Annotated in this window: 205 protein-coding genes and 6 tRNA genes; 150 read left to right on the forward strand and 61 right to left on the reverse strand. The window is 64.3% G+C overall.

Features of this window, described 5'->3' with window-relative positions; all coding sequences use genetic code 11:
- Positions 1 to 2120, forward strand: a 2120-nt coding sequence (locus ACEE23_RS01080) for a beta-ketoacyl synthase N-terminal-like domain-containing protein (protein WP_448873496.1), incomplete at its 5' end; no start/stop codon positions are given.
- Positions 2121 to 2519: a holo-ACP synthase AcpS gene (acpS, locus tag ACEE23_RS01085; protein ID WP_368520387.1), complete on the forward strand. Its 399-nt coding sequence runs from the start codon at positions 2121 to 2123 to the stop codon at positions 2517 to 2519.
- A gap of 26 nt (positions 2520 to 2545) precedes the next feature.
- On the opposite strand, the gene ACEE23_RS01090 is transcribed toward acpS, so the two are convergent.
- Together ACEE23_RS01090 and bcp are read right to left on the reverse strand one after the other, a co-directional pair.
- Positions 2546 to 3220, reverse strand: coding sequence for a TetR/AcrR family transcriptional regulator (locus ACEE23_RS01090; protein ID WP_368520386.1), 675 nt, complete (start codon positions 3218 to 3220; stop codon positions 2546 to 2548).
- An 11-nt stretch (positions 3221 to 3231) separates the two neighbouring features.
- Entirely contained in the window at positions 3232 to 3705 is a 474-nt protein-coding gene (gene bcp, locus ACEE23_RS01095) for a thioredoxin-dependent thiol peroxidase (protein ID WP_368520385.1), read from the reverse strand.
- A gap of 121 nt (positions 3706 to 3826) precedes the next feature.
- On the opposite strand from bcp, the gene ACEE23_RS01100 reads away from it, so the two are divergent.
- On the forward strand, positions 3827 to 4105 hold the full coding sequence (locus ACEE23_RS01100; protein ID WP_070769608.1) for a DUF3618 domain-containing protein: 279 nt from the start codon (positions 3827 to 3829) through the stop codon (positions 4103 to 4105).
- Positions 4106 to 4197: 92 nt separating this feature from the next.
- Here the strand turns inward: ACEE23_RS01100 and ACEE23_RS01105 are convergent, their stop codons facing one another.
- A complete protein-coding gene (locus ACEE23_RS01105; protein WP_368520384.1) occupies positions 4198 to 4620 on the reverse strand; it encodes an HNH endonuclease signature motif containing protein in 423 nt (140 codons plus the stop codon).
- A gap of 93 nt (positions 4621 to 4713) precedes the next feature.
- Between ACEE23_RS01105 and ACEE23_RS01110 the strand changes: the two genes are divergently transcribed.
- Entirely contained in the window at positions 4714 to 5043 is a 330-nt protein-coding gene (locus ACEE23_RS01110; protein ID WP_368520383.1) for a hypothetical protein, read from the forward strand.
- Between the two features lie 253 nt (positions 5044 to 5296).
- Here the strand turns inward: ACEE23_RS01110 and ACEE23_RS01115 are convergent, their stop codons facing one another.
- Positions 5297 to 5851, reverse strand: a complete 555-nt coding sequence (locus ACEE23_RS01115) for an isochorismatase family protein (RefSeq protein ID WP_368520382.1) — start codon at positions 5849 to 5851, stop codon at positions 5297 to 5299.
- Positions 5852 to 5885: 34 nt separating this feature from the next.
- On the opposite strand from ACEE23_RS01115, the gene ACEE23_RS01120 reads away from it, so the two are divergent.
- A complete protein-coding gene (locus tag ACEE23_RS01120) occupies positions 5886 to 7163 on the forward strand; it encodes a glutaminase (RefSeq protein WP_368520381.1) in 1278 nt (425 codons plus the stop codon).
- Positions 7164 to 7237: 74 nt separating this feature from the next.
- On the opposite strand, the gene ACEE23_RS01125 is transcribed toward ACEE23_RS01120, so the two are convergent.
- Positions 7238 to 7313 (reverse strand) — tRNA-Lys (locus ACEE23_RS01125).
- A 324-nt stretch (positions 7314 to 7637) separates the two neighbouring features.
- Between ACEE23_RS01125 and ACEE23_RS01130 the strand changes: the two genes are divergently transcribed.
- Positions 7638 to 8846 carry a L,D-transpeptidase gene (locus ACEE23_RS01130; RefSeq protein WP_368520380.1) on the forward strand — a complete coding sequence of 403 codons (1209 nt, stop codon included), beginning with the start codon at positions 7638 to 7640 and terminating at the stop codon, positions 8844 to 8846.
- A 66-nt stretch (positions 8847 to 8912) separates the two neighbouring features.
- On the forward strand, positions 8913 to 9869 hold the full coding sequence (locus tag ACEE23_RS01135) for an MsnO8 family LLM class oxidoreductase (protein ID WP_368534363.1): 957 nt from the start codon (positions 8913 to 8915) through the stop codon (positions 9867 to 9869).
- 46 nt (positions 9870 to 9915) lie between these two features.
- Here ACEE23_RS01135 and ACEE23_RS01140 read toward each other — a convergent pair.
- The 3 genes from ACEE23_RS01140 to cmrA all read right to left on the reverse strand — a co-directional run bounded on the left by ACEE23_RS01140 (position 9916) and on the right by cmrA (position 11504).
- A tRNA-His gene (locus tag ACEE23_RS01140) sits at positions 9916 to 9991 on the reverse strand.
- Positions 9992 to 10038: 47 nt separating this feature from the next.
- Positions 10039 to 10677, reverse strand: a complete 639-nt coding sequence (gene orn / locus ACEE23_RS01145; RefSeq protein WP_448872042.1) for an oligoribonuclease — start codon at positions 10675 to 10677, stop codon at positions 10039 to 10041.
- A gap of 14 nt (positions 10678 to 10691) precedes the next feature.
- Positions 10692 to 11504, reverse strand: a complete 813-nt coding sequence (gene cmrA, locus ACEE23_RS01150) for a mycolate reductase (protein WP_448872040.1) — start codon at positions 11502 to 11504, stop codon at positions 10692 to 10694.
- Between the two features lie 174 nt (positions 11505 to 11678).
- Between cmrA and ACEE23_RS01155 the strand changes: the two genes are divergently transcribed.
- Positions 11679 to 11870: a PspC domain-containing protein gene (locus tag ACEE23_RS01155; protein WP_448872038.1), complete on the forward strand. Its 192-nt coding sequence runs from the start codon at positions 11679 to 11681 to the stop codon at positions 11868 to 11870.
- 13 nt (positions 11871 to 11883) lie between these two features.
- On the opposite strand, the gene ACEE23_RS01160 is transcribed toward ACEE23_RS01155, so the two are convergent.
- The 3 genes from ACEE23_RS01160 to ACEE23_RS01170 form a co-directional block, all read right to left on the reverse strand.
- Positions 11884 to 12516 (reverse strand): hypothetical protein, encoded by a 633-nt coding sequence (locus tag ACEE23_RS01160; RefSeq protein ID WP_448872036.1) that lies wholly within the window; start codon positions 12514 to 12516, stop codon positions 11884 to 11886.
- Positions 12517 to 12554: 38 nt separating this feature from the next.
- Positions 12555 to 12627 (reverse strand) — tRNA-Arg (locus tag ACEE23_RS01165).
- 82 nt (positions 12628 to 12709) lie between these two features.
- Positions 12710 to 13648 carry a LysR family transcriptional regulator gene (locus ACEE23_RS01170; protein WP_448872034.1) on the reverse strand — a complete coding sequence of 313 codons (939 nt, stop codon included), beginning with the start codon at positions 13646 to 13648 and terminating at the stop codon, positions 12710 to 12712.
- 73 nt (positions 13649 to 13721) lie between these two features.
- Here ACEE23_RS01170 and ACEE23_RS01175 point away from each other — a divergent pair, with 73 nt between their 5' ends.
- The 6 genes from ACEE23_RS01175 to ACEE23_RS01200 all read left to right on the forward strand — a co-directional run bounded on the left by ACEE23_RS01175 (position 13722) and on the right by ACEE23_RS01200 (position 20585).
- Positions 13722 to 15800 (forward strand): cytochrome c oxidase assembly protein, encoded by a 2079-nt coding sequence (locus tag ACEE23_RS01175; RefSeq protein WP_448872032.1) that lies wholly within the window; start codon positions 13722 to 13724, stop codon positions 15798 to 15800.
- 201 nt (positions 15801 to 16001) lie between these two features.
- Positions 16002 to 16586: a single-stranded DNA-binding protein gene (locus ACEE23_RS01180; RefSeq protein ID WP_448872030.1), complete on the forward strand. Its 585-nt coding sequence runs from the start codon at positions 16002 to 16004 to the stop codon at positions 16584 to 16586.
- Between the two features lie 133 nt (positions 16587 to 16719).
- On the forward strand, positions 16720 to 18390 hold the full coding sequence (ettA, locus tag ACEE23_RS01185) for an energy-dependent translational throttle protein EttA (RefSeq protein ID WP_296206630.1): 1671 nt from the start codon (positions 16720 to 16722) through the stop codon (positions 18388 to 18390).
- A gap of 23 nt (positions 18391 to 18413) precedes the next feature.
- The gene (locus tag ACEE23_RS01190; protein ID WP_448233391.1) at positions 18414 to 18818 is read left to right on the forward strand and encodes an acyl-CoA thioesterase; all 405 of its coding nucleotides are present in this window, start codon (positions 18414 to 18416) and stop codon (positions 18816 to 18818) included.
- Positions 18819 to 19457, forward strand: a complete 639-nt coding sequence (locus ACEE23_RS01195; RefSeq protein ID WP_448872028.1) for a hypothetical protein — start codon at positions 18819 to 18821, stop codon at positions 19455 to 19457.
- 126 nt (positions 19458 to 19583) lie between these two features.
- Complete coding sequence (locus tag ACEE23_RS01200; RefSeq protein ID WP_448872026.1) at positions 19584 to 20585, forward strand: HNH endonuclease signature motif containing protein; 1002 nt, start codon at positions 19584 to 19586, stop codon at positions 20583 to 20585.
- Positions 20586 to 20734: 149 nt separating this feature from the next.
- Here the strand turns inward: ACEE23_RS01200 and ACEE23_RS01205 are convergent, their stop codons facing one another.
- Both ACEE23_RS01205 and ACEE23_RS01210 read right to left on the reverse strand, forming a co-directional pair.
- Positions 20735 to 21124: a globin domain-containing protein gene (locus ACEE23_RS01205; protein ID WP_448872024.1), complete on the reverse strand. Its 390-nt coding sequence runs from the start codon at positions 21122 to 21124 to the stop codon at positions 20735 to 20737.
- The gene (locus ACEE23_RS01210) at positions 21125 to 22120 is read right to left on the reverse strand and encodes a mechanosensitive ion channel family protein (protein WP_448872022.1); all 996 of its coding nucleotides are present in this window, start codon (positions 22118 to 22120) and stop codon (positions 21125 to 21127) included.
- A gap of 151 nt (positions 22121 to 22271) precedes the next feature.
- Here ACEE23_RS01210 and ACEE23_RS01215 point away from each other — a divergent pair, with 151 nt between their 5' ends.
- Positions 22272 to 23435, forward strand: a complete 1164-nt coding sequence (locus tag ACEE23_RS01215; RefSeq protein ID WP_448872020.1) for a cystathionine gamma-synthase — start codon at positions 22272 to 22274, stop codon at positions 23433 to 23435.
- On the opposite strand, the gene ACEE23_RS01220 is transcribed toward ACEE23_RS01215, so the two are convergent.
- Positions 23427 to 25250, reverse strand: coding sequence for an FAD/NAD(P)-binding protein (locus ACEE23_RS01220; protein ID WP_448872018.1), 1824 nt, complete (start codon positions 25248 to 25250; stop codon positions 23427 to 23429). The two genes, ACEE23_RS01215 and ACEE23_RS01220, sit on opposite strands and share 9 nt — an antisense overlap.
- A 122-nt stretch (positions 25251 to 25372) precedes the next feature.
- Between ACEE23_RS01220 and ACEE23_RS01225 the strand changes: the two genes are divergently transcribed.
- From ACEE23_RS01225 to ACEE23_RS01255, 7 genes are read left to right on the forward strand one after another with little or no spacing between them, the layout of a single operon-like run.
- A complete protein-coding gene (locus ACEE23_RS01225; RefSeq protein WP_448872016.1) occupies positions 25373 to 26995 on the forward strand; it encodes a TIGR04028 family ABC transporter substrate-binding protein in 1623 nt (540 codons plus the stop codon).
- Positions 26995 to 27966 carry an ABC transporter permease gene (locus ACEE23_RS01230; RefSeq protein WP_448872014.1) on the forward strand — a complete coding sequence of 324 codons (972 nt, stop codon included), beginning with the start codon at positions 26995 to 26997 and terminating at the stop codon, positions 27964 to 27966. Before ACEE23_RS01225 ends, ACEE23_RS01230 begins: the two co-directional genes overlap by 1 nt.
- On the forward strand, positions 27959 to 28765 hold the full coding sequence (locus ACEE23_RS01235) for an ABC transporter permease (protein ID WP_448872012.1): 807 nt from the start codon (positions 27959 to 27961) through the stop codon (positions 28763 to 28765). The genes ACEE23_RS01230 and ACEE23_RS01235 overlap by 8 nt, the downstream gene beginning before the upstream one ends.
- Positions 28766 to 28784: 19 nt before the next feature.
- Positions 28785 to 30377, forward strand: coding sequence for a dipeptide ABC transporter ATP-binding protein (locus ACEE23_RS01240; protein ID WP_448872010.1), 1593 nt, complete (start codon positions 28785 to 28787; stop codon positions 30375 to 30377).
- Between the two features lie 55 nt (positions 30378 to 30432).
- Positions 30433 to 31623: an alkylhydroperoxidase domain protein gene (locus ACEE23_RS01245; protein ID WP_448872008.1), complete on the forward strand. Its 1191-nt coding sequence runs from the start codon at positions 30433 to 30435 to the stop codon at positions 31621 to 31623.
- 19 nt (positions 31624 to 31642) lie between these two features.
- Positions 31643 to 32302, forward strand: a complete 660-nt coding sequence (locus ACEE23_RS01250) for an SDR family oxidoreductase (RefSeq protein ID WP_448872006.1) — start codon at positions 31643 to 31645, stop codon at positions 32300 to 32302.
- Positions 32303 to 32351: 49 nt separating this feature from the next.
- Positions 32352 to 33029, forward strand: a complete 678-nt coding sequence (locus ACEE23_RS01255) for a GntR family transcriptional regulator (protein WP_448872004.1) — start codon at positions 32352 to 32354, stop codon at positions 33027 to 33029.
- Positions 33030 to 33052: 23 nt separating this feature from the next.
- On the opposite strand, the gene ACEE23_RS01260 is transcribed toward ACEE23_RS01255, so the two are convergent.
- Both ACEE23_RS01260 and pepN read right to left on the reverse strand, forming a co-directional pair.
- Positions 33053 to 34438, reverse strand: coding sequence for an anaerobic C4-dicarboxylate transporter (locus ACEE23_RS01260; RefSeq protein WP_448872002.1), 1386 nt, complete (start codon positions 34436 to 34438; stop codon positions 33053 to 33055).
- A 160-nt stretch (positions 34439 to 34598) separates the two neighbouring features.
- On the reverse strand, positions 34599 to 37106 hold the full coding sequence (gene pepN / locus ACEE23_RS01265) for an aminopeptidase N (protein ID WP_448872000.1): 2508 nt from the start codon (positions 37104 to 37106) through the stop codon (positions 34599 to 34601).
- Between the two features lie 112 nt (positions 37107 to 37218).
- On the opposite strand from pepN, the gene ACEE23_RS01270 reads away from it, so the two are divergent.
- Both ACEE23_RS01270 and ACEE23_RS01275 read left to right on the forward strand, forming a co-directional pair.
- A complete protein-coding gene (locus ACEE23_RS01270; RefSeq protein ID WP_448871998.1) occupies positions 37219 to 37836 on the forward strand; it encodes a mycothiol-dependent nitroreductase Rv2466c family protein in 618 nt (205 codons plus the stop codon).
- Between the two features lie 22 nt (positions 37837 to 37858).
- Complete coding sequence (locus tag ACEE23_RS01275) at positions 37859 to 38332, forward strand: ribose-5-phosphate isomerase (RefSeq protein ID WP_296206562.1); 474 nt, start codon at positions 37859 to 37861, stop codon at positions 38330 to 38332.
- A gap of 107 nt (positions 38333 to 38439) precedes the next feature.
- Here ACEE23_RS01275 and ACEE23_RS01280 read toward each other — a convergent pair whose 3' ends face one another.
- On the reverse strand, positions 38440 to 39258 hold the full coding sequence (locus ACEE23_RS01280; protein WP_448872051.1) for a DUF1542 domain-containing protein: 819 nt from the start codon (positions 39256 to 39258) through the stop codon (positions 38440 to 38442).
- 241 nt (positions 39259 to 39499) lie between these two features.
- Here ACEE23_RS01280 and ACEE23_RS01285 point away from each other — a divergent pair.
- The 8 genes from ACEE23_RS01285 to clpX all read left to right on the forward strand — a co-directional run bounded on the left by ACEE23_RS01285 (position 39500) and on the right by clpX (position 46945).
- Positions 39500 to 39574: transfer RNA gene (locus ACEE23_RS01285), tRNA-Gly, on the forward strand.
- Positions 39575 to 39765: 191 nt separating this feature from the next.
- Positions 39766 to 40599 carry an aldo/keto reductase gene (locus tag ACEE23_RS01290; protein WP_448871996.1) on the forward strand — a complete coding sequence of 278 codons (834 nt, stop codon included), beginning with the start codon at positions 39766 to 39768 and terminating at the stop codon, positions 40597 to 40599.
- Between the two features lie 142 nt (positions 40600 to 40741).
- Positions 40742 to 40815 (forward strand) — tRNA-Pro (locus tag ACEE23_RS01295).
- A 105-nt stretch (positions 40816 to 40920) separates the two neighbouring features.
- Entirely contained in the window at positions 40921 to 42276 is a 1356-nt protein-coding gene (gene tig / locus ACEE23_RS01300; protein ID WP_448871994.1) for a trigger factor, read from the forward strand.
- A gap of 194 nt (positions 42277 to 42470) precedes the next feature.
- Positions 42471 to 43070, forward strand: coding sequence for an ATP-dependent Clp protease proteolytic subunit (locus ACEE23_RS01305; protein ID WP_070769070.1), 600 nt, complete (start codon positions 42471 to 42473; stop codon positions 43068 to 43070).
- A gap of 52 nt (positions 43071 to 43122) precedes the next feature.
- Positions 43123 to 43746 carry an ATP-dependent Clp protease proteolytic subunit gene (locus ACEE23_RS01310; protein ID WP_070769069.1) on the forward strand — a complete coding sequence of 208 codons (624 nt, stop codon included), beginning with the start codon at positions 43123 to 43125 and terminating at the stop codon, positions 43744 to 43746.
- Between the two features lie 279 nt (positions 43747 to 44025).
- Positions 44026 to 45564: a peptide MFS transporter gene (locus tag ACEE23_RS01315; protein WP_448871991.1), complete on the forward strand. Its 1539-nt coding sequence runs from the start codon at positions 44026 to 44028 to the stop codon at positions 45562 to 45564.
- A 79-nt stretch (positions 45565 to 45643) separates the two neighbouring features.
- Positions 45644 to 46945: an ATP-dependent Clp protease ATP-binding subunit ClpX gene (gene clpX, locus ACEE23_RS01320; RefSeq protein ID WP_448871989.1), complete on the forward strand. Its 1302-nt coding sequence runs from the start codon at positions 45644 to 45646 to the stop codon at positions 46943 to 46945.
- 120 nt (positions 46946 to 47065) lie between these two features.
- Here the strand turns inward: clpX and ACEE23_RS01325 are convergent, their stop codons facing one another.
- Complete coding sequence (locus ACEE23_RS01325; protein ID WP_448871987.1) at positions 47066 to 47782, reverse strand: TetR family transcriptional regulator; 717 nt, start codon at positions 47780 to 47782, stop codon at positions 47066 to 47068.
- Positions 47783 to 48035: 253 nt separating this feature from the next.
- Between ACEE23_RS01325 and ACEE23_RS01330 the strand changes: the two genes are divergently transcribed.
- The 6 genes from ACEE23_RS01330 to ndk all read left to right on the forward strand — a co-directional run bounded on the left by ACEE23_RS01330 (position 48036) and on the right by ndk (position 54725).
- Positions 48036 to 49055: a malate dehydrogenase gene (locus ACEE23_RS01330; protein WP_448871985.1), complete on the forward strand. Its 1020-nt coding sequence runs from the start codon at positions 48036 to 48038 to the stop codon at positions 49053 to 49055.
- A gap of 75 nt (positions 49056 to 49130) precedes the next feature.
- Positions 49131 to 51863, forward strand: coding sequence for a valine--tRNA ligase (locus ACEE23_RS01335; RefSeq protein WP_448871983.1), 2733 nt, complete (start codon positions 49131 to 49133; stop codon positions 51861 to 51863).
- Between the two features lie 86 nt (positions 51864 to 51949).
- Complete coding sequence (folC, locus tag ACEE23_RS01340; protein ID WP_448872049.1) at positions 51950 to 53455, forward strand: bifunctional tetrahydrofolate synthase/dihydrofolate synthase; 1506 nt, start codon at positions 51950 to 51952, stop codon at positions 53453 to 53455.
- Positions 53452 to 53889, forward strand: a complete 438-nt coding sequence (locus tag ACEE23_RS01345) for a DUF4233 domain-containing protein (RefSeq protein ID WP_296204786.1) — start codon at positions 53452 to 53454, stop codon at positions 53887 to 53889. Before folC ends, ACEE23_RS01345 begins: the two co-directional genes overlap by 4 nt.
- 10 nt (positions 53890 to 53899) lie before the next feature.
- On the forward strand, positions 53900 to 54232 hold the full coding sequence (locus ACEE23_RS01350) for a hypothetical protein (protein WP_448871981.1): 333 nt from the start codon (positions 53900 to 53902) through the stop codon (positions 54230 to 54232).
- Positions 54233 to 54314: 82 nt separating this feature from the next.
- Positions 54315 to 54725 (forward strand): nucleoside-diphosphate kinase, encoded by a 411-nt coding sequence (gene ndk / locus ACEE23_RS01355; protein ID WP_070769091.1) that lies wholly within the window; start codon positions 54315 to 54317, stop codon positions 54723 to 54725.
- A gap of 108 nt (positions 54726 to 54833) precedes the next feature.
- On the opposite strand, the gene ACEE23_RS01360 is transcribed toward ndk, so the two are convergent.
- The gene (locus ACEE23_RS01360) at positions 54834 to 55610 is read right to left on the reverse strand and encodes a hypothetical protein (RefSeq protein WP_448871979.1); all 777 of its coding nucleotides are present in this window, start codon (positions 55608 to 55610) and stop codon (positions 54834 to 54836) included.
- 260 nt (positions 55611 to 55870) lie between these two features.
- Here ACEE23_RS01360 and ACEE23_RS01365 point away from each other — a divergent pair, with 260 nt between their 5' ends.
- The 22 genes from ACEE23_RS01365 to ACEE23_RS01470 all read left to right on the forward strand — a co-directional run bounded on the left by ACEE23_RS01365 (position 55871) and on the right by ACEE23_RS01470 (position 85257).
- On the forward strand, positions 55871 to 59311 hold the full coding sequence (locus tag ACEE23_RS01365) for a translation initiation factor IF-2 N-terminal domain-containing protein (protein ID WP_448873498.1): 3441 nt from the start codon (positions 55871 to 55873) through the stop codon (positions 59309 to 59311).
- A gap of 226 nt (positions 59312 to 59537) precedes the next feature.
- On the forward strand, positions 59538 to 59843 hold the full coding sequence (rplU, locus tag ACEE23_RS01370) for a 50S ribosomal protein L21 (RefSeq protein ID WP_290222882.1): 306 nt from the start codon (positions 59538 to 59540) through the stop codon (positions 59841 to 59843).
- A 45-nt stretch (positions 59844 to 59888) separates the two neighbouring features.
- A complete protein-coding gene (gene rpmA, locus ACEE23_RS01375; protein ID WP_368520339.1) occupies positions 59889 to 60167 on the forward strand; it encodes a 50S ribosomal protein L27 in 279 nt (92 codons plus the stop codon).
- 350 nt (positions 60168 to 60517) lie between these two features.
- Positions 60518 to 62074 carry a SpaH/EbpB family LPXTG-anchored major pilin gene (locus ACEE23_RS01380; RefSeq protein WP_448871877.1) on the forward strand — a complete coding sequence of 519 codons (1557 nt, stop codon included), beginning with the start codon at positions 60518 to 60520 and terminating at the stop codon, positions 62072 to 62074.
- Positions 62075 to 62145: 71 nt separating this feature from the next.
- Entirely contained in the window at positions 62146 to 63042 is an 897-nt protein-coding gene (locus ACEE23_RS01385; RefSeq protein WP_321113375.1) for a class C sortase, read from the forward strand.
- A 24-nt stretch (positions 63043 to 63066) separates the two neighbouring features.
- Positions 63067 to 64473 (forward strand): hypothetical protein, encoded by a 1407-nt coding sequence (locus ACEE23_RS01390; protein ID WP_368520337.1) that lies wholly within the window; start codon positions 63067 to 63069, stop codon positions 64471 to 64473.
- 85 nt (positions 64474 to 64558) lie between these two features.
- Positions 64559 to 70552: a DUF5979 domain-containing protein gene (locus ACEE23_RS01395; RefSeq protein WP_448873513.1), complete on the forward strand. Its 5994-nt coding sequence runs from the start codon at positions 64559 to 64561 to the stop codon at positions 70550 to 70552.
- A 20-nt stretch (positions 70553 to 70572) separates the two neighbouring features.
- Positions 70573 to 71460, forward strand: a complete 888-nt coding sequence (locus ACEE23_RS01400; protein ID WP_035107383.1) for a class C sortase — start codon at positions 70573 to 70575, stop codon at positions 71458 to 71460.
- 52 nt (positions 71461 to 71512) lie between these two features.
- The gene (obgE, locus tag ACEE23_RS01405; RefSeq protein ID WP_368520335.1) at positions 71513 to 73042 is read left to right on the forward strand and encodes a GTPase ObgE; all 1530 of its coding nucleotides are present in this window, start codon (positions 71513 to 71515) and stop codon (positions 73040 to 73042) included.
- Between the two features lie 108 nt (positions 73043 to 73150).
- Positions 73151 to 74407 carry a glutamate 5-kinase gene (gene proB / locus ACEE23_RS01410; protein ID WP_368520334.1) on the forward strand — a complete coding sequence of 419 codons (1257 nt, stop codon included), beginning with the start codon at positions 73151 to 73153 and terminating at the stop codon, positions 74405 to 74407.
- Positions 74408 to 74472: 65 nt separating this feature from the next.
- A complete protein-coding gene (locus ACEE23_RS01415) occupies positions 74473 to 75408 on the forward strand; it encodes a D-isomer specific 2-hydroxyacid dehydrogenase family protein (protein WP_368520333.1) in 936 nt (311 codons plus the stop codon).
- A gap of 3 nt (positions 75409 to 75411) precedes the next feature.
- Positions 75412 to 76338 (forward strand): D-isomer specific 2-hydroxyacid dehydrogenase family protein, encoded by a 927-nt coding sequence (locus ACEE23_RS01420; RefSeq protein ID WP_448871883.1) that lies wholly within the window; start codon positions 75412 to 75414, stop codon positions 76336 to 76338.
- A 94-nt stretch (positions 76339 to 76432) separates the two neighbouring features.
- Positions 76433 to 77731, forward strand: a complete 1299-nt coding sequence (locus tag ACEE23_RS01425) for a glutamate-5-semialdehyde dehydrogenase (protein WP_368520331.1) — start codon at positions 76433 to 76435, stop codon at positions 77729 to 77731.
- A gap of 22 nt (positions 77732 to 77753) precedes the next feature.
- Complete coding sequence (nadD, locus tag ACEE23_RS01430) at positions 77754 to 78365, forward strand: nicotinate-nucleotide adenylyltransferase (RefSeq protein WP_368521408.1); 612 nt, start codon at positions 77754 to 77756, stop codon at positions 78363 to 78365.
- Between the two features lie 100 nt (positions 78366 to 78465).
- Positions 78466 to 78936, forward strand: a complete 471-nt coding sequence (rsfS, locus tag ACEE23_RS01435; RefSeq protein ID WP_368520329.1) for a ribosome silencing factor — start codon at positions 78466 to 78468, stop codon at positions 78934 to 78936.
- A 14-nt stretch (positions 78937 to 78950) separates the two neighbouring features.
- Positions 78951 to 79649: a histidine phosphatase family protein gene (locus tag ACEE23_RS01440; protein ID WP_368520328.1), complete on the forward strand. Its 699-nt coding sequence runs from the start codon at positions 78951 to 78953 to the stop codon at positions 79647 to 79649.
- Entirely contained in the window at positions 79649 to 80533 is an 885-nt protein-coding gene (locus ACEE23_RS01445) for a DegV family protein (protein ID WP_368520327.1), read from the forward strand. The genes ACEE23_RS01440 and ACEE23_RS01445 overlap by 1 nt, the downstream gene beginning before the upstream one ends.
- Positions 80534 to 80703: 170 nt before the next feature.
- Positions 80704 to 81486: a ComEA family DNA-binding protein gene (locus tag ACEE23_RS01450; RefSeq protein WP_448871886.1), complete on the forward strand. Its 783-nt coding sequence runs from the start codon at positions 80704 to 80706 to the stop codon at positions 81484 to 81486.
- A 14-nt stretch (positions 81487 to 81500) separates the two neighbouring features.
- Entirely contained in the window at positions 81501 to 83198 is a 1698-nt protein-coding gene (locus tag ACEE23_RS01455; protein ID WP_448871888.1) for a ComEC/Rec2 family competence protein, read from the forward strand.
- Between the two features lies 1 nt (position 83199).
- The gene (gene holA / locus ACEE23_RS01460; RefSeq protein WP_368520324.1) at positions 83200 to 84177 is read left to right on the forward strand and encodes a DNA polymerase III subunit delta; all 978 of its coding nucleotides are present in this window, start codon (positions 83200 to 83202) and stop codon (positions 84175 to 84177) included.
- Between the two features lie 52 nt (positions 84178 to 84229).
- Positions 84230 to 84610 (forward strand): ankyrin repeat domain-containing protein, encoded by a 381-nt coding sequence (locus ACEE23_RS01465; RefSeq protein ID WP_368520323.1) that lies wholly within the window; start codon positions 84230 to 84232, stop codon positions 84608 to 84610.
- A complete protein-coding gene (locus ACEE23_RS01470; RefSeq protein ID WP_368520322.1) occupies positions 84607 to 85257 on the forward strand; it encodes a LysE family translocator in 651 nt (216 codons plus the stop codon). Before ACEE23_RS01465 ends, ACEE23_RS01470 begins: the two co-directional genes overlap by 4 nt.
- On the opposite strand, the gene ACEE23_RS01475 is transcribed toward ACEE23_RS01470, so the two are convergent.
- The 4 genes from ACEE23_RS01475 to ACEE23_RS01490 all read right to left on the reverse strand — a co-directional run bounded on the left by ACEE23_RS01475 (position 85153) and on the right by ACEE23_RS01490 (position 88673).
- Entirely contained in the window at positions 85153 to 86622 is a 1470-nt protein-coding gene (locus ACEE23_RS01475; protein WP_368520321.1) for a type II restriction enzyme, read from the reverse strand. The two genes, ACEE23_RS01470 and ACEE23_RS01475, sit on opposite strands and share 105 nt — an antisense overlap.
- Positions 86619 to 87473, reverse strand: coding sequence for a DNA adenine methylase (locus ACEE23_RS01480; RefSeq protein WP_368520320.1), 855 nt, complete (start codon positions 87471 to 87473; stop codon positions 86619 to 86621). The genes ACEE23_RS01475 and ACEE23_RS01480 overlap by 4 nt, the downstream gene beginning before the upstream one ends.
- 164 nt (positions 87474 to 87637) lie before the next feature.
- Positions 87638 to 87901, reverse strand: a complete 264-nt coding sequence (rpsT, locus tag ACEE23_RS01485; RefSeq protein ID WP_070769038.1) for a 30S ribosomal protein S20 — start codon at positions 87899 to 87901, stop codon at positions 87638 to 87640.
- A 208-nt stretch (positions 87902 to 88109) separates the two neighbouring features.
- The gene (locus ACEE23_RS01490) at positions 88110 to 88673 is read right to left on the reverse strand and encodes a type II toxin-antitoxin system PemK/MazF family toxin (protein ID WP_368520319.1); all 564 of its coding nucleotides are present in this window, start codon (positions 88671 to 88673) and stop codon (positions 88110 to 88112) included.
- An 86-nt stretch (positions 88674 to 88759) separates the two neighbouring features.
- On the opposite strand from ACEE23_RS01490, the gene lepA reads away from it, so the two are divergent.
- Complete coding sequence (gene lepA, locus ACEE23_RS01495) at positions 88760 to 90607, forward strand: translation elongation factor 4 (protein WP_368520318.1); 1848 nt, start codon at positions 88760 to 88762, stop codon at positions 90605 to 90607.
- Here the strand turns inward: lepA and ACEE23_RS01500 are convergent.
- Entirely contained in the window at positions 90604 to 91269 is a 666-nt protein-coding gene (locus ACEE23_RS01500) for a hypothetical protein (protein ID WP_368521413.1), read from the reverse strand. The genes lepA and ACEE23_RS01500 overlap by 4 nt on opposite strands.
- A 102-nt stretch (positions 91270 to 91371) precedes the next feature.
- Between ACEE23_RS01500 and ACEE23_RS01505 the strand changes: the two genes are divergently transcribed.
- Positions 91372 to 92781, forward strand: a complete 1410-nt coding sequence (locus ACEE23_RS01505) for a M20 family metallopeptidase (protein ID WP_368521414.1) — start codon at positions 91372 to 91374, stop codon at positions 92779 to 92781.
- Here ACEE23_RS01505 and ACEE23_RS01510 read toward each other — a convergent pair.
- On the reverse strand, positions 92663 to 93634 hold the full coding sequence (locus ACEE23_RS01510; RefSeq protein ID WP_448871894.1) for a CPBP family glutamic-type intramembrane protease: 972 nt from the start codon (positions 93632 to 93634) through the stop codon (positions 92663 to 92665). The genes ACEE23_RS01505 and ACEE23_RS01510 overlap by 119 nt on opposite strands.
- A gap of 85 nt (positions 93635 to 93719) precedes the next feature.
- On the opposite strand from ACEE23_RS01510, the gene ACEE23_RS01515 reads away from it, so the two are divergent.
- Genes ACEE23_RS01515 through ACEE23_RS01525 form a run of 3 tightly spaced genes read left to right on the forward strand, consistent with a single transcriptional unit; the run spans position 93720 to position 96558 of the window.
- Entirely contained in the window at positions 93720 to 94853 is a 1134-nt protein-coding gene (locus ACEE23_RS01515) for a sensor histidine kinase (RefSeq protein WP_368521416.1), read from the forward strand.
- Complete coding sequence (locus tag ACEE23_RS01520; RefSeq protein ID WP_368520313.1) at positions 94850 to 95482, forward strand: response regulator; 633 nt, start codon at positions 94850 to 94852, stop codon at positions 95480 to 95482. Before ACEE23_RS01515 ends, ACEE23_RS01520 begins: the two co-directional genes overlap by 4 nt.
- Positions 95483 to 95502: 20 nt before the next feature.
- Positions 95503 to 96558, forward strand: a complete 1056-nt coding sequence (locus tag ACEE23_RS01525; protein WP_368520312.1) for an LD-carboxypeptidase — start codon at positions 95503 to 95505, stop codon at positions 96556 to 96558.
- Here ACEE23_RS01525 and ACEE23_RS01530 read toward each other — a convergent pair.
- Both ACEE23_RS01530 and ACEE23_RS01535 read right to left on the reverse strand, forming a co-directional pair.
- The gene (locus tag ACEE23_RS01530) at positions 96521 to 96952 is read right to left on the reverse strand and encodes a hypothetical protein (RefSeq protein WP_368520311.1); all 432 of its coding nucleotides are present in this window, start codon (positions 96950 to 96952) and stop codon (positions 96521 to 96523) included. The two genes, ACEE23_RS01525 and ACEE23_RS01530, sit on opposite strands and share 38 nt — an antisense overlap.
- Before the next feature lie 69 nt (positions 96953 to 97021).
- Positions 97022 to 98890, reverse strand: a complete 1869-nt coding sequence (locus ACEE23_RS01535; protein ID WP_448871910.1) for a BCCT family transporter — start codon at positions 98888 to 98890, stop codon at positions 97022 to 97024.
- A 241-nt stretch (positions 98891 to 99131) separates the two neighbouring features.
- Between ACEE23_RS01535 and ACEE23_RS01540 the strand changes: the two genes are divergently transcribed.
- Entirely contained in the window at positions 99132 to 100502 is a 1371-nt protein-coding gene (locus ACEE23_RS01540) for a YeeE/YedE thiosulfate transporter family protein (RefSeq protein ID WP_448871897.1), read from the forward strand.
- A 182-nt stretch (positions 100503 to 100684) separates the two neighbouring features.
- Here the strand turns inward: ACEE23_RS01540 and ACEE23_RS01545 are convergent, their stop codons facing one another.
- Positions 100685 to 102373, reverse strand: a complete 1689-nt coding sequence (locus tag ACEE23_RS01545; RefSeq protein WP_448871899.1) for an FUSC family protein — start codon at positions 102371 to 102373, stop codon at positions 100685 to 100687.
- Between the two features lie 215 nt (positions 102374 to 102588).
- On the opposite strand from ACEE23_RS01545, the gene ACEE23_RS01550 reads away from it, so the two are divergent.
- Positions 102589 to 103590: an HNH endonuclease signature motif containing protein gene (locus ACEE23_RS01550; protein ID WP_448873500.1), complete on the forward strand. Its 1002-nt coding sequence runs from the start codon at positions 102589 to 102591 to the stop codon at positions 103588 to 103590.
- Between the two features lie 119 nt (positions 103591 to 103709).
- Here ACEE23_RS01550 and ACEE23_RS01555 read toward each other — a convergent pair whose 3' ends face one another.
- The 5 genes from ACEE23_RS01555 to ACEE23_RS01575 are packed head-to-tail and all read right to left on the reverse strand — an operon-like array spanning position 103710 to position 109170.
- Positions 103710 to 105116 carry an ATP-binding cassette domain-containing protein gene (locus tag ACEE23_RS01555; protein WP_448871903.1) on the reverse strand — a complete coding sequence of 469 codons (1407 nt, stop codon included), beginning with the start codon at positions 105114 to 105116 and terminating at the stop codon, positions 103710 to 103712.
- Complete coding sequence (locus ACEE23_RS01560) at positions 105113 to 105904, reverse strand: ABC transporter permease (protein WP_368520305.1); 792 nt, start codon at positions 105902 to 105904, stop codon at positions 105113 to 105115. The genes ACEE23_RS01555 and ACEE23_RS01560 overlap by 4 nt, the downstream gene beginning before the upstream one ends.
- The gene (locus ACEE23_RS01565) at positions 105904 to 106848 is read right to left on the reverse strand and encodes an ABC transporter permease (protein ID WP_448871905.1); all 945 of its coding nucleotides are present in this window, start codon (positions 106846 to 106848) and stop codon (positions 105904 to 105906) included. Before ACEE23_RS01565 ends, ACEE23_RS01560 begins: the two co-directional genes overlap by 1 nt.
- Positions 106845 to 108356, reverse strand: a complete 1512-nt coding sequence (locus ACEE23_RS01570; protein ID WP_368521687.1) for an ABC transporter substrate-binding protein — start codon at positions 108354 to 108356, stop codon at positions 106845 to 106847. Before ACEE23_RS01570 ends, ACEE23_RS01565 begins: the two co-directional genes overlap by 4 nt.
- Before the next feature lie 58 nt (positions 108357 to 108414).
- A complete protein-coding gene (locus ACEE23_RS01575; protein ID WP_368521688.1) occupies positions 108415 to 109170 on the reverse strand; it encodes a GntR family transcriptional regulator in 756 nt (251 codons plus the stop codon).
- 598 nt (positions 109171 to 109768) lie between these two features.
- Here ACEE23_RS01575 and ACEE23_RS01580 point away from each other — a divergent pair.
- A complete protein-coding gene (locus ACEE23_RS01580; RefSeq protein ID WP_368521689.1) occupies positions 109769 to 111556 on the forward strand; it encodes a BCCT family transporter in 1788 nt (595 codons plus the stop codon).
- On the opposite strand, the gene ACEE23_RS01585 is transcribed toward ACEE23_RS01580, so the two are convergent.
- The 4 genes from ACEE23_RS01585 to ACEE23_RS01600 all read right to left on the reverse strand — a co-directional run bounded on the left by ACEE23_RS01585 (position 111553) and on the right by ACEE23_RS01600 (position 117118).
- Positions 111553 to 112539, reverse strand: a complete 987-nt coding sequence (locus tag ACEE23_RS01585; RefSeq protein ID WP_368520300.1) for an LLM class flavin-dependent oxidoreductase — start codon at positions 112537 to 112539, stop codon at positions 111553 to 111555. The genes ACEE23_RS01580 and ACEE23_RS01585 overlap by 4 nt on opposite strands.
- 53 nt (positions 112540 to 112592) lie before the next feature.
- Positions 112593 to 113930 carry a branched-chain amino acid transport system II carrier protein gene (gene brnQ, locus ACEE23_RS01590; protein ID WP_368520299.1) on the reverse strand — a complete coding sequence of 446 codons (1338 nt, stop codon included), beginning with the start codon at positions 113928 to 113930 and terminating at the stop codon, positions 112593 to 112595.
- A 159-nt stretch (positions 113931 to 114089) separates the two neighbouring features.
- Positions 114090 to 115211 (reverse strand): MalY/PatB family protein, encoded by a 1122-nt coding sequence (locus tag ACEE23_RS01595; protein ID WP_368520298.1) that lies wholly within the window; start codon positions 115209 to 115211, stop codon positions 114090 to 114092.
- A gap of 20 nt (positions 115212 to 115231) precedes the next feature.
- The gene (locus ACEE23_RS01600) at positions 115232 to 117118 is read right to left on the reverse strand and encodes an ABC transporter ATP-binding protein (RefSeq protein ID WP_368520297.1); all 1887 of its coding nucleotides are present in this window, start codon (positions 117116 to 117118) and stop codon (positions 115232 to 115234) included.
- Positions 117119 to 117285: 167 nt separating this feature from the next.
- Here ACEE23_RS01600 and ACEE23_RS01605 point away from each other — a divergent pair, with 167 nt between their 5' ends.
- Both ACEE23_RS01605 and idi read left to right on the forward strand, forming a co-directional pair.
- Positions 117286 to 117834, forward strand: a complete 549-nt coding sequence (locus ACEE23_RS01605; RefSeq protein WP_368520296.1) for a hypothetical protein — start codon at positions 117286 to 117288, stop codon at positions 117832 to 117834.
- Entirely contained in the window at positions 117831 to 118397 is a 567-nt protein-coding gene (gene idi, locus ACEE23_RS01610; protein ID WP_368520295.1) for an isopentenyl-diphosphate Delta-isomerase, read from the forward strand. Before ACEE23_RS01605 ends, idi begins: the two co-directional genes overlap by 4 nt.
- On the opposite strand, the gene ACEE23_RS01615 is transcribed toward idi, so the two are convergent.
- Positions 118370 to 119506: a carboxylesterase family protein gene (locus tag ACEE23_RS01615; RefSeq protein ID WP_368520294.1), complete on the reverse strand. Its 1137-nt coding sequence runs from the start codon at positions 119504 to 119506 to the stop codon at positions 118370 to 118372. The two genes, idi and ACEE23_RS01615, sit on opposite strands and share 28 nt — an antisense overlap.
- 18 nt (positions 119507 to 119524) lie before the next feature.
- On the opposite strand from ACEE23_RS01615, the gene ACEE23_RS01620 reads away from it, so the two are divergent.
- Together ACEE23_RS01620 and ACEE23_RS01625 are read left to right on the forward strand one after the other, a co-directional pair.
- On the forward strand, positions 119525 to 119707 hold the full coding sequence (locus ACEE23_RS01620) for a hypothetical protein (protein ID WP_368520293.1): 183 nt from the start codon (positions 119525 to 119527) through the stop codon (positions 119705 to 119707).
- Between the two features lie 11 nt (positions 119708 to 119718).
- Complete coding sequence (locus tag ACEE23_RS01625; RefSeq protein WP_368520292.1) at positions 119719 to 120009, forward strand: hypothetical protein; 291 nt, start codon at positions 119719 to 119721, stop codon at positions 120007 to 120009.
- Here ACEE23_RS01625 and malQ read toward each other — a convergent pair.
- Positions 119990 to 122101, reverse strand: a complete 2112-nt coding sequence (gene malQ, locus ACEE23_RS01630) for a 4-alpha-glucanotransferase (protein ID WP_448872675.1) — start codon at positions 122099 to 122101, stop codon at positions 119990 to 119992. The genes ACEE23_RS01625 and malQ overlap by 20 nt on opposite strands.
- A gap of 122 nt (positions 122102 to 122223) precedes the next feature.
- On the opposite strand from malQ, the gene ACEE23_RS01635 reads away from it, so the two are divergent.
- Complete coding sequence (locus ACEE23_RS01635) at positions 122224 to 124059, forward strand: AMP-dependent synthetase/ligase (protein WP_448872665.1); 1836 nt, start codon at positions 122224 to 122226, stop codon at positions 124057 to 124059.
- 122 nt (positions 124060 to 124181) lie between these two features.
- The gene (locus ACEE23_RS01640; protein ID WP_368520289.1) at positions 124182 to 124868 is read left to right on the forward strand and encodes a hypothetical protein; all 687 of its coding nucleotides are present in this window, start codon (positions 124182 to 124184) and stop codon (positions 124866 to 124868) included.
- Here ACEE23_RS01640 and ACEE23_RS01645 read toward each other — a convergent pair.
- The 5 genes from ACEE23_RS01645 to ACEE23_RS01665 form a co-directional block, all read right to left on the reverse strand.
- Positions 124865 to 126070 (reverse strand): PepSY-associated TM helix domain-containing protein, encoded by a 1206-nt coding sequence (locus tag ACEE23_RS01645; protein ID WP_448872677.1) that lies wholly within the window; start codon positions 126068 to 126070, stop codon positions 124865 to 124867. The genes ACEE23_RS01640 and ACEE23_RS01645 overlap by 4 nt on opposite strands.
- 249 nt (positions 126071 to 126319) lie before the next feature.
- Positions 126320 to 127264, reverse strand: a complete 945-nt coding sequence (locus ACEE23_RS01650; RefSeq protein WP_368520288.1) for a hypothetical protein — start codon at positions 127262 to 127264, stop codon at positions 126320 to 126322.
- A gap of 249 nt (positions 127265 to 127513) precedes the next feature.
- Positions 127514 to 128518 (reverse strand): HNH endonuclease signature motif containing protein, encoded by a 1005-nt coding sequence (locus ACEE23_RS01655; RefSeq protein ID WP_448872667.1) that lies wholly within the window; start codon positions 128516 to 128518, stop codon positions 127514 to 127516.
- Between the two features lie 189 nt (positions 128519 to 128707).
- Positions 128708 to 129757: a CNNM domain-containing protein gene (locus ACEE23_RS01660; RefSeq protein WP_368520286.1), complete on the reverse strand. Its 1050-nt coding sequence runs from the start codon at positions 129755 to 129757 to the stop codon at positions 128708 to 128710.
- Complete coding sequence (locus tag ACEE23_RS01665; protein ID WP_368520285.1) at positions 129757 to 131127, reverse strand: hemolysin family protein; 1371 nt, start codon at positions 131125 to 131127, stop codon at positions 129757 to 129759. Before ACEE23_RS01665 ends, ACEE23_RS01660 begins: the two co-directional genes overlap by 1 nt.
- A gap of 165 nt (positions 131128 to 131292) precedes the next feature.
- On the opposite strand from ACEE23_RS01665, the gene hemW reads away from it, so the two are divergent.
- The 11 genes from hemW (at position 131293) to ACEE23_RS01720 (ending at position 141642) form a co-directional block, all read left to right on the forward strand.
- Complete coding sequence (gene hemW, locus ACEE23_RS01670) at positions 131293 to 132432, forward strand: radical SAM family heme chaperone HemW (RefSeq protein ID WP_368520284.1); 1140 nt, start codon at positions 131293 to 131295, stop codon at positions 132430 to 132432.
- A 10-nt stretch (positions 132433 to 132442) separates the two neighbouring features.
- Entirely contained in the window at positions 132443 to 133474 is a 1032-nt protein-coding gene (gene hrcA / locus ACEE23_RS01675) for a heat-inducible transcriptional repressor HrcA (protein WP_368520283.1), read from the forward strand.
- Positions 133475 to 133559: 85 nt separating this feature from the next.
- Positions 133560 to 134717, forward strand: coding sequence for a molecular chaperone DnaJ (gene dnaJ / locus ACEE23_RS01680; protein WP_368520282.1), 1158 nt, complete (start codon positions 133560 to 133562; stop codon positions 134715 to 134717).
- Positions 134717 to 135451 (forward strand): 16S rRNA (uracil(1498)-N(3))-methyltransferase, encoded by a 735-nt coding sequence (locus ACEE23_RS01685; protein ID WP_368520281.1) that lies wholly within the window; start codon positions 134717 to 134719, stop codon positions 135449 to 135451. Before dnaJ ends, ACEE23_RS01685 begins: the two co-directional genes overlap by 1 nt.
- Before the next feature lie 9 nt (positions 135452 to 135460).
- Positions 135461 to 136444, forward strand: coding sequence for a PhoH family protein (locus ACEE23_RS01690; protein ID WP_368520280.1), 984 nt, complete (start codon positions 135461 to 135463; stop codon positions 136442 to 136444).
- 6 nt (positions 136445 to 136450) lie between these two features.
- Positions 136451 to 137098, forward strand: a complete 648-nt coding sequence (gene ybeY, locus ACEE23_RS01695; protein WP_368520279.1) for an rRNA maturation RNase YbeY — start codon at positions 136451 to 136453, stop codon at positions 137096 to 137098.
- A gap of 11 nt (positions 137099 to 137109) precedes the next feature.
- Positions 137110 to 137958, forward strand: a complete 849-nt coding sequence (gene pdxY, locus ACEE23_RS01700) for a pyridoxal kinase PdxY (protein ID WP_368520278.1) — start codon at positions 137110 to 137112, stop codon at positions 137956 to 137958.
- A 43-nt stretch (positions 137959 to 138001) separates the two neighbouring features.
- Complete coding sequence (gene era, locus ACEE23_RS01705; protein ID WP_368520277.1) at positions 138002 to 138949, forward strand: GTPase Era; 948 nt, start codon at positions 138002 to 138004, stop codon at positions 138947 to 138949.
- Positions 138950 to 138952: 3 nt separating this feature from the next.
- A complete protein-coding gene (gene recO / locus ACEE23_RS01710; protein ID WP_368520276.1) occupies positions 138953 to 139690 on the forward strand; it encodes a DNA repair protein RecO in 738 nt (245 codons plus the stop codon).
- Positions 139691 to 139738: 48 nt separating this feature from the next.
- Positions 139739 to 140491 carry an isoprenyl transferase gene (locus tag ACEE23_RS01715; RefSeq protein WP_368520275.1) on the forward strand — a complete coding sequence of 251 codons (753 nt, stop codon included), beginning with the start codon at positions 139739 to 139741 and terminating at the stop codon, positions 140489 to 140491.
- Positions 140492 to 140517: 26 nt separating this feature from the next.
- Positions 140518 to 141642, forward strand: a complete 1125-nt coding sequence (locus ACEE23_RS01720; RefSeq protein ID WP_409338195.1) for a VIT1/CCC1 transporter family protein — start codon at positions 140518 to 140520, stop codon at positions 141640 to 141642.
- Here the strand turns inward: ACEE23_RS01720 and ACEE23_RS01725 are convergent.
- Both ACEE23_RS01725 and ACEE23_RS01730 read right to left on the reverse strand, forming a co-directional pair.
- Positions 141607 to 142050: a Fur family transcriptional regulator gene (locus ACEE23_RS01725; protein WP_368520274.1), complete on the reverse strand. Its 444-nt coding sequence runs from the start codon at positions 142048 to 142050 to the stop codon at positions 141607 to 141609. The two genes, ACEE23_RS01720 and ACEE23_RS01725, sit on opposite strands and share 36 nt — an antisense overlap.
- Positions 142051 to 142096: 46 nt before the next feature.
- Positions 142097 to 142405 (reverse strand): ArsR/SmtB family transcription factor, encoded by a 309-nt coding sequence (locus tag ACEE23_RS01730; protein WP_368520273.1) that lies wholly within the window; start codon positions 142403 to 142405, stop codon positions 142097 to 142099.
- Between the two features lie 333 nt (positions 142406 to 142738).
- On the opposite strand from ACEE23_RS01730, the gene ACEE23_RS01735 reads away from it, so the two are divergent.
- The 3 genes from ACEE23_RS01735 to ACEE23_RS01745 are packed head-to-tail and all read left to right on the forward strand — an operon-like array spanning position 142739 to position 145184.
- A complete protein-coding gene (locus ACEE23_RS01735) occupies positions 142739 to 144118 on the forward strand; it encodes a glycine--tRNA ligase (protein ID WP_070768827.1) in 1380 nt (459 codons plus the stop codon).
- A 19-nt stretch (positions 144119 to 144137) separates the two neighbouring features.
- Positions 144138 to 144671 carry a hypothetical protein gene (locus ACEE23_RS01740; RefSeq protein ID WP_368520272.1) on the forward strand — a complete coding sequence of 178 codons (534 nt, stop codon included), beginning with the start codon at positions 144138 to 144140 and terminating at the stop codon, positions 144669 to 144671.
- Positions 144672 to 144680: 9 nt separating this feature from the next.
- Positions 144681 to 145184, forward strand: a complete 504-nt coding sequence (locus ACEE23_RS01745; RefSeq protein ID WP_368520271.1) for a hypothetical protein — start codon at positions 144681 to 144683, stop codon at positions 145182 to 145184.
- A 41-nt stretch (positions 145185 to 145225) separates the two neighbouring features.
- On the opposite strand, the gene ACEE23_RS01750 is transcribed toward ACEE23_RS01745, so the two are convergent.
- Positions 145226 to 147268 (reverse strand): TPM domain-containing protein, encoded by a 2043-nt coding sequence (locus ACEE23_RS01750; protein WP_448873503.1) that lies wholly within the window; start codon positions 147266 to 147268, stop codon positions 145226 to 145228.
- Positions 147269 to 147306: 38 nt separating this feature from the next.
- On the opposite strand from ACEE23_RS01750, the gene ACEE23_RS01755 reads away from it, so the two are divergent.
- Both ACEE23_RS01755 and ACEE23_RS01760 read left to right on the forward strand, forming a co-directional pair.
- Positions 147307 to 147927 (forward strand): YdcF family protein, encoded by a 621-nt coding sequence (locus ACEE23_RS01755; RefSeq protein ID WP_368520269.1) that lies wholly within the window; start codon positions 147307 to 147309, stop codon positions 147925 to 147927.
- A 40-nt stretch (positions 147928 to 147967) separates the two neighbouring features.
- Positions 147968 to 149275, forward strand: a complete 1308-nt coding sequence (locus ACEE23_RS01760; protein WP_448871721.1) for a deoxyguanosinetriphosphate triphosphohydrolase — start codon at positions 147968 to 147970, stop codon at positions 149273 to 149275.
- Between the two features lie 6 nt (positions 149276 to 149281).
- On the opposite strand, the gene ACEE23_RS01765 is transcribed toward ACEE23_RS01760, so the two are convergent.
- Both ACEE23_RS01765 and ACEE23_RS01770 read right to left on the reverse strand, forming a co-directional pair.
- Positions 149282 to 149527: a hypothetical protein gene (locus tag ACEE23_RS01765; protein WP_368520267.1), complete on the reverse strand. Its 246-nt coding sequence runs from the start codon at positions 149525 to 149527 to the stop codon at positions 149282 to 149284.
- Positions 149514 to 149990: a ribonuclease domain-containing protein gene (locus tag ACEE23_RS01770; protein ID WP_368520266.1), complete on the reverse strand. Its 477-nt coding sequence runs from the start codon at positions 149988 to 149990 to the stop codon at positions 149514 to 149516. Before ACEE23_RS01770 ends, ACEE23_RS01765 begins: the two co-directional genes overlap by 14 nt.
- Positions 149991 to 150067: 77 nt before the next feature.
- Here ACEE23_RS01770 and dnaG point away from each other — a divergent pair, with 77 nt between their 5' ends.
- Positions 150068 to 151984 (forward strand): DNA primase, encoded by a 1917-nt coding sequence (dnaG, locus tag ACEE23_RS01775; RefSeq protein WP_368521667.1) that lies wholly within the window; start codon positions 150068 to 150070, stop codon positions 151982 to 151984.
- A gap of 154 nt (positions 151985 to 152138) precedes the next feature.
- Here dnaG and ACEE23_RS01780 read toward each other — a convergent pair whose 3' ends face one another.
- Complete coding sequence (locus ACEE23_RS01780) at positions 152139 to 152411, reverse strand: hypothetical protein (protein WP_368520264.1); 273 nt, start codon at positions 152409 to 152411, stop codon at positions 152139 to 152141.
- 423 nt (positions 152412 to 152834) lie between these two features.
- On the opposite strand from ACEE23_RS01780, the gene wecB reads away from it, so the two are divergent.
- From wecB to ACEE23_RS01795, 3 genes are all read left to right on the forward strand, one after another.
- Complete coding sequence (gene wecB, locus ACEE23_RS01785) at positions 152835 to 153992, forward strand: non-hydrolyzing UDP-N-acetylglucosamine 2-epimerase (RefSeq protein ID WP_368520263.1); 1158 nt, start codon at positions 152835 to 152837, stop codon at positions 153990 to 153992.
- 77 nt (positions 153993 to 154069) lie between these two features.
- Positions 154070 to 155101, forward strand: coding sequence for a Dyp-type peroxidase (locus ACEE23_RS01790; protein ID WP_368520262.1), 1032 nt, complete (start codon positions 154070 to 154072; stop codon positions 155099 to 155101).
- A gap of 121 nt (positions 155102 to 155222) precedes the next feature.
- A complete protein-coding gene (locus ACEE23_RS01795) occupies positions 155223 to 155993 on the forward strand; it encodes a DUF3800 domain-containing protein (protein ID WP_448871717.1) in 771 nt (256 codons plus the stop codon).
- A 238-nt stretch (positions 155994 to 156231) separates the two neighbouring features.
- Here ACEE23_RS01795 and glnA read toward each other — a convergent pair whose 3' ends face one another.
- The 6 genes from glnA to ACEE23_RS01825 all read right to left on the reverse strand — a co-directional run bounded on the left by glnA (position 156232) and on the right by ACEE23_RS01825 (position 162655).
- On the reverse strand, positions 156232 to 157674 hold the full coding sequence (gene glnA / locus ACEE23_RS01800) for a type I glutamate--ammonia ligase (RefSeq protein ID WP_409338341.1): 1443 nt from the start codon (positions 157672 to 157674) through the stop codon (positions 156232 to 156234).
- Positions 157675 to 157753: 79 nt separating this feature from the next.
- Positions 157754 to 158911 (reverse strand): tyramine oxidase subunit B, encoded by a 1158-nt coding sequence (locus tag ACEE23_RS01805; protein ID WP_368520260.1) that lies wholly within the window; start codon positions 158909 to 158911, stop codon positions 157754 to 157756.
- Positions 158912 to 160075: 1164 nt separating this feature from the next.
- Complete coding sequence (locus ACEE23_RS01810) at positions 160076 to 161176, reverse strand: tyrosine-type recombinase/integrase (protein WP_448871715.1); 1101 nt, start codon at positions 161174 to 161176, stop codon at positions 160076 to 160078.
- Between the two features lie 105 nt (positions 161177 to 161281).
- Positions 161282 to 161668: a hypothetical protein gene (locus ACEE23_RS01815; RefSeq protein ID WP_448871713.1), complete on the reverse strand. Its 387-nt coding sequence runs from the start codon at positions 161666 to 161668 to the stop codon at positions 161282 to 161284.
- Between the two features lie 125 nt (positions 161669 to 161793).
- Positions 161794 to 162144 (reverse strand): ImmA/IrrE family metallo-endopeptidase, encoded by a 351-nt coding sequence (locus ACEE23_RS01820; RefSeq protein WP_448871711.1) that lies wholly within the window; start codon positions 162142 to 162144, stop codon positions 161794 to 161796.
- Between the two features lie 19 nt (positions 162145 to 162163).
- Positions 162164 to 162655 (reverse strand): hypothetical protein, encoded by a 492-nt coding sequence (locus ACEE23_RS01825; protein ID WP_448871709.1) that lies wholly within the window; start codon positions 162653 to 162655, stop codon positions 162164 to 162166.
- A gap of 441 nt (positions 162656 to 163096) precedes the next feature.
- On the opposite strand from ACEE23_RS01825, the gene ACEE23_RS01830 reads away from it, so the two are divergent.
- The 44 genes from ACEE23_RS01830 (at position 163097) to ACEE23_RS02045 (ending at position 200820) form a co-directional block, all read left to right on the forward strand.
- Positions 163097 to 163474 (forward strand): hypothetical protein, encoded by a 378-nt coding sequence (locus ACEE23_RS01830; protein ID WP_448871707.1) that lies wholly within the window; start codon positions 163097 to 163099, stop codon positions 163472 to 163474.
- Positions 163474 to 164394 carry a ParB N-terminal domain-containing protein gene (locus ACEE23_RS01835; protein WP_448871705.1) on the forward strand — a complete coding sequence of 307 codons (921 nt, stop codon included), beginning with the start codon at positions 163474 to 163476 and terminating at the stop codon, positions 164392 to 164394. Before ACEE23_RS01830 ends, ACEE23_RS01835 begins: the two co-directional genes overlap by 1 nt.
- Positions 164395 to 164396: 2 nt before the next feature.
- Positions 164397 to 164924 carry a hypothetical protein gene (locus ACEE23_RS01840; protein WP_448871703.1) on the forward strand — a complete coding sequence of 176 codons (528 nt, stop codon included), beginning with the start codon at positions 164397 to 164399 and terminating at the stop codon, positions 164922 to 164924.
- A gap of 623 nt (positions 164925 to 165547) precedes the next feature.
- Positions 165548 to 165736, forward strand: coding sequence for a helix-turn-helix domain-containing protein (locus ACEE23_RS01845; RefSeq protein WP_448871701.1), 189 nt, complete (start codon positions 165548 to 165550; stop codon positions 165734 to 165736).
- A gap of 79 nt (positions 165737 to 165815) precedes the next feature.
- Entirely contained in the window at positions 165816 to 166016 is a 201-nt protein-coding gene (locus tag ACEE23_RS01850; protein ID WP_448871699.1) for a hypothetical protein, read from the forward strand.
- Positions 165994 to 166182: a hypothetical protein gene (locus ACEE23_RS01855; RefSeq protein WP_448871697.1), complete on the forward strand. Its 189-nt coding sequence runs from the start codon at positions 165994 to 165996 to the stop codon at positions 166180 to 166182. Before ACEE23_RS01850 ends, ACEE23_RS01855 begins: the two co-directional genes overlap by 23 nt.
- Position 166183: 1 nt before the next feature.
- Positions 166184 to 166366, forward strand: coding sequence for a hypothetical protein (locus ACEE23_RS01860; protein ID WP_448871695.1), 183 nt, complete (start codon positions 166184 to 166186; stop codon positions 166364 to 166366).
- A 47-nt stretch (positions 166367 to 166413) separates the two neighbouring features.
- A complete protein-coding gene (locus ACEE23_RS01865; protein ID WP_448871693.1) occupies positions 166414 to 166605 on the forward strand; it encodes a hypothetical protein in 192 nt (63 codons plus the stop codon).
- Positions 166595 to 166861 (forward strand): hypothetical protein, encoded by a 267-nt coding sequence (locus ACEE23_RS01870; RefSeq protein ID WP_448873505.1) that lies wholly within the window; start codon positions 166595 to 166597, stop codon positions 166859 to 166861. Before ACEE23_RS01865 ends, ACEE23_RS01870 begins: the two co-directional genes overlap by 11 nt.
- A 137-nt stretch (positions 166862 to 166998) precedes the next feature.
- Entirely contained in the window at positions 166999 to 167184 is a 186-nt protein-coding gene (locus tag ACEE23_RS01875) for a hypothetical protein (RefSeq protein ID WP_448873507.1), read from the forward strand.
- Positions 167181 to 168191: a YqaJ viral recombinase family protein gene (locus ACEE23_RS01880; RefSeq protein WP_448871691.1), complete on the forward strand. Its 1011-nt coding sequence runs from the start codon at positions 167181 to 167183 to the stop codon at positions 168189 to 168191. Before ACEE23_RS01875 ends, ACEE23_RS01880 begins: the two co-directional genes overlap by 4 nt.
- A 184-nt stretch (positions 168192 to 168375) precedes the next feature.
- Positions 168376 to 169221, forward strand: coding sequence for a hypothetical protein (locus tag ACEE23_RS01885; RefSeq protein ID WP_448871689.1), 846 nt, complete (start codon positions 168376 to 168378; stop codon positions 169219 to 169221).
- Positions 169222 to 169701 (forward strand): single-stranded DNA-binding protein, encoded by a 480-nt coding sequence (locus ACEE23_RS01890; RefSeq protein ID WP_448871687.1) that lies wholly within the window; start codon positions 169222 to 169224, stop codon positions 169699 to 169701.
- A 353-nt stretch (positions 169702 to 170054) separates the two neighbouring features.
- Positions 170055 to 170585, forward strand: a complete 531-nt coding sequence (locus tag ACEE23_RS01895) for a hypothetical protein (RefSeq protein ID WP_448871685.1) — start codon at positions 170055 to 170057, stop codon at positions 170583 to 170585.
- A 72-nt stretch (positions 170586 to 170657) separates the two neighbouring features.
- On the forward strand, positions 170658 to 171299 hold the full coding sequence (locus tag ACEE23_RS01900) for a DNA-methyltransferase (RefSeq protein WP_448871683.1): 642 nt from the start codon (positions 170658 to 170660) through the stop codon (positions 171297 to 171299).
- Positions 171300 to 171429: 130 nt separating this feature from the next.
- The gene (locus ACEE23_RS01905) at positions 171430 to 171603 is read left to right on the forward strand and encodes a hypothetical protein (protein ID WP_448871681.1); all 174 of its coding nucleotides are present in this window, start codon (positions 171430 to 171432) and stop codon (positions 171601 to 171603) included.
- The gene (locus tag ACEE23_RS01910) at positions 171596 to 172639 is read left to right on the forward strand and encodes a hypothetical protein (protein WP_448871679.1); all 1044 of its coding nucleotides are present in this window, start codon (positions 171596 to 171598) and stop codon (positions 172637 to 172639) included. Before ACEE23_RS01905 ends, ACEE23_RS01910 begins: the two co-directional genes overlap by 8 nt.
- Complete coding sequence (locus ACEE23_RS01915) at positions 172633 to 173067, forward strand: hypothetical protein (protein WP_448871677.1); 435 nt, start codon at positions 172633 to 172635, stop codon at positions 173065 to 173067. The genes ACEE23_RS01910 and ACEE23_RS01915 overlap by 7 nt, the downstream gene beginning before the upstream one ends.
- 95 nt (positions 173068 to 173162) lie before the next feature.
- On the forward strand, positions 173163 to 173576 hold the full coding sequence (locus ACEE23_RS01920; protein WP_448871675.1) for a RusA family crossover junction endodeoxyribonuclease: 414 nt from the start codon (positions 173163 to 173165) through the stop codon (positions 173574 to 173576).
- Between the two features lie 8 nt (positions 173577 to 173584).
- A complete protein-coding gene (locus ACEE23_RS01925) occupies positions 173585 to 174238 on the forward strand; it encodes a hypothetical protein (protein ID WP_448871673.1) in 654 nt (217 codons plus the stop codon).
- Positions 174168 to 174983: a GTP pyrophosphokinase gene (locus ACEE23_RS01930; protein ID WP_448871671.1), complete on the forward strand. Its 816-nt coding sequence runs from the start codon at positions 174168 to 174170 to the stop codon at positions 174981 to 174983. Before ACEE23_RS01925 ends, ACEE23_RS01930 begins: the two co-directional genes overlap by 71 nt.
- Positions 174984 to 175307: 324 nt before the next feature.
- A complete protein-coding gene (locus ACEE23_RS01935; RefSeq protein WP_448871669.1) occupies positions 175308 to 175679 on the forward strand; it encodes a hypothetical protein in 372 nt (123 codons plus the stop codon).
- A 127-nt stretch (positions 175680 to 175806) separates the two neighbouring features.
- Positions 175807 to 176142, forward strand: a complete 336-nt coding sequence (locus ACEE23_RS01940) for a hypothetical protein (RefSeq protein ID WP_448871667.1) — start codon at positions 175807 to 175809, stop codon at positions 176140 to 176142.
- Positions 176102 to 177694, forward strand: a complete 1593-nt coding sequence (locus tag ACEE23_RS01945; protein WP_448871665.1) for a hypothetical protein — start codon at positions 176102 to 176104, stop codon at positions 177692 to 177694. The genes ACEE23_RS01940 and ACEE23_RS01945 overlap by 41 nt, the downstream gene beginning before the upstream one ends.
- Positions 177687 to 179048: a phage portal protein family protein gene (locus tag ACEE23_RS01950; protein WP_448871663.1), complete on the forward strand. Its 1362-nt coding sequence runs from the start codon at positions 177687 to 177689 to the stop codon at positions 179046 to 179048. The genes ACEE23_RS01945 and ACEE23_RS01950 overlap by 8 nt, the downstream gene beginning before the upstream one ends.
- Positions 179045 to 180529: a head maturation protease, ClpP-related gene (locus ACEE23_RS01955; RefSeq protein WP_448871661.1), complete on the forward strand. Its 1485-nt coding sequence runs from the start codon at positions 179045 to 179047 to the stop codon at positions 180527 to 180529. The genes ACEE23_RS01950 and ACEE23_RS01955 overlap by 4 nt, the downstream gene beginning before the upstream one ends.
- Complete coding sequence (locus ACEE23_RS01960) at positions 180530 to 180922, forward strand: hypothetical protein (RefSeq protein WP_448871659.1); 393 nt, start codon at positions 180530 to 180532, stop codon at positions 180920 to 180922.
- An 11-nt stretch (positions 180923 to 180933) separates the two neighbouring features.
- Positions 180934 to 181875 carry a hypothetical protein gene (locus ACEE23_RS01965; RefSeq protein WP_448871657.1) on the forward strand — a complete coding sequence of 314 codons (942 nt, stop codon included), beginning with the start codon at positions 180934 to 180936 and terminating at the stop codon, positions 181873 to 181875.
- A gap of 14 nt (positions 181876 to 181889) precedes the next feature.
- Positions 181890 to 182252 carry a hypothetical protein gene (locus ACEE23_RS01970; RefSeq protein ID WP_448871655.1) on the forward strand — a complete coding sequence of 121 codons (363 nt, stop codon included), beginning with the start codon at positions 181890 to 181892 and terminating at the stop codon, positions 182250 to 182252.
- A gap of 21 nt (positions 182253 to 182273) precedes the next feature.
- Positions 182274 to 182741, forward strand: a complete 468-nt coding sequence (locus ACEE23_RS01975) for a Gp19/Gp15/Gp42 family protein (RefSeq protein WP_448871653.1) — start codon at positions 182274 to 182276, stop codon at positions 182739 to 182741.
- Positions 182742 to 183095: 354 nt separating this feature from the next.
- Positions 183096 to 183395, forward strand: coding sequence for a hypothetical protein (locus ACEE23_RS01980; RefSeq protein WP_448871651.1), 300 nt, complete (start codon positions 183096 to 183098; stop codon positions 183393 to 183395).
- Complete coding sequence (locus ACEE23_RS01985) at positions 183385 to 183813, forward strand: hypothetical protein (protein WP_448871649.1); 429 nt, start codon at positions 183385 to 183387, stop codon at positions 183811 to 183813. The genes ACEE23_RS01980 and ACEE23_RS01985 overlap by 11 nt, the downstream gene beginning before the upstream one ends.
- Before the next feature lie 74 nt (positions 183814 to 183887).
- The gene (locus tag ACEE23_RS01990; RefSeq protein WP_448871647.1) at positions 183888 to 184709 is read left to right on the forward strand and encodes a hypothetical protein; all 822 of its coding nucleotides are present in this window, start codon (positions 183888 to 183890) and stop codon (positions 184707 to 184709) included.
- Positions 184710 to 184844: 135 nt separating this feature from the next.
- Positions 184845 to 185183 (forward strand): hypothetical protein, encoded by a 339-nt coding sequence (locus ACEE23_RS01995; protein ID WP_448871645.1) that lies wholly within the window; start codon positions 184845 to 184847, stop codon positions 185181 to 185183.
- A gap of 119 nt (positions 185184 to 185302) precedes the next feature.
- Positions 185303 to 185881: a hypothetical protein gene (locus ACEE23_RS02000; protein ID WP_448871643.1), complete on the forward strand. Its 579-nt coding sequence runs from the start codon at positions 185303 to 185305 to the stop codon at positions 185879 to 185881.
- 27 nt (positions 185882 to 185908) lie between these two features.
- Positions 185909 to 192619 carry a tape measure protein gene (locus ACEE23_RS02005; RefSeq protein ID WP_448871641.1) on the forward strand — a complete coding sequence of 2237 codons (6711 nt, stop codon included), beginning with the start codon at positions 185909 to 185911 and terminating at the stop codon, positions 192617 to 192619.
- Positions 192620 to 193354 (forward strand): hypothetical protein, encoded by a 735-nt coding sequence (locus ACEE23_RS02010; RefSeq protein ID WP_448873509.1) that lies wholly within the window; start codon positions 192620 to 192622, stop codon positions 193352 to 193354. It begins immediately after the preceding gene.
- Positions 193355 to 193432: 78 nt separating this feature from the next.
- Complete coding sequence (locus ACEE23_RS02015; RefSeq protein WP_448871639.1) at positions 193433 to 194404, forward strand: hypothetical protein; 972 nt, start codon at positions 193433 to 193435, stop codon at positions 194402 to 194404.
- Positions 194405 to 196159, forward strand: a complete 1755-nt coding sequence (locus ACEE23_RS02020; RefSeq protein WP_448871637.1) for a hypothetical protein — start codon at positions 194405 to 194407, stop codon at positions 196157 to 196159.
- A 139-nt stretch (positions 196160 to 196298) separates the two neighbouring features.
- The gene (locus tag ACEE23_RS02025; RefSeq protein ID WP_448871635.1) at positions 196299 to 197408 is read left to right on the forward strand and encodes a hypothetical protein; all 1110 of its coding nucleotides are present in this window, start codon (positions 196299 to 196301) and stop codon (positions 197406 to 197408) included.
- Between the two features lie 10 nt (positions 197409 to 197418).
- Complete coding sequence (locus ACEE23_RS02030; protein ID WP_448871633.1) at positions 197419 to 198021, forward strand: carbohydrate-binding protein; 603 nt, start codon at positions 197419 to 197421, stop codon at positions 198019 to 198021.
- Between the two features lie 13 nt (positions 198022 to 198034).
- Positions 198035 to 199426, forward strand: a complete 1392-nt coding sequence (locus tag ACEE23_RS02035) for a GH25 family lysozyme (RefSeq protein ID WP_448873515.1) — start codon at positions 198035 to 198037, stop codon at positions 199424 to 199426.
- Positions 199427 to 199676: 250 nt separating this feature from the next.
- Positions 199677 to 200009: a hypothetical protein gene (locus tag ACEE23_RS02040; protein ID WP_448871629.1), complete on the forward strand. Its 333-nt coding sequence runs from the start codon at positions 199677 to 199679 to the stop codon at positions 200007 to 200009.
- Positions 200010 to 200445: 436 nt separating this feature from the next.
- Positions 200446 to 200820, forward strand: a complete 375-nt coding sequence (locus ACEE23_RS02045) for a hypothetical protein (RefSeq protein ID WP_448871627.1) — start codon at positions 200446 to 200448, stop codon at positions 200818 to 200820.
- Between the two features lie 35 nt (positions 200821 to 200855).
- On the opposite strand, the gene ACEE23_RS02050 is transcribed toward ACEE23_RS02045, so the two are convergent.
- From ACEE23_RS02050 to ACEE23_RS02060, 3 genes are all read right to left on the reverse strand, one after another.
- The gene (locus ACEE23_RS02050) at positions 200856 to 201494 is read right to left on the reverse strand and encodes a hypothetical protein (protein ID WP_448871625.1); all 639 of its coding nucleotides are present in this window, start codon (positions 201492 to 201494) and stop codon (positions 200856 to 200858) included.
- A gap of 109 nt (positions 201495 to 201603) precedes the next feature.
- Complete coding sequence (locus ACEE23_RS02055) at positions 201604 to 201960, reverse strand: hypothetical protein (protein WP_448871623.1); 357 nt, start codon at positions 201958 to 201960, stop codon at positions 201604 to 201606.
- Positions 201961 to 202241: 281 nt separating this feature from the next.
- A tRNA-Asn gene (locus tag ACEE23_RS02060) sits at positions 202242 to 202314 on the reverse strand.
- A 149-nt stretch (positions 202315 to 202463) separates the two neighbouring features.
- Here ACEE23_RS02060 and ACEE23_RS02065 point away from each other — a divergent pair.
- Positions 202464 to 203693, forward strand: coding sequence for a hypothetical protein (locus tag ACEE23_RS02065; protein WP_368521666.1), 1230 nt, complete (start codon positions 202464 to 202466; stop codon positions 203691 to 203693).
- Here ACEE23_RS02065 and ACEE23_RS02070 read toward each other — a convergent pair.
- Positions 203690 to 204544: a hypothetical protein gene (locus ACEE23_RS02070; protein ID WP_368520258.1), complete on the reverse strand. Its 855-nt coding sequence runs from the start codon at positions 204542 to 204544 to the stop codon at positions 203690 to 203692. The genes ACEE23_RS02065 and ACEE23_RS02070 overlap by 4 nt on opposite strands.
- 182 nt (positions 204545 to 204726) lie before the next feature.
- Between ACEE23_RS02070 and ACEE23_RS02075 the strand changes: the two genes are divergently transcribed.
- The 11 genes from ACEE23_RS02075 (at position 204727) to ACEE23_RS02125 (ending at position 219832) form a co-directional block, all read left to right on the forward strand.
- Positions 204727 to 206679 carry a glycosyltransferase family protein gene (locus ACEE23_RS02075; RefSeq protein WP_368521665.1) on the forward strand — a complete coding sequence of 651 codons (1953 nt, stop codon included), beginning with the start codon at positions 204727 to 204729 and terminating at the stop codon, positions 206677 to 206679.
- A gap of 18 nt (positions 206680 to 206697) precedes the next feature.
- Positions 206698 to 207963, forward strand: a complete 1266-nt coding sequence (locus ACEE23_RS02080) for a glycosyltransferase (protein WP_368520256.1) — start codon at positions 206698 to 206700, stop codon at positions 207961 to 207963.
- Between the two features lie 109 nt (positions 207964 to 208072).
- The gene (locus ACEE23_RS02085) at positions 208073 to 209410 is read left to right on the forward strand and encodes a glycosyltransferase family 4 protein (protein WP_368520255.1); all 1338 of its coding nucleotides are present in this window, start codon (positions 208073 to 208075) and stop codon (positions 209408 to 209410) included.
- 14 nt (positions 209411 to 209424) lie between these two features.
- Positions 209425 to 210054, forward strand: a complete 630-nt coding sequence (locus ACEE23_RS02090) for a hypothetical protein (protein WP_448871620.1) — start codon at positions 209425 to 209427, stop codon at positions 210052 to 210054.
- Positions 210051 to 212144 (forward strand): glycosyltransferase, encoded by a 2094-nt coding sequence (locus ACEE23_RS02095; protein ID WP_448873511.1) that lies wholly within the window; start codon positions 210051 to 210053, stop codon positions 212142 to 212144. Before ACEE23_RS02090 ends, ACEE23_RS02095 begins: the two co-directional genes overlap by 4 nt.
- A 73-nt stretch (positions 212145 to 212217) precedes the next feature.
- Positions 212218 to 213150 carry an ABC transporter permease gene (locus ACEE23_RS02100; protein WP_368520252.1) on the forward strand — a complete coding sequence of 311 codons (933 nt, stop codon included), beginning with the start codon at positions 212218 to 212220 and terminating at the stop codon, positions 213148 to 213150.
- A 175-nt stretch (positions 213151 to 213325) separates the two neighbouring features.
- Entirely contained in the window at positions 213326 to 214030 is a 705-nt protein-coding gene (locus ACEE23_RS02105) for an ABC transporter ATP-binding protein (protein WP_409338194.1), read from the forward strand.
- A 95-nt stretch (positions 214031 to 214125) separates the two neighbouring features.
- Positions 214126 to 215067, forward strand: a complete 942-nt coding sequence (locus tag ACEE23_RS02110) for a hypothetical protein (protein ID WP_368520250.1) — start codon at positions 214126 to 214128, stop codon at positions 215065 to 215067.
- A complete protein-coding gene (locus ACEE23_RS02115) occupies positions 215060 to 217249 on the forward strand; it encodes a glycosyltransferase (protein ID WP_448871616.1) in 2190 nt (729 codons plus the stop codon). The genes ACEE23_RS02110 and ACEE23_RS02115 overlap by 8 nt, the downstream gene beginning before the upstream one ends.
- A gap of 59 nt (positions 217250 to 217308) precedes the next feature.
- A complete protein-coding gene (locus ACEE23_RS02120) occupies positions 217309 to 219171 on the forward strand; it encodes a hypothetical protein (protein ID WP_368520248.1) in 1863 nt (620 codons plus the stop codon).
- Positions 219172 to 219400: 229 nt separating this feature from the next.
- The gene (locus tag ACEE23_RS02125; protein ID WP_196977031.1) at positions 219401 to 219832 is read left to right on the forward strand and encodes a hypothetical protein; all 432 of its coding nucleotides are present in this window, start codon (positions 219401 to 219403) and stop codon (positions 219830 to 219832) included.
- An 823-nt stretch (positions 219833 to 220655) separates the two neighbouring features.
- Here the strand turns inward: ACEE23_RS02125 and ACEE23_RS02130 are convergent.
- Complete coding sequence (locus ACEE23_RS02130) at positions 220656 to 221042, reverse strand: hypothetical protein (protein WP_049063042.1); 387 nt, start codon at positions 221040 to 221042, stop codon at positions 220656 to 220658.
- Between the last annotated feature and the right edge of the window lie 205 nt (positions 221043 to 221247).

Here is a 221247-nt window from a genome sequence, read left to right on the forward strand (position 1 = left end):
CCTGGGACACCCGCGAGCTCGCCGCCGAGCGGCTGGCCGAAGGCGCCAACCCGGCCGCCCGCCGGGCCGCGCGCGAAGAGCCGGTCGCGGTGGATCTGACCGGGGGACTAGCCGCCGCGGACGTGGATTTGGCGGCGCTGCGGCAGGAGGCATCGGCGGTCGGGGCAGAGGCCGCGCCGGAGCGTGAGGGGCGCGTCGTGCCGGCTTTGCCCAACCTGGCCGCGGCCGCGGCCCCAGCCCCGGAGCCGGACTTCGGGGAGGTCACGGCCGGCCTGGAGGAGATGGTGGTCGTCGTCGGCGCGGGCGAGCTCGGCCCCTGGGGCAGCGCGCGCACCCGTTTCGAAGCGGAGCTCGGCGGCGACCTCAGCGCCGCCGGCGTGGTGGAGCTGGCCTGGTCGATGCGGCTTATCCGCTGGGAGGACGGCTGGGTCGACGCCGCCGGGGAGCCGGTAGCCGAGGCCGATATCTACGCCCGCTTCCACGACGAGGTCATGGCCAGCGTCGGCGTGCGCCGCCTGCGCGACGATGCCGGCATCAGCGACAACCTCGCCGGCGAGCTGACCACGGTCTACTTGGACCGCGACCTGACCTTCAGCACCGCGGACGCCGACAGCGCCCGCGCCTTCGCCGCCGCCGGCGCCCGGGTGCGCCCTGCCGGGGATGCCTGGGAGGTCACCCGCCCGAAGGGCAGCGAAATCCGCGTGCCGCGGCGCACCGTGATGACCCGTTTCGTGGGCGGCCAGCTGCCCGACGGCTTCGACCCGGCCGCCTACGGCATCCCCGCCGACATGCTGGAGAACCTAGACCGCCTGGCCGTGTGGAACCTTATCTGCACCGTGGAGGCGTTTACCTCCGCCGGGTTTAGCCCCGCCGAGCTGCTCGCCCACGTCCACCCGGCGCGGGTCAGCAACACCCAGGGCACCGGGATGGGCGGGGTGGCCTCCCTGCGCGGCCTCTACGTCGACCGCCTGCTGGGCCAGCCGCGCAACAACGACGTGCTGCAGGAGGCGCTGCCCAATGTCATCGCCGCGCACGTCATGCAGGACTACGTGGGCGGCTACGGGCAGATGGTCCACCCGGTGGCCGCGTGCGCGACCGCGGCGGTCTCCGTGGAGGAAGCCGCCGACAAGCTGCGGCTGGGCAAGGCCGACTTCGTGGTGGCCGGCGGCGTCGACGACATGAGCGTGGAATCCGTGACCGGCTTCGGTGCGATGGCCGCCACGGCGGATTCTGCCGCGCTGGCGGCGGCGGGCATCGCCGAGCGCTATTTCAGCCGCCCCAACGACCGGCGGCGCGCCGGCTTCGTGGAATCCGCCGGCGGCGGCGCGCTGCTGCTGACCCGCGGCGACCTAGCGGCCGAGCTGGGCCTGCCGGTGTTAGGCGTGGTGGCGTTTGCGGAGTCCTTCGCCGACGGGGCGCACACCTCCATCCCCGCGCCCGGGATGGGCGCACTTTCGGCCGCCCGGGACAACCGGTTGGCGGCCGCGCTCGCCCCGTACGGGCTGGGCGCCGACGACGTGCGCGTTATCAGCAAGCACGACACCTCCACGGAGGCCAACGACCCAAACGAATCCGACCTGCACCAGCGCCTGGCGCGGGCCAGCGGGCGCACCCCCGGCAACCCGCTGTACGTGATTTCGCAAAAGCACCTGACCGGGCACGCCAAGGGCGGGGCGGCGGCCTTCCAGCTCATCGGGCTCATGCAGGTCATGCGGCGCGGGATCATCCCGCCGAACCGGGCCTTGGACTGCGTCGACCCGCAGCTGCGCCGCTTTTCCGACCTGGTCTGGCCGCGCACCCCGCTGCCGGCGGAAATCAAGGCCGGGCTGGTGACCTCCCTGGGCTTTGGGCACGTCTCGGCGCTTATCGCCGTGGTGCACCCGGGCGCGTTCGCCCAGGCGCTGCGCCAGGCCAAGGGCGAGTTCGCGCTCAACGAGTGGCGCACCCAGGCCGCCCGCCGCGAGCGCGCGGGGTGGGAGCGCCGCGACGGAGCCATGCACGGCCAGGGAGCGCTCTATACCCGGCCGAAGGGGCGCAACCTGGGCGGGCGCGGCACCGCGCGGGAAGCACAGGTACTGCTGGATCCGCAGGCCCGCCTGCGGGGAGGGGAGCTGCGCTAGATGTTCGCCGTTGGCACCGACATCGTCCACATCCCGGGCTTAGCCGAGCAGCTGGGGCGGGAAGGCACCACCTTCGAGCGGGTCTTTTCCGCCCTCGAGCAGCGGGTGGCCGCGACCAAGCCGCGCCGGGACGAGCACCTGGCGGGGCGCTGGGCGGCCAAGGAGGCCTTCATCAAGGCGTGGTCCCAGGCGCTCTACGGGCGCCCGCCGCGGCTGGCGGAACACGAGGTCGACTGGGCCGAAATCAGCGTCCAGCCGGACGCGTGGGGGAGGGTCGGACTGCAGGTGAGCGGCCAGGTCCGCACGGCTATCGATGCCTCCCTCCCCGGCTGGCAGGCCAGCCTCAGCATCTCCCACGACGGCGACTACGCGGTCGCGACGGTGATTATTTCCTGCTAGCGCGTGCGGCGCTTAGGTCGTGGCCACTAGGTCGTGGCCACCGAGAAGAGGTAGGCCACCAGCATGCGCTTGACCTCGCCGACGACGGAGGCGAAGCTATCGGCGTCCTCGGTGCGGATGGCGTAGTTGAGCAGGGAGACGACCGTGTGGACCAGGAATCCGGCCAGCTCGATGCGCTCCTCGTAGTCCATGCCGGTAGCCAGCGGGGCGAGGATGTCGGCGAGCGGCTCCAAGATCTCGCGCTCGGTGGCCGCGGCGGTCGCGCGGGTGGCCGGCGTGGACTGGACGGCGTGCCAGACGGCCCGCCGGGACGGGTCCTTGCGCCACATCGAGGCCAGGTGATCGATAAATTCGTCCAAAATGTCCGGCCACTGCAGCGCCGGAACGTGCTCGGAAAAGCGCTGGATCTCCGCTAGGTTCTCGGCGGTGTCCTGGCGGTCGAGCTCGCAGACGAGGACGTATTTGTTCGCGAAGAACTGGTACAAAGTGCCAATCGGCACCTCGGCGCGGCGCGCGACCTCGTCGAAGGTAAAAGACTCAAAGCCTAAGTCCACGAGCACGCTGCGCGCGGCCTGCAGAATCCGGTTGAACCGCTCGCGGCTGCGGGCCTGCGCCGGCCGCCGGCGCGGGAGAAGGATCTCGGCCGTGCCGGCCTGTTCGCTCGCGTCAGTTCCGGGGTTGTCGGTGGAGGGTGTGCTCATCGAGGGATAATTTAGGCGTCTAGTTCTTTGCTGATGCGGGCCACGTGACCGGTGGCCTTGACGTTGTACTTAGCCAGGGCGATCTTGCCCTCGGCGTCCACCAAGAACGTGGAGCGGATAACGCCCTGGACGACCTTGCCGTAGTTCTTCTTCTCGCCGAAGGCACCGTAGGCCGTCATGACCTCCTTGTCCGGATCGGACAGCAGCGGGAAGTTGAGATCGTGATCGGCGCGGAACTTCGCCAGCTTCTCCGGGGTGTCCGGGGAAATGCCCACGACGGCGATACGCCGGTCGTTGAGTTCTTCCAGGGAGTCGCGGAAATCGCAGGCCTCCTTGGTGCAGCCCGGGGTATTGGCCCGCGGGTAGAAATAAACCAGGACCTGCTGGCCGGCGAAATCACTCAAGCTGACGGTGTTACCTTTATCGTCGCTCAAGGAGAATGCGGGGGCGGTGTCGCCTACTTCTAAACGCTGTTGGTCAGTCATGCTATCCACCATACCCGGCCCGGCAGGTGGCTGAGTTTGGGTCAATACGTCACGCTGGCGGCAAACGCGATAGAATGTCCGCGTACCCGATAATCTTTAAGCGAAATACCAGGAGTAGAACGTGGCACGCAGTATTGAGGACATCCAGCGCGACATCGAGCGCACCCGTCGCCAACTGGCCGGCACCTTGGACGAGCTGGCCGACCGCAGCCGCCCGCAGAACCTGGCTAACGATGCCAAGTCTGCCGCCCAGGACAAGCTCCAGGACAAGAACGTTCAGATCGCCCTGGCCGGCGTCGCCGCCGTCGTTGTTGGCGGGATCGCCTTCGCGGTCTTCCGTTCCCGTCGCCGTTCCAGCGACATCAAGGAACTGCAGCGCCTGCTCGCGCAGCGCAAGTAATTTCCCCCTTAGTCCAAATCCTTCCGAATCCGACCTTCGCCTCTTTGCCAGGCGGGGGTCTTTTTCATGCTCGGTGGTTCATCCGGGGCGGTTCATCCGCGGCGGGGCGGGGTCCAGACCACGCGCCCGTGGCGGCGGACGAGCCGCCCGCGGCGGGAGCGGGCGGGGGAGTCGTCGTTGACGGAGTTGTGGTAGCGGCACAACGTGACGAGGTTGTCGGCGTTGGTGTTCCCGCCCGCGGCCCAGGCCTGCAGGTGGTGGACCTGGCAATCCTCGGCGGGCGCGCGGCAGTCGGGCCAGGCGCAGGTGGGGTTTTCCAGCATGGCCAGGTGGCGCTGCTTCCAGGTGGCTAGCCGCTTGCTGCGGTACAGGTTCAGCGGGCCGTGCACCGGGTGGAAGAGCCCGACGTATCCGTAATCGCTCAGGATGCGCCCGACCAGCTCCGCCCCGGTCAGCCGGCCGCCGTTGGTTAGCTGCAGCTCGACGTCCTGGCCAGAGCCATCGAGCAGCTGCACGAACTCGTCCAGCTGGATGACGACGTTGGTGGTGATCTGCGGGCGCTCGGCCCCGCGCTCGAAGACGGCGCGCGCGTCCTCGACGGTCTTGATATGAGCGTGCAGGTCCGCGATGTCCAGCGAGGAGGCCGTGATGGACAGCGTCGCCGTCCCGTCGCTGCGCCGGGTGACGTTGACTCCGGGGCTGCGCGGCGGCCGCGGCTGGATGTCGTTGACGCGCTTGCGCCCCAGCGAGCGCAGCTTCTTGGCATCGCCCGGGGTGCGGGCGAGCTCGAGGAGCAGGGAGATGGCATCGGACTGCCGCTTGAGGCGCTTGACCTGGCTGTAGATGGCCAGCAGCGCGGCGTAGCTGTGGCCGGTCTCGGCGGCGGCATCGCGGGCCGCGGCGCGCTGGGCGGAAAAAGAGGCGGTGCTGAAGAATAGGTCGCGCAGGCCTAGCAGCGTGCGGGCGGCCTGGGGTCTTCGCCCCAGCTTAGGAGGGTGTCGTAGTCGAGGTCGCGGGCAAGGGACAAGTACGTGATGCCGTCGGCGCGGCTTCGGATGGAGGCTTCGAGTGCGTGCATGACCCTCACGCTAGAAAGCCCGCCGCCCTGACTCAACAGCCAGGCGGTCGAAGCTGTGGATAACTCGCCGAATTTGTATTACACGGAATACAACGCGGGGTTATCCACAGGTCTTAGGCCAGCTCGGCCCCGGCGGCGCGTAGCTCGGCGAAGGTGGCCTGCGCGGCCTCCTCGCTCACCGGCGAGCACAGGTCCTGGCGCACGGTGACGGCGAAGCCTTCGCGGAGGGCATCGAGGGCCGTGGCGCGCACGCAGTGATCGGTGGCAATACCCACGATGTCCACGCGCTTGATCCCCCGGCCCCGCAGGTAGTCCGCCAGCGACGTGCCCGCTTGGCTGGCGCCCTCGAAGCCGGAATAGGCGGCGGTGTAGGCGCCCTTGTAGAAGAATTCGTCGATCTGGTCCTGCGGCAGCGCCGGGTGCAGGCGGGCGCCCTCGCTGTCGGCCAGGCAGTGCACCGGCCAGGTGTCGACGAAATCGGGGTTGTCGGAGAAGTGCCCGGCCGGGTCGATGTGCCAGTCCAGGGTGGCCACCACCGCGGGATAGTCGGCAATAACGCCAGCGATGCCGTCTGCCACCAGGTTGCCGCGCTCAGTGCCGAGCGCGCCGCCGGGGCAGAAGTCGTGCTGGACGTCGACGACGAGGAGGGCATCGGCGTGCGTAGTCATGAGGACTAGTTTAACTGTCGGTAGGCTGGTCAGGGTGAAAACTCCGATTCCTTTTTACCTCGAAGAGATCCTCGACAAAGTGCGCTATTCCGACGGCGGCGCCGTCGCGGACTATATCCCCGAGCTGGCCGACGCCAACCCCTCCTACCTGGCCGCGGCCATGTGCACGACCACGGGCAACGTCTACAGCGCCGGCGATAGGGAGGAGCGCTTTACCATCCAGTCCATCTCCAAGCCCTTCGTCTACGCGCTGGCGCTGCAGGAGCTGGGCCTGGAAGCGGTGCGCGAAATCGTCGGCATGGAGCCCTCCGGCGAGGCCTTCAACGAGCTGTCGCTGAACGCCGAGGACCACCGGCCGGTCAACCCGATGATCAACGCGGGCGCCATCGCCGTCACGCAGTTGATTAACGGCGTGGATTCGACCGTCGACGAACGCGTCGAGCGCATCCGCTCCTATATGTCGCGCCTGGCCGGCCGGGAGCTCGGCATGGACGAGCGCGTGTGCGGCTCCGAGCTGGAGCACTCCGACCGCAACTTGTCCCTGGCGCACATGCTGCGCAACTACGGCATCATCGAGGACGAGGCCCCCGATGCCGTGACCACCTATATCCGCCAGTGCTCCCTCTTGGTCGACGTACGCGACCTCGCCGTGATGTCGGCCACGCTGGCCAACGGCGGCCGCCAGCCGGTCACCGGGGAGAAGATCCTGGACGCGGACGTGTGCCGCCTGACGCTGTCGGTGATGAGCTCGGCCGGCATGTACGACGGCGCCGGCCGCTGGATGGCCGAGGTCGGCATCCCCGCCAAATCGGGCGTGGCCGGCGGGCTCATCGGTACGCTGCCGGGCCAGTTGGGCATCGCGACGTTCTCGCCGCGGCTGAATAAGGAAGGCAACAGCGTGCGTGGCGTAGAGGCCTTCAAACTGGTCTCCCGCGACATGGGCCTGCACCTGATGTCGACGGAGGAGCGCTACGGTATCGCGCCCATCCGCGATATCCACGAGGAAGAAGACACCTACGTCTTCCGCCTGCAGGGGCAAATCAACTTCAACGCCGCGGAGACCATCCTCTACGAGCTGGCCGACCAGGACTTCGACAACGAGGCCGTGGTGCTGGACATGTCCGGCGTGACCGGGTCGAACCGCATGGGCCGGCGCATGCTGAAGGAGGGCCTGCGCCGCCTGCGCGAGTCCGGCCACGACATCGGCGTGGTGGATCCGGACAACCGGATGACCGACCTGAAGATGTCCGACGGCACCGAGGTTCCCGTCCACGACGCCGAGGATTACGAGATCGCCGGCGAGGAAATCTAGCCGGCGAGGAAATCTGGGTGGTGCAAAACCAAAAAGCCCCCGCTGGCCAGTGAAATCACGGCCCGCGGGGGAGGTGGTGCGCCATCAGGGACTTGAACCCCGAACCCACTGATTAAGAGTCAGTTGCTCTGCCAATTGAGCTAATGGCGCATTGTTTCAAAAACTTGAGCCAATCTCTCGGCCGCTGTCCTTGCAACGGAAAATAACTTTAACCCCTTCAAAGAAAATAGTAAAATCGGCTGGTCATCCCAGGTTTTTACGGGCTATTAACGCAACGTTATTGCGCGCTTCATTCGGAATGCAACGATTAGGTATCAAAGTGCTCGGAGCGTCAATTTTGTGTACAACTTGGGGCCATTTTGTCGATATGGTTAGTGAGATTGGGTGACGAGTCCGCGACGAAGGCGGCTCGGCGGCTGACTCGCAGGTTGACTTGCAGGTTGAAAGAACCAGGCTAGATAAGGGTTTTGAGTTTTGACTAGGACGATTTCGCTGCTGCGCCGTGGCGCAGTGACGGTGATTGCGTCGGTTACGGCGGTCTCGCTGGCCGCGTGCACGATTGGTGATCCCGAAGGCCAGGACGCGGGGGCGCCGGAGGTCAGTGAGGCATCGGAAGCCGGTGCCACCAGCGTGGCCAAGAAGGAGAAGAAGGCTCCGGAATTCTCGGTCAAGGACGGGGCCGAAGACGTCGATCCCTTCACACCCGTGACCGTGAAGTCCCTGGGCAAGGGGCTGGAAACCGTCACCATGACCAACGAGCAGGGCTACGTCGTGGCAGAGAAGCTCTCGGAGGACGGCAAGACCTGGTCGAGCGACGAGACGCTGGGCTACAACCGGACCTACACCATCTACGCCAAGGACGAGAACGGCAAGGAAAAGACCGTCCAGTTCACCACCCCGGAGGCCAACGGCACCGTGGACGTGGCCATGGCCCCGCTGGACGGCGCCGAGGTCGGTGTCGGGCAGACCGTGAACTTCCGCTTCGGCGTGCCCGTGCCGGACCGCAAGAAGGCCGAGGAGGCCCTGACGGTGGAGACCTCCCCGGCGGTCGAGGGCGCGTTCCACTGGGTCAACGACTACGAGGTCCGCTGGCGTCCGAAGGAGTACTGGGAGCCGGGTACGAAGGTGACCGCGAAGGCGGAGATCGAGGGCGTCGACCTGGGTAACAAGATTTTCGGCGGCTCCAACAACGAGGCCAGCTTCACCATCGGCGACCGGGTCATCTCCATCGTGGACGACAACACCAAGACCATGCGGGTCTACAAGAACCAGGAGCTGCTGCGCGAGATCCCGGTCTCGCTGGGCCGCGACGGCCAGTACGCCACCCCGAACGGCCGCTACATCATCGGCGACGAGCACGATCAGCTCATGATGGACTCCACGACCTTCGGCCTGGCTCTCGATGCCGGCGGCTACCAGACCGTCGTCGACTATGCCACGCAGATGTCCTATTCGGGCATCTACGTCCACTCCGCCCCGTGGTCGGTCTGGGCGCAGGGCAACACCAACACCTCGCACGGCTGTATCAACGTCACCCCGGAGGCCGCCCAGTGGTTCCAGCAGGTGGTCGGCCGCGGCGACATCGTCCTGGTCAAGAACACCTCCGGCGGGGTGCTCTCGCCCTACGACGGGCTCGGCGACTGGAACATGTCCTGGGAGGACTGGAAGGCGGGCAACGCCTAGCCCGCCCAGCCAACTCAACCTTTGCGGAGCGCATGCTCCCCGCGGCCGATGACTACCGTGGGGAGCATGCGTTTTTCTGTCTTAGATAGGGCCGCGGCAACCCCGGCCGAAACGGAGGCCGAGACCTTGCGCGGGGTCGCCGAGCACGCCCGGCACGTCGAGTCCTTAGGCTTCGAGCGCTTCACCGTCGCCGAGCACCACGGCGTCGACGGCATCCCCAGCGGGCAGCCAGCACTAATGGCGGCGCACGCGGCGGCGGCCACGCAGCGCCTGCGCGTGGGCACGGCGGGCATCATGGTGCCCGGGCACTCGCCCTTCCTCATCGCGGAGCAGGTGGCGACGCTGGCGGCGCTGTACCCGGGCAGGGTGGACATCGGCCTGGGCAATTCCGTCGGCTTTACCGCCCCGGTGCGCGCCGCACTTCGGCAAGACCCCAAGGCCCGGGAGCGCTACGGCGACGACCTAGACGAGCTCCTGTCCTACCTGCGCGGCGATGCCGCCGTGACCGCCCGCCCGCGCCTCGAGGGCGACGTGGGCCTGTTCCTGCTGGCCGGCTACGCCTCCGCGCGCACCGCCGGGCGCTTAGGGCTGGGCGTCATCCTGGGCGGGCCGGTGGCCAACCAGTTAAAGGCCGCCCAGACCTACCGCGCGAACTTCCGATCCAGCGAGTTTTGCCCCGCCCCGCACGTGATTTCCTCGCTGAATATCGCGGTGGCGGAAACAGAGGAAAAGGCCGCGGATCTGCTGGCCCCGGAGGCCTACGCCCAGGCGATGGCCCAATCCACCGGCCGGTTTAGCCCGCTGGTGCCGGCCGCGGACCTGGATCTCGCCGCGATGACCAGCCAGCAGCGCGCCCGCATGCGCGACATCCAGGCCCACCACGTCGTCGGCACGCCGGGCGCAGTGCGTCGGGAGCTAGCGGCAATTGCTAGCCAGCTGGGCGTGGAAGAGTTCTTGGTGACGGGTGATATCCCGGACCGCGCCGGCCGGGCCGAGAGCGAAAGGCTCCTTGCGCAACAGTAAGCAATAGCAAAAAGCAGGCCAAGGAATCCTTGACCTGCTTTAACTTTGGGGTGGCTGACGGGGCTCGAACCCGCGACACCCAGGATCACAACCTGGTGCTCTACCAGCTGAACTACAGCCACCATCGCTGCCTTAGCAGCGCTATTTAGGTTAACCCATCAATGGCGAATTACAAAAACGCCTGGTAAGCGTGGGTGCTTTCGGCCTTCGCCTCGAGGGCCTGGCCGCTGTCCGGGCCGCCGTCGGTGCGGAAGACGCTGCGGCGGTAGTAGTCCAGCTCGCGGATGGACTCCACGATGTCCTGCAGCGCGCGGTGGGCCAGCCCCTTATCCGGCTGGTGGAAATACGCCTTCGGGTGCCAGCGTCGTGCCAGCTCCTTGATGGTGGAGACATCGATCATGCGGTAATGCAGCGCCTGATCCAGCCGGGGCATGTAGCGCCGGATGAAGCTGCGGTCCGTGGCGATGGAATTGCCGGCCAGCGGGGCGGGGTGCTCCGGGTCGCAGTGCGCCGCGACCAGCTCGAGGACGGCCTGCTCGGCCTGCTCGACGGTAGTGTGGGAGGCGCGGATTTCGGTATCCAGCCCGGAGTTGGCGTGCATCTCGGTAACCACGTCGTCCATCTGCGCCAGCTCCTCCTCGGTGGCGTGGACGACGAGGTCGATGCCCTCGCCCAGGATGTTCAGGTTGCCGTCGGTGATAACGGCCGCGACCTCCACGATGACGTGGCGGTCCGGATCCAGACCGGTCATTTCCAGATCGATCCACACCAGGCGGTCGTGTTTGGGGGCTATCTCTTGGCTATGCATAACCACCAGTCTAGCTACCCCATCTGCGAGTAGAACTTGCCCACCAGCGGCGCGATAAGCGGGGTCGGCAGCACCTGGCTAATCGTATTCATCGCCTTGGACAGCGGTCCCGGCACCACGCGGCGCTGGTTGCGGGCCATGGCCGCCAGGGTTTCCTGCGAGCAGGACTCGTAGGTCGTCCACAGGAAATCCGGCACGACCTTGTCCACGATGGACTGCTCCTCCGCGGGGACGACGGCGTCCCGGACCGGGCCGGGCGCGAGCAGCGTGCAGCTGACGCCGCTGCCGGCCAGCTCGTAATGCAGTGCCTCCGTGAAGGCGTTGACGCCGGCCTTGGTGAAGACGTAGGTGGCGTTGTTGGGGATGGGGATGTTGCCGGCCGCCGAGCCCACGTTGCAGATGGCGCCGCGCCGCCGCGGCAGCATCTGCTCCAGCGCCGCGCGGGTAATCCGGTGCACGGCCGTGGCGTTGAGCTGGAACTGGTCGGTCTCGTGGCCGAAGTCCTGCTCCATGAACGGGCCAAAGCTAGCGATGCCGGCCGAATTGACCAGGATGCTCACCTCCCGGCCGCGGATGAACTCGAGGAGCCGGTCGACGTCCTCGGCGCGGGAGAGGTCGGCATCGAAAGCCACGGCCTCGACGTCGTGGGCCGCGCTGAGCTCGCCCGCGATCTTGTCCAGCACCTCCTTGCGCCGGGCGACCAAGACCACGTTGTGGCCCAGCGCGGCCAGGTCGCGGGCCATGGCCTCACCGATGCCCTGGCTGGCGCCGGTGATCAGGGCATAGGAATGGCGGGTGGGGGCAAGCAGTCCGGATTTTTTCGGCATAGCGGGTTCAAGTCCTTTCGCGGATGGTGCGTTCGACCTTAGGCGGTGCCACTCAGCCTAGCGAAAAGATCCGGGTTAGTTCAGGGAAAAACCCTGATGCGCTGCGGGACAATCCACGGTTGAATAGAAGGTGAAAGGAAAACCCCGACCCCTAAGAAGGAGAAATACCCCCCCATGAACGACAAACTCCACCGCTCCACCACCGACCGCTACGTCGCCGGCGTGTGCGGCGGCATCGCCGAGACCTACAACGTGGATGCCACCCTGGTGCGCGCCCTGTTCGCCATCGCCACGCTGGGCGGCGCCTGGGGCCTGGCCATCTACATCGTGCTGTGGATCTGCATGCCGGAAGGCCCGCAGGCCTAGGCCCGGCCCCGCGCTACTGCAGCGGGCCGAAGTCCATGAATTCCCGCCAGGTGTCCCACTCTTCCTGCAGGGCCGCCCGGCGGGATTCTTTGCTCGCGTGGCCGTCGATGAGGCTGGCGTCCTGCATCCGGATGCCGTTGTCGAAAAAGAGCGCGGCGTGCCCGGACGCCCCGTAGCGGATGACCGGGATGAGGTTGAGCCCGTCGAAGGACAGGCGCGCGTTCGGGCGCACGTCCAGGCCCGCGATGGCCGCCAGGGTGGGCGCGAGATCCATGGGGGAGACCAGCTCCTGGGAGGTGCCGCCTTCGGCCACACCGGGCCAGAAGATGCTCATGGGCCCCGGGGAATCGCTGAGCGTGGCCACGGCCACGACGCCGGTATCCGGCAGCGAGCCCGGCTCCTCCCACAGGCGGAAGACGTTCTCGCCCGGCTGGGCGGGCTCTGCGCCCTCGGTGACGCGCCAGCCGGCGTCGGCGAAGACGTCGGAGATGCGGTAGCGCGCGCGGCGTTGCGGGTACTGGCCGGTCAGCACCGCGTTGCGGGCCGAAGGGTAGTCCGCGGCGGGCGGGTAGCAGTTATCGAAGCGCAGGCCCGGCGGGGTCAGCTCGGTGGGCCAGTGGGAGAAAGTAGCCAGGGTGATGTCCATGGCTGCTATTTTAGTCCCGCTCAGACGGGAGAAAGCGGTGCCCCCACCAGGATTCGAACCCGGGACACGCGGGGTAGAAACCCGCTGCTCTATCCACTGAGCTATAGGGGCTAACAAGGGGCAGGCGCCGCGCTGTCGCGCAGTGCAGGACAGATTTTACTCGACCGGCCCGGCGCCGGAGACACTCGGCCCGCTAGCTGGTGGCGGCGCCGTTGTCCGCGCGCTGCTTGCCGACCTTCTTGACCAGCTCGATAAGCCGCTGGGTGGCCGGCGAAAGGTCGGCGTCGCGCCGGGTGAGCAGGATGCCGCTCATCATCGGCAGCTCCTCCTTGAGCTGGCGGTAGTGGATTCCCTCGGATTTAAACGTGCGGGCGGTCTCCGGGAAAAGTGCGACACCCAGCCCGCCGGCGACCAGCGGGATGGCGGTCTGGAGCGTAGATATTTCCTGCCGGCGCGCGGGCACGGCATCGGGGTGGTCGGCCCAGAGCTCGTCCAGCAGCTCCGTGAGCCCGATAAACTCCGGGTTGCGGGGCACGACCACCCAGGTCTCGTCACGGATGTCGTAGAGCGAGACCGGATCCGACAGGTCGGCCAGGCGCTCGGGCAGGCCGACCACCCAGGGGAAGCGGGCGAACTCGACGACGTCGAGCTGGCGCACGAAGCGCCGCGCGACCGCGGCCGGGTCGGTGACCGGCAACAGGCCGACGTCGACGGTGCCGTCCAGGACCCGCTCCAGCGTGATGCTGGGGGAGGGGTCTTCGACGTAGACCTCCACGTCGGGGGCCTCCTGCAGCATCTGGTGCAGGACGGCGGGCATGACGGTCCAGTTGAACTCGGGCGCCGAGCACACCGAGACCGAGCCGGCCAGCCCGCCAGCCATCTCCCTAATGCGCTGGGTGGTCTGGCTGAGCAGGGCGTCGAGCTTAACCGCGGTTTTGTAGACGTAGTTGCCGGCGTCCGTCGGGGTGACCCCGGCGCGGCTGCGGTTGAGCAACTGGATGCCGAGCTCGTCTTCGAGCTTGCGGATGGATAGGCTCAGCGAGGGCTGGGTCATCTCCATCGCCGCCGCGGCGTGCGTGAATCCGCCGTGGTCAACCACGCTGCGGAAGTAGTGGAGTTGCCGAGAATCCATAAATCCCATCGTGCCAGAAAATAGACCATTAATCATTTTCGTTATGGAAACGTCGCCGAAGTAGAATAGCGGCATGTCTTTCAGCCACGCCACCGACGCGGATGCGACGAAGAAGCCTAGCCCCAGTACCGGCACCCAGCAGGTGCGATCCAGCTGGGGTATTTACGCGGCAGCCACGGTCTTCGCGGGCGTGGTCGGAGGGTTCATCTCGATGTTCTTCCTGGCCGACTCGCTGCAGGCCCTAGGCATTCCCGATCCGGGCCGCCTGACCACCATCGGCCTGCCGGCGTTCCGGGGCGCGGCCTGGATGCTTATGGCCCTGGCCGTGGGCTCCTACCTGACCGCGGCGTTTCTGATTTCCCCGGCCGTGCCGGAGGGGGACAACGAACGGCTTATCGATGCCCCCTTGACCGTCGACGGCCATCTCGCCGCCCGCACCGGCATGGTTGCCTCCTTCGGCGTGGCCATTGTCTCGCTGCTGGAGATCCCGCTGGTCATGTCGGATGTCTCCGGCACGCCCTTCGTCCAGGTCTTAAGCCCCGACATGCTGGGCCTGGCGCTGTCCCAGGTGGCCACCGCCCAGGCGTGGCTAGCCACCGCGGTGATCGCGGCGTTGGTCGGCGTGCTGACCCTGTTCAGCCAGCAGTGGTCCCTGCAGCCGGTGCTGCTGTTTTTGTCGATCACCATGGTGGTTCCCCTGGGGTTTGACGGGCACTCGGCCTCCGGCGGCGACCACGACTACGGCACCAACTCCTACCTGTGGCACCTGTTGTTCGTGGTGCTCTGGGTCGGCGGCCTCATGGCGCTCATCGCCCATGGCCGGCGCCTGGGCCCGGAAATGGGGCAGGCGGTGCGCCGCTATTCGACGCTCGCGCTCGTCGCCGCGCTGGCGATGGCCGCCTCCGGCGTGGTCAACGCCGCCATCCGCGTGGAGTGGTCGGACTGGCTGACCACCCGCTACGGGCTGATTATCACCACCAAGACCGGGCTGCTGGTCGTGCTGGCCTTTTTGGGCTTCGTCCACCGCCAGCTGACCATCCCGCAGCTGGACAAGCGCCCGCGCCTGTTCCTGCGCGTGGCGGTGGTGGAGGTGGCCGTCATGGCCGCCACGGTCGGCGTGGCCATCACCATGGGGCGCACGCCGCCCCCGCCGCCGCGGGATCCCAACCTGAACTCCATGCAGATCCAGCTGGGCTACGAGCTCTTCGAGCGCCCCACCTTCTGGAACGTGTGGACCTTTTTCCGCTTTGACATCATGTTCGGGGTCATCGGCCTGGTGCTGGCGGGGCTGTATGTCTACGCCCTCTACCGGCTGCGCAAGATCGGGCTGAGCTGGTCGCCCATGCGCACCGCCTGGTGGATGCTCGGCTCGCTGGGCATGACCGTCGTGATGTCGACGGGCATCGGCCTGTACTTCCCAGCCATGTACTCCATGCACATGCTGGGGCACATGGTCCTGTCCATGGTCATCCCGCTGTTTTTGGTGCTCGGCGCGCCGCTCACCCTCCTCATGGAGGCCTTCCCCGCGGGGCGGCCGGGCCGGCCCAGCCTGCACGACTACGCCGTCGCGGTGACGAAGTCGCGCATCCTGCGCGCTATCACGCACCCGGCCGTGAACCTCCTGCAGTTCCTGGTGGTCTTCTACGCCATCTACCTGTCCTTCGACTTCTACGAGTTCGCCATCTCGGAGCACGCCGGCCACGTCCTGATGAACTGGATGTTCTTGCTGTCCGGTTACCTCTACTTCTGGGAGGTCATCGGCCCGGATCCGCTGCCGAACCGCGCGCCGGTGCACATCCGCCTGTTCGTGCTGTTTTTGTCCATGCCGGTCCACCTCTACATGGGCGTCTACCTCATGCAGCTCAACGCCATCTTGGGCGAGGAGTTCTACAACTCCCTGAACCTGCCGTGGGATATCGACCTGCTGGCGGACCAGCGCGAGGGCGGCGGCATCGCCTGGGGCTTCGGGCAGTTCCCGCTGGTTATCGTCTTCGGCAAGCTCTTCGTCGATTGGCTGCGCGAGGATCGCAACACCGCCGCGCGCCACGACGCGAAGGCGGATGTGGATCACGACGCCGACTTGGAGGAATACAACCGCATGTTGGCCGGGCTGAGCGAGGATGGTGACATTAGTCGTTTCCGGCAGATGTAGGCACCTCACCAGCACCCATAGTGCTTGACGATGCCACCCCGTCCCCGTCATAGGCATATTTCGCGCCGTGGGGGCGGGGTTTATCCACAGGTACGGCCGGCGCCGGTTTACAGCCGCTGCCGCCTCGGCGAGCATGGACACCAGCGGCCCGCGACCGCGGGGCGCGAAGAACACTATTTGCTCGAGGGGAATTAAACCGAGATGTCTCAACTGTCCATCACCGTTTTTGGCCACCTGACCCATAACCCACAGCTCGTTAAGTTCAACGACGAGACCATGAAAACCAACCTGCGCGTCGCCTCCTCGCGGCGCGTGCGCGATAACTCCACCCAGTCCACCGACACCTGGAAAGACTCCGACCTGTTGTTCATGGACGTCGAGGTCTGGGGCCAGCTGGCCCAGTCCTGCCGCATCACCCTGCAAAAGGGGATGCCGATTATCGCCGTCGGCTCGCTGGTGACCAGCCAGTGGACTACTGAGTCCGGCGAGGCCCGCAGCCGCATCTACCTGAAGGCCTCATGGCTGGGCCTGGACATGAACCGCTGGGTTATCGGCGCCCGCAAGATCGAAACCGTCACCAACGCCGCCGGGGTGGAGATCCCCGGCGAGAGCGTCCTGGACTACCCGGTGGACAAGGACCTGTCGAAGTCCGCGCCCAAGCAGCCGGAGCCGGCACAAGCCGCGGAGTCTGCGGAATCCGGCGACGATAGCGACGGAGAGGGGGATACCGCCACCGATACCGCGGGTGATCGCGCCGCCGCCAGTGCGCGCAGCGTCCTGAGCTAATCCGCCAGCTACTTCACGACCCGTCGGCGCCCTGCGGTGCCGGCGGGTTCTGTGCCTTAAGGGGTAGCCAGTGGGCAACTTGCGGTAGTGTTTGTGGTGATAAAACCTGACCCAATGGACGAAAAGGGGAATGATGGGCGAGTTCATCTACACGATGAAAAACGTGCGCAAGGCTATCGGCGACAAGGTCATCCTGGACAATGTCACCATGGCCTTCTACCCGGGCGCCAAGATCGGCGTCGTGGGGCCAAACGGCGCCGGCAAGTCCTCGATCTTGAAGATCATGGCCGGGCTGGACCAGCCCTCCAACGGTGAGGCTTTCCTGGATCCGGGCGCCACCGTCGGCATCCTGCAGCAGGAGCCGCCGCTGAACGAGGAGAAGACGGTCCGCGAGAACGTCGAGGAGGGCCTCGGCGACATCTTCGAGAAGAAGCAGCGCTTCGAGCAGATCGCGGAAGAGATGGCCACCAACTACACCGACGAGCTCATGGAAGAGATGGGCAAGCTGCAGGAAGAGCTCGACGCCGCCGATGCCTGGGAGGTCGACTCCAAGATCGAGCAGGCCATGGAGGCCCTGCGCTGCCCGCCGTCCGATGCCCCGGTCACCAACCTCTCCGGTGGTGAGCGCCGCCGCGTCGCACTGGCCAAGCTGCTGCTGAGCGAGCCGGACCTGCTGCTGCTCGACGAGCCCACCAACCACCTGGACGCCGAGTCCGTCCAGTGGCTGGAAAAGCACCTGCAGGACTACCCGGGCGCCGTGTTGGCCGTGACCCACGACCGCTACTTCCTGGACCACGTCGCCGGCTGGATCTGCGAGGTCGACCGCGGCAAGCTCTACCCGTACGAGGGCAACTACTCGACCTACCTGGAAAAGAAGCAGGAGCGCCTCGAGGTCGCCGGCAAGAAGGACGCCAAGCTGCGCAAGCGCCTGAAGGACGAGCTGGCCTGGGTGCGCTCCGGGGCGAAGGCCCGCCAGGCCAAGAACAAGGCCCGTCTGGAGCGCTACGAGGAGATGGCTGCCGAGGCCGAGAAGTACAAGAAGCTCGACTTCGAAGAAATCCAGATCCCGACCCCGCCGCGCCTGGGCAACAAGGTCGTCGAGGTCAAGGATCTGGTCAAGGGTTTTGGCGACCGCGTGCTCATCAAGGACCTGTCGTTCACGCTGCCGCGCAACGGCATCGTGGGCGTTATCGGCCCGAACGGCGTGGGCAAGACGACCCTGTTCAAGACCATCGTCGGGCTGGAAGAGCCGGACGCGGGCTCCGTGGAAGTCGGCGACACCGTCAAGCTGTCCTACGTGGACCAGAACCGTGAGAACATTGACCCCGAGGCCACCGTCTGGGAGGTCGTCTCCGGCGGCCTGGACTACATCCACGTCGGCCAGAACGAGATGCCCTCGCGCGCCTACCTGTCCGCCTTCGGCTTCAAGGGCCCGGACCAGCAGAAGCCGTCCAAGGTGCTCTCCGGCGGTGAGCGCAACCGCTTGAACCTCGCGCTGACCCTGAAGGAAGGCGGCAACCTGATCCTCCTGGACGAGCCGACGAACGACCTCGACGTCGAGACCCTCGGCTCGCTGGAAAACGCCCTCGAGAAGTTCCCGGGCTGCGCCGTGGTCATCTCCCACGACCGCTGGTTCCTGGACCGCACCTGTACCCACATCCTGGCGTGGGAAGGCAACGTCGAAGAAGGCAAGTGGTTCTGGTTCGAAGGCAACTTCGGCGACTACGAGAAGAACAAGGTCGAGCGCCTGGGCGAGGAAGCCGCCCGCCCGTCGCGCGTGACCCACCGCAAGCTGACCCGCTAAACAACGCAGTTAAAAGGAGCAGGATGTCCATCCATACCCACGAGGTTCCGGTCCGGTGGTCGGATTTCGACCGCTACGGCCACTTGATGAACGCGAATTACGTCGAGCTGGCGCAGGAGGCGCGGCTGGCGTTCGCGGAAGACAAGTTCTACTCGCAGGGGCACGAATTCGCGGCTTTCGTGCGGCACCTGGACCTGGACTTCCGCCTGCCCATCGAGCCCCGCGGAACCACCTCCGTGGTGGTCGAGACGCAGGTCGTCGAACTGGGCAACAGCTCCCTTACCACCCGCCAGGAGATCAAGGACAGAAACGGCCGGGTCGCCTGCGTGGTGGAATGCGTGCAGGTCGCCGTGGACCTTGAGACCCAGCGCCCGCGCCCACTCAGCGATGCCGAACGCGACATCCTCACCCAGGTAGGGGAAGAATAGGTGCCGAACGAGTCGCTGGACCTGCGCAACGGGGGCAAGGGCCTGCAGGTGCTGGTGAGCCGGGCGATTGGCGTCGACGGCGGGTGCTCCGTGCGGCTGCGTCAGCTGACCGAGCACCAGGTTGATGTCTTCGTCACCACGCCTTTCGAGGTCGTCGTCGCGCGCCGCGTGGAGGGCAAGGCCTCCCGCGATGGGGCAGTGGTTTCCGCCTATCTGCTGCAGCAGGAGCTGCTCAAGCACAACGCCGCCGGCAAGCTGGAGCTGGGCCCGGCCCGCGATCCCGTCTGGCCGGGCGCGCTGCCGCCGATGGACGGCTTCCGGCTGCTGGACCACCTGCCGGTAGAAGTCGTGCGCGAGCTTGCCGATGCCGGTCAGGCCCTAGCCCGCCAGTTCTCCGGACCGTTGGGCCCGCCGTCGAGCCTGATGAACCAGACCGTGGTCACCGTCGAGGGCCAAGGCAAACAGGTCGAGGTGCCCATGCGCATGATTTTCGCCTGCACCAGCCTGGGGCTCATCCCCGGCTTCTCCGCACCCACCGACGTCCCGCGGCACCTACGCGTCGCGGCGAAGGGCCGCTGGGTGCGCCTCGATGCCCCCTTCGGCACCGTCTACCACTCCAACCGGCTGTCTTTGTTCTAGGAAACTCTAGGTTTTCCACAGGCCGCGGTTCCCGAGTGTTAACCATTCCACTCGGGCGGCGGAGTTATCCACAGGTGCGGGATCGTGCCCTTGTGGGGGTTGCCAGGGGCTTCTAGCGTGTGAGTCATGACAACGACAGCCATGGACACACTCAAAGCAGCGCACGCCATCTTCGCGGACGGGATTTCCTACCTGGACCTGTGCCGCCAGCTCAGCCTGCCCGCTTTGAAGGCTGTCATGTCCGACGTGGCCGCCGCCGCGCATCATCGTGCCTGCCAAACCTTCTTCGGGAAAACGTCCTTTACGCGCAAGCAGGCCGCCGCCCGCCGAGCCGCCGCCGAATCCGGCCACCACCTGGATACTTTGCTGGTGTTGGACAGTGCCTTCCGCCGGGTACGCCACCAGGGCGACGCCTGGGCCATGCTCATCGAACTGTGCAACACACCCGGCACCACCACACAACTCCGCCGGCTTGCCAACCAAAAAGTGCTGGAACTCAACCGCCCGGCCCCACCCGCCGAAGGCGTGCGCGTGACCCGCCGCAAAGACGGACCCAGTACTTTCTCTATCACCGGGGATCCGCAGCTGGTGGAAAACCTCTGGGCCAGCATTAAGACCATCCCCGACGTGGAAGCCTTGTTCAGCGGAGGCCTAGAAAAACAACCCAAGACCACCCACGTGGTGATCTCCCTTCCCGACTGGGTGCGCATCCTTGCCGGCGACGGGGATGAGATCACCTTGCAGCTGAGCAACGGCACCACCATGACCGGTGCCGACTACGTCCGCCACTGCCTCCTGGATGCGGGCCTAGCCACGCTGGTAGACCCTAGGCGCGGGCCCGTCAACCAATACCGCTACCAACGGCATGCCTCGCCGAAGCAGAAGGACATGGCCAAAGCCGAAACCACCACGTGCGCCTGGCCAAACTGTAGGAAACCGGCGGATGAGTGCCAGGTCCACCACATCCACCCCTGGGCAGGCGGCGGTGAAACCAACCAAGAAAACCTGACACTGCTGTGCGAGTTCCATAATTCCTGGAACGACGACGACCCGGCCTACCCCAGACACGGAAGGGTCAACCGAAGACAGGGCACAGTCACCTGGGACCCACCCTGGAGCAGCGGCTGACACGGGGGCCAGCCGCGAGAACAAAGCCGCGAGAACAAAGCCGCGAGACCAAGGCTGCGAGGGGCCGCCACAAGGAACAAGGCCAGCCGAAACACGCGAAAAGGCGCCACGGAAACCACTCCGTAGCGCCTACTCGGCGTGCCGAAAAGCTAATCTGGCCGGTTGATGAGCATCGCGGCGACGCGCTGCATGTGATCCCAGATCATCGCGCGGTACGCCGGCGGAATGGTCTCCTCCTCGATGTCCTCCAAGGACGCGCCCATCAGGTCCAGCCAGCGCTGGGCGGCGGCGGAATCGATGGGGAAGGGTACATGCCGCATCCGCAGGCGCGGGGCGCCGCGGTTGGCGTTGAACTCGGCGGGCCCGCCCCAATACTGGGCGAGGAACCACTGCAGCCGCTGCGCGGCGCCGTCGAAGTCCTCGGCCGGGTACATGGGCGCCAGGATGTCGTCGTCGCGCACGCGGGCGTAGAAACCTGCGACCAGGCGGCGGAAGGTCTCCTCGCCCCCGATGGCATCGTAAACGCTGCTGGGCTGCACTTAGTCCGCCTTCCGCATGATGCCCATGCCGTAGGGGTACGGGGTGGAAATGCCGGCCTCCTGCATCGCGTCCAGGATGTGCGCCTGGGCGTGGCGCTGGACGTGCCACTGCTGGCCGGGCATCGTCTTGATGGAAATACGGTAGGAGATGTAGTCCGGCTCCCAGTCGGAGATGCCGTTGATGATGGGCTCGTCGATGACCTCGTTGGCAATCTCCGGATCCTTGATGGCCTGCTTGACGGCGTCCTCGATGACGCGCCACGCTTCCTTCGCGTTGTTGGACAGGCCCACCGGGATCTGCAGGCGGCAGATGGCGTAGTGGTCGGAGAAGTTACCGATGCGCAGGATCTCACCGTTGCGGACCGTCCACAGGGTGCCGTCGATGTCGCGCAGCTTGGTCACGCGCAGGGTGATGTCCTCGACGTCGCCGATGATCTCCTCGCCCACGTCGATGGTGTCGCCGATGCCGTACTGATCCTCCAACAGCATGAAAACACCGGACAGGAAGTCCTTGACCAGCGACTGGGCGCCGAAGCCAAGGGCGACACCAACCACACCGGCGGAAGCGATAAGCGGGGCGATGTTCACGCCCAGCTGGTCCAGGATGAGCAGGGCGGCCAGGCTCCAGATGATGATGCCCACGGCCGACTTACTGACCCCGGCCAACGTCTTGATGCGGGACTTGCGCCGGTTTTCCTGGCTGCGGTTCATCGCGGCCTGCTGGCGGCTTTCCTCCTCCCGCTGCGCCTTGGTGGCCTTCGGCCCCAGCGGCAGGCGCGGGATGGTCGCCCCGCTGGGGGTCTTGGAGGCCTTGGCGGCCAGCTGGTTGATGATCCGGCGCAGCACCCACTGGGTGATGACGGCGATCAGCAGGATGATGACGATCTTGACGGGCCGTTCGACGACCCACGAGCGGATCTGCTCGTCCTCCCACCAGTTGCTGACCGTGTCGACGGCAGTGGTGCTGGCGGAACTAGCTAACACTGTGAGATTCATGCACTCTCTTTCCTTGTTGACTCGGCTTCGATTGTAGTAACCGCGGCCGGGCGCGGGCGCAGCGATGGCTACGGCGGCACAGGACAGGTGGTGAATAAAAGGGTGGCGGGGGCGCGCCAAAAGTGGACAGCTTGGTCTAGGGTTGGGTGGCATGACGCAGCAGACGAAGCAAGAACTCGCCCAGGGATTTACCTCCCGCGCCATCCACGCCGGCTACCACCCGGACGGACACATGGGGTCCATCAACGTGCCCATCTACGCCTCCACGACGTTTGCGCAGGACGGCCTCGCTCAGCTGCGCGGCGGCTTCGAGTACGGCCGCGTGGCCAACCCGACGGTCCGCTCCCTAGAGCAGACCCTGGCGGCCCTGGAAGACGCCAGCTGTGCCCGCGTGTTCTCCTCGGGCATGGCGGCCATCGACACGCTCATCCGCGTCCTGGCCCGCCCCGGCGATCACGTCATCCTCGGCAACGACGCCTACGGCGGCACCTACCGCCTGTTGCACCACGACTTTGGGGAGTGGGGCATTCAGCTCAGCGTCGTGGACACGACCAACCCGGACGAGGTCGCGGCCGCTGTGCGCGACAACACCCGGATCATCTGGCTGGAAACGCCCAGTAACCCGGCGCTGTCGGTCACGGATATCGCCGCCGTCGCGGAAGTGAAAAAGCACGCAGCGCTGGTGGTGGACAACACCTTCGCCACGCCCTACCTGCAAAACCCGCTGGCCCTGGGCGCGGACCACGTGGTCCATTCGACCACCAAGTACCTGGGCGGGCACTCCGACGTCCTCGGTGGTGCCGTCATCACTAACGATGCCGAAGTCGACGAGCGCCTCCTGTACTTCCAGGGCTGCGTCGGCGCAGTCTCTTCGCCTTTCGATGCCTACCTCACCGCCCGCGGCATCAAGACCCTGGGCGTGCGCATGGAGCGCCACTGCTCCAACGCGCAGGCGGTGGCGGAATACCTGGCCTCCCGCCCCGAGGTCGCCCAAGTCTATTATCCGGGGCTGGACGACCACCCGGGCCACGCGACGGCCGCGGGCCAGATGCGCGGCTTCGGCGGCATGCTCTCGGTGCGCTTCCACAACCCCGAGCACGCGGAGCAGTTCTGCCTGAACACGCGCCTGATTTGTCTGGCGGAGTCGCTGGGCGGGGTCGAGTCCTTGGTCGAGCACCCGCAGAAGATGACGCACGCCTCGGCGGAAGGCTCCGAGCTGGTCCCGCCGGCGGACATGGTGCGCCTGTCGATTGGTATTGAGGACGAGGCCGATCTCATGGCCGACCTCGCCCAGGCGCTGGGCGCCCTAAGCTAGTAGGTCGCCGGCCGTGCGGTCGGTCTCCTGCAGCATCAGGGGATCGGTGCCCGGCATGGGGGAGATGGTGGTGTCCGGCCACTGGGCATAGGTGGGGATGCCGATGATGTGCAGCCGCTCATCCACCGCGCCGTCGGGATGGACGGTGCGGCGCTGCCACGTGGTCTCCGGCGAGCCCGTCGGGTGCCCGTGGTCGTGGAACGGCCGCGTGCGCGCCTGGAGCGACACCGACATCGGGTCGACGGCGTGGCGCACGTCGGGCTGGTGCATCCAGGCGTCGACGAGCCAGTCGGAGCTGGCGGCGCCGAAGCGGGTGCGCAGGGTGAACGCGTCGCCGATTTCCAGGTGCGGGTGGTCGCCCAGGAAGGTGACCAGGCCGGCATCGATGAGCGCGAGCAGCTGCTGGGTGCGGAACAGCGGCGGGCCGGAGCCTACCATCTGGCCAAACGCCATGAACTCGCGGTAGGCCCCGGTGCGCGAGGCCCAGCTCATGCGGCCTTCCGAGCCGGCGATGGAGGCGGGCTTGCGCGCCGCAGAAATCGCCCACAGGGCGGCCTTGAGGCGGGAGTCGCGCCCAGCCTGGGACTCGGCGATGTCACGCTCGAGCCCGGCGGCGATGAAGCCGGTCGGGTCGTCGCCGGCGTAGGCGGCCAGCGGGTTCATCCAGTAGTCGAGGCGGAACTCGCAGTCCAGCGCCGCGGTGAGCTCGGCCGCCAGGGCGGGTAGGGTGTCGGCGTGTAGCTCGGCGGTATCGATCTCGGCGGCGCGCTCGGGGTAGTAGGCGGCGTAGGCGTCGCGGACCAGGGCCGGCAGGACCTCGGCGCCGAAGTCGAAGTCGTCGCCCAAGTCCGCCAGCGCCGCCTTAAAGCGGGACAGGTCGGCCTTCGGCGGCAGGGAGTGGTACTGGGACTTCGGCAGGTAGGGGTAGCCGCGCCCGGAGCTAACGACCAGCTGGGGCTCGCGGCCGGACGGCTGGTAGCGCAGGCCGCCGCGGGCGGAGTCGTCGGCGACGAACTCGCCGCCGCGGTTGATGGTCACCAGCGCCATGACGTCGAAGAAGCCCATGCCGAGCCCGCGCACGAGCACCTTCTGGCCGGCCGGGATCTCCTCGACGGGCTGCTCGACGGGGTTGTCGGGGCGCACCCAGTTGAGATCCGCGGCGGCCAGGCGCTGCTCTTCCTCGTTGGCGGCCGGCACCTGCCAGCCGTAGGCCAGCACGGTCTTGTCGGCGGCCACCTGGGAGCCGTCGGCCAGGGTGAGCACGTCGTGATCGCCGGCGTCGGCGATGTCGGTAGCGCGGCTGAAGTGGTGGACCACCTGGACCTGCTCGGGCAGCTGCGCCAGCGCGACGGTGAGCACCCAGCGCAGGTAGGCGCCGTAGAGGGCGCGGGAGGGGTGGGACTCGGGCCGGGACTCGTCGAGCTCGGTGGCAAAGGCGCGGTCGACGGTGGGCGGGAACTGGCGGAACAGTTCGACCTTGGCGTCGCTGATGCCGGCGGCGGCCGGGTCGTCGCCGCGCAGGAGCTGGATCCACTCGTAGAGGATGGGGCCTTCCAGTGCCGGGGCGGTGAGGGTGGACTCCGGCTCGGTGAACAGGGTGACCGCGCCGGCCAGGGTGTTCATGCACAGGGTGCGGGTCTGGTCGGTTTCCCAGATGCGGCCGGCGCCGTGCTCGGCGTCGTCGATGAGGTGCAGGGTGATAGGTGGGGTGGAGGGGTGCTCGTGGAGGTGGGCGGCGAGGCGTTCAATGACGGAGATGCCCCGCGGGCCCATCCCCACGATGGCCACGGCTAACGGTGCTGACAATGTCTTCATCCTTCATAGACGAGAGAATAAATTAGACTAGTTGGTCTACAGTAATGATACTAAACGGTCTAAACTGTGTTAAATTCGCAAGCAGTTAAAAGTTGAACTAACCCCGAAGAAGTATCATCACCGTGAAACTACTCAGAACCCTCACCAGTCTAGTCGCCGTGGCAGCGCTGGCCGCTGGGTGCGCCACCGCGCCGGAAGGGGAGGAAGGCGGCTCCGACAACGTCCTGACGTACCTGGAGCCGCAGTTCTTCCGCACCCTCTACCCGCCGGCCGCCGGCTTCTACCCGAACGGCGGCGTGGTCAACCAAATCACCGACCGGCTGCTCTACCAGGACCCGGAGACCCTGGAGCTTTCTCCCTGGATCGCCACGGAGCTGCCCGAGGTCAACGAGGACGCCACCGAATACACCTTTAATATCCGCACGGACGTGACCTACTCCGACGGCTCCCCGCTGACGGCGGAGAACGTGGTGGCGAACTTCGATCTCTACGGGCTGGGCGACAGCGACCGCACGCTGACCGCCTCCGAGCAGATCTCCAACTACGAGCGCGGCGAGGTTATCGACGAAGACACCGTGCGTTTCCACTTCTCCGCCCCGTCGCCGGGCTTTTTGCAGGCCACCGCCTCCTATAACGCGGGCCTGCTCGCGGACGAGTCGCTCCAGCTGGACAACGAGGGCTTCGGCCCCGGCAATGCGCGCAACGTCATCGGCTCGGGGCCCTTCGTGGTCGAGCACGAGGAGATCGGCACCGACCTGGTGTTAAAGACCCGCGAGGACTACGACTGGGCGCCGCCGGCCGCGCGCCACCAGGGCCGGGCCGCCATCGACGGCGTGCACTACATCCTGGCCGCCGAGGAATCCGTGCGCACCGGCGCGGTGCTGTCCGGCCAGGCGGACATCGCCCGCCAGATTTCGGCGCCGCAGGAGGAACTGCTGGAATCCCGCGGGGTCAACATCGTCACCCGCGGCACCAACTCGATGAACAACCAGCTGGCCTTCCGCTTCGACCACCCGTTGCTGCAAGACCAGCGGGTGCGCGAGGCGATTATCCACGGCATCGACAGGCAAGAAATCCTGCGCGTGCTCTTCTCCGACTCCTACCCGCTGGCCACCTCCACCGTGGCCGAAACCGGGCTGGGCTACAAGGACCAGGGTGATGCCTACGCCTACGACCCGGACGCGGCGCGCGAGCTGCTGGCAGAAGCCGGCTGGGAACCGGGCCCCGACGGGATCCTCACCAAGGACGGCAAGCGCCTGGTGCTGCGCTCGAACACGGCGCTGCCGCAGCCGCGATCCAAGGAGGTCATGACGATGGTTCAAGACCAGCTGGGCGAGCTCGGCATCGGCGTGGAGATTAACGCCGGCGACCAAGCCACGCAGAACGCGGACGCCAAGGACATCGACAAGGTGCAGCTGTACCACTCCATGGTCGCGCGCGCCGACTACGACGCGATTACGTCCTTCTACAGCATCAACAACCGCGACGCCTTCCTCAACCAGGATTCCGCCGGCGAGCCCATCGACGCCCACCTGGAGCAGCTGCTCGACCGCGTCGTCTCCGTCACCGGCACCCAGGAGCGCGAGCAGGCGGTCCAGGAGGCCCAGGGTTACATCACGGAGAAGGCCTACGCGCTGCCGCTGTTCGAGGAGCCGCAGGTCTACGCGGTCGCCGAGGGCGTGGAGGGCTTCCGGCCGGAGGCCGTCGCCCGCCCCTGGTTCTACGAGGTGGAGGAGATTAACTAATGACCGGAAAGCAGATTTTGGCCCGTCTCGGGCAGGCACTGCTGGTGCTGCTGATTACCTACACGGTCGCGTTCTTCCTGCTGTCGGCGCTGCCGTCCGATGCCGTGCAGTCCCGCTTCGGCGACCCGGCGCTGGGCCTGTCGCAGGCCGAGATTGACGAAATCCGGGACTCGATGGGCATCGATAAGCCCCTGTGGGTCCAGTTCTTTACCTCGCTGGGTGGGTTCCTGGTCGGCGAGTTCGGCAATTCCACCGAGTCCGGCGCCCCGGTGGCCACGCTGATTGCGGACGCGCTGCCGCACACGCTGGCGCTGGCGACCTCGGCCATCGTGGTCTCTGTCATCGTCGCCCTGCTGGTCGCCTTCGCCGCGACGCTGCCGGGACTGGGCTGGATCGGCTCCTTCTTCCGCGGGCTTCCCTCCCTGCTGGTCTCCCTGCCGGGCTTCTGGGTCGGCATCCTGCTCATCCAGGTCTTCTCCTTCCAGCTGGGCTGGGTGCGCGTGATTGAGCCGGGCAGCATCGAGGGGCTCATCCTGCCCACGCTGACGCTGGCGGTGCCCATCTCCGCGCCGCTGACGCAGGTGCTCATCCGCTCCATCGAGCAGACGCAGGGCCAGCCTTTTGTCAACGCGGTGCGCGCCCGCGGCGCCTCGGAGGCCTGGATCTTCTGGCGCAACGTCCTGCGCAACTCCCTGCTCCCGGCGCTGACGATGGCCGGCCTGCTCTTCGGCGAGCTGGTCGGCGGCGCCGTGGTCACCGAGACCGTCTTCGGCCGGACCGGCCTGGGGCAGATGACCGCCCAGGCCGTGGCCAACCGGGACACCCCGGTGCTGATGGCGGTGGTGGTTATCGCCGCGGCCGCCTACGTGATTATCAACCTGGTCGTGGACCTTTTGTACCCGGTCCTGGACGTCCGCCTGCGGGGCCAGAAGGCCCCGGCCCGGGTGGCAGGAAGGAAGACCCATGTCTAAGCCCCGCAATCCCTGGACGCGCCCGACCTCGCTCGTGGCGATCGTCGTGCTGGTCATCGCCGCCCTCGCGGCGCTGTGGCCCGGCCTGCTGGCAAGCGCGGACCCGTACGCGGGCACCGACGTCGCCCTGCTGCCGCCAAGTAGCGAGCACTGGTTCGGCACCGACGCCGTCGGCCGCGACCTGTACTCCCGCGTCGTCTACGCGGCCCGCCAGTCCCTGGTCGGCGCCTTCATCGCCGTGGCCGTGGGCCTGGTGGTCGGCACGATCATCGGCGTGCTGGCCGGCAGCCTGCGCGGCTGGGTGGACACGGTCCTGATGCGCGTGGTCGACGTGCTGCTGTCCATCCCCGGCATCCTGCTGTCGCTGTCCATCATCATCGTGCTGGGCTTCGGCTCCGTCCAGGCGGCGGTGGCCGTCGGTGTCACCAGCATCGCCGCGTTCGCGCGCCTGGCGCGCTCCCAGGTCATTAGCGTGGCCGGGGCGGACTACGTGGAGGCCGCCTACGGCTCGGGCGCGCGCCCGCTGCAGGTGATGGTGCGCCACATCCTGCCCAACTCGCTGACCCCGGTGGTGGCCCTGGCGACCCTGCAGTTCGGCTCCGCCATCCTGCAGCTGTCCATCCTGGGCTTTTTGGGCTACGGCGCCCCGCCGCCCACGCCGGAGTGGGGGCTTATCATCGCCGAGGGCCGCGACTTCATGGCCACCGCCTGGTGGCTGATTGTCATCCCGGGCCTGGCGATTGTCGCCGTCGTCATGGCCGCCAACCATCTCTCCCGCAACATCCGGGCGCAGGCCTAAAACACAAGGAGCAGAACTCGTGTCACTGTTAACTGTTACTGACTTGAACGTCTCCTACGACGGCTCCCCGGCGGTCCAGGGCGTGAACCTTGCGGTGGAGCCGGGCCAGATGACCGCCATCGTCGGCGAGTCCGGCTCGGGCAAGTCCACCTCGGCGCTGGCCATCCTGGGCCTTCTGCCGGACAATGCCGCCGTCGATGCCGGCTCCGTGACCTTCCAGGGCCGCGACCTGACCGGGCTTAGCCGCAAGCAATGGCGGGGCATCCGCGGCGCCCACATCGGGCTGGTGCCGCAGGATCCGAACAACTCTCTGAACCCGCTGAAGACCATCGGCGCCGCGGTGGAAGAGGGCATGGAAATCCACGGGCGTGGGGATCGGCGCGCCCGGGCGCTGGAGCTGCTCGAGCGGGTCGGCATCGATGACCCGGAGCGCCGCTACCACCAGTACCCGCACGAGCTGTCCGGCGGCATGAAGCAGCGCGTGCTCATCGCCGCGGCGGTGGCGCTGGAGCCAGAGCTCATCATCGCCGACGAGCCCACCAGTGCCCTCGATGTGACGGTGCAGAAGACCATCCTGGACCTGCTGGACGACATGCGCGAAGAGCTCGGCCTGGGCCTGCTGTTTATCACGCACGACCTGGCCGTGGCGGGCGACCGCGCGGACCAGATCGTGGTCATGGAGGCCGGCCAGGTCCGCGAGTCCGGCCTGGCGGCCACGGTGCTCACCGACCCGCAGCACCCGTATTCCAAGCGCCTGCTTGCCGATGCCCCCTCCCTGACCGCCGCCGATTTCACCCGGCAGCAGGCCACCCCGGCCGCCGCCGGCACGCAGCCGCTGCTGCGGGTGGACGGCCTGGTGCAGCGCTTCGGCGACTTCACCGCCGTGGACGGGGTGAGCTTCGAGGTTGTTAAGGGCACCACGCACGCGCTGGTGGGAGAGTCCGGCTCCGGCAAGACCACCACCGGCCGGTCCGTGTCGATGTTCAACCAGCCGACCGCGGGCAGCATCCGGCTGGGCGGCACGGAGCTGACCGAGCTGGATGCGGCCGGCCGGCGCGAGGCGCGCCGCCAGGTCCAGCTGGTCTATCAGAACCCGTATAGCTCGCTGGACCCGCGCCGCACCATCGCGGATACCATCGCCGAGCCCCTGGTGAATTTCCGGGGGATGAAGCGGCCCCGGGCGCGGGAGGCCGCCCGCGAGTTTATGGAGCTGGTCGCCCTGGACCCGGACATGGGCCAGCGCCTGCCGGCGCGCCTGTCCGGCGGGCAGCGCCAGCGCGTGGCGATCGCACGCGCCATGATCATCGAGCCGGAGCTGGTCGTGCTGGACGAGGCGGTCTCCGCCCTGGACGTGACCGTCCAGTCGCAGATCCTGCGGCTGCTCGACGACCTGCAGCGGGAGCTGGGGCTGACCTATATCTTCATCTCCCACGACCTGGCCGTGGTCAACCAGGTCAGCGACACCGTCAGCGTGCTGGGGGCGGGCCGACAGGTCGAATACGGCCCGACCGCCGAGGTCTTTACCAACCCGCAGGCGAATCTCACCCGCCGGCTCATCGAGGCCATCCCTGGCTCCCGCTACCGCGGCGGCGACCTAAACTTGGGTCTGTAAGAGCGAAAAAGTAGCAAAGAAGCAGCACGCAGAAACAAAGAACCGAGGAAAATTAATGACCGATATCATCGACGAGCTGGCGCAGACCAGCCCCGCCGTTAGCCAGCTGCGCAACGCCCGGCCGGCGGCCCGCGAGAACGCCCAGCTGAGCTTCGAGGCGCTGCTCGAGCCGGCGGAGGCCGGGGAGTTTAGCCAGGCGGAGCGCTACGCGGTGGCCGCCTTCGTGGCAGGTATTACGCAGGCCGGCCGCCCGGCGGAGTTCTACCTGGACCTGTTGGGCGACGAGGACGATAAGCTTCTCGCCCCAGTCAAGGAGGCCATCGCGGCCGGACAGCACCGCGGGCCCTACGCGGGCGGGGGATATAGCACCTTCGAAGGCCTGGGCGAGCGCCTGGGCGCGGCCTTCGACTTCGCGCACCTCCTGGTCTTCCACCCGAAGGACGCGGATCCGGCGGCCATCGGCCACCTGGACGCCAGCGGGTGGGGCCCGACCGGCATGGTCAGCCTGGCGCAGCTGATTAGCTTTGTGGCCTTCCAGCTGCGCGTGGTGCGCGGCATCGCGGTGTTGGGCGGCGAGGCCCCGGCCGCCCCGGGGGCCGTGGCGGGGACCCCGCAGGAGCGGCCCGGCTGGGAGGTCACGGGCGGGGTGGAGACCCCCGAGGTGGTCCACCCGGGCCGCTTTGTCAACCACGCGCTGGGCTGGAAGCCCTGGGTGCCGGGGCTGAGCAAGGAAGACTTCACCGAGGAGCAGCGCGAGGCGCTGATTAAGCCGGAGCGCATCGAGCAGCCCTACTTCCGCCTGCTGGCCCGGGACCCCGCCGCGCTGAAGGCCCGCACCCTGACGGACCTGGACATCTTCTACAACACCGACGGCGGGCTGGGCCGTGCGGAGCGCGAGCTGGCCGCCACGGTGGTCTCGCGCCTCAACGGCTGCGAATACTGCGCCTCCGTGCACCAGCAGCGCTACGTCGACGAGGGCGGCGACCGGGAGACCATCGATCGCCTCCTTGACGACGGCGTCGACATCGAGCTTGGCCGAGCCGACTGGGCCGCCATCCGCGACGCCGCGGTGGCGATTAGCCGGACCCCGCTGGAATTCGGGGCCGAGCACGTCGACGCGCTGCGGGAAGCGGGACTCGATGACCAGGCGGTCCTGGACGTTATCTATTCTTCGTCCTTTTTCAACTGGGCGAACCGCCTGATGCTGACCCTGGGCACCCCGGACGTGCCCCGGCGTTTCCGCTAGAGCGCCTAGACTGGCCGGCATGACTAACCAAGCACAGACCAAGACCGCAGTCGTTACCGGCGCCACCGGCGGGATGGGCCGCGAGATCGTCGCGGATCTGTCCCGCGACCACCACGTCGTGGCCATCGGCCGCAACGCCGAGGGCCTCGCCGCGCTGGAGGGGCCCGGCGTGACCTGCGTGCGCGCGGACCTGACCGAGGACTTCGACCTGCCGGAGTTAGACCGCGTCGACGTGCTAGTCCACGCGGCGGCGATTGCGCAGCGGCGCTCGGTGGCATCGGCCAGCCGGGACGACTGGGAAGGCCACCTGTCCATCAACGTGGTGGTCCCGGCCATGTTGACCCAGCGCCTCCTGCCGGCGCTCAACCGCGCCGGCGGAACCGTGGTCTTCATCAACTCCGGCGCCGGCCGGGGCGGCTTCGGCGACAACGTGGTCTACGCGGCCACCAAGCACGCGCTCTACGCCCTGGCAGACGGGCTGCGCAAGTCCGAGCACGGCATCCGGGTGAGCACCGTGGCGCCCGGGCCCACGGATACCGCGATGTTGCAGGGGCTGACCGACTACAACCGCGACGAGGTTATCGCCCCGGCCGAAATCGCGCGGGCGGTGCGCGCGGTCGTGGACGCCGGCCCGACCACGCAGCTGACCGAGATCCAGGTGCGCCCGCGCGTGGAATAGGCCGCGTGGGTCGAACACCTCGCGCAGATTCATGCGCTAAACGTAATCTGTGACTAAGCAGCCCAGCTCTAAACCGGCCTACCTGGCCATCGCGGACGCTCTGCGGGGGCGCATCGAACGTGCCGAGTTGCGGCCGGGCGACCGGTTTCCCACCGAGCGCGCGCTCGTTCACGAGTTCAACGTCGCCCGCATGACGGTGCGGCACGCGCTGGATGTCCTCCAGCTGGAGGGGCTTATTGATCGACGCCGCGGCCGCACCGGGGGCACGTTCGTGCGCACGACGGCGCCGGTGGTGGACTTGGGCCGCGTCGAGGACCTGGGAGCGCAGCTGAGCAACGACGAAAACGAGCTCGTCATTGACGAGCTCGAGGAGTCTCGCGTGCAGGTGCCGCCAACGGTGGCGGAGCAGCTAGCGATTGCGGAGAGCGACCGGGTCTGGTCCGTCAAGAGGCTGCACACCGTCGACGGGACCCCGGCGTTGTATTCGCACCACTTCGTGCCAGCGGCGGATTTGCAGGGCCACTGGGAGCAGCGGCACCCGGCCAGCTACCGGCAGTCCTTGGAGCCGGCGCTGCCGAACGCGGTGGAGCAGAAGGCGCTGGGGCTTTCGCGCACCACGCCTATCCTGCGGGTGCAGCGCTGCGCGCTCGACGCCGCCGGCCGCCCTCTGGATTTCACCGAGATGGCGTTGCGCGGCGACGTCGCGAAGCTGCACCTAGATAGTTAAGGGGCGGGCGCGGGACCGCCGGGCTAGAGGAGTACCTGCGCGAGCAGGGAACCGACCACACAGGAGGTCAGCACCGAGATGGCGCCCGGGATGATGAAGGAGTGGTTGATGACGAACTTGCCGATGCGGGTCGTGCCCGTGCGGTCGAAACCGATGCAGGCCAGGTCCGACGGGTAGGTCGGCAGGATGAAGTAGCCGTAGGCCGCGCCGTAGAAGCCGACGATGACGGCCGGGTCGATACCCAGCTGCAGGCCGATGGGGGCGATGGCCACCAGAGCCGCGCCCTGGGAGTTGACCAGCTTCGAGACGATGATCAGCACGACGGCGTAGGCCCACGGGGCTTGGGCGACGACGTCGCCGAGGCCGGCCTCCAGGGCATCGATGTGCGCCTGGAAGAAGGTGTCCGCCATCCAGGCCACGCCAAAGACGGAGAAGACCGCGGTCATGCCGGCCTTGAAGACTGGGGTGCTGGCGATCTTTTTGTGGTCGACCTTGCAGCTCATCAGGATGACGGCGCCGGCGACCAGCATGACCATCTGGATGACCAGGTTCATCGACACCGGCGAGAGCTCGCCGTCCTCGCCCGGGACGAGCGGGCGCAGGAAGTCGAAGGCGCCGAGGAAGACCACGCAGACGATGGCGACCAGGAAGATGGCCACGGAGCGCTTGGCTTCCTTGGGGAATTCCACGCCGATGAGCGAGTGGCTGGAGTTTTTAATGGAGTCCGCGAACTCGGGGTCCTTCATGCGCTCCTGGAAGACCGGGTCCTTGTCCAGGTCCTTGCCGCGGCGCAGGGACCACAGGGCGGCCAGGATGACACCGGACAGGGAGGCCGGGATGGCGACCATGAGGATCTGCGGGATGGAGTAGGCCTGGTCGATGGCGCCGGCGTGCTCGGCCAGGATGGAGGCCAGCGAGACGGTCGCGACCGAGACCGGCGAGGCGGTGATACCCATCTGAGCCGAGGTGGAGGCCACGGCCATGGGGCGTTCGGGGCGGATGCCCTTCTTCAGGGCGATGTCCTCGATGATGGGGAACATCGTGTAGACGACGTGGCCGGTGCCGCAGAGCACGGTCAAAAACCACGTGGTCAGGGGAGCGAGAATGGTGATGCGCTCCGGGTGGGCGCGCAGGATCTTCTCCGCGAATTGCATCATGACTTCGAGGCCGCGCGCCTGTTGGAGGGTCGCGGCGCAGCCGATGACTGCGATGATGGTCAGCATCACCGATACCGGCGGCTCGCCCGGGGCCAGTCCGAAGACGAAGACCATGAGCAGCAGACCGATACCGGAAATCAGGCCCAGGCCGAGCCCGCCGTAGCGGGTACCCAGCACCAGGGCAACAAGGATAATGACCACTTGCAGTACGATCGCCAGGACGGAGTCCGGGGCGAGGACAGTGGCTAACATCTAAGTGCCTTTCCACTAGTAACAAACAAGGGGGACAGTAAAAATATTATCGAACCGGACATAACCGGACATAACGGAAGCGGCGAGCTAATAATCACAGCTCGCCGCTTAGTGGTTTTGGGTGCAAATCTGCTAAAATCCCAGCGTAACGCCCATACTGTTAGCTGGCGTCCACCGCCCGGTTGCGCACCGCGCGGGCGGTGCGGTCACGCTGCTCGGTCACCACGCGGCGCAGCCCGGTGGGCAGATCGCGGTGCAGGAACTCCTCGGCGCGATCCACGGTTTCCTGGCTGACGTCCCAGGAGGGGAAGAGGCCGGTGACCGTCGCCAGGGCGATCTCGTGGGACTGGCCGTCCCAGATCTTTTCTGCCACCTCGAAATAGCCCTCGCTGGGCAGGTTGTCCTCCGCGCCGGGGAAGACCAGGCCGGCCAGCTTCGAGTCGGTGTCGCGGTTGCCGAGTTTCCCGTCGACGAGCTCGCGCCAGACTGCCTTCTTGTTTTCGGCGGTGTTGATGGCCGCACGCGCCTTGAGGGAGGCCTGGTAGCCGGTGGCGGAGTTGTCGCGCTCGAGCTCGGCATCGATGAGCTTATCCGCGTCCTCCACGGCCCCGCCGGCGACCAGGGCGGCCACGGCGCGCCAGCGCATGCCGTTGTCCTCGGAGTCCTCCAGCACCTCGCGGAAGTAGTCGCGGGAGGCCTCAGTCAGCGGCAGGGCTCCTAGGGCCTTGGCGAAGACCAGGCGGCGCTGCTCGTCGTCGCTGCGGGCGCCGGTCAACAGGGCATCGGCCAGCAGGGTAGTGTCCTTCGCCCAGGCGGGATCGGCGTAGCGCAGCTGGGCCTGCACGGCCTGGGTGAGGATGCGCTCGAGGACCGACAGCTCGGTCTCTGCAGCCGCGCCGCGGGCGACCAGGGCGATGAAGTCCCGGGCGCGCATGCTGCCCGCGCGGGTCATCTCCCAGGCGGCGGACCAGCACAGGGTGCGCGCCATCGGATCGGCGATCTTGTCGATGTTGTCCACCACGAAATCGCGGGAGGCCGGGTCCAGATCCTGCAGGGCGTAGGTCAGATCGTCGTCGTTGACCAGGACCAGGTCCGCGGCCGGGGCGCCGACCAGCTCGGCGACGTCGGTGCTGGCGCCGTCGATGTCCAGCTCGACGCGCTGATAGCGGGTGACCTTCCCGCCGTCCAGGCGGTAGAGGCCCACGGCCACGCGGTGGGTGCGCAGGGTATCCCCGGACTGCTCGACGGCGAAGTCCGTGTAGGCGCCGTTGTCCACGCTAAAGCTGGCCTTGAGCGAGTTCACGCCGGTGGTCTTGAGCCACTGCTTAGCCCAGAAGGACAGGTCGCGGCCGGAGGCCTCGGTCAGGTGGCGCAGCAGGTCGTCGAAGGTGGCGTTGCCCCAGGCGTGGGCGGCAAAGTGGCGGCGCACCCCGGCGAAGAAGTTCTCCCGCCCGACGTAGGCCTGCAGCTGCTTAAGCACGCTGGCGCCCTTGGCATAGGTAATCCCGTCGAAGTTCTGCTCGACGGTCTCAATATCCGAGGCGTCCGTGGAGATGGGGTGCGTGGTGGGCAGCTGGTCCTGCTGGTAGGCCCAGGCCTTCTCCACGTTGGCGAAGGTTACCCAGGCCGTGTCGTACTGGGTCTGCTCCGCCTGGGAGATGGCGGCGGACCAGGTGGCGAAGGACTCGTTGAGCCACAGGTCGTTCCACCACTGCATAGTCACCAGGTCCCCGAACCACATGTGGGCCAGCTCGTGGAGGATGGTGTCCGCGCGGCGCTCGTACATGTAGTGGGTGGCCTGGGAGGCGAAGACGTACTCGTCGCGGATGGTCACGCAGCCGGCGTTTTCCATGGCGCCGGCGTTGAACTCCGGAACGAAGACCTGGTCGTACTTGCCGTAGGGGTAGGCGAAGCCGAAGTTGCGGTGGTAGAAGTCAAAGCCCTGCTTGGTCTCGGTGAACAGGCGCTCGTGGTCCAGGTGCTCGGCCAGGGACTGGCGGCAGTACAGGCCCAGCGGGACCTCCAGGTCCTGGGCGGGCTGGCCCTCCGGGTGGGCGGAAAGCTGCCCGCGCCAGGTGTCGGTGAACTCGACGTAAGGGCCGGCGCACACGGCGATGAGGTAGGTCGACAGCGGGTAGTCCAGGTGGCAGCTAAAGGTATTGCCGCGCTGAGTGACCGGCCCGTTGGTGATAACCCGCCAGCCCGCCGGCACGGCGAAGGACAAGTCATAGGTCGCCTTGAGATCGGGCTGGTCGAAGCAGGCGAAAACCCGCTTGGCGTCGGCGGTCTCGAACTGGGTGTACAGGTAAGGCTGGTCATCGGCCGGATCGACGAAGCGGTGCAGGCCCTCGCCCGTGCGGGAGTAGGGGATGCGGGCGGTGACCTCGACGGTGTAGTCCGCGACCTGCAGGCCGGACAGCGGGATGCCGAACTCCGGCTCGTAGGCGGCGGTCGGCAGGGGAGCCCCGCTCAGGCGCACGTCCAGGATCTCCTCGGCGCGCAGATCCAGGAAGGTGCTGCCCGGGCGCAGGCACGAAAAGTCCACGCGGGTGGTGGAGATGAAGTGCGTGTCCGACTGCGTTAAGTCCAAGGCGACGTCGTAATGGTTGACTCGCAGCATCTGCGAGCGATGCTGGGCCTCGTCACGAGTCAGATTTGTCGAGGTCATAGCTGTTTTACCTCCTAGGTGGTGAATTTTAGGCTACGGTCCAGCCTAGCCGTCGCCTAGGCTGGGGCGCGCGGAAATCCTTAAGCAACCAAGATTTTAGGAGAAGACGTTCATGACTCAGCAGGTGAAGTTCTGGTTCGACGTCTCGTGCCCGTTCGCTTGGGCCACCTCGCGGTGGATCAAGGAGGCCGAGAAGGTCCGCGACATCGAGGTCACCTTCGTGCCGATGTCCCTGTCCGTGCTCAACGAGGGCCGCGACTTGGACCCGGCCTACCTGGAGGCCATGGAGGCCAACTGGGGCCCGGCCCGCGTCTTCGCCCGCGTGGCCACCCAGGAGCCGGCCAAGGTCGACGAGCTCTACACGGCGATGGGCACCCTGGTCCACGTAGAGGGTAACGCCGGCAAGAAGGGCTACGGCGCTTACGACGAGGTCATCGCCCAGGCCCTCGACCAGGCCGGCCTGGACGCGGCCTACGCCGAGGTAGCGAATACCACCGACGCCGACGAGGAGCTGAAGCGCTTCCACCAGGAGGGCATCGACTCGGTCGGCGAGGACGTGGGCACCCCGGTGGTCAAGCTGGGCGAGACCGCCTTCTTCGGCCCGGTCATCACCCGCATCCCGCGGGGCGAGGAGGCCGGCGAGCTTTTCGATGCCGCCGTCAAGCTCGCGGAGTTCCCCTATTTCTTCGAGATCAAGCGCACCCGCACCGAGATGCCGGCGGCCGAGTAGGCCCGGCGGTAGGATAAGAATCATGCGCGTATACCTAGGAGCAGATCACGCAGGTTTTGAGACCAAAAACCTGATTGCACAGCACTTGTCCGACGCCGGCCACGAGGTCATCGATTGCGGCGCCCACACCCTCGACCCGGAGGATGACTACCCGGCGTTTTGCATCGAGGCGGCCCAGCGCACGGTCAACGACCCGGGTTCTTTGGGGATCGTGCTGGGAGGCTCCGGCAACGGCGAGCAGATCGCGGCCAACAAGGTCGAGGGCGCGCGCTGCGCCCTGGCGTGGTCGGAAGAGACCGCGCGCCTGGCCCGCGAGCACAACAACGCCCAGCTCATCGGCATCGGCGGCCGCATGCACACCCCGGAGCAGGCCCTGGCCATCGTGGACGCCTTCCTGGACCAGGAATGGTCGGGCGCGGAGCGCCACCAGCGCCGGATCGACATCCTGGCCGACTACGAGCGCACCGGGATCGCCCCGGAGGTACCGGAGGCTTAAGCCAGCTAGCCAGCCTGCTAGCTAGGCCCCTCTAGTCAGACGAAAGGCGCCGGGGAGAACACCACTACAAGTGCTTCTCCCCGGCGCCTTTGTGCGGGCGCTACGGCTTAGAAGTCGAAGTCGAAGCCGTCGCCGCCGAGCAGGCCGCCGTCAAAGATGCCGCCGTCGAAGAGGCCGCCGCCGTCGCCCATATCACCAGCGTCGCCAGCATCCCCCATGTCGCCGCCGTCGCCCATATCACCAGCGTCGCCAGCATCCCCCATGTCGCCGCCGTCGCTGAAGTCGCCTGCGGCCGCCTCCTCGCCGGAGTAGCCGACGCCGGCCATGCCGGCGAACATGGCGTTAAACATCATGGAATAGCCCATCATCCACACGCCGGTAGCCATGGCGTCCGCCCACCACGGGCGGGAGTACCAGCCGGCCGGGACCGGGCGGCCGGCCACCGTGCCGCCGGGGTAGTAGTTCGGGGTCTCGTCGGACGCGTACGGGGAGGCGGTGATCTCCTGGCCGCCGGCGTCGACCGTGCGGCGCTCGGTGACCTTGCCGGCCTTGCGCTGGCCCTCCAGCGGGGGCAGCTCCGGGCCCGGATCCATGCCCATGATTTCGCGCGCCGCGTTGACGTAATGCAGGCCCTCGAGCGCCGACTCGCGGGCCAGGTGCGCCTGCTTGGTGGTGTTCGCCCGCGAGATAGCGGAATTGGCCGCGGTGAAACGCTCCGAGGCATCCGCCATTGCCTGCTGGGAGGCCTTGTCGGTGCCGGACAGGCTCATCACCTGACCACCCAGGCGCTCGATCCAGCGCCGCGCCTCAGCCTGCGCGTCTTCCAACTGTTGCTGCCGGCGCTGCTCGGTCTTTTTCTTGTTGTTGCTGCTGGTCCACCAGGCCACGCCGCCGCCGACCACGATAAGAAGGATGAGCCATTCCATGTCTAAAAAGTTCACTTCCCGATAATCGAGTGTTGTCTCCCGCGCCCGGCGGGGCAGGTGGGCCCCGGCGCGGGGTACTTCTCTGGGTACCTATTAGGTTAAACGCCAGCCTATCCCGAAAAGTTCCCTCCCGTTGAGCTTTTGGGGCACGTTCGGTGAGGGCCCGCGGCCCGCCCGGGCGGTTTTGGGCGCGGCCCAAACCATGCGCTATCATTGTTCCCACGCCTTTAAAAGGGGCAGTGGGAATGTCGTATAGTGGCTAATACCTCAGCCTTCCAAGCTGAAGACGCGGGTTCGATTCCCGTCATTCCCTCCAAGCAACGCCGAAGATGCAGCGCGCTGGAAGAGTCCAGTCGCCTGGTCTCCGGCGTTTTGCGTATCAGCCTGGCCAGCCAGGGGGGGCAGGGGACAACCTGGGTGTTTACCTGCTCAGCAAGAACGGTACCGGCGGCTTTCTCTGGGGCGCGCTCACGCCTTAAAAAGCGTGGTTTCAGTACAGTGGGGCGCATGAACGTACCAATGATTGAGCTCAACGACGGCAACCGCATCCCGCAGCTGGGCTACGGCGTCTTCCAGGTGGACCCGGACAAGACCGAAAAGCTGGTCGCCGAAGCCCTGCGCCAGGGCATCCGGCACATCGACACCGCCGCCATCTACGGCAACGAAGAGGGCGTGGGCCGGGCGATTGCCGCCTCCGGCATCCCGCGGGACGAGCTCTTTGTCACCACCAAGCTGTGGAACGACAGCCAGCTCAACGCCGCGGAAGCGCTGGATACCTCCCTGGGCAAGCTGGGGCTTGATTACGTCGATCTCTACCTCATCCACTGGCCGGTGCCCGCCGACGGCAACTACGTGGAGGCCTGGAAGCAGCTGATTGAGTTGCGCGAGGCCGGCAAGGCCAAGTCCATCGGCGTGTCCAACTTCCTGCCGGAGCACCTCGACCAGCTGGAGATGAACACGGACGTCACCCCGGCCGTCAACCAGATCGAGCTGCACCCGTACTTCCAGCAGTGGAAGGACATCGACGCCGCCCGGGCCCACGGCATCAAGGTCGAGGCCTGGGGCCCGTTGGGCCAGGGCAAGACCGATATCTTCGAGCAGCCGGAAATCACCGACCCGGCCGAGGCCCACGGCGTCAGCCCGGCGCAGGTGATTATCCGCTGGCACCTGCAGAACGGGACCATCGTCTTCCCGAAGACCGCCACCCCGGAGCGCATCCGCGAAAACTTCGACGTCTTCGGCTTCGAGCTGAGCGAGGACGAGATGGCCGGCATCACTTCGCTGGATCGCGGTGAGGAAGGTCGGGGCGGTGCGCACCCGGCGGAGATGGACGCGAAATAGCGGCTAACTGGTCGCGCCGTACGCCCCGAGCCTGCGGAAACCGGGCCAACCGGGACCCGGAGTTGGGTATAGCGCGGCGGCATCGGTAAGCTAAGGCGAGCAACGCCGGCGCGGGGTTTCCGCGCTGGCAGGGCAAGCTATACGGGGCGTGGCGCAGCTTGGTAGCGCACCTGCTTTGGGAGCAGGGGGTCGCAGGTTCAAATCCTGTCGCCCCGACGTATAGGGGCCTGTCAGCCACCCTCATGCGAGGTGCTGCCGGGCCCCTTGTTTATACTCTGTACCAGAAATCCTTCTACCAATTGAGAGCCAGGAGAGTTACTCGTGAAGACTACCGTCGACAAGCTGAGCGACACCCGCGTTAAGCTCACCGTCAACGTCCCGTTCGCAGAGCTGGATAAAGAGATTGATCAGGCCTACGCCGCAATCGCCCAGCAGGTTGCCATCCCGGGCTTCCGCAAGGGCAAGGCGCCGCGCCAGCTTATCGATGCCCGCTTCGGCCGCGGCCCGATCCTCGAGCAGGTCGTCAACGACATGCTGCCGTCCCGCTACGAGCAGGCCGTCACCGAAAACGACCTGAAGGTCATCGGCCAGCCGGACGTGGATATCTCCAAGATCGAAGACAAGGACTTCGTGGAGTTCGCCGCCGAGGTCGACGTCCGCCCGGAGATCGAGGTCCCGGACTTTGCCGACCTGTCCATCACCGTCCCGGCCATCACCGTCGAGGACGCCGACGTGGACAAGGAGCTGGAGAACCTGCAGGAGCGCTTCGGTGAGCTCAAGGACACCAAGCGCAAGATGAAGACCGGCGACATCGCCGTCATCGATCTCACCGCTGAGGTCGACGGCAATAAGATTGACGAGGCTTCCACCGAGGGCCTGAACTACCGCATCGGCGACGACGACCTCATCAAGGGTCTGGACACCGCCCTGCGCGGCCTGAAGACCGACGAGGACGCCGAGTTCACCGCCAAGCTGGAGTCCGGCGAGCACAAGGGCGAAGAGGCCACCATCAAGGTCCACGTCCAGCAGACCAAGGAGCGCAAGCTGCCGGACCTGGACGACGAGTTCGCCCAGCTGGCCAGCGAGTTCGACACTATCGACGAGCTGCGCGATGCCACCAAGACCCAGGTCGAGGAGCAGAAGAAGGCCCAGCAGGCCGGCAACATCCGCGACGAGGTCCTGAAGGCCGCCCTGGACAAGGTCTCCTTCGAGCTACCGGAGTCCATCGTGGAAGAGCAGGCACACGCCCAGCTGCACCAGGTCCTGGGCCAGCTGGCTCACGACGAGAAGGCGCTGGCGCAGCTGCTCGAGGCGCAGGGCACCACCCGCGAGGAGTTCGACGCCGACGCCCGCAAGTCCGCCGAGGAGTCCGTGCGCACCCAGCTGTTCCTGGACACCGTCGCTGAGCAGGAGCAGCCGGAGGTCTCCCAGCAGGAGCTGACCGACCACATCCTGTTCACCGCGCAGTCCTACGGCATGGACCCGAACCAGTTCGTCCAGCAGCTGCAGTCCAACGGCCAGATCGGCAACCTCTTCGCCGACGTCCGCCGCGGCAAGGCCCTGGCCGCCGCTATCTGCCGCGTTGACGTCAAGGACGAGGACGGCAACAAGGTCGACGTCGACCAGTACTTCGGCGAGATCGACGAGGACGAGGACGCGGCAACCGACTCCGAGTAAGGTCGCCTCCCGCCGCGCCTGTAGCGGCCGCGGCGGGGCCGCCTAGCCCAGCTTCGGCTGGGCTTTTCGTCTGTCTGCGGCGGCTGCACCGCGGCTGCAACGCTGACAGCGAACACGTCCCACGGGAGGCGGGAAAGGCAGTATCGTGGGTCGTATTAAGACAAAGATCCGTCACCAAGGAGATTATGAATTCTATGTCTGACAGTATTCAGATGACCTCGCCAGCGCCGGGCATGAACCTCGGCGACAGTGTCTACGAACGCCTGCTGCGCGAGCGCATCATCTTCCTGGGCACCCAGGTTGATGACGAGATTGCCAATAAGCTCTGCGCCCAGATCCTGCTGTTGTCCGCCGAGGACCCGACGCGCGATATTTCCCTCTACATCAACTCCCCGGGTGGCTCGGTGACCGCCGGCATGGCCATTTACGACACCATGAAATACTCGCCGTGCGACGTCGCCACCTACGGCATGGGCCTGGCCGCCTCCATGGGCCAGTTCCTGCTCTCCGGCGGCACCAAGGGCAAGCGCTTCGCCCTGCCGCACGCCCGCATCATGATGCACCAACCCTCCGCCGGCGTGGGCGGCACCGCCGCGGATATCGCCATCCAGGCCGAGCAGTTCGCCGCCACCAAGCGCGAGATGGCTGAGCTGATCGCTGAGCACACCGGCCAGACCTTCGAGCAGATTACGAAGGACTCGGACCGCGACCGCTGGTTCACCGCCGCGCAGGCGAAGGACTACGGCATCGTCGACCACGTCATCGAGACCGTCAACGGCCCCATCAGCAACTAGAACTAGGTAGCACCTCACCACCTCAAGCTCAGAAGCAAGGAGAATTTTTAATATGACGCAATCGCAGATGCCTTCTTCCCGCTACGTGCTGCCGTCGTTCATCGAGCAGTCCGCGCAGGGGACCAAGGAGACCAACCCGTACTCGAAGCTCTTCGAAGAGCGCATCATCTTCCTGGGCACCCAGGTCGATGACACTTCCGCTAACGATGTTATGGCGCAGCTGCTGGTCCTGGAGGCCCAGGACCCGGACCGCGACATCACCATGTACATCAACTCCCCGGGCGGTTCTTTTACCGCGCTGATGGCTATCTACGACACCATGCGTTACGTGCGCCCCGACGTGCAGACGGTCTGCCTGGGTCAGGCGGCCTCCGCCGCGGCGGTCCTGCTGGCTGCCGGTGCTCCGGGCAAGCGCGCCGCGCTGCCGAACGCCCGCGTGCTCATCCACCAGCCCGCCACCCAGGGCACCCAGGGCCAGGTCTCCGACCTGGAGATCCAGGCCGCCGAGATCGAGCGCATGCGCAAGCTGATGGAGAACACCCTCGCCGAGCACACCGGCCGCACGGCCGAGCAGGTGCGCATCGACACCGACCGCGACAAGATCCTGACCGCCGAGGAGGCCAAGGAATACGGCATCATCGACCAGGTCTTTGAATACCGCAAGCTGAACTCCTAAATTCAGGGGTACCCCTTGTGGGACTCAGGCCCGCCGCCGGCATAACGCCCGGCCGCGGGCCTTTTGTTTGGGGTGGCACGGGGCAGCCGGCGCGCGCGGGGCGGAAGATTGCGCAAGCGAAAACTATCAGTCGCCGGGAACGGCCCTGCTCAGCCGGGGCACTGCCGGCAGGGCTGACCCGTCCCACCAGGCGGGAAGGGCGAGGTAGCCCACCGGAAAACGGGGGTGGCAGATCCCACATTAATTGCGTTGTGGCGTGGAAGGTGGCTATATATTTCTATGTCACGAATCACAAACGCTCACTCAGTGTCAGGCGCGTCGGGCGACGCGCACGGTGCCGGCGGCGGCTCAGCCGTCAGTAAACCACAAGAATCGCAACGCCAGTTCTTCGGCCACCCGTGGGGGCTGGCCAACCTCTTCGGCGTGGAGATGTGGGAGCGTTTCAGCTTCTACGGCATGCAGGCGCTGGTCCTGCTGTACATGTACTACTCCGTGGCCGACGGCGGCCTGGAGATCCCCAAGGCGGCGGCAACCTCCATCGTCGGCGCCTACGGCGGCCTGGTCTACATGGCCTGCCTGCTGGCTTCCCTGGTGGCCGACCGTGTGCTCGGCGCGGAGCGCACCCTGTACTACTCGGCCATCATGGTCATGCTGGGCCACCTGGCGCTGGCCTTCATCCCCGCGGTCACCGGCCTGGCCATCGGCCTGGTGCTCATCGCCGTGGGCTCCGGTGGCGTGAAGACCACGGCGCAGGTGGTGCTGGGCGCGCTCTACTCGCGCGATGATCCCCGCCGCGATGGCGGCTTCTCCATCTTCTATATGGGCGTTAATATCGGCGCGCTCTTCGGCCCGCTGATTACCACGCTCCTGTGGGGCTGGCAGGGCTTCCACTGGGGCTTCGGCATTGCCGCCGTGGGCATGTTCTTCGGCCTGGTCCAGTACACCCTCATGCGCGGCAGCACCATCAAGGAAGCCGGCCACGAGGTCCCGAATCCGGTCTCGCGCCAGCAGCTGCTGGCAGCCCTGAGCGTCCTTGCCGTCATCGTTGTCGTGTGCGTGTGGCTCATCGCCTCCGGCGTGGTCAAGCTGGAGTGGCTGTCCAACATCGTCACCGTCGTGGCCTTCCTCGCCGCGGTGACGCTGTGGCTGCAGATGTACCGCTCCCGCCTGACCACCCCGCAGGAGCGCGGCCGCCTGCTCGGCTTTATCCCGATGTTCGTCTCCGGCGTGCTCTTCTTCGGCATCTTCCAGCAGCAGTTCACCGTGCTGACCATCTACTCCGATATGCGCCTGGACCGCCACATCTTCGGCATCGAGATCCCGCCGTCGATGGTCCAGCTCATTAACCCGATCTTCATCGTCATCTTTTCCAGTATTTTCGCCTTCATCTGGACCAAGCTGGGCGACCGCCAGTGGTCGACGCCGACCAAGTTCGGCATTGCCAACGTCATCATCGGCGTCTCGCTGTTCTTCTTCCTGCCGTTCAGCGGCGGCGGCCCGAACTCCACCCCGATGTTCGCCATCATCTGGATCCTCTTCCTGTTCACCATGGGCGAGCTGCTGCTGTCGCCGGTGGGCAACTCTCTGGCGACCAAGGTCGCCCCGGAGGCCTTCCCGTCGCGCATGATGGCGGTGTGGATGATGGCCGTGGCCATGGGCACCTCCCTGGCGGGCACGCTGGCCGGCTTCTACAACCCGGATGACGCCGGCGCGGAAAACACGTTCTTCATCACCCTGGGCATCGTTTCCATCGCTCTGGGCGTGGTCTTGTTGGCGCTCGCCAAGTGGGTAGTTAGCAAGTTCGCTACCTTCCGCTAAGGCGCGCCGGCTGCGTCGGGTGGGCGTGGTACGGTTGCTGGGATAAAGGAAATTGTGCCCTATGTGTTGAGAGGGTTTAATGGCACGTATGCAAGAAAGCGCGGATCTGCTCAAGTGTTCCTTCTGCGGCAAGAGCCAGAAGCAGGTTAAGAAACTCATCGCCGGCGGCGGTGTGTACATCTGCGATGAGTGCATTGAGCTGTGCAACGAAATTATCGAGGAAGAACTGGGCGCGGCCCAGGCCGAGCAGGCCGAAAAGGAAGAAGTTCGGCTGCCCCGCCCCTCGGAAATCTCGGCCTTCTTGGATAACTACGTCATCGGCCAGGACCAGGCCAAGCGGGTGCTGTCCGTGGCGGTCTACAACCACTACAAGCGCATCAAAGCGGAGGAAGCTGCTGCCGCCCGCGGCGGCAAGCGCTCCAAGAAGGAACCGGAAGACACGGTCGAAATCGCCAAGTCCAACATCCTGATGCTGGGCCCGACCGGCTCCGGCAAGACCTACCTGGCCCAGACCCTGGCGCGCATGCTGGACGTGCCGTTCGCCATCGCGGACGCGACCTCCCTGACGGAGGCCGGCTACGTGGGCGAAGACGTGGAAAACATCCTGCTGAAGCTGCTCCAGGCCGCGGATTTCGACGTGGAAAAGGCCCAGCGCGGCATCATCTACGTCGACGAGATCGACAAAATTTCCCGCAAGTCGGACAACCCGTCCATCACCCGTGACGTCTCGGGCGAGGGCGTGCAGCAGGCCCTGCTGAAGATCCTGGAGGGCACCGTCGCGGCCATCCCGCCGCAGGGCGGGCGCAAGCACCCCAACCAGGAATTCATCCAGCTGGATACCTCCAATATCCTGTTCATCGTGGCCGGCGCCTTCGCCGGGCTGGAGAAGGTCATCTCCGAGCGCGTGGGCAAGAAGGGGCTGGGGTTCGGCGCCAAGCTGGAGACTCAGTCGGAGCAGGACCGCGTCGACCTCTTCGAGGAGGTCCGCCCGGAAGATCTGGTCAAGTTCGGCCTCATCCCGGAGTTCATCGGCCGCCTGCCCGTCGTGGCGACGGTGGACAACCTGGACCAGGAGTCCCTCATCCGGGTACTCACCGAGCCGCGCAACTCCCTGGTCAAGCAGTACCAGGCCCTGTTCGTCATGGACGGCGCGGAGCTGGAGTTCGACACCGGCGCGCTGGAGGAGATTGCCAACCTCGCGCTGGAGCGCAAGACCGGCGCCCGCGGCCTGCGCGCCATCATGGAGGAGCTGCTGGTGCCCATCATGTACGACATTCCGGACCGCGAGGACATCACGGGGGTGCGCATTACCGCAGAGGTAGTCCGCGGCGAGGACGGCCCGGAGTTCATCTACGCCGACGCCGAGGAGCAGTCGGCCTAGGCAGATGTCTTAACAGCTAGAGGCAGATAAAAAGCCGGCCCGCGTTTTCGAAGAGGAAGCGCGGGCCGGCTTTTCCGCGTCCGGGCGCCGGGGAGGGGAGAGTCTCCGGCGGGCGGGGGGCTAGCCGTAGATGTCGCTGTTGTTGTCCGCGGTATCGGCGGCCTCCCGGGCGGTGAGGTAGGACGCCTCGCCGCTGTCCGGGATGTTGGCGGTCAGGAACGCGAGCACCGCGTCCACCACCATGCGGTGCAGCCCCGCGGTGTTGGCCTCGGACTGCATGTCTATCCCCAACAGGTTGTCGATCATGTTGTGGTTGGTCACCCGGTACATGGTCAGCGAGGTGATCAGGGTGAAGATGTCGTCGGCCGAGATCCCCGGCCGGAAGGCCCCGGAGTCCTGCCCGTGGAGGAGCAGCTTGTCCAGGTGCAGGGCCACCCCGCTGACGTCGTTGACCGGCTGCCGGCCGACCACGCCGAAGACCTGCTGGGTGGTCTCCATCGCCAGCATGCGCACGGCCTCCGGGTGGGCGATGTGGCAGTCGAAGAGGGCATCGACAAGTTTGCGCACGCCCTCGACCGGGACCTCGGAGTCGACCTCAAGGTCCTCGAGCGGGGGATTGAGGCGTTCTACCGCGGCCTCGAGGGCGCGCTGGTACAGCCCGCGCTTGTCGCCGAAGTGGTAGTGCAGCATGCGCTTGGACAGGCCCGAGAGGTTAGCGATGGTCTCCATCTTGGTTTCGGTGAAACCGAACTGGGAAAACTGCTCGAGCGCGACTTCGACGGCGCGCTGGGCAGACTCGGCTCCCGTGACGGCGGTGGGAGAATCGGAGTTACCCATAGCAACATGCCCCTCTTTTTTAAGAATCGCTTAGACGGATTGGTTCATTCCCTATCGTGCCGCAAATTCGCGACCCCGTCCGGTAATTGCCCCCGGGGGCGGTAAAATGCCAGTACAGCCGAGTTATAGGTGTACTTCTGCTACCTCAATTCGAGGGCAATCGGGCGGAACCTATCGCGCTACCGTTTTTGCGTCTAGACTAGGAAGTTCACCGAAAACTCGAGGTGTTCTTCTGGGAAGGATGATGCACACAATGTCTAAGCCAACAGCACAGGGTGGACCGAAGCACAACGTTTCAGAACCCATCAACGTTACGGTCACCGGCGCCGCCGGGGCCATCGCCTACTCGCTGCTGTGGCGGATCGCTGCCGGCGAGGTCTTCGGCGCCGACCAGCCGGTCCGCCTGCGACTGCTGGAGCTCGAGTCCGCCGTGCGCGCCGCCGAGGGCGTGGCCATGGAGCTGCAGGACTCCGCCTTCCCGCTGCTGGCCGGCGTGGAGATCACCGCCGACGAGGACACCGCCTTCGCCGACGCGAAGGCCGCCTTCCTGGTCGGCGCACAGCCGCGCACCAAGGGCATGCAGCGCGCCGACCTGATTTCTGCCAACGCGGAGATCTTCTCCCGGCAGGGCGAGTCCCTGAACCGCGTGGCCGCCCGCGACGTGCGCGTGCTGGTGGTGGGCAACCCCGCCAACACCAACGCGCTCATCGCCGCCCACCACGCGCCCGACCTGGATGATTCCCAGTTCACCGCGCTGATGCGACTCGACCACAACCGCGCGGCCGGCCTGCTGGCCCAGCAGGTAGGCGTGCGCCCGGATGAGATTGAGAAGCTGGCCGTCTGGGGCAACCACTCGGACACCCAGTTCCCGGACATCACCTTCGCCACGGCGGGCTCCCGCCCACTGGCGGAGGCGGTCGACCAAGGCTGGTACGCAGGCACGTTCATCCCGACCGTGGCCGGGCGCGGCTCCGAAATCATCGAGGTCCGCGGGTCCTCGTCGGCGGCCTCGGCGGCATCGGCGGCCGTGGACCACATGCACGACTGGATTTTCGGCACCCCGCAGGGCGACTGGCGCACCGCGGCTATTGTCTCCGACGGCTCCTACGGCGTTGACGCCGGCCTGGTGGCGGGCTTCCCGACGGTCAGCCGGGACGGTAGCTGGGAAATCGTGCAGGGCCTGGAGTTAAACGATGCCCAGCGGGCCCGCATCGACGCCTCGGTGGCGCAGCTGCGCGAGGAAAAGGAAGCCGTCGCCCACCTGCTGGGCTAGCCCCGGGAGAAAAACCCGCGGTCTTGCCTGGGCGGGGCCCAAAGGGGTTTGACCGACAGGGTAGAATTGGTCGGCGTGACTGAGCGTAAAAATGAGGAACTAGTAGGTACCAACCGCGCGGACGCGCTGCCCAAGTCCTGGGAGCCGCAAGAACAGGAGACCGCCCTGTACGAGGGCTGGGTCGACGCGGGGTATTTCACCCCGGACGCCCACTCCGACAAACCCGCCTATTCCATCGTGCTGCCGCCGCCGAACGTGACCGGCCAGCTGCACATGGGCCACGCGCTGGACCACACGCTCATCGACTCCATCATCCGCCGCAAGCGCATGCAGGGTTATGCCACGCTGTGGCTGCCGGGCGCGGACCACGCCGGTATCGCCACGCAGACCAAGGTCGAGGCCGCCCTCAAGGAATCCGAGGGCAAGACCCGCTGGGACTACGACCGCGACGAGTTCATCGGCAAGGTCTGGGAGTGGAAGGAAAAATACGGCGGCACCATCCAGTCCCAGATGCGCGCCATCGGCGACTCCGTGGACTGGTCCCGCGAGCGCTTCACCCTGGACGACGGCCTGTCCAAGGCCGTGCAGACCATCTTCAAGATGCTCTACGACGCCGGCCTGATCTACCAGGACTACCGCCTGGTCAACTGGTCGCCGGTGCTGGAGACCGCCGTGTCCGACATGGAGGTCGTCTACGACGACGTCGAGGGCGAGCTGGTCTCCATCCGCTACGGCTCGCTGGATGACAACGAGCCGCACCTGGTCGTGGCTACCACCCGTGTCGAGACCATGCTGGGCGACGTCGCCATCGCCGTCCACCCGGACGACGAGCGCTACGCCGACCTGGTGGGCAAGGAGTTCCCGCACCCGTTCCGCGACGATCTGAGCCTGAAGATCATCGCCGACGACTACGTCGACATGGAATTCGGCACCGGCGCGGTCAAGATCACCCCGGCGCACGACCCGAACGACTACGCCATGGGCCAGCGCCACGGCCTGGACATGCCCATCATCATGGACAAGACCGGCCACATTGCGGACACCGGCACCCAGTTCGACGGCATGACCCGCGAGGACGCCCGCGTCGCCATCCGCGAGGCACTGGCGGAGCAGGGGCGAATTGTGAAAGAAATCCGCCCCTACGTCCACTCGGTCGGCCACTCGGAGCGCTCCGGCGAGGCCATCGAGCCGCGCCTGTCCAAGCAGTGGTTCGTCAACGTCAAGGAGATGGCCAAGTACTCCAGCGAGGCGGTCCGTAAGGGCGATACCACCATCCACCCGTCCTCGCTCGAGCCGCGCTACTTCGACTGGGTCGATGACATGCACGACTGGTGCATCTCCCGCCAGCTGTGGTGGGGCCACCGGATCCCGATCTGGTACGGGCCGGAGGACGCTGACGGCAACCGCGACGTGGTCTGCGTGGGCCCGGACGAGGAGGCCCCGGCCGGATACGAGCAGGACCCGGACGTCCTGGACACCTGGTTCAGCTCCGCGCTGTGGCCGTTTTCCACCCTGGGCTGGCCCGAAAAGACCCCGGACCTGGAGAAGTTCTACCCGACCAACGTGCTGGTCACCGCCTACGACATCCTGTTCTTCTGGGTCGCCCGCATGATGATGTTCGGCACCTTCGCCGCCACCAAGACCCCGGAGCTTCTGGGTAAGGGCACCGACGGGCGCCCGCAGGTGCCGTTTGCGGATCTCTACCTGCACGGCCTGGTGCGCGACGAGCAGGGGCGCAAGATGTCCAAGTCCCTGGGCAACGGCATTGACCCGATGGACTGGGTCCGCGACTACGGCGCGGACGCGCTGCGCTTCGCCCTGGGCCGCGGCGCCAACCCGGGCGTCGACCTGCCGCTGGGTCCGGACGCGGCCGCCTCGGCGCGTAACTTCGCCACCAAGCTCTTCAACGCCACCAAGTTCGCCCTGCTCAACGGCGCCGGCGTGGCGGAGCTGCCGGAGCGCGAGACGCTGACCGATGCCGACCGCTGGATCCTAGACCGCGCCGAGCAGGTCCGCGCCCGCGTCGACGCCTACCTGGACGACTTCCAGTTCGCCAAGGCCAACGAGCTGCTCTACCACTTCGCCTGGGACGAGCTGTGCGACTGGTACGTCGAGATCGCCAAGACCCAGATCGCGCGCGAGCCGGCCGACGAGGCCGAAAAGCAGCGCGCCCGCACCACCCAGATCGTGCTGGGCCGCGTCCTCGACGTCGTGCTGCGCCTGCTGCACCCGACCATGCCGTTTGTCACCGAGGTCCTCTGGAAGGCCCTGACCGGCGGCGAGTCCCTGGTCGTGGCCGACTGGCCGACCGCCGAGGACACCAACGGCGGCGCCGCGACCGACGAGGTCGCCGCCCGCCGCATCCAGGACGCCGAGAAGCTCATCACCGAGCTGCGTCGCTTCCGCTCCGACCAAGGGGTTAAGCCCTCCCAGAAGGTGCCGGGCCGCCTGGACTTCGCCGCCGCGGACCTGTCCGGCCAGGAGGCCCTGGTGCGCAACCTAGCCAAGACCACCGAGCCGGGCGAGGACTTTACCGAGTCCGCCTCCATCGAGGTCCGCCTGTCGCAGGCCACCGTCGAAGTCACCCTGGACACCTCCGGGGCCGTCGACGTCGCGGCCGAGCGCAAGCGCCTGGAAAAGGACCTGGCCAAGGCCAACAAGGAGCTGGAACAGACCACCAAGAAGTTGGGCAACGACAACTTCCTGTCCAAGGCCCCGGAAGAGGTCGTGGAAAAGATCCGCACCCGCCAGGCCGTGGCACAGGAGGAAGTTGACCGCATCAGCGCGCGTTTGGAGGCGCTCAAGTAGTGACTGACCGTACCGGAAACGGCGGCAACGGCCGCGAGCAGGACCGCGATAAGGGCCGAGATAAGGGGCAGGAGACCGAATACGAGATCGTCGACGCCCTCAAGGAGGGCACCGAGGGCTCGCCGGTCGAAATCACCGAGTCGGGGCTCACACTCAACCTGGGCGGGGCGGAGGACTATTCCGCGCCCGCGCCGGAGACCGTCAGCGCCGAGGAACTGCGCGAGCTCGCCGAGGTCGAAGAGGAACTCAACGCCCGGTGGCCGGAGACGAAGATTGAGCCCTCGCTGGAGCGCATCGAGAAGCTCATGGACCTGCTCGGCCACCCGGAGCGGGCCTTCCAGGCCATCCACGTGGCCGGCACCAACGGCAAGTCCTCGACGTCGCGGATGATCGACTCGCTGCTGCGGGCCTTCCACCGCCGGGTCGGCCTGTTCACCAGCCCGCACCTGCAGCGGGTGACCGAGCGCATCGGCATCGACGGACAACCCATCCACCCGCGCGACTACGTGCGCATCTGGCGCGAAATCCGGCCTTACGTAGAGATGGTGGACGCCGAGTCGTTGGCGGCTGGCGGCCCCGCCATGTCCAAGTTCGAGGTCCTGGTGGCCATTGCTTATGCCGCCTTTGCCGATGCCCCGGTCGACGTCGCCGTCATCGAGGTCGGCATGGGCGGGCGCTGGGACGCGACCAACGTGGTCAACTCCGAGGTCGCGGTCGTCTGCCCGGTGGGCATGGACCACACCGATTACCTGGGCGATACCCTCGCCGAAATCGCGGAGGAGAAGGCCGGCATCATCAAGGCCCGCCCGGACGCCGACGACCCCATCACCCCGGCCGAGAACATCGCCATCCTGGCGGAGCAGGAGCCGGAGGCCATGGAGGTCCTGCTGCAGCAGGCCGTGGCCGTGGACGCGGGGGTGGCGCGCGCCGGCAGCGAGTTCGCCGCGCTGGAATCCACCATCGCCGTGGGCGGCCAGCAGCTGCGCATCCAGGGGCTGGGCGGCCTGTACGAGGACGTCTTCTTGCCCCTGGCCGGCGAGCACCAGGCCCGCAATGCCGCGGTGGCGCTGGCCGCCGTGGAGGCCTTCTTCGGGGCCTCGGCCGGGCGCCCGCTGGACGCGGCGAGCGTGCGCAACGGCTTCGCCCAGACCATCTCGCCGGGCCGCCTGGAGCGCATGCGGCAGTCGCCGACCACGTTCATCGACGCCGCGCACAACCCGCACGGCGCCCGCGCCCTGGCTCAGGCCCTGGGTCGGGACTTCGACTTCGCCCGCCTGGTCGGCGTGGTCGCCATCCTGGGCGACAAGGACGCTACCGGGATCCTCACCGCGCTGGAGGACGTGCTGACCGAGATCGTCATCAGCCAGAACAGCTCCCCGCGGGCGCTGGACGCCTACGAGCTGGCCGAGCTGGCCCGCGACATCTTCGGCGAGGAACGCGTCTACGTCGAACCCGACCTGCAGTCGGCCTACGCCCAGGCCGTCGAGCTGGCCGAGGATGCGGAAATCCAGTCCGGTTCCGGTATTGTCATCACCGGATCGGTGGTCACCGCCGGTGAGGCACGCGCGATGTTTGGAAAGGAGCCGGCATGACGGACAAGCCGAAGGACGTCGGGCCCCTGGGCATGGGGCACAAGCCCGTCAAGGACCCGATTAAGGGCTTTAACGGGATGGTCATCTCCAGCACCCTGACCCTGGAGGCGCTCACCCTGGTGCTGGCGCTGCCGATGCTGCGCATGCTCTACAGCGGCGAGCTGTGGACCGGGGTTAACATCGCCATCGTCGTGGCGCTGATGGTCTTCCACCTGGTCATGCTGGCCTTCGCCAGCCGCCGGTGGTCGCTGAATGTCATCCTGGCCGTGCAGGTGCTGGGTATTGTCGCCGGCCTGTTTATCCACTGGTCGATCGTGGCCATCATGGTGGTCTTCGGACTGGTCTGGCTGCTGGCGGCCTACCTGCGCTCGAACCTCATCGCGCGCATGGAGCGCGGCCTTTTGACCACCCAACACCTCGATCAGAAGGGCTAGGGAGGCCGCCGTGCGCTACGTGTATTCGCTGCTGGCCGCGCTGGCCTGCGTGGTGGTCATCCTCGCGCGCGCTTTCCACTGGCCGGGCGTGGTCATCGTGGTGGGGCTTATCGTGGCGGCCGTCTTTCTGGCGCTGGCCTTGTTCCGTGGGGGCCAGGATCGCCCGGGCAAGGATCGCCCGCTGCGCCAGGCGGATTTCTCCCCGGAGCGCGAGGAAGAAATCCGCGAGCTCGTCTCCGCCGGCAAGTACGGCACCGCGGTCAAGCAGGTCCGGCTGTGGTACCGCCACGTCGGCCACGACGAGGCCGAGGCCATGGTCAGCCAGCTGTCCACCGGCCACTAGCGCAATCCCGGGCGGCTACCGCGGGGCGATTATTGCCGCCTTAAGTGCGAAGGATCGCTCGGCATTCGGTACGATGGCCGGTATGACTGAACGTACTCTTATTCTCATCAAGCCGGACGGCGTCAAGAACGGCCACGTAGGCGAAATCATCTCCCGTATTGAGCGCAAGGGCCTCAAGCTGGTGGAGATGGATCTGCGCACCGCAGACCGCGAAACCGCAGAAAAGCACTACGCTGAGCACAAGGACAAGCCGTTCTTCGGCGAACTCGTGGACTTCATCACCTCCGCTCCGCTGGTCGCAGGCATCGTCGAGGGCGAAAGCGCCATCGCTGCCTGGCGTCAGCTGGCCGGCGGCACCCACCCGGTCGAGAAGGCCACCCCGGGCACCATCCGCGGTGACTTCGCCCTGACCGTCGGTGAGAACGTCGTTCACGGCTCCGACTCCCCGGAGTCCGCTGAGCGCGAAATCTCCATCTGGTTCCCGAACCTCTAAGACGCACTCTCTTTACTGCCCCCGCCCGCGGCGCCTAGGTATCCCGGCCCCGCGCGGGGGTTTCGCGCATTCACAGCACCACTAGGCGACCGCGGCTCCGGGCCTGTTTTAGCGCCGCTGCGACTCGGTCAGCGCGTGTACGCCCACGGCAGTGATGCTCATCCACCACTGGGCGGATTCTCCCTGCCAGGTGGGCGCGCGGAGCTTAACCAGCTTGGTGCTGTCTAGCTCCTGCAGGCGCCCGCGTAGCGCCTCCTCGTCGGCGGAGACCGCGGGGGCCAGAATCCTTTGCAGTCCCTTCAAGCTCACCTCGTTGCCGTCGACGGCGCCGATGGCGATAAGCGCGGCGAGGATGTCGGTATTCTCCTCGGCCAGGCGTTGCGTTGTGGCGGTCAGCTCGGTCAGCTCGAAGTCCATCCGCTGGATGCGCCGGCGGCCAATGCTGTAGGAGCGCCGGAAGAGCACGGTGCCGGAAAGAAACAGTCCCACGCTGTAAAACGCCGCCGTGGACAGCGGGGCCACCGCCGGCGGGACCGAAAAATCCCAGCCCAGCGCCTTTAACGGCAGGGCCAGCAGGGGCGCGACGATGGGAATGAACGGGGCGAAGTAGGCGGCGGCGGGGTAGTCGCCGTCCCGGATTTCCATTTGCGGTACGCCCACGGCCTTCGGGTAGTGGCGGGCAATCTTGACCCCACAGGCCACCGCCGCCACCAGGCACAGCGCGCCAAGGACGTAGAAGGCCGTATGGTCTAGAAAGAAAAAGCCCACGCCGAAGCTCGCCGTGGTGGTGAAGGCAAGCAGCTCGCGCGGGTTGAACTCGTTGCGCCCACGGTAGTGCCGGATTGCCGCTGCCGGTGAGGTGGGTACGAGTTCGCCGTCGGACATGGTCTTAAGCTAGCACAGCGCGAAATTCCGCGTGCCCGGGCAGGTGCGCCAAGAAGCGCGCGCCCAAGTGTGCCACAATAGGAGCTAGAGCCTGTATGCCAGGCTTGCAGTTGTGCATAACTAAATACTCAATCTTTAACACTTAAACTTTCGGCGCTTTCAGGGTAGGAAGCCCTGCGGTGTGCTTGCCTGCAGCTTGGATGACTTGCGCGGCCCCGCGGCGAGCTTGCCCTCGCGCCACTAGACGTCAGGAGTAGCCCGTGGCTGCAAAGACTAAAAACGAACAGAATACGGATTTATCAGCGGCCGCCGCGTTGGCCGAGCGGATCGATAGGAGCCAGCTGAAGGACAAGACGCGGCTCTACGCCCTCGCCAAGATGCTGGGGATTTCCTCCAAGGCCCTGGTGGAACAGTTCGCCCAGGAGGGCATCAAGAAGGCCCCGCAGTCCGGCCTGAGCAGGGCGGAAGCCGAGCAGATGCTCGACCGCATCCAAGCCGCCGGCTCCCAGGCCCCGGCTGGTGATGCCCCCTCCGAGGCCGCAACCGATCCGGAGTCCGAGGCCCAGGACGCGCCCCCGGCCAAGAAGAAGACCACCAAGTCCACTAAGTCCACCAAGAACAAGCGGAAGGCCGCGCCCCAGGGCAAGCGGGCCGCCACTAAGTCCGAGAAGGCTAAGGCCGAGGAGGTCAAGCCCGAGGAAGCCAAGCCCGAAATGGACGCCCCGGCTGAGGAGCGGGCCGAGGATAGCGCCGCGGACAAGAGCGCGGACAAGCCCAAGAAGACCCGCAAGCGCGCGACCCGCAAGTCCACCAAGAAGCGGGCCGTGCGCGCCGCCGCCCCGGCCAAGCCGCAGCAGCAGGACGAGGAGCCGAAGCACGAGGACTCGGCCGACGCCGTGGCCACAGCCGCCGAGGAAAAGCTGCGCGACCGCGTGCGCAAGAACGTGGAAAACGAGTTCAACCAGATCGCCGACAAGGTCGAGTCCGAGCTGCAGAACCTCGCCACGGCCGAGGGTGCTGAAGACGACGGCATCGACAGCGCAGAGGCAGACGACGAGCCCGCCGAGCTTGACCACGACGAGGACCTGGAGGAGCTGGTCGCCGCCCTGACGCCGCCGCACCACGCGGCAGCCAAGGACAACGCCGCGGACTACGCGCCGGTATTCATCGCCCCGCAGGCGAATGCCGCCAAGCCGGCCCGGCAGGCTGAACCCGATGATGCGGACGGTGATGACGACGAGCCGGAGCGCATCGAGGCCCCGCGCGGCATCAAGGGCTCGACCCGTATCGAGGCACAGAAGCGCCGCCGAGCGGAGATGCGCGAGAAGGGCCGCGAGCGCAAGCACATCGTCTCCCAGGCGGAGTTCCTGGCGCGCCGGGAATCCGTCGAGCGCACCATGGTGGTGCGCGAGCGCCAGCGCGTCGACCACGCCGGTTCCGTCACGCAGGTAGGCGTCCTGGAAGACGACCTGCTGGTCGAGCACTTCGTGACCTCCGACTCGCAGGCCTCGTTGATTGGCAACATCTACTTGGGCCGCGTCCAGAACGTGCTGCCGTCGATGGAGGCCGCCTTCGTGGACTTCGGCGAGGGCCGCAACGGTGTGCTTTACGCCGGCGAGTTGAACTGGCGCGCCATGGGGCTCAAGGGCCGCTCCCGCAAGATTGAGCAGGCCCTAAAGTCCGGCGACCAGATCCTGGTCCAGGTATCCAAGGACCCGATTGGGCACAAGGGCGCGCGCCTGACCACGCAGATTTCCCTGGCCGGTCGCTTCCTGGTCTACGTGCCGAAAGGCCGCAGCGCCGGTATTTCCCGCAAGCTGCCGGCTCCGGAGCGCAAGCGCTTGAAGGAGATCCTGCAGCGTGTCGTGCCGGGCGAGGGCGGCACCATCATCCGCACCGCCGCGGAGAACGTCTCCGAGGAGGCCATCGCCACGGACGTGGGCCGTCTGCACGGGGTCTGGGAGGACATCCAGGACCGCGCGGAGAAGGAGAAGAAGTCCAAGGGCGCGAAGCCGGTGACCCTCTACGAGGAGCCGGATATGTTGGTCAAGGTCGTCCGCGACCTGTTCAACGGCGACTTCAAGCACTTGGTCGTGGACGGCAAGAAGGCCTTCAACACGGTCAACGCCTATATCCAGTCGGTCGCCCCGGATCTGGCGGACCGGGTGGAGCGCTTCGATCGGAATAAGCACGGCGGCCAAGATGCCTTCGCGGCCTACCGGATCGACGAACAGCTGCAGAAGGCCCTGGCCCGCAAGGTGTGGCTGCCCTCGGGCGGCACGCTGGTCATCGACCGCACAGAGGCCATGACCGTCATCGACGTCAACACCGGCAAGTTCACCGGCTCCGGCGGCGATCTCGAGGAAACCGTGACCCGCAACAACCTCGAGGCCGCGGAAGAGATCGTGCGGCAGATGCGCCTGCGCGACCTGGGCGGGATGATCGTCGTCGACTTCATCGACATGGTCCTGCCCGAAAACCAGGAGCTGGTCCTGCGCCGGCTGAAGGAGGCCCTGGGGCGCGACCGCACCCGTCACCAGGTCTCCGAGGTCACCTCCCTGGGCCTGGTGCAGATGACCCGCAAGCGCCTAGGCGCGGGCCTGCTGGAGACCTTCTCCACCGAGTGTGAGCACTGCCAGGGCCGCGGCATCATCATCCACGATGACCCGGTCGAGCACACCGACGATCATTCCGGCCACGGGCACCACGACCGCCGCAACCACAAGCACGCGGATACGGGCCACGGCCGCAACCAGCGCTCCCAAGAGGAGCAGGACTCCCCGGCGGAGACGCGCGGCGACGCCAAGCAGCTCGACGAGCTGGTAGCCAGCGTGGTCAAGGACGAGGGTGCTGCCAACGACGGCGAAGAGCGCGACGAACACAACGATAGTGATTCCGAGGACCGCAAGGGCTCTTCCTCGCGCCGTCGCCGTCGCCGCGGCAGTCGGGGCGGGCGCTCGAACCGCTCCCGCGACGAGCAGTCCCGTGACGATCAGTCCCAGGACTCGGTCAGCGACATCGAGAAGATCGCTTTCGCCGCAGCGGACAACGCCGCCGACAGCGACGACGTCGCCGAGTTAAAGGACTACGTGCCGGACGAGGACGTGCAGCCGGCGCAGGCTGGTGGATCCACCACCTACGAGGACGCAATCGAAGAATTCGAGGCCTCCCCGCGCCGCAAGCGCAAGACCCGCGGGAACTCCCGCTCCGATCACCGCCCGCGCCGGGAGGATTTCCCGGACCGCGAACGTCACTCCGTGCCGGCCGACGCTGAGGACAAGGCCGCAGCGCCGGAGAAGGCCGACGCGGGTGCCGACGATGCCGGCAGCTCCCGCGAGGAACAGCCGGCGCGCGGCAAGCGCGGCCGTCGCCGGGCCACTCGCCGCACCGCCGGACAGCGCGGCGGGCGCGGCAATCGCGCCGGCGGCCACGACGCGCCGACGCAGGCCCCAGCAGAGAACCCGCGGGATGATTTCGCCGCCCAGGCAGAAGACAGCACCAAGACCGTGGTGCGCGGGCGCCGCCGCCGGGCCGTGCGCCGCTCTGCCAAGGCCGCCCAGCCGACGCAGTCCGATTCCGGCGGTGGTCGGGAAAGTCAACCGCGGCAAACCGCCCCGGCAGAACAGAACGACGCCGGCGCTGAGTCCCGGAAGCACACCGGCCGGGGCCGCCGTCGGGCGACCCGCCGGAGCGGGAAATAGGCAGAAATTGGTGTGACCGGCGGGTGCAGGAAAGACGCGGTTTGTCTTTTCTGGTCCCGTCGGGGTAGGATTTCCAAGTCGCCGTTTAAGTCCAGTTGAGCCGCGCCAGAAGTCTCATGACTTACGTGTAGCGCTGGCACTGGACTCAAGCGCAAAATGTAATTGTCCATTCAGGGGTTGGGTCTCGCCTGCCCCTGAGCCGAGTTTAGATAAGGGGTAACCCTCTATGTACGCGATCGTCAAGACCGGCGGAAAGCAGTACAAGGTTGCCGAAGGTGACCTCGTTAAGGTCGAGAAGATCGAGGGTGAGCCAGGCTCTGCCGTGGCTCTCACCCCGGTTCTGCTCGTCGATGGCGCGAACGTCAAGTCGAAGGCCGATGACCTGGCTAAGGTCAAGGTCGACGCTGAGATCGTTGATCAGGCCAAGGGCCCGAAGATCAACATCATGAAGTACAAGAACAAGACTGGTTACAAGAAGCGCATGGGCCACCGCCAGCCGCTTACTGTTCTGAAGATTACCGGTATCAAGTAAGCTGCGAGGCTTGCACTAAAGACCCCTTGAAGGAGGGAAACCACAATGGCACACAAGAAGGGCGCATCCAGCACTTCTAACGGTCGTGACTCCAACCCGAAGTACCTCGGCGTTAAGCGCTTCGGCGGTCAGCAGGTCAAGGCCGGCGAGATCATCGTCCGCCAGCGCGGCACCAAGTTCCACCCGGGTGAGAACGTTGGCCGTGGCGGCGACGACACCCTGTTCGCTCTCGAGGCCGGCTCCGTTGAGTTCGGTGTCAAGCGCGGGCGTCGCATCGTCAGCATTGTTCCGGCTCAGGAGGCCGCAGCTGAGGCTTCTGCCTAAGCAATAACTTCTGCTAAGACCCAAGGACTTTTGGTCCTTGGGTCTTTTTCTATGCCCAATCAGTATTAAAGGTCTATCCCGCGTGCATTTCCCCTTGTTAGTAGGTGGATCTCACTTACTGAGAACAACAAGCGAATTTTAATTATCGATACAATGCAAACCTTGCAAAACCTGGTCTTTCACTGACTGCAAGGCTGTACGCTGGGCTAATAAAATCCTGAGATTCATACAAGTTAAAAGGTGTATGAAAATTTCCTCTTGCAAACATGAGCAGATCGCTATATGCTAAGGGCGTAGTTAACACTGGAGAAGGCTGACAAGACTTATTGATTGGCCTTCACTAACCCTGCTTGGAAGGAAAAGGTCGGGTTATCACCTCTCTCAACTCTCGCATCGCCAGCGTCATCACCGCTAGCGCGCTCGCCATCATGGGCACCGGCTTCGCCGCTCCTGTTGCCATCGGCCAGGAGGCAACCCCTACTCCTACTGGGGAAGTAGGTGCTGAGACCACCCCATCCGCTACTCAGAACGCTGACCGCATTGATCCGAATGCGACCGTCACTCTGAATATCCACAAGAAGCTTGGTGACCCAACTAGTGCCGATGAGGCAGCGGGTTTGCCAGGGCTAGAGGGTGCAACGTTTGAGATCGGACGTGTGGCAGACGTGGACCTGACTACTCAGGCTGGTCAGGCTCAAGCGAGCCGACTCGGTGGTCTGGACCAAGCGGAAATTGCTGGTCTAACAGTCGAAAATGTTGTCGAAGTTAAAACCGATGCAAACGGCGAAGCAAATTTCGAGGGTCCTATTGGTCTGTACCGCGTTACTGAGCGTAACAACCAGGGCTACACCACTGCGCCTGCTTTTCTGATTGCGCTCCCGTACGCGAATAGTGACGGCAACTGGACTTACACTCGCGACGTCTACCCGAAGAACCAGCAAATCATTCCTTCTAAGCAGGTTGATGATAATGGTGTCACCCTCGGTGAGGACTTGACCTACACGATCAACGCACCGGTTCCTGCAGGCACCTTGTCCCGTTTCAATATTGTTGACCCGTTGATTTCTGCACTTACCTTGAAGCCAGAAGGCATTGAGGTCGCCACAAGCCCAGTCGGCGCAGTGTCCTTCGATGATGGCGATTACACCGTCACGACCAACGACAACACCCTTAGGGTGGACTTCAGTGAAGCAGGTCGTGAAAAGCTGCAGGAGGCACGTAAGGGCAACCCGGACCTGAAGGTCACCGTTAAGTTCAACGCGACTGTGAACTCGATTCCTGCGAATGGTCAGATTACTAACACCGCGACGATTGAGCTGCCGAATGGTGCATTCGTAAATACCGATGGCCCGGACCCGAATAACCCTGAGGGTGGCGATCAGCCGACCTCGACTACTTTCGGCAATTTGACCATCACTAAGACCTCCCAAAATGGTGATTCCACGCTGAACGGTGCAGAGTTTGAGCTCTACCTCTGCCAGGCTGAAGAAGATGGCACCTACACCTCGCTAGGCGAGGCCTTGCCGGTGGCTACTACTGAAACCGGCAATGTTTTGAACAAACTGACTACCTCTGGCGGTAACGATTCAGGTGGAGACGCTACCGCTAATGGCTATGCCATCCCGATGACCTCCTTCGCAGCGGGTACCGGTGCCGTTGAAAACCAGTACTGCGTGCTGGAGACCAAGGCGCCAAGAAACTACGCACGTAACCCGGAGCTGCAGCCGGTTAACGCTGACATTGAAAACCTCGCTCTGACTGTGTCTGTGGACAACCGTAAGGACACCATTGCGGGCATGCTGCCGGCTACCGGTGCTTGGGGCATCCTGTTGGTCTTCCTGGTTGGTCTGTTGCTGCTGGCCCGCGGTATCTACACCTCCTACAAGGATTCCCGCGCAACTGCGTAAACACTCCCTATGCCGGGGCGCGTTGAGCCTAACCGCTCTGGTGTTCCCGGCCAGGTAGGAAGGAGCACGCCATGGCACGACATAGTCGAAGTGCCGTGCCCGTGGCTTCGCCCGCCCAACCGAAGAAGCGTCGAATTCGCTCAGTGGTGTACTTGCTTCTGGCGCTGTTGGTCTTTCTTACTCCGGTGGTGCTGACCACCTACAAGAATGCAGAGCAGCAGCGGATTGCTGATGAGTACTCCGAAGCGGTTCGTAACTTGGAAGATGGGCAACGCGAAGCAGAGTTCGTCCGGGCGCAGGAATACAACAAGACGCTTCCTGAGGTTGGCGCCCCGGATCCGTGGATTAATGGTGTGGATACGCAGTCGCCGGAATATCAGGAATACGAAGATATTTTGAGCGTGATGTTGCCCATGGCGCGTTTGCGTGCACCCTCGGTAGGCATTGATTTGCCGGTTTACCACGGCACATCCACTGGTGTGCTGGCCCACGGTGTGGGACACCTCTACGGAACTGCACTTCCCGTAGGAGGGGAGGGCACCCGCGCGGTGCTGACTGGCCACACGGGACTGACCACGCTGACGATGTTTGACAACCTCACCCACATGAAAAAGGGTGACGTGTTCACCGTCGAAGTCATGGGTGAAGCACTTGCTTACAAGGTCACAGACATCGAGACAGTGCTGCCGGAGGAAATCGAAAAGATTAAGCCGGTCGAGGGCAAAGACATGCTCACCCTGATTACGTGCACGCCTTATGGCATCAATTCCCACCGTTTGTTGGTTCATGGCGAGCGCACCGAATTGCCAGCCGGATACGACGACAAAGTCAATTCACCGTGGCAGCTGTGGATGACCATCGCGATTGCGATTGCGCTGTTCATCATCCTGTATTTGCTGTGGTGGCTGTACCGCCAGCGCAAGAAGCAGAAACAAGCTGAAGAAGCAGCGATGGCAGTCCAGGAATAGAAGTTCAAGAAAAGGTACAAAGACATGGTGATGAAGCACGCAGAGCGCCGAGGACTACTCGGGTTGTTTCTGGCGTTCGCTGTAGCGTGCCTGTGTGTGGTTCCGGTGGGCAATTCGCCGGCTGCGAATGCACAGGAGACAGGGTCGCTGCGCATCACTAAGGAAGCCGGTAAGGGTTTTAATCCGGCTGTGGACACTGCTTACTTCCAGGCCCGACAGTTGATTGGGTTGAAAGAGACGGACATCGAAAAGCTGGGGGAGTTGTCCCAGCGTCGCCCGGAGCTGCTGACTGCTGAGCCAGGCTACGAGCTGGGCCCGGAGCATGAGGCAGCCACCAACGCCTCGGGCGTGGCGCTGATAAATGGTCTGCCTGCCGGTGCTTATCAGGTCACTGAGGTGGCCAAGCACCGCGGCAACTATTCGTCGGAAGAATCCGCGCCTTTCCTGATGTATGTCACTGCCGGTGCAGTTACTGAGGTCAAAGCCAAGCCGCAGGCATTGTCGGTGAGCAAAGAAGCGCTTATCGATGCCGCCCGCCCCGGCGACGAAGTGCCTTTCAAGGTGAGTGCCAACGTCCCGCGCGTGGATGTCGATGGGCGTCTGCACCAGTACGTTTTCTTCGATGGTTTGGAACCGCGTTTAGCGTTTGAGGCTATTCGCAACGCCGTGATCCGCAATGCGGCCGGTGAGATTCATGCGGCCGGTGAGATTCGCTTGGACCCGAATACGGACTTCCAGGTTCGCCAGGTCGGCAACACCGTGGTGATGTCGCTGACGCAAGCCGGCCTGGACAAGCTGGCTGCGGCACGCGCTGGTCACCCGGAGACCATGGTTGAGTTCGACCTCCTTACGCGCCTGCGCCCGGACGCAACCGGGTCGGCGCCGCTGCGCAATGCCATTAACTTCGCCCCGGATGGTTACTGCATCCCGGACCAAGACATTGCCGATGCCGCCTACACCCGCGATGAGCTTTCTTGCACTGAAGCACACTCTCCGGAGCACTCCGAAGCGGTGACCGTGTTGGTACTGCCAGAAGATTCCGACGGCGGATCCAGCAAGGGTGATCCCTGGTGGGTCATCGTTTTGGGCGCTCTTGGTTTGGGCGCGCTGGTAGGCAGCAGTGATGGATCCTCTGATGGCTCCTCTGGTTCCTCGGAACCAGGTGCCGAAGGTGAGGTGCCTGGCGATGGCTCCACCACCCCTGGCCAGCCAGGTTCTACCGAAGACGGTCAAGTCCCGGGCGAGGCAGGGGAGACGTCGCACAGCGATGGCTCTGATGCCCAGTCCACTCCAGCCCAACTGGCACGAACCGGTGCCGCAGTGATCGGCATCGTGGTTATTGGTCTGCTCGCAGTGCTGCTCGGCATTTGGCTGATGCGACGCAAGACCGACGAAGACGAGGAAGAGGTGGACGCAGCCGATGCCAAGTAAATCTTCCACCTTTATCTTCTTGCCCCAGAACCTTTCACATACGAGGAGAACGACGATGTCCCATAGAATGCAATTACGCCGCGTGATGGCGATGTTTATCACGCTGCTAGTTGTGTTTACCGTCGCGGTATCGCCAATCTCACCGATCAATCAAGCGGTGACCCCGGAGGCCGACGCGCAGACTTCCCGCAATTGGTCTACCAGTGACACCGCCTTCAAGGATTGTTCCTTCCGCCGCGGCACCGCCGAAGCCGGCCCATATGCGAACCAGTTGTGCTGGTTGGATATGAAGGGCTTGCTTAACGGCCTGGGTACGACGCCTAAGCCCATGACGAAGGACTTGGGGCGCTACGAACTTAGCTTTGACGTGAATCTGCTCGACGAGAACAACAACTACCGTGACTGGACTCGTTGGTACACCGATACTGAGCGCCTGTCGGTCTCGAAGGACCGCATGGGTAATTCCGTTTTTGGTGGAAGCGATGGAACCACCGATTACTTCACTCCGTATGCTGACGATACGGTTTCGCCGATAGTGAGCTTTACCGGTGATACCACCGCAATAGACCGCGACCAGATGGCGAAATTCCAATTCCGTAACATCCGTCTGCTGGATAAGGCTACTGGTCAATATGTGAACAACTATCGCATCACTGCTGCCGATGCCCAGATGACCCGCAACCCGCGGGGTGCCAACGCGGAGGCGGTCTCTATGCACGTTCCAAGCGGTGGCCAGAGTATGCGCGCGCTGACGCGTTTTACCCCAAACGGATACCGTCCAGCCTGTGACCCTGCCCGGGATGGCCGTAACGTCTTTGGCCCGGGGGAAGAGGAGTACTACCTCGAAGGTGCTCTGGCGAATGTGAATTTCTTCTGTCGCGAATTCGCTGGCGGGAATACCGGTAGCTACCTCGTTGGTGGCGATGGTGTTAGGAACCTGGATGTTGGTCTGTTCTCCCGTAAGGACATTCAGGCATTTGCACTGTCAATCAATATGGGGCGTATGACCGGTGGCGTGAACCCCGTGGATACTTCCATGGAGCGTGCCGCAACGAACCAGGCAACGCAGTTTGAATTCTCGATGGCGATGCGCCAGGGCGGTACTGATACTCCGGTTCCATGGCAGGGCCAGGGTACGTACACCCAGGCAGTTCGTCAGATGGATCCTGCAGATCCCGTAGGCCGCAATGCAAGCGACTCGATGGTCTTTAAGTCCACCGCTACGGGTGCACAAAAGAACAAAGCCCTGCTGCGTTATACCCCAGAGTGGCGTTGCAACCTCGGTGGCAGCAATAGTAGCAATTTCACTATCCGTGAAGGACAGGTGCCCGCAGGATTTAGCCTGAATAACAACGTGGCGGCGGGTACATCTGAGGTTGTTTATCAGAACCCGCAGTCGCGTCCGACCTCTTGTGTGGTGACTTGGGTTCCGAAGTTTAAGCCATCCTCGCTGACTATGCGTAAGAACGTCACGGGTACCGCTCAAAACTTCAACGATGTGGAGAATCGTCGTTTCGATCTGGGCTACGAGTGCAAGGTGTCGCAAGACTATGCCGCTGCTTATGACGCGATTGAAGCCAAAGATACTCGCCGGGTGGCTTCCGGCGGTAGCTTCACCGTTGCCGGTCTGCCTGCTGGTACCGAGTGCACTCTGACCGAGGGCTTTGCTGGTCAACCACGTGTAGTGGAAGGCAAGCAGTTGACCACGCAGTGGACAGGCACAGGAGTGCAAACACTGTCGGGGACAGATTTGCCGACGGCGAAGATTACGCTGCGCGAGGGTGCCAACAATGCGGTTGGTACGAATGATGTCGCTATTGAGAACAAGTATGACTACCGCCCGGGCACGGTGACTATTAACAAGCACATCCGTGGTGAGGCCGTTAGTGACTTGGGAAGTCCGCGTGAATACCAGTTTGAGCTGGCTTGTGAGGCAACCGATTACTCGCAGATTGCCACGCTGAATGCCACGGGTAGTGGGGATAACCTGGACGGTTCGTTGACCTTTGAAGACGTGCCGGTCGCGCGTGATTGTTCGCTGCGACCACTGTCGGGTCTGTCGAATACGGAAGGCCAGACGATCTTGTTCGAAGGCCGCGATGTGACCGTTAATGGTCAAGCGACCGAGGCTGAAGAAGATGGCTCCTACACGGTGCGTCTACCGGATTACCCGGCAGGTGGCACGCCAACCTCGAGCAACGTCGAGATTCAGGCAAACTACGCCTACGAGACTCGTGACGTTGCCATTGTGAAGGAATTGGCTGGTCCGGCAGCTGGTCTGATGGACAACGACGCTACCTACCCGGTGCGTTATCGCTGTGAGGTGCCAGGGGATAGCTCGAGCCTGCGCGAAGGTCAGATGAACATCACCACTAACTCGGATGAACCTGAGGTCATCCCGGAGGTGCGTGTGCAGTCGGAGTGCTTGGTCTACGAGTCGGATACTCCCGAATCTGACAATGTGGAGCTGGACCGCACGACGATTTCTGCTAGCGACCCGAGCGATACCGTCACCACGTTGACCAATGAGGAAGCTCAGACTCAGCCGGTGCTGTCGGTGAATACCTCGACCGCGCCGACGCAGAACCGCGTGACGGTGACCAACCACTACGTCAACCGCTTGGGCACGGTGAATGTGACCAAGCAGGTCACTTCGGAGATTGCCGCAGGACAGCTGCCGAGCACGTTCGAGCTGGCATTCCGCTGCGGTACCCGTTCGGTGGAGGTTTCCGAAAATAACTACCAGTCGGTCGCACTGCAGGGCACGGTGGAGCTCACCAATGGTGGTAGCGCCACCTTGGTGGGTACTGCGGCAAACCCGAGGTTGGAAGCACTGATTAATGACCAAAACGGCAGTCTCGGTGTGCCTTATGGCAACACCTGTACTTTCACCGAGACCACCCCGCAGGTTGGCTCTGGCATTTTGTGGAGCACCGACGCCGGTGAAATCGATGCCGTTGTTGACTCCGAGCAGGAAAACGTCACCGTCAACAACACCTTTAATGCCGCTGGTAATGGTGTGACCGTCAACCAGCAGCAAACTGGTGTGACGGAGATGTACGAGCCAATCGATTACACGATCCGCTGTACGGATGAGTCCGGCTTGCCGCTGGACCTGGGCCAGTACGCCAACTTCACCCTCGGCGGTGGCGTTAACAGCGTCGAGATACCCGCCAGCGTGATCCTGGAAGGCAGCGAGTGCTCGCTCGAAGAGCAAGGCCGCGATTCGGGTACTCGTACCGATAATGGCGACACCTTCGAGATTGACCGTGATGTCACTGCCACGGTGGATGGTGAAGCTTCCAACTTCGAAGATGAAGCACCGATTGAAGTTTCTAACTTCACTGTCGGTGAGCAGACTGTGGTCTCGATTGCGGCGAACTATGACTACGTCGATCGTCCGGTGAACGTGACCAAGAACGTGCAGTTCGACCCGGCCACCGCGCAGTACATTTCCCAGGTGCGCAAGGACGTGAAGTACAACCGCAAGTTCAACATGACGTTGATTTGTACGGTGCCGTACTCCGATACCCCGCTGAGCTTGGGTGGTGTGGTCAGCTCCCCGCAGTCGAATGACCCGGCATCGCAGCGCCTGGAGTTCGACAACATTCCCGATGGTGCGAACTGTACTGCCACCGAAGGTGCAACCACTGCTGCTGAAGGCATTGACTTCACCCAGGAAGTTGCTGCTGGTGGCAACCGCGGTAACAGGACCGTCGACTTTGTAGTCGGCACAAACAATGACGTGGAGTTGATTAACACCTACTCCCGTCGTCTGGCAGACGTGCAGGTCAACAAGATTGCTAATGCCCCGATTGATATTGAAGGCGCACTTCCGGAGAAGTCGAAGGAAGAGATTTACTACACCCACAACTTCAACCTGGTGTGCCGTGACCCAGAAGGTGACGCCAATGGCAGCGGCAACCTGCCGGTTATTCCTACACAGACCATCACTGGCCCTGGAACGACCACGTTTACCAACGTGCCAGTGGGTGCTGAGTGCGACATCACCGGTGATCAGTTTGGTCAGTTGGACCTAACGAAGGATGATCCGTCTGGCCGTACGCTGGAGACGTTGCTGAAGCCGAACCAGGTTATTTGGCAGTTGCGTCGTGACGACCAGTCAGCATTCACGGATACGGATCTCGATGATGGTGAGACGACTTCACCGAAGATGACCGTGGATGACAATGTGGGTTCCGGCGGCGACGGTAACGTCGTGGACCTGACCAACTACTACCAGTTCGTCCCCACGCAGATGCAGATGACGAAGAAGGTCAACGCCAGCGACAACGCATGGCAGAAGCTGCAGGAAGCAGATACCTCCTTCCGCTTTGCTTACCAGTGCCAGGGTGTTGGCTACTCGCTATCGAATGTGGGCCTTCCAGGATCTGTAGGGGTTACTGAGGACGGTAACTTCGACAATGCGGATCGTCGCTTTACCAGTGACACTGTTCAGATTCCTGCCGGTGCATGGTGCACCATGCAGGAGCTGGAGCCGGAGAACAAGCCAGCTGCGCTGGATTGGGAAGCTGACGAAACTGAGATTTCCAAGCAGGTCGGACGTGCCGAAGATGACGTTGAGTCCTATGACTTCGTCAACAACTTCGACCAGCGCACCGTTCCGGTTCGCTTGGCTGCGTTGCAGGATGGCTACATCGCTGGTGCGGAGGATGCTTCCTACAACTTCAACATCCGTTGTACTGATGAAGAAGGCACGACCCTGACTGAGAACTTCACTGTTGGTCAGGCATACTCGTCGGCGACCGTGGCTGACGATGCCCCACCAATTAGCAACCGCGTCGTCCAGCTTCCGGTGGGCGCGGACTGCACCTTGGACTTGAATGATTCGTCGGCACTCGCTGCCCGCCCGCATTTGGAGGTCACCAATGGTGCGCGTACGCCTTACGTGGCCTTCGGTAAGTGGGTCGGCGGTGTCGCCGAAGAGGACAACCCGGATACCAAGCTGGTCGACCTGAAGGCAGATCAGGTGGGGCAGAACCTCAAGAACTACTCTTACGACTTCAGCGTCAGCGATGAGCTGGTATCGGCTAATGGTGCACCTGTGATGACGATTGCTGCTGAGGCAATGCACCTGCGCGCCAAGGTGGATGTCAGCTTCAAAAAGACGTCAGAAGGTGCTGCTGGTGAGGGACGACAGTTCCACTTCAGTACTACCTGTGGATCGGACTTCAACCTGACTGCCAACCAGACGCAGCTGCTTCGCGACATCGAAGTCGACCGCGATTGCTTCATCCAAGAGCGTCCTATCCTGACGGGAGATACTGAGGAAGGCGCCGAAGAAATCAATGCTGTCGCCAGTGTGGAAAGCGCTGGTGCGAACTTAGGCGACTCGACGGCGGGCAATCTGACTGCCACTGAGGATGGGCGCCTAGGTGCGGCATTCTGGAACTTCGGTGTGCAGCCAGTGGGCAACGCCAGTGACACTAGTCGTTCGGGCCCGCCGTGGACCCTGGTGGCGAAGAACTCCTTCCCAGGCTTTGAGTTAGACAAGCACATCGAAGGTGCGCCGATTAGTGCGGTTACCGGTGCGGTGGCTGATACGGCGGTGCTGCCTGATGAGGCAGAGACCATGCGCTTTAACTACACCGTTCGAAACAATGGTGCAGTTCTTGCCGGGGAGTTCAGCATCCGCGAGCCGGAACTGGCTGGCTACACGGTCCGCGATGCCGCCGGTGGCGAGTATGTCATCGATGACAACGGCACTATCCCGGCTGAAGTGTGCAACCTCAACGATGGTGGCGAGTTGCCCAAGGGTGAAGAGCGCACCTGTTCCTTCGATGTGGTGATTAACGCCCCAACCGATGAGTCCTATAGCTACCGCGGTACTGCGGTAGTCACGGGTACGGCTGCGGGTGCGACCTTCACCGCGGAAGATACTTATGGTGCGTTCCGCCTGAGCGCGGCTCTGGGCTTCCTGCTGCCGGATACCGGTATGCAAACTCTGGTCTGGGTGCTGCTTATTGCACTGCTAGTGTTGGGCCTGGGACTGTGGTCTTACCTGCGCAATCGCAATGAGGAAGACGAAGAGCTGGCTGCACAGACCAGCGAGCAGTAATCGAGAAACCAGGATGGTTGATGGCTAATTCCACGAAGGTGCAGCGTCCGCCGCGCAAGCGGCGGCGCTCACTGTGGCTGATTCTGGCCGGCATTCTGCTTCTGCTGTACCCGATCGTCGCCACGCAGATTAACGACTACAACCTGCAAAAACAGGCAGAGTTGTACGAGGATTCGGTGCGCCAGATTGACCCGCCGAGCCAGCGCGAGCAGTACCTGCGCGAGGCAGAGGAGTACAACGAGTGGCTGGCCGGCCAGGGCCACCACGCGTACCCGCCGTTACCAGGTTCACCAGGCTATGAGCGCTACATGCAGACCCTGGATGCGCCGGAGACCCACGGTGTGATTGCGCGTCTGCGCATTCCTTCCATTGAGGTTGACCTGCCCGTTTATCACACCACGGCACCAGACGTGCTTTACGATGGCGCCGGGCACATGTTTGGCTCCTCCCTTCCTGTAGGCGGCGAGGGCAACAATGCAGTGTTGTCAGCGCATACCGGCATGGTGGATGCCTCCATGTTTGATAATTTGCCGCGGCTCAAAGATGGCGAAATTGTCAGCATCGAAGTCATGGGCCGGGTGCTGCACTACAAGGTCACCGGCCGCGAGGTCGTCGCCCCGGATGACTACGAGGCGGTCGAATACGTCGAAGGCGAAGACCGCCTGACGTTGATTACGTGTACGCCTTATGGCATCAACACCGATCGCCTGCTGGTACACGCAGAGCGCGTGTACCTCGGCAACGAACTTGACGATGGCGGTTGGGTACCGAAGCTGTCCTGGTGGATGATCGCCGCACTCATCGTCATCGCGTTGGTGCTGTTGATTGTCGCCTGGAACGAATACCGCCGGAAGCGCCGTGCCCGTGCGGCGAAGGAGGCCCGCGAGGCTTCGGAGGAAGCCGAATAGGCTGCTAGACTGGGGCCTTCACGTTTTAGATTTTTGCGGAGGAATTTCTACCATGGCTCGTTTTATTGACCGCGTCGTGCTGCACTTGCAGGCAGGCGACGGTGGGCACGGCTGCGTGTCCGTCCACCGCGAAAAGTTCAAGCCGCTCGGCGGCCCGGACGGCGGCAACGGCGGCCACGGCGGGGACATCGTCCTGGAGGTCTCCAACCAGATCCACACGTTGATGGACTTCCACTACCGCCCGCACATCAAGGCCGAGCGTGGCGGCAACGGCGCGGGCGATAACCGCAACGGCGCCCGCGGCAAGGACCTGGTGCTGGAGGTGCCCGCCGGCACCGTCGTCCAGGACACCAAGGGCCGCGTGCTGGCGGATCTCACGGTCCCGGGCACGCGCTTCATCGCGGCCGAGGGTGGCTACGGCGGCCTGGGCAACGCTGCGCTGGCTACCGCCCAGCGCAAGGCCCCGGGATTTGCCCTGCAGGGTGAGCCGGGGCAGGCGCACGACCTGGTCCTGGAGCTGAAGTCCATGGCCGATGTCGGGCTGGTCGGCTTCCCCTCGGCCGGCAAGTCCTCGCTGATTTCGGTGCTTTCCGCCGCCAAGCCGAAGATCGGTGACTACCCGTTTACCACCCTGCAGCCCAACCTGGGCGTGGTGGACATGGGGGATTCCTCCTTCACCATCGCGGACGTGCCGGGGCTTATCCCGGGCGCGTCCCAGGGCAAGGGGTTGGGCCTGGACTTCCTGCGCCACATCGAGCGCACCGCGGTGCTGGTCCACATCGTGGACACGGCCAGCATCGAGCCCGGCCGCGATCCGGTCTCGGACATTGAGGCGCTGGAAAACGAGCTGGCCCAGTACAAGTCCGTGCTCGACGAGGACACGGGCCTGGGCGATCTGCGCGACCGCCCGCGGCTTATCGTCCTCAACAAAGCCGACGTGCCCGAGGCCGCGGAGCTGGCGGAATTCGTCAAGGAGGACCTGGAAAAGCAGTTCGGCTGGCCGGTATTTATCATCTCCGCGGTGGCCCGCAAGGGCCTGGATCCGCTGAAGTACGCCCTGATGGAAGCGGTGGACAAGGCCCGCCGCGAGCGGCCGAAGAAGAAGGCCGATCCGAATCACACGGTCATCCGCCCCAAGGCGGTTGGCCCCCGCACTGGCGGTTCCTTCGCCCAGTTCACGGTCGAAAAAGACCCGGAGGTCGAGGGCGGTTTCATCGTCGAGGGCGACAAGATCGAGCGCTGGATTACCCAGACCGACTTCGAAAACGAAGAGGCTGTGGGCTACCTGGCCGACCGCCTGGCCAAGGCCGGTGTGGAAGACCAGCTGCGCAAGGCCGGAGCCGTCGAGGGCGCTCCGGTGACCATCGGCGGCATCACCTTCGAGTGGGAGCCGATGACCGCCGGGGATCCGACCCTGGCCGGCCGCGGCCACGACGCCCGCCTGCAGGGCACCTCGCGCGTATCTGCCGCCGAGCGCAAGCGCGCCTCCCAGGCCCGCCGCGGGCTTATCGACGAATACGACTACGGCCAGGACGAAGAAGTCACCCGCGAGGGCGCCAACCGCGACCGCTGGCAGGGCTAGCCAATGCCCTTTTTTTCGCCAGCGCGGGGGCTGTGCTGACGCGGCGAGGTGGGCCAAAAGTAGGTAAGGCCTGCACACCGGCGCGGTAGGTTTGTATGATCGGTGGGCATGACTGCGCAATCGGACAATCACAGTACTTCTGCCGACCAGCCTTCCCGGCCCCTGCCGCTGGAACCGTATGCGGACCAAGCTCCGGAGACTCCCTTCCCGGATCCGGCGCCGCAAGCCGACGAGTCCCTGGCGATGGGGCACGAATCCCAGCTGCGCGAGGAGATCGCCAAGGCCAAGCGCGTGGTGGTCAAAATCGGTTCTTCCTCTCTAACGGGCGATGATTTCTCGGTCGCCCCGGAAAAGATCGACCGGATCGTCGACGCCATCCAGGCCCGCATGGAGGTCTCCGACGTCATCGTGGTCTCCTCCGGCGCCGTGGCCGCGGGCATGAAGCCGCTCGGGCTGACCCAGCGCCCCACGGACCTGGCCACCAAGCAGGCCGCCGCCGCGGTCGGCCAGGTGCACCTGGCCTACGAGTGGTCGCGGTCTTTCGCTCGCTACGGCCGCACCGTGGGCCAGGTCCTGCTGACGGCTTCCGATGCCGGCAAGCGCGACCGCGCCCGCAACGCCCAGCGCACCATCGAGCGCCTGCGCCACCTGCGCGCCGTGCCGATCGTCAACGAGAACGACACGGTGGCCACCTCCGAGATGCGGTTCGGCGACAACGACCGGCTCTCCGCCCTGGTCGCCCACCTGACCTCGGCGGACGCGCTCTTCCTGCTCTCTGACGTGGACGGGCTCTACGACCGCAACCCGGCGGAGCCGGACGCCCAGTTCGTTGACGAGGTCCGCACCGGCAAGGATCTCAAGGGCGTGGCCGCCGGCGACGGTGGAAAGGTGGGCACCGGCGGTATGGCCTCGAAGGTCTCGGCCGCGCGCCTGGCCGCCCGCGGCGGGGTGCCGGTGCTGCTGACCTCGGCCGATAACATCGGCCCGGCCCTGGAGGATTCCCGCGTCGGGACGGTCTTCCACACCCGCGAGGAACGCCGCCTGTCCGCCTGGAAGTTCTGGGCGCTGTACTCGGCGGACTCCGGCGGAACCCTGCGCTTGGACGCCGGCGCGGAAGAGGCCGTCACCCGCGGCGGCAACTCCCTGCTCGCGGTCGGTATCACCGACGTGGACGGCGAGTTCCGCGCCGGGGAGATCGTGGACATCGTTGGGCCGGAGTCCAAGGTCATCGGCCGCGGTGAGGTCAACTTCGACTCGAGTACGCTGCGCGAAATCATGGGCCGGCACACCGACGAGCTGCCGGTGGAGATGCAGCGCGCCGTCGTCCACGCGGACTACCTGTCCAACTACGCCTCCCGCCTCTAAGGCGGCGGCGAAAAGAATGCGCAAGGCGCCAGCGCGGGCTGGCGCCGTCGCGTAGCGTGGGGCCCATGAAGTACTTTATGGGCCCCTATATTTGGGAAGAGACGGTCGCCGATATCGACGCCGCCGGCCATGAGCGCGTCGACCGGCTGGAGGACGCGGAAGCGTATATCAACACCTCGCCGAACCCCGCCAAGATTCCGCAGATGCCCGACAACATCGGCTTTGTCCAGCACTGCTTCACCGGGGTGGAGGGCCTTATCGAGGCCGGGGTGATTAGTGAGGGCGGGCTGCGCTGGGCGAATTCGGCCGGCGCCTTTGCCACCCCGGTCGCCGAATCCGCGCTGGGGCTGCTACTCTCCCAGGCCCACCAGCACAAGGCCTTCGCCCTGGCCGCGGACTGGAGCGTGGCCGGCGAGCTGGACAAGCAGCAGGCGTGGCTCTACAGCCCGGCCGGCCGCGACCCAAAGACGGTGGTGGTGCTGGGCGCCGGCGGCATCGGCAAGCGCCTGATTGAGATGCTCGCCCCGTTCGGCATGCACGTTATCGCCGTGAACAATTCGGGCCGCGAGGTCGCCGGCGCGGGCGAGACCTTCGCCCTCAGGGAATCCGAGCAGGTCTGGGGCCGCGCCGATTTCGTCGTGAACATCCTGCCGCTGACGCAGGAGACCAAGGGGCTTATCGATGCCTCCTTCTTCGCTCGCCTCAAGCCCAGCGCTATCTTCATCAACGTCGGCCGCGGGGACACCGTGGTCACCGACGACTTGGTGCAGGCGCTGCAGGACGGCACCATCGCCGGCGCCGGCCTCGAGGTCGTGGACCCGGAGCCGCTGCCGGACGGGCACCCGCTCTACGCGCTGCCGAACTGCACGATGACCCCGCACATCGCGGCCTCCCAGCGGGTGGCGCGCTTCCACATGGGCCCGGTCTTCGACGCGAACGCCCGGGCCTTTGCCGCCGGCGAGCGCATGCCCACCGAAGTCAACCCGGAAGCAGGTTATTAAGCCATGAAATACGTGATGCACCCGCAGCGCTGGGAGGCGGCCCAGGCCGCCTTCGACGAGGCCGGTTTCACCCAGCTGGGCATGGACCAGCTAGGCGAGGCGGACTTCCTGTTCTTCACCGGCGGCGCCGAGGAGCTGCCGGATAGCCTGCCGGAACCCCTCGGCTTCGTGCAGCTGCCGTTTGCGGGCGTGGACGCGCTGCTGCCGCAGATGCGCGAGCTGACCCGCACTTGCGGCACGCGTTGGTCGAACGCGGCCGGGCTCTACGATGAAACCGTGGCCGAATCCGCCATCGCCCTGCTGCTGGCGCAGCTGCACGCCCACCGCCGCGTGGGGGATAGCTGGGGCAACCGCGACGAGGTGGAGGCGCACACCTCCTTCCTCTTCGAGGACAGCACGGTCGCCATCGTCGGCGCCGGGGGCATCGGCAAGCGGCTGATCGAGATGCTGCGCGGTTTCGGCCCAAAGATCATCGCGGTCAACCGCAGCGGCAAGGACGTGCCGGGCGCGGACCGCACCATCCCGACCGATCAGCTGGAGAAGGTCTGGCCGGCGGCCGACTACTTCGTTCTCCTGCTGCCGCTGACCGATGAAACCCACCACGTGGTGGATAGCCACGCCCTGGAACTGATGCCGGAGCACGCCGTGGTCATCAACGTTGGCCGCGGGCCCCTGGTGGACACGGATGCGCTGGTTAAGGCCCTGCACGAGGGGTCCATCGCCGGCGCCGGCCTGGACGTGACCAACCCGGAACCGCTGCCGGACGGGCACCCGCTGTGGGAGATGCCGCAGGTGGTCATCACCCCGCACGTGGCCAACCCGCCGTATTCGGTCAAAAAGCGCAGCGGCGCCCACACCGTCGAGGTGGCCCGGGCCTTCGCCCACGACGGCAGCCTGCCCACCGAGGTCGACGTGGACGCCGGTTATTAACGCCGCGGATAACGGCGCGGAGGCGACAGCCTCCGTGTGACCCAGTGCATCAATCCGGGGGATGAGCGGGCGGGGGTTACGTACACTGGGACGCATGACTCAATCTACGGATGAACTGAGCCCAGAACGCCAAGCCGAGCGCGACGAGGTGCTGACCAAGGCCCGCGCGGCCAAGGAGGTCGCCGCGCAGATCGCGCAGCTGACCACCCCGCAGAAGAACGAGATCCTGCGGCAGGCGGCGAAGGACTTGGTCGCGGCCACCGAGGAGATCCTCGCGGCCAACCAGAAGGACATCGACGCCGGCCGCGAGGCGGGCATGTCGGATTCGCTCATCGACCGCCTGAGCCTGGACGCCGACCGGGTCGCCGGCATCGCCGACGGCCTCAACCAGGTGGCCGGCCTGCAAGACCCGGTGGGGGAGGTGGTGCAGGGCCGCACCATGGATAACGGCATCCAGATGCGCCAGATCCGCGTGCCGCTCGGTGTCATGGGCATGGTCTACGAGGCCCGCCCGAACGTCACCGTCGACGCCTTCGGCCTGGCATTGAAGTCCGGCAACGTGCCGCTGCTGCGCGGCTCGAAGTCGGCGCGCAACTCGAACGAGAAGCTGGTGGAGATCCTGCAGTCCACCCTGGAGGGCGCGGGCCTGCCGCGCGCCGGGGTCCAGCTGCTGCCGTGCACCACCCGCGACTCGGTCCAGGACCTGATTACCGCCCGCGGCCTGGTCGACCTGGTCATCCCGCGCGGGGGCGCCGGCCTGATTAACGCCGTGGTCACCGGCGCGACCGTGCCGACCATCGAGACCGGCACCGGCAACTGCCACTTCTACGTGGACGCCTCCGCGGACCTGGACAAGGCCATCGACATGGTCATCAACGGCAAGACCCGGCGGACCTCGGTGTGTAACTCCACCGAGTGCGTGCTGGTCGATGCCGCCCTGCCGGCCGCCGACCAGCTCCGCGTCATCCAGGCCCTCCAGGACGCCGGGGTGGCCATCCACGGCGACACCGAAGAGCTAGCCGCCCTCGGCGTCGAGGGCGCGGTGCAGGCCAGCGAGGAAGACTGGGCGGAAGAATCCCTCTCGATGGATATCTGCGCCAAGGTCGTCGACGGTGTAGGCGGGGCCATCGAGCACATCCGCCGCTATTCCACCGGCCACACCGAGGCCATCGCGGCCCAGGACGCGGACGTCCTGCTGCGCTTTGCCAACGAGGTGGACGCCGCCGCGGTCATGCTCAACGCCTCGACCGCCTTTACCGACGGCGAGGTCTACGGCATGGGTGCGGAGATCGGCATCTCCACGCAGAAGCTGCACGCGCGCGGGCCCATGGCCCTGCCGGAGCTGACCTCCACCAAGTGGGTGCTGCAGGGCAACGGCCACACCCGCCCCTAGCCGGGACGTATACTCATCATCCATGAGCAACCGTATAGGGATTATGGGTGGGACCTTCGATCCCATCCACCACGGCCACTTGGTGGCCGCGAGCGAGGTAGCGCACCGCTTCCAGCTGGACCAGGTGGTCTTCGTGCCCACCGGCCAGCCCTGGCAGAAGGCGGACCGGCAGGTAACCCCCGCCGAGCACCGCTACCTGATGACGGTGGTGGCCACCGCCTCCAACCCGCGGTTTACCGTCTCCCGCGTGGACATCGACCGCGAGGGGCCGACCTATACGATCGACACCCTGCAGGACCTGCGGGAGTACTACCCGGAGTCCGAGCTGTTCTTCATCACCGGCGCGGACGCGCTCAGCTCGATTATGAGCTGGCGGGACTGGGAAAAGATGCTGCAGATGGCCCGGTTCGTCGGCGTGACGCGCCCGGGCTACGAGTTGACCGATAAAATGCTGCCCCGCGAGTCGCGGCAGGGGATAGAGTTGGTGGAGATCCCCGCGATGGCTATTTCCTCCACCGACTGCCGTGAGCGCGCCGCCGCCGGCCGGCCGGTGTGGTATTTGGTCCCGGATGGGGTAGTGCAATATATTGCCAAGAACAATCTCTACCGGATCAACCCCGATCAGCCGCTCTAGCAGCGCGCCGCGAGTAGGAAAATGTCCGAAAACGTGGGACACTAGTATCGATTATTGGTAGAAATTAACGTCTGCAGAATTTGTTAAAGGATTTCCCGCATTGTCTATTACTGACGTAGCCCGGAGCATGGCCGAGGTAGCCGCGCGCGCTGCCCAAGAGAAGCTGGGTGGCAACATCGCCGCTATCGACGTCTCCGACGTGCTGGCGGTCACCGAGGTCTTCGTGATCGCCTCCGCCGATAACGAGCGCCAGGTCCGTTCCATCGTGGACGAGATCGAAGACGAGATGACCGCGGCCGGCTACGAGCCGAAGCGCCGCGAAGGCAATCGGGAAAACCGCTGGGTGCTGCTGGACTACGGCAACGTCGTCGTCCACGTCCAGCGCGAGGGCGAGCGGGACCACTACGGCCTCGACCGCCTCTACCACGACTGCCCGCTGGTGGAAATCCCGGGCGTCGAGGCCCCGCAGCGCCCCGGCCAGTGGGCCGACGAGGTCAACCCGCGCGAGGCGGAATCCGTCGCCGACCTCCCGCTGGCTGACAAGGCCCCGGGCGAACACGAAGAGATCTAGGTAGTCCCCGCATCATGAGCCGCCGCCTGATCCTGATTCGCCACGGACAGACCACCTATAACGCCACGGGCCGCATGCAAGGGCACCTGGATACGGAGCTGTCGGAGACCGGCTACGCCCAAGCCCGGGCAGCCGGCGAGTTGTTGCGCGGGGAAGGCGTGGCCAAGATCGTCGCCTCGGACCTGCGCCGCGCGGCGGAGACCGCCTGCGTCGTGGGCGAGGCCCTGGGGCTGGACTACCAGACCGATCCGCGCCTACGGGAGACCAACCTGGGCAACTGGCAGGGGATGAGCTCCGCTGAGGTGGACGAGCAGTTCCCCGGCGCCCGCGCCCTGTGGCGCCACGATGCCACCTGGGCCCCGCCGGAGGGTGAGTCCCGCGTGCAGGTAGCCGAGCGCGCCCGGCCGGTCATCGACGAACTCATGGAGTCGTTCCACGACTGGAATGACCAGGCGCTGCTGGTGGTGGCCCACGGCGGGGCTATCGCGGCGTTGACCTGCCACCTGCTCGGCCTGGAGCACCGCCAGTACGGCACGCTGTCCGGGCTGAAGAACACCCACTGGGCGCAGCTGACCGCCCGCCCGGTCTTCGACGCGGCACGTCCGCTCGCCCCCGTGCACTTCGATCCCGCCCAGCCGGCTAAGGCCACCTGGTACTTCGATGGCTGGAACATGGGAGGGCGCGTCGTCGGCGACGGCGGGGCTGATATCTAGTGGCGGTACGCGTAGTTACGGATTCTTCGGCCGGGTTGCCCGAGGAGATCGTGGCGGAGCTGGGCATCGGTGTGATCCAGCTCCACGTCATGGACGGCGAGGGCAAGGACGGCACCGAACAGTCCACCGCCGGGGTCAGCGCCATCGAGCTCGCGGCGTTCTACGGCCGCCAGATGGAGCGCGCGGCCTCCGCCGGCGGCGAGGAAGCCGTGCTGGCCATCCACCTGTCGAAGGAACTGTCCTCGACGTATTCTTCCGCCGTGACGGCCTCCGGCGCCTTTGCCGCCGATGCTCTGGCGGTCATCGACTCCGGCTCCACCGGCATGAGCATGGGCGCGGCGGTCATGGCGGCCGCGCGGATGGCGCAAGACGGCGCGGACCTGGCGGAGTGTCGGGCCGCGGCCGAGGACACGCTGGCTCGCTCCAATACCTGGGTCTACCTGTCCAGTACGGACGATCTGCGCCGCTCTGGCCGCATGTCCACCGCCACCGCGATGCTCTCGACCGCGCTGCTGGCCACCAAGCCCATCATGGAGCTCGTCCACGGCAAGGTGGACCTAGTGGGCAAGACCCGCACGCAGACCAAGGCCTTTACCAAGCTGGTGGAGCTGGCCGTCGAGCGCGCCGAGGGCGAGCCAGCCTTCGTGGCCATCCAGCACAACGGCGACGAGGAGGCCGCGGAACGCCTCCAGGACCTGCTAGACGGGGCGCTGCCGGAGGGCTCGTCGTTCATGCTGCTCCCGCTCGGCGGGGTGCTGTCCGTGCACGTCGGCTCCGGCGCCATCGGAGTGTCTGCGGTCTTTGCCACCGAAACCCCGGTTCCGGCCCCGAAGCCGAAGAACCCCTTGGGAACCTTCGCCGCCCGCCACCAGCGCGAGCAATAGCAGCGAAACAGCAATGTAGCCAAGGAGGCCGAAATTTTTCGTGCCTGGATGGGACCATTGCGAGTAACCGATAAAAGGACTTTTATGGTTTCGGGTTAAATTTCGTTTTGTGGCCGGTGTCCTGGGAAAATCCCTTCCCTTTCCGGTGCGGGGACTTTAGTCTCGGCGGCATGAGCGCACCGCATTTGAGCGATAGATTAAGAGAACTGACCCGGCCCACCGGGACCGAGGAACTCATGGACGTCTCCTTCCCGGCTCCCCGGTTTCGCATCCCCGTGGCCCCTGCCGCCGTCCTCGGCGTCGTCCTCATCCTCGGCCTGGTGGTGTGGGTGGGGTGTAGCGCCCTGCGCGACGACCCGGCCGAGGAGGCGCACCTGGCCTGGGAGGAGGGCGGTCCCGAGATCGAGGAATCCAACCTGGCGCTTAGCGCCCACCCCGCCGAGGCCGGCGGGGCGGAGGCAACAACAACTGACCAGGCCGCGCCGACCACCGGCCCGGTGGTGGTCTCCGTGGTGGGCAAGGTCGCCCGGCCCGGTTTGGTCACGCTGGAGCCGGGCGCCCGGGTGGCGGATGCGCTCGCCGCCGCCGGCCCGCTCCCGGAGGCGGACCTGGCGCAATTCAACCACGCGCAGGTACTCCAGGACGCCCAGCAGATCCACGTGGTCGGCCCCGGCGAGACCCCCGTGGAGCCCGGCGGCCTCCAGGGCGGGGAAGGCGGCAGCGGCGGTGCCAGTACCGACGGCTCCTCGGAAGCCGCCGGAGGGGCGGTGAATATCAACACCGCCAGCGCCAGCGAGCTGCAGACCCTCAGCGGGGTGGGGGAGGTCACCGCCGCGGCCATCGTGGACTACCGCGACAGCATCGGTGGGTTCAGCGCGGTGGACCAGCTGCTGGAGGTCAGTGGGATCGGGCCGGCGAAGTTCGCGCAGCTGGAAGGGCAGGTGACCGTGTGAGGGAGCTGCGCTTAGTGCCCGCGGCCGCCAGCGTCTGGGCGGCCACCCTGGCTGTGGTCCTGGGCTGGCCGCTGGTGGCCCTGGGCGTGGTGGGAGCAGTGGTCGTGGCCGCCGCGCTGCGCCGGCACGTCGGACAGGCGTTGGTCGTGGCGGCAACCGGCGGCGTGGCGCTGGCGGTGGCGCTGGTGCGGCAGGCTCGGGCCGCGAGGTTTTCGCCGACCGGGCGGGTGGAAGGCGAGCTGCAATCGGCTCCGGTGGCCCTGGACAGCGGTGGGTGGCTGCTGCGCCTGGACGTGGACGGGGTGCCGGGAACGGTGCCGGTTTTTAGCGAGTCCCTTCCCACGGTCGACGGGTTTAAAAACCCGCCGGCGGGCACGCGGGTGGCCGTGGAGGGCACTGTGAGTGAATCGAACCGTCCCGGCGTGGTGGAGGTCGTGATAAACGGCGACGCCGCGGCCCTGGCCGCCCCGCAGGGCTGGGCCGGCTGGGCCGCCGGGGTGACCGAGAAGTTCCAGGCCGTGGTGCTGGACACGGTAGGCCCGGCCAGCCAAGGCCTGCTGCCCGGGATGGTCCTGGGGGACGTGGGGTTGCAGGACGCGGCCGAGCGGGCCCTATATATCGAGACCGGCCTGAGCCACCTGTCGGCGGTCTCCGGGGCCAACGTCGTGGTGGTCACCGCGGCGGCGGCCCTCGTGGCGCGCTGGGCGCGGGCCTCGCCGCGCGGGCAGGTGCTGAGCGCGCTCGGGGCGCTGGCCGTCTTCGTGGCTTTGGTGGGCGCGGAGCCTTCCGTGCTGCGCGCGGGAGTGACCGGCCTGGTCGGGCTGTTGGCGGTGGTCAACTCGTCGCGCATGGAACCTGTCCACGGCCTGTGCCTGGCGATCATCGGTCTGCTGTGGTGGGACACGGAGCTGGCGGTCAACTACGGCTTCGCCCTCTCGGTGGCGGCGACGGCGGGGATCGTGGCGCTGCAGCCGGTCTTTTATCGCTGGCTGGCCCCGCTCGGCCTGCCGGACCTTATCACCCGCGCCTTCGCGGTGGCGGTGGCGGCCGATATCGTGACCATCCCTATCGTGGCGCTGATGGCCGGGGAGGTCTCAGTGGTCTCTATCGTGGCGAACGTGGCCGTCGCCCCGGCCACCGCGCCGGTGACGGTGGTGGGGCTGGCGGCCGCCATCGCGGTTAACATCCCGGGGATCGGGACGCCGTTGGCGGGCGTGCTGCTCAAGGTGATAGAGCCGTGCACGTGGTGGATCAATTCCGTGGCGCACGCGGTGCGGGATTTGCCCCTGGCGGTGGTGAGTACCGGCCCGGTGGCGGTCGCGCTGGTCTACGGGTGGGTCGTAGCCGGCTTCCTCTTCCACCGGCCGCGACTGACCGTCACGCTGGTGCTGAGCCTGGCCGCGGTGCTGGGGATTGCGGGGTCGCTGGGGCACGCGCCCGCCTGGCTCCAGGCCCGGGGCGGGGCGCGCGTGCACACCAGCGCCCCGGAAGTTAACCTGGCGGACCTGCGCGCGCACGTGGTGGACACGGACGACGACATCGAGCCGGTCCCGCCCGGCACGCAGGTGATCGTGGTCTTATCCGGCGAAGGCCCCGCGGCGGACCGGCCCACGCGCACGCCGGACTATATCCCGGTGCTCTACCCGGCCCGGGACGGTCCCGTGCGGGTCTATGTGGACGGCACCCAGCACGCGGTGGACGGGAGGTTCTAAGATGAAGGGCATGCCAGCTTCACCGGTCCACCTCATCGTCGGCGACGACGAATTCCTCACCGAACGCGCCCGCCGCACCATCACCAAGCAGGTCGCGGCGGATACCGGACAGACCCCGGAGACGACCACCCTGCGGGCCAGCGAGGTCACCGAAGGCGAACTGGCCGAGGCCACCAGCCCGTCGCTATTCGGCGACAACCGGCTCATCGTGGTCACCGACGCCGAGAAGGTCGGTAAGGAGCTGACCGGTCTGCTGATCAACTGCGCGAAGCAGCTCGCCCCCGGGATGACCCTGGTGGCGGTCTACAGCGTGACGGCCAAGACGCTCAAGAACAAGAAGAAACAGCCCGAGCTGATCACCGCATTCCAGAAGCTGGGGGAGCGCCACGACGCCTTTTCCCTCTACCCGAACGAGCTGGGCCGCTGGGTGACAAAGGAATTCTCCCGGCACAAGGTGCAGCCGACCCCGGACGTGGTCAACGCGGTGCTCCAGGGCGTGGGCTCGGACTTGCGTGAGCTGGCCTCAGCCGTTAGCCAGCTGGTCGCGGACACCGGCGGCAATGTCACCATGCAGGCGGTCCAGGAATACTATTCCGGGGTGGCCGAGGTAGCCAACTGGGATATCGCGGACGCCGCGGTCGCGGGCAAGACCAACACCGCGGTCGCCACCTGTCGGCGCGCGCTGCAGCTGGGCGCTAGCCCGGTGGCCATCGCCAGCGCCCTGGCCAACAAGGTCAGCGCCATCGCCAGGCTGTACTCCGCCCGCGGCGACCAGTATTCCCTGGCTAAGCAGACCGGCCTGAACCCGTACGTGGTCAAGCTGACCCAGCCGGTGGCCCGCCGCTGGTCCGGCCGCGCGGTCACGGAGGCCGTCATCCTCATCGACGAGCTCGACTACGACGTCAAGGGCCAGTCCGGCAAGGACCCGGACTTCGCCGTGGAGTCGGCGGTGCGCCGGATCGCGGAGCTGGCCGGATGAAAACCCGGGCCTAAGGCCGGCCCGCCGGGGGCAAAAGATTAGGCTTAGGGGCATGACTGCACCCGGACCGGAACTCCAAGACCTCGTTAACCGCCTCTTCGACATGGCCCGCCAGGGCGATAAGACCCTGCTGGACTACATCCACCAGGGCGTGAACATCGACCTGGTCAACCACGAGGGGCAATCCTTCGTCATGCTCGCCGCCTACCACGGCCACGCTGAGCTGGTCGCCGCCCTGGCGGAGGAGGGCGCAAACGTGGACCTCCTCAATGATCGGGGCCAGTCGCCGTTGGCCGGCGCCATCTTTAAGAAGGAAGACGCGGTTATCGACGCCCTCCTGGCCGCCGGCGCCGATCCCCAGGCCGGCACCCCCAGCGCCCTGGATACCGCGCGCATGTTTGAGCGCACCGACCTGGTCGAGCGCCTTTCGTGAGCTGGTCATCGTTTCTCGCGATCATCGTGATGAACCTGGTCGGGGCCGCCAGCCCCGGCCCGGACGTCATCCTGGTGACCCGGTACGCCACTAAGTCCCGCCGCCACGCCATTGCCGCGGCCGCGGGCATCCAGGTCGGGGTGCTGATGTGGTGCACGCTGACCGTCTTCGGCGCAGCCGCGCTGCTGAGCACCTTCCCGTCCGTTTTAGGCTTCGTCCAAGCCATCGGCGGTGCCTTCCTGGTGTGGATGGGCTGGAAGACCATGCGTTCCGGGTTGGCCGAGCGCCGCAACCCGCCGCAGAGCTTGGATGACGCCGTGCAGCGGCTGGGCCGCATGCGCCAGGCCTTCCGCCTGGGACTGGCGACCAACCTGTCCAACCCGAAGATCGTGCTGTTTTTGGCCGCGATGATCGCCCCGCTGCTGCCGGCGCACCCGCCGCTGGGGCTATCGGTCGCGCTGGTGCTGTCGCTGTCGCTGTCCAGCTTCCTTCTCTTCGTCGCGCTAAGCTGCGTGATTTCCACCAACGCGGTCCGGCGGAAGCTACTGGCGGCCGGCCCCTGGATCGACATCGCCGCCGGTGCCTTCTTCCTCGTGGCCGGCGTCCTGTTGGCCGTCAACGGCCTGCGGGAGATCCTCTTCCCATAGGCCCGGCTGCCCGGCCGCGGGCTCGGCCTGGGCGGCCTGGGCCAGGTCCCGGACCCACTCGGTCCAGGCGGCGACGGTGGCCGCTCGCCGCTTGAGGGTGGTCTCGCCCAGGCCCAAGTCTGCGGCGCGCATGATCTCCGCGGCCTCGTCGCGGCCTATTTTCTCCCCGCCCAGCGCGCGCCGGGCGGCCGTGCGGAAGACCCCGCGGGCGGCCAGGCGCTCCACGATGGCGAAGTTGCGCGCGTCTAGGTCATCGAGCGCCATGACCTGCTCGCCCAGCTCGGTCAGGGCCACGCTCTGCGCGTCGGTGCAGACCAAGCCGAGGTAGGCCGCCGCGTTCGCGTAGTAGTCCGCCTGCCGGGAGGTAAAGCCGTAGGCGGTGTGGATATAGTCCTTCGTCAGCGGCTCCTCGCTGGCGGCGAGCAGCTCGCACAGGTTGACCACGCGCGCGAAGGAATCCGCCTGCGGAAAGGGGGCTGCGGCCGGCTCAGTTTCCACGCGGGTGCGCTCGATGGCGTCGAGGAGCGAGTCGGCCGACAGCTGCGTGCTGCCCAGGCAGTAACGCGCCGAGCGCACCTGCCGGATGCTGCGCGGATCGTTCTCGTCGTCGAAGGCGTAGAGGAACAGGTGGAAAACGCCGTTCGAATACAGCAGGTAGACCGGCAGCACCGGTTTGGAGACCACCTGCCGGAAGCGCCGGTAGGGGAAATACAGCTGGCGGATGTTGAAGTCCTCGGGCAGGTGGTTTTTCGCCTCGATGAGCACCAGGCAGTCCGCGGACTCGTAGCCGCCGTCGATCTCCATCTGCGCGCGGTCCACGGTGAAGTCCCGGCCTGCCAGCCGCAGCGGGATCTGGTGGGTGGACATGCGCCCCGAGACCGTCGAGCGCAGGGGGCTGCTGCCGATGAAGTCTTCCAGGATGCCGCTGAGATCCGCCGCAGCCAGGGCCAGCGACTCGGAGGTGATTTGGGAAAAGTCCAGGGACTCGATGTCCGCCGGCACCGGCAGGCGCCGGGTCGGCTGCGGCCCGCGCTCGAATGCCTGATAGAGGCCGAACTTGCCGACCAGGTAGGAATCGCGCGACAGCGGCACCACGGACAGGCCGTGTTTCCGGAATGGCCACGGCCGCGAGCTGGAGTAGTCGTGCTTGGCCATCAGCCGGGGCTCGCGGCGGCTGATCTCCTTCAGGCGGGAGGCGGTAATGCAGGCGAAGCCGTCGCGCTCCAGGGGCCCGGCGAATTCCTCGGCGGCGAAAACGCGCAGCCAGCCGATGTCGTTGACGCCGAGTTTGGTGTCCTTGCTGATCTCGAAACGGTCGCGCAGCTCGGCTATTTCGGCGGCCTCGGCGTCAGTGGCCCGGGTCATGCGGTGGCTCCTCCCACAGTGTCGGTGTAGTTGCGGACCAGGACCTCATCGACCTTCCCGCGCTTGGAGGCCACGGAGTTGATGGCCCGGGTGGCGCCGACGATCTCAGTGGGGTAGTCCGCATACAGGTCCCGGATGAATTCCGTGGCGGAGTTCGACAGGAGGAAATTGACCCCGCGCGCGTCCAGCTCGTCGCAGGCCTGCTTGAGGCGTTCCTGTTGGCTGCGGTCGAAGCCGCCGGCGGCGTAGCCGGTAAACGAGCTGGTGACGTTGACCGGGTCGTAGGGCGGATCGAGGTAGACGAAGTCGCCGGCCTGGGCCGTCTCCAGCAGCACCGCGTAGTCGCCGTTGAGCAATTCGATGTCGTTGTCGCGCAGGTAGGCGCCCACCGCCCGCAGGGTCGGCTCGTCGCAGATGGTCGGGTTCTTGTAGCGGCCGAAGGGCGCGTTGAACTGGCCGGCGGAGTTGACCCGGTACAGGCCGTTGTAGCAGGTCCGGTTCAGGTAGACCGTGCGGGCGGCGCGCTCGACGGCGCTCAGTGCCGCGAAGACCTCCGGGTCGCGGTCCAGGGCGCGCAGCTCGTAGAAGAACTCCGGGGTATTCGGGTAGCCCGCCAGCAGGCCGATGAGCTCGTCCACGTGGTCGCGGGCGACTCGGTAGACATTGATGAGCTCGGTATTTAAGTCATTGACCGTGGCCTTTCCCGGGGCGAGCGCGAGCAGTACCGCGCCGCCGCCCAGGAAGGGCTCGAAATAGCGCTGAAACCCGGCCGCGGGGAGGGCGGACCGAATGGCTGGTAGGAGCTGGCGTTTGCCGCCTACCCATTTCATCAAAGGCTTCAGGTTGTTCATCGTGGCAATATCTTAGCGCCCCGGCCGACCCGCCGGCCGCGCGGCCCGCCTTGCGGGGAACAGGTGTTCGCCTGGAGGGTTAAAAATAAAGGCCGCCAGCCCGCGGGGAGGAATCCTCCTTACCGTGCGGGCCGGCGGCCAGTATTTATGAAGCCGGGGTGGGCCTAGGCCATCTTGTTGAAGGCGTTAGCCATGCCGGACTTCTTGTTAGCAGCGGTGTTGCGGTGGAACACGCCCTTGGACACGGACTTGTCCAGGGAGCGGGAAGCAACGCGCAGCTGCTTCTCAGCGGCAGCCTTGTCACCGGAGGCGACAGCCTCGCGGAACTTGCGGATCTCGGTGCGGACCGCGGAGCGGATGCCCTTGTTGCGACGGCGAGCCTTCTCGTTGGTGATGACGCGCTTCTGCTTGGACTTGATGTTAGCCATAGCTGAAAATACCTCTTAAGTAATCGATCTGATTGACAACGAAACTTGGGGCACTCTCCGGACATGGCTCCAGGCCACAGATGCAGCCGCGGCGCCGGCGTACAAGGCGAACCCAAGGTCCTGCCCGCCCGGCCGACGCGCCCGGAGTCCAAGTAACCCGGCTATCTTAGCAGCCGGGTGCCTGCCCGGACAAAACGCACTCTAGCGCCTACGCCCAGTGGTAGACGGCGCGCAGGCGGTTGGCGATCCGCTCGAAGCGGCGCTGCGGGAACAGGATGCCTTGGCGGCGGACTTGCTCCTCGCTGATTTCCAGCAGGCGGTCCAGGCGGATCCAGCACTGGCGGCCGGACTCGTCCCATTCGCCGGAGCCGATCTCCAGCCAGCAATCGTCCTCGGCGTGCTCCGGGTTGGGGGAGATGAGCAGGCCTAGCACCGTGGTGCGGGTGCGGCCGACCACGAGGACCGCGCGCTCGGTGGGCGGGGACTGCGCCCCGCCGGTCGGCGCCCAGACCCAGACGACCTCCCCGGAGTCGGCCTGGCCGTCCATGTCCGGGGCGAAGAAGATGGACCGCGCGCGGTCCTGGGTGGCCTCCACCCGGATGTCGGCGGGCTTGCGCGGCTCCCAGCTCGTGTGGTGTCCGTGCAGGCCCAGGCTCTGGTTGATGTGGCTTAGGCCCTTGTCGATGGGTTCCTTGTCGCCCACGCCCAGCGCGTGCAGGACTTTCCGGCCCCAGGAGGGTGAGGAGGTGCGAGCAGACTCGGGGTTAACCATGTGTCTATCCTACTTGCCGGTAGCGCCCGTGTCTTGGGTAAGCTGGGACGGACTACCTATTTACTCGAGGAGATTAAGGGACATCGTTGTCTGAGAATTTTGCGGCCACTACGTTCACGGATCCGTCCAAGATCCGGAACTTTTGCATCATTGCTCATATCGACCACGGGAAGTCGACCCTGGCCGACCGCATTCTCCAGCTGTCCAAGGTGGTAGAGGAGCGCGACATGCGCGACCAGTACCTCGACAACATGGACATCGAGCGCGAGCGCGGTATCACCATCAAGGCCCAGAACGTGCGCCTGCCGTGGGTCCCGCAGTCGGGCGAGCTGGCGGGCACCCAGATGGTCCTGCAGATGATCGACACCCCGGGCCACGTGGACTTTTCCTACGAGGTCTCCCGCGCGCTCGAGGCCTGTGAGGGTGCCATCCTGCTTGTCGATGCCGCCCAGGGCATCGAGGCCCAGACCCTGGCCAACCTCTACCTGGCCATGGAAAACGACCTGGAAATCATCCCGGTGCTCAACAAGATCGATCTGCCGGCTGCCGATCCGGATAAGTATGCCCTCGAGCTGGCCAACATCATCGGCTGCGAGCCGGAGGAGGTCCTGCGCGTGTCCGGCAAGACCGGCGAGGGCGTCGTCGAGCTGCTCGACCGCCTGGTCGACCTGGTGCCGGCCCCGACTTCGGAGGGCGGCTCGGATGCCCCGGCCCGCGCGCTGATTTTCGACTCCGTCTACGACACCTACCGCGGCGTGGTCACCTATATCCGCATGATGGACGGGACCCTGAAGCCGCGTCAGAAGGTGCTCATGATGAACACGGGCGTGGAGCACGAGATCCTGGACATCGGCATCGTCTCGCCCACGCCCACCTCCTGCAAGGGGCTGGGCCCCGGTGAGGTCGGCTACCTGATTACCGGCGTGAAGGACGTGCGCGAGACCAAGGTGGGCGACACCGTCACCTGGGCCAAAAACGGCGCGGACAACCCGCTGCGCGGCTACGAGGACCCGAAGCCGATGGTCTATTCCGGTCTGTTCCCCATCTCCCAGGCGGACTTCCCGGACCTGCGCGACGCGCTGGACAAGCTCCAGCTCAACGACGCCTCCCTCACCTTCGAGCCCGAGACCTCCGTGGCGCTGGGCTTCGGCTTCCGCTGCGGTTTCTTGGGCCTGCTCCACATGGAGATCACCCGCGACCGCCTGCAGCGCGAATTCGACCTGGATCTCATCTCCACCGCGCCGTCGGTGACCTACCGCGTGGTCAAGGAGGACGGGGAAGAACAGATCGTGCACAACCCCTCCGACTGGCCGGGCGGCAAGGTCGGCGAGGTCTACGAGCCCATCGTGAAGATGACGGTCATCGTGCCGGAGGAATTCGTCGGCCCCACCATGGAGCTGTGTCAGTCCAAGCGCGGCCAGATGGGCGGCATGGATTACCTGTCCGAGGACCGCGTCGAGCTGCGCTACACCATGCCGCTGGGCGAAATCATCTTCGACTTCTTCGACATGCTCAAGTCCCGCACCAAGGGCTACGCCTCCCTCAACTACGAGGAGGCCGGCGAGCAGCTGGCCGACCTGGTCAAGGTGGACATCCTGCTGCAGGGCGATCCCGTGGACGCCTTCTCGGCCATCGTGCACCGCGATCACGCCCAGCACTACGGCAACAAGATGACCAAGAAGCTCAAAGAGCTCATCCCGCGCCAGCAGTTCGAGGTGCCGGTGCAGGCGGCCATCGGCTCGAAGATCATCAGCCGTGAAAACATCCGCGCCATGCGCAAGGACGTGCTCGCCAAGTGCTACGGCGGCGACATCTCGCGTAAGCGCAAGCTGCTAGAAAAGCAGAAGGCCGGTAAGAAGCGCATGAAGTCCATCGGCTCGGTCTCCGTGCCGCAGGAAGCCTTCGTCGCCGCGCTGTCGACCGACTCCGACTAGTAGAACACCACGCGCGCGTTATTCCCGCCGGTGCACTCCATGGACTTATCTCCCAACACGCTGCACTGCATGTTATAGGTCTGGCCAGTGGCCGGGCTGGCCACGGAGATTTCCGGCTGGTAGAAGTCGCGGACGTTCTCGCCGGTGGGGTTGTGTCCGGCGGTCTGGGCGTCGAAGACGGCCCTGCCGAACTCGCAGCTGGTGTTCTCGCCGGCCAGGACGGTGTTAATGCCGAAGCCGTCGCCTAAGATGCAGACCTCGTAGTAGGTGCCGGCCACGGTGGCGGTCTGACCGGGGTTGGGATTGTGCATGACCAGATCCATGTAGTCGGAGGCAACGTAGTCGACCGCGCGGTTGCTCGCGCCGGCTCCGGCACCCGCTCCGGCTTCCTGGTTGTTCTCGGCGGCGGGTTCCTGGGTGCTGTCGGCAGCCGCGGTGTTGTCGGCGGAGGCCTCGGCGTCGGCATCGCCGGCTTTGGAGCTTTTTTCTTTGGCCTTCGAGCTGGACTGGGTGGAGGACTGGGCGGAGTTCTCCGCCGCGCTGGATTCCTGCGTGACGGTGCTGCCGGCCTCGGGGGTGGGGGTGTCTTGGGCGGATTCACCTGAGGAACAGGCGGCGACGAAGAAGAGCGGGGCGAGGGCAAAAAGTGTTATACGTCTCATAAAAGGTAGATTAGTGTGTATACAAGTGAGATAAAAGGGTAAGCGAGAAAAACTTGGTACGCTCGGTTGCTAAACGCCAGTAACAAGGAGTGAGAAGTCACGATGACGGTGCCTCAGTCCCCGCACCAAAAGGACCCGCGAACCGCCTACCGCACCGGCCCCTACCGGCAGCCCTCCCCGGAACAGTCCGTGCCCCGGCAGGGCCAGCAGCTGCCCCCGCTGCCGGTCACGCAGGCGACCCTGGGCGAGCGCCCCGCCGGCGAGGTCCTGCGCGAGGACGGAGCGCAGCTGCTCGAGCAGCTGCAGGTGCTGCGCCGTGACCTGCACCAGAACCCGGAGATCGGCAACCACACGCCCTATACCCAGGCCAAGGTGCTCGAGGAGCTCTCCGGCCTGCCGCTGGAAATCACCACGGGCGTCTCGGTGACCTCCGTGGTGGCCGTCCTGCGCGGCGGCAAGCGCGGCGAGCACCCGGTCTCCGTCCTACTGCGCGCGGACATGGACGCCCTCGAGGTCGCCGAACGCACTGGCTCGCCGTTCGCGGCCACCAACGGCTATATGCACGCCTGCGGCCACGACCTGCACACCTCCGCGCTGGTCGGCGCGGCCAAGCTGCTGAGCCAGCACCGCGAGGAGATCCCTGGCGACGTCATCTTCATGTTCCAGCCCGGCGAGGAAGGCCCGGGCGGGGCCCGCCCCATGATCGAGGAAGGCGTGCTGGATGCCGCCGGGCGCCGCCCGGTGGCCGCCTACGGCATCCACGTCGGCCCGCAGGACTACGGCAACTTCTACCACGTGCCCGGCCCGCTGATGGCCTCCTCGTCCAACCTGCGGCTGACCGTCCACGGCAAGGGCGGCCACGGCTCCCGCCCGCACGACGCCATCGACCCGGTCGCCGCCATGGCCGAAATCCAGGTGGCCCTGCAAACCGCCGTCACCCGCCGCTTCGACGCCATGAACCCGGTGGTCATCACCGTAACCAACCTCTGGGCCGGCGACGGCGCCATCAACGCCATCCCGGACAAGTGCGGTTTTTCCGCCACGGTCCGCGTGCTTGACGATGCCGCCATCGACCGCGTCCGCCAGGTCATCACCGAGGTGGCCTCGAACGTGGCGGCGGCGCACCGCTGCGCGGTGGACATCGACTTCGAGATCCTCTATCCGACCACCAAGACCAACCCGCGCGAGAACGCCTTCGCCGCGGGCGTGTGGTCCCGCCAGTTCGGCTCGGACCGGGTGGTGCCTATGCGCTCGCCGATGATGGCCAGCGAGGACTTCGGCTTCGTCCTCCAGCAGGTGCCGGGCACCTTCGTCTGGCTGGGCACCGCCAACCCGGAGACCCCGCAGTCCAAGCGCGAGTGGAACCACTCGCCGCTGGCGCGCTTCGACGACTCTATTCTGGGCGATCAGGCCGCCGCACTTGCCGGGGTGGCCTTTGAGCGGCTGGTGGCTGAGGAGCTGCTCCCGTCGCCGACCATTCACGCGGCCCGACAGGCAGCCCAGCAGGGCTAGCCGCCACCAGCTGCGGGCGGCGGCGCACGAGGTAGAGAATCCAGACGGTCGCGCCCACGGAGAAGACGACCTCGGCGGCGACGGAGGCCCAGCTCACCTCCACGTTATTGGGGTCCGAAATGCCCACAGCCGCGGAGCTAAAGGCCAACACGTTGCCCACGGCATGGACCACCGCGGCGGCCTCGATGCCGCCGGTGGACCACGTCAACACGGTCGCGGCCGCGGCGAAGACTGCGATGGCGGCCAGCCCCTTGGCATCGTAGGCATGCCCGGCGATAAACAGTCCGAAGCCGGGCAGGTAGGCCAGCCACGGCGAGCGGATCCAGCGCCCCAGCCACTGGGGGAGGAGTGCGCGGAAGACGAGTTCCTCGCTGAGCGCCTGCAGCGGAACCAGCGTCACCGTGAGGGCCAGGAGTACGGCCGCGGTGGAATCCCACCGCGGGGAATTGCCCTCGATGACCGTGATCGGGAGGTAGGCCACCGCCCAGGCGACCACGGCCGGCAGCACGGCCCGGCCGGCCAGCCCCCAGCGCACGCGGCCGGCAACCGACCACAGCCCGCGGGCCCCGCGCCGGGCGGCGGGCACGTTCCGGCCGCGCCGGCAGATGCTCGCCGCCACCCAGGCGGCGGCGCCGAGAGCGATGAGAAGCCCCAGGCTGACGGCGAAGGGGCCGGGCCGGGACATGTCATCGATAGCGTCGATAGCCTCGCCGCCCAGGCTGAGCCCGGCGACTAGGGCGAAGCCAAAGAAGAAGACCACGGCGATAACGATGAAGACTGCGGCTTCTAGCAGCGGGCGCCACCACCTGCCCGGCAGCACACGGTGAAAAGAACTCTGCGTTAATTCGTCCATGCCTTCTACGGTGTCAGGTTTTGGGCCGCGGAGTCTCCTCCCCGGGGAGGATTTCGCGGCCGGGGCCGCGGCCTATACTGAGCCCATGACTGTGGGACCGGAGACCGTGCGCCGGATAGGCATCGTTGTGCTGTGCGCCCTGTGCGACCTGGTGGTGGGCCTGGTGCTGGTGGGCATTGACCTGGAGGATTCGCCCGTCGCGGACACGCCAGAGTTCAACGCCTACGTGGCTATCATGGCGCTTTTTGGCGCGCTGGGCTGGCCGCTGCTGTTTATCGGCCTGCGCCACGATCCGGAGGAAGACTCCGCCCACCCCGGCCCCCGGTCAGCGCTGGTCTGCAGCGCGCTGGTGGCCTTGGCCGGCTTCTCCTATTTCGGCTGCGTCTCCTCCGCGGTGGCGTTTATCTCCCTGGTCGGGCGCGGTTCCACGCGGTGGTCCGTGGTCGGGGTCCTCGCGATGGTCGGGGGTGTGCTGGTGGATTGGGCGTTTAACCCGAGCGGCGCCCCGCCCCTGGACGACTGGTATTTCCTGGCCGCGCTCGCGGTGGTCATGGTGCCCATGCTGCTCGTTGGCATGGGGCGCGCGGCCAGCAAGCGGGACCAGCGCGCCCGGTTCGCGGCCGCCGCCACCGTCGAGCGCGAGCGCCTGTCCCGCGACCTGCACGACAGCCTCTCGCACCGGCTCAGCCTGATCTCCCTCTACGCCGGGGCCCTGGCCGAGCGCGAGGACTTGAGCCCCGAGCAGCAGCGCCGCTCTGCCGAAACCATCCGCACCGAGGCCGCCCACGCCGTCGACGACCTGCGGGAGGTACTGCGGTCCATCACCTCGCGGCAGGCCCCCGGCCCCGGCGTCCGCGAGATCATAAGCTCCGCTCAGGAGGCCGGCGATGCCATCACCTTTACCAGCGACGGCGCCACCTCGCGCCTGTCCACCGCGGCTGCCCAGGCCCGGGCCCGCGCGCTGCAGGAATGCCTGACCAACGCCCGCAAGCACGCGCCCGGCCAGCCGGTCACCGTGGTCGAGGCCACCGAGCCCAAAGCCGGCACCTACACCTGCCGCGTCAGCAACCCGCTCCTGGCAGGCTCGAAGGGGGCAGGCACCGGCCGCGGGCTGGACGGCATGCGCCAGCGGCTCAAGCTGGTCGGCGGTAGCCTGGACATCCATCAGGGCCGCGAGTTCTGCGTGGGCATCACCCTGCCGCTAAAGGAGGCGCAATGATAAGGGTCGTCATCGTCGACGACGAGGAGCTGGTGCGCGGCGGCGTCCAGCTGGTGGTGGAATCCGATCCGGAGATCCGGGTCGTCGGCGAGGCCAGCAACGGCCGCGACGGGGTGGCGGTCGTCGCCGACCTGCAGCCCGACGTGGTGCTCATGGACATCCGCATGCCGGTGCTCGACGGCATCGCCGCGGTGGAAAAGATCGACCCAGCCGTGCCGGTCATCATGCTCACCGCCTTCGACACCGACGAGTTCATCGCCGCCGCCCTGCGCGCCGGGGCCGTGGGATTTCTGCTCAAAAACACCCCGCCGAAGGCCCTGACCTCCGCGGTGCGCGCCGCGCACGAGGGCCATCAGATCCTCTCGCCCGGGGTGGTGGGATCGCTGCTCGAAGCCGAGCCCAAGGCCACCCCGAAGCAGGACGCCGCGCGTGCGAAGCTGGCCAACCTCTCCGAGCGCGAGCTAGAAATCGCCCGCCTAGTCGCCAAGGGGCTGAGCAACGCCGAGATCGCCGCGGCCGAGTTCGTCTCCATCACCACGGTCAAAACCCATGTCCAGCACATCCTGCGCAAGCTGCCGGCGCGCAGCCGCATCCACATCGTCATCACGGTGCTGGATGCGGGACTATAGAGAAGTGAAGGCAGAACAACATGACTGAACTGCATTCATTAGTCATCAACGGCAAGGGCTACGTTGCGGTCGTGGCGCCGTCGGTGGCGGTCTCCGTCATCGGCCCCGCAGTTCACCGGCAGGCCATGGCCCGCGTGAAGGAACTATTCCGCCTGCCGATCAAGGAGGGCGCCTCCGTTTGGGGCGGGGCTAGCCCCGAGCAGCGCGCGGCGGAGATCAACCACGCGATGACGGATCCTGAGTGCGCGGCGGTGCTGGCCGTAGCCGGCGGCAACGACTCCATCCGGCTGCTGCGCCACCTGGACCCTGAGGCGCTGGCCGGCAGCGCTGTTCCCTTCATCGGCTACAGTGACAACACCGCCATTCACAATTTCCTCTGCCGATTGGGGAAGCGCTCGTTCTACGGCGGCTCCACCCAGGTGCAGGTGGGGCCAGGGCCGGGGATGGATCCGGAACACGTGGCATCGTTGGGTGCCGCCGTGGCTGGTCGGGGAGCAATAGAACTGTCTGCGCCCGCGGCATATGAAGTCCGCGGCGTTGAGTGGCAGAATCCGCGGGCGTTGGACAGCTACGGTAACCGCGTGGAGTTTCCGCCCTATGTCTGGGAAGGGGCCCGCAGGGCAGTGCGCGGTCGCACGTGGGGAGGATGCCTCCAGACGTTGGTGCAGCTGGCCGCGATGGGGCAGCTTCCGGAGCCGTCCGAGCTTGCGGGGGCCGTTATGTTCCTCGAGCTTTCCGACGAGCCGCTCGGAGATGGCAACGTGTGCAAGCTCGTGCGTGCCCTAGGCGAGGCGGGGTATTTCGACGCGGTCGCGGCCCTCGCCCTGGCCTTGCCCCCGCACTCCGTGACCGGCCCCGGCGGGCAGGTGAGTCCCGATCCGGCGAAAGCACACGCGTTGCTGGCCGAGATGTCCGAGCAGGTCGGCGCCTATAACCCGGATCTAACCCGGGTGCTAGGGCTGCCCATCGGGCACCAGCGCCCTCAGTACGTCATCCCCTACGGCGGCGAGCTGCTCATCGATGCCCGCCGCCGGGAGGTTACGGCCTTCTACGGCGACGGCCCCGCGGGCCAATGATGAGGACGATAAGCGCGGCGACGAGGCCGATGGCCGCTATCACCACCGACGCCCACCCGGCCGCGCCCCAGTAGGTGGGGTAGTAGCGCAGGGCGTAGCCAAAGACCTGGCCGTCGTCGAACTGCTGGACCAGCGAGATGGCCAGCCACCACAGCTTCGCCGTGGCCAGCACCGCCCCTACCACCAGGGTGGTGGCGATGCCGGCGCGGCTGCCGCGGCGGAAGGCCCAGCACAAAAGGCCGACGGCCACCAGGACGATGCCTACCATCGTGGCGGCGAACCACAGCGGGGTCTGGATGGAAAACGGCGAACCGTTCAGCAAGAACTCGTGGTCGACGCGGTGCTGGTCAATGAGTGTGAATCCGTCGAGGACGACGTCTGCGGGAAGGCCCATACCTTGAAAGCCTAGCGGCGCCCGCTCCAGCCCGGGCGGGATAGCGCTGTAAGCCTGGCCACTACGGCGCTAGTCTTTCTGGGCTTTCCCGTTGGCCTGGCCGGCGTGGTCTTCTTGGTCGCCGATGTAGTCCGGGTGCGAGGCGTCGTGCTTCGGGTCGTAGCCGTCGGACCAAGTGTTGGTGGAAAAGTCGTAGTCGACGGCGTCGCCGGCCTCGTCGGTGCGCTGGTACCAGCGGGTGTAGCGGCCGGCCGCGGAGTCGAAGTCGGAGCCGGCGCCGCGCCCGTCGGAGGCTTCCTCGACGGAGAACTCAAAGTCGTCGCCGTGCTCCTCGATGCCACGGATCACCGCGTTTTCCACCGCCGTGCGCGCGTACTGGCGGCGGATGAACATCGGGTCGCTGCGCAGATCCACGATGAAGGCGACCATCATCACCAGCAGCACCACGCAGAAGGGAAGTGCGGACAGGATGGTCAGGTTCTGCAGGCCGGACAGGACCTCCTCGCCGCCGGTCAGAAGCATGACCACGGCGATGCCCATCATGCACAGGCCCCAGAAGACCACCAGGGCCTTGTTCGGGGAGGGGTTGCCCTTCGAGGCCATGGTGCCCATGATGACCGAGGCCGAGTCCGCCGAGGTGACAAAGAAGATGGCCAGCACGCCCAGCAGGATGAACGGGGTGATGGTGCCCAGCGGCAGGTTGCTGAACATGTTGAACAGGACGGCCTCGCCGGAGGCGTCGGCGTCGAAGCCCGGGATGCCGGCGTCGTGGAAGGTGATGGACGTCCCGCCGAAGATGGTGAAGGCCAGGATGAGGATGATGGTTGGCGCCAGGATGGTCACCGCCGCGTACTGGCGCAGGGTACGCCCGCGGGAGATGCGCGCGACGAACATGCCGACGAACGGCGCCCAGGCGATCCACCAGGCCCAGTAGAAGGCGGTCCAGTAGGACTGGAACTCGACCGTCTCATCGCCCCAGGACAGCGACTTCGACATCATCGGCAGCAGCTCGTCCAGGTAGGTGACCATGCCGGACGGCAGCAGGTTGAGCAGCAGCAGGGTGGGGCCGGTGATGAAGACGAAGGCCACCAGCGCTAGGGTGAGCGTGATGTTCAGGTTGGACAGGTAGCGGATGCCGCGGGAGACGCCGGAGACCGCGGAGATGACAAAACCCACGCCGAGCACGGCGATGATGATGAGCAGAATTCGGTTGGGCAGCGGCCCGGCGCCGGAGATAATCTCCACGCCCTGACCGATCTGTACGGCGGAAACGCCCAGGGTGGCGGCGGTGCCGAACAGTGTGGCGATGAGCGCCATGATGTCGATGACCTTGCCCAGCGGGCCGTCGGTGTCCTTGGAGCCGAACAGCGGCTTGAAGATGGACGACACCAGCGGCACGCGCCCGCGGCGGTAGGACGAATAGGCGATCGCTGCGCCGACCAGCGAGTACATCGCCCACGGGGAAATACCCCAGTGGAAGTGGGACTGCGCGACCGCCTGGTGGAGGGCCTCGACCGTGCCGCCTTCGTCCACGGTGTGCGGCGGCGGGGTCAGGTAGTAGCTCAGCGGCTCGGAGGGGCCGTAGAAGAACAGGCCGACGCCGATACCCGCGCCGAACATCATCGCCACCCACGAGAAGAAACCGAACTCCGGTTGCTCGTCGTCGGTGCCCAGCTTGATACGGCCGAGCTTCGACAGGCCCACGTACGCCATCACCACGATGGCCAGGATCATGGTGATGTTCAGCAGCCAGCCCGCGTTGGTAATCGCCCAGCCAAACGCCGCCGATGCCGTCTGCGCCACCTGGTCCGGCAGCATCACGCCCCAGGCAATGAAGCCGACGACGAGTACCGCCGTCACGCCGAAGATGACCTTGTCCAAGCCGAAGGTGTTGCGCTGGTCTTCCACGCCGATGCCCGGGACCAGGCCCGGGTGCATGTTGTGGGGGTAGAGGCCCACCGCGGGCCCGGGGCTGCCGGCCGGGCCGGCACTGCGCGGCTGCGGCCTGCTGGAGGCTGCGGACGAGGTAGACGAGGTCGGCGAGGATTCAGGCTCAGGTTTAGACACGAGGCTTAATCATTCAGGATATTGATGTCTACCACAACTCGAGCAGCCCGCGGCTACTGCTTAGTCTGCTTATGCTAGACAATCCCGTCTAGTGCCGGATAGGCTAGGCGCCATGTTGATTTCCGGACTTCTGGTGGGCGGCGTCTTCGGCGCCGTCCTGCAGCGCGGGCGCTTCTGTGTGACCGGCATGCTGCGCGATATTTTCATGAACAAGACCTGGCGCGGCTTCACCGCGCTGATGATCCTCATCTCCGTGCACGCCTTCGGCCTGACCCTGCTGACCAGCCTGGGCGTCATCCAGCCCGAGGTCGCCAACTTCACCCCGGTGGCCATCATCGTGGGCGGATTCATCTTCGGCCTGGGCATCATCCTGTCCGGTGGCTGCGCCTCCGGCACGTGGTACCGCTCCGCCGAGGGCCTGGTCGGCTCCTGGATCGCGCTGCTGCTCTACGGCCTGTCCGCCGCGGCGATGAAATCCGGCCCGCTGGCCGAGGTCGACGGCTGGTTCAAGCAGTGGGAGATGCCGCTGACGACCATCCACGGCGCGCTGGGGGTAACGCCCTGGCTGCTGGTTGCTGTGGTCTGGGCCGTGACCTTTGGGCTGTGGCGCCACTACCGCCGCAAGGACGCCGGCCGCCCGAGCTACGACCTGGGGCAGCCCTGGTGGGCCCGCCCGCTGTCGCTGAACACCGCCGCCATCCTGGTAGGCCTCATCGCCACCGTGGCCTTCCCGCTGTCCGCCGCCACTGGGCGCAACAGCGGCCTGGGCATTACCACCCCGACCGCCGACGTCATGCGGTATAGCACCACCGGCGACGGGCAGTACCTCAACTGGGGCACGCTGTTGGTTGTCGGCCTGTTCATCGGCGCCTTCCTCGCGGCCAAGGCCACCGGCGAGTTCCGCGTGCGCGTCCCGGACGCGCAGACCGCCTACCGCGCCGTGGCCGGCGGCATCATGATGGGCGTGGGCGCGTCCCTGGCCGGCGGCTGCACGGTCGGCAACGGCATGGTGGAGACCTCCCTGTTCAGCTTCAAGGGCTGGGTCGCCCTGCTGTTCATGGCCCTGGGCGTGGCCGTCGGCGCCAAGCTGTGGCTCAAGCCCCACCGCGCGGCCGAGTCCCCGGCCTCGGCCGAAGACGCCGTGCTTCGCGACGCCCCAGCCACCACCCACCAGCCCTTTCCTGTTGCCACCGGCGCCGTCGCGCTCAAGCCCCAGGTGAGTACGTCCACCCAGAAGGCGCGCCCGCTGGGGCAGGGCCGCTACGCGCTGGACACACTGGGCGCGGTCTGCCCCTTCCCGCTGATGGAGGCCAAGCAGGTCATGGACGAGCTGGAGACCGGCGAGGCCCTGGTCATCGACTTCGACTGCACCCAGGCCACCGACTCCATCCCCGCCTGGGCAAACGATGCCGGCCACCGCATCACCGACTTCCACCGCGCCGGCGATGCCGGCTGGCAGGTCACCGTCGTTAAAGGAGGCTAATCACAGGGGTGTGAGTTAGGATGAAGGGGCATCGCAGGTTATAGCGATGCCCCTTTAACTCTGTGTCAGCGAGGTATACCCACCATGCAGTTCCCAGAATCCGTCGTGGCCGAACTGGAAGAGCTTTTCGCCCCGGTGGTCCAGGAGCATCTCCTCGATGCTTCGCTGCTGCTGCAGCCGCGCTAGCGGGCCTGCGGACTGGCCATTCTCACCTTGTCCGCCAACTGCCGGATATCCGCGGCGCTGGGCTGGCTATCCGGCGCCAAGTTACAAAAGTCCAGCAGTTGGTAGCCGGCGTGCTGGATCGCCTCGTGTTGGGCGCTGAACTCGTCGAGGCGATCCGGCTGGTTGGCGCCCACCGACTGGATGGAGCGGCGTTCGGACAGCAGCTCGTACTGCAGGTCGCGGCGCTGGCTTAAGGATTGCTGCGGCGTTTCGGTCAGCAGGGCGCCCAGCAGCGCGCCCATCGACTCGTAGCAGCGGATCTGCAGCCGGTGGTGATTCAGCGCCGCCGATGCCGGCCGGTACAGCCACAGCGCCAACAGCGCGAACAGGATGGACAGGGAAATCTCCGCCATGCGCGCGCCGACGACGGGCGCCAGCTCCGGCGCCTGCGAGTTGCCCATCAAAAGCGCCAGCGGCGTCGAGAAGATCACGCAGAAGGCGTAGTTTTTCACCACGAAAATCTCCGCGAAGAACTGGCAGGCCGCCAGCGCCAGCAGCAGCGACCAGCCCCACACACCGAAGTAGTGGAAGGTGGCGAACAGGCACACGCCCAGCACCGAGCCGGCCGCGCGGTGGATGGCGCGCACCGTGCCCGGCACCCGGTCCGGGCCCCACTGCAGAATCAGCAGGACCGAAATCGCACCCCAGTCCGGGCGGCCCAGGCCGAGCGCCACGCCCAGCAGCGCGGTAATCAGGCCAGCGAAGAAGACGCGCTCGGCGGTGATGAAGGCGTGTCCGTTGCGCACCGCGGAGCGGTACAGGCGGTAGGTCACCGTCGGGCGGCTGTGCGGGATGACGGTGCGGCTCGGATCGATGTCGTTGGGGGCATCGGTGAGCAGGGCCTCGGCGGCGCCGAAGTCGTCGCGCAGGTTATGCCGAACGATGCTGCGCTGCGCTGCCAGCGTGCGCCGCACCAGCTCGGACTGCGACTGGTTGATAATGCGACCACCGCTAACGATGCCCGCATCCGCCAACGACTGCCACGCATTCGACAGCGCCGTTTGCGCCTGGTGGTGGCGGGCCAGGTGGTCCTTGTCGGCGTTGGCGTAGTCCTCGGCCGCGCGCTCCAGGGTGTCGACCACGCGGCGCTCCGGCCCGTGCTTATCCAGCAGCGACGGGGCCATGCCGAGGATCCACGCGGTACCCGCGCCGACGCAGGCCCACAGGATGACCTCGCCGACGTGGGTGCCGCTACGGGCGAGCATGGTGGAGCCACCCGAGACCATCACGATGAAAAAGCCGCCCGGCGGCGGCAGGCGCAGAGCGTTTTGGACGAACGCGGCCGTGGTGGCCAGCAGCACCGTAAACAGCGCCGAGAGGATGAGCCACCAGTGGCCGTGGCCGGGGGCGAAGACCAGCGTGCCCACCAGGGTGCCGGTGGCCGATCCGGCGACCAGCAGCGTGCCGGCCACCGCGATGACGCGGGCGCGCGTGCGGTAGGGGTGGCCCTCGCCGTAGATGACGGCGAAGGCGCCGGTGGCGATGAGCAGGATAGCGTTCGTATAGCCCAGGAGCAGGGCCACGCAGCCCGGCAAAAGGATGGCCAGGGCGGCGCGCAGCGCGCCGGGCCACCGCGGGGCGGAGGAGTGGAAGGTGGTCAGCAGCTGGAGGGTACTTGGTCTCTGGGGAGTAGGGTTGTCCGTCACGGTGCTGCTACACGTTCCTTTCTCGTATCAAATTTGTTCGGCCAATACAGCGTACTCTTCCGCGGCAGTTTCGCGAACTTTTGCATTCCTTGAGTTTCTGTTTTCCACAGGCCGCGGTTCCCGAGTGTTAACCATTCCACTCGGGCGGCCGAGTTATCCACAGGCGCGGGATCGTGCCCTTGTGGGGGTTGACGGGTGGTTCTAGCGTGTGAGTCATGACAACGACAGCCATGGACACACTCAAAGCAGCGCACGCCATCTTCGCGGACGGGATTTCCTACCTGGACCTGTGCCGCCAGCTCAGCCTGCCCGCTTTGAAGGCTGTCATGTCCGACGTGGCCGCCGCCGCGCACTTTCGTGCCTGCCAGACCTTCTTCGGGAAGACGTCCTTTACGCGCAAGCAGGCCGCCGCCCGTCGAGCCGCCGCTTCTCAGGGCCACCACCTCGACACCCTCTTGGTGTTGGACAACGCCTTCCGCCGGGTGCGCCACCAGGGCGACGCCTGGGCTATGCTCATCGAACTGTGCAACACGCCCGGCACCACCACACAACTCCGCAAACTTGCCAACCAGAAAGTGCTGGAGCTCAACCGCCCGGCCCCACCCGCCGAAGGCGTGCGCGTGACCCGCCGCAAAGACGGACCCAGTACTTTCTCTATCACCGGGGATCCGCAGCTGGTGGAAAACCTCTGGGCCAGCATTAAGACCATCCCCGACGTGGAAGCCTTGTTCAGCGGAGGCCTAGAAAAACAACCCAAGACCACCCACGTGGTGATCTCCCTTCCCGACTGGGTGCGCATCCTTGCCGGCGACGGGGATGAGATCACCTTGCAGCTGAGCAACGGCACCACCATGACCGGTGCCGACTACGTCCGCCACTGCCTCCTGGATGCGGGCCTAGCCACGCTGGTGGATCCGAGGCGCGGGCCGGTCAACCAATACCGCTACCAACGGCATGCCTCGCCGAAGCAGAAGGACATGGCCAAAGCCGAAACCACCACGTGCGCCTGGCCAAACTGTAGGAAACCGGCGGATGAGTGCCAGGTCCACCACATCCACCCCTGGGCAGGCGGCGGTGAAACCAACCAAGAAAACCTGACACTGTTGTGCGAGTTCCACAACTCCTGGAACGACGACGACCCGGCCTACCCCAGGCACGGCAGGGTTAACCGAAGACACGGCACAGTCACCTGGGACCCGCCCTGGAGCGGCGGCTGACACGGGGGTCAGCCGAGGGAAAAGAAACAACAAAGTCAACCAAACCCCACGACTGCCGGGCAACAAGAAAAGGCGCCACGGAAACCACTCCGTAGCGCCTACTCGGCGTGCCTAAATACCTACATAGACGAATCCTCGACCGCGGCCAGCAACTCGCGCGTGTAGTCGTGCTGCGGGTTCTCCCACACCTCGGCCGTCGGCCCGGCCTCTATGATGTGGCCGTCGCGCATGACCACCACGGTGGGGCAGAGGTAGCGAATCACCGACAAGTCGTGGGAGATGAAGACGACGGTGAGATCGTAGGCATCAATGAGCGAGTCGAACAGATCCAGCACCTGCCGGCGCACGGAGACGTCCAGCGCGGAGACGGCCTCGTCGGCGAGCACGATATCGGGCCGGCCCACCACGGCGCGCGCAATCGAGATGCGCTGGCGCTGCCCGCCGGAGAACTCGTGGGGGTAGCGGGAGGCATCGCTTGCTTTCAACCCCACCTGCTCCAGTACGCGGGCGACCTCCTCGGCCCCGGCGCCGCCCTCGGCGATGGATCGCCCCACCGTCAGCCGCGGGTTGAGCGAGCCCTGCGGATCCTGGAAGACCATCTGCACGCGCCCGTCCACACGCACGGACCCGCTGTCGGGGCGCTCCAACCCCGCAATCAGCTTGAGCACCGTCGTCTTGCCGGACCCGGAGCCGCCGACCACGCCGACGCGCCCGCCCCGCGGCACTGCCAGGTCCACGCCTGCGACCGCCGCCGCGCCGCCAAAGCTCTTGGTCACCGACTCCAGCGCGATAACGGGGTCCTGGCGGGAGGGGGCGGCATCGCCGGCCGGCAGCCGGGAGGCGCGCACCAGCTGCTGGGTGTAGGGGTGCTGCGGGCTGTCCAACACGTGCTCGCCGGCCTCGACGATGGCGCCGTCGCGCAGCACCGCAATCCGTTCACACATCCGGTCAGCCACCCGCAGGTCGTGGGTGATAAACAGTACAGCGGTGCCGTGTTCGGCGGCTAGGGCGTCGATGAGGTCGAGGACCTCGGCCTGCGTAGTCGCATCCAGGGCGGTGGTCGGCTCGTCGCAGATGAGCAGGTCGGGGGTGCGCGCCATCGCCATGGCAATGAGCACGCGCTGGCGCTGCCCGCCGGAGAGCTCGAAGGGGTAGCGCCGCGCCACCGATGCCGGCAACAGCACCTTCTCCAGCATCTCCGGCCGTCCCCCGGCCAGGCGCAGCTGCCGGCCGATGGTCATCGACGGGTCCAGCGCGCTCATGGGCTCCTGGAAGACCATCGCCATCCGGTTGCCCCGCAACCGCCGATGCCGCTTATCCGCCAACCCCACCAACTCCTGGCCGTCGAAGCGGATGCTGCCGCTAACCGGCAGGTCGTGCAGCCCCATCACCGACAGGGCGGTCAGGGACTTGCCGGAACCGGACTCACCGATAAGGCCCAGGCGCTGGCCGCGGTCCAGGTGCAGGGTGACGTCGTCGACGAGCCTGTCGCCCACGCGCAGGCCCTCGATGGCAAGCAAAGTCATGCGTCCTCCTTCGGATCCCAGGCGTCGCGCAGCCCGTCGCCCAGCAGGTTAAAGCCCAACACGGTCACGGCGATGGCCAGCCCCGGCGCCCACACCAGCCACGGGGCGGCGCCCATGAGCGTCTGGGAGTCCTGCAGCATCCGCCCCCAGGACGCGGCCGGGGGAGCAGTGCCCAGCCCCAGGTAGGACAGGGCGGCCTCGGCGAGCACGGCTAAGGCGAAGTAGACGGAGGCCTGGACGATGATCAGCCCGCGGATATTCGGCAGCACGTGGCGCCAGGCGATCCGCGGCGCGGACACGCCGGAGACCCGGGCGGAGGCGATGTAATCCTGGTGGATGACCTGCAGCGTGCCGGAGCGGGCCACGCGCGCAAACGCCGGGATGCCCGCGATGCCGATGGCCACCATCGCCGTGACCGTCGACGGGCCCCACACGGCGCCGGCAACAATCGCCAGCAGCAGCGCCGGGAAGGCTAGTACCAGGTCGGAGGCGCGCATGATGAGCCAGTCGCCGTAGCCCATGCCGGCCATGATCCCCAGCGGCACGCCCACTACCGCCGCGATGCCGACCGCGAGCACTCCGACCAGCAGCGTGACCTGGGATCCGACCATGATGCGCGCGGCCACGTCGCGGCCAAACCGGTCGGTGCCCAGCAGGTGGTCGGCCCCGGGGCCGACCAAGCGGGCGGCCGTGTCGGCCAGGTCCGGCGGATAGGGCGTCCACACCAGGGACACCAGCGCCAAGACGACGGGGATGGCCACCAGGACGGCGCCTAAGTACTTCTGCATTACGCGGCCTCCTTAACGCCCGCGCGGGTCCGCGCCAGGCGCGGATCAATCAGGCGGTAGGCCACGTCGACAAGCAGGTTCACCGTCAGGGTGAAGGCGACCAGGAGCATGACCAGCGTCTGGACGGTGGTGAGATCGCGGTTGGCGACGGCATCGAGCAGCATACTGCCCAGGCCGGGGACCACGAAGACGGATTCGATGACGACGGCGCCGATAACCAGCGTGGTCAGCTGCACCCCGGCGACAGTCAGCACCGGCAGGGCCGCGTTGCGCAGCCCGTGGCGGATAAGCGCGCGCGTCGGCGAGGCCCCCAACGCCCGGGCGGTGCGGATATAGTCCTGCCCCATGACCTCGCGGACGGCGGCGCGCACATACCGGGTCAGCATGGCCGCCTGCACCAGCGCCAGGGAGACCACCGGCAGGATAAGGTGCGCCACGAACTGGCCGAAGCCCTGGTTGGGAGGCACCCACCCGCTGGCCGGCAGCCAGCGCCCGAAGGCGCTGATGAGCAGCAGGCCGACCAGGAAGTTCGGCAGCGCGATGCCCAGCTGGCTCAGCACGGATAGCCCCGGGTACCGCGCGCTGGCAATCCCCAGCGGCACCGCGATGATAAGCGCCAACAGCAGCGCCAGCCCCACCAGGATGAGCGAGACCTGCGCGCGGTCGAGCACCTGGGCAGTAATCGAGGTCTGCGAGGCCAGCGAGACGCCAAAATCGCCGCGCAGCAGCCCGCCCATCCACTCGGCGTACTGGGCCAGCAGCGGCTGATCCAGGCCGAGGGTGGCGCTGAGCTCGGCGACGGCCTCGTCGGTCGCGTTGATACCCAGCGCCACGCGGGCCGGGTTGCCGGGCACCGCCCGCATCATGGCGAAGATGACCACGCTGGCCACCGCCAGCACGAAGACGTAGCGGCCCACCAGCTTCACGATGCCCCCTGCCCTCACCGCGCGCTCACCTCCGTCAGGTCGACCGAGTCGGTAACCATGTCGGGGCGCAGCCCGGTCACGCCGGGCCGGGTGAGCACGATATTGGGCATGTTCATCAGTGTTACGGCGCCGGCCTCGGCCATGATCTGGTCGACGGCCTGGGAGGTCAGGGCGCGGAATTGCTCGGGAGAGTCGGCGGTATCGGCGGCGGCGAAGAGCTCGCGCACGCGCGGCGAATCGTAGCCCAGGTAATAGTCCGGGCTGCCGAACAAGGTGGTCAGATCGCGCGGCTCGACGTGGGAGACCAGCGAGACTTGGTAGTCGCGGGCGCCCATGACCTGGCCCAACCACACCGCGGGGAATTCCGCGGACTCGAGCCGCACGTCGAAGCCGACCTCCGTCAGCTGCGAGTAGATGAGCTCGGCGGCGGTCTGCGCGTACGGCAGGGTGGGCACGGTGATGGTGATGGGGGCGCCGACGGCTCCGGCATCGTGTAGCAGCTGGCGCGCCCGCTCCGGGTCGAAGGGGTAGTAGTCCTCGCCGCTGAACCAGGGATCGGTAGGTGCCACGGGGGCGGCGCCGGTGTCGGTGGCCAGCCCGCCGAAGAGGATGTCGCTGGCGGCCTGGCGGTCGATGGCATAGGCCACGGCCTGGCGCACCCGCGGGTCGTCGAAGGGGGCGGCCTGGTTGTTCAGCGACAGCAGCACCTCGCCGTTGGTGGTGCCGACTTGCTTTTCGATGCCGTCCGGCAGGTCGTCAAGCAGCTCCGGCGACTGGACCGCCCAGACCACGTCGGCCCCGCCGGAGCGCAGCGCGTTGAGGGCGGTCAGCGAATCCGGGAAGTAACTAATCGTGACCGGCTGGGCGGCCGGGGTGCCCCAGTAGTCCTCGCGGGGGCTTAAGGCTACGAACTCGTTGGGGCTGAACTTGCTGACCGCGTAGGGGCCCGTGCCGACGGGGTGGCTGGCGAGCTCGTCGACGCCGTCGGGAGTCATCATCGCGCCGACGGTGGTGCCCAGCTGCCACAGCCAATTGTTGGAGCGGTGCTCCAGGTCGACGGTGAGCTCGTAGTCGCCGGTCGCGCGGGCGCTGGTCACCACGGCCATCTGCGAGGACAGCGCGTTCGACCAGTGGTTTTTGACGTAATTCAGGCTGAAGGCCGCGCTCTCGGCGTTGAAGGGCGAGCCGTTGGAAAAGCGCACGCCCTGGCGCAGCTGGAAGACGTAGTGGGTGCCGTCGGCGGAGACCTCCCAGTCGGTGGCGAGCTGGGGCACGACTTCGCCGGTCTCGGAATCGATGGCCACCAGGGTCTCGTAGACGTTGTTCATCAGGGCGGCCGGGATGGCCGCGCCGCCGACGGTGGTGAAATCCAACGAGGTGGCGGGGGAGGTGGTGGCGACGGTGAGGGTATCGGCGGCCTGGCCGGCGGGGGCCGGGTCGACGACGGTGGTGTGCCCGGCCGCGCACCCGGACAGCAGGGTGGCGGCGAGTGCCAGCGACGCGCTGCGTCTGCCTCGGAAAGTCATAACGAAAGGTTAGTGCACCGCGTCACTTTTTGGCGAAATTGCCACGCTTTCGCTGCCGCTAGACCCCCGGGAATACCTCCAGTGGGGAGGCGCCGCCGCGCACCGAGGACAGGCTCACCGACAGGGCGTCGGCGCGGTAGCGGTAGACCGCCAGCTCGACGGGGCGGCCCTGGTGGTTGGCGATGAGCAGCTCCACCGTCCAGATGGGGGAGCCGGGCTCGATGTCGAGGGCTTCAGCATCGTCGGCCGAGGCGGCGCCGATGTGGATGCGCCGGTTGACATTGTCGAAATCGACGCCGGCGGCCCGCAGGTGGGCGTGCAGCGAGCCGGAGTCGGCGTCGAAGTTGAGGACTTCCTGCCCGATGTCGATCGGGAAGTAGAGGCGCTCGATGACCAGCGGGCGGCCGTTGGTGCTGCGCAGGCGGTGGACGTAGACTACCTGCTCGTCGGCGCCGATGCCCAAGCGCTGCGCGACGTCCTCCGGGGCGGGGCGGCGGGCCAGCCAGAAGGTCTTCTGCTGCGGGGTGTAGCCGTGTTGGCTGAGCCAGGAGCTTACGGAGATGATGGAGTCGAAGGTTTCGGCGTTGAAGTTGCCGAGCACGACGGAGCGCCGGCCGCGGCCGGAGGAGATGGCGCCCTCGGTGCGCAGGACGGCCATCGCCTGGCGGACGGGGCCGCGCGACGAGTTGAACTGCGCACATAGTTCGGCCTCGCTGGGCAGTTGATCTCCTGGTTGAAGTTCGCCGCTGCGGATCTGCTCCTTCAGATAGTTGCAGATCTTGAGGTGCTGCTGCGGTTCTCGGTGCTGCCTCATTAGTTGTTCGGTACTCCCTTCAATCCAGGCAGGCTGGAAAACGCCGACGCTTCCGCCACCTGGGGTGGCAGGCGTCGGCCGGCCCACGAGCTGGGGAGAACGTGGGTTTTAATAACGGTTTGTCTTAGTTATGTCAAGTGTAACGAATAACGGCTTTATAAAAAACGACATACAAGTAATTATTGGGATGTAGACAGGCTTTGTCTAGGTCAAGGCGATGGGATGGTGTCCATCTGGAGGGGCTTGCCGGCGCGCTGTTCGCCCCCTAGCTAGCGCGATTGCAGGGTTGCTGGGGTGCGTATCTAGGGCGCGAGAGCGTGCGTGAAACTAAGAAAACCTAGAAGGATAGATAAGTCACACAGTCGGCGTGGAGGCACCAGGGGTGGGAAGTGTATACAAATCCGCTTCCATGCTGTTTGAGTGTGGCACAACTGTGGCGCCTTGATCTGTGTACATATCTACATCTGTAGATTTTTTGCTTCCGTCGGTGGGTCAATCGGGCGGGGGTTGATTATTAATTCTCAGTTTCGTCGATTCGGGCGGTGGCGTCCGCTACTCTGGTAACGAAATATTTCGTCCAAGGAAAGGATCATTCCCCATGTCTTCCGATCGGTCCAAGAGGTTTCTTGGGCTCAAGACTGACCCCTTTGTCTTCTTAGTGGCCGCCGGTTTTATCGTCGTCTTCGTGGCCGGCACCCTGTTGTTCGGGGCCCGGGCCCGCGATCTCTACGCGGTCGCCTCCAATTCCTTGCTTACCAACTTGGGCTGGCTATACATCGGCGGCTTCTCAATTATTTTCGTCTTTTTGATTGGAATCTTCGTCTCTCGTTATGGCAATCTGCGCCTCGGCGACGACGATGACGAACCCGAGTACTCCCTGCCGGTCTGGTTCTCCATGCTCTTCGCCGCCGGCCTGGGCGCGACCCTGCTCTTCTGGGGTGCGGCCGAGCCGCTCCACCACTCCTTTAACCCGCCGCGCGGGGGACTGGAGCCGATGAGCCAGGAGGCCATCGATCAGGGCTTCCACTTCACCTACTACCACTTCGCGGTGCACATGTGGGTCCCGTTCGCCCTGCCGGGCCTGGCGATGGGTTACTTCGTCTACAAGCGTAAGATGCCCGCCCGCATGTCCTCGGTCTTCTCGCCGCTGCTCGGCAAGCGCGTCTACCGCTGGCCCGGCAAGCTTATCGATGCCCTGTCCATCATCGGCACCGTCTTCGGCCTCGCCGTCTCGGTGGGCCTGGGCGTGCTGCAGATTAATGCCGGCCTGAACATCATGTTCGACGTTCCGCTGGTCGGCTGGGTAGAGGTGCTCATCATCGTGGTGGTTACGGCTATCGCCTCCATCTCCGTGGCGTCTGGCCTAGACCGCGGCGTGAAGATCCTGTCGAACGTCAACATCGTCGCCGCCTTCGTGCTGATGTTATTCGTCCTCGTAATGGGCCCAACGCTGACTCTGCTCAAGCATACGGTGGAGGCCTTCGGCGGCTACGCCAGCTCCCTGCCGGAGCTGATGTTCTGGACGGACTCCTTCGAGGAGAACCCGGGTTGGCAGGGCACGTGGACGGCCTTCTACTGGGCCTGGACCATCTGCTGGGCCCCGTTTGTGGGTATGTTCATTGCACGCATCTCGCGCGGGCGCACGGTGCGCCAGTTCATCGGCGGCGTGCTAGCGCTACCGACCATCGTGGTCGTGGTCTGGTTTTCCATCTTCGGCCGCGCGGCCATCGAGACGGAGCTGGGCAATCCCGGCATTTTGACCAAGCCGGTGGTCGAGGACGGGGATACCCCGGTCGCGCTGTTTGCCCTGTTGGAGCAGTACCCGCTGTATATGCTCTCCGGCACGCTTGCGCTGGCGGTCATCATCGTCTTCTTTATTACTTCGATGGACTCGGCGGCCCTGGTCATGGACACCTTCGCTAGCGGCGAGGAGAACAAGACCCCGACGTATTACCGAGTTTCGTGGGCCTGCGCGGTCGGCCTGGTGACCGCGGCGCTGCTGTTTATCAACGACACGGGCATCGAGGCCATCCAGGAAGTCGTTATCGTGGTTGCGCTGCCGTTCTTCCTGATGGAATTCGTCATGATGTACTCCCTGGTCAAGGGCATGAACGACGACTCGGCGGCCCAACGTCGTACCCGCACCCGCCACTGGAGCAAGACGGACACTCCGGAAAAGTACGAGGCCGCCGATGCCCGCCCCGCCCCTGGCTACGACAGCGAGGGCAACGAACTGGATCGCCCCGAGCTCGAATACGACGAGGAGGGCAATATGCGCATCCCGGGCAATATCATCGTCGAAGGCGACTTGGGGGTCGGCGGCGACTTCGACGACGATTGGGACGGCGATAGCCCCGCCGGCTCGGGGGACCGGCCCCGGGCTTAAAACCAGGCCTGGGCCAGGATGTCCAGGGACTTGAGCGTCTCGGCGCGGCTGCTGGTCTGAATGGAGACCATCAGCTCGTCGGCGCTGGCGTGATCCTGGAACCACTCGAGGTACTCGCGGACCTCGTCGCCGGTGCCGACGGCGGAGTAGCGCAGCATCTCCAGGATCTGCTGGCCCTGGTAGGAGCCGATGATCTGGTTGACCTGTTCATCGGTCAGGAACTTGCCGCGGCCGGCGAAGGACTTGACGCGGTTGAAGCCGACTCGCTCGAAGATTTCGGCGGCCTCTTCGGAGGTATCGCCGGCGGTGACGTTGACCGCGGCGATGACATAGGGCTCGGCTAAGACGTCGGAGGGCTGGAAATTGTCCCGGTAGTACTTGGTCGCGGCCTCCAGGTGCTGCGGCGCGAAGTGCGAGGCGAAAGAGTAGGGCAGGCCGTACTTGGCGGCCAGCGATGCCCCGAACATCGACGAGCCCAGGATGTAGACCGGCACGTGCGTGTAGGCGCCGGGCACGGCCTGGACGCCCGGGATGATGGACTTGCCGGCCAGGTACTTGGTCAGTTCGCGGACGTCCTCGGGGAAGCGCTCGGCGGCGTTGCCGTCGCGGCGCAGGGCGCGGCCCAAGGTGTGCATGTCGGTGCCGGGGGCACGGCCGACGCCCAAGTCGATGCGGTCCGGGTAGAGCTCGGCCAGCGTGCCGAACTGCTCGGCGATGACGTAGGGGGCGTGGTTAGGCAACATCACCCCGCCCGAACCCAGCCGGATGCTGTTGGTGTGGGCACCAATATGGGAAATCAGCACCGCCGGGGCGGACGAGGTGATGGTGGACATGTTGTGGTGCTCGGTGTACCAGAGGCGCTTGTACCCCAGCTCCTCGGCCCGCTGGGCGAGGGTGACCGAGTGGGCCATGGACTGGGCGGCGGTCTCCCCCTCGTAGATGGTGCAGAAGTCCAGAACGGAAAGCGGTGCGTGGGTAGTCAATGGTGCTCCTTCGGAAGACGACATCTTGCTACCCACGGTACCTGCGGCGGATTTTATTCGGCGGCGGGGCGCACGAGGGCATCGATAACCGCGCCGATGACGAACGCAATCACGGTGGGAACGACCCAGCCCAGCGACAGCGCCTGGCCCGGCGAGAGGTTGAGCATCGGCTCCAGGGCGCTGGCCCAGCCGAGGTCGGCGAGGACCGTCAGGGCGGACCACAGGACGGAGACCCACAGGCTCAAGCGGTAGCCCCAGTAGAAGGTCACGGCCTTTTTCACCAGCGGCTGCAGCAGCGTGATGAAGATCAGCGTGATGGCCGGCGGGTACAGGAAGGTAATAAACGGCACGGCCACCGACAGCACGGTGTCCAGGCCCTGGAAAGCCAGCAGGATGGACAGGGCGGTAAAGACCACGGCCCAGAAGTGGTAGGTGGTCTTGGGCACCAGCATCTCGAAGAAGGCGGAGCAGGCGGTGATAAGGCCTACGGCGGTGGTCATGCACGCCAGCAGTACGATGGTGGAGAAGACCGCCTGGCCGACCGTGCCCATGGTCATATTGGCGGAATCGGCCAAAAGGACCGCGCCGGACTCGTAGTCCTGGCCGTTGGGCAGGGTCTGCGCCAGCCAGGCCAGGCCCAGGTAGATGGCCGCCAGCAGGCCGCCGGCGACAAGGGTGGCGGTGATGGTGCCGCCCATCAGGGACTTGGTGGACTTGAAGCCCTTGCTGCGCAGGGAGCCCACGATGACGATGGAAAACGCCAGGCCCGCGATGGCGTCCATGGTGTTGTAGCCCTCGAACAGGCCGGTGACCATGGGGGAGCTGGAGTAGTCCTCGGTAGGCACGCCCGGGTTCCGCGGGTTGGCGGTGGTGGCCAGGATGATGAGCAGCGCCAGCAGGGCCACCAGGGCCGGGGTCAGGAACTTGCCCAGGGTGTCCATGATGGAGTTCGGCTTCCAGGACAGCGCCAGCGCGATCAGGAAGAACACAGCGTTGAAGATGCCGTTGGCGGAGGTGCCTTCCCAGCCCAGCAGCGGGGTGATGGCGGTTTCCATGGAGACCGCGCCGGTACGCGGCAGCGCGTAGAAGGCGCCGATGGCCAGGTAGGCCATGGCGGAGAAGACGACGCCGAACCAGGCGCCGCCGTGGGCTCCCAGGTCACGGACGCTGCGGCCAGACAGCGAGACTGCCACGACCGCCAGTACCGGCAGCAGCACGCCGGCGGCGAGGAAGCCTAGGACGGCGGGCCAGAAGTTAGTGCCGGAGGACACGCCCACCATGGGCGGGAAAATGAGGTTGCCGGCGCCGAAGAACATCGAAAACAACATGAGCGCCGCCACGACGATGGTCACAGCGGGCCGCTTCGGTGCGGACGTAACGGGTTGAGCCATTGCTTAAGCCCTTCATTGACAGGGGTCGTATAGTATCGCTCCCGCCACCGAGCCCCACGGGGGTGGTGTGGGGCCGTGCGGCGGGTTATGGCCGGCGGGTCGCGCCGTTCGCATAATGAGACAATACCGCCCACTGTATGAGAAAGTAAAGACGGGGTGCTAGTTTTCGAAGGCGCAGCCCAACCGCTCGAGCGCCTCCTGCAGAATCTCCCGGGAAGTCGCGAAATTCAACCGCGCGTGGTGCTCGCCGCCGGTGCCGAAGGTGGAGCCCTCGTTGAGCGCGACGCGGGCATTGTCCAGCACCCAGCGGGCCGGGTGCGGATCGGAGCCAATCTTAGTGTCGGAAAAGTCCAGCCACAAAAGGTACGTCGCCTGTGGGCAGGCGGTCTTAACGCCGGGCACGCGCTGGAGAAGCTCGGCTAGCAGCCAGTCCCGGGTCTGCTTCAGATAGGCCAGCTCTTCGTCGAGGTGTTCGCCGCCGTCGCGGTAGGCCGCCTCGGCGGCGATGACGCCCAGGGTGCCGGTGCCGTCCTTGGCCACCCCGGTCAGCTTTTTCCAAGTAGCGATGTCGGCGGGGTTGGAAAAAATCATCTGCGCGCACTTGAGCCCGGCCACGTTGAAGGCCTTCGACGTCGAGGTCGCCGTGATGGTCACGTCCGGGCCCAACGATGCCACCGGCGTGTGCTGGCCGTCAAAGACCAGCGGGGCGTGGATCTCGTCGGCCAGGATGCGGGCATCGTAGGTACGCGCGAGATCGACCAGGCCGCGCAGGAAGTCCTCGTCCAGCACGCGGCCCAGCGGGTTGTAGGGGTTGGCCAGCAGGACGGAGCCGGCGCCAGCGGCGAAGGCGCGCTCGATTTCGCCCAAGTCCAGCTCCGCCGAGACCTCGACCTTGTCCCGGCTGGCGGTGGCAGGTACCTCCAAAAGCGGCGGGTAGGACGGCACCGGCACGACGACCGGGGAGTCCGGGCGGGTGAAATACTGCACGCCCAGCAGCATGCCGCGCACGACGTCGCCGATCCAGAAAATCCCCTTCTCGTCCGGGCGCCAGCCGAAGCGCTCGGCGTAAAAATCCGCGAGCGCTCCCGGCAGATCGCTCAAGCGCGGGGCCGGGGTATAACCGAAGGTCTCGCGGTCCACCATGTCCTGGATGGCGTCCTTGACCGCGGGAGCGGTGGGGAAGTCGGATTCGGCAATCCACAGGGGGATGACGTCGGAGTCGTAGACGGTCCACTTGCGGGTGCCGCGGGCGGCTAGTTGCTCAAGACTCGGAAATTCCATGGCCCCCAGCCTAGTAGCGCTTAGTCCTCGGCTTCCTCTTCCGGCTCGCGCTCCGGGCTGCCGTCGACGAAGCCGAAACGCTTCAACCTCCGCCTATCCGCCGCAGACGCCGACTGAGTCAGCTGCAGCAGCTGTGCATAAATTCCGCCCGTCTGGGCCAGCTCGGCCGGCGAGCCGATCTCCTGGACTCGGCCGCGGTCCAGCGTGACGATCGTGTCCACGCCCGCGATGGTGGACAGGCGGTGGGCGATGATCAAGGTGGTGCGGTCCTTCATCAGCTCGTCCAGGCCGGCCTGGACGGCGCGCTCGGCCTTGGTATCCAGCGCCGAGGTCGCCTCGTCGAGGACCAGGATGGGTGCGTCCTTGAGCATCGCGCGCGCCACCGCCACGCGCTGCTTCTGCCCGCCGGACAGGCGCAGGCCGCGCTCGCCGACGACGGTGTCGTAGCCGTCGGGGAAGGCGGTGATGAAATCGTGGGCGTTGGCGCGCTGGGCGACGGCGATGATTTCGGCATCGCTAGCGCCCGGCTTGCCGTAGGCGATGTTCTCGCGCACCGTGCCGGAAAACAGGAAGGGCTCCTGGAAGACCACGCCGACGGAGGCGCGCAGCTGCTCCGCGGTCAGGTCGTGGACCGGATGGCCGAGCACCTCGAGGTTGCCCTCCGTCGGCCGGTACAGGCCCAGCAGCAGGTTGACCAGGGTCGACTTGCCACCGCCGGACTCGCCGACCAGGGCGACCTGCTGGCCCTCGTGCGCGGTGAAGCTGACGTCGTCGACCACCGGCTTGCCCTCCTCGTAGGAGAAGGAGACGTTGTGGAAAGCAAAGCCCGCTTGTCCCGGGGTCTGCGCCAGCGGTGCGACGTCTTGGGAGCCGGGCTCGGTGGCATCGGCGGCGCGGGCGGCGCGGATAAGCGCCGGGTTGGCCGTCGGCTCGACGTCCTCGCCCATGACGCGGAAGTAGTCGCGGGAGCCGGCGATGGCTCGCTGCGCGGAGTCGACGATCCAGCTCATCATGAACACCGGCTGCTTGGCCATGGTGACCATCTGGATGAGCATGACCATGTCACCCAGGCTGAAGTGGCCGCCCAGGGTGCGCCAGAAGATGACGGCGTAGATGCCGAAGAAGATGGCGGCCATCGCCAGCCCGCGCAGGCCGTCCATGGTGTGCCACCAGCGCGACTGCGGGCGGGTGGTCTCCACGTACCCGCGGTAGTGGCGGGCAAAGCTGGTCAGCTCGCGCAGCTCCGCCACGAAGGACTTGGTGACCTTGACCTGGCCGATGACCTCGGCGAAGCGGCCGTTGGCGACGTCGATGTGCTCGTTTTTGACCGCCTCGAAGCGCTGCCAGCGTTTGGAGGTCAGCGCCGTGAGCCACATATAGATAGGGAAGAGCAGCGCCAGCATGATGGCCAGTGGCCAGTAGTAGAAGGCGGTGATAATCAGGATCGCCACGACCTGCAGCAGCATGGAGATGAAGTTGTTGGAAAAGGACTGCAAAAACTGCGTGACGAACATGATCGAGCGGTCCAGCCGCGCGATGATTGTGCCGGTGATTTGGTTGTCGTAGTAGCGCTGCGGCAGGGACAGCAGCTTGGCGAAGTAGCGCGTGGACAGGATCTGCCTCAGCCGCGAGACCATGACGTCGCCGACGTAGCCGCCCAGGTTGTTGAAGATGGAGCCTAGGGCATCGGCGGCAAAAAGCAGCAGGGCGAGCCAGAGGACGGTGCGCAGGGCGGTCTCGGCGGGGCTGTCGCCGGACACGGCCGCGACGATGGTGTCGGTGGCCTCGCGCACGATAAACGGCGAGGCCAGCGACAGCGCGGCGGCCAGAGTGGCGGTCGACACCACCCCGAGGTAATAGGGCCACAGTGCCCACGCGCTTTTGACGATCCGGGCCAAAGAATTCATGCCCTGCCTCCACTACCTTGAGCGTTGTTTTTGATTAAGTCACGGGAACCCACAGATACTAGGCCGGTCCGGCACGCCAGGCAAACGGGACGTCGATGCTATAAATGCCGGCTGCGTCGGTTAAGCTTACGGCGAGCAAGTACTACACGGACGGGAGATAATCCACGGTGAATAACTCGCAGTGGCGGGCCCTCGGGCTGGTGCCGGTGTGCGCGCTCGGGCTTGCGGCCTGCAGCGTGCTCGAGCCCGGAGAAGCTGGACTGAGCCCCGACGAAGAAATCACGGTCACCTCCTCCGAGATGCCCGATTTCGAGCCGGAGGACGTGCCCGACAAGGAAGTCAAGGACGACCTCACCCAGACCGTCAAGGACGAGGGCCTCAACGTCGAGTGGACCCTGCAGGGCGTTTACGCCGACAGCGTCCAGGGCTCCGTGGTCACCGTGGCGCTGAAAAACCTCAACGACGTGCCCCTGCCGGCCGATGCCATCGGCGAGCCCAAGCTCGAATACCGCTCCGGCAGCAGCTACGAGGAGGTCGACCTGCTGGACTACGACCCGGAGGTCAACTCCGACGTCAACCCGCCCGGGCTCGATTACCCGCTGGGGGAGAAGGCGACCACCAACGTCCAGTACCGCGTCGACGCGTCCCCGACCGCGCTGACCGATGCCCGCCTAAACCTCGGCAACGTCACCTGGGTGGGGAACCTGAACCTATGACGCCCAAGACGCCCGCCCCGGAACTAGTCGTCCTCGCCGACGCCGCCGGCCAGCCGGCCGGAACCGCCGACAAGGCCACGGTCCACACGGACAACACGCCGCTGCACTTCGCGTTTTCCGCCTGGGTCCACCGCGGCGACGAAGTCCTCGTCACCCGCCGCGCCCTGGGGAAGAAGACCTGGCCGGGCGTGTGGACCAACGCGTTTTGCGGGCACCCCGGCCCCGGCGAAGACACAGCCGATGCCGTCCTGCGCCGCGCCGCCTTCGAGCTGGGCCTGCGGGATGTCGCCCGGCCGGAGTGCGTGCTGCCCGATTTCTCCTACCGCGCGGTGGATTCCTCCGGTGTGGTCGAAAACGAGATCTGCCCCGTCTTCGTCCTGGAGCTGGACCCGGCCGCCGAGCTGGCGCCCAACCCGGACGAGGTGGACTCCTACCAGTGGGTTACTGCCTGCGCGCTCATCGATGCCGCCTGCGCCACTCCGTTTGCCTTTAGCTCCTGGATGGTCGAGGAGCTGGCCGAGCCGGCCCTGCGCGACTACCTGTTGGGCGTGTCCGGGCGGTAGCAGGCCCACAGGTAGTCCAGAGGGCCCGGGTGTTCCGCGTGGGCGCCGGTGGCGAGATCGAAGCGCCGGGCCGTGCCGGCCGGGAAGCCGGCGTCGCCGGTGCGCGCGAAGCGGGCCAGCCAGTCGGCGAAGACCCCGTCGGCGGGGTCGAAGAGGGCCGGCAGGTCGTCGCAGTGGCGCGCCGGCGCCCCGTCGGAGCGGACGAACTCGATGTGGCGGACCAGCTCCGGGTGCGGGTGCTGGTGGGCCACGGCGGCGACCCAGCGGCGGATGGCGGCATCGCCGACCACGGCGCGGTTTGTGACCGAGTGGGTCCCCGCGCGCCAGGTGGCAAAGCGCGGCAGGCTCAGCGCCGCGGCCAGCGGGCGCGGCGGGATATGGAACCGGTCGAGGCGGCGCGCGCCGGGCTGGTCCCACATCTCCTCGCGGGTGCTGCTAATAACCAGGGGGACCGCGGCGAGCTCCGCCGGCTCCAGCGGCCACGGCCCGAGCGCGATGTCCAGGGCGTGGCGGGCGCGGAAGCGCCGGTAGCCGCGCTCCAGGCGGCCGCTTTGCGCGAGCTTGGACAGGCTGCGGCGGGTCACCGGGGCGCTCAGCGCGGTGCGTAGGCTGGCCTTGCGGCGGGAAAACGGGGCGCGCGGGAAGGCCGGGGAGAGCGCTACGGCCCGGCGGAAGCCGCCGCGAAAGTGATCGCGCCGGCACAGCCACAGCGCGATCGCCGCCCCGGCAGACTGGCCTACCAGGGTCACGTTGGTCGGATCCCCGCCGTAGGCCTCGATGTTCTTTTGCACCCATTCCAGGCCCGCCAGGCAGTCGTTGATGCCGCGGTAGGAGCGCGGTTCGTCGCGTTCAAAGCGGGCGAAGCCGGCCAGACCCAGCCGGTAGCTGAGCTGGACCAGGATCAGGCCGGCGCGGGCCGGCGCGTCGCCGATGGTCTCGCGGTGGGAGCCGGAATCAAAGCCGCCGCCGTGGATGAAGACCACCACGGGCAGGTCCGCGCCCGGGCGCGTGCTTGTAGGCCGGGTGATGGTCAGCGCGCCGACCTGCGGGGCGGCATCGAAGGGATCTGCCGGGGCAGCTGCGGGAAGCTCGAGGGATTCTGGCGCCATGCTATAAGATCATAGGCCATGGACCTTCTTACGCAGCTTGCCGATGCCACCTCCCAGGCCGTGGCCTCGGCCCCCATGTGGCTGCAGGTAGTGATCATGCTGCTGACGGTCGTCCCGGCGCTCGTCGTGGCGGCGTGGGTGCTCATGCTGGTCATCGACTGGTGCGCCCGCCGATTCCACCGCCGGCCCGGACAGCACTAGGATGAGACGTTATGGATGACAAGCACTCCGCGGACGCCCCGGAAGAGGTCGGGCGTTCCCACCGCCCGTATTCGCCGGTGGACCCGCAGGTAAACCCGTCGGCGGATCAGTCGCGCCCGGATTACCAGCCGCGCGAGGGCTTGTCCGGGTCCCAGGTGCCCGAAACAGGCGAGGCGGCCGAAGCGAGCGGGGCGGCGCAGCCGAAGCGCAAGCGCGCCCTGCCGCGCTCGCAGGTCACCCCGACCCTGCGCCTGCTCATCGCCTTGGTCATCGTCGCCGCGCTTATCGGGCTGTTCGTCTAGCGGCCGCCGCCAGGCGGGCAAAGAGCGGCTGGCGGGGGATCTCTTCCAGCAGCACGGGGCGCTGCTGGCTATCGCACAGCGGCACGCACCAGTTGGGGTAGACCTCGTGCGTGGTGCCCGGCTGGTTTTGGGCGCGGGTGTCGCCGACCATGTCCACCAGGTTCGTCACCGTCAGCGCGGCCGGGGTGGCCGCGGCGAAGCGGTGCAGGGCCTCGATAACGGCCAGCTCGTCGTCCGGGCGCGGGCTAACCGCCGGGTCGAGGAAGCCCTCGGCGGCCAGCTGGTTAAAGACGGCCTGCTGCCAGGCGCGGTCGTCGGCGTCTTCCACCTCGGCCGGGCGGGTGAGCACGCCTAGCTCCTCGCGCAGGGTGATGTGCCCGCCGCGCAGGTAGGACAGCGTTGGCGGCATGTCGTGCGTGCCCACGGCTACCAGCGCCAGGCGCCGGTAATCCGCCGAGGGCCGGGCGTTTTCCGTGTCCCCGGCCTTTTCAAACCAGACCACGTTGGTGCCCAAAATCCCGTAGCGGGCCAGCTCGTCGCGCACCGATTCTTCCACCGTGCCCAGGTCCTCGCCGATGACCACGGTGCCCGTGCGCTGGGCCTCGAGCGCCAGGATGCCCACCATGGCGCGCGAGTCGTAGCGCACGTAGGTCCCGGCCGTCGGCGGCAGGCCGCGCTGGATCCAGTAGAGGCGGAACAGCCCCAGGATGTGGTCGACGCGCAGGCCGCCGGAGCGGCGCATGGCCGTGCGCAGCAGGTCCCGCCACGGCCCGTAGCCAGCCTCGGCCAGGCGCACCGGGTGCCACGGCGGCTGCGACCAGTACTGGCCCAGCTGGTTGTACGCGTCCGGCGGCGCGCCCACCGACGCCAGCGGCGCGAGGTACTCGGCCAGGTTGACCGCGTCCGCCCCACCCGGGTGGATGCCCACGGCCAGGTCCATGATGATGCCCACCCGCATGCCGGCCGCCCGCGCCCGGTCCTGGGCCGCGGCCAGCTGCTCGGCGCACAGAAACTGCAGCCAGCTGTAGTACTCGGTCAGCTGGTCCAGCCCCGCCTGCTGCCGATGCCGCCTGCCCGCCTGCGCCGCCAACTCCGCCTCGGCGCACCAGCGGGCAAACTCCGCCAGGCCCGCGCCCTCGGTGCGGGTGAACTCGCGGAACTGCGCGCGGCGGTCCTCGGTGTGCTCCAGGAAGAACAGCTCGCGCAGCACCTGCAGCTTGGCGTCGAAGATGGCGTCGCGATCGATGAACTCGCCGGTGGTGTTGGCCAGCTGGAATTCGGCGGCGAGTTCGGCGACGTCGGCGCGGGTGTCGGCATCGAGAAGCTTCAGCTCCGGCACGTCCTCGACGCGCAGGTAGAGCGGGTTGATGAAGCGGCGGGTCGTTGGCAGGTAGGGCGAATCCTCCACCGGCGGGAAGGGCTCGGCCGCGTGCAGCGGGTTGACCAGCAGGAAATCCGCGCCCGCGTGCTCGGCCACGAGCTCGGCCAAAGCGCCCAGGTCGTGGAAGTCGCCGATGCCCCAACTGGCGGCCGTGCGCACCGAGTACAGCTGCGCCATGACGCCGGTGCCCGGGTCCGTGAGTAGCTCGTCCGCGGTATCCACGTGGGAGGGCGTGACGATGAGCGGGCAGCTGGCCTCCAGATCGGCGCTGGAAAGGTGCAGCTCGTGGTAGCCCAGCGGCAAGTCGCCGGGCACGTGGAAGCTGGCCTCGCCCCAGGCCTTGCCGTCGACCTCGACGTCGGGGGAGTCGTTGGGATCCTGGTAGGTCGGCGCGGTGCCGCCATCTTCCAAGTGGACGGTGACCTCGGCCGGCGCGCCGGCGGGGACGTGGACCACGAAGGGCTCCTCGTGGCCGGCGGTGGCGACCACGCAGGCCGGCAGCGGGCGGGAGGCGGAGTCCTGGTAGTCCCAGTAGAGCTGCAGGGTGAGATCGTCGTCGCTGGGCTCGGCGGGGATTCCGACGCCGAGGGCGCGGAGGGTGCCGATGATGGTGGGGGAATCGATAGCAATGCGCTCGCCGGACTGGGCGGTGTAGCCCGTCGCGACCCCGTGGTGGGCGGCGAGCTCGTCGAGGAGGTGGCGGGAAGTCACGGTGCTCATTGTGCCATGAAAACTGCGGTGTTGCTGGCTGACTGGGAGGCGACAATTGGTAGAGTGGACCACGGTTTATGAGGAAATGGTCATGTTCTTAAAGCAGGCCTGAAAGGAAAATTGTGACCCTACCGGAAGTACATACCCCTGCAGAATTCGAGATCGAAGAGGGCGAGACCTGCCTGACCGCCCTTATCGCCACCGCCAAGGCCCGCCCGCACGGGGTCATGTTCACCCGCCCGGCCAACTACGAATGGGTTAACGTCACCGCCAAGGAATTCATCGCCGAGGTCTTCGAGGTTGCCAAGGGGCTGATGGCCTGCGGCGTGGAGAAGGGCGACCGCATCGCGCTGATTTCGGCCACCCGCTACGAGTGGTCGCTGCTGGACTACGCCATCTGGGCGGTAGGCGCTAGCTCCGTGCCGGTCTACCCGTCTTCGTCGATGTCCCAGGTCCAGTGGATCATCGAAGACTCCGGCGCCGTGCTGGCCATTACCGAAACCCGCGAGCACTCCGAGCTGGTGCGTCACCTGGTCCTCCAGGACGACGGGCAGCCGATGCTCAAGGACTCCCCGTCCCAGCTGCGCCGCGTGCTGGAGATTAACTCCGCCGCCATTGACACGCTCAAGTTCGAGGGCCGCGGGATCGAGGACTCGGCCATCGAGGAGCGGATCGCCGCCACGCGCACCGACGACCTGGCCTCGCTGGTCTACACCTCCGGCACGACCGGCCGGCCGAAGGGCTGCATGCTCACCCACCGCAACTGGCTGGCCGAGGTCCGCGGCCTGCTGACCAACCCCATCGGGCACATCGCCGTGCCGGGCACCCGCGTGCTGACCTTCCTGCCGCTGGCGCACGTGCTCTCGCGCGCGGTCTCGCTGGCCGTGGCCATCGGCGGCGCCACCCAGAACCACTGGTCCGACTTCTCCACCCTGTCTATCGAATTCGCCCGCTCCCGCCCGAACCTCATACTGGGCGTGCCGCGTGTGTTCGAGAAGGTCTACAACTCCGCCGCCGCCAAGGCCGCCGACGGCTCCGGCGTCAAGGCCGCCCTGTTCAGCCAGGCTGAGAAGGTCGCCCAGGACTACTCGCGCGCCCAGGACACCCCGGAAGGGCCCAACCGCCTGCTGCGCGCCCAGCACAAGCTCTTCGACAAGCTGGTCTACTCCAAGATCCGCGAGGGCGTGGGCGGGCAGGTGCGCTACGCGATTACTGGCGGCTCGGCCATGAGCCACGACCTGCTGCACTGGTTCCGCGGCATCGGCCTGCCGGTCTACGAGGGTTACGGGTTGACCGAGGTTGCCGCGGCCGCCGCCGTGGACTTTGAGGACCAGAACATCGGCACCGTCGGCCGCCCGCTGGAGGGCGTGACCATCCGTACCAACGAAGAGGGCGAAATCTGCATCAAGGGCGACATCGTCTTCGCCGGCTACTGGAACAACCCGGAAGCCTCCGAGGCCGCGCTCGAGGACGGCTGGTACAACACCGGCGACCTAGGCGAAATCCTGGATTCCGGCCACATCATGATCACCGGCCGCAAGAAGGATCTCATCGTCACCGCCGGCGGCAAGAACGTCTCGCCGGGGCCGATGGAGGACATGCTGCGCTCCCACCCGCTGATTTCACAGGCGATGGTCGTCGGCGACGGCAAGCCCTTCGTCGGCCTGCTGCTGACCCTGGAGCCGGAGGCGCTGGAGCGCTGGAAGCGCGAATACAACATCCCGGCCAACCGCAGCGCCCAGGACGTGGCCACCGACCCGACCCTGCGCGCCGAAATCCAGGACGCCATCAACCAGGTCAACGCGACCGTCTCCCACGCGGAGGGCATCAAGAAGTTCTATATCCTGGAATCCGACCTGACGGAGGAGGAAAACGAGCTCACGCCGACCATGAAGGTCAAGCGCAACGTCGTCGCTCAGCGCTACGCGTCCGCGATCGAGCACATCTACAAGCGCTAGAGATAAAAATCTTCTCGGAGTGTCGCCCAGAAAGTTGCCAGGTTCTCGCCTAAAGTCAGCAAGCGTCAACGGTAAGTCTCAACCTTTACTTCAGGATTGGGTTTGTTCGCGGAAAGGACGATATGCACAAACTGGCTGCTGAATTGCGCCACCGCGAATTGACGCAGGAGATCTACAACATCGGCGACGAGGTGGCCGAGTACATCGAGCACCTCATCGAGGCGCTGGAGGACTGGGACGTCGAGCTGGTCGTGGACTGCGTGGCCGAGCTCGACGACATTATCGCCGACGCCCGCGTGGACGCCGGCCGGTGCGTGGGCGAGCTCATCGGCCTGCGCCAGGCGCTGGTCTCCGGGGTGCGCTCCGGGACCATCTCCGCGGCGGCGTCGGGGGAGTTCGACGTGGCCCCGCCGGCCGGGCTGACGGCCGCGCGCCTGGAGGCTGACTACGCCGTGGCGGGCCCGCCGGTCGACGTCCACCAGCTGGCCACCGCGCTTAACGCCCGCACCCGGGCGACGGCCGAGAACCTGCGCGAACAGGTCGACTACGTCCTCGCGCAGACCGATGCCGTGGCGCGCAACCTCGACATGGTCTCCCTGCCGCACCTGTACAAGCGCGTGGGACAAACCGTCGGCGTGGCCTTGCAGGCCTGGCAGCACTGCGTTGCCGATGCCCACCCCGGCTACGTCCGCGCCATGCGCGGGCACAACCCGCCGCCGTTTTTGGAAGAGCGCGCCCGCGTCCAGGCCGTCGTGGCCAAGGTGGCGGCCAAGCGCGCCGCCCAAAAGGCGAGCAACGCTACCGCTTAGGGCTTAACTAGACTTCCTTCCTTCTGGTCTGAGGGAAGGGCCGACGCCGTTGGATTCCCTCTCCAGCGGCGTTTCATTTTCCACTGGTCGACGGCGATAAACAGCACCAGGGTCGCGCCGAACAGCGGCAGGAAGGTGCCCGCCGTCGCCACAAAAAGCCCGACGATGGCCCACTCGCCCCAGCTCAGCTGCGGGTGGCGGCCCGGAATCCGCGTCGGGCGGCGCTTGAACCACATCGCGTAGCCCGCGCCGATCATCACCGCGATGGCGACCGCCGAGGCCAGCAGCAGGATCTGCAGCGGCAGGCCGAACATGATGCCCATGTGCAGGTAGGTGCCCCACGAGGTCAGCTTCGAAAACAGCGGCAGGTCGCTAAACGGCAGGGAGGCGGTGACGGTCTGGGTGGTCGGATCGACGGCGACGGCATCGGAGGCCAGGCGCCAGGGCACCCAGCGCTCGGCGGCCTGCCAGCCGTGGGCGGTGTCCTCGCCGGGGAAGAGGCGCAAGGGGCCGGTCAGCCCGGCATCGCGGGCGGTGCGCCAGACCCCGTCGGCCTGGTCGGCTACCTCCGCGTCGAACCACTGGCCGGCGACGACGGGCGGGTTAGGCAGCGCGGTATCGACCGGGTCGGCGCTACCGCGCAGGGCGCTAATCGTCGTTGCCACGTTGGCCCCGGCGACATTCGACCAGGTGATGCCGGTCGCGGACAGACCGAGCAGGACCACCAGCAGCCAGGTGCCTAGGGTGCCGTGCAGGCGCAGCAGGCCGCGGCGGCCGGACCACGTGGTGCGCGGGCGGCGGTAGCACAGCCAGATGGCCAGGCCGCCGAGGGTGACGAACCACATCCAGGACACCGCCAGCTCCGAGTACAGGGCGCCGACATCGCCCAGGTGGAGCGACTTGTGCAGCTGGGAGAACCAGTAGCGCACGGGCAGCTCGCCCACGCCCGAATAGGACGGCTGCGCGCCCAGCACGTGGGAGTCGTAGGGGCTGACGAAGACGGCCAGCAGCCGGGACTCGCCCAGCGCCGGGTCGGCGACTAGCACGCGGGTGGTGTCCGTGGCGGCATCGGCCGGCCAGACCTGTTCGACGGGGAAGTCCGGGTAGGCCGCCTGGGCGGCGCGGACTTGGTCGCTGAGCGGCTGGGGTGGGGCATCGCTGGCGCTGACGTGCAGCAGATCGCGGTAGACGACGTTCTCGATCTGCGGGGCGGCGGCATAGCCGCCCCGCTGATGGCCGCGACCAGGATGAACGGTGCGATGAAAAGCCCGGCGTCGAAGTGCAGGCGTTTGGTCAGGGCCCGAGGCCCGTGTTGATAAAGTTCACGCGAGTATCCCTTGTGGAAGGAAGAAACGGTTAAGGACAAGGAGTATCGCGTCTGCAGCCGGAAACTCTTTTAAGAAGTCGTTATCGATTCCCGAAAAGTTCCCGGTTGTTGAAAATTGGTGCGTTTAGGCAGCGTGCGCGCGGAAATTACCTGGCGACTTCAGGTGGCTCAGCAGCAGGGCCTCCGTCCGGCGCGGGTGCTCGGTGAGGTCTTCGAAGCGCAGCCTGAGCGGGCGGTAGGCGGCGTGGCGGAGGGCATCGTCGCGCTGCTGCAGTGCCGAGGCGTGCAGCCGACTGGTCCCGCACGCCGGGTCCTCGACCTCGATGGCGAGCCAATTGTTTAGCAGGATGCCGATGAGCGCCCCCGTGCTGGCGAACGTGCATAGCTTCATGTCGTTGAGGTGGGGCCGCAGGAGCCCGGAGGCGAGGATGAGCGCGCGGGCGTAGGACTCGCCCACGTGGCGCACCGACGGGTTCGACAGCTCCGCCACGCGGCGGGCGACCTGGATGTTGCGGGCCTTGCCCAAGAATTGGATCTCGCGGCGGAAGTCGGTGGGGGTGACGCCGAGGGCGCGGGCGGCATCGCCGGCGATGAGTCCGGAGAGGAAGCCGTGGAAGCGCGCCACGTCGACGACGGCGCGGGCGGCGTTAACGCAGCGGATGCCGTCGATGATGTCGTACTGGTTCATCCGCGTCTTGCGGAACATGATGCCGGGGATTTGCCGGTCGTGGGGTGGGAGATTGTGTTTGGTCAGTGACATCTCAGTCGGCGCGTTGGCCGCCGGTCCGGCCACCGGCAAACGATGCATATGCGCCGCCGCCGCAGAAATCGCCACGGCGCTGTAGGAGCTCCGGCCCGCGGCGATGGCGCGCAGGCGGCCCTGCTCCTGGTGGTCGAGGGAGTGGAAATAGCGCGCGGAGACGGCGAAGCGGCCCGCGACGCGCAGCAGCGCCCCGGTTTCGAGGCGGTGCCAGACGTAAGGGTGGTCGCTGCGGGTCTTGGAGAGGTTGATTAAAGCGTTGCTGTGGTCGGGTGCGGGCGAGCGGAAATACTGTGGTGAAAAGTTCATGGTTCCTAGCCTCGCGGGCTACCCTCCCCCGCGGAAGGGACCCCACCCGCCGCCTGTGGACAACTTGAGTGTTCGTGTGCGGTTTGTCACCTCTGCGCCCGCGCGGAGGCACATTTCTGTGGATAACTCGCGATTGGGCACGCCGAGTAGGCGCTACGGACGTGGTCCGTGGTGCCTTTCGCGTGTTTTGGCTGGGTGTGTTCCTTGGGTTTGCGGCTGCCCCCCGTCTCAGTCGTCCGCCGTCAGCCGTTAGGTGCCGCCGCCCCAGGGCGGGTCCCATGTCACCTTGCCGTGTCTTCGGTTGACCCTGCCGTGTCTGGGGTAGGTGGGGTCGTCGTCGTTCCAGGAATTATGGAACTCGCACAACAAGGTGAGGTTCTCCTGGTTGGTCTCGCCGCCGTCTACCCAGGGGTGGATGTGGTGGACCTGGCACTCATCGGCCGGCTTGCGGCAGTTTGGCCAGGCACAGGTGGTGGTCTCGGCCTTGGCCATGTCCTTCTGCTTGGGTGAAGCATGGCGCTGGTAGCGGTATTGGTTGACCGGCCCGCGCCTAGGATCCACCAGGGTGGCCAGGCCCGCGTCCCACAGGCATTGGCGGACGTATTCGGCACCCGTCATGGTGGTCCCGTTGGTCAGCTGCAGGGTGATCTCATCCCCGTCACCGGACAGGATACGAACCCAGTCGGGCAGGGAGATGACCACGTGCGTGGCCTTCGGCTGCTTGTTCAAGCCGCCGCTGAAAAGGGCCTCGACGTCGGAGATGGTCTTAATCGAGGCCCAAAGGTTTTCCACCAACTCCGGATCACCGGTAACAGAAAAAGTACTCGGTCCGTCTTTGCGTCGGGTCACGCGCACGCCTTCGGCCGGCGGTGCCGGGCGGTTAAGCTCCAGGACCTTCTTGTTGGCTAGGCGTCGTAGTTGTTTGGTGGTGCCAGGCGTGTTGCACAGTTCGATGAGCATGGCCCAGGCCTCGCCCTGGTTGCGCACCCGGCGGAAGGCGTTGTCTAACACCAGCAGGGTATCCAGGTGGTGTCCGGATTCTGCGGCACCCCGGCGGGCGGCGTCCTGCTTGCGCGTATACGTCGTGTGCCCGAAGAAAGTCTGGCACGCGCGGTAGTGCGCGGCGGCGGCAACGTCGGACATGACAGCCTTCAGGGCAGGCAGGCTCAACTCGCGGCACAGGCCCAAATACTGGATCCCGTCCGCGAAGATGGAGTGCGCTGCTTTCAAAGTGTCCATGGCTGTCGTCGTCATGCCCCACACGCTAGAAGCACACGTCAACCCCCACAAGGCCCGAAAACCCAATCTGTGGATAACTCGGAGCACAGTAACCATCCTGCACGAGGCCCGAAACAGCAGAAAACGCCCATTTTGCGGCGCGACCTGCGAAAAAGACCCGCAGCCTAGGAATGTACCCAGGCTGCGGGAAGGCGGGTAGAACTGTTACTTGGTCTCGGTGACCTGGTCGAGCTTCTCGGCGATCTGCGGCCACAGCTGGCCCATGATGTCGTCCCAGGTCAGCACCCACATGGCGTTGTCCTTGTCGGCCCGGCCGACGACCACGAGCTGCTCGTTGCGGGCGCGCATGTGGTCCAGCGTGTGCTGCACGGTCGTGGCGCCGGCAACGGTCAGGCACGGGCGCGAGAACTCGAGCACCGGGGTCTCCGGGTCGGCGAGCAGGGTGTCGCGGACGTGGACCAGGCGCGGTACGCGGGAGGACTTGCCGAAGACGAGCACGCGCATGATGTCCTTGCGCAGCACCAGGTCCTGCAGCTCGCGGACGGTGGTGTCGCTGGGCATGGGGACCACGGCGGAACCGTGCTCGCGGGCGAGCTCGGCGACGGTCGAGGACTCGAGCTCGATGACGCCGGTGATTTGGGAGGCGGATTCGTCGTCCATGGCGCCGGTCTCGCGGGAGTGCTCGACCAGGCTACGCAGGGTCTCGACGTTGTAGCCGGCGGCCGCGGCGCGGTCGACGGGCTCCTCGCCGGCCAGCTTCACCAGCCTGTTGGCCATCCGGTTGATCCAGGCCAACAGCGGCCGGAAAATCCAGATGAAGGCGCGGGCGGGGATGGCGATGAGCCGCAAAGCGGTCTCCGGGTGGGTGATCGCCCAGGACTTCGGGGCCATCTCGCCGATGACCAGGTGCAGGAACGTCGCCAGGAACAGCGCGACGATAAACGCCACGATGTCGGCCACGCGCGCGGGCATGCTCAGCGCCTCGAAGACGGGCATCAGCAGGTGGTGGAACCACGGCTTGGTGACCGCACCGAGGATGAAGGTGGCGGCGGTGATGCCGAGCTGGGAGCCGGCGAGCATCATCGTCAGCTCGTTGAGGCTGCGCAGGCCGGCGCGGGCGCTGCGGGAGTCCTCGGCCATCTCCTCGAGGCGGTTGCGGCGCGCGCCCAGCAGGGAGAACTCGATGACCACGAAGAACGCGGAGGCGATGATGATGACGATCGTCACCAGCAGATTGAAAACCCAGTTGTCCATTACTTCTCCTCCTCCCGGTACTCTTCGACGAGCTCGAGCGCCAGGCTAGAGGGCACGTGCCGGTCGATCTCCTCGACGCGTACCTTGAGGTGGCGCAGTGGGGCATCGTCAGCGTCGACCCAGTCCTCGGGCTCGGCCTCCAGGTCGATGGTGTGGACCTCGCCGGCCTCAACCAGCGCGCCGGTCTGGGACATCAGCAGCCCGGAGATGGTCTCGTAGTCGCCCTCGGGCAGGTCGTGGCCGATGGCGCGCTCGACCTCGTCCAGCGGCGTGTCGCCGTCGACAATCCAGTGGTTCTCGCCCTGCTCGGTGATTTCCTCGGATTCCTCGATGTCGTGCTCGTCGGTGACATCACCCAGGATTTCCTCGGCTAGGTCCTCGAGCGTAACGATGCCGACAAACCCGCCGTATTCGTCAATTACGCAGGCCAGCTTCTGGTCCTGGCCGCGCAGCTCGGAGACGAGATCCGGCAGCGGCATCATCTCGGGCACCACGACGGGCTCGCGCATGACGCGGGTGACCGGGGCATCGGCGGCAAGCTCGGAGCCCAGGACGTCCATGAGGTGGACGACGCCGATGGGGTTGTGTTCCTCGTCGACGACGGGGTAGCGGGTGTGGTTGGCGGCCATGAGCGCGCGGACCTCGCCGAGGGTGGTCTCCGGGTCGACGGCGTCGGCGCGGGAGCGCGGGATCATCGCGTGCTCGACGTCGTGCTCGGGGAAGTCCAGCAGGCGGTCGAGCACCATGTAGGTGTCCTGGTCCAGGTCACCGGCCTCGTGGGAGGCGTCCACGATGGACTCGAAGTCGTCGGTGGTGGCCGAGGAGTCCACGTCGTCGACCGGCTCCACGCGGAACAGGCGCAGGATGGCGTTGGAAGAATACTCGAAGAAGTGGATGATCCAGCCGAAGATGCGCAGGTACCACTGCGTGGACGCGGCCAGGAAGCGCGCCGACTTCATCGGCGCGGCGATGGTGTAGTTCTTGGGGAACAGCTCCGCGAAGAGCATGCTGGCGATGGTCGACAGCGCCAGCGCGACCACGGTGCCGACGGTGACGGAGACCGCACGCGGCACGCCGACGCCGCCGAGCAGCACGCCTAGGGCCTCGCCAACCAGCGGCTCGGCGACGTAGCCGATGAGCAGGCCGGAAATCGTAATACCCAGCTGCGCGCCCGAGAGCATGAAGGAGGTGCGCTCGGTGATGTGCAGGGCCCGCTGGGCGGTTTTATCCCCGCGGGCGGCCGCGGTGCGAAGCTGCGTACGATCGACCGACATGAACGCGAATTCCTGCGCGACGAAATACGCGTTGGCCACAATGATGAGAGCGATGACCACGATGCCCGCTAAGAGCATCAAAGCTGCGGACCACATGGTTTAGACCCCACCGCCTAGATACAGGTAGCGGGGACATCGACTGGGAGGTTCCACCAAAGTAGCCTTTCTTTCCTTGGGGACGGGGATTTTTTACCTTCTTAGACTACATGTATAACCGCCCTGACCCCCAAGTTTGTTCCCGCTTTCGCTAGGCTGATGCCCATGCAGGATTCCTTTGGGCTCTACATCCACGTCCCGTTTTGCGCCACACGCTGCGGGTATTGCGATTTCAACACGTATACGCCCGGGGAACTGGGCGCGCCTAATTCGCAGGCCAGCTACCTCGACGCCCTGGATAAGGAGCTCGAGCTGGCCGCAGCTCGGGTCCAGCGCCCGGCGGAGACGGTCTTTATCGGCGGCGGCACCCCGTCGCTGCTGGGCGCGGATGGTTTGGGCCGGGTGCTGGACCGCGTGCGCGCGACCTTCGGCCTGGCGCCAGGCGCGGAGGTGACCGCGGAGTCCAACCCGGAGTCGACGGACCCGGCGTTTTTCGCCGGCCTGCGCGAGGCGGGCTTTACGCGGGTGAGCCTGGGGATGCAGTCGGCATCGTCGGCCGTGCTGGCGGTGCTGGAGCGCGCCCACACCCCGGGCCGGGCCTTCGACGCGGCCGCCGAGGCCCTGGCCGCCGGCTTCGAGCACGTGAACCTGGACATGATCTACGGCACGCCGGGCGAGACCGACGACGACGTGCGCGCGACCCTGGACCGCGTGCTGGCCACGGGCGTGGACCACGTCAGCGCCTATTCGCTCATCGTCGAGGACGGCACCCGCATGGCGCGCAAGGTCAACAAGGGCCAGCTGCCGGCCCCCGACGAGGACGTTCTGGCCCGGCGCTACCAGCTCATCGCGGGCGCGCTGGAAGAGGCCGGCTACGGCTGGTACGAGGTCTCCAACTGGGCGAAGCCGGGTGGGGAATGCCGCCACAACCTCATCTACTGGCGTGACGGCGACTGGTGGGGTGCCGGCCCCGGCGCCCACTCCCACCTGGGGAAGACCCGCTTTTTCAACGTCAAGCACCCGGCCCGCTACTCCCGCCTGCTTGCCGATGCCACCTTGCCCATCTCCGGCGAAGAAACCCTCACCGACGCCGACCGGCACACCGAGGCCATCATGCTGGGCCTGCGCCTGGCCGAAGGCATCCCGCGCGACTGGGTGTCGCAGGCTGCCGACGAGGTGGTGGGGCGGCATCGGCAGCGCGGGCTGCTGACAGAAGCCGACGGGCGGTTGAAGGTCACGGACGCCGGCCGCCTGCTGGCGGACGGGATTATCACCGATATCTTGGTGGCCGAAGACCGCGGGTAGGCTTAAAGGCATGTCTAGCACTACTGATGCGCGCCGCAAGGAAGTCCTGCGTGCCATCGTCGCGGACTATATTGCCAGCCAGGAACCGGTGGGCTCGAAAACCCTGCTGGAGCGCTACCAGCTGGGGGTATCATCGGCGACCATCCGCAACGACATGGCGGCGCTGGAATCCGAAGGCCTTATCACCCAACCGCACGCCAGCTCTGGGCGCGTGCCCACGCAGAAGGGCTACCGTCTCTTCGTGGATGCCATCCACGACTTAAAACCTTTGAGCTCCTCGGAGCGCCGCGCCATGCTCAACTTCCTGGAAGGCGGCGTGGACCTGGAAGACGTGCTCTCCCGCTCGGTGCAGCTTCTGGCCCAGGTCACCAAGCAGGCCGCGGTGGTGCAGATGCCGAACCTGCAGGTCTCCCGCGTCAAGCACTGCGAGGTCGTGGCGCTGAGCCCCGTCCGCCTGCTCTTGGTGTTGATCACGGATACCGGCCGGGTGGACCAGCGCAACGTGGCGCTGGATTCGGTCATCGACCCGGACCAGACGCATCGGCTGCGCGAGCTGCTCAACAACGCCTTGGCGGGCAAGACCATCACGGAGGCCTCCCAGTCCCTGGCCGACCTGGTGGACGTCGCGCCGGTGGACATGCGCGTGCACGTGCTCAACAGCGCCACGACGCTGATTGAGACCCTGGTCAACCAGCCGGCCGACCGCCTGCTGCTGGCCGGCACCTCCAACCTGACCCGCCTGGCCCGGGACTTCCCGGACGGCCTGCCGGGCATTATCGATGCCCTCGAGGAGCAGGTCGTCTTCCTCAAGCTACTGGCGCGCGTGCCGGATATGGGCAACGTCTCCGTGGTCATCGGGGACGAGCACGAGGCGGATGCCCTGCGTTCGTCGTCGGTGGTGACCACCGCCTACGGCACGGACGGCGAGACGCTGGGCGGCCTCGGCGTGGTGGGACCGACGTTTATGGATTACTCGGGAACAATCGCTAAGGTTTCTGCTGTTGCACGCTATGTCAGCGAAATTCTGGCCGGGGAGAAATAGCCGTTCCGGCGGCTAGTAGGCTGGAAGGCCGCTACAGATTTTTTAAAAACCCCTAACGACTAAGCAAGTAAGGACGCAATTTACCGTGGCTCGTGACTATTACGGCATTCTGGGCGTGGACAAGTCCGCGTCCGACTCGGAGATTAAGAAGGCCTACCGCAAGCTCGCGCGCAAGTACCACCCGGACGTGAACCCGGGCGACGACGAGGCGGCGGAGAAGTTCCGCGAAGCCTCCCTGGCCCAGGAGGTCCTGCTGGACCCGCAGAAGCGCCAGATCGTGGACATGGGCGGAGATCCCATGGAGCAGCGCGGCGGCGGTCCCGGTGCCGGCGCGGGCGGCTTCAGCGGCTTCGGGGGCGGCGGCCTGGGCGATATCTTCGCCGAGTTCTTCGGCGGGGCGGCCGGCGGCTCCCGCGGCCCGCGTTCGCGCGTGCAGCCGGGCAACGACGCCCTACTGCGCACCAGCATCACGCTGGAGGAGGCCTTCACCGGCCTGCAGAAGCAGGTCACCGTGGACACCGCCGTGCTCTGCGACAAGTGCGAGGGCTCCGGTTCGGAGTCCAAGGCCAAGCCGGTGACCTGCCCGACCTGCTCCGGCGCGGGCGAGATCCAGGAGACCCAGCGCAGCTTCTTGGGCAATGTCCTTACTTCGCGCCCGTGCCCGCAGTGCCAGGGCTACGGCGAAATCATCGAGGACCCCTGCAACCACTGCGGCGGCGACGGCCGCGTGAAGAAGCGCCGCGATTTGAAGGTCAATATCCCGGCGGGTATCGGCAACGGCATGCGCATCCGCATGGCCTCCCAGGGCGAGGTCGGCCACGGCGGCGGCCCGGCCGGCGACCTTTACGTGGAGGTGAACACCCGCCCGCACAAGGTCTTCGAGCGCGACGCCGACGACCTGCACGTGACCCTGCGCGTGCCCATGGTGGATGCCGCCCTGGGCACCCAGGTCAAGCTGCCGCACCTCAATGGCGAGGACGTCACCGTGGACGTGGCCGCCGGTACGCAGCCGGGCGAGGCCATCGAGATCCCGGGACAGGGCATGACCCGCCTGCGCACCGAGGGCGCGGGCAACCTGTACGCCCACGTGGACGTGGTCGTCCCGCGCAACCTGGACAAGAAGACCCGCGAGGCGCTGGAGAAGATCCGCGACCGCCAGAACGACACCGCCACCGTCAAGGAGGAGGGCGACGGCCAAGACGAGTCGCTGTTCTCCCGCCTGCGGGGCCACTTCCGCCGCTAATGTCGCTGCCCGTATTCATCCACCCGGACCTGAGCGGGGCCGAGGTGGGCCAGCAGGTACACCTCGACGGGCCGGAGGGCCGCCACGCCGTGACGGTCAAGCGGCTCAAACCCGCCGAGCAGCTCGAGCTTATCGACGGCACCGGCCGCGTGGTCACCGCCGAGGTCACCACCACCGCCGGCAAGGACCAGCTGGACGCCGCCGTCACCGCGGTGCGCGCAGAACCCGCCCCGGAGCCCAAGGTGGTCGTCGTGCAGGCCATCCCGAAGTCGGAGCGCGCGGAGCTGGCCGTGGATCTGGCCACCCAGGCCGGCGCGGACGAGATCATCGCCTGGCAGGCCGACCGCTGCGTGGCCAAGTGGGAGGGCAAGAAGATCCCGAAGGCGCTGGCCAAGTGGGAGGCCGCGGCCCAGGCGGCGGCCAAGCAGTCCCGCCGGGCCCGCATCCCGCAGGTTCACGGACCGGTCACCACCGGCGAGCTGACCCAGCTGCTGGCCCAGGCCGATCACGCCTTGGTCCTGCACGAGGAGGCCACCCGCAGCATCCGCGCGGCCCAGCTTTCCGGCACGGTCTTTCTGCTGGTGGGCCCGGAAGGTGGCATCGGCAGCGCGGAGCTAGAACGCCTGACCCAGGCCGGGGCGCAACCTATCAAGTTGGGACCGCAGGTGCTGCGGACGGCATCGGCAGCCATGGTGGCCCTGGCGGCTATCGGGGCGTTAACCGAGCGCTGGTAGCCTATGGGCGTGGCTATTGATACCCAAAAAATTGAGCTCGACCCGGTTTATGTCAACGCCGTGCTGGGCACGGCGGATACGACGCTGCGCGTGCTCAACGACCAGCTGGATGCCGATCTCTTCGCCCGCGGCACCACGGTGACCGTCACGGGCCCCGATTTTGAGATCGCCCGGGCGGTCAAGGTCTTCGACGAGCTGGAGGCCATCGCCCGCCGCGGGCACGCCATCTCCCCGGAGACGGTCAAGCACACCGTGGCCATGATCGAAACGGAAGCGCCGCTGTCGGTCAGCCAGGCGCTGGCCGCGGACATTATCTCGCGGCGTGGCAAGACCATCCGGCCGAAGACGGTGGGGCAGAGCCGCTACGTGCAGGCGATCGATGATCACACGGTGGTCTTCGGCATCGGCCCGGCCGGCTCCGGCAAGACCTACCTGGCCGTGGCCAAGGCCGTCCAGGCGCTGCAGAACAAGCAGGTCCAGCGCATCATCCTGACCCGCCCGGCCGTCGAGGCGGGCGAGAAGCTGGGCTTTCTGCCCGGCACGCTGAACGACAAGATCGACCCCTACCTGCGCCCGCTCTACGACGCGCTGCGGGACATGCTGGACCCGGAGATGATCCCGAAGCTGATGGACGCCGGCATCATCGAGGTCGCCCCGCTGGCCTATATGCGCGGCCGCACGCTTAACGATGCCTTCGTCATCCTCGACGAGGCCCAAAACACCACGCCCGAACAGATGAAGATGTTCCTGACCCGACTGGGCTTTGGCTCGACCATCGTGGTCACCGGCGACGTCTCCCAGGTGGACCTGCCGCGCGGGCAGGTCTCCGGGCTGAAGGTCGTGCGCCGCATCCTGGACGGGGTGGACGACATTTATTTCGCGGATCTCGGTTCCCACGACGTGGTGCGCCACGCGCTGGTCGGGCGGATCGTCAATGCTTACGATGCCTACGATGCCGCCCGAGAATGCGGCCGCCAGAAGCAGGAGGGCTAGAAAAACATGGCCATTGAATTTGTCAACGAGTCCGGCTACCCGGGCGTGAACGAGGAAATGCTCAACGACGTCGCCAGCTTCGCCCTGGCGCAGATGGACGTCAGCCCCGAGGCCGAGGCGACCATCTCCGCGGTCGACCTGGCCACGATCGAGGACATGCACGTGCGCTGGATGGACCTGGCCGGGCCCACGGACGTGATGAGCTTCCCGATGGATGAGATCACCCCGGGATCGAGCACCGGCACGCTGCGGCAGGACGCGCCCGCGGCCCAGGACGGCTTCGGCCCGGCGATGCTGGGCGATATCGTCCTGTGCCCGGAATTCGCCGAGCGCCAGGCGCAGGCCGCCGGCCACTCGCTGGGCCACGAGCTGGCGCTGCTGACCGTGCACGGCGTGCTGCACCTGCTGGGCTACGACCACGCCACCCCCGCGGAGGAAAAGGAGATGTTCGGCCTGCAGAACGAGCTGCTGGCCAACTGGTACGACGACCTGTCAGCGCGCGGGGTGGAATACCAGCCCAAGCCAACCGGCCCGCGGGCGTTCCCCTCGGCCGCCGATCGCGCCGACCTGGATCGCCAGGTGCCGGGCGGCGGCATCCCGCCGGTGGGGGAGCCGGTGGCCAAACCGGACAACAGCGACCACGACGCCGGCTAGACTAATCTGCCATGAGTATCCTTTCCATCCAGTCCCACGTGGCTTACGGGCACGTGGGAAACTCCGCTGCCGTCTTTCCCCTCCAACGCGCCGGCCATGAGGTCTGGCCCGTGCACACCGTGAACTTTTCGAACCACACCGGCTACGGTGACTGGGGCGGGCCGCAGCTGCCGGCCGCGCAGGTCACGGAGATCATCGACGGCATCGAGCGCCGCGGCGCCTTCCCGGACGTTGCGGCGGTGCTGTCCGGCTACCAGGGCGGCTCCGATATCGCGGAGGTCATCATCGACGCCGTGCGCCGGGTCAAAAAGGCCAACCCGCAGGCGCTGTACGCCTGCGACCCGGTGATGGGCAACGAAAAGTCCGGTTGCTTCGTCTCCGACGAGATCCCGCCGCTGCTGCGCGATAAGATCCTGCCGGTCGCCGACATCATCTTCCCGAACCAGTTCGAGCTGGGCTACCTGACCGGCCAGCCGACCGGCACGCTGGAAGAGACCCTGCAGGCGGTCAAGGTGGCCCAGGACATCGGCCCGCGCGTGGTCCTGGTGACCTCCGTCGAGCGGCCCGAGACCCCGGAGGACCAGGTGGAGATGATCGCCGTGGACGGCGACCGCGCCTTTTCGGTGACCACCCCGCGCCTGCCGGTCAAGTACAACGGCTCCGGCGACGTGACCGCGGCCCTGTTCACCGGCCACTACGTGCGCCACCAGGACGCCCACGAGGCGCTCAAGGCCACGGCCTCCCAGGTCTACGATCTGCTCCGCACCACCTACGAGGCGGACTCGCGCGAGCTGGAGCTCATCGCCGCCCAGGACTGCTTCGCCCACCCGCAGCTGCAGTTCAGCGTGGACGAACTCTAGGTTTTCCTGCCCCCGCGCGTGACCTTGTAGGATAGTTTCCACGATGACTAATGAAACTTTCTTGACCGGCACCGCCGGCACCCCGGAGGGCTTCCGCTCCGGGTTTGTCAGCTTTGTCGGCCGCCCGAACACCGGCAAGTCCACCCTGACCAACGCGCTGGTGGGGCAGAAGATCGCGATCACCGCGGATCAGCCGGAGACCACGCGTCACCCGATCCGCGGGCTGGTGCACCGCGACAATGCCCAGATCATCGTGGTGGACACCCCCGGCCTGCACCGGCCGCGCACGTTGTTGGGCGAGCGCCTCAACGAGGCCGTCAAGGACACCTACGCCGACGTCGACGTCATCGGCATGACCGTGCCGGCGGACGAGAAGATCGGCCCGGGCGACCGCTGGATCCTGGACAACGTCAAGAAGGTCGCCCCGCGCACCCCGATCGTCGGGATCGTGACCAAGCTGGACAAGGCCACCAAGGACCAGGTCGGCGCGCAGCTGCTCGCCCTGCACGAGCTGCTGACCCAGGACGATCCGGATGCGGTGGTCATCCCGGTCTCCGCGCGGGAGAACACGCAGATCGAGGAGCTCATCGGCGTGCTGACCGAGGCGCTGCCGGAGGGCCCGAAGTTCTACCCGGACGACCACGTCACCGACGACGACCGGGACACCCGCATCTCGGAGCTCATCCGCGAGGCCGCGCTGTCCGGGCTCAAGGACGAGTTGCCGCACTCGGTGGCCGTGGAGGTCGACGAGATCCTGCCGGACCCGGAGCGCGAGGGCGTGCTCGACGTCCACGCCGTGCTCTACGTGGAGCGCCCGGGCCAAAAGCGCATCATCGAGGGCAAGGACGGGCGCCGGATGCGCCGGATCGTGGGCAACGCCCGCAAGGAAATCATCTCCCTGCTGGGCCAGAACATCTACCTGGACCTGCGCATCAAGGTGCTCAAGAACTGGCAGTCCGACCCGAAGTCGCTGGGCCGGTTGGGCTTCTAGGCCATGTCGCGGGCGTCGTACCGGGACCGCGCCTGGGTCATCCGCACCTATGATTTCGGCGAGGCCGACCGGGTGGTCGTTCTGCTGACCCGCGAGCACGGGCTAGTCCGATCCGTGGCCAAGGGGGTGCGCCGGGCCAAGTCCCGGTTCGGGTCCCGGTTGCAGCACTTCGTCAACCTGGACGTGCAGCTGTACCCGGGCCGCAACCTGGCTACCATCTCCCAGGCCGACACCGTGGAATACTACGGGGCCAAGATCACCTACGACTACGACCGCTACACCGCCGCCTGCGCGGCCCTGGAATCCGCCGAGCGCCTGGCCGCCACGGACACCGACCCGTACCTGTACGAGGCCCTGCGCGCGACGTTTAGCCTGCTGCAGACCGATGCCGATCCCACCGCCGTGCTGGACTCCTTCCTCCTGCAGGCGATGGCGCACGCCGGCTGGGCGCCCAGCCTCTTCGACTGCGCCCAGTGCGGGGCGTCCGGCCCCCACCACGCCTTCCACCCGGCGGTCGGCGGGGCGGCCTGCCACCAGTGCCGCCCGCCCGGGGCCGCGGAGGTGGACCCGGAGACCCTGCACGTGATGTGGCTGCTGGCGCATGACCGGCTGGGGCAGGCGGAGGCATCGATAGCCGCCGTGCCGGAGCGCGGGGCCCAGGCCCACCAGCTGACGCGGGCGCACCTGCAGTGGCACATCGAGCACAAGGTGACGGCGCTGTCGGTGATGGATCAGAGCTAGCCGCACCGCTTGCGGTTGGCAGGTGTACAGACAGTAGAATAGGTGGCTGTGATTACTCCCGATCCGAACCGAGTCCTGCACCCGCCGCAGATCCCCGCCGAATTTATGCCCAAGCACATCGCGCTTGTCATGGACGGCAACGGCCGCTGGGCGCAGGAGCGCGGCATGGCGCGCACCGAGGGCCACAAGCGCGGCGAGGCGGTGCTGCTCGACGCCGTCGACGCCTGCCTGGCCATGGGCGTGGACTACCTGTCGGCCTACGCCTTCTCCACGGAGAACTGGCGGCGCAGCCCCGAAGAGGTGCGCTTTCTGATGGGCTTTAACCGCGACGTCCTGCGGCGCCAGCGCGGCTGGCTGCACGAGAAGGGCGTGCGCGTGGTCTGGGCCGGGCGGCGCCCGCGCCTGTGGCGCAGCGTGGTCCGCGAGCTGGAGGCGGCCGAGGAGCTCACCCGCGACAACACGCGGATGACCCTGGTGATGTGCGTGAACTACGGCGGCCGGGCCGAGCTGGTCGACGGCATGCGGGTGATTGCGGACAAGGTCGCGCGCGGGGAGATGAAACCGCGCGAGATTAACGAAAAGACCATCGCCCAGCACCTCTACGATCCGGACATGCCGGACGTGGATCTGTTCCTGCGCCCGTCGGGGGAGAAGCGGACCTCGAACTTCCTGCTATGGGAGTCGGCGTACGCGGAGATGATTTACCAGGACAAGCTCTTCCCGGACTTCACGCCGGAAGACATGTTCGCCGCGGTGGAGGAGTACGCGCGCCGCGACCGCCGGTTCGGAGGTACCAAGTAGTGAACGCCTCCGGCGAGTCGGTGCCGATGCAGGCCACGGGGCCGACGAAAAAGCAGATCAACCGGTGGCGGCGCTACCTGGCCAACGAGCGCGCCGAGGCGGCCGTCTACCGCGAGCTGGCGCGCAAAAAGGAGGGCGAGGAGCGCTCAATCCTGCTGCAGCTGGCGGAGTCGGAGTCCCGGCACGAACAGTACTGGCGGGACAAGCTAGGCGACGCCGTGGGTTTCCCGCGCAAGCCGGATCTGAGCACGCGGGCGCTGGGCTTTATGGCGCAGCACTTCGGTTCGGTGTTCACGCTGGCGCTGATGCAGACGGCGGAGACGCGCACCCCGTACACGGACGATATCGACGCCAGCGACCAGATGGCCGCGGACGAGCACGTCCACGCCGAGGTCGTGCGCGGGCTGGCCACGCGCGGGCGGGAGAAGATGTCGGGCAATTTCCGCGCCGCGGTCTTCGGCGCCAACGACGGGCTGGTCTCCAACCTGGCGCTGGTCATTGGCGTGATGGGCTCGGGCGCGGCCTCGACGGCGGTGCTGCTGACGGGCATTTCCGGCCTGTTGGCCGGCGCGCTGTCCATGGCGGCGGGTGAATACGTCTCGGTGAAGTCCCAGAGCGAGCTGCTGGAGGCCTCCCGCCCGGCCCCGGACGCCCACACGCTGGTGCCGGACCTGGACGTCAACGCTAACGAGCTCGCGCTCATCTACCGGGCCCGCGGCATGGGCGCGGAGGCCGCGGAGACCAAGGCCGAGGAGGTCTTCGACAAGATGCAGGCCCGCCAGCGCGCGGCGCACCCCTCCGCGGGGCTGGGGGCGATGGGCCTGCCGGCCGGGGAGACCCCGGGCGAGGCGGACGGCGGCGCGCCGGGGGTCATCGGCCAGGCGTGGTCGGCCGCGCTGTCGAGCTTCTGCTTCTTCGCCACCGGCGCGTTTATCCCGATCATCCCGTTCCTCTTCGGGGCCTCGACCACCGTCGGGGCGGTGGTGGCGCTGGTGCTGGTGGCCATCGCCTTGATGTTTACCGGCGGCGTCGTGGGGGTCATCTCCGGCAAGCCGCCGCTGAAGCGGGCGCTGCGCCAGCTGCTCATCGGGCTGGGCGCGGCCGGGATTACCTACCTACTCGGCGTCGGCTTCGCCGCCTTCATCGGCTAGGCGGCACTGGCGGCAGGTGCCGAAGATCTCGGCGTCGTGGCCGGTCAGCTCGAAGTCGTGCTCCTTGGCGACGCGGGCGGCCCAGTCCTCGATGGGGCCGCCGTCGATCTCCTCGGTGCGGCCGCACTTGGTGCAGACTAGGTGGTGATGGTGCGCGTCGGAGTCGCAGTGGCGGTAGAGGGTCTCGCCGTTGGGCATGTGGAGGGCATCGACGGCATCGATGTCGCTTAAGGACTGTAGGGTGCGGTAGACGGTGGTCAGGCCCACCTTTTCCTGGCGCTGCTGGAGCGCGAAGTGGATGTCTTTAGCGGAGGCGAATTTCTCCAGCTCCCGCAGGACCTCGATGACGGCGGTGCGTTGGCGGGTGTTGCGAGAGCCCAGCTTGGGAATACTGTTTTGGATGGCCATACTGGCTAGTTTACCAGCGTTGATACATCTACAACTAGGTGAAGTGCTAGTCCTCGGGCTGGAGCGTGGCGCTGAGCGCGGCGGCCTGGCGGTAGATGTCGAGGATTTCCTCGGCGGCGAGCCGGTAGGTGACCTCGCGTCCGGAGCGCTCGGCGCGCACGAGGCCGGCCTGCTTGAGCACGCGCAGGTGCTGGCTGATGAGCGGCTGGGACTTGTCGAGCGCCTCGACCAGCTCGTGGACGTAGTGCTCGCGCTCGCGGAGCAGGAGGAGGATATGGAGGCGGAGGGGGGAATCGAGCGCGCCGAGAATCCGGACCGCGGGTTCGACGTCGGCGGCGTCCTGCTTTCTACACATGTGCGGGTGTTCTTTCTCCTGCGGGCGTGCGGGTATAGGGAATATTTACTCTCGTATTAGACCAAATAGGGGTTAAGTACGATAAATTATCGCCATACAGCAACGCCGAGGTATACCAAATCCATATTGCTTAGTGTAGTCACAATAATATACCGGCCGTCCAATAGGCAGCAGGAAAAGTGAATGGGTGCCCCCGTTCACATTTTTGGATTGGGTGGTCGCCGAGTGCCCCCGCTGCGAGCCGCGGGCGGGGACACGCTAGACTGTGATTGACCTATATCCCCTGCAACCGGCCGGGGATTGAAATCCCGACTAGAGGAGTCAGAAACACTCATGGCATCCGTCATTGATACCGTAGTTAACCTGTGTAAACGACGTGGTTTGGTCTACCAGGCGGGTGAAATCTATGGCGGTTCCCGCTCGGCGTGGGACTACGGCCCGCTGGGTGTCGAGCTCAAGGAAAACATCAAGCGCCAGTGGTGGCGCCACATGGTCCAGTCCCGTGACGACGTCGTGGGTATCGACTCCTCCATCATCCTGCCGCGCCAGACCTGGGTTTCCTCCGGCCACGTCGAGGTCTTCACCGACCCGCTGGTGGAGTCCCTCTACACCCACAAGCGCTACCGCGCGGACCACCTGCTGGAGGCCTACGAGGAAAAGCACGGCCACGCCCCGGAAAACGGCCTAGCCGATATCAACGATCCGGAGACCGGCCAGCCCGGCAACTGGACCGAGCCGAAGGCGTTTTCGGGCCTGCTGAAGACCTACCTGGGCCCCGTCGATGACGAGGAGGGCCTGCACTACCTGCGCCCGGAGACTGCGCAGGGCATCTTCGTCAACTTCAAGAACGTACTGACCTCGGCGCGCATGAAGCCGCCGTTCGGCATTGCCAACATCGGCAAGTCCTTCCGTAACGAGATCACCCCGGGCAACTTCATCTTCCGCACCCGCGAGTTCGAGCAGATGGAGATGGAGTTCTTCGTCAAGCCGGGCGAGGACGAGCAGTGGCACCAGTACTGGATCGACGATCGCTACAACTGGTACGTCGACCTGGGTATTAACCCGGAGAACCTGCGCCTGTACGAGCACCCGAAGGAAAAGCTGTCGCACTACTCCAAGCGCACGGTGGACGTGGAATACGCCTTCGGCTTCACCGGCTCCAAGTGGGGCGAGCTCGAGGGCGTGGCCAACCGTACGGACTACGACCTGCGTGTGCACGCGGAAGGCTCCGGCGAGGACCTGTCCTATTACGACCAGCAGGCCGACGAGCGCTGGATCCCCTACGTCATCGAGCCGGCCGCCGGCCTGGGCCGCTCCATGATGGCCTTCCTGGTGGACGCCTACCACGAGGAGGAGGCCCCGAACGCGAAGGGCGGCACCGACAAGCGCGTCGTGCTGCGCCTGGACCGCCGCCTGTCGCCGGTCAAGGTCGCGGTCCTGCCGCTGTCCAAGAAGCCCGAGTTGTCCACCCCGGCTAAGGAACTGGCGGACAAGCTGCGCGCGCACTGGAACATCGACTACGACGTCTCCGGCGCCATCGGCCGCCGCTACCGTCGCCAGGACGAGATCGGCACCCCGTTCTGCGTGACCTTCGACTTCGACTCCCTGGAGGACGGCGCCGTCACTGTGCGCGAGCGCGACACCATGGAGCAGGAGCGCGTCAAGATCGACGAGCTGGAAGCCTACCTGGCCGCCCGCCTCATCGGCTGCTAAGAGGGGACTAGGCGCAAGCATGCATTTCACCAGTTGGGATCGCAGTGATAAGGAGCGCCCGACGCTGCTGGTGGGCCGCGGCCCGGAGGAGCTGGCCTCCTTCACGGCCTCCGGCGCGGAGGTCGACGGTCAACACTGGCGCACCGAGATCGATGAGAATCTCGGCGCCTCGGCGACCTCGGACGACGGGCGCACCTACCGCCTGGCCGGCAACCTGAAAAAGGACAAGACCCTGCAGGCCTCCCTGGAGGGCCGGACCTTCAGCCTGGTCAACGAGTCGGGCAGCAACTGGGTCATCTTTGACGTCAACGACCGCAAGGTCGCCCAATTCAGCGGCGCCAACAACGGCGTGCGCGAGGCGATCCTGGAGTTCGAGAACGACGAGAACGATGCCGATCCAGACAAGGCCCTGGACCTGGGCCGCCAGGAGGTCGCAGCGCTGAGCTGGTTTAGCCGCGTCATCTTGGAAAACCGGTTGTCCCAGCGCTCGGTCGCCATTATCGGCACCCTGGTTTTGCTCTCTGCGGTGGCGGTGCTGGCGGTTCTGATTTAAACTGCATCCGTGAATGACAAGGCGGGTGTATTTAACGGGCACTCCGGCCACCGGGTAGAGGCCCAGTTGCGCTGGAGCGGTGGGCGTTTGCTGGATGAGGCAGACGACGTCATCGCCAGCGCTAATGACGAGGTCCTCACCGTGGCGGGGGACCACCTGCTGCTCGAAAACCTGGGCAGCCAGATGCGTTTCCGTCTGCGCGGCACCTCCTCCCAGGGGACGTTTTACAACGTCCAGCAGACCACCTTCTCGGTCTCCCGCCTGTCTGCTACCTGCGGGCCCCGCCGCTACATCCTGGAGCGCACCCGGCCTTTCCGGCGGGAGCGCTGCGTCAAGGCCTTAGGCACGGGCGAGGACGCCCCGGTGACCATCGCGCGCACCAGCCCGCAGATGGGCGGGGACCTCGTGGTCACCCGCGCCCCGGCAGGCGAGGCCCTCCCGCTGGCAGACCTGGCCTTTTTGACCTGGGGGATTAGCCTTATCGATCTGCCGCGCCAGACCCGGCGCATCTAGCCCTCCCGCGAGCGGGAGGGGCAAGCGGAAAACCAGAAAGGCTAGAAGGCGCCGCCGCGGCCGCCGCCACTGAAGCCGCCGCCCCCGCCGAAGCCACCGCCGCCGAAGCCGCCACCGAAACCGCCGCGGTTGCCGCCGCCGAGCATCTGGCCGATGACCATGCCGGTGACCACGTTGCCGGCGACGTTGCCGGCCTGCGCGCGGCGCTGGGAGCGGCGGTAGTCGTCGATGTCGCTCTTGGCCCGCTGCAGCGCGGCCTGGGCGGCGGCCAGTGCCTGCCGGGCGGCATCGAGGGCGCGCTGGATATCGGACTTCTTGTACTGCAGCGCCTGGGCGTGCAGGCGCTCCGCATCGGCCAGGGCGGTCCGGGCGGAGGCGCCGACGAGCCGCCCGCGCGAGGAGATCAGATCCTCGGCGGCCTGGATCTGCGCCGCCGCGGCGTTGAGCTGCTGGTCCAGCAGGGCCAGCTGGCGGGCGTGGGTCGAGGTGACCTCGCGGACGCGGTCCAAGGCCTGATCGACCTCGGTGTCGATGGTGGCCAGCTCGGTATAGCTTCCCAGCGGATCCGTGTCCCCCTCGCGGCGCGCGCGGTCGACGGCGGCGCGGGCGCGGCCCACCAGCTCGTCCAGGGCGGCCCAGTCGGCGGCGGTGCCCTGGGACTGGCCCTGTTGCTTGAGCTGCTCGGCCTCGGCGAGCTCCTCGTCGACCTCGGTGATGAGGGCTCCCAGCTGGGACTGGGCGGTGGCGATATTGGTTTCGGCGTTTTCCACGCCGGTCAGCAGCCGGTTGGCCACCTCGAGGGCGTGCTCGCAGGAACGAATGGCATCGATAAGCCCGCCCTGCTGGCCCGCCGGCTGGGCGGCAATACCCCGGGCACGCTCCAGGTCCTTGTCCGCCTCGTCTAGGCTGACCGCGGCCATCTCCACGTTGTCGGCGATGGACTCGAGCATCTCGGTGGAGTAGTTGGCCTGCAGCGACTCCCAGGTGGACTGCGCCTGCGGCTGGCGGGCGCGCAGGTCGACCACGCGCTGGGTCAGCTCGTCCAGCTTGCTGTCCGCGGTGGCCAGCAGGTTGCGCATCTCGGCGAATTCCTCCGCCTGCTCGTCCAAGGCCTGGTCGGCCTGGCCGCAAGAGGAGATGATGTCGACCAGCATCTGGCGGCGCTGGGACTCGGATTCCGGGATGGAATCATCCAGGCGCTGGCGGATGTCGAAGGCCTTGCGCAGCGTGGCGGTCGAGTGGTTCATCGCGCGGGTGAACTGGCGGGTGCGCTCCGCGCCGAACTCGGCCTGAGCGAGCTGGAGCTCTTCCTTGCCGCGGCGGATGGACTCGTCGGTGGAGACGAGCTCCTCGTGGGCGCGCTCCTCCAGGGTCTCCAGCGGCAGGGCGCCGAGCCGGCGGGTGTCGGCCGGGTCGATGCTGCGGGCATCAGACAGCGTAGCCTGCGACTGCTTCTTGGTCTTGCGGCGCGAATAGGCCCAGATGCCGCCGCCGGCCGCGGCCAGGGCCGCGCCGCCGCCCAGCAGCCAGCCGGCCCCGCCGGCGCCCTCCTCTCCGTGCCCCTTTTTGAGGGCCTCCTCGACGACGGCCTGCGCCGCCCCGGGGAAGTCGTCGGCGGCCAGGCGGGCATAGGCGGCATCGTAGAGCCGGTCGATGTCGCTCTGGTTCCACTCGCCGCCCACGTAGACGCCGGCGTCGCGCGCGTCCACGTTGACCACGAAGGCGGCGGTGTTCTGCCCGCGGGAGTTGACCACCTGCTGCGCGTAGTCCTGGGCCTGCAGGCCGGACAGATCGTTGGAGTAGATGATGTAGAGCAGGCGCTGCTGCTCGGTCTGCAGCTCCGAAATCTGCTCGGACAGCTGGCTGACCTGCGCGTCCGATAGTACGCCGGCTTCGTCCGTGACCGGCTGGCGCACCTGGCTCGGATCCAGCGCGAGTACCTGCACCTGGGGCCCTGGCGCCGCCGATGCCTCCAGGGCCGCCGGGGCGGCGCAGGCTACCAGCGCGGCGGCGGTGAAGGCCGAAAGGCGCAGCGGCAGGCGGGAGGCAACGACGGGGTGGGGCAGGTGAACGCGCTTTGTCATGGCCACCAGAATACCGTGTTGCTGGCATACTGGGCACGGTGAAACCAGCCGCAGCACAACCTTCCCGCTCAGCCGGCGCGCCGGCCTGGATCGCGGTCCTGGGCACCGCGCAATACGACGGCGTGGCCTCCCGGGTGCTCGCCGCGCGCATCGCCACCGCCACCCAGCTCGCCCACGCGCACCCGGCGGCCGCGGTTTTCACCCTGGGCGGCAACCTGCCCGGAGATCGCTTCACCGAGGCCGGCGTGGCGGCCCGGGACATGGTGGCCGGCGGCATCGACAGCGCCCGGGTCACGGCCCTGGCCGAGGGCAACGACACGGCCGGCTCCCTGGCCGCGCTGGCCCGCGAGGTCTCCGCGCGCGGGCTGGGCGCCGGCGTCATCGTCACCGATCCGCTCCACCGCGCGCGGACCGCCGCCCTGGCCCGCCGGGCCGGCCTGCGCGCTCGCACCTGCGGGGCGCGCGACTGCCCGCAGCGCTTCCCGCACCGTTCCTGGTGGCGCGCCGCCGCCCACGAGGGCGGGGGACTGGCCGTCCTCGGCGCGGAGATGACCGTAGGTGCCCGCCGGGCGCGGCAGCTGCGCGGGGTGCTGCACGGCATCGAAAATCGCCTGCGGCCCTCGCGCGCCCGCCGGAACCATTTCCTACGCGCCGATTAGCCAACCGGCCGCGGCCCGGCCCGGCGTTTAGACTGGCAGGGTGACCTATAGCTACCAACCCGTCGACCGTGAGCGCCGCAGCCCGGAAGGGACCAAGGGCTCGAGCTTTCCTTCCGGCAGTGCTGCCGATGCCGACCACCGCGGCGCCTTCGCCCGCGACCGCGCCCGCGTGCTGCACTCGGCCGCGCTGCGCCGCCTGGCGGACAAGACCCAGGTGGTCGGCCCCCACGACGGGGACACCCCGCGCACGCGGCTGACCCACTCGCTGGAGGTCGCTCAGATCGCCCGCGGCATCGGGGCCGGGCTGGGGCTGGACCCGGACCTGTGCGACATGGCCGGCCTGACCCACGACATCGGCCACCCGCCCTACGGGCACAACGGCGAGAACGCGCTCAACGAGGTCGCCGCGGACTGCGGCGGCTTCGAGGGCAACGCGCAGACCCTGCGCATCCTGAGCTTCCTGGAGCCGAAGATTCTGGGCACCGGCGCGGAAAGCCAGACCTCCTACGGGCTCAACCTGACGCGCGCGGCCCTGGACGCGGCCTGCAAATACCCGCGCACCAAGACCAACCCGGACGGTACGACCAACCGTAAATACGGCTGCTACGACGAGGACGTGGCCACGCTCGAGTGGCTGCGCGCCGGCCACACCGACGACCTGCCCTCCATGGAGGCCCAGGCCATAGATTTTTCGGACGATATCGCCTATTCCGTCCACGACGTCGAGGACGGGGTGGTCTCCGGGCGCATCTCCCTGCAGGTGCTCTGGGACCTGGTGGAGCTAGCCGCCCTGGCCGACAAGGGCGCCCACGCCTTCGGCGGCACGGCCGAGGAGCTGCTCGCCGCCGCCGATTCCCTGCGCCGCCTGCCGGTGGTCAACCGCGCCGCGGACTTCAACCACACCCTGGACGACTACGTCGCGCTCAAGCAGCTGACCTCGGAGCTGGTGGGCCGCTACGTCGGCGCGACCGTGGACGCCACCCGCGCGCACAACGCGGACCTGCTGGATAACAACCAGCTGGGCCGCCAGCACGGCCGCCTGGTGGTCCCGCCCCTGGCGGATGCGGAGGTGCGGCTGCTGAAGACCATCGCGGTCCTCTACGTCATGGACGAGCCGACCCACCTGGCCCGCCAGGACAGGCAGCGCGAGCGGATCTACCGCGTCTTCGACTACCTGACCGCCGGCGCGCCGGGGGCGCTGGACCCGATGTTCAGGCTCTGGTACGACCAGGCCGAGACCCCGGCGCAGCGCTGCCGCGTCATCGTGGACCAGATCGCGTCCATGACCGAGTCCCGCCTGGAGCGACTAGCCCGCCAGTCCGCGGACCTGGCCGGCTTCTACGATTAGGCGCCGCTAGCGCAGCAGGCGCACGCCGAGGTCGTCGAGGACCCGGCGCAGGCGCCGCGAGTCGGCCTCGGGCAGGCACCAGTTCGCGCAGACGATGGAATCCAGGCCGAGCTCGCGCAGGAAGTCGGCCAGGGCGTTAAGGTTGCGCGGGGCGGGGCGCTCGCCGGCCTGGCGCAGGTTGCCCAGCGCCCGGTAGAAGTCGGCCTCGCTGCGCAGGTGGTCCGTGATCAGTACGCGTTTAGTGTTCGGCATCTGGGATCTCGCAGAAGCTTTCGTAGTGGTCGGAGGCGTAGTACCAGTGCTCGGGGTCGGTCTCGCTGCCGCCGCCGGTCACGATCCGGCGCTCGCCGCGGTGGTTTAACCCCGGGGTCTCCACGGTGTACTCGCGGTAGTAGTCGGAGGCCTGGTCCGGCAGCACGCCCTCGTAGTTGCCGAAGCGCTGGTTGTCGTTGTCCGGGTGCGGGTAGGGCCCGCCGGCCTGGATGGTCTCCACGGTCTCGGCGGCCTCGGCCGGCAGGGTAGACAGCTCGCAGGTGTCATTCTCGGCCGACACGGCAGCCTCCGAACTCCCCGCGCCGCCGGAACCGGTCTGCGCACCCGAACCCGCGCCGGAGTTACCGCCTAAGTCCAGGCCGAAATAGCCCGCGATGAGAACCACCGCGAGCCCGCCTAAGGCCACCGGCCACGATTTTTGGGAGCTACCGCTTTTCGCCATGGCTTTAAGTTGTAACAGGTGTGCCAGCCGATACCGAAATTGGGCGCCGGTTTGCGGTGCTGGGTACGCTATTACACATGGCGCGAGGCAGGATTCCGGAAAGCGATATTCAGCAGATCCGAGAGCGTGCACCGATTGAGGAGATCGTGGGCGAATACGTCCAGCTCAAACCGGCGGGGCACGACTCCATGAAAGGCCTGTCTCCCTTCAAGGACGAAAAGACCCCGTCCTTCCACGTGCGCCCCCAGCGCGGCTATTTCCACTGCTTTTCCACGGGCAAGGGCGGCGACGTGTTCACCTTCCTCATGGAGATGGAACAGCTCAGCTTCCCGGAGGCCGTCGAAGCCGTCGCGCAGAAGATCGGCTACCACATCAACTACCAGGGCGGGACCACCGGCGCCCGCGACGTGAAACCGGGCACCCGCCAGCGCCTTATCCAGGCCAACAAAGCCGCGCACGAGTTCTACCGCCAGCAGCTGGAGACCCCGGAGGCCGCCACGGCCCGCAACTTCCTGCTCGACCGCGGCTTTTCCCAGCAGGTCATCTACGACTTCGAGTGCGGCTACGCCCCGGACGGCTGGGATACGCTGACTAAATACCTGCTGCGTATGGGCTTCGACTACGAGGAGTTGGAGGCCGCCGGGCTGTCCAAGATGGGCCGGCGCGGCCCCATCGACCGCTTCCACCGCCGCCTGCTGTGGCCGATCAAGGACATGGCCGGCAACGTCATCGGCTTTGGCGCGCGCAAGCTCTTCGATGACGACAACCTGGGCAAGTACATGAACACCCCGGAGACCATGCTCTACCACAAGTCCAAGGTGCTCTTCGGGCTGGACGTGGCGAAGTCGAGCATCGCCAAGCAGCGCCAGGCCGTCATCGTGGAGGGCTACACGGACGTGATGGCCATGTACGCCGCCGGGGTGCCCAACGCGGTCGCCTCCTGCGGCACGGCGTTTGGCGGGGAGCACCTGCAGCTGCTGCGGCGCCTCATGCTGGACGACAGCTATTTCAACGGCGAGCTCATCTACACCTTCGACGGCGACGAGGCCGGGCAGAAGGCTGCCCTACGCGCCTTCGAGGGCGAGCAGAAATTCACCGGCCAGTCCTTCGTCTCCATCGCCCCGGACGGGATGGACCCGTGCGATCTGCGGCTCAAGCGCGGCGATGCCGCCGTGCGCGAGCTGGTCGCCGACCGTATCCCGATGTTCGAGTTCGTCATCGAGTCGCTGATTTCCGGCTACCGGATTGATACCGCCGAGGGCCGCCTGCAGGCCCTGCGCCGCGCGGTCCCCGTCGTCGCGCAGATCCGCGACAAGCCCCTGCAGCGCGAATACGCCCGCCGCCTGGCCGGCTGGGTGGGCTGGCCGGATCCGGAAGAGGTCATGCACCAGGTCGAGCAGGCCGCCCGGGATAACCGCTCCAACGCCCAGCGCAAGCCGGTGATGCAGGCCAAGCGCTTCGACCACGCGCAGGCCCAGCCCGCCCAGCAGGACGTGCCGGCCATCCGCCCGCCCAGCCCCAACGAGACCCACCTGTGGCCGCAGCGCGAGGCCCTCAAGCTGGCCCTCCAGCACCCGGCCGTGGTGGGCGAGTACTTCGACAGCCTGCCGGCGGACTCCTATACCAACGACGCCTACCGGATAGTGCGGGAGGCCATCGCCGCCGAGGGCGGCGCCGTGCGCGGCGCGCAGCTGCCCAACGTCGAGTGGCTCGCCGTCGTCGCCGGCCAGATGCGCGATCTGACCGGCCGCAACTTCGTCTCGGAGCTGGCCGTGGAAACCATCCTGCCCACCGGCGATATCCCGCTGGAAAGCTACGCCGACTCCGTGCTGTCCCGCCTGCAGGAATCCCGCGTGGCCGACCAGATCGCCCAGCTCAAGGCCCGCCTAGGCCGCATGCGCCCCAGCGACGACGAGCGCGCCTACAACAGCCTCTTCGCCGATCTGGTGGCCCTGGAACAAGCCCGCCGCGAGCTCAACGAGCGGGCGCTGTAGCTCACCCAACGCGCACCCAAAGCACTCCCAGCGCACCTTCAAAAGCACCCCCGAACCCCTGCCTCCCGCCGGCTGGGTGACGTGAATAAGGCATAGAAAAAGCGCGGGCCGCACGGGCCCGCGCTCTTGCACGGCTAATCGAGGTAGAGCGAGGCTAGTCCTCGTCGGGTTCGTAGATGCGGTCCCGGGGGATATCGGGCTGCGCAGCGGACCGGGAGCCGCGGGAACGCAGGTCCTTGACCTCGCGCATGCGCGGTTCCGGGTCGAGGCGGTTGGCCACGGCCTTGCGCGCAGACCGCAGGGCGGACTTGGTGGCGGGGGAATTGACGGCCTTCTGGTAGGCACCCTTGATCTGGTGATAACGCTTGCGGCCGGCCTTAGTGCCGAAGACGTACCCGGCTGCGGCGCCAACAACGAACTGAATCATGGGCGGTAAATTACTCCCTTGCGAAAATCGGCGATAGGTGTGGTGCTTTTTACGTTCCTAGCCTACCCATTTTCCCTTCCCGCCCGAACGGGGGTGGGGAGGGCGAAGTGTTTTCTTAGTCTTCCGTATATGCATTGAGCACTATATATTTAGGGTGTGGACATGGGAATGGTGCCGGCCGTGCCGGCGACAAATGAGGCCGCAGCAGGCGTGGCGTGGGCCGCTTTGCTGCTGGCGTGTTCACAGGAATCAGCCTAACTAACCCCGCCGAGGGCAGGGCGGGGGCCCGCGTGGCGGGGGAGCGCGCGGGAAATTCACACCATTGCGGGTGCCGTAGCGGTAGCGGGATTGTTTGATCCTCGGTAATGTCCTTACAGGTAAACACACTCATTTTTGTATTCCTAAATTCGCTAAAGGAGCGTAATGCCTGCCCCGAAGATCATGACGGTCTACGGTACCCGCCCAGAAGCCATCAAGGTGGCGCCGGTCATCAAGGCCCTCGACCAGGATGATCGCTTTGAATCCGTGCCGGTATCCACCGGCCAGCACAAGGAAATGCTCGAGCAGGTCAACTCCATGTTCGGGATCTCCCCAGCTCACGATCTGGGCCTGATGAAGCCGGGGCAGGGCTTGAACGAATTGGTCTCCCGGGCGTTGGTGGGCCTGGACGAGGTGATCTCCAAGGAGAACCCGGACGCGATCATCTCCCAGGGGGATACCTCCACCGCGATGGCCGCGGCGCTGGCCGGTTTCCACCGCGGCGTCAAGGTGATCCACCTGGAGGCCGGCCTGCGGACCGGCGATATCTCCTCCCCGTTCCCGGAGGAGGCCAACCGTCGGATCATCGGGCAGGTCGCGGCGCTGCACCTGGCGCCGACCGAGGGTGCGATGGAAAACCTGCGCAAGGAGAATTTCCGCAGCAAGGACATCGTGGTCACGGGCAACACCGTCATCGACGCGCTGCTCGAGGCCGCCGGCTGGGACACCGAGTTTGTCGATCCGGCGCTGCAGGCCGCCGCGGCCACCGATAAGCGCCTGGTCGTGGTGACCACCCACCGCCGGGAGAACCTGGACGCGATGAAGAATATCGGCGACGCGGTCGCGGACCTGGCGGGTGAATATTCAGACACTTACTTCGTCCTGCCGTTGCACCTGAACCCGAAGGTGCGCCAGGCGGTGCTGCCGGAGGTCGAAAATCTGGACAACGTCATCATCACGGACCCGCTGCCGTACGACCAGTTCACCCAGCTGCAGAACCGCGCGAGCATCATCCTGACCGACTCCGGCGGAGTCCAGGAGGAGGCCCCGGCGCTGGGCAAGCCCGTGCTGGTGATGCGCTCGAATACTGAGCGCCCCGAGGCCGTCGTGGCAGGCACCGTCAAGCTGGTCGGCACCGACCGCGACCTCATCACCGCGGAGGCGCGCCTCCTGCTCGAGGACGACGCCGCCTACGCCGCCATGGCGAATGCGGTCAACCCCTACGGCGACGGCCAGGGCGCGGCGCGCTCGGTCGCGGCCATCGCGAACCTGTTCGGCCTGGGCGAGTGCCTGCCGGACTTCGCGCCGTCCGCCGCGGACTAGGGTGCGGCCGCCCCGCGGCGGAATTCGCCCCCGCGTTCCGCCGGTTGGGGCGCGCGCGACCTTCTATACTGGGGAACATGCAACCCCATGAGCTTTCCCAGACGATCATCCTGCCGCAGACCAAGGTGGCATTCTTTATCAACCTCAAGGTGCCCGAAGGCCAGGAGCAGGCGGCTATCGATGCCCTGACCGGCCTGTCCGGCACCGTCGATGGCGTCAGCTTCCGCGATCCGCATTCGCACCTGAGCGCCGTGGTGGGTATTGGCTCCCAGCTGTGGGACCGGCTTTTCGACCCGTCGACCGCGCCGAAGCCGGAGGGGCTGCACGACTTCGTGCCGCTGGAGGGTGACAAGCACTCCGCGCCCTCGACGGGCGGGGACCTGTTCTTCCACATCCGCTCGGACGAATTCGACCGCGCCTTCGAGCTCACCCGCCGCATCAAGGGGCTTCTGGGCGACGAGGTGGAAACCCTCGACGAGGTGCACGCCTTCCGCTACATGGACTTCCGCGATCCGCTGGGCTTCGTGGACGGCACCGAGTCCCCTCAGGGACGCGCCGGCGCCGACGCCGCCCTGATTGCTGAGGGCCAGTGGGCCGGCGGCAGCTACATCGTGGAGCAGAAATACACCCACAACCTGAAGGACTGGGAGGAAATCGGCGTCGAAGAGCAGCAGCGCGTCATCGGCCGCACCAAGGCCGAGGACATCGAGTTCGACGACGCCGATAAGCCGCACAACAGCCACGTCTTCCTGAACTCTGTGGAGGACGTCGACGGCAACTCCCTGGAGATCGTCCGCGACAACCTGGCCTTCGGCAAGGGCACCGGCGAGCAGGGCACCTTCTTCATGAGCTACGCCAACGACGTTCGCGTGACCGAGCTGATGCTGCGCCGCATGTTCCTGGGCGAGCCCCGCGGCAACTACGACCGCATCCTCGACTTTTCCACCCCGCTGACGGGCGCGAACTTCTTCGCCCCGCCGCAGGAATTCGTCGACGCCGCCGACGAGTACGTCCGCCCCGGCCTCCTGCCGGACGATGATGCCCCGGCCGATCCCAGCCAGCCCGCCACGCAGCTGAGCGCCGCCAAGGGGCTTTTCCCGCAGGACTAGCGGCTTTTTGCGCCGCCCTGGGAGAACACCCCAGGGCGGATTTTGCTGGTGGTGGAGGTTGCCGAGTTTCAGGATCGGTAGAATACACAATTCGATCCGAACGGCTTCGGTAACTGAACTCATGGATAGCTTGTCTCCCAAGAGCCCTCCTCAAGTCCATCTCCCCTTGTCTACAGAGGGGGTAGCGTACTTTGTGGATGAGGCTGGGAGTAAGGGCTCTCTCGGGAAACACTTTGTGACAGCAGCGGTGAGGACTACTGATCCGGATAAGCTCTCTAGAGCTATCAAAGCCTGTCGCGATAGAAATAGTTTTACGAAAGCCGAAGAAATCAAGTTTTCTAAGGTGACAAAGAGTTCCGAGCCGATACTTGCCGAACTATTTTCGGAAGCAGTGTCAGCAGGGTGCACCTTTGGAGCGTTTGTTTTAGATAAACGGCATTTTGACCCGTGGTCTAACAGGGATCAATGGCAGGGGCACCGCTTCGCCACCGACCGGTTGCTTCGAGGGCTTATAACTCGGCGCGAAGTGAGTGTGCTGATGGTAGATCACATTGATGTCCCAGAAAGGATTTCGTATGGTGATGAGCTTGCTGCCGGTTTAAATAAGAGATTTGGAAACAAGCGAGTGGTCACCGCAGTTAGTTTCGATTCTAGGACCTGCCCTCCACTGCAAATCGCCGATTTGTTGGCTAGCGCGGTATTTCACGCGAGAAAGATAATTGAAGACAATGGGTTGGGGCATTTTCTCGACGACAAAACACCGAAGACACGATTGGCGAAAGACATTGCGGCTGCACTAGGCGAAACGTGTTTCAACGATTGTCGAACCGACCTGCTGAAACTCCAAACAAGCCATGAGCTGTCCTTGACAGAACTTAGGGGTGGGGTATGATCCAATCAGGCGCTGAAGCCTTAGTCTCAGACTAGAAGCAAGCGCCCGATGGGCCGAGTCTCAGACTCATTACCCATGAAAAGCGGATCCCAAACCGCAATACTTACCGTACTTATCGCGACGCCCCACTTGAAAAAGTGGGGCGTTTGCTTCTTAACTACAAATTTGCTTTTCGGCTGTGCCATAACCCACTGAACTGGGATAATGCACACCTAGGGCCAGGGTAGTCTCCCAGGAATTAGACGTTGTAGTACAGCTCGAATTCCTTCGGGGACGGGCCCTGCCGCAGGGGCAGGATTTCGCGGTCGAACTTGAGCCGGGCGTAGGCCTCGAGGAAGTCCTCGGTCATGACGTCGCCGGCGGTGAGGAACTCGTGGTCGGCCTCGAGGGCCGCGAGCGAGGACTCCAGGGAGTGGGGGACCTGGGGGATGTCCTTGCGCTCTTGCGGGGAGAGCTCGTAGAGGTCCTTGTCCACCGGCTCGCCGGGCTCGATGCGGTTGAGGATGCCGTCGATGCCGGCCATCATCTGCGCGGTAAACGCCAGGTAGGGGTTGGCCGAAGGATCGGGGGCGCGGAACTCGATACGCTTGGCCTTCGGGTTTTCGCCGGTCAGGGGGATGCGGATGGCCGCGGAGCGGTTGGACTGGGAATAGGCCAGGTTGACCGGGGCTTCGAAGCCGGAGAACAAACGGCGGTAGGAATTGACCGTGGGGTTGGTCAGCGCGAGCACAGCCGGTGCGTGCTTGAGCAGCCCACCGATGTAGTAGCGGGCGATGTCGGACAGGCCGGCATACCCGGTCTCGTCGTAAAAGAGCGGCTTGCCGTCCTTCCACAGCGACTGGTGGGCATGCATGCCGGAGCCGCCATCGCCGGCCAAGGGCTTGGGCATGAAGGTGGCCGTCTGCCCGTGGCTTTCCGCGGTATTGCGCACCACGTACTTGAAGGCCTGCATGTCATCGCCGGCCCGGAGGAGGTTGGCGAAGCGATAGTTGACCTCCTGGATGCCGCCCGTGGCTACCTCGTGGTGGAAACGCTCGACGTCAAAGCCTATGAGCTCCAGGTTGTAGGCAATGTCGTCGCGCACCGGGATGGTCTTGTCGTAAGGCGCAACCGGGAAGTAGCCGTCGTTGATGCGGATCTGGTTACCGCGGTTCGGGCTGCCGTCCATCATGGTTTCCTCGCCCGAGCGCCACCAGCCCTCGTCCGAGTCGACCTGGTGGAAGGAGTGGTTCACGCCGGAGGAGTAGCGGACCGAGTCGAAGACGTAGAACTCCGCCTCCGCGCCGATGGAGCAGGTATCGGCGATGCCGGTCTCCTGCAGGTAGGCCTCCGCCTTCTGGGCGATGGAGCGCGGGTCGCGGGAGTAGGAGGCCTGGGAGAGTGGATCCCGGACGAAGAACTGCATGTTCAGCGTCTTGTGGGCGCGGAACGGGTCGAGGTACGCCGTGCCCGGATCGGGGATGAGCGTCATATCCGACTTATCGACGGTGGCGAAACCGGGGATGGAGGAGCCGTCGAAGGCGAAGCCCTCCCGGGCGGTCTCTTCCGTCAGCAGGCGGGCGGGCACGGTCAGGGCGTGCTCGGCGCCGAACACGTCGCTGAAGCGAATATCGAGGTAGCGGACCTGTTCCGCCTGGATGAAGTCGATGACATCGTGGACTGAGGAAGCTTGCAAGCTCACTGTAAAAAACACGCCTTAGGGTGTAGTTGGGGATGAGAAATAATGGGAAAGAGATGGGTGCTGGGCTGGCACCGGTGCTCTAGGACAGCGCCGGCACGTCCCAGAGGTTGAGCGGGGTGCCCAGGCCCTTGTCGCGGGCTTGGTCGAGGACGTCCGTGGCCCACGCGACGTCCTCGACGGGCATGCCGCCGATGGAGTAGAAGAAGATCTCCTCGTCGTTAGTGCGGCCGGGTGCCTGGCCGTCGGCGATGGCGCCGATATTGGCGATGTCGGACTCTTCCAGCTTGCCCTCCTGGACCATGTCCCACCAGCGGTTGCCGGGGATGCCGAGCAGACGCTCGTAGGTCACGTCGGGGCCGTTCTCGTTGAACCACTCGGCGTACAGGCCCTTGTAGTCCACGACGAGGCGGGCACCGCCGGAGGCCACGAAGTCGTCGTCGAAGCGGGCCGCGGCCGGGGCCAGCACCAGCGCGCCGGGCTTGAGCCAGTCCTTGTTGAAGTACGGGAAGCCCTGCGGGCCGTCCTGGGAGGTCGAGGTGCCCGCAATGAGGATATCGGAACCTTCCACCGCCTCCTGCTCGCTGTCGACGACGGTGAACTCAATATCTGGGTGCTGCTCGCGCAGGTAGTTCGCGGTGCGCTCGGTGGAGGCTGCCGTGCGCCCCTTGATCTTGACGCGCTTGATGGACGGGCGCTGGGTAATCGAGGAAGCCAGGATGGTCCGCGACATCACGCCCGGTCCGATGATGCCGACTTCCTCGGCGTTGTCCACGGCTAGGTGCTTCACGCCCACGGCCGGGACCGCGCCGGTGCGGTAGGCGGAGAGCAGATTCGCGGACATGATGGCCTTTGGCGCGCCCGTGACCGTGTCGTTGAGGACGAAGACGTGGATGGAGCGCGGCAGCCCGTGGTTACGGTTGTCCGCGTTGGAGCCGTACCACTTGACGCCAGTGTTGTTGAAACGGCCGCCGATATAGGCCGGCATAGCCATGAAGCGGCGGTCGGGGCCGTTGGCCGGCATCCCCTCGAACTCCGGGTCATCGGGGAAGTTGATCTGCGCGCCGTGGCTGTTGGCGGAGGCACCAGCCATGCGGTAGTCACCCTTGTCGAGCAGGATGAGGGTTTCTTCCATGGTTTCGACGCACTTGGCGGCATCCGTCACGCCGGCGTCGATCATGTCTTGTTCGGACAACCAGATGAGGTCTATTCGGGTATCAGGTTGTTCACTTGCTGTCATGGGCCTGCTTTCTGTGTTGAGCGCGCTTGCGGGCTCGCGGCGAAAAGCTTCCTTGGCTCACCCGCGAAGGCGCGACTGCGAAATCCAAGGTCGTACGGCCCAGTGTATAGAAGCCACACCCACGCCGTACCCACTTTGCGTTTTACCCCCACGCCGAAACCAGGCGAATATGTCTATTGCACTCTACGTTTGCCCACAAACACTTTCACAAACCCCTATGCTGCGACAATGCCCTATACCGGGGGTGATTACGGGGTAAACATGGATGCCTTGACTAGAAACCGTCAGCGGGGTTGTATTCCTGATTTCTGGCTTCGCGGGGGGATTAGTGCACAGCCGACCGCCTCATCCGAGCTGGGGAGCCTGCTGGCTTGCTGAGGAGGTCGCAAGCGGCCTAATTCGTGTAGGGGTCGTTGGCTCGGCAGAATTCTTCCGAGTTGGTGGAAATGCAGTTCATCCACCAACTTTGTATTTCGCCACTGGAGGGGTTCGGGTTGCCGTTCTCATCGTGGCCGTATCCGCAAATTGCCGCAGGGCATGTTCCCCCGTCTGCGTAGGGGATGGTCGCGGGATCGGGAAGTCCGGCGTTGGCCTCGGCCTCGCGATACTCTTCAGCGCCTTCTTGATTGGCGCAGAAGTCAGTAGGTTGAGTGGTTCCGTCCGACATCAGCGAAGGGCCCGGCGTTCCAGGGAGGCACTCTACAACGTAAGGCTCTTGCGGTTCCGTAGCTGAGGCTGCGGGATCTGGGGACTGTGCCGCAGGATCTTCGGAACTCTGTTCTTTACTGGTTACCTGTGAAGTGCTTGGCTTGGTGCTCTCGCTGGAGGTTGTGGACGCACTGCTAGTAGAGGAGGCAGAAGTGGGGTTTTCGGAAGGAGTGTTTTGCTCGCCTCCGCACGCGCTGACGAGAAGAACTGAGGCGAAAATTAGGGGAAGTGTGCGGCGCATGGTGGAGCCTTTCGGGGAGGGAGAGGGGAGACTTGCCTGCCTGGCCATCAGTCGTGGACGGTGTGGCTATCTCTACGTATACCTGACTCGCCGCGGGCTAGCGCTGTACTTAGGAAAAAAGAAAAAGCCCGCTGTAAACAGCGGGCTTGTGTTGCTCCTCCAACTGGGCTCGAACCAGTAACCTACACCCCATTTAACCAGTGCAAACGGCGTAACTACCCCACATTTGACGACAATTTGACGACACCAGAAATCTTTTCTCCCACAGCACGCCCCACCGCGTCCAGATCCTCATCCCACAACGCCGAATACGTATCCAACGTCATCGCCGCTGATGCGTGGCCAAGCTGACGCTGCACCACCTTCGGATTAGCCCCGGCCGAAATCATCAGCCCCGCCGCCACATGACGCAGACCATGAGGCGTCACACGCGGAAACCCAGGGTCCCGCGCCATACACCGCTCCAACGCCGTGTAATACCACTTCCCATGAGTCGGAGGTTTCATTGGAGAACCGTCCGGACGAGGCCACAAAAGCTCATCCGGCCCGCGAGAATCCACCAGGGGATGCAAAAGCGCCATCACCTCGGCAGGGACAGACACCTCCCGCCGCTCATGAGTCTTTGGCGTGCCAAAAATAACCTCCGGGCCAACTGTGACCGCATTACGCTCAACCCTTATCCGTCCCCGCAGAACGTTCACGTCCCGAGCACGCAGTGCAGCCGCCTCACCCCACCGCAGGCCTACAGTCCCGAGTAGCCACACAAGCTCGCCATACCGAGAGCACTCGCCAGCAAGATCGCCTAGCTGCTCAGCAGTCAAAAACACCTGCTCCGCCTTCTGCTTGCGCGGCAGACGCACACCTCGCGCCGGGTTCTCACGAATTGCTTTATCCATAACCGCCATATCCAGCACCTGGGCAAGCACCGCGTGCGCCTGACGCACCAACGACGCTGACCTATCTAGCCCAGACACCCAGGCCTGCACCTCAGACGGCTTAATAGAAATAGCGGCACGCGCGCCCCACGCCGGCTCCACGTGGTTACGCCACACAGCCGCCATATCATGACGCGTTTTCGGCTTAAGCCGCGTTAAAGTCGGCTCCCACACCGCGTGTAATTCTCCTACAGTGACCTTGCCCGCGTTCGGGTCTAGCCAGTCGTGGGTGTTGATATGGACCGCGTTTTGGTCAGCCCACGCCTGGGCCTCAGTCTTGGTGCGAAAACCCCGCTTCGTCCTGGACCTACCGTCAGGGGAGCGGTACTGAACACGCCACGCGTGGCCTTTAGAAGTTTCGTATTTTTTAATCGAAGCCATGCTAAAATCACTTCCTAGCCGGTGCTGTAGGACAGCAAAGGGCTATCTTGAGAAATACTAGGGGCGCTCTTGGACCATCGCACGCCAAGGGCGCCCCGTCTTTTTCTATTCAATTGGGCCGTACATCGAGGTAAAAGCGTCCATCATTTGCTGATAACACCCGTCGGTATACCCAGTGGTCCCATCCGTGAAGAAAGTCGTTCCTGGTTGATAGAGCGTGACGTCTTCTGCGCAGTGTGAGACGGTTTTGCCCGCGTCGGCAGGGGATTCATAGTTGTTGACCGAGCCGCCGCAATCAGGGTCGTTGGGGAAGCGCTCGCACAGTGGGGGAAGCTGCTGGTTCGGGCCGTAGCCGTCGGCGCTGTTCGGGTCGAATGTTGGGCCTGCCGGAGCCTCCTCGACTGGGGCCTGCTCCTCCACTGGGGTGGCCTCCGGTTCCTGGTCCACCTGCGCGGGATCCTCACTGGTCGACTCCTCTGAGTTGGAGGCCACGCTAGAGCTACTAGACGTTACAGACGAGGACGTGCTGGTGGTTGATTCTGTCGGGGCTGGGGCGTCTTCGGACTGGCACGCAGACAGGATCAGGGGTAGGGCAAAGAATAGGGGGACTAGGCGCTTCATGCTGCTTGCCTTTCGTAGAGGGATTGCCAAGTTTTGAGGACTTTGACCGTGACGCCTAGCTCGTGGGCTAGGAGGGTGGGGTGTGGTCCGTAGATTGCTTCTGTGGTGGCGTAGTCTGCCGGGTTGATGAGGAGGCGGGCGGCGAACCTATCTGCACGTAGCTCGTGTGGCCCGTGGTGGCCGGGCGGGTCACCATAATGCGCGTGGCCTAGCTCGTGGGCTAGGGAGCACAGTGTGGTGACGTCGTCCATGCCTACGCGCAGGGTGATGGCGTTCCGGTGGGGGAGCCATGCTGCTTTCGGCCCGCCGCGGTGCCACCGGATGCGGTAGCCCCGGGCTTGTGCCACGTCGATTAGGGCTTCGACGTTAATCAATCAAGTCTTCACCTCGTTTCTCACGCTCAGCTTGCTCGTCGGGGGAGGAGTCAGCGGCGTGCGGGATACTGTCATCCCAGTCCATGACCGTGCCGTCATCCTCGTCAGGTAGTGAACCATGCGCATCGGACACGGGGGCACCCGAACGACGAGAAGCCAACTCGTCTATCTCATTAGCGCGGGTAGCGGGGTTGAGCCGGCGTGCAAGCTCTATAGCTAATTCGCCTTCATCGGCTGTGGCTACTAGAGCACCGTCTGAGTCGAGGAAATCGAGCACGTCTTGGTACGGGACGTGGCCTAGCTCAACTAGGGCGAGTGTGCGGTTTATCCCGAATTCTTTGCAGAGTGCAAGAAGATCGTCTGTGGGCAGGCCATCGTTTAATCGTTTGTTTGCGGTTTTGCGCGTGATTTTGAGGATGTCTGCGACTTCTTGGTCTGTGATTCTGCGGTGCGAGGTTTCGCTAAGCCATTGCTTGATTTCCATGTTTCACACGCTAGCACAATGGGTAAAAAATTACCCAGTGAATGGGTGATTACATGCTCAAATGAGACTAAGCATTCCCCCATTCGTGTAATTACACTTGCCGGTTGCTGGTGTGGTGTGTAAATTAAGTTACATACCGACCGAAAGAAAGGAGGGAATGGGAATGTTTCTACTCTCTCTAGATGAAATCGACCGAGTGAAGCGACTTCATCACATTACGTCCACGACCGGATTAGCCGAAAAGACAGACTTGAATCGAAAGACCTGGACCACGGCACTAAACACCCGCAGGCCAACAGTTTCAGTACTCGAGGCATTAGCGGCACTCGGAGCCAACCCCTCCAAAATCCTCGTGGCCGAAGAACTGGCCGCATAAGAAAAAGCCCGGTGCTGGAACACCGGACCAAAAGCAAAGATAAAGACTTAAAAGGAGTATACACCATGGACCGCAGTATTGAACAGGCCCGTGAGTCTTGGTTTGAAAATCATCCCTTTGACCCCCGCAAAAATGCCTCACTCGCTCACGACGAAGATGGTACCCCTGCAGGATTCATCACCCTCCCTGACATGGGAGAAATGGCCGTCATTGCCATGAAATACGGGTACGAGTTCCTCGCAGCTGTCCGCACCGACGATGACGTTGACGAATGGCTAGCAAACATCAACCGAACTGCTCAATCGCCAGATCTCGCAGGAATCATGCTCGCCCATGCCTTCCGTGGAATCGCCCCCATTATCGGACAAATCATCGACAACGACCCAGGACTAGCCGAAACCATGAAAACTATTTCCGCCCAGGGATGGGAGGAGGAGTTCTAATGCGAATCAAAGGGAATCACCCCTACGCTGATGCCTTCCCCATGGCGAGCGAAGAGGAGCTGGAGGAGCTGGCTTCGTCTATCGCAGCTGTCGGTCTCATCCACCCGATTGTTCTCACCCCAAAGGGTGAAGTGCTAGATGGTCGCAACCGCCTGGCAGCGTGCGAAAAGGTGGGCGTGGAACCTGTCTTTGAGACTCGCGCCGGTGACGATGATGACTACAAGGAGTTCGTCATCGGGGCGAATACTACCGGGCGCCGTGAATCAATGACGGTTCAAATCGCCGCCGCATCTACCGCTCTCATCCTTGGACATGAAAAGCGGAAGTCAGGTAGGTGGATTCGCAATACACATACTTCCGAATCCGGAAATATGGACGCGACCGTAGCTAAGAACCTTTCCTACGCCGGTCTCGTATTGGACGAACTTGGCCCGGCGCACCTGCTTGAAGTGCGTGATGGGGAAGCCAGCCTGAACGCGAAGTACGAGCAGGCGCGCCGCCAAAAGGAAGACCGTGAGCAGGCTGAGGCCCGGAAGGTTGAAGCTGAGCGCCAGGCCAAGCAGCGTGAACAACGCGCCCAAGAGTTCTTCAAGAATGACGCTGCCGCACGGGAATGGCTCGATTCAAAGCCGGAAGGCGCATTCGGCAACATGCGCGCCGCCTTCTCAGCAATCCAAGAAGAACGCGAAGAAATCCGACAAGCCGAGGAAGACCGCCGTCGAGAAGAGGAAGCAGCCCGCCGAGAAAAACAGGAACGCATCGACCGGCACGCCCGCTACCTAGAAGCATTCGTCACCAACTTCAAGTGGGGCCTGGACATGGCGACATGGCCCGAACGGCAAGAAGTACTCGACGCCGCCCGCCCCGAAATTGCACATCGGTTCCTCGAAATCGAATCCACCTACCTGAAGGCCAACTAGCCATGGATCTACACACCACTCTCCGCAAGCAATTAGATAAGGCCCGCCCGCATCGCTACAGCGAAAGCGAAAAGCAGTGGGTAGATGATGTCGCAGACGGTTTGCACATTAATCTGTCAGAACAGGACATGGAGGCTGCGGCCCGTTCATATGTGCGGCGTGCCGCTCGCGACCTGGAGGGGCAAGCAACCAAGGGCGGGAATCGACTCTTACGCCACTTCCATTCCACCGGGCAGTTACCCATCGATTGGGCGATGTACGGCGATATGCCTATCTCTCTGGAGAACAAGGTGTTGGTGGCCGGCAAGGAAGAGATCGTCAAGGAAAGGGTCAAGCTCGCCCACGCCACCCATCACGATTTTGAGATGTGGGCAGAAACGGAGCAGCGAGCCCGGGAGCGCGACTACAACGCGCGTGGTGCAGCCGTTCAAGGTGCCTTGCAAATTGCTTTGGAGATGAAGAGCGCGGGAGTTCTCACGTTCGCGGCGTGGGCGCAGGAGTTCGCCCCCGTTGAAGAGAGCGCGGCATAGAAGAAGGCAATTTTGCCTTGAGGTTTCGTCACTAATCGTCACATAGGGGGTGCGTGAGTACCCGGAAATAACGTCACGGTTTTAGTCACAAATAGCGCTAGGTAGTCCGTCCTGGGAGCGTGGCCCGGGTAGCGCACAGGGCTAACAGGCCCATGTTGTACCGAGAACTGAATAGTGGATAGCGCCGTCATAGATACGGGCGTGTGTAAACCTAGCGAGCGAGATTGGAACGCCATTTAAGGCAAGTAGAACGCCATGACCTAGGGGAGCACGCACCTACACCTCCTGGTGTGCGAAGCCAGGGGAGGTAACGGGGCGGCGCGTATATAAATGTTTGCTCCTGCTCACTGGTGTGGGCCGGCTGTTCCCTGTATCCCAACTAGCGGATCGGGGGGTGTTACAACCGGCTGGTGCGGGTTCGATTCCCGCCAGGGGCACTGGGGGTGTTTGCAGGTCGTCCAGCATCACCTGCAGCAAGGGGTTATCCCACAGCTTTCGTTCGCACAGGCTCCACGCATGGCCTGCGCGCTGCGCGGCACTGACCACCTGCACCCCACCCCACACATAAGAAAAGCCCCAGCGCACTGCCATGCGTGGGGCCTTAGCTAAAGGAAGGTTTCCTAGTGACAGATACTACACGTTTTTTGACCGTTAAACAGGTCGCCGACATGACCCAATATTCGCCGTGGTTCATCTATGAGGCACTGAATCGGGGCGTGCTCAAGGGCACGAAGTCAGGGCCGGGGTTCCGTGCTCATTGGCGTGTCCGCCCGGAGGACGTCGACGCCTGGCTGGAAGGGAACGCAGCATGAAGCGAATTCTCCGAAGTCTCCAGCAATTTTTCTACCGGGGCCGGCACCGGCGTGACTACATCATGGTGTGGAGGTAACCATGCAGCAAATCACCCCAACCCAGCTGGTGAAGCGCCTGCGTGACATTGAAGGCCAGTACCAAGCCCTATATATCGCCGCGCACGCCCCAGAACAGCTCCGCCGCCGACTGCATGACGCGGCTGCCCAAGCCCACCAAATGGCCGGAATGGCCAAAAAGTATGAGGAGAAAATCCGCCATGCCCACCCCGACCACAAGTAAAGCCCGCCCGCGCCGGGTTAGTCCCGACCGTCGTATCGAACGCCTGGAGGACCAGCTCGCGAAGCGAATGCGCTTCGCCTGGCTCATGTTCATCTTTGGCACCCTGGCTGGCGCTGTGTTCACCGCGATTATTTCCGCCCCGCCGGTCTGGATGGAGGCGATGTGACATGCCATTTTTTGGTTATGAGTCAGCCCCGTGGCTTGGACGCGAGCGCAAGAAAATCGCGCTCGCCCGGCTAGAAAACGAAGCCCTTGATTGGATGCGCGAATACGGCGACATGTTCCCAGAGCTCCGGGACCTGTGCCACGACATCACCGTCCAAGTCGACAAAGAAAGGGAGAACCTGTGAAACACCCGCACCCGACTGAGATTCCGCCCCGTGAGGTTGTGCGCAGCATGTCGCCGACCATGCTGAAGCACCTCGATGCTATCGCCCAGGGCGAGACGGTCACCAACCAGCAGCGCGTCGAAGACCTCGCCGACCGCATTTTGATTACGTTCACCTACCAGCACGGGCGGAAAATCCCCGCCCATTTGACCGACCACGGCGAACGCGTCCTGAAGGAGTGGAAGACCAATGGACGCTGACGAGGTGAAGCCGAAGGCTCGTGTTGTTCGCAGGGATGGCGTGTGGATGGCGGTACGCGGCATGTGGAAGCGCTCGTGCTCGTCTCATGCTGAGGCCGTCCGACAGGCCGAACTGCTGTCCAAGAAGAAAATGTGCGTGTTTTCCCAGTGTGTCCGCCCGCAGGTGACTGTCGAGCACCGAGACCTAGGCCTCTGTGCCTTCCACGCCCGAAGAGCAGCCGCAATTCTCGGCTGGGAAAAGCAGGCCGCAGCATGATTGACGACCGTGTAACCCGCGCCGAAAAAGACGCCGGGGTTTATGACTGCGACGTGTGCGAGTCCTACCCGTGCGAGTGTGAGCCAGACCCAGACCAGATTTATGAACTTGCCGTAGGCAAATAAGGGAGGAAAACAATGTTTAATAATTTGCCAAGTCCCGGCCATTTGCCGGAGCCAACAGCCGACATCCGTGGTGCGGCCCATAAACTGGCGCAGATTATGTCTGCCTACATGGAATCTGGCTTTACACGCGAGGAAGCTTTCGAGCTAGTCAGCAGGGTGATGGTTGAACATACCCGTGCCGAAAGGGAGGGCGAATGACCGGCCATGTATTGGGGCCGGGGCGTGCCGCGTCCCCTGGTAGCCCCGAGCACCTTAAGCGTATTACCGCCTCTAAAATTCCCGCTATTTTGGGTATTGACCCGTACCGGACGCAGGGAGACCTGTGGATGGAGATGAGCGGGCTTGCCGCCCCGGAGGAGCCGTGTGAGGAGATGCGTCAGGCGTGGGCCTGGGGTCATGCTGCGGAAGAATCCTTGGCCCGGTGGTGGCAGGCCCAGCATGACGGCTGGACGCTGAATCAGAAGCGGGGCGGCACGACGGAGGTTGCCTATGCGGATGATGCGCTGCCGTTCCCGAATCAGGTCACTCTTGACCGGCGCGCTCGGTCCGGTAGTCGGTATCACCGCCTGGAGATTAAGACCAGCGCGTCGGAAAAGAAGTGGGGCAGCAGGGACGCGGAACTACCCGGGGATGTTGCGGCCCAAACCATCTTCCAAGCAGGTGTTAGCGGCATCCAGGACGGTACTGTTATTGCGCTTATTGGGGCTGACCGGCCTCAATACCCCCGAGTGTATGACGCCCCAGCAGACTCGGAGCTGTTCGAGGGCATGGTGGACGCGGCCCTAGCCTTCTACCGCACGTTGGGGGAGTCCGAGCCACCCGCACCAGACCCTACACTCCTGGACGCGCTCAAAGCACAGAACACCCCCATCGATGATGACGACGTCACCGCCCCGGATGATGTGCTGGCCCGCTACCAGCAAACCAAGGACGCGCTCGCCGAAGCCAAGGACGACCACGACCAATCCAAGGCCGAGCTAGCCCAACTGCTCGGAACTCATAAGCGGCTCATAGCCCCGGACGGCAACGTCATCGCCACCCAAATCCCAGGCCGCTTCTCCCAGCGCCACGTCCCCGAAGAATACGCCCACCTGCTCAAAGACCCGGAGATCATGACCCCAAAACTAGACTCCAAGAAACTCAAGACCAAATACCCAGACCTCTACCAAGCAGCCACCGGCCCCAACACAGTGAGGTACCAATGACCCCCACCCCGCACGACCACGCCCTACAGCAAGCACGGGCAGACCACGCCGCCTACCTCGCCATGTGGGACGAAGCAGTCGCAGAAGTCCATGAGACCTTCCACCGCTTCCACAACCACGACCCCCAAACCGCCGCAATCCTCACACTCGCAACCATCCTCAACCTACAAGAAGGAGAATAACCATGACCGACATCCAAAAGTACGACTCGAACCCCGCCCCGATGGCAGCCGCGTCAACGACTGAAACGGACGGCACCCGAGCCCTACAAAACCTCGAAGCCCAAGCCCAAGCTATGGGCAACGCCATGAAAATCGCCGAGGCCATGTGCTCCACCGCCATGGTTCCCAAGCAATTCCAAGGCAAGCCCGCCGACGGCGCCGCCGCCATTCTCTACGGCGCAGAACTCGGCCTCAACGCCATCCAATCGCTGCAGCAAATCATGGTCATCAACGGAAAGCCCGGAATCGAAACCCGCACCGCCGTCGCACTTCTGAAGAATCAGGGATATGAAATCCGGACCGTTGAATCCTCCGATGAATCCGTCACCGTCGAGGGAGTAGGACCGCGTGGGGAGCATGAAGTGTCCACATGGGACATGAAGCGCGCTACCACGGCCGGGTATACCTCAAATTCGCTGTACAAGAAGATTCCAGCACAGATGCTCTACAGCAAGGCCGCTATGGAAGTTGCCCGCAAGATTGCTCCACACGTCCTCTCTGGTATCGGATATTCCACTGAGGAGCTCCGTCTCGACGCCGTCAACATGACAGCTGCTCGCCGGGATGATTCGCGTGGTGTGTCGCAGGTGCGGGCGGCCCTGGCTGCGAAGAAGAAGGAACACCCAGAACCACAGGCGGAGGAGGAGGACCAATTCGTCAAGGACGTGAAAGTCGCCTTGGCGGAGCTGACTACCCCGGAAGATGTCACCAGCTTCATGCAAGAAATCCGACAAGACAGCAACGTGCCAGAAGTAGTAATTGACCTAGGCCGCCAGCGTTGGAATGAGCTGCAGGAGGAAGAAAAGTAAATGATTGATGTAATCACTCTTACCGGTGGACTACCGCGGGATGCGGAGCTTCGGTTCACGCCGCAGGGAGCAGCGGTTACGAATTTCACCCTCGCCAATTCAGATAATCGGTATGACCAAGAGCAGAACCAATGGGTCAAAACCCGCAGCATGTACCTAGATGTGACCATCTGGAACGAGCAGGGTAATAAGCAGAATCCCACCCCGTGGGCTGAGATGGCCGCGAACCTGAAAAAGGGCGACCAGGTAGCCGTCACCGGAGAGTTAGTCACCCGATCGTGGGAAACCAAAGAAGGGGAGAAGCGCAGCAAGGTTGAGTTCAATGCCATGCGCTACTACGTACTCCCCGCGGCGCAGCAGCAACCAAACCAAGCCCAACAGCAGTGGAACAACGCCGCACAGCAGGGACAGGCCGCTACCTCGGGCGCATGGGCCACCCCGCCGGCGCAAGCTGGGCAAGACCAAGCGCCTCCTTTCTAATCACCCTCCACCTAACCCCGCTGTTTAGGACCTCAACAGTCCCCACGCGGGGCTTCTTTATGCCCTGATGAAATACCAAACACTCTACGAACACCTCATTGGCGATATTCGCCAGCTCAAGCTCGACTTCGAAACCCTCGCATCAGGCAGCAGCCTCTACCGAGATGCCTACTTCGACGCGGCAGACATGACGAAATTCGTCCTCGAAAAAGACGAACAACGACACTGAAAGGAACACCTAAATGATTAACCTTCTATCCGCCTGGGCCTACACGCCCGACGGTGGCCTAGCAGACCCCAACCACCCCATCTACCTGCTGCTGTGGGCACTCGCCCAGCTGGGGGTGCTGTAAATGAGACACCCAGACCGCCAGCAGATCCTCGACGCCTGGGAAAGCCTAGACGAGATAAGGGGCTATATCGACTTTCATGCCGATGGCCCCCGAGAGGGGCTTCTGCACGCCATCCAAGACGTCGAAGCCGTCCTGCCTGAGCGCCCGAAGCGGACCATGGACGAAATCGGCTGGAACCAAGATAAGCACTTCCTCTGGGAAGCAGAATACGGCCGCACCCATGTCGCCATGCTCGGATACTCCTACGACGATTACACAATTCTCACCAACCAGGGGCACATCTCGCCCCGCCACCTGACCCCCACCGGGCGCCGGTACAAACTCGTACTCGACGACCACCCCGAATGGCTAGAGACCGAGCAGGACTATGAGGACGCGCCCGACGGGACTGTAGTCGCGATGCATCCAGGGGGCTTCCCGCTTATAAAGCACGACAGCATCTGGAAGTCGTTCACCTGGGCTGGCCGCAGCGAAAGAATGTCGCGGGAACCCCGCCGTGTCCTGCGCTGGGGGTGGGGCACCGATGCCTAAAACCCTCGCAGACTACAGCCCCGCGCAGCGCGCCAGCTTCGTCGGCGCCAACGGCATCGGAAGCAGCGACCAATGAACCCCTACTACCAAGACGACTACACCACCCTCTACCACGCAGACTGCCTACAGCATTTAGACATGCTCGACCAGGCCGACGTGATGGTCACAGACCCGCCATACGGCAGCGGAGCCATGGCTAAAGGCTACGGACGGCACGGATTCACAATCCAGAATGATGAAACCACCGAAGCTAGAGATGCCGTGCTTCGAGCATGGGGAAGAAAACCAGCAGCTGTCTTTGGAACGCCACGCCTCCCTGAGCCACCCGGAGAATGGAAAGACCGCCTCGTGTGGGATAAGCGCGAACCAGGACTAAACGGTGGCCCATGGCGGTACACGCACGAATCAATCTTTGTCAGTGGAGAAGGCTGGCAGCGCGTATCTGCAAGCTCATTTAGCATCCTGAGCTACCCGAGTGGAAACGGAACGTGGGAGAAGCAACAGCACGCCCATGCGAAGCCGGTTCCGTTGATGGAGAAGCTAATCACCGCATGTCCCGAATCATGGACAATCATCGACCCGTTTGCTGGTAGTGGTTCCACGCTTCGCGCCGCGAAGAACCTGGGGCGTAAGGCGATTGGGTTTGAGATTGAGGAAAAGTACTGCGAAATCGCCGCGCAACGCCTAGCGCAAGAAACACTAGGAATCTTCTAAATGCCTACCCATCAGCAGCGTGAGGATATGCGCACCTGGCTGGAATCACATGACATTTACTACGCCAGCCCCGCACTCCTCGACGCACTCATACACCTATTCCAATCCATAGAGAAAGGAGGAACCAACGATGAACTACCTGACCACCAGTGAAAAACACGAGCTATGCGACATGCTCGACCCAGAAAGATACCTCCCCACCGAACGCGCCCTAGCACGCTACATCCTCGTCCACATAGACGAAGAGCCCCACCTGACCCGCGTAGCACGCGAAGTCCTAGGAGTAGGAGACGACGATGCGTAAGTACGCCCAGATACAGGTAGAAATCTGGAATGACAGTGAATTCCGGAGCCTTACCGTTAACGCCCAGCACCTCTATTTTGTCCTGATTTCACACCCGTCCCTGAACCACGCTGGGGTAGGGGATTGGCGCCCCGGGCGATTAGCGAAGTTTGTCGGCAACTGGGAACGAACAGACGTTGAAGACGCCGCTCAAGAACTCATCGCGGGCCTTTATGTGCTCATCGATGAAGACACTGAAGAGTTCCTTGTTCGTTCGTATTTGCGCAACAGTGGGCTGTTGAAGCAGCCGAAGATGGCGACCGCTATGACGCGGAGGCTAGCAGAGGTCGGCTCTAGCGAGTTGCGTGGGGTTGTTGTGCACGAGCTCGCCCGGCTCCGCGAGGAGGCCCCCAGCCTTCCGGGGTGGGGGTCTGAGGAGGCGTTGAATCTATTGTCTGAGCCCCGTGTTGACCCGTCCATTTACCCGTTAGGTAAGGGGTCCAGAAAGGGGTCCGGAAAGGGGGCCAGAAAGGGTAAACCGACCCCTATCGGTAAGGGGTCCAGAAAGGGGTCCCCTATAACTAGTAACTGTAACTATGTAATTAGTAACTCAGTAACTAGTTCAAAACCAGGTTCAAACGATGAACCCGAAGAGGGTTCACCTGACGGTGAACGCGGGCGTGATGAGACCCCCAACAAGTACCCCGCAGACTTCGAAGACTGGTGGCACCTCTACCCCCGAAAACAAGGGAAGCGAAAAGCACTGGCCGAGTGGCGCCGCGCCACCAAGCGCGTAAGCCAACAAGAACTCAACGCCAAAACCCAACGCTTCGCCGACTTCCACGCCACCCAAGGAACCGACAAGCAATACATCCCACTACCCACCACATGGCTCGCCAGGGACGGCTGGGACGACGAACTCATCTCACACAACCCCCAGCCCGCCCAAGACACCAACACCCTTAACGCGTGGCTAGGCGTCCCAGACAACGCCAACATCATCGAAGGCGAAGTCGTCAACCACACCTGGCAGTCGAAAGGAGAACTCCCATGGTGAGCCAAACCACCGCCGCCGCCATCCTCCAACGCGGCAAACAACTCACCCCAGACCGCTTCCCTAAGCCCGACGCAGACACCGCCGCCGCATGGGCCAAATCCCTACGCGGCACCTACCCGCCAGCACTCTGGGAAGAAGCTGTGCACCTCTGGGCCGAAGACCTCGTAGGCGACCGCATGGCCACGCCGAAAGAACTCAACCAGGCCGCTCGAATCGTCCTACGCCGCTGGGAAGCAGACCCCATCCGCGGCCCCCAGCTGGAAGCCCACCGGCAGCAGCTCACCGAGCAGCGCGACCAGGAACTACGCGACGGCACCTTCGGCATCAACCGGGGCTACCAACCACGTGCAGTGGAACCTCCGAAACCGGAAGTCCCCGACTTCATCAAAAAATGGACCAAGAGAAACAACCACAAACGCCCAAAATAAGCCCCAGAAGCCCCACAGACGGACAAACACACGACCCGTGGGCAATCAGTCCAAAACGACAATACAACCCCGCAGAAACGAAAATAGGCGCCAATTTGACCAACACCATCACCTTCCGCGTAAACGGCATACCCGCCACCCAAGGCTCCAAACGACACGTAGGCCGCGGCATCATGGTCGAGATGAACAAGAAACTCCCCGCATGGCGAAAAGCAATCATCAACACCGGACGCACAGTAGCCCCAAAAACACCCCTAGACTGCCCCGTAAGCGTCGAAACCACCATCTGGGTACCCAAACCCAAAAAACCCCGATTCACCGTCCCAGCAACCCCAGGAGACCTCGACAAATACCTAAGAGCAATCGGCGACGGCATCGAACAAGCCGGCATCATCAAAAACGACGCCCGCATCACCCACTGGACAGCCGCCAAACACTACGCCAACCAAAACACCCCACCAGGCGCCCACATCACCATCACGCCTCTCGGCGAACCCCAACCCCACTAGAGGAGACCATGACCACAAACCAAGAAGACCTCGCACACGCCGCCAACCACCTCAGAGTCCTATACGACGAGCTGAACCAGGCCAAATACGACCAGCCACCGGCCCCAGAAGTATCAACCACGCACAGCAACCGTCAGAAAGGACCAATGGACCCAGCCCCCATCTGGACCCTGAGCGACGACACCCACTTCACCGACCTGCTCACCGAATACTGCACAGACGCCGCCAGATACATCCCCCTCACCGGCAACATCTACACCCACGGCTTCCAACGCAACGGAACCCGCATGTGCCAATGGATAGCCCGGAACGCCGGCCCCATAAGCCAACTCGACGTAGCCCCCTTCATGCTCGAAGAACTCAACCACCAAATCCGAGAACTCAACCACAAACTACGCCGCACACGACCACCACAACCAACAGGAGAGCCGCAAGAAGTCTGGCTCACAGCACGAACCATCTGCTACAAGCTAAGACAGCAGGGCTACAACGTAAGCCCCGAACTGCTAAGGAAGTGGGCAGAACGAGGGACGATACAATCGAGAAGTAGTGGTGCCCGACATAATCAGTACTCAATGGGTGAGGTGTTAGATGAAATCCAACGACGCAGATCTGCCATTTCTGAAGCGAATACCACCATTTTCGAAGAATCAGGTCAATAAACAAGGCAGTAACTGGCGTGATGGATTGGACATTAACCCAGAACCCATTGATAGCTTCATCGCATTTAATGCAACACATGTCGAGGAACTGCTCGTGATTGCTAGACAGACTATCGCCAGCTTTATCATCGATATTAACCCCAATCAGGGGCTACCGGTTCGTCCTGATACTGGATCATATACCTTGTCTGCGCGAGTAAAAACGAAGGATACTTTGTTGGAGAAGCTCCGCAGGATGAAGACAACTCCGTTAATGAATGTGCACGACGTAGCCGGAATTAGGTTTGACTGTGATTTATCACTGAGCGAGCAAACATTGGTTGCGGATGCGTTCGCCGCGGGCTTTGAAATAAGCGGCGCTAATCGAGTTGACATCAAAGATTTTCGGGACCACCCACACTCCGGGTATCGCGCAATTCACCTTCACATTCGGTCGACCGCAGGCAGAAGTGAAATGCAGATTCGAACAGCACTTCAATCAAAGTGGGCAAACCTATATGAGGAAGCTGCTGATATATTTGGGCGAGAAATTCGGTATCTCCACGAAGGGGCTGAAGTTCCGCCAGGTGCGGAGTCCACGGTCGAAGAACTTCAAGAAGTATCTCGGCTAGTTTCGAGAGCTGAAGAGCTATCGGATCACAAGGCGCTTCGGAGAAACGATGAAGTTCGGGCACTTCGAACTCAGGTATATGGCATACTCGATAGTATTCACGCCAAGCTTCGGCTACAGAGAACAACTGGTTGAGATCGGACTGGAGTAATGAATGTCGTCATACCTCATTAAGTATCACCGCAGGTCAGGGCACCTGGATATTTTTGAATACGAATCGCTGGTTGAGGCCACGCTGAAGCGCCTTGAGCTGGATAGAGTCAATACCGACCCTGACCTCGAAATTGTCGCGGTTGCAAGCGAGAGTGAAGAACATTTGCGACAGTCGCATTCTAGGTATTTTTCGGCAGCGTAACCTAGCCTGTCACGCTGTGTGTTATAATCGACGCGACGACAACTTATGCCCCCAACAACAGTTGGGGGTTTTCGCGATCCAACCTCCGAGACGACGGACACGACGTGACCATCACCCACACCGCCCTGAAGCCCAGCAAAAAGAAAAATACCACCGCCGCCGGCTACGGGCACAACCACCAGAAGCACCGAGACCGACTGCTCTACAATCTCAAAGACGGCGAACCCTGCTCCTACTGCGGCCAACCCATGTACCGCGACCCGTCCAAAAACTTCGACGGCGCAGCCCTAGAGGCCGACCACGAGCAAGGCGATAAAACACGCCTGGCGTACAGGCTTATCCATCGGCGGTGCAACCGCAGCATCTCGAACGACTGGGTGGAGCATGGCCCCGGCTGGTATGCGGTCAATGGGCAGACATCTGGTGATGATGGCGGCGGGCTAGACTGGCCAGACGGACTTATAATCAAATGGTGACCAGAGGATAGGGGTGGCCAAATTATCTGGCGGCCCCTCCCCTGACACCCCCTCGGCCCGTCTTGAGTCAGGGTTTTCTTCAGGGTCCCAAAACTTACGGGTATGACCACCCAGAAGGGAGCACATCATGGCTTGGCAGACCCCTGAGACGTTCAACGCGGGCGGGCAAAGGCTTTTTGACGAACTTGACGTACCAACCAATGACGCGTCCACACACGCGCTCGTGGTGGAAGCCGCTCGGACGAAGGACCGCCTCGACCGGCTGAACCGACTCACCTCCGGGGATGAGGATGCATGGTGCCGAATTTTCCAAGCTGACGGGGAAGTTGTCTTGAAAATGGACACCGCAGTATCCGAGCAACGCCAACTATCAACTGTGTTCAGGCAGCTGCTGGCTGAGATTCAAAGGAGGCAGGGAGATAATGTCTCTGGTGATGACGAGGACGGACTCGCCGGACTCTGACTACAATTCCGCGCACCGTGCCGTCATCGACGCTGAGTTCCCGGGCCTTGAAGGCCGGCAGGCACCACAAGCGCTAGTCCGGGACGAAGACGGGGACTTCACTCATGGAGAGAAAGCAATCGAACTCGCCCGCCGGTTTGGGGTGACATTGATGCCGTGGCAGCAGGACCAAGTCATGCTGGCATTAGCCACTGACCAGGAGGGTCGGTGGATGCACACCAATGTGGTGCTGCTGTGCCCTCGTCAGAATGGCAAGTCGCTGATTCTTGAGGTCATTATTTTGTATCGCCTGTTCGTGATGCATCATCAGATTGTTTTCTCGGCTCATCAGTGGCGGACAGCGAAGTCGATTCGTAATCGTTTGTGGAGGCGAATCAAGGCGAAGAAGTGGGCGTCCCGCCGTCTGGTGCGTAACACTGCGTCTGCTGGCGAGGCGGAGATGGAGACTGCCGAGGGAGGAAAGCTTCAGTTCTCGACGCGGTCGAATGATATGGGGCGAGGCTTCGACCAGATTGACCTTCTCTTGTTGGATGAGGCGTACAACCTGGACTCTGGCGAGCTGGACGCGGTGGCTCCGACGCAGTTGGCGGCGGAGGACCCTCAGACGTATTACACGTCCTCGGCGGTGAATCGTGATAAGCACCCGAAGGGCGAGGAGCTATCGCGGATTCGCGCTCGAGCATTGGCCGGGGAGTCTGAGGGCATGTTGTTCTCTGAGTTTTGCGCCCCGGACGGTGCAGACCGTGATGACCCGTGGACGTGGAAGCTGGCGAACCCATCGTATGGGTTTCCGAAGCTGGTGGATGCGAAGAAGATGCGGTCGATGCGGTCGACGCTGACTGATAACGGTTTTGACGTGGAGATGCTGGGGTGGGGCCGTTGGTTCGAGTTCGGCGGTGACGATGACGAGGACTTGGTGTTGCCGCGCGACCGGTTTGAGGCCTTGTCGGTTGCAGACCCAGTCCGGGTTGGTGATGTTGTCCTGGCGGTGGAGTCGGTGCCGGATGGTTCGCGTGTGGCGTTCGCGTGTGCGGGCCGCACGCGCCGGGGTGTGCATGTGCAGCTGAGGCCTGGCGGTGAGGCATTTTCGGTAGACGAAGCAGTTGGCGTCATCAGCCGATTTGTTGATGAGTATCAGCCTGCGGCGGTGGTACTGGATAAGGGCGCGCCGGCGAGTGTGCTGGTGGAGCCGTTGCAGGCGGTTGGTATTGACCCCGTGGGAGCGACTGGTGGTCAGGTGTCGGCGGCGTTTCGTGCTTTCCGCCAGGCGGTTATTGACGGGACGGTCACTCATGATGAGTCCCCGGCATGGGGCGAACAGTTAAGCGTTGCCAGGTTGCGGAATGATAATCCGGCGTACCCGGCGATTAATCGGTTTGCTGCTGATGTTTCTGATTTGATTGCTGCCACGTTGGCGGTGTGGGCGCTGACCAAGTTCATTGCGGAGTTCCAGGTGCCGTACAAGCAAGTTGAGGTTGAGAAGAAGAACCCCGTGGGTACGTTCCCGGTGTTTTCGAGAAAGAAGTTGATGGGAGGTGCGCTCGTTGGCTGACAATGTGATGGTGCGTGAAATTGGGCATGCGTCGTCGCCGGCGTGGTCTCCGCGTGTTAGTCGGCCGGATTCGGTGTCGTGGGCGACACAGCAGGTGGAGTTTATGGAGATGCGTTCTACTGCGAAGGTTGCGCAGGTTGAGAACGCAATTCGTAAGCCGATTGAGCAGGCTGCATGGTCGATTGAGCCGAACGGCGCGCCTACAGAGGTGATCGAGCTGGTGTCGACTGATTTGCGTTTGCCGGTGAAGGGTGAAGACGGACAGGTTTCTCGGCGTACTGGTCGTGTCTCGTGGGATGAGCATTTGAAGATGGCCCTGGAAGCCGTGTTTACGGGTGTTGCTTTCTTCGAGCAGGTCTACGAGCTAGGTGATGATGGGCGGCATCATTTGCGGAAGTTGGCGCCGCGGCCGAATATATCCATCCGTAAGATTCACGTGGCTTCTGACGGTGGACTTGTTGGTATCACGCAGCGTGGGGTGAAGGGCAGCAAAGACGCTTTTATCCCCGTGGAGCGTCTGGTGGCGTACCGGCATGGTCGCCGTGATGATACGTGGCAGGGATCGAGTGTGTTTGCCCCTGCGCGTGATAATTGGCTTGAGTTGATGAAGATGGAGAAGCTCAACTCGCTGGTTATGCAGCGCAATGGGATGGGTATTCCGAAGTATCAGGCGTCTGAGTTGACTGATAGGTCGCAGGTTCAAGAGGAGTTGAATCGTGGCCAGGAGCTTGCGGAGTCTTATGCTGCGGGTGAGGTTACTGCATATTCGTTGCCTCCTGGGGCGAAGATGCCTGTGGAGGGTGTTTCTGGCACGTTGCCGGATATTGAAAAGGCGATGCAGTATCACGCTTCGCAGATTGCGATTGCGTGCAACGCTACCCACCTGAACCTGACCGGCGCGGGCGGTTCCTACGCTTTGGCGAATGTTCAGCTGGGTGAGTTCATCCAGGGTTTGCAGTCTATTTCGGAGTGGATTGCTGATATCGCATCCCAGCACATTGTGGAGGACCTTGTAGGAATAGCATTCCCTGACTATGAGGGCCCGGTACCGCTGATTACCTCGACTCGGATTCAGGTTCAGAAGGACCTCACGCCGGGGGACGTATCGCAGCTGGCCGCGCAGGGTGTGTTGACGAAGGAACCGAACCTTGAGCAGTGGGTGCGCTCCACGTTCCGAATCCCGAAGGCCCGCACGTTGTATGAGGCGTTGAAGGCAAAGAAATCGTTGTCGGACGCAGAGCAGGAGATCGGGGTGACGCTGTCCGATGATGAGCCGTCGGAGTCAACGCCCGCTCCTGATGCGGCGGAGTCGTTCGACGCCTACCGGCACCAAGTGACAGGAGGTAAGCAGTGACTGAGATTCTTTTGTACGGCCCCATTGGGGCTGACATGTGGGAGCCGGATGACTCCATCACAGCGAAGAGTGTCATAGCTCAGCTCGCAGAGATCGACGGGGATGTGACGGTGCGTATCTCGTCTGGTGGGGGCGATGTGTACGAGGGCATCGACATCATGCAGGCTCTGCGAAACCACCCCGGCCGGGTGACCGTCATTGTTGAGTCGTTGGCGGCATCGGCGGCGTCGTTCATCGCGGTCGGTGGTGCCGACGAGGTGTTGATGCGTAAGTCGTCGGAGATGATGATTCACCGGGCGATGACTTTCTCGGATGGTAACGCCGACGAGTTGAGCAAGACCCTGGCGGACCTTGAGCGGCAGGACATGAAGCTTGCCTCGATCTACGCCGAAAAGGCAGGCGGTCAGGTCGACGACTGGCTCGAGGCCATGGGGGCGGAGACCTGGTACACCTCCGAGGAGGCCGTAGCCGCTGGCCTAGCAGATCGCGTGGTGGACCCAAAGCCTGTGCCGGAGGCACAAGCCCCGGCGGCTGCTATGCGCCACCGGTTCAAATTTGCGAACCGGGCTGCGGCTCCGCCGCCGCCTGTCACCCGGTCGGAATCGGGGGACGAAACAACTACGCCCAGTGATGGGCAGGAAGGAGATGCGATGAGCATCAAAAATCTCGCCCAGGAACTGGGTGTTGAGCCGGATGTGCTTCGTGAGAAGCTCTCCGGCTTTTTTAATGAGACCGTTACTGTCTCCGGTGAGGTAGAAGTTACCTACCCCACGGAGACTGCTATCGCTCCCACCGAGCGTGTCACGGTGGAGCCAACCATCGGCGACCCCCCAACTGAGGACGGCGAGGGGGTGGAAACCTCGGAGCCGCAGAACGCGGTCATGGACGCCGCGGCCCTGGGCCTGTCGTTCGCGCCGGGCACCGTGCCTGAAGGTTGGGACATCAAGGTTGATGAGACCACCGGGGTTGTCACCGCTAAGGCTCCCTCCGCGGTGGAGGTTGGCGACGTGGCGGAAGCCACCGTCAAGGTCAACGATTCCACCGAGGTGCCTGTGAGCTTCAAGGTGCGTTCCCTGTCTGACGATGACGAGGACTCCGGTGAGGAAACCTCTGGCGATGCCCCTGCCGTGTCTCCATCCAATGATGTGGTGACCGTTCCGCGTGCTGTGTGGGAGGAATACATGGCTGACCGGGCTAAGTACTCTGCGAAGCTCGCAGAGGATAAGCAGCGCGCACTTGAAGCCAAGGTTGACGCCCACATTCGTGAGGGTCGTTACTCCGCGGCTCACCGGTCTGCTGCTATCGCCGCGTATAAGACCGATCCGGTCGCGGCGGACAAGATTTGGGGCGCGCTGCCGAAGAACGTGGCCGTCCCGGTTCAGGAGATTGGCCATTCCGGTGATGTTTCCGTCATGACCCAGGTTGAGAAGCTGCGTGCTAAGGCCGCGGATAACCGCAAGAATAAGAAGGAGAATAAGTAAATGTCGAACCCTACTTTCCGCTCCGGCCCTATCTCGTTTGAGGTTGCGGCCGATACTGAAAAGTTTCGTCTCGTCGCTGTTGATGAGGCAGGAAAGATTAAGCACGCTGATGCGTCCGGAGATGTCTTTGGTGCAGTGACCGAGGCTGGCCGAGTGGAGCCGAAGGAGCCTGGTGCTGCGACTATCGCCGTCCACTATGGCCCGGCTGCGGTGAAGATTGAAACCAACGGTGAGATTAAGGCTGGCGCTGCGGTGTTCGCTGCGGCTGACGGCAAGGCTTCCGCATCTGGTTCCGTACAGGTGGGCGTGGCTGTCCGCGACACTGAGAACGGTAAGACCCTGACCATCCTCAACCAGCTGCCTGCTGTGGCAGCTGCTTCTGATGCATCCTAGGAGGAATAAGAATGAGCACTACTAACTCGTATTTTGATGACCTGAAGGATCTGTCCGTTGAGGATATCCTGACCTCCTCGGAGCTTATCGAGGGTGCAGTCAACGAGCTGCTGGAAGGCGAACAGGCCTATGAGCTGATTTTCGACTCGTTTAGCACGGGTGGAAAGCTGACCGTTGGCTACAACCTGGACTCTGCGCCTGGCCTGGATGAGGAAGCCCAGACCATTGCGGAGTTTGGGGAAATTCCGGTGGGAGACCCATCTCGTGGGGAGCGTCGCTTCACTGACCTGCTGCCTACCGGTATTGGTGTCCGCGTGTCTTACGCTCAGCGCAACTTCACCTCTGGTGAGGCGGTGCAGCGTGAGCTTCTTGGTCGTGCGGCGGAGATTCGCCGTAAGAATGGACGTGACGCGCTCGCGGCTTTCGCTGCAGTTGACGACCAGGTGGAGGAGCTGCCAGTCGCGGCGAAGTGGAACACTGCGGATGCTAAGGCTATGGATGACCTCTACGCTGCTGATGACCTGCTTGCCGGTGCAGTTGACCAGGAGGGGCGTCGCTTTGGTTACTCCGGTCGCTATATCTGGGCGAACCGTCGCACTATCAATGCCCTGAAGCGTAATAAGCAGGTCACTGACCTGTACGTCGGCGACATGGCGCACGCCGACCCGCGCTTCACTCCGATTGGTCGCCAGCCAGTTATTGGTGAGCAGTTCGAGCTCGTTGTAGATGACGGCATGGAAGATGGCGTTGCTTACGTCATGTCTGAGACCCTGACCGGTGGTCTTGGTACTCGCTTTGAGGCGGAGCCGCCGCGATTCTCCGATTGGTATGAGGAGGGCGGCCAGTCTGGCATGGGTGGTCCTCGTCTGACTTGGCGCTCGGATTATGTGCACTTCCGGTCTTTGGTTGTGCGTGCTCCGAAGGCGCTTGTGAAGATTACTGGCGCTATTTAGGAAGGGGGCTAGGCATGAAGCAAGTACGTCTTGCTAAGGCTGCCCGCTACCCGTTGGATTCTACGGTGGTGCACCGTTCTGGTGAGGTCATCGAGGTTGAAGACAAAGACCTTGATGCTCTCGTTGAGCTGGGTGTAGTAGCTACTGAGCCGGCGGAGTCGCCCGCCCCGGAGCCTGTTGAAGAACCGGAGGAGCCTCTGGTTCCAGAAACGGTTTCGTCGGTGCAGGAGTCTGACTATCCGGCGTTGCCTAAGAAGACCGCTCCTGTTGCGGAGTGGAAAGAATACGCTCGCCGGAATGGCATTAAGCTCACTGGGTTGACTAAGCGCAACGAGATTATGGGCTTTGTGACCAAGACTGTTAATCAGTCGCGCTAAACCTTAAGGAGGGGAGGACAGATGAATATCTCCGTGGATGATGTTGCTGACGTTTTCCCACGCCCCCTGCTAGATGAAGAACGCTCACGTGTAGAGGCGCTGATTGATCAGTCTTACGAGCTTATCGAGTTGGAGTTTGCTCGGCGTGGGCGTGACTTCCAGCACGAGGTCGCTGGTTCTCGGTGGCTGCAGCTTGCAGCAAAGCAGGCTGTACGCATCATGGTGTCGCAGGCTGTACTCATTGGTGACAATGTAGGGCGATCCTCGGTGTCATCCACGACCGGACCGCAATCTGATTCAGTGTCTTACTCCCAGGGGGTTGGTATTCACTGGGGCGGCGTCGGTATTGATGAAGCGATTCTTGACCTTTTAGGTCTTGGAGTGGAAGGTCTTCCACTGGGACGAGGGGGCAGAGTAATCCCGTTCGGTGAGCGTTCGGCGTTTTGCGGCGCGGAGTTTAGCGAGAACTCGGGTAGGTGGTCGCGTTGATTCGTCCTGACCAGTCTGGTGAGACTGTCACTGTGAAAGGTGGCATTGTTGGTCGTGACCATCGTGGTCGCCCGCAGTACGCGCCGGGGCGTTTAATTGAGCACTGTGTAGTATCCCCCGCGGGGGACCAGGTCGTTAGAGGCGACGGGTTTACCCACGGCGATATTACGAAACTGCAGGTGCTTGCCCCGCCGGGGACGGTGGTTGCCGATGGGGATACGGTCACGATTCGCGGTGAGGATTACACGGTGCAGCAGCGCCGGTCGTTTGATTACAGCGTGGGTCGGCGTCCTGTGGTGTCGTGGCATCAGCCGAAGGTTGTGTTCATTGTGGAGCGTGGGGAGGTGAGTGACGGTGTCGCTTAACTACCACGAATTGTTTAAGCAGATGGCCAAGCAGCCGCAGGTTCAGGAAGCATCGCGAAAGAAGGCGGAGCAGGTGAAAAAGTACATTGAGCTTCGCTGGCCCGAGGTCAACAACCTTTCTGCCCGTGACCGTGCTTTCCTACGTGAGGGCGGTGACGTTGTGAAAATCACTCACGCTACCCGTGGAACTAACCGGCCCACTCATGTGGTGACGGTGCGCCATCCTGGCGCTGTTGCTAAGCAGGCTAAGGACGGTTTTGTGACTAAGGCGGTGAAGGATGCTTCCTGATTTTGGGGTAACTCCTGACCCGCCTGCCTTGGTGCATAAGCATGTTCTTCGGCTCATCCCGGAAGCGGACCATGCGATGGTTCATCTTCACTTCTTGCCGGATGGTTACAACTGCCATCAGGATGGGCTGGCCATCGTGGTGAGTGGCGATACGGCAGAAGTTGATGATTCCGCGCATTCGCGTGACCTGGTCAAGGTGAGTGTGTACGGGCCGGACCACATGATGGTCCGGCGCTATGGGCGTAGCCTGTATGCCGCTTTGACGCAGGGAATTACTGGCGTTGGTCTTGGTGTGTCGCGGTCTGGCTCAACTTTCTTCGGGTCCGGCCCGTCTTTCCAGCCGACGGGGTTTGTGTCGACGATGAGTTTGTCGGTCGGAATCGGCAAGCTTTTCTTCCAGTCGCCGGCGCAAGCATAAAAATCCGCACATTTTTGTACTCCACCTCGAAAGTCGGGGTGGTTATTTTCATGTCCTTTTGAAAGGGGATAACAATGGCTCAGAATCGTAGCGTTGGACTTGACCTGCGCGTCCTTGAGGACCGTGAGGTACTGGTCAACTTCTCTAATGATCCGATTATTGATAAGAAGACCGGCGCGTTTGTCGGCGAGTGGGAATCTCTCGGCCTGGAGCCTACTGATTCCCAGCATGGCCACACTCGTGAGGTTTCCTCCAACACGACCAACCTGACCGGTGGCCAGTCTTCTACCTCCTACACTGCGGGTGCTATCACCGCCGCGGTGGACGGTATCGCAGGCTCCCCGGTTATGCGCTACATCGAGAACCCGGGTGCTGTGGTTCAGGATGGAACCACTTACGGCAAGCACTCTGACCAGGTCGCTAAGGGCTATGTGGCGTTTGTGCACAAGTTCACTTCCGGCCTGGTTCGTATTTGGGTGTCTCGTGAGAAGGCTGACCTGGTGGTTAACGAGCGTGTTACCGCTAAGGACCCGCAGGCCCGCCCGGTTCAGATTACGTTCAACAATGGTGACGATGAGCGCTACTACGAGGAGCGCTTCTACATCGTCGGAGAGGACGGCTCCGTGGTTCGCGTTGAAGAGAAGGTCTTCCAGGATGTTGCAGACGTTCAGGCCCAGATTGAGGCCGGCACTGCATTCCACCCGCAGGCTTCCGCCAATGGCCTTACCGCCATGGTTGTTACGGATGATGAGTCTGGTGACGTGACCCTGCATGAGTACGAGGACCCGGAGACTGGTGAGACTGCGGAGAACGATAATGAGGGCGTTCGTCCGTCGGATGAGCCGTCCGTCCCGTCTACCGATGATCCCATCGGTGATGCTGGCGACGACGCATAGTTAATTCTGATGGGCCTTGCGTTTTTCGTGGTGATTCCGCGTAAGGCCCTACCTCAAGACTTTTGTCTAGGAATCACCGCCCAGTTTGGCCCCGTAGAGTGCGGGGCCGTATTTAATTCCATAGGAGGAATCACCATGGCACAGAAGAAGAACACGGACCAGGTTGAGGTCGTGAAGAACGAGACCGCTAAGAATGCTGGCGGTGAGGGACAGATTTCTGACGGTATTTACACCGAGCGTGAAGTTGAGCTGATCAATGGGGTGAAGCTTGACATTGAGGTCATCGTCGACCAGGACATGCTGCCGGCGTCCGTGTCCTCTCTGGCACATGAGGGGAATGTGGAAGGCATGCTGATGGCGCAGCTGACCGCCAAGACTCGTAAGCTGTTGGATTGGACGGGCGCTACTCGCAAGGACCTTCACGATGTGATTGCGCCGGTTGTGCAGCGTGGTACGGAGCTGGTTGATAAGTAGTGTCTGCCCGGCTGATTCTTGAGGATGAGCCGGGTGCTTGGGTGGAGTTCACCTGCGGTGGGGTTCGTTATAGGGCGCGGCGTGACCCAATGTTTCTCGGGTTTGAGGACTTGGGGCAGATGTTGGAGAATCCGCGTTTGTTGTGGCGTCTTTATGATGAATCGTCGCGGGTGAAATCCATGACCGCAGCCATGCTCTCTGGAGGCCTGGGGGAGCAGTTGAAGGCTTATCTCCAGGCCTGCGGGTTGAGTATTTTTAAGCTCGCCCTGGCCGCCCATGCAGTGGAGGATATTGACCTTCTCGAGGTTGATTTACTGCGCATTGGTTTGGATGTGCGGGATTGGCTCGACCCTGAGGGGCCGTTGTCTACGCGCCGGGTTGTGGCCTTGTACCAGGACATGCTGGACCGTCCTGAGACGCGGGTCGGCGCTAAGCGCATGGATATTAAGCCGGCTGATAAGGCGGCTTTGGCGGTGGCGCTGTTCCAGTCGAGTCAGATGGACAAGGGGTTTGAACACCCGTTCTTGAAGTCGCCTACCGATTTGGAGCAGGAGGCGGAGCAGGCGCGTATCGCGGCAGAGAAGCGCGAGCGCATGGGCCAGGATCGGCGTCGTGTGTTGTCGGACGGTTCTGGTAGGTCGTTTGAGTCGTCGAAGACGGAGTCTTTGCGCATGCTTGAGGATTTGAAGCCCACCTAGTTTCGGGTGGGGGAGGAGAGGTTATTCATGTCTGCTGGTTTCGTAGCAGTTCCCGTTATCCCGACATTTAAGGGAATGTCCAAGGAGTTCGCCGAGCGCTTGGAGAAGCCGGCGAAAAAGTCGGGCGAGGCGGCAGGCAAGGCAATCTCTGACGGGCTAGGCAGCAGCGTCGAAAACCTCGAGCGTCAGGTGAAGGCCTCCTCTTCCAAGCTTCAGGACCTGGACCGCGCATATGAAAAATCCGCGTCGAAGCAGGCAGCCCAGAAGGAAAAAGTCGAGGCCGCCACCCTCAAGCTGCAGGACGCGGAAGAAAAATACCAGAGCGCGTTGGAAAGCGGAGACAAAGGGCTTGCTGAGCTCGCCAAGGTCAAGGAAGCGAAAGCACGTCTGATTGGCGAGACGGAAAAGCTGGAGCAGGCCGAGATTAATACCCGCGTTGCTGAGGAAAAGCACAAAAATCAGCTTGATGACTTGCAGTCCACTCTGTCGCGCTACGACCAGGCGCAAGGCGAGCTGGCCGATCAGCTCGGTGCGACCCGGCAGGAACTGTCCGAGATGGGTGGGGAGTTCTCCGACTTGGACGCAGCCATGGAGGATTCTTCCAATAAGGCTGAGGGATGGGGATCGCGCTTTGCGAACATGCTTTCCCCGCTCGGCAAGCTTGGTGGTATCGCCGTCGGAATCGCTGGCGTCAACAGTCTCGCCGGAACGTTGCAGGCGGGCTTTGAGAAGGTCACGTCGATTGAAGACACGACTGCTTCGCTAGGCATTCTGATGGGTTCGGCTGAGGAAGCCGCAAAGGTGATGGGGGAGCTGGAAGAGTCGAACCAGAACACGCCGTATTCGTTTGATGCGTGGGCTGGTGCGGGTAAGAATCTGATTGCTTTCGGTGTTGAGGCTGAAAAGACTTCCGATATCGTCACCGCTTTGGGTGAGGCCGCGTCCGCCTCCGGTAAGGGCGAAGAGGCATTGAACTCGATGGCCGATGCTTTCGGTAAGGCCGCAGCCTCGGGCAAGATTTCTATGGACACGATTAACTCCCTGTCACAGGGTGGCGTGCAGGGTCTTACGATTCTGGCGAACGAGTTCGGTGTCACGACCGAAGAGATGCAGAAGATGATTTCCAGCGGTCAAGTCTCCGCAGAGGAAGGAATCGACGCGCTCACCAAGGGAATCCGTGAAGGCTCGGAAGGTATCGCCGGTGACGTGGCTTCCATGTCTGGCGTGATGGGCGAGATGGCGGAAACTACGTCCGGTCGCCTGACGAATATGAAGGCTGCTTTCAACAATGCGGCGAAGGCGGGGCTGGAGGAGCTTAATCCGCTAATTGGCGAAGCAGCGGAGAAGATGACCGACTGGACGTATGCGGGCATTGACCTTTTCAAAACCTACATGGTGCCGGCTATCCATGACGGTGTTGACGCTGCGAAGAATGTCATGGAGACGATTAAGCCTGCCCTGGGGGTCACGCGGGATGTCCTGAAGTCTGTTGTGGGGTGGCTTAAGGACTCGGCCGAGTGGATTCTGAAGAATAAGGACTGGATTAGTTCACTGGCTTTGTCGGTCGGTGTGCTCGTCGGCGCGTACAAGATGTGGGCGCAGTGGCAGAAGATCATGGCTGCGGGCGGGTTCGTCAAGTGGATTATGTCTGGGGTAAAGGCCACCAAGCTGTGGACCTCTGTCACTAAGATCGCTGCTGCTGCGCAGAAGGCGCTGAATGCGGTGATGAAGGCTAACCCGATTGGTCTTATCATCACGGCGATTACAGCACTTGTGGCTGGCCTGACGTGGTTTTTCACTAAGACCGAGACCGGTAAAGAGCTCTGGTCCCAGTTCATGGAAGTTTTGAGGTCTGGCTGGGATTCAGTCAAGGAAAAAATGTCCGGTTTCTTCGACTGGGCTAAAGGCCTGTGGGATAGGGCGGTCGAGAAATTCGGCGAGGCGCGAGAAGCTATGGCGCCGATTATCGAGACGGTTCAGGAAATCGCACAGGTCATCCTCGATAGAGTCGTTGGGGCTTTTTCGTGGCTGGCTGAGAAGGTCGTGGCGACATTCACAACCGTGTCGGAGTGGATTGGCACGTTCCTGACCTTCCTGCAGGAGAACTTCTGGCCTGTTGTTGAATCCATTCTGGGCTTCGTTGGTGATGCTTTCACAGCCTTGTGGGATGGTTTGTCCTGGGCGTGGGAGAACGTTATTCAGCCGGTGTTTAACGGTATCTGGGAGTTGGCTCAGGTCACTCTCGCGGTGATTGGTACGGTTATTCTTACCCCGCTGCTCATCGCTTGGAATCTTCTTTCGTCTGCTATTCAGTGGGCGTGGGAGAACGTTATTCAGCCGGTGTGGCAGGCACTATCCGATTTCGCCATGAATACCCTGTGGCCTGCGCTGCAGAGCGTGTTCCAGTTCATTAAGGACGCGTTCCAGGCCGTTGGTGATGGCATCAAGTGGGTGTGGGAGAACATTATTAAACCCACGTGGGATGCGTTGGTGCAGGCCGCTCAGTGGCTGTGGAATGACGTCCTCATGCCAGTATTTGATGCTATCCGTAATGGGTTCCAGGCCCTGGGTGATGGTATCCGGTGGGTGTGGGATAACATCATCAAGCCGGTGTGGGACGTGTTCGCCGCTGTCCTGGGTTGGCTGTGGAATGACGTTGTCGCCTTCTACGTGAACCTGATTAAGGACGCGTGGAACGGCCTAGGTACGTCTATCCGTTGGGTGTATGACAATGTAATTAAGCCGGCATGGGACGCGTTCGCCTCCGCCTTGAATTGGCTGTGGGATAGTGTGGTTAGTCCTGTCGTGTCCTGGATTGAGGACAAGTGGGACGCGATGGGACGCCTTTTCGGCCGGGTTAAGGATTTCATCGTTGATAATGTTTTCGGCGGGATCCAGTCCGGCCTAGATACGCTGAAGGGCTGGTTCAATACGGTTGTTGGTGCGATTGAGGATATTTGGAATCGTGTCAAGCGGATTACCGCTAAGCCGGCCCGCTTCGTCGTGGAAACCGTCTACAACAACGGCATCCGCAAGGCGTGGAATGCGGTCGCGAAGTTCACTGGTTTGGATGAGCTGCAGCCCGCGGCCTTAGGAGACTTGGGGGCCTATGCCCGCGGTGGTGTGCTGCCTGGCTACACCCCCGGCAAGGATGTTCACCAGTTCTATTCCCGCACTGGCGGGCGGGTTGACCTGTCCGGTGGTGAGGCCATTATGCGGCCGGAGTGGGTGCGCGCCATGGGTGGTAAAGCTGCGATTGACGCGATGAATAAGGCCGCGATTAGCGGTGGCGTGAACGGTGTACGAAACCTGCTGGGGTCTGACCCTGGTTCTGTTCAGCGCCGCGCTGACGGAGGAGTTCTCGCCTTCAAGGACGGCGGTCTTTTCCCGAACGGTGACACTGACCGTAAGGAAGGCCAGTCTGCGGCGATCCAGCGTGCTCTGGCGTTTATGCGCCGGGAGGCCGGCAAGCCCTACCAGTGGGGCGGAGTCGGTAACCCGAGCTGGGACTGCTCTGGCCTGTGGTCCGGTATCGTCCATGAGCTGAATGGTAATGACGGTCGTAGCGGTCGTCTTTTTAATACGAATTCGCTTATCGCTAATCCGGGAACGTGGGGCTTTAAGCCGGGGCTAAGCGGCCCGGTTACGGTGGGTGTTTCTACTGACCACATGGCCGGTACGCTGTCCGGGCTCAATGCTGAGTCCCGATCCGGTGACGGCGTCCTACTTGGTGGCTCCGCGTGGGGCTCGGAGAATGGTTACTTCCCGTACAAGTACACGTTGGCTTCTATCCTGGGTGAGTACCTGCCGGGCGCGGAAGGCGGCGGCGGTGGTTTCAACCTCGGTGCCATGGTCAAGGGTATCTGGGATGGAATTATTGATAAGCTGCCGAAGTTCGACGGGGCTGCCACAAGCGGTTTGATTGGTCGTTTGCCGGCAGAGATGCTGAAGAAGTTGGCTACGTCTGCGTGGGATTTCGTGAAGGAGAAGATCGGCGCGTTCTTCGGAGCGGGCGGTCAGTCCGGCAACGCTGAGTCCTGGCGCGAAATGGCTATGTGGGCGATGCGGCGTACGGGTTTTAATGCTGATGACCCAGCGCAGGTGAACGCGATGCTTGCCCAGATTCAATCCGAGTCTGGTGGCATTCCCGACCGTAACCAGGAGATCGTCGACGTCAACGGTACTGGCGCCTCTGCTGGTCAAGGTCTGTTGCAGATTATTCCGGGCACGTTTGCTGCCCACCGTGACCCGGAGTTGCCGAACGACCGGACTGACCCACAGGCGAATATGGTCGCGGCCCTCCGGTACTACCGGAGCCAGTACGGTGACGACCTGACCACTATGTGGGGTCATGGGCACGGCTATGCTTCGGGCGGCGTCGTGGAGCTTTCTAAGTTGTATGACCAGGGCGGCTGGCTGCCACACGGCGGGGTTGCCCAGAACCTGTCGGGCAAGCCGGAGCCGGTCTTTACTGCTAGCCAGTGGTCGAGCATTTCGGACATGATCCGCACCCTGGGTGACCTGGTCCCGGCGATTAAGGGGCAGACTGAGGTGATTGCTCGGGCTGTTGATGATGCGCAAGGATGGTTGGCTAAGGCTGGTGATTACAACAGTATTGAGGGTATTAACGCCCGTCAGGGTGTGCGCCGCATGCTGGATCTTGGTTTGGATTTGCCGGGGTCTGACATCGTCAAGATGGTTCTTGATGGTGAGGACACCCTCTGGGATTCTCGTGCCCGCGCTGCGAAGCATCTTGACGCCATCGTCGAGAAAGAAGAGGCGTTGGAGGAGGCGCGGAAGGCTGTCGCTGATTTGAACGATAAGCCGGAGGGCGTGTCCAAGGAGGACCAGGAGAAGATAGACGAGGCGCGGAAGGCTCTGGATGATGCTAAGTCTGAGAAGGCTAAGGCTGAGTCGGAAGAGGATCGTGCTAAGGCTGCAGAAAAGGTCACCGAGGCGGAAAAGAAGCTCAAGGAAGTTCGTGAGGAGGTGGACAAGAACTCCGAGGAGAACGCTAAGAAGCATGCCGAAGAGGTCACTAAGGCTAATGAGGCTGTTTCCAAGGCAGAGCAGGAGTTAGCGGATGCTCGTAAGAAGCAGGCGATGGACCTCGACAACGTTGTTCTCATGTCGCAGGGTCAGATTAAGGGCATGATTCCGCAGGCCAAGCAGCTGGCTGACCAGTTGATTGGCATGGGGGCGCCTGCTCAGGCGGTTAACGCTGGTCTGGCGCAGGTGACTGGTCAGCTGGCCCGGATGGCCGGTTTTGCTGGCCCGGCTGGAATCACCCTGGGCATGGCAATGGACATGCTCAAGGTGGGCATTGGGATTATCAAGGCGATTGTTGGTGCGATTGAGGACCTTATCGCTAAGATTCGCAAGGCCCGCCTGGACGCACTCAAGGCTTTGGCCGATGGGTGGTCTGTCATTGCGGATTACGCGAAGCTGATTGTGGACCTGCAGGGCAAGGTCACCAGTTTGCAGCAGGCGTTGATTCGTGGTGCGAATGCCCAACGAGAGGCTGAGTATAACCTCATGTTGGCGCAGCAGGACCGCTACATCGCAGAAGCAGAAGGGGCGCTGAAGGTGGCAGAAGCACGCCTGGCCCTAGATGCGGAGATTAAGCGGGGTGCTACCATCGCCCAGCTGAAGCTGATGGGCCTGCACGAGGACTGGGATTCCTACATGGCTTACCAGGCTTTGGAGGCCCAGGGTGTGCTGGAGGAATGGTCGAATTCGGCTATTTCCGCGCTGTTTACGTACGAGAAGGCGCGTGCTGAAGCCCTGAAGGGTGAGGTAACGGCCCGTCTTGAACAGATTAAGGCAGAAGCCGCCCTGGCCGAGGCCCAGCGCCAGAACGTGCGTAACCAGCAGGACCTGCTGAAGGCCCAGGAGCGTCTGATTCGCATGTCCGCGAAGGTCGCCGGAGTTGACCTCGTTGAGGCTACGGGTACTGCTCAGGTGGCGAAGCTGATGGCTGAGATGGCTGAGGTCAAGCAGGCCATGGACAAGAACGTTCTGGGCCGTTGGGGCGTGGGCCTTGGTGCTAATGGCTCGTTTGCCAATGAGTACCGTGGCCAGCAGGCGCAGTACAATTCGCTGCAGCAAGCACTTGACGCGGTACTCGCAGAAACAGGCGTGCAAATTGACCGCGGTAACCTTGACCGCGTGCTCACGCTGATGGGGCGTGCCGCTTACCGCGGCGGTGACCCGACAGCGGTACTACGCGCCCAGCTGCCGGAGCTCGCACAGGCAGAAACAGCACTCAAGATTAACGAGTCGCTGAAACCGGTATATGACGCCCGAGACCAGCGGGACGATTTAGCCCGCAAGGTTGAGGACTTCACTGCCGAGATTGACCTGTACGAAAAGACCACCCCCCTGGAACACACGCTTAAGGGGCTGGACTACACGATTAAATCGTTGGAACAGTCCTCACAAGCGTGGGCTGAGGGCAACGAGGAGCTACGCGGCGAGTATCTGGCCGCAGCTAAGGCGAATCGTGACGCGGCCGAGGCCGCTGGCGTGGATTGGAAGCTGGATGCGAAGTACGCGAATGCGGGTGTGCGTGACCAGATTCGTCGTGAGACAACGATTTACCTTGACGGGGAGAAGGTGTACACGGCGGATCAGATTGACCAGTTGTTGGCGGAGGTCACAGCCGGGACGAACGGTTCGTATCGGATTGTCAGGTCGGCCAGTGAGGTCGCTGTCGCTCGTAGGAAGGAGCGGGTCTAATTGCTGAATGTGGAGTTAATTACCGCTCTGGGTGATGGGTGGCGACTGTCTGGTACGGACCGGGAGTCAGAAGTGCTGTCGCCATACTCGTCTCTCGTGGAGCTTCGGGCGAATGCGTCGAGGTCGGATGTTCAGGTCCCCGGTGGTGCTGGTGTGCTGCCGGGGGCGCGCCGGCTGGGCGCGATCACGACGGAGCTGGAGTTCTACCTGAAGGCTCGTGATGGTGAGGACCTGGAGGATACGTACCGGCGGTTGCGTCAGGGGTGGTCTGCGGCGACGCGGTCTAACCCGTGCGTGATTAGAGTCGAGTCGGATAACCCGTTGTCGCCGTTGACGTTTGAGCTTGTGGTTGATGGCGTGTTGCCGGGTGTGCCGGTGGATATGCGACGCCGGTCGGCGGAGACACTGCGGGTTCCGGTGGTGTGCTTCGACGGTGTAGCGAAGACATCGACCATGACCGGAACAGGAACAGTCACAGTGACGAATTACGGTGATGTTCCGGTATACCCAAAAATCCGCTATCAGGGCGCTGGGGGAGTGGTAGCTAACCCTTCTGGGGCGAAGTTCACGCTTCCTCGCACCTCCACGGAGACCATCATTGACCTTAATCCTCGTGTGCTCCGTCTGGAGGGCGCATTCCCTGAGAGTGTTCCGCCGGGAGCCACGGGGGTGTGGGTGTTGCCTGCGGGTGCGCAGCTTGAGTGGACACTCGGGGTTGCTGACCCGTGGAGCTAAAAAGGGGACTTTAAACATTCGGAGGTGTAGTCCCGCCTCCCCCTTTTTATGACTAACTGAATTTTATGAGGTGTGAGCATGGCTGATTGGGCATCGTGGAAAAAGACCGTTGACTACACCGTAAAAACCCAGGGTCGCTGGTACGGAATTGGGGATGCGGACGGTACTCCGCTGTTTACGTTGCCGATGCCGTCGGAGCCGGATACGCCAGACCAGTGGATGGACTCGGCAGACCTACAAGTAAAGTTTCCCGCCCGTGAGCCTGGCGGGGGCGTGAACCGTGCAGCAGAGCTTCTGGTGATGGACGCTTTGGAGGATTTCGACCCGTCTGGGCAGTTGCCTACCGCTGAGGGTGACTACATGCTGCTGGCAGCATTCCCTGGCCCTGGTGGGCGTGTGGTGCGCCGCGGCGGGGCAATCGTGCACGCTACCGCGCACGATGAGGACAACGATGGTGTCCCTTCGGAGATTACGATCCACGCGCTGAATTGCATGGACGTGTGGCACACCATTCCGGCGGTGTCGTGGCCGGCCGCTTGGTGGAAGGCAGAGCCCTACGAGGTGGGGTCGGATGAGTCGGGGCTTGAGTACAGGCAGAAGCGGCTCATGGCCCGGGTGGAGCTTGCAACGAACGCGATGTTTGTGTGGAAGAACGGTCCGGCCGCGGCTGTGATTCGCCGCCTGGCCCAAGAATCCCTGGACGCGGCGATGCGAACCCAATCTGACCCTGATGGTGTGAGGTGGGTCGATGACCCTTACCACGTGGTGGAAGTGCCGGAGGAAGACACATCGGAGGAAATCAGCATTGAGGCCCGTGATGGGTTCTTGTGGGAGACGGTGTCTAAGCAGGCGGAGAATGCTGGCGTGATTCTGGGGGCTTATATCTGGTGGCCGGGGGATAAGCCGGTCCGGTGCTGGTCTCAGGCTACGTCGAGTATGAGTCCTGGGGATGTGGATATTACTCCGAGTGAGGGGGAATCATCTCGCACTCTGGGGTATCGGGAGTTTGAGCACGCGATGATTGTGCTGACAGTGAAGGAGGTGGCCTAATTGGCGACACCGTATCTTATTGCTGATTCGGCACAGGTGACGGTGCTGCGCTCGCTCGCGTCTACGGCTTTCGGCCAGTACGGCCTGAAACTTCCTGAAGGTGTTGATCTTGAGGACGTGTATGAAGTTTCCGCTCCGGGTAATGAGCTGGCCTACGTGTCCAGCCTTGGTAGTAAACGTCGCGTGGGTGGCATGTTCCGCCGGTTCGTGAGAGCGGATGTGAGCGTTACCGCTGAGGGCGAGGACATGGTCCCGGCGTCGGATGTGGAACGTGTTCTGGACGAGGCTGCGAAGCGCGTGTCCGGTGATTTCTTCTTGGAGTCGGATATATCTAAGGCTGGTCTTGGCCCGTGGGTGCCGATGGTGGATTTCCATGTTGGGGATATTGCCAATGTGGAAATTTGGGGACGCGTGGTACCGCTGGCGGTGACTCGGATTGAGCCGAAGCGCACGGAGCACTCGGATAATGACTGGTCGGTACACGTTGGTGGGCAGTTGCTGTCGGATTCTGAAGCCCGGTTGGCGGAGAATGCTGATATTTATAGCGCGGTGGTCAGTGACCGGCGGGATCTTGCTGGGCTGGAGGCGAAGGCTTCGCAGGCTGCTGCTGCTGCGTCTCGTGCTCAGTCTGCGGCGGATTCGGCGCAGGTGACGGCTGATTCGGCGGTGGATGCTGTGCGTGAGGAGGCTGCACAGCGTCAGCGGGTGGATGATGAGCTGCTGGATGCGATTGATGGTCAGGCGAGGGAGGCTGAGAGGCTGGCTGATGGGCTGGCTGGGGCGGTTACGTCGGCTGATTTTGAGAAGTACGATGGTGAGCTGCAGCGTCGTTTGTGGGGTGAGCAGGGAGAATTTAATCGGATTAGTGCCCAGTTTCAGGATAAGCAGGGCCAGATTAATCGCCAGCAGGATGAGATTAACGCTGCTAACGATGCTTTTAAGGATCAGCAGCGGCAGATTAATGACGCCCGGGATGCGTTTGAGAAGTCGCAGGTGCAGATTAATGATGCGGTTGATTCTTCGGCGCAGGATCAGGCGGATTTGATTGAGTCGATGACTCGTCAGCTGGAGAGTTTGCGCTCACAATTGGCGGCGGTGTCGGGGTCAGTGTGGCAGGTCGGCACCCCGGATGATGGGATTTTTTCTATCGAACGGGAGTTGGTTCGCGGTTTTAATAAGTATTTTCTTGTTGTTGACGGGTCGTGGGTTGGACGCGGGGTAGTCAGCTTCAGCTATACGGAGGGGTACCGTGATTCCGCGAGGTCTGTCCCTGTCAGCGTTCCGATCGAGGTTGGGACGCAGCGGCGTTTCGAGCTCACGAACGACAAGCACCCATATGGGGTGATAGTGAATTACCGGGTTGATGACGGCCGGATGCGGGCCCGGGAATTGACGATCTCGTCTCAGACCGTGGGCCAGTCGTACACCGCGCTGACCAGTCGTTTTACTACCCCGATCGCGTCGCCCTACGCGGTCAACGTGGATTTGACATGGCTGAATGCCCACCGGGGGGCCCTGTATGCGATCCGTATCATGGCCTACGGGAAGAGTGGTTCGACCCGACTGGGGAGTATTTCGCGGGATTCTATCGGCCCGCTGGGCCCGGCGGGTAATGGGCGCCGCACGATGACCCTAGCGGTGGAGAAGCAGCTGGAGGCAGGCGTGGAGATCGTAGTGGAGGCGATGTGCGACCACTCTGGTGAGTTCCAGCGCCAGGTTGATGGTGGCAGTGTGACTATTTCGTGGATTGTTTAGGGGTTGATTTTTTATGCCTGTTTTGCAGGGAACACTTGTTGATGTGACGGCGGGGCCGTCGACGGCTAGTGAGGTGTGGGTGCGTGCTCCGCGGGGGCGTGTGTCTGGTACGCGTGTGGTGGTGCCGGAGACCAGGCGGGTGGAGGTGACGCAGGGGCAGTTCGAGGTGAATGTGGAGCCCGGCCCCGCCTACCTGGTGGTGGTGCACTCGACCGGCCCGCAGGAGCACGTGCCCCTGCTGGTCCAGGAGGGGATGTCCACGATTGCGGAGGGTGTCCGCTTGGGGGATGAGTCGTGGGCTGATTTCACGCCGTCGCAGGCTGATGCGATTCGTGCTGAGGTGGTGGCGTCGGTGGCGCAGGCGCGCCAGCAGGCGCAGGATGCGGCAGCGTCGGCTACGGCGGCGAGTAAGTCGGCTAGCGGGGCCGCCTCGTCGGCGTCGCAGGCTAAGGCGTCTGCGCAGGCCGCGAGCACGGCGGAAAAGAACGCGAAGGCAGCGCAGTCCGGGGCCCAGTCCGCACAGTCGGAGGCGAAGACGTCTGCCGAGGCTGCGGCGTCTAGCGCGTCGAAGGCGTCCACGTCGGAGCAGAATGCGGGGGAGTCTGCTACCAGTGCGAAGCAGGATGCTGACCGTGCCGCAAACATCGCCAGCAGCACGAGCTGGAATGGGGACAAGCTCACCGTCAACGGCAAAACGTCACCATCCCTCACCGGGCCTAAAGGTGACCCCGGCGACGTATCCAAAGCCCAGCTGGACACAGCCATCGCGTCGGAGAAAGCCCGAACCGTTGGGGTGACATGGACTGTGCCGAGGGAATCGGACGTGGCGGCTAAGGCCCGTGTGGCGCAAACGGGCGACTATATCCAGGTGGCACAGACCCACACTATCTACCGTACTGCGTCCGGCGGTGTAGAAGCTGTGAGTCACGGAACCCGCACCCTACAGGGGTACACCACCCCGGAATCCAACAGGAACCCTATTCAGTGGTTTGAAAGCGGTGACCCGTGGTGGGGCGTGAACTGGTCTCGGGTGAGCCCACCAGCAGGCAAGTGGCTCATCGAGCTCATCAATCCTCATGATTTCAGCGCCGGGCTTTATGTGGAGGACAGTTCTGTGGGGGCTGTCACTAAGGGCACGATGGCGCATCTGGCAGAGTTTTCGACTGCCGCGAAAAGTGACGTGTACGTACAGATACCAGTCGATAATAACTACAAGCCGATAACCCTCCGCTTCACCCCAATCAACTAGGAGAATTCAAATGACCGTACAGGAATTACAGGAACAGATTAGGCAGCTTGACGACACGGAGTTTCAGCGACTCCTCGCGTGGGTCGTCACCCCAGAGCGTGAGCGCCGACAAGCACAACCAGCCATCGAGCAGGCGAAGCAGGAAGCCGAGTCTGAGACCGCGACAAAGATTGCGCGAAAGCTAGCGAAGGAGCACCCGGAGCTGGTGGAAAAGTCAGCCGGGGAAGAAAGTGGGGAAGTGCGCGAGTGGGAACCGTGGCACCCACTGCGTGAGTCCACCCACTACCGATACGGTGATAAAACCCGCCACGGCGGCAGAGTCTGGCGTGACGTACTCGACCCCACCGGCGACAAGCTCAACGTCTGGGAACCAGGGGCGCCCGGTATTGACGAGCGCTACTGGGTGGAGGTGGAGCCGGAGGCCCCGGCCGAGGAGAGCGAGGACACCACCGAGGACGCGGAACCCACCCTGCCTACCTGGCGGCCTGGCGTGTCCTACCTGGCCGGCGAAGAAATTCTCTATGAGGGCCGCCGCTACCGCGTTATCCAAGGCCACACGTCGCAGGATGGCTGGGCGCCGAGCGCGGTCCCCGCACTCTTCCAGGAGGTGTAGGCCGATGGCTACCATGCCAGTGGGGGAAGGATTTTTTGTTACGTCGGGTTTCGGCCCCCGGTGGGGGACGGTGCACTATGGCACTGATTTTGGCCGTGGCGGTGGCTCCGGCGGTCACCCTGTCTACGCCGTGAAGGATGGCACTGTTACGCACTCCGGCGCCGCATCTGGCTTTGGCCAGTGGGTGGTGCTTGACCACCATGCGAATGTGGGTGGGGGCACTAGTGTGTACGGCCATGTCATCCCGGAGGTGCGCGCCGGCGCTTTCGTGCGCGAGGGCCAGCGCATCGCCCAGATTAACCCCGACTCGAATACGAATGGCGGGGTGGCCCCACACCTGCATATGGAGTGGCACCGGTATTCGTGGGCCCCGCCGGGGCCTAATCGTCTCGACCCGATGAAGACGGTGCTGAAGGGGGCTCGGTGGCCGGGTGGTGCGGCCCCCAAGGCGGCCCCTAAGCAGGCTACGAAGGGCGGGCAGTCCCTGCTCTACGGTGTGGACGTGTCCGAACATCAGAACGGGATGTCTCTCAAGCGCACTAAGCAGGAGGGTTTCGACTTTGCCATCCTGCGACTGTGCGACGGCACCTACCGCGATAAAACCTTCCGCTCGCACCTCGCGGACGCGGAGGGCGCGGGGATGCTCGTCTCCGCCTACTGGTATCTGCGCGCACCCAGTGAGGGTACCAGCATCGCCCAGCAGGTGGATGTCATCGACCAGCAAATGGGCGGGCGCCGTGACTTAGGCGTGTGGATCGATGTGGAGTCCGTGGACAGCGCGGGCCGCAAACTACTCACCGAGAAGGATGTGTGGGCCGCTAAGCGGGAGCTGGAAAAGCGCGGCTACCACGTACCAGGCATCTACAGCGGCGCGTGGTACTGGGAGAAAATGCCCGGCGGCGAGCCGTCCATGAAGGGCCTAGGCCACCTGTGGGTGAGCCATTACGGGCGGAACCGACGCGGGCCCGCCTCCACCACCTACCACGCGGACGGCGGCGCAAATCACCCCGGATGGTCATACCCACTGGGTGACCGGAAGCCCGACATTTTGCAATTCGGGTCGAACGGCGAAGTCGCCGGCCGCTTCCCCGTCGATGTCAACGCCTTTAAAGGCTCCCGCGACCAACTCAAGCAAATCTTCACCGGCAAAAACACACAGAAAGGCCCCCTCATGGCATTGACCGACCAGGAGCAGCGCGAGCTGCTCGACAAGACCCGCGACATCCACCACGAGCTCACGCACCGATTCCAGACCCGCTACAAGAGCGTGGACGGGGAGCAGTCCGGCTTCCGCGACACCCTCGTCGGCTACGTCCTCGAACTCGACCGGAAGGTCGAGGATATGCACCAAAATATGGTTCCGACAATTTGGAACGCAATTAAGGAGCTGCTTTCTAAAAAATGATATGCTCACTTTAAATGAACGGCCTCTGCGGTGCTACCAACACCGTTGCAGAGGGCCTCATGGAAGGAGCTTTAAAAAGTAGAAACGCCAGACTTTGCAAGGCATGCAGAAGGACGCATAACAGGGTAGGTAGGCACCCTGAACTAAAGCCCTATTTTCAGAAAATCTCTGACAGTTACTACTCGGAGATTATGAAGTAACTAATCCCCTGGCTAAGTGCCGGGGGTTTTCTAATGTAAGGATCAGAACAATGGCTAACCACGCCCGAACCACCGCTCCGAAGCCCCGCGCAGTCATCGGCACCCCCTGGTGGGTACGCCTCGCTGTCTACGTCGTCGTCGCCGTTGCTGGCCTAGTCCTGACCGTGCTAGGGGTCGCCCAGCCCGAGCAGGTAGACAGCTGGCTAGGCCAGACCGGCAGTATCGCCGCACTCGTCGGCGGCCTGCTAGCCGCCGTGAATACGGGCCGCGAGTCCGACGAAAAGCCCGTAGGTGTGCCGGTGCAGGCCAGCCCGCAGCAGGCGGGGTACCTCGACCACACTGAGCCGGCGCCGGCTACGCCCCGATTCTCCGCATACTACTAGCCCGACTCACCAACCGATAGGAGGGGTGACCAAATGCCACCAAAATGGCTAACCTCGGACGCCGTAGGCCTAATCATCATCGGTGCCGCGACCATACTGCGCGGCGTGTCCTACCTACCCCCACTAGTCAATACTGACCGGCGGGCAGCTCACCTGCTGGAGCACCTCGCGGCCCCGAGCACCTGGGCATGGGTATGGATCGCCGTCGGGGCCCTAGCCCTTACAGCCGCAGCAGCCAGCCGCCTACGGCCCCTAGCCGTCGGCGCGAGCATCGGCATCTATATCATGTGGGCGACGAGTTTCACCCTCATAGGCGGCCGTGGATGGGTGTCCGCACTCTCCTACGGATCGGTCGCGCTCCTCTCCCTATGGGCATTTAGTCGCGGCCGAATGATGGAGGTGCCGCCCCTGCCGCTGATGGAGGAGGCGCGGGCTCGTGGAGATAAGTAGCGAAATCTTCGTCCTGCTAGGCAGCTTGGCGGCGTCGGGCCTCGGATACCTCGGGGTCAAGACCACCGCCCGCTCGAATGTGAGGGAGAAGATCATTGAGGCAGATAAACCCGACTGGGCAGGATTCACAGACCGGATCACTGAGCGACTCGACGCGCAGCAGGTGGAGTTGAAAAATCAGGCCGACCAGATTATTAGCCTGCGCTCACGCGTGGAGACGCTACAAGAAACGATCGAGTCGACCCGCCGGAAGTATTGGGCAGCGATCGGTGGAATCCGCCGCATCGCCAGTCGAGATCAAACCGCGCTGGATACCGCCCGACTCCCGCCAGATGTGCAAGAAGACGTGCTCAACGGCTAACCCCCGCCCTCGTGGTGGGGGTCTTTTTTCATGCCTTAAACTTCCCCGTCCAGTAGTAGTTCCACCCCGTCTCGAATCATGGCCTCTTGGAGAACGCGTCGTTCCCACCCCATCGGCCGGTGAGGTAGCTGCTGTTCTTCCTTATCCTCCGGGTAGATGGTGATGGAGGCGGGCCGGTCTGCCCGTGCGGTCATTTCGTCCACATCCGCCTCGAAGGCCTCTACCAGCTGCCGGAGTTCTAGGGCCACGCCGCCGGGGATGGGGGAGGACCCGCCCACCCATCGGCGGATCGTCCGCTCGGTGACGTTGAGCTCGACCGCCAGGTCAGTCAGCGACAGGCCTAGGTAGTGCTGGGTGGCTTGCAGCTGTCCGCGAGTAGTCGGCTGGGGCATGTCGTGGGTGGTGTGCCAGGACACGGTGGGGACGTCCCAGACTTTGCAGGCGAGGGCCTCCAGCAAGTCCTCGTCCAGGGGGCGCGGGGTGGCGGGCTTCTCGTCCTCGTCGAACTCGGACTCGTCCAGCGGATAGACCGCCTGCACCTGGTCTTGCCAGTCGTCCATGTTTTTGCCGCTGTCTAGGGCCTCGTCGATAAGCAGCTTGCGCAGCTCCTCCAGCGACTCGCCCGTGGCCTCATGGGCGAAGCCGGACTTTTCTGCGGAAATGATGATGGTCATGTGGAGGTCTCCTTCTTATGTATGGCTGTGTGGTTTATGTATCTTCCCACAACTTCCCACAACTTCCCACAGTGTTAAGTTGAGTGGGAAGCTAGTGTGAAGCTGGGTCTTAGGCTGCTGCGTAAGCCAGGGGCTTAAGTTCGTCAATGAGCGCGGAGGCCTCTTTGCGGGTGATGCCGTCCAGTTCGACCTGGCGGCCGGCCTTGGCGGCCAAGGAGCGGATGTAGTCCAGCTGGCGTCCGGTCGGCTCCGTGCTCGGCGGGGTATCCGCGCCCGGCTGGCCTAGTAGCAGTTCGATAATCTTCGACGCCATCCAAGAGGAAGCCTGGCCGGTGTAGCAGGCCTCCAGGTCCAACTTGGGGTAGGCGCGCATCCCGACCGTGAGGCCGTCGGTGCCGGCGTAGGCGCCGGTGCGGTGGGCAAGGCTGGCGATGAATCGCTGCTGCTTCTCGGTGATGTTCTTCATGGTGTTGGCCCTTTCTGACCTTGTGGCTGGGACTGCTTCCCTGTGCCTGTATCTCTATTATGCACCATAAAACCCGCAATGTCCAGTCGGGTGGACAAATAGTGGGGAAGAACACACTATAGGGTTGTGGGCACCATACCCGCCCTCCCAAAAATCTGACGACATTTTGACGACAAAAGACCCCAAAAGACCCCTAAAAAGCCCAAAAGATACCCCCGCCAGAAATCGAGAAAACCCCCGCTGGCCAGTGTGTTTACTGGTCAACGGGGGTAATGATTTTGCTCCTCCAACTGGGCTCGAACCAGTGACCCTTCGATTAACAGTCGAATGCTCTGCCAACTGAGCTATGGAGGAATATCCATTCGCTGCAACGACTGCTCGCTGCAACGAGACATAACTATATTAGGAAACCTCCGAATAACACAAATCGCCAGGCAGGAGAGGTTATCTGGAATCGTATTGGCAGCGCGGAATGAGTGGGCTGTGGCAGGTAGATTAGAGGGGTGACTTCTCGGATATCTTTTCACCCGCACACGTGGACTAAGCGGTCCCTGGTGGTGCACACGGACCTGCCGGGGCCGCCGGAATGGGGCCCGGAGAAGCTGTGGCGCCGGCTTCCCGCACGGGCGCAGCGGCCGGTCCGCGTGAGCTTCACGTTTAATCGTGATGTCGCGGTCACGGGTGACTGCTTGGCGTTGGCGCTATCGACGCTGACGGGAAAGAACTTCGAGCGCATCGATTTCGGCTTCGAGGTATCCGCCGGTGTGCGGGAGGCTATTGCGGAGTGGACGCAGGCGGAAGTCAACGCCGAAGGCGCACCCGGCGGGGCGGGTACCGCGCCGGGCGGGGTGACGGAAGCGATCGCGGGCAAGGCGGTGCTGAACTTTTCCGGCGGGTTTGACTCCCTGGCGGCGCGCTACCTGCTGCCGGAAGATCATGAGCTGGTCTCGTTGGATTTCGGCGGAAGGTTTAGCCGCGAGCGGGAGTTCTTTCAGCGCTTCGACCCGATCCGCGTGGAGACCAACGTCGTGCGCACCCCGCTGCGGGCGAACTCTTGGTCGTTTATCGGCCTGGGGACCCTGCTGACCGCGGCCACCACGCGCGCGGAGTACTGCTCTTTCGGTTCCATCCTGGAATCGACCCGGTTCAAGCGGGGCAGCGCCTATGAGAACAACTTCACGTTCCCGCCGTTTGCGGCAGCGGGGATGACGAACGCGGCGCCGACGCTGGGCCTGACCGAGGCCGGCACGGTCTTGGTGCTCGCGCACAACGCGCCCGAGCTGCTGGCAGATTCGCTGCAGTCGCTGGCGGGACCCCGCGAGGAAAAGCTGGTGCGCAAGCGGGCGCTGGTCGAGGCGGTGCTCGCAGCGGCGGGCACGCCGGTGCGCCTTCCGCGCATCGAGATGCCGCCGGAGCCCTATTTCACCTTCGGGGATAACTTCACCACGGACCTGACCGCGATGTACTTGAGTTGGCTGGGGCACCCCGACCTAGCCCGGCAGTTGGTGCGTGGGTTCAGCCAGCAGATCGTGCGCGACGTGCGGGGCATGGATTTTGACTTCATGCGCAAGGCAGACGGGCGGATGTACCGCAACTACCCGGAGCCGCTGCGCGCCACGCTGACCGCGGGGCTGGACAAGGCCGGCATCGAGTACTACTCGGCCCAGGATGAGGAAGCCAACGCGGAGTTCCTGCGCTACTGGCAGGCCTTCAAGGCCAAACAGGCTGGCTAGGGCGTGATGCTGTCGCTGAACATGTCGTCGGCCAGCAGCTCGTCCCAGTGCCCGCCCAGGGAGACGGCGAATTCCAGGATGCCCTGGAGGAGATAGAACGGCGGTGGCGCGTGCCCCGGGCCCCAGTCGCCGACTAGGAAGCGGCGGCGCCCGGCGTGGTCGGCGGTAGCCTCCTTCCAGGGGCGGCAGTGCTGGGTCACGTGGAGCTCATCGTCGCTGCACTGCAGGTAGGCCACGTGGTTCGGAAAGGACTCGGCGTAGAGCGGGGTGACGTCAGTGACGGCGGGGATGTCCTCAATCGGCGCGCCCGCCCAGCTGCTGTCCAGGAAGGCCTTGACGTGACCGGGGTAGTAGCCGGCGATGGTGGTCTGCGGGTTCGCCACGATGGCTAGGGAGCCGGGGAAGCGGTGCGAGTAGTACAACGCGGCAAAGGCCCCGGCGGAGGAACCGTAGAAGATGAGGTGTTCTGCGTTGTCCAGCCCGTCCTGGATGTGGGTGAGGGCGCGGACCAGATCGTCCTGCAGGGGCAGGGACGGCGAACCGGTGAACCACCCGATGGCGGTGCTGCGCCCCAGCATCGGATCGGAGACGAAGACCAGATTGGCGTCCAGATTTTCGGTCAACTGCTGGCCCACAAACAGCGGCAGGCTGGTCGTTGCTGGGTCCGCGGCGGCGTGGAAGACCACGATGGTGGTGGCCGCCTGCCGGTCGACCACCATCAGTTCCAGCAGCGCGTCCTCGTAGCCGATGACCTGGATGCCGGGGGTGAGCTCGGCGTGGCAGAAATCGTCGAGGGACCGGTGGAGCACGGTATCCGCGCGGTAGCGCCGGTAGTTTCTGACGAAAGGCATGCGCACAAGTCTAGCGCTTTGCCTCGTCCACGTGTTCCACCCTGTGCACGCTCGCGAAAACGGGTGCAGCCTTAAACCGCAACCCTGCAGAGGTTGGTGGGCTTCGTTTAAGATGTTCGCAGTTAACATTTTCCTGTGACGCTGTGTTTCAGCGCTTCCCCGAACCGAAAACGAGCCCAGCGATGAACCTTTCCGAACTACGGACCGCCTTGTGGCACCTGCGCAAGGGCGGTTTCCGGCAGCTGGGCCGGCACCTGGAGCACCGGGAGAATCTCCGGCTGAAGGCCTCGCAGGACGCGGCGGACAAGCAGCGGGTAGAGGAGATGAAGCGCGCGGAGCTGCGCGGTTTCGATCCGCTGGACTTCGAGGAGTTCCCGGAAAACACGTCCCGGCCCAAGCCTTTTGGCCATTACCGGGTGGGCGCCATCCTGGATGATTTCTCGCACCTTGCCTGGGGAGGGGAATTCGACCTGGTGCCGGTCTCCCCGGACAACTGGCGCGAGGAGATTGCCGAAGGTATTGATTTCCTGCTAGTTGAGTCCGCCTGGCAGGGAAACTCCGGGGCGTGGCGCTATCAGGTCGTCGGCAGCAACGCCCCCTCGGACAGCCTGCGCGAGTTGGTCGCGCACTGCCGGAGCACCGGCATCCCCACGGTGTTCTGGAACAAGGAGGACCCGGCCCACTTCGAGGATTTCCTCGCTTCCGCGGGGCTCTTTGAGGTCGTCGCTACTACCGATGCCGCCTGCGCGCCCCGCTACCAGGAGGCGCTGCCGGGCAGCCGCGTGGTGGTCGCTCCCTTCGCCGCCCAGCCGCGGGTGCACAACCCCATTCGCACTGGAGTCAGCGGGCGCTACCAGCGCGGGGACCTCTGCTTTGCGGGAACCTATTTCCGCCACAAATTCCCGGACCGCGCCCGGCAGATGGATTTCATCCTGCGCGCCGGGCTGCTAGCTAGCGACAACCTGCATTCGGCGCTGACCATCTATTCGCGCAACCAGGAAGTGGACGAAAAATACACCTTCCCGGAGCCATTCGGCGAGTGGGTCGTAGGCGCGTTGCCCTATGGCCGGATGCTCAGCGCGTACCGCGGCTACAAGGTCTTCCTCAACGTCAACACCATCACCGATAGCCCGACCATGTTTTCCCGCCGCGTGATTGAGCTGCTCGCCGCCGGCACCGCGGTGGCAACCACACCGGCAGAGGGGATATCCCGCCTGTTCGGCCCCGGCGAGGTCTTGAGCATCGACGGCCCCGTGGCACAGCCCGTCGAGGACGCGGAGGAAGCTATCGATGCGGCTGCGGCGAGCATCGAGGCCCTGGTGCGCTCCCCGCTCGCGCGGGACCGGATGGTGCATAAGGCCCAGCGGATCATCTGGGAGGGGCACACCTATACCCACCGCGCCGAGCAGATCGTCCAAGCTGCGGGCCTGCCTGCGGACAACGAATGGACCGGCCGGCCGAAGGTCACGGTCATCATGGCTACCAACCGGCCGGAGCGCGTGGCAGAGGCCTTGGACCAGATCGTGGGCCAGCGCGAGGTCGAGCTAGAAGTCCTGGTGGGCCTTCACGGGATTGCCGCCCCGGAGCAGGTCCCGGATGGGGTGCGCCTGCGCAAGTTTCCCGCGGAGGCGAGCCTGGGCGAGGTCCTCAACGGGCTGGTGGGCGAGGCCAGCGGTGACTACGTGGCCAAGATGGACGATGACGACTGCTACGGGCCGGACTACCTGCGCGACCAGGTCAACGCCCTGCGCTATTCCGGGGCCGACGTCGTGGGCAAGCAGGCGTCCTACCTGTACCTGGCCGACACCAACGAGCTCGTACTGCGCAAACCGTGGCGCGAGCACCTGTGGACCGACCTGGTCCTGGGCGCGACGCTGACCGGCAGGAGGGAGACATTTGTGGAGCATCCCTTCCGGGAGCTCGGCAGGGGCGAGGACACCCAGTTCCTGCGCGACGTGGCCGCCGCGGGCGGGAAGATTTATTCGGCCGACCGTTTCAACTACATCCAGGTCCGCGCCGCCGCCGGGCACACCTGGGACGTGGAGGCCTCGGCGCTGAAGCGCAACGGGATCGTGGAAAGCTACGGGCTCAACCGGGACCACGTCTTCGTGGGCCGGGAAGCAGACGAGGACTAGGGCAGGGGAGAGTACAACATGTTTTTCATCGGACGCACGCGGTACAGCTTGTTCAACCCGACCTCGACGTCGTGGCGGCTGACCCAGCAGGACGGCGCTGCGACCGCGGGCGCTAAAGCTAACGCGAAAACCGCGAAGAGCGTGGAGAATTACAAGAAAGAGCTCTACGCCCCGGCCCGCTTAGACCTGCGGGAGGAAATCTTCATCCAGCACACGCTGCCGGCCTTGGCCGCGGCCGCGCGGGATTTCGACGTGGTGCACGTGGTCTCCTACTCGGAGTCGCTGCCGGAAAAGTACCAGCGCAGCCTGGCCGAGGCGGCGCAGCGCTACGATTTTCTGCACCTCGACAAGCGGCCCGACGGCAAGGCCGGGACCCCGTTGGCAGAGATCGCGCGCGAGCACGTGGCCGCGGGCGAGGCCTTCGGACAGTACCGGCTCGACGATGACGACGTGCTGAGCACCGAATACTTCGCCACCATGGCGCGCTACGTGCGGCCGGAGTACTGCGGGATGGCCGTCAGCCTGCCGCTCGGGGTGGAGGGCATCCTCCACCGGGGTCGCGTGACGAACCTGCGGCAGGCGCATTTCCCCATGAACTCCATGGGGCTGATGTACGTCTGCCAGTTCGCCGAGGACGGGAAGCTGCAATCGCCCCGGCCGGCCCCGCACAACATGGTGGACCGGAAAAGCCCGGTCATCCTGGACTCGCGCAAGCTGGGGTATTTCCGCTTCAACCACCTGTCCCAGGACAACGTCCTGCGCGCCAAGGACGGGCCCTCCATGTCGGGCCTGGTCAAGGCGATGTCCAAGTACCCGCGCTTCGAGGACGGCGAATCCCTGGGGCGCCTGTTTCCCACGGTGGCACCGCTGGTCGTGGACGAGCGCACTGCCTCTGCCTTGCCCCGCCCCACCCTGGTCTGGACAGCCGCCCGGCTAGCGATGCCCCGGCCGCTGCAATCCTTCCGCCTGGAGCTTGATCATATTTTCGCGCCGACCGCCCGGCCCCACCAAGGGCTGGTCACCCTGGACATCCAGACCGCCGACGGGCGCCCAGTCCCCGGCGGCGCCTCGCTGCCGGGCGTGCCGAAGTCCGCGCAAGCGGAGGTGGGCTACTACAAATACCTGGACTCCCGCCCGGGGAGCGGTTCCAGCACGGTGGAGGTTTTCCTCCCGGATGGCTACCGCGTGGTGGGGATGGGGGTGCGCCGCTTCGGTAAATCCCTCCCGTTTTTCCTTCGGAGTGCCGAATTGAGCTTTCCGAGCGAGCAATCGGAAGTAAGGTAGGAAAAGTGGTTACTAAAAAATCTAGATAATCTTTGGTTGATACTGAGCCACCGGCCCAGTACTTGAGAAAGCCAGACATCCGTCCGTGAGAGAAAGCACCTAGTTTGCCGTGAAGATCCTTGTCCTTTCCCAGTACTGGTATCCGGAAAACGGGGTACCGCAGCGGCGGTGGGCGTGGCTCTCGCGGATCCTCATTCGCAACGGGCACCAGGTCACCGTCATCGCGCCGCCCCCGCACTACCAGCGCAAAATCTCTCTCCGGCAATGGCTGGACCAGCGCAGTTTCCGCTCCGCGCAGCACGCCGAAGAAGGCCCGGCAGGGGAGCGGATCATCCGCTCGGGGTTCTTCCCCGCGGGCCGCTCGTTGACGCAGCGGATTTTCAACCAGGCATCGGTAGCCGCTTCAATGGTGCTGATGCACCTGAACCCCTCCCACCAGGTCCGCAAACTGCGGCCGGACTTGGTCATCGGCACCGTGCCGGCCCTGCCGACCTCGGCGGTGACGCGGCTGGTCGCGGGTATCCACCGGGTGCCCTACGTTCTCGATTTGCGCGACGCCTGGCCGGATCTGCTGCGCGAGAGCCGCGACTGGAATTCCGGGACCGGACGGAGGACCCTGCGCGAAAAGATCTTGAGCCGCGGGCCGCTCCAAGTGCTGACCAAGGCCACCGAGAAAACCATGTACTCGGCGCTGCGCAAGTCCGTCGGCGTCATCACCACCACACAGCGCGAGAGCGACTACCTGGCCAACTACTTCGCCCGGACCATGCCGGGACCCAAGCCGGAGCTGACCACCATCCGCAACGTCTTCGCGCCCCGCTCGGACTACGACCGGCAGGTCAGCACACCGCGCGAAGGCGGCCTGAACGTCCTGTACGCCGGGACGCTGGGGCGGGCCCAGAAGCTGGAAAACGCGCTGGAGGCCGCCAAGATCGCCCGGGACAAGGGCCTGGACGTGCACCTGCGGATGATCGGCGACGGCGCTACCTGGTTCGCCCTGAATGAGCGCGCGGAAGAATTGGGCCTCGATGTCGAGTTCCACCACCGGCTGCCGGCCGACCAACTGCGGGAATACTACGAGTGGGCGGATACCGCCCTGGTGCACCTGACCGATTGGGACGCCCTGGAGCGCGCTATCCCGTCCAAGACCTACGAGCTCATGCAGTTAGGTATCCACATCAGCGCGGCCGTAGCCGGGGAGGCCGCGTCGCTTATCCACCAGCTGCGCGCCGGCCACGTGATGGAGCCGGAAAACCCGGAGGCCCTAGCGGAGCTGTGGATTAGCCTCGCTAAGAACCCGGAGATGCTCCAGGTCGGGGAGACCGGCAGGAAGTGGGTGGAGCACCAGCGCGACGAGGTGGTGCCGGCCAACCTGCTCGACATCCTCGCCCGGATTGAGCGCAACAACGCCCACCTGCAGCGCAACCGGCAGAACGCGACCAGGTAGGCGGCACATTCACCATGCGTATCAGCAGCCTAGAGGCCTACCAGGCCACAAACAGCACGAAGCTTCAAAACCCGGAGCGCCCCGCCGCGGAGCCCGCGCGCCCGGTGGTAATCCTTGACGACTCCGCGGCGCCGGTCTCCCTGGCCTCCGTTCCCGGGGATGCCATCTTCCTGTCCGGGCTGCCGGACACGTGGCCCGCCGAGGGCGGCCGGCTCATCCTGGTCAATACTCCCGAGCCACTCACCCTGGACGCCGCCTCCCGGTGGCTCAGCGCCGGCCACGCGCAGGCAGAGTACTGGGCAGATACTAAACACCTGGCGCGGATGGTGGGGCTGCTGCGCGCAGACGTCCCGGAAGAGCGCGCGTGCGTGACCGGATTCGAGGCTGAAGGAGGATGGCTGCGGCTGCGCCTAGGCACAGCCTCGGGCCCGACCCGCTCCAGCGAAGACTTCGTGCGGGGGCTAGCCGCCCAGGCGGGGGTCGGCCCGGAGCCCGAGCCAGAGCCTGCCGAGCCGACGCTGTCGGAGCCCAGCCTGGGCTCCCTGGTGGTCAAGAAGGTGGTGCCGCTGGCCAAGCCCATCAAACAGTACCTGCCGGCCACGCTGGTGGCCTACCTCTACAAGGGATTGGAGAAGCTGCGATGAGCCGCGGAGCATTCCAGCCGGGTATCAGCGTCGTCGTGCCCTCGTACCAGGGCCGCGAGCGCTTGCCAGCCGTGGTCGACTCCCTGACGGCACAGACGCTCGCCCCGGAGCTCTTCGAGGTCATCGTGGTGCTCAACGGGCCGGCCGACGGCAGCTACGAGGCCCTGGCCCAGGCGCGCGCGGAGCACCCGGGGCTGAACCTGCGGGTTCTGACTAGCGATGCCCCAGGCGCCAGCCGCGCCCGCAACCTCGGGCTGGCCGCGGTGCGGCGGGAATACGTCACCTTCCTCGACGATGACGACTGCCTCGAGCCGCGTTTCCTCGAGCTAGGGCTGGCCACCGCGGGGCCGGGGGTGGGCGCGCTGCTGCCGATAGTGGACGTGCGCGCCGGGCAGCGCGACGAGTCCACGAGCCTGGGCGTGCGGATTAAGGCCCTGGCGGGGACGACGCAGCTTGCGCGCAGCACCGCCTGGGCCCTGGGCTTTAACGCCTGCAAGGTGGTCCCGAGCGCGGTCCTGACCCGCTACCGCTACGCCGAAGACCTGGCCTCCGGCGAGGACGTGGTCTTCTTCGCGCACCTGCTCAAGCACCCGGACCTGGCCCTGCGCGTGCCGCAGGATCACGCCGGGGCCGCCTACCTGCGCACCCAGCGCGCCGGGTCGGTCAGCCGGCAGGAAAGCTCGTACGAATTCAGTGTGCGCCAGCGCCTGGCCTGCATCGCTAGCCTGCGCGGCATCGATGTCCCGGAGGCCTCCGCAAGAGCACGTGAGAGCCTGGAGGCCGCCCAGTTCTCCTTCGTGCGCGATTACCTGAAGACGAATCCGGAGGACGTGGACGCGGCAATCGCGGAGGCAGTCAGCCTCAAAGTGCCGGGCCTGCCGTGGGCCGACCTGCGCACGGGCAAAGCGCGCCGGCTGGTGATCTCCTATTGCTTCCCGCCCTATGCGGATACCGCGGCCAACGTCGTGGCCAAGCACATCGCCGCACGCGGCGAGCTCGTCGACGCCATCTTCGCCGATATGTCCCGCGTGCGCTCGCAGGATCCGTCGACGCAGCTTATCGTCGAGCCCTACCTGGCCCAGCGGACCGAGATCCGGGTCGATCCTTCGTTCGCGGCCTGGCCGCTGATCTCCAGCTTTGCCCGGAAGGCCGCGCGGGTGGCCGGCAAGCGGATGAAATCCGCCCACCCCTACGAGGAGATGTACTCGCGTGCCCTGTGGTCCGGCTCCCACGTGGCCGCGGCCTTGGTCAAGCTCAAGCACCCGGGGCTTTACTGGGAGGCGGAATTTTCCGATCCCCTGCGCTTCGGCGTGGACGGCGAGCCCCGGGAAGGAGCTATCACCCCGGGGCTGACCACGCTGCAGCTGCGGCGGGCGGTCTCTTCCAGCCGGTGGCCGGGTCTCGCCCTGGAGACCCACTTCGCCCTGACTGAGGCCGTGACCCTCATCCACGCCGACCGCCTGGTCTTTACCAACGCCAACCAGCGCGAGGTCATGCTGGCCCCGTACCCGGAGGGGCTGCAAGAAGAAGCGCGGGCGAAATCCGTCATCCGGCCGCACACCCCGCCGCTGAGGGAGCTGTTTTCCTTGGGTGACTCTAAGGCCCAAGCGGTTCCAGATAAGATCAACATCGCCTATTTCGGCAACTTCTACGCCAACCGTGGCATGGGCCCGGTCTTGCGGGCGCTGGCCATCCTGCCGGAAAACGCGCGCCAGCGCTTTGTCCTGCACATCTACTGCGGCAACCCCGCGGCCGTCGATGCCCTCCGGTGGCAGCAGGCCGCCGAAGCACCCGGAGCGCCCGTCGATGTGCGCGCCTACCCTTACGCGGATTACCTGGACTTTTTGGCTACCACGGAGGACTACGACGTGCTGCTGGTCAACGACGCGGAGACCACCGGGTCCGCCTTCGCCGTCAACCCGTTCCTGCCGTCGAAGTACTCCGATTATTCTGCCTCCAGCACGCCGGTGTGGGGGATTGTCACCGCCGACTCGCCGCTGTCGCAGCTACCGCTGGACTTCTACAGCCCATCCGGCGACACGGACGCGATAGTAAAAACCCTTTATCATTTGCTAAAGGAAGTTGACTAGACTGGTTGAAGTTTCAAGTGAAAACAAAGAGGTACGTCAAGACAATGAGGCAACGGAAAGGGGGCCTAGGTAAATGAGTCGTCACCGAAAGCGGGAGAACTCCCGGAGCGTCGATTATTTCCAGAAGCTCAACGAGCAGATCACCCATTCCGACGGTCCGGTCCAGATCGTGTCCCCGGAGGGGCTGAAACCGCTCAACCCCCGGCCCAGCCTGCCCACCTATATCCAGCAGCTCTGGGAACGCCGCTTCTTCGTCATCGCGGAAGCCCGCTCCAAGGCCCTGCGCTCCACGCGCGACTACCGCCTGTGGAAGCTGTGGCTGGTGGCCAACCCGATCCTGGACGTGGCCTTCTACGGCTTCCTGTTCGGCTACCTGTTCAAGACCTCCCGCGGCATCGAGAACTTCATTGGCTACCTCATCCTCGGCATCATGTTCATGCGCATGATTACGGGCCTGTTCTCCGCCGGCAGCGGCCTGATTACCAAGTCCCGCGGGATGATCCGCACCTTTGCCTTCCCGCGGGCCTCGCTGGCATTCTCGCAGACCCTGCGCGCCGGCATCGATAACCTCCTGCCCGCGCTCATCGGCATGATCCTGGCGTTCTTGGCGCAGTGGGGCACCCCGCCCAACTGGACCATCATCCTGGTGGTGCCGCTGTACCTGATGCTGCACATCTTCGGCTGTGGGCTGATGATGATCGTGGCGCGCCTGACCGCCGAAATCCCGGACGTCAAAGCCCTCATCGGCATTGTGACGCAGGCGTGGTTCTTCCTGTCCGGCGTGATGTTTTCGTTGGATCGTTTCTCCCACACGCCGGCCGTCCAGGAGCTCATGTCGCACAATCCGGCATACATCTTCCTCACGGCGATCCGTGATTCGACCATCTACGGAACCTGTCCGGCTCTTTCCACGTGGCTGACCTTGCTGGCCTGGACCGTCGGCACGTTCGTGGTGGGCTTCATCTACTTCTGGGGAGCGGAGCACAAATATGTCCGACTTGCATAAGACCGACCAAGCAAAGACCGCCACTAGCACCGCGGCGACGAGCGAGGCGAACGCGGACGACAACGTCCACTACGTGGAGGAAGCCAACGTCGTCGTCCAGAACGTCTCGAAGCGCTACGTCATCAGCCAGTCCCGCTCCGACGACGCCCGGACCGTGCGGGCGGGCAAGAACAAGATGGTCGTCGACGCGCTGACCGATGCCTCCTTGGTCGCCGCGCCCGGCGAGTCCGTCGGCATCATCGGCCTGAACGGCTCCGGCAAATCCACGCTGCTTAACCTCATCGCCGGGGGCGAGTCACCCACCAGCGGCAAGATCCTGGTGCGCTCGCAGCCGATGCTGATGGGGGTCAGCCCCGCCCTGCAGAGGTCCCTGTCCGGGGAGACGAACATCTACCTGGGCTGCCTGGCGCTGGGCATGAAACCGGAGGAGGCTCGCGCGCAGATCCCGCTCATCGCCGAGTGGACCGAGCTAGGCGATGCCATCAAGCGCCCCATGTCTACCTATTCCTCCGGCATGAGCTCCCGCCTGGGCTTTGCCATCTCTACCGCCGTCAAGCCGGATATCCTCCTCATCGACGAGGCCCTATCCACCGGCGACGCCGCCTTCGGCGCCAAGGCGAAGGCGCGCATGGCCGAGGTCCTAGAGCGCGCCGGCAACCTCTTCCTCGTCTCCCACTCCATCGGGCAGGTAGAGAAGAACTGCCAGCGCTGCATCTGGATCAGCAAGGGACACATCATCGCCGACGGGCCCACCGACGTGGTCTCTCCCCAGTACCACGAGTGGGCACGCCTGATGGGCAAGGACAACAAAGATCCCGCGCACGAGTACCTCCAGGAAGTCACCGCGGCTTACCGGGCTCCGAACGTCGTTTTGGGTTAAACGGAGGTTCCCCAGTTACCTCACGAGGGTGAGATACCTTGTGTATTCTAAATTAGCAGTTGAAATTAGTCTGGATAATTGTGGAAAGGCCCAGGATGAGTGTTCTAGGCAAAATTCGCCACGGTAAAGCATTGACGCTGCTTCTAGCCGTGGCGTTTGTGCTGTTTGCAGTGGCTTTCGTCGTGCCGCAAGGCGTCGTGGAAACCATCTTCGCTCTGGCCGGTGGCCTTGTCGCTCTTATTTTCGCCGTGGGGTTTTTGTCTTGGGCAAAGCAGTCAGTGGGTGAACTTCGGCAATACTTCCGTCAGGTGGATGCTCGCCTCAAGAACCTGGATCCGCATATTTCGAACGCGGCCTCGCAAAGAAATACGGTCATTGAACAGCTCCAAGCGCGTACTGGCAAATCTAGTGCGCCCGCAAATCCAGTGCCTGCAGATGCTCCAAATAATACTTCGCCGTTCGAAGCTGAAGCAGGAAGTGTATACGCTGCCGGAGCGATCCCTGCATCCTCTGTGCAGCGGTCGAATGCGCCGGGAGTTATCGGTCGTGGGGCAGCCGCCATCAGCGTAACTAGCGATAAATATCAGAATTTCAGTGCGGTCTTCGACTCCTCCGATGATCGATGGGCTAAACGTGTAGCGGTCATTGGGACAACTGAATTGATGTCGGATCTGTCTGATTCGGTAGACCTAGAGACGCTCGAGCCGAATCAAACCCGGCGCGCAGTGGCTGCCCCACAGGACTACGTGATTATCGAAGAAGAAGCTTTCAATAAGGGGGCGTGGGCGCACGGGCTCGAGTCTTTCCGCTTGCAAGCATTCCTCGAGCTAATGGAGTCATTGAACCTAGCGAAGAAGCAAGGGGCCATTGTGCTCGTCCTTGCCGGAGCCGAGGTCACGACCTTGACACATTCGTTGCGAGAGGCAGCAGACTACGTAATTGGTGACGGCGAAGATGATAGGTCGCAGTTGGAAGGCTTGGCGATTTACGCCCAGCTAGAGAACTATCTGGAAAAGGAGAGCACACTCAATGTCTAAGGCTGCTGTATACGCTGACATTAACCCCAATATTATTGACGGCTCTTCCATCTGGATGATGTCGATCACCGAGGTCCTTAGCCGAGTCTTCGACGAGGTTTGGCTGGTTTTGAAGACTGAACCGACCGACAAGAAGCTGGTATCAGCGGTTTCGGTCTTGGACAATGTAGCCATTGACTACGTGCCGAATCCTTCGAGCGGGGAAATTAGCGTCCGCGATATTGGGCAGTGTGCTGCTCGCGTGAAGGAAATCCACGCTGCGGAAGGCCTTGATGCCGTTGTGGTCCGCGGCCTCGAAGCGTGTAATGCATTTTGCAAGGATCAGGGGCTTAGCGAAATCCTATGGTCCTACGTCACTGACCTGCCATTTCCGCCGAGCAAGCTATCCGCTAATGGCTTGAACCGTCTAGAGCGCGTTGCTTCTCGCTCAGCTGGCTTGTTCTCGCAGACGGAGACTTCCCGCTCCTATTTCGAAGCCCTTGCGCCTTCGGCCCCTGGGAAAACCTACCTCCTTCCTCCCATGATTCCCGACAAAGCCTTTGCCGACATGACACAAGATAGTGCGGGGAATGAGGGACCACTGGAGATCGTCTACGCGGGTAAATTCGCCAAGGACTGGAAGACCTTGGAGATGCTGGAGCTGCCGGCCAAACTCCAGGAGAGGGGAGTGCGTGCCCACCTGACAGTCATCGGAGCAAAGATCAATCGGGACAAGGACGATCCGAGCTGGAGTAGTCGAATGGCCCAGGCACTTGAGTCTGCCCAACGCGGGGAGTACCCCGGAGTCACGGCAGTAGGTGCGGTCGCGCGCGAAGAGTCTCTGCGCATGATTTCGGAGGCAGATCTGGGAATCGGGTGGCGTACTTCAAAGCTGGACTCCAGCATGGAGATCTCCACAAAGGCCTTGGAATACGCAGCAGCCGGCACTCCGCCGGTAATTAACCGCAATGGCGACCATGAGCTCCTCTTGGGGGCTGATTATCCCTTCTTCGTTAACGCACAGACTGACGTTGACCTGCTAGCCGAGACCATTGCGACGAATCTTGGCTCAGTCCCGCAGGTTCAAGACTCTGTCCAGCGTGTGGTTCACCAATACTCGATGAGCTCTGCTGTACAACGCTTGCGCGACGTCTTTACCCGCGCGATGGTCTTGCGCAATGATAAAGACGACGAAAATGCGTATGAGCCGACGAAGCTACTGGTGGCATCCCACGACCTCAAATTCGCTGGCGAACTGCTTTCTCGGCTGCTCAAGGATCCTCGCTTTGAGATTAAGTTCGACCATTGGGAGTCGCTACACAAGCACGATGAGGCACAAAGCAACGAGCTAGCCCAATGGGCCGACGTCATCTTCTGCGAGTTCGCTGGCCCAAACTTGACGTACTATTCAAACCACAAGGCCGAAGATACTCGCCTTATTGCTCGCCTCCACGGATTCGAAACACGCAATCGGGCTCCCTGGTTCGCCGACGCGAACTTAGAAGCAGTTGATTCTGTGCTCACGGTCTCGGAGCACTATCGACGGGCCACCATTGAATTCCTTCCCGAACTAGACGGCAAGGTCCAGGTGGTCCCGAACATGATTGACACCAAAGACTTTTCGCGCCCGAAGGGGCCAGATGCTCGCTACCACTTAGGCCTCGTTGGGATGGTGCCGTTCTTGAAGCGCCCCGACAAGGCTTTGGATCTGCTCAGCAAGCTACTACAACAGGACGACCGCTACTATCTCCACATCAAGGGGCGAATGCCTTGGGACTACCCCTACGTGTGGAAAGACAACCTACAGAGGCACAAATACCTCGACTTTTTCGCACGCCTACGAGAAGATGAGCTTCTTTCCAGCCACGTTGTTTTCGAACCGTTCAGCACGGACATTGCTTCCTGGTTGCGAGGAATCGGATTCGTCCTTTCACCCAGTGATGAAGAAAGTTTTCACCTCGCCCCAACCGAAGGCATGGCCTCCGGAGCTGTGCCAATAGTCTGGAGTCGTGCCGGCTCGATGGACGTCTTTGGCAGTGACAATGTCTACGAAGATCTTGCACAAATGGCCGAAGTCGTTCTATCCGCCCGCTCTTTCGAACGTTTCAAGGAAATGAGCTTCAGAGCCCGTCAAAATGCGGCGAAGTGGAACACGGACAGTATTTACACCCAGTGGGCCGGTATTCTCTCTAAAGACTTCTAAGGTAGGCAATACCTAAGCTGCGTTTGTCCTAGACCGGTCTCCTCTCTCGAAAGAAATAAATGAGTATTTTCTTATTAGCTATCCCCAAGGAACGCCAGCGCGAAGGCGGATCCGAGCAACGTGTGAAACAGAGCTCGGAGTTTTTGCGGCGGGTGTTTACAACCTATCGTGCCGTGGTCGGTAACCACTACGGAGCTGAACCGAAAATCGTACCACCGGGAGCTGATGGTCTGGCGTCCATTCTTACCTGGGCTCGTGACAAGGAACCCAATTCTGTACGCAAGAAGAAGGATTGGTGGGCCTATTCCTCGGGCCAAGACGTTGGCGAAGATCTGATTCACTATGTAAGCCGACGTGGCGAAAAGCTCGTTTTCACCGACCCGCTGTGGGGTTCGTACGTTGCAGTTTTTGGTGAGCGATACCGCGACTGCGTGACAATTTGGAACACCGTGCCTGCTCTGGAAACTGCGCACTACGCAGAGAACGAAGACTTCGTAGTGGTCTCAAATCGCCCACTACTAGCAGCTCTGGCTCGCGTCGAAGGAGTCCTGGCAGATGTGAAGCTTTCGGACGATTATTTGGATGAGTACGTGCTTTTTGGGTACAACGTGAGTTCAGCGTCGCCTTATGAAAAGGTATCAACACTTGCGGTAGATCAGGCCTTGGAAATCCGTGCTGGGCGTATTCGGATTATCGATGCTCCTGCGGGGAACCACTCACGGTTAGACAAGTTTCATACAGAGGAAGAAGGCGGCAAAGCCTTGGCATCTGCCCTCCAGGATGCGACGGAGCGTGCTTTTCGGGACTTCGGCGGCGGAGACGTACAACTACGCATGAGCGGGGGAAAAGACAGCCGCATCCTCCTGGGATTGTTGAGTAACCGAAAACTTCCACTGTATGCGGTGACTTACGGGCGTCCTTATGACGAAGAAGTTAGGGTGGCGCAAACCTTGTGCTCCCTAGCAGGAACTCCACTGCATGTCACAGCACCTAAGGAAGTTGATCTATCCGCAACGTCGGATAAGGTAGATAGGATAATTAGGCTTTCCGATGGTGTGCCTCCTTCGGAACCGCACACGGCTTTGTACGAAGGTTCTAGCCCTCGGCATGACGGTGATCCTATCGTTCTTGGGCAGTGGCCGCTCATGAAAGGCGGACAGGCTAACAAGTTGTCCTACACCCCACAGTCGTTGAAGAATGCGCTCCGCCGGCAAGCGACCTGGCTTGCTGCTGATTCTCTAATAGAGGGATATAACCAGTTCCTAGAGCAGTGGGCGAGCGACGTTGCTGTGAACCAATCGATTGAATACCTTTACCTTTTCGCACGGAGTTTCCGGTCTGGACGTTGGCTTCAAGGGCATATCAACCTCTACGAGCGGGATGCGGTAATAGCCTATCCCATTGCAGATGCCGAGGTTGCAGCTGTATCGGATGCTCTGACGATGTCAGAGAAAGTGTCGGAACGTGCATTGTTTAGGGCGCTGGAGCTTATTTGGCCCGCTGGAAACCGAGTCCCTCTTTCAAATGGCGGCAGTTGGTTGTTTGAGTCGCGAGGGGCAGACGAAAAAATAGGCCGAGATAGTTACGAGCAGCGTCAAAGTGCAGTTCCTGAGTTTGTTGACTCCAAAGATACGTATGTCGATGAACGATTGAAGACACTTAAGCCACGAGAATATACCGAAACGCTCGCGCGAGAATTAGCGGCCGAGTTACTAGAGTCGCCGAATCTTGAGAAGCTTAAATCCAAGACACAGCCTACATTTTGGCGGATCCTCGAGGACTTCTCGAAGGGCGCTGCCCTTGAGATCCCGGCGCACTCATCGCGACGTGAGATGATCAAGTTGATTTGGCGTCTCTACGTCGTCGACCGATGGATGCGCGGGCTATGGCTGAATGTAGCCAACGGTTCAGCTGAGAGCTAAGCACAGCCTTCGAACGAGGAAATAGTCTTCCACTCTTACGAGAGAATTGAGGTAAAGGACATGGAACGACCGAGGTCATTGGCACGATGGAAGAAGCAATACTCCTACGAAGGAGTGTCGCAATTTCTGGGCTCGCAGATTTGCGGGTAACCCCAAGAGGTACTATGCAGTTGGTATGGACTGCGGAAGCTGCATTGACTGTCAGTAGCGCGAATACGAGGAGTGAAACATGGTAAATAATTGGAGCATAACGTCTTTTGCCCATTACATGAATTCGCTTTTAAAGCGGTATTTTGCTCAAGAAAACCTCATTTCTTCCGGAGCTGTCGAGCTACGGGCAGCTTGGAGAACGGCTCAGTACGTCTACTGCGTATTCTCAGTAATGTCCACGAAAGGACTTGCGTATGTTGGCATGGAAATGCCCCCAATACCGAGTACTGGGGGAGTCTCATCGGAAGAAGATACTGCTGTCAAGGCCTGGGCAGATCAGCTTGCCGGTGATCCATTCGCCGGGGATTTAGACTACGGTTGCGGAGATAAAATAAAATGGCTCGGAACCGTTAGCGACAACACGCCTCAACGCTTTATAGAATTGAGGAGAGCGAAGGCAGACAAAAAGATGGGCACAGAGCTTTATATTCCACGAACCGGCCACGGTTAATCATTTACCCCCTGCCTCACCGCGCCTATTTTAATCTATGTTTTTCTCCATATTGAACCACTGGGGAACCACGTCGCTGCCATCATTGGACTCACGTAGCGGGAACATTGTCTTCACTCCACGTAGCTCTAGTCCTCCAGGGACCCACACTGTAGTTTCTATTACTGCTCGAAGTTCAAATGATCTTCCAGTTCCAACCTTTTTTCCATCATTAGTGCGGACAGCCTCATAGATAGGAGTTTCATAGATACGGTCGGTACCTTCCATCCTCGCTTCGCAGAGCCCTTTAAAGTACTTGTTTATCGTATATAGGTTCCAAATTCCGTGCTTATGCCTGATCTTGTCATAGCCCCAAGGACCCCCTTTTCCCCTTTTAGCATCCGGGGTGTACCAACCGCGTCGTAGTACCACAGGGGTCCCGCACCTGTCCCATATCCTAGAGCGCTTAGCGCTCGTAGAGCGTGGTCAGCATAGAAAAGCCGCCGAGTTTTCGGCGGCTTTTGGCTGTGTCAGGTAATCGCTATCCTCCCGGGCAATCTGCCGAGATTCCGTGGTGGCCTCGGGAAAAAGCACGTACAGGGCGGGGCTGTCGGGCACGAAAAATTCAGGGGCAAGCGTGCGGCGCAGCCGTACGCGCGGCAGCGCCAGGTGTCGACGCAGACGGCGACGGCGGCTGACTTGGTTATCGCTGACTTTGAACGCGGCTAACGCCAGCCAGCGCGCCCGCCCCGTCGTCCGGGGCGCTCTATGCGCTCTTGAGCGTCGAGCACATCACCCAGGCGTGGTGCAGGCGTCTCAGAACGCGGAGAATCGCTGGGGCTACTTAGGTCCGATCCCCTTCCAGGTCAAGGAAGCTGAAATAGGGGACATCCTCAACAGTTTCTCCAACAATCCCGAAGACCCTATTGCTGATTTTGTCGAGATCTTCCTCGTTCTTTTTTCGGACAGGGAAAACAAACTCTTGCTTTATTACGTAAGCTCGAAGATCCTCAAAATCGCCCCTACCTGCTGCTTCGATAGCTAGATTATAGTCGTCTTCTTCGGTTTCCACTGCAACGGGAGAAAAGTCATCCAATTCGTGAAATTCTTGAGCGAAGGAACTTTTAAACCGCTTTATCAGCCTTTCAAGTTCCGGTTGAGAGCAGTACAAATGCAGCTCTTCAACGAATTTCTGCTCAACTATTCCGTCCTCGAAGGAGTTTGCCGTCATGAAGAAACCTTTTCGCTCGCTATCCGCAGTCGCTATTAGCCTAATGATCGCCCTTTCCGGGGCGCAGGGAACAGCCAGCGCTACCCCAGCCACTTTGAGGTTACCCTCGTTTAGTGGACACCCTATTGGTGCGGATCTTGTGTCCGTAGGAGAGGATGTTCATTGTGAGTCAACAGCGCAAGAAATACACGCCGGAGTACCGGTG

The sequence above is a fragment of the Corynebacterium sp. 32222D000AT genome (assembly GCF_053546955.1).

What these genes read in the sequence shown, in the direction of transcription:
- ACEE23_RS01250 (WP_448872006.1), top strand. Translation starts at nt 31,643, where the DNA reads ATGACTAACCAAGCACAGACCAAGACCGCAGTCGTTACCGGCGCCACC.
- ACEE23_RS01685 (WP_368520281.1), top strand. Translation starts at nt 134,717, where the DNA reads ATGTCGCTGCCCGTATTCATCCACCCGGACCTGAGCGGGGCCGAGGTG.
- ACEE23_RS01180 (WP_448872030.1), top strand. Translation starts at nt 16,002, where the DNA reads ATGTCTCAACTGTCCATCACCGTTTTTGGCCACCTGACCCATAACCCA.
- ACEE23_RS01655 (WP_448872667.1), bottom strand. Translation starts at nt 128,518, where the DNA reads ATGACGACGACAGCCATGGACACTTTGAAAGCAGCGCACTCCATCTTC.
- ACEE23_RS01175 (WP_448872032.1), top strand. Translation starts at nt 13,722, where the DNA reads ATGTCTTTCAGCCACGCCACCGACGCGGATGCGACGAAGAAGCCTAGC.
- ACEE23_RS01160 (WP_448872036.1), bottom strand. Translation starts at nt 12,516, where the DNA reads ATGGACATCACCCTGGCTACTTTCTCCCACTGGCCCACCGAGCTGACC.
- ACEE23_RS02040 (WP_448871629.1), top strand. Translation starts at nt 199,677, where the DNA reads ATGGCTAACCACGCCCGAACCACCGCTCCGAAGCCCCGCGCAGTCATC.
- ACEE23_RS01805 (WP_368520260.1), bottom strand. Translation starts at nt 158,911, where the DNA reads ATGACAGCAAGTGAACAACCTGATACCCGAATAGACCTCATCTGGTTG.
- ACEE23_RS01525 (WP_368520312.1), top strand. Translation starts at nt 95,503, where the DNA reads ATGACTGAACTGCATTCATTAGTCATCAACGGCAAGGGCTACGTTGCG.
- ACEE23_RS01510 (WP_448871894.1), bottom strand. Translation starts at nt 93,634, where the DNA reads ATGGACGAATTAACGCAGAGTTCTTTTCACCGTGTGCTGCCGGGCAGG.
- ACEE23_RS02080 (WP_368520256.1), top strand. Translation starts at nt 206,698, where the DNA reads ATGTTTTTCATCGGACGCACGCGGTACAGCTTGTTCAACCCGACCTCG.
- ACEE23_RS01570 (WP_368521687.1), bottom strand. Translation starts at nt 108,356, where the DNA reads ATGACTTTCCGAGGCAGACGCAGCGCGTCGCTGGCACTCGCCGCCACC.
- ACEE23_RS01730 (WP_368520273.1), bottom strand. Translation starts at nt 142,405, where the DNA reads ATGTGTAGAAAGCAGGACGCCGCCGACGTCGAACCCGCGGTCCGGATT.
- ACEE23_RS01595 (WP_368520298.1), bottom strand. Translation starts at nt 115,211, where the DNA reads ATGGAATTTCCGAGTCTTGAGCAACTAGCCGCCCGCGGCACCCGCAAG.
- obgE (WP_368520335.1), top strand. Translation starts at nt 71,513, where the DNA reads ATGGCTCGTTTTATTGACCGCGTCGTGCTGCACTTGCAGGCAGGCGAC.
- ACEE23_RS01855 (WP_448871697.1), top strand. Translation starts at nt 165,994, where the DNA reads ATGCCCACCCCGACCACAAGTAAAGCCCGCCCGCGCCGGGTTAGTCCC.
- ACEE23_RS01780 (WP_368520264.1), bottom strand. Translation starts at nt 152,411, where the DNA reads ATGATTCAGTTCGTTGTTGGCGCCGCAGCCGGGTACGTCTTCGGCACT.
- ACEE23_RS02015 (WP_448871639.1), top strand. Translation starts at nt 193,433, where the DNA reads ATGGCTGATTGGGCATCGTGGAAAAAGACCGTTGACTACACCGTAAAA.
- ACEE23_RS01720 (WP_409338195.1), top strand. Translation starts at nt 140,518, where the DNA reads ATGCAGGCCACGGGGCCGACGAAAAAGCAGATCAACCGGTGGCGGCGC.
- ACEE23_RS01360 (WP_448871979.1), bottom strand. Translation starts at nt 55,610, where the DNA reads ATGTCCGACGGCGAACTCGTACCCACCTCACCGGCAGCGGCAATCCGG.
- ACEE23_RS01280 (WP_448872051.1), bottom strand. Translation starts at nt 39,258, where the DNA reads ATGGAATGGCTCATCCTTCTTATCGTGGTCGGCGGCGGCGTGGCCTGG.
- ACEE23_RS01490 (WP_368520319.1), bottom strand. Translation starts at nt 88,673, where the DNA reads ATGGTTAACCCCGAGTCTGCTCGCACCTCCTCACCCTCCTGGGGCCGG.
- dnaG (WP_368521667.1), top strand. Translation starts at nt 150,068, where the DNA reads ATGGCGCGAGGCAGGATTCCGGAAAGCGATATTCAGCAGATCCGAGAG.
- ACEE23_RS02050 (WP_448871625.1), bottom strand. Translation starts at nt 201,494, where the DNA reads ATGACCATCATCATTTCCGCAGAAAAGTCCGGCTTCGCCCATGAGGCC.
- pepN (WP_448872000.1), bottom strand. Translation starts at nt 37,106, where the DNA reads ATGACCTCGACAAATCTGACTCGTGACGAGGCCCAGCATCGCTCGCAG.
- ACEE23_RS01575 (WP_368521688.1), bottom strand. Translation starts at nt 109,170, where the DNA reads ATGAGGCAGCACCGAGAACCGCAGCAGCACCTCAAGATCTGCAACTAT.
- idi (WP_368520295.1), top strand. Translation starts at nt 117,831, where the DNA reads ATGACGCCCAAGACGCCCGCCCCGGAACTAGTCGTCCTCGCCGACGCC.
- ACEE23_RS01115 (WP_368520382.1), bottom strand. Translation starts at nt 5,851, where the DNA reads ATGACTACGCACGCCGATGCCCTCCTCGTCGTCGACGTCCAGCACGAC.
- ndk (WP_070769091.1), top strand. Translation starts at nt 54,315, where the DNA reads ATGACTGAACGTACTCTTATTCTCATCAAGCCGGACGGCGTCAAGAAC.
- ACEE23_RS01215 (WP_448872020.1), top strand. Translation starts at nt 22,272, where the DNA reads ATGACGCAGCAGACGAAGCAAGAACTCGCCCAGGGATTTACCTCCCGC.
- ACEE23_RS01930 (WP_448871671.1), top strand. Translation starts at nt 174,168, where the DNA reads ATGAAATCCAACGACGCAGATCTGCCATTTCTGAAGCGAATACCACCA.
- ACEE23_RS01540 (WP_448871897.1), top strand. Translation starts at nt 99,132, where the DNA reads ATGTTGATTTCCGGACTTCTGGTGGGCGGCGTCTTCGGCGCCGTCCTG.
- proB (WP_368520334.1), top strand. Translation starts at nt 73,151, where the DNA reads ATGACTGCGCAATCGGACAATCACAGTACTTCTGCCGACCAGCCTTCC.
- ACEE23_RS01945 (WP_448871665.1), top strand. Translation starts at nt 176,102, where the DNA reads ATGTCTCTGGTGATGACGAGGACGGACTCGCCGGACTCTGACTACAAT.
- ACEE23_RS01640 (WP_368520289.1), top strand. Translation starts at nt 124,182, where the DNA reads ATGCACAAACTGGCTGCTGAATTGCGCCACCGCGAATTGACGCAGGAG.
- ACEE23_RS01325 (WP_448871987.1), bottom strand. Translation starts at nt 47,782, where the DNA reads ATGGGTAACTCCGATTCTCCCACCGCCGTCACGGGAGCCGAGTCTGCC.
- ACEE23_RS01860 (WP_448871695.1), top strand. Translation starts at nt 166,184, where the DNA reads ATGCCATTTTTTGGTTATGAGTCAGCCCCGTGGCTTGGACGCGAGCGC.
- ACEE23_RS01790 (WP_368520262.1), top strand. Translation starts at nt 154,070, where the DNA reads ATGCAACCCCATGAGCTTTCCCAGACGATCATCCTGCCGCAGACCAAG.
- ACEE23_RS01535 (WP_448871910.1), bottom strand. Translation starts at nt 98,890, where the DNA reads ATGCACCCGGGCCTGGTCCCGGGCATCGGCGTGGAAGACCAGCGCAAC.
- ACEE23_RS01505 (WP_368521414.1), top strand. Translation starts at nt 91,372, where the DNA reads ATGACGGTGCCTCAGTCCCCGCACCAAAAGGACCCGCGAACCGCCTAC.
- ACEE23_RS01550 (WP_448873500.1), top strand. Translation starts at nt 102,589, where the DNA reads ATGACAACGACAGCCATGGACACACTCAAAGCAGCGCACGCCATCTTC.
- ACEE23_RS01400 (WP_035107383.1), top strand. Translation starts at nt 70,573, where the DNA reads ATGGCTAATTCCACGAAGGTGCAGCGTCCGCCGCGCAAGCGGCGGCGC.
- pdxY (WP_368520278.1), top strand. Translation starts at nt 137,110, where the DNA reads ATGAGTATCCTTTCCATCCAGTCCCACGTGGCTTACGGGCACGTGGGA.
- ACEE23_RS01220 (WP_448872018.1), bottom strand. Translation starts at nt 25,250, where the DNA reads ATGAAGACATTGTCAGCACCGTTAGCCGTGGCCATCGTGGGGATGGGC.
- ACEE23_RS01990 (WP_448871647.1), top strand. Translation starts at nt 183,888, where the DNA reads ATGGCTCAGAATCGTAGCGTTGGACTTGACCTGCGCGTCCTTGAGGAC.
- ACEE23_RS02055 (WP_448871623.1), bottom strand. Translation starts at nt 201,960, where the DNA reads ATGAAGAACATCACCGAGAAGCAGCAGCGATTCATCGCCAGCCTTGCC.
- rplU (WP_290222882.1), top strand. Translation starts at nt 59,538, where the DNA reads ATGTACGCGATCGTCAAGACCGGCGGAAAGCAGTACAAGGTTGCCGAA.
- ACEE23_RS01480 (WP_368520320.1), bottom strand. Translation starts at nt 87,473, where the DNA reads ATGAACAACCTGAAGCCTTTGATGAAATGGGTAGGCGGCAAACGCCAG.
- ACEE23_RS01270 (WP_448871998.1), top strand. Translation starts at nt 37,219, where the DNA reads ATGACTCAGCAGGTGAAGTTCTGGTTCGACGTCTCGTGCCCGTTCGCT.
- ACEE23_RS01110 (WP_368520383.1), top strand. Translation starts at nt 4,714, where the DNA reads ATGAGCGTGCAGGTCCGCGATGTCCAGCGAGGAGGCCGTGATGGACAG.
- ACEE23_RS01825 (WP_448871709.1), bottom strand. Translation starts at nt 162,655, where the DNA reads ATGGAAATCAAGCAATGGCTTAGCGAAACCTCGCACCGCAGAATCACA.
- ACEE23_RS02070 (WP_368520258.1), bottom strand. Translation starts at nt 204,544, where the DNA reads ATGCCTTTCGTCAGAAACTACCGGCGCTACCGCGCGGATACCGTGCTC.
- ACEE23_RS01830 (WP_448871707.1), top strand. Translation starts at nt 163,097, where the DNA reads ATGGACCGCAGTATTGAACAGGCCCGTGAGTCTTGGTTTGAAAATCAT.
- ACEE23_RS02125 (WP_196977031.1), top strand. Translation starts at nt 219,401, where the DNA reads ATGGTAAATAATTGGAGCATAACGTCTTTTGCCCATTACATGAATTCG.
- ACEE23_RS01450 (WP_448871886.1), top strand. Translation starts at nt 80,704, where the DNA reads ATGAGCGCACCGCATTTGAGCGATAGATTAAGAGAACTGACCCGGCCC.
- ACEE23_RS01765 (WP_368520267.1), bottom strand. Translation starts at nt 149,527, where the DNA reads ATGCCGAACACTAAACGCGTACTGATCACGGACCACCTGCGCAGCGAG.
- ACEE23_RS01090 (WP_368520386.1), bottom strand. Translation starts at nt 3,220, where the DNA reads ATGAGCACACCCTCCACCGACAACCCCGGAACTGACGCGAGCGAACAG.
- brnQ (WP_368520299.1), bottom strand. Translation starts at nt 113,930, where the DNA reads ATGGCTCAACCCGTTACGTCCGCACCGAAGCGGCCCGCTGTGACCATC.
- ACEE23_RS01975 (WP_448871653.1), top strand. Translation starts at nt 182,274, where the DNA reads ATGAATATCTCCGTGGATGATGTTGCTGACGTTTTCCCACGCCCCCTG.
- ACEE23_RS02120 (WP_368520248.1), top strand. Translation starts at nt 217,309, where the DNA reads ATGAGTATTTTCTTATTAGCTATCCCCAAGGAACGCCAGCGCGAAGGC.
- ACEE23_RS01260 (WP_448872002.1), bottom strand. Translation starts at nt 34,438, where the DNA reads ATGTTAGCCACTGTCCTCGCCCCGGACTCCGTCCTGGCGATCGTACTG.
- ACEE23_RS02115 (WP_448871616.1), top strand. Translation starts at nt 215,060, where the DNA reads ATGTCTAAGGCTGCTGTATACGCTGACATTAACCCCAATATTATTGAC.
- ACEE23_RS01650 (WP_368520288.1), bottom strand. Translation starts at nt 127,264, where the DNA reads ATGAACTTTTCACCACAGTATTTCCGCTCGCCCGCACCCGACCACAGC.
- ACEE23_RS01795 (WP_448871717.1), top strand. Translation starts at nt 155,223, where the DNA reads ATGGATAGCTTGTCTCCCAAGAGCCCTCCTCAAGTCCATCTCCCCTTG.
- ACEE23_RS01305 (WP_070769070.1), top strand. Translation starts at nt 42,471, where the DNA reads ATGTCTGACAGTATTCAGATGACCTCGCCAGCGCCGGGCATGAACCTC.
- wecB (WP_368520263.1), top strand. Translation starts at nt 152,835, where the DNA reads ATGCCTGCCCCGAAGATCATGACGGTCTACGGTACCCGCCCAGAAGCC.
- ACEE23_RS01970 (WP_448871655.1), top strand. Translation starts at nt 181,890, where the DNA reads ATGAAGCAAGTACGTCTTGCTAAGGCTGCCCGCTACCCGTTGGATTCT.
- ACEE23_RS01415 (WP_368520333.1), top strand. Translation starts at nt 74,473, where the DNA reads ATGAAGTACTTTATGGGCCCCTATATTTGGGAAGAGACGGTCGCCGAT.
- ACEE23_RS01725 (WP_368520274.1), bottom strand. Translation starts at nt 142,050, where the DNA reads ATGGCCATCCAAAACAGTATTCCCAAGCTGGGCTCTCGCAACACCCGC.
- ACEE23_RS01200 (WP_448872026.1), top strand. Translation starts at nt 19,584, where the DNA reads ATGACAACGACAGCCATGGACACACTCAAAGCAGCGCACGCCATCTTC.
- ACEE23_RS01900 (WP_448871683.1), top strand. Translation starts at nt 170,658, where the DNA reads ATGAACCCCTACTACCAAGACGACTACACCACCCTCTACCACGCAGAC.
- ACEE23_RS01500 (WP_368521413.1), bottom strand. Translation starts at nt 91,269, where the DNA reads ATGAGACGTATAACACTTTTTGCCCTCGCCCCGCTCTTCTTCGTCGCC.
- hrcA (WP_368520283.1), top strand. Translation starts at nt 132,443, where the DNA reads ATGTCTAGCACTACTGATGCGCGCCGCAAGGAAGTCCTGCGTGCCATC.
- ACEE23_RS01965 (WP_448871657.1), top strand. Translation starts at nt 180,934, where the DNA reads ATGAGCACTACTAACTCGTATTTTGATGACCTGAAGGATCTGTCCGTT.
- ACEE23_RS01515 (WP_368521416.1), top strand. Translation starts at nt 93,720, where the DNA reads ATGACTGTGGGACCGGAGACCGTGCGCCGGATAGGCATCGTTGTGCTG.
- ACEE23_RS01170 (WP_448872034.1), bottom strand. Translation starts at nt 13,648, where the DNA reads ATGGATTCTCGGCAACTCCACTACTTCCGCAGCGTGGTTGACCACGGC.
- ACEE23_RS01330 (WP_448871985.1), top strand. Translation starts at nt 48,036, where the DNA reads ATGTCTAAGCCAACAGCACAGGGTGGACCGAAGCACAACGTTTCAGAA.
- ACEE23_RS02090 (WP_448871620.1), top strand. Translation starts at nt 209,425, where the DNA reads ATGCGTATCAGCAGCCTAGAGGCCTACCAGGCCACAAACAGCACGAAG.
- ACEE23_RS02030 (WP_448871633.1), top strand. Translation starts at nt 197,419, where the DNA reads ATGACCGTACAGGAATTACAGGAACAGATTAGGCAGCTTGACGACACG.
- ACEE23_RS01925 (WP_448871673.1), top strand. Translation starts at nt 173,585, where the DNA reads ATGACCACAAACCAAGAAGACCTCGCACACGCCGCCAACCACCTCAGA.
- ACEE23_RS01475 (WP_368520321.1), bottom strand. Translation starts at nt 86,622, where the DNA reads ATGACCCGGGCCACTGACGCCGAGGCCGCCGAAATAGCCGAGCTGCGC.
- acpS (WP_368520387.1), top strand. Translation starts at nt 2,121, where the DNA reads ATGTTCGCCGTTGGCACCGACATCGTCCACATCCCGGGCTTAGCCGAG.
- ACEE23_RS01420 (WP_448871883.1), top strand. Translation starts at nt 75,412, where the DNA reads ATGAAATACGTGATGCACCCGCAGCGCTGGGAGGCGGCCCAGGCCGCC.
- ACEE23_RS01985 (WP_448871649.1), top strand. Translation starts at nt 183,385, where the DNA reads ATGCTTCCTGATTTTGGGGTAACTCCTGACCCGCCTGCCTTGGTGCAT.
- ACEE23_RS01235 (WP_448872012.1), top strand. Translation starts at nt 27,959, where the DNA reads ATGTCTAAGCCCCGCAATCCCTGGACGCGCCCGACCTCGCTCGTGGCG.
- ACEE23_RS01940 (WP_448871667.1), top strand. Translation starts at nt 175,807, where the DNA reads ATGGCTTGGCAGACCCCTGAGACGTTCAACGCGGGCGGGCAAAGGCTT.
- rpsT (WP_070769038.1), bottom strand. Translation starts at nt 87,901, where the DNA reads ATGGCTAACATCAAGTCCAAGCAGAAGCGCGTCATCACCAACGAGAAG.
- ACEE23_RS01245 (WP_448872008.1), top strand. Translation starts at nt 30,433, where the DNA reads ATGACCGATATCATCGACGAGCTGGCGCAGACCAGCCCCGCCGTTAGC.
- ACEE23_RS01345 (WP_296204786.1), top strand. Translation starts at nt 53,452, where the DNA reads ATGACGGACAAGCCGAAGGACGTCGGGCCCCTGGGCATGGGGCACAAG.
- ettA (WP_296206630.1), top strand. Translation starts at nt 16,720, where the DNA reads ATGGGCGAGTTCATCTACACGATGAAAAACGTGCGCAAGGCTATCGGC.
- ACEE23_RS01735 (WP_070768827.1), top strand. Translation starts at nt 142,739, where the DNA reads ATGGCATCCGTCATTGATACCGTAGTTAACCTGTGTAAACGACGTGGT.
- ACEE23_RS01905 (WP_448871681.1), top strand. Translation starts at nt 171,430, where the DNA reads ATGAACTACCTGACCACCAGTGAAAAACACGAGCTATGCGACATGCTC.
- ACEE23_RS02130 (WP_049063042.1), bottom strand. Translation starts at nt 221,042, where the DNA reads ATGACGGCAAACTCCTTCGAGGACGGAATAGTTGAGCAGAAATTCGTT.
- ACEE23_RS01960 (WP_448871659.1), top strand. Translation starts at nt 180,530, where the DNA reads ATGTCGAACCCTACTTTCCGCTCCGGCCCTATCTCGTTTGAGGTTGCG.
- ACEE23_RS01210 (WP_448872022.1), bottom strand. Translation starts at nt 22,120, where the DNA reads ATGAATCTCACAGTGTTAGCTAGTTCCGCCAGCACCACTGCCGTCGAC.
- ACEE23_RS02000 (WP_448871643.1), top strand. Translation starts at nt 185,303, where the DNA reads ATGTTGGAGAATCCGCGTTTGTTGTGGCGTCTTTATGATGAATCGTCG.
- ACEE23_RS01915 (WP_448871677.1), top strand. Translation starts at nt 172,633, where the DNA reads ATGGTGAGCCAAACCACCGCCGCCGCCATCCTCCAACGCGGCAAACAA.
- ACEE23_RS01465 (WP_368520323.1), top strand. Translation starts at nt 84,230, where the DNA reads ATGACTGCACCCGGACCGGAACTCCAAGACCTCGTTAACCGCCTCTTC.
- ACEE23_RS01520 (WP_368520313.1), top strand. Translation starts at nt 94,850, where the DNA reads ATGATAAGGGTCGTCATCGTCGACGACGAGGAGCTGGTGCGCGGCGGC.
- recO (WP_368520276.1), top strand. Translation starts at nt 138,953, where the DNA reads ATGTCGCGGGCGTCGTACCGGGACCGCGCCTGGGTCATCCGCACCTAT.
- ACEE23_RS01310 (WP_070769069.1), top strand. Translation starts at nt 43,123, where the DNA reads ATGACGCAATCGCAGATGCCTTCTTCCCGCTACGTGCTGCCGTCGTTC.
- ACEE23_RS02005 (WP_448871641.1), top strand. Translation starts at nt 185,909, where the DNA reads ATGTCTGCTGGTTTCGTAGCAGTTCCCGTTATCCCGACATTTAAGGGA.
- ACEE23_RS01135 (WP_368534363.1), top strand. Translation starts at nt 8,913, where the DNA reads ATGCGTTTTTCTGTCTTAGATAGGGCCGCGGCAACCCCGGCCGAAACG.
- ACEE23_RS01865 (WP_448871693.1), top strand. Translation starts at nt 166,414, where the DNA reads ATGTCGCCGACCATGCTGAAGCACCTCGATGCTATCGCCCAGGGCGAG.
- ACEE23_RS01850 (WP_448871699.1), top strand. Translation starts at nt 165,816, where the DNA reads ATGCAGCAAATCACCCCAACCCAGCTGGTGAAGCGCCTGCGTGACATT.
- cmrA (WP_448872040.1), bottom strand. Translation starts at nt 11,504, where the DNA reads ATGCCGAAAAAATCCGGACTGCTTGCCCCCACCCGCCATTCCTATGCC.
- ACEE23_RS01385 (WP_321113375.1), top strand. Translation starts at nt 62,146, where the DNA reads ATGGCACGACATAGTCGAAGTGCCGTGCCCGTGGCTTCGCCCGCCCAA.
- clpX (WP_448871989.1), top strand. Translation starts at nt 45,644, where the DNA reads ATGGCACGTATGCAAGAAAGCGCGGATCTGCTCAAGTGTTCCTTCTGC.
- ACEE23_RS01155 (WP_448872038.1), top strand. Translation starts at nt 11,679, where the DNA reads ATGAACGACAAACTCCACCGCTCCACCACCGACCGCTACGTCGCCGGC.
- ACEE23_RS01740 (WP_368520272.1), top strand. Translation starts at nt 144,138, where the DNA reads ATGCATTTCACCAGTTGGGATCGCAGTGATAAGGAGCGCCCGACGCTG.
- ACEE23_RS01885 (WP_448871689.1), top strand. Translation starts at nt 168,376, where the DNA reads ATGACCGACATCCAAAAGTACGACTCGAACCCCGCCCCGATGGCAGCC.
- ACEE23_RS01275 (WP_296206562.1), top strand. Translation starts at nt 37,859, where the DNA reads ATGCGCGTATACCTAGGAGCAGATCACGCAGGTTTTGAGACCAAAAAC.
- ACEE23_RS01615 (WP_368520294.1), bottom strand. Translation starts at nt 119,506, where the DNA reads ATGGCGCCAGAATCCCTCGAGCTTCCCGCAGCTGCCCCGGCAGATCCC.
- ACEE23_RS01190 (WP_448233391.1), top strand. Translation starts at nt 18,414, where the DNA reads ATGTCCATCCATACCCACGAGGTTCCGGTCCGGTGGTCGGATTTCGAC.
- ACEE23_RS01530 (WP_368520311.1), bottom strand. Translation starts at nt 96,952, where the DNA reads ATGGGCCTTCCCGCAGACGTCGTCCTCGACGGATTCACACTCATTGAC.
- ACEE23_RS01425 (WP_368520331.1), top strand. Translation starts at nt 76,433, where the DNA reads ATGACTCAATCTACGGATGAACTGAGCCCAGAACGCCAAGCCGAGCGC.
- ACEE23_RS01440 (WP_368520328.1), top strand. Translation starts at nt 78,951, where the DNA reads ATGAGCCGCCGCCTGATCCTGATTCGCCACGGACAGACCACCTATAAC.
- holA (WP_368520324.1), top strand. Translation starts at nt 83,200, where the DNA reads ATGAAGGGCATGCCAGCTTCACCGGTCCACCTCATCGTCGGCGACGAC.
- ACEE23_RS02035 (WP_448873515.1), top strand. Translation starts at nt 198,035, where the DNA reads ATGCCAGTGGGGGAAGGATTTTTTGTTACGTCGGGTTTCGGCCCCCGG.
- ACEE23_RS01835 (WP_448871705.1), top strand. Translation starts at nt 163,474, where the DNA reads ATGCGAATCAAAGGGAATCACCCCTACGCTGATGCCTTCCCCATGGCG.
- ACEE23_RS01870 (WP_448873505.1), top strand. Translation starts at nt 166,595, where the DNA reads ATGGACGCTGACGAGGTGAAGCCGAAGGCTCGTGTTGTTCGCAGGGAT.
- ACEE23_RS01875 (WP_448873507.1), top strand. Translation starts at nt 166,999, where the DNA reads ATGTTTAATAATTTGCCAAGTCCCGGCCATTTGCCGGAGCCAACAGCC.
- ACEE23_RS01895 (WP_448871685.1), top strand. Translation starts at nt 170,055, where the DNA reads ATGAGACACCCAGACCGCCAGCAGATCCTCGACGCCTGGGAAAGCCTA.
- ACEE23_RS01600 (WP_368520297.1), bottom strand. Translation starts at nt 117,118, where the DNA reads ATGAATTCTTTGGCCCGGATCGTCAAAAGCGCGTGGGCACTGTGGCCC.
- ACEE23_RS01395 (WP_448873513.1), top strand. Translation starts at nt 64,559, where the DNA reads ATGGCGATGTTTATCACGCTGCTAGTTGTGTTTACCGTCGCGGTATCG.
- ACEE23_RS02110 (WP_368520250.1), top strand. Translation starts at nt 214,126, where the DNA reads ATGAGTGTTCTAGGCAAAATTCGCCACGGTAAAGCATTGACGCTGCTT.
- rpmA (WP_368520339.1), top strand. Translation starts at nt 59,889, where the DNA reads ATGGCACACAAGAAGGGCGCATCCAGCACTTCTAACGGTCGTGACTCC.
- ACEE23_RS01880 (WP_448871691.1), top strand. Translation starts at nt 167,181, where the DNA reads ATGACCGGCCATGTATTGGGGCCGGGGCGTGCCGCGTCCCCTGGTAGC.
- ACEE23_RS02095 (WP_448873511.1), top strand. Translation starts at nt 210,051, where the DNA reads ATGAGCCGCGGAGCATTCCAGCCGGGTATCAGCGTCGTCGTGCCCTCG.
- bcp (WP_368520385.1), bottom strand. Translation starts at nt 3,705, where the DNA reads ATGACTGACCAACAGCGTTTAGAAGTAGGCGACACCGCCCCCGCATTC.
- ACEE23_RS02100 (WP_368520252.1), top strand. Translation starts at nt 212,218, where the DNA reads ATGAGTCGTCACCGAAAGCGGGAGAACTCCCGGAGCGTCGATTATTTC.
- ACEE23_RS01230 (WP_448872014.1), top strand. Translation starts at nt 26,995, where the DNA reads ATGACCGGAAAGCAGATTTTGGCCCGTCTCGGGCAGGCACTGCTGGTG.
- ACEE23_RS01580 (WP_368521689.1), top strand. Translation starts at nt 109,769, where the DNA reads ATGTCTTCCGATCGGTCCAAGAGGTTTCTTGGGCTCAAGACTGACCCC.
- ACEE23_RS01890 (WP_448871687.1), top strand. Translation starts at nt 169,222, where the DNA reads ATGATTGATGTAATCACTCTTACCGGTGGACTACCGCGGGATGCGGAG.
- ACEE23_RS01910 (WP_448871679.1), top strand. Translation starts at nt 171,596, where the DNA reads ATGCGTAAGTACGCCCAGATACAGGTAGAAATCTGGAATGACAGTGAA.
- orn (WP_448872042.1), bottom strand. Translation starts at nt 10,677, where the DNA reads ATGCATAGCCAAGAGATAGCCCCCAAACACGACCGCCTGGTGTGGATC.
- ACEE23_RS01840 (WP_448871703.1), top strand. Translation starts at nt 164,397, where the DNA reads ATGGATCTACACACCACTCTCCGCAAGCAATTAGATAAGGCCCGCCCG.
- ACEE23_RS01770 (WP_368520266.1), bottom strand. Translation starts at nt 149,990, where the DNA reads ATGGCGAAAAGCGGTAGCTCCCAAAAATCGTGGCCGGTGGCCTTAGGC.
- ACEE23_RS01390 (WP_368520337.1), top strand. Translation starts at nt 63,067, where the DNA reads ATGGTGATGAAGCACGCAGAGCGCCGAGGACTACTCGGGTTGTTTCTG.
- ACEE23_RS01625 (WP_368520292.1), top strand. Translation starts at nt 119,719, where the DNA reads ATGGATGACAAGCACTCCGCGGACGCCCCGGAAGAGGTCGGGCGTTCC.
- ACEE23_RS01810 (WP_448871715.1), bottom strand. Translation starts at nt 161,176, where the DNA reads ATGGCTTCGATTAAAAAATACGAAACTTCTAAAGGCCACGCGTGGCGT.
- ACEE23_RS02105 (WP_409338194.1), top strand. Translation starts at nt 213,326, where the DNA reads ATGGTCGTCGACGCGCTGACCGATGCCTCCTTGGTCGCCGCGCCCGGC.
- ACEE23_RS01315 (WP_448871991.1), top strand. Translation starts at nt 44,026, where the DNA reads ATGTCACGAATCACAAACGCTCACTCAGTGTCAGGCGCGTCGGGCGAC.
- ACEE23_RS02075 (WP_368521665.1), top strand. Translation starts at nt 204,727, where the DNA reads ATGAACCTTTCCGAACTACGGACCGCCTTGTGGCACCTGCGCAAGGGC.
- era (WP_368520277.1), top strand. Translation starts at nt 138,002, where the DNA reads ATGACTAATGAAACTTTCTTGACCGGCACCGCCGGCACCCCGGAGGGC.
- ACEE23_RS01665 (WP_368520285.1), bottom strand. Translation starts at nt 131,127, where the DNA reads ATGTGGTCCGCAGCTTTGATGCTCTTAGCGGGCATCGTGGTCATCGCT.
- ACEE23_RS01995 (WP_448871645.1), top strand. Translation starts at nt 184,845, where the DNA reads ATGGCACAGAAGAAGAACACGGACCAGGTTGAGGTCGTGAAGAACGAG.
- ybeY (WP_368520279.1), top strand. Translation starts at nt 136,451, where the DNA reads ATGGCCATTGAATTTGTCAACGAGTCCGGCTACCCGGGCGTGAACGAG.
- ACEE23_RS01560 (WP_368520305.1), bottom strand. Translation starts at nt 105,904, where the DNA reads ATGCAGAAGTACTTAGGCGCCGTCCTGGTGGCCATCCCCGTCGTCTTG.
- nadD (WP_368521408.1), top strand. Translation starts at nt 77,754, where the DNA reads ATGAGCAACCGTATAGGGATTATGGGTGGGACCTTCGATCCCATCCAC.
- hemW (WP_368520284.1), top strand. Translation starts at nt 131,293, where the DNA reads ATGCAGGATTCCTTTGGGCTCTACATCCACGTCCCGTTTTGCGCCACA.
- ACEE23_RS01660 (WP_368520286.1), bottom strand. Translation starts at nt 129,757, where the DNA reads ATGGACAACTGGGTTTTCAATCTGCTGGTGACGATCGTCATCATCATC.
- ACEE23_RS01620 (WP_368520293.1), top strand. Translation starts at nt 119,525, where the DNA reads ATGGACCTTCTTACGCAGCTTGCCGATGCCACCTCCCAGGCCGTGGCC.
- ACEE23_RS01555 (WP_448871903.1), bottom strand. Translation starts at nt 105,116, where the DNA reads ATGACTTTGCTTGCCATCGAGGGCCTGCGCGTGGGCGACAGGCTCGTC.
- ACEE23_RS01290 (WP_448871996.1), top strand. Translation starts at nt 39,766, where the DNA reads ATGAACGTACCAATGATTGAGCTCAACGACGGCAACCGCATCCCGCAG.
- ACEE23_RS01750 (WP_448873503.1), bottom strand. Translation starts at nt 147,268, where the DNA reads ATGACAAAGCGCGTTCACCTGCCCCACCCCGTCGTTGCCTCCCGCCTG.